Here is a 230,686-nt window from a genome sequence, read left to right on the forward strand (position 1 = left end):
GGACGTCGTGAAGTCGGCGTACGCCCAGCTCATGTTCCGGCTCGGCGGCACCGACGAGCAGTCGATGGCGCGCACCCGCGACTACCTGGCGCAGCTCTGCAAGGGCTGGTCGGTGGAGCAGGTCAGTCAGATCGTCACCGAGACGCTGCACGAGCTCATCCATCCGTACGTGTACGCCGAGGCCACCGCGCTGATCGCGGAGCATCAGGCGGCCGGCCGGGACGTGGTGCTGGTCTCCGCGTCCGGCGACGAGATGGTCCGTCCGATCGGCGAGTTGCTCGGGGTCACCGACGTGATCGCCACCCGGATGGCGATCGTGGACGGGCGGTACAGCGGCGAGGTCGAGTTCTACGCGGCCGGCCCGGCCAAGGTCGAGGGCGTGAACCGGCTGGTCGGGGAGCGCGGCTACGACCTGTCCGAGTGCTATGCGTACTCGGACTCCAGCAGCGACCTGCCGCTGCTGGAGTGCGTCGGCCACCCCAGCGCGGTGAACCCGTCCCGCACGCTGCGCCGCATCGCGATCGAGCGCGGCTGGCAGGTGCTGGAGTTCCGGCACCCGATCCCGATCGGCCGCCGCCTGCGCACCCAGCCGGCCGTCCCGATCACCGCCGCCGCGCTCGGCGTCGGCGTGGGGGTCGCCATCGGCATCGCGTGGTACGGCCGCATGCGCAAGTCCCGCACCACCACCGCCTGATCTCCTACAGCATGTCTGAGCTGGGAAAACCAATCCCGGCACTTCCGTAACACGATCCGCCAAGGCCCTGGCGATCAAGCCTGTGGCGGCGTAGAAAAAGGGAGCGGGCATGGGAAACCAGCCCCGCTCACGGCCACCGGGCACCCACGCGCGGCCCGCCGCGATAGGCACGTGGCATCGGCTCCTCCGGGACCGGTGCAGACGACAAACGGACACGCTTGATAACCCGGACCGGACGTGTGGTGACGGCGCCTCGTGATCGAGGCGCCGTCCACGTGCAACCACCCGAACGTCCGATCAGGGCGCACGAAAATAAAGGCATACTTGCGCAAATGAAGACACACTGGACCCGCCCCTACCCACCGGGCGGCGGCCGGTGGCTCGTGATCGCCTGGGAGGCCGCGAGCATCACCGCCCTCGGCTGGACCAGCGACCGGCTCTTCGGCTTCGATACCGGCGCCACCGTCATCTTCTCGCTGATCCTGGCCGCCGCCTGGGCGGTCGGCGCGGTGCGGATCGCACGCATGGGCGTCTACGTCGGCGATCCCGGCGTCCGGATCCGCGGCCTGTTCTGGACCCGCACGGTCCCGTGGCCGGACATCGACCGATTCCGCATGCAGGACGTGACGTACCGGTTCGGCGGCTTCCGCATCCCGGGCGGCATGACCGTGGTGATCGACCGCCACGACGGCACCGAGATCAAGACCGAGCTGTGGGCCCAGGGCGTCGACTTCCACTCCCGCCCCGGCCTCTTCCGCCAGGTCTTCCACGAACTCCGCGAGCGCCACGTCCTCCAACTCGCCACCAACAACGCCTAAACCCCGAAAAGCGGATATTCCCGCTCCCGGCGCCCCGAGCCCCGCATGCTCCCGCGGGCCCCGGTCGGCCGTTGGCCGGCCTCCCTTCCGGATCCGTGGCCGGCCGGCAAGACCCCCGGCGCCGCTCCAGGACGCGGATGGCGTGTCAGGTGGTGGCGAGGATGGCGTCGCCGATGGGGGTGAGGTCGTCGGCACCGGCCTCGATGGCGGCGGTGTAGTGGCGGAGCCAGGAGCGGAGCCCGTCCGGGGTGCCGGTGGCGAAGGCGCTGGCGGCGCCGATGTACTCGGGGCGGCGGCGCAGGTGGCCGACCTCGACGCCGATCAGGCCGCGCGGGTCGAAGCCGGTGGACAGCAGCGTCAGGCGGGCGGCGGCGCGGGCGACCACGCCGGACGGGCCGTCGAAGGGGCGCAGATTCAGCAGTTCGCCGTGCACGACCGCGGCCAGCACCAGCGGCGGCACCCGGGTGCCGCCCGCCACCAGGGCCATCAGCGTGTCCAGCCGCGCGGCGACCACCGGGTCCGCGACCGGGCGGCCGAGCGCGTCGTCCGGGACCACGCCGCGGGCCGCGAGCACGTGCAGGCGGGCCAGCACCTGGCGCGGCGCGTTACGCCAGCGGGGCGCCAGGCCGTCCAGCGCGCCGACCACCCGCAGCGCACCCTGCATGACCGGATCGGTGACGGCGCCCTGTCGTACCACCTCGAGGTCATGATCGGCGCCCTCCAGGGCGGCACTGGCGACCGCCGCGCGGAGCCCGACCTCCGCGGCGACCTGGCCGCCCTTGCGGCGCAGCGCGCGATGGCGCATCGCGGCGTCCGCGCGATCGCGCGCGGACCCGACGGCCTCGGCGACGCCGGCCAGTTCGAGCAGGGGGGCGAGGGGGTCGTTCACGGGAGGCAACGCTACCGCCCTGGTGGGAGGCGATTAGGAAAGACTTAGGGGAAATCGAACGGTAACGGTCTCTTCACGGCGGCCAGGGGCGGTGCAAAGATCAACCGGTGGGCGCTCACCGTGCGCCATTCGGCGCGTACGGTGACCGCTTCTAGCTGCTCACCAGGACCGACGCTAGTCTCGGCGGAGACCTGGATCACACGGACATCTGACGAGGAGTTCATCGATGAGTGAGACCTTGGCGAACCTTCTCAAAGAGGAGCGGACGTTCCCGCCGCCGGCCGCGCTCGCCGCCGAGGCCAACGTCACCGATGTCGCATACCAGCAGGCCGCGGACGATCGGCTCGCGTTCTGGGAGACGCAGGCGCGTCGCCTGGAGTGGTCGAAGCCGTGGGACCAGGTGCTCGACTGGTCCAACCCGCCGTTCGCGAAGTGGTTCGTCGGCGGCGAGCTGAACGTGGCCTACAACTGCCTGGACCGGCACGTGGCCGCCGGCAACGGCGACAAGGTCGCGATCCACTGGGAGGGCGAGCCCGGCGACACCCGCACCATCACCTACGCCGACCTGCTGACGTCGGTCTCCCAGGCGGCGAACTACCTGACCGAGTTGGGCGTCACGGCCGGCGACCGGGTGGCGATCTACCTGCCGATGATCCCGGAGGCCGCTGTCGCGATGCTGGCCTGCGCGCGGCTCGGCGCCACGCACAGCGTGGTCTTCGGCGGCTTCTCGGCCGACTCGCTGAGCAACCGGATCAACGACGCCACCGCGAAGGTCGTGATCACCGCGGACGGCGGTTACCGGCGCGGCAAGCCCTCCGGGCTCAAGTCCATCGTGGACGAGGCGCTGAAGAGCACGCCGAGCGTGGAGCACGTGCTGGTGGTCCGCCGCACCGGGCAGGAGGTCGCCTGGGGCGAGAAGGACCTGTGGTGGCACGAGACGGTCGAGCAGGCCGCGACCGAGCACACCGCGCAGGCCTTCGACGCCGAGCACCCGCTGTTCATCCTCTACACGTCCGGCACCACGGCGAAGCCGAAGGGAATCCTGCACACCAGCGGGGGCTACCTGACGCAGGCGGCGTTCACCCACCACGCGGTGTTCGACCTGAAGCCGGAGACCGACGTCTACTGGTGCACCGCGGACATCGGCTGGGTGACCGGGCACTCCTACATCGTGTACGGCCCGCTGGCCAACGGCGCGACCCAGGTGATGTACGAGGGGACGCCGGACACGCCGAGCAAGGCCCGGTTCTGGGAGATCGTCGACCGCTACAAGGTGACCATCCTCTACACCGCGCCCACGCTGATCCGCACGATGATGAAGTGGGGCGCCGACATCCCGGCCGCGCACGACCTGTCCTCGCTGCGCATCCTGGGCAGCGTCGGCGAGCCGATCAACCCGGAGGCCTGGATCTGGTACCGGGAGACGATCGGGCACGGCAACACGCCGGTCGTGGACACCTGGTGGCAGACCGAGACCGGCGCCATCATGATCTCCCCGCTGCCGGGCGTGACCGCGACCAAGCCGGGCTCCGCGATGACCCCGCTGCCCGGCATCACCGCGGACGTGGTCGACGACCAGGGCAAGTCCGTGCCGAACGGCGGCGGCGGCTACCTGGTGCTCCGCGAGCCGTGGCCGTCGATGCTGCGCACCATCTGGGGCGACGACAACCGGTTCGTGGAGACGTACTGGTCGCGCTTCGACGGCATGTACTTCGCGGGCGACGGCGCGAAGAAGGACGACGACGGGCACATCTGGCTGCTCGGCCGGGTCGACGACGTGATGCTGGTCTCCGGCCACAACATCTCCACCACCGAGGTCGAGTCCGCACTGGTCTCGCACCCGTCGGTGGCGGAGGCCGCGGTCGTCGGCGCGACCGACCCGACCACCGGGCAGGCGATCGTCGCGTTCACCATCCCGCGCGGCAACGTCGACACCTCCGGCGAGGCCGGCGAGGCGCTGATCCAGGAGCTGCGCAACCACGTGGCGAAGACGCTGGGCCCGATCGCCAAGCCGCGCCAGATCATGCTGGTCGCGGAGCTGCCGAAGACCCGCTCCGGCAAGATCATGCGCCGGCTGCTGCGCGACGTGGCCGAGCACCGCTCGCTGGGTGACGTCACCACCCTGCAGGACTCCACCGTGATGGACCTCATCGCGAGCGGGATGAAGGACAGCAAGTCGGACGACTGACGACGATCGGTTCAGGGGTGCGGATTCGCGATCCGTACCCCTGAATGTCTCTCAAGGTTTCCCTTCCGGGCACCCTGGATGCGCTTTTTGGCAGTAGGCCTACGCTTGGCCCATGACTGACGACGCGAGCGTGCTGATCGAGGGGCCGTGGACACACCGGTTCGTCGGCGCCAACGGCAGCAGGTTCCATGTCGTGGAGGCCGGCACCGGGCCGCTCGTGCTGTTCCTGCACGGATTCCCGGAGTTCTGGTGGGCCTGGCACCAGATCCTGCCGTACGTGGCCGACGCCGGCTTCCGGGCGGTCGCGATGGACCTGCGTGGTTACGGCGCCAGTGACAAGCCGCCGCGCGGATACGACGGATACACGCTCGCCGCGGACGTCGCCGGCACCATCCGCGCGCTCGGCGAGCGGTCCGCGATCGTGGTCGGCGCCGGTGCCGGCGGCATGATCGGCTGGACCACCGCGTCGTTCCACCCGCAGATGGTCAGCCGCCTGATCGTGATGGGCGCGGCCCACCCGCTGCGGCTGCGCGCCGCGCTCTTCTCCGACCCGCGCGGCCAGGTCGCCGCCGCGACCCACACGCTCAAATACCAGCTCCCACGGTACGAGCACGTGCTCGCCCGGGACAACGGCGCCGAGGTCGGCAACATCCTGCGCCGGTGGGGCGGTCGTGAGTGGGTGAACAGCGCCGCGTTCGCCGACTACGAGGCCAGGTGCCGGGAGGCGATCACCATCCCGCAGGCCGCGTTCTGCGCGATGGAGGGCTACCGGTGGGCGTTCCGGGCCGGGCTGCGGCTGCACGGCTACCGGTTCGTCAGGCTCATGCAGCGCCCGCTGGTCACGCCCACGCTGCAACTGCACGGCACGCAGGACACCGCGATCCTGCCCCGCACCGCGCAGGGCTCCAGCCGGTACGTCCGGTCCTCCTACGAGTGGCTGCCGCTGCGCGGCGTCGGCCACTTCCCGCACCAGGAGGTCCCGGCGCTGGTCGCGTCCGAGATCCTGCGCTGGGCGAAGTGAGGGGTCAGATCCGGTTCTCGCGCAGGTCGGTGACCGCGGACAGCGGCGCCCAGCCCTGGTAGACGCCGAAGTCGAACTCCTCCAGGCCGAGCGCCTGCGCGGTCGGGGCCTTGCCGCCGGTGTACTCCACGCGCAGCCAGCCGTCGGCCTCGCCGAGCACGATGAACGGCTCGCCCTGCCAGGTGCAGGTGGTCCGCACGTACATCAGGTCGTCCACGTCGCCGGCGTTCAGCACCCGCACGTATCGCCCGGGACGCACCTCGGAGAAGCCGTCGCCCGGCTGCGGCTGGTAGATGCGCACGTTGTCGCCGTCCGGGCTGGCCTCGTACTCGCGGCCCTGGTAGCGGGCCACGTAGCCGTCGCGCATCAGTTCTCGCCGACCTTTCGCCAGGTCATCGCGTCCGTGTCGAGCAGGGCGAGCAGCGTCTGCCGGCCGGAGCGGTCGATGCTCCACAGCTCGGAGCCGTGCGGCAGGCGCACGCTGTCCACCTTGAACTCGGCGATCACGTCGGAGCTGTCGCCGGGCGCGAACCCGTTGCCGCGGAACGGCGGGCGCTCGATCACCCAGCCCTCCATCGCGCGCATCGCGTTCTCGTTCTGCCCGCCGTACGGAATGCGGTACAGCGACGGGCGGAACGCGGGCCAGCGCAGCACGTGCACCACCTCCGCGTCCGGGCGGAACGGAGAGCCCGGGTAGATCAGGCCCAGCGCGGACAACAGCTGACCGGGCGTGCCCAGGTGCTCGACCTCGTTCGCCCGGTGCAGGAAGCCGGAGACCCGGTCGTACCCCCGGTTCAGGAAGTAGTCGACCTGCGCCGGCGAGACCGTCTTCTGCATCACGGTCGGCGCGTTCGGGTCCGGCGGGCGGGACACCGGCGCGGGCGTCTCCACCACGCGCACCGGTGCCGGCGTCGGCTCGACGTACTCGTCCGGCTCGGCGTCCTCGCCGAGGCCGACCTCCTTGGCCCAGCTGGCCAGCGCCACGATCTGGCTGCCCGGCAGCGTCGCGCCGACCGGGCTGCCCGGGTTCACCGCGAACGACAGGCCCGGGTCCGGCCAGTGGCGGATCAGCCGGGCGAACTTCACCCCGACGGTCTCGATCGCCTCGCCGCCGACCAGGTGTTCGCCGAGCCGCTCCGGGGACGTGAAGACCACCACGTAGCGCTCGCCGTCGATCACGTCGGTGCGCCAGGCGAAGTCCGGGTCGCCGGGGCGGCCACCGGACGCGGACGTGCCCGGCTTGAGCGGCAGCAGCACGCGCGCCAGCAGCAGCGTGGAGAGGAACGAGTCGGTGCTGCCGTCGCCGGCGGCCGCGAGCAACTCCTCCTCGACCTCGTTCGCCGGCGTGAACCCGGCCAGGTCCGGCTGCGCGATCTGCGACTCCGGCCGGTACGCGGGCGTCGGCGCCGGGGAGAACGGGCGGTCCGGGTCCGGCGTGTACGGCGGGTCGGACCGCGGCGTGGCGTAGGACGGCGAGCCGGCACCGTAGGACGGCGCCTCGCCGGGCGCGGCCCACACGTGCGGCGCCCGCTCCTCCACGGCCGGGTCGCCCGGGTGAGCGGCGCCGCGCAGGTAGTCGGTGGCCTCCTCGACCGGGACCGCGCCGCCGTACACGGTGGGCGTGCTGCTCGCCTGCCGGCGCGGCAGCCCACCCGGACCGACCGCGGGCGTCTCGTCGGACGCGGGCGCCTCGGGCGCGGGCGACGTGGGCGTCTCCGCCCCGGCCCGGAACGGCGGCGCGTCACCGGGGCGGCTGGAGAGCGGATCGCCGCCCGGGCGGCTGGTCAGCGAGTCCCCGAACCGGGACGGCGGCGCGTCGAAGCCGGGCCGGGACCACGCCTCGGGGCTCGACGGCGGCGCACCGGCGCCGGGCGACCGGGACGCCGCGGCCGAACGGGCACCGAGGGCATCCGCGGCGGATGGGCGCTTCGGCAGCGACTCGCCGTTCGGCGGGCGCTTGGGAAGCGGCTCGGCCTCGGAGTCGGCCCCCGGGCGCGGAGGACCGCCGGCGTCCGGCTCAGCCTCCGGCCGGCGCTCGAAGCCACCGGGCTCGGGACGCTGCGCGAGACCGCCGAAGTCGGAGCCGGCCGGGGCCGGGCGCGGAGAGAGACCGTTCGTTCGCGGGGCCGCGTCGGCCCGGCCGACCGGCGACTCGAAGCCCGCCGGACGGAACGGCGCCGGCGATCCGGGGTCCGGCCGGCGCGGCAGCGAGGTGGCACCGGACGACTCCGGGCCACCACCGGAGACCGGCCGGGCCGGCAGCGCGTCGGGGCCGGGCAGCGCGTCGGGAGCGGGCAGCGGCGCGAAGCCCGGCGGACGCGTGTCCGCCGGCTCCGGAACCGGCCGCCGCGGCAGCCCGTCGCCCTCCGCGCGCGGCGGGAACGCGTCGGCGGCCGCGGGCCGCGCACCGTACCGCGGTGGCGGGGCGTCGCCGTTGGCGCCGAACGTCTCCAGCGGCCGGGTCGGCAGCGACTCGGCGGTGTCCGGCGACGGGCCCGGCATCACCGGGAACCCGCCGCTCGACGTGGGCGGTCCGAGCGGCGCGGGCGGGCCGGCGCTCTCCGGCGCCGCGGCCCAGCGGGACGGCCCGGAGTAGTCGGCCGCCCAGTTCGCGCGCTGCTCGGGCTCGGGCGTGGGGTCCGGCGCGGGGTCCGGCTCCGCACCGGCGGACGGCTCGTCGCTCGTGATCAGCCCGTTGCCGCTGAGCGTGCCGGGCGAGTGGCTGACGCCGGGCGCGGCCATGGCGGCCGCGACCTCGTCCTCGCTCGGCCGCATCATGCCGGGGACGGACGCGGTGGCGCGCGCCCGGTTCGCGCTCTCCGCCTTCATCAGGCGGGCGCGGGCGCCCATGGTCCGGCCCGGCAGCCGCACATCGCCGCGCGCGAGCTGAGCCACGAACCAGGCGGGCAGGTAGCCCTCGATGGGCAGGCCGGGGTTGACCGCGAGCCACCAGTCCACGTTCGGCCAGCCGGCCGCGAGCTCCTGGTACGGCACGTGGCGCGTCGAGCCGGCGTGCTGCGCGAGGCAGGCCCGCAGCGCCGCGGCGGACGTGAAGGCGAGCACGTGCGTGCGGCCGCCGGTGGTCCACGTGCCCCAGCTCAGCGGGCCGCCGGCCGGTGTGTCGCCGGAGACGGGCAGCAGCAACTCGGTGCGGGCAAGCACCTGGAAATAGGCCTCCTGGTCCTCCTTACGGAGGGCCTCCCGCATGGCCGCTTCGGCCTCGGTGGCCGGCTCCCAGTCGGTCACGGCCACCTCCCTTCACCCATCAGGCCAGACGCATTCGCGTACAACCTACAAGGTTGATCCAAGATCACAACGCGCGGCCGGACAGGGTCACAGAGTCAGCGTCCGCGCGGTTACCATCGCCCAGGCGAAGGAGGCGGGATGCGTGGCCGAGCAGGCATCGCCGCAGTCACCGTGCTGTGGGCTTTGACTGGATTCGTCCCCTCAGACCCCACCATGCCACAGAAAACCCCGACGCACCTGGCGGGCATCAGAACACAACTCTCCGCTTTCGCGCCAGTACCCCTTAGGCCACTCTCCGCGAGCGGTTTGTCCTGCGAAAGCACCGCCGCGCCGTCCGGCACGGTTCGCGAGGAGCCATGGGCCCAGCGACGGTACGGACTGGGCCGCCTCTCCCCGGTCGCGGACGGCCGCGGCACGGTGGTCGCCGTGATCGACTCCGGCGTCGACCCGGCCCATCCGCAACTCGCCGGGCGCGTGCTGCCCGGCGCGGACTTCCTCGACCCGGGCGGCGACGGCACGCGCGACTGCGTCGGCCACGGCACCGCGGTCGCCAGCCTGATCGCGGCCGCCCCCGCGCGCGGCGTGGCGTTCCGCGGCGTCGCGCCGGAGGCCCGCATCCTGCCGGTACGCGTGAGCGAGCAGCAGATCGTGGACGGCGCCGAGACCGGCCGGACCGTGCCGCCGGACCGGCTCGCCGACGCGATCCGCTGGGCCGTGGACCACGACGCGGACGTGCTCAACCTGTCCGTGGTGCTCTACGCGGACGACGCGGCGGTGCGCGCGGCGATCGGATACGCGGTGGCGCACGACGTCGTGGTGGTGGCCGCGGTCGGCAACCGGCACGGGACCCCGGGCGCGGACCCGACGCCGTACCCGGCCGCCTACGCCGGCGTGCTCGGCGTCGGCGCCATCACCGAGGCGGGCCAGGCCGCGGACTACTCGCAGGCCGGCACGTACGTCGACCTGGTCGCGCCGGGTGGGCACGTGCTCACCGCGGTCCCGGGCGGCGGTCACGCGTACGCGGACGGCACCAGCTACGCCGCGCCGTTCGGCGCCGCCACCGCCGCGCTGGTCCGGCAGCGCTGGCCGGACCTGACGGTGACCGAGGTCATCGCCCGGATCGTCGCCACCACCGACCCGGCGCCCGGCGGCCCGGCCGGCGACGCGTACGGCTACGGCGTGCTGAACCCGTACCGCGCGGTCGCCGACACCGTGCCCGCGCCGCCGTCCACCACCCGCCCGGCCCCCGCCGCCGCACCGGCCGTGCCGGCCGCCCAGGCCGCGTCCGCCGCCCACGCCCGCACACCGCGCGCGCTCGCGCTCGCCGCCGCCGGCCTCGTGGCCGCGGCCCTCACGCTCTGGCTCGCCGTGGTCGTCCCCCGCGCCCGCCGCCGCGCCTGGCGCTCCCCACCCACGGACGCCGGGCCCTGATCAGTCGAACAGCGCCCGGTTGCGCGCCTCCACATCCGCGTAGTCGGCGGCCGACACCTCGACCGCCCGGCCGATCTCGCGCAGCAGCGCGCCCAGTTCCGCACCCGCCCGGCGCCAGGCGGCACGCCGTTCCTCGTAGGCCCGCCACGCCTCCCCGCTCCACGCCGCGGCCGTCGACCGCGCGTCCGCGTCCAGGTCGTCCAGCACGGACCACAGCGCCACCCCGGCCGCGTCGATCTCCGCGCCGATCCGCCGCAGCGCGGCCACGTCGACGCTCAGCACCGCCGCGTCCAGACGCCGAACAGCCCGGCCAGGTCCGCGCCCGCGTCGTCGTCCGCCGCGACGTAGCGCGCCGCCGTGGCCCGCAACAGCACCGCCGCCTGCGTCAGCGCGTCCACCAGCGCCTCCCGCTCCCGCTCCCAGTCCGCGCGCGCGTCGTCGAACGCCCGCCCGCCCGCGCCCCGCCAGGCCGCCCCGCCCGCGTCCCACCCGCGGAGCAGCGCCCGCATCCGGCCGGCGGCGTCGTCGCACCGCGCCGCCATCCCGGCCAGCACCGCCGGGTCCACCGTGGTCTCCTCCGTCATCCGCCACGCCTCCACGTCCGCCGAGGGTCCGGACGCTATCCGCGGCCACCGATCTCCACGACCCCCACGGATCAATCCCGGCATGCCGGGAGCGTCCCGGCGTTTCCCGGCACCAGCACGCATGCCGCGGACACCACATCCCGTCGCCGCGCGGCGGCCGGCGACGCGCCGCTACGGCCGGGCCGGCCGGACCGCCGCCGCCGGGTCGAGCGCCGCGCCCTCCGGGATCAGCTCGACCAGCACGGCCGGCAGGCGCAGCGGCGTCGCGTCCGGGTACCCGAGCATGGGCAGCACGTCCGGCGACGCCAGCGCGTGTCGCCGTCCCGCGGCCGTCACCAGGCTGATCGTGCCGCCGGACGCGCCCGGTGCGGCGGCGGCCTCGACCAGCGCGCCGCGCCCCGGCTCCATCCGCACCGCGGTCGAGGCGTAGCCGTCCGCCGGTGGCAGCCGCACACCGACCCGCAGCCCGCTCAGTCCGGCGTCCGACTCCGCGACGCCGCAGAGCGCGCCCTCCACCGGCATCAGCGCGGGCGTGGCCGCCGGCCCGTCGGCCGGGCGCAGATCACCCGCGCGGGGCGCGGACGCGTACGCGGCCTGGGACAGTTCCACCGGCCCGGACTGCCCGGTCCGCGGGTCGCCGAGCAGGATGTCCGCCTGCACCTGCGTGATCGCCGCGAGCCCCCCGGCCAGCGCCACCGCGTACTCCCGGGACCCGCCCTGCGTCGCCACCACGTAGACCCGCCCGGCGATCGCGCCCGCCACGGCAGACGACGGGCCGCCGAGGCCCGGCACCGGTGGCGCGGTCAGCGCTGATCCCAGCGGCACCGCGTTGAGCAGGGCGGCGCCGACGTCGGCCGGCCGGACGGCGCCCCAGCCCAGCGCGGACAGCACCGCCTCGGACGCGACCGGATGCCGCCGGTCGCGCCAGAGCAGGAACGTCTCGCCGGCGACCGCGACCAGCGCGCCGGACTCGTCCAGCCGGGTTCCGCCGTCCGCGGCCGGCCCGGCCAGCAGCACCGGCGCGCCGGCCTCGGAGCAGAGCGCCCACGGCGGCCCGGCCAGGCGGTCCGGCGGCGGCAGCGAGTCCGGCGCGTCCACGATGCCCAGCGGTACGCCGCGCGGCACGCCCTCGATCGACCGCCGCGACACCAGCACCGTCTCCGGACCGGCCGCACCCACGATGAGCAGCGCGGACGCGTAGTTGACCACGGGATGCAGGCGCGCGTCCCGGTAGACGTACCGCGCGCCGGTCTCCCGCTCGACCACCACCACGCGCTCGTCCCGCCAGCGGGTGGCGCCACCGCCGGTGAACAGGTCGTAGATCAACACCGCGCCGGCCGCGAGCACCGCGACCAGCAGCCCGGCGAGCACCGCGCCGCCACTGCGGGCGAACGGCGCGCGCGCCGGGTCGATCTCGCGCGTGACCAGCGCCGCCACCACCCGGCGGACGGCGAACCGGTACGCGTGAAGCTGGTCCTGCCGCGACGGCACCGCACCCTCCACACTGTCCGCGCCGACTACACTCCCATCGATCATCGTGGGTACGCATCCGGCTACAGAGGGGGAGGTTAGCGCGATGGCCGCGTCCGCGCGCACCGCCCGCGTCCTGGCCACCGAGCTGGCCGTCGCCGCCGTCCTGGCCGCCGCCGCGGGCGGCCCGGTCGCCGCTGCCGCCGCCGTCCCGGTGGCGGCCGGCGTGATCGCCGCCGCCTGGGTGCGGGTGCGCGGCCGGCACCTCCACGAGTGGCCCGGGGTCGCGCTCCGCTACCGCCGCGCCCGGCCGCCGGCCGCGCTCACCGGCCCGCTCGTCACGGTCCCGCTCCCACCACCGCCGTCCCGCCTGCCGCACGAGCACGAGCGGTCACCGGACGTGGACGGTCCGACGCCCGAGGCGATGGAGGACGAGCACGGCCTGACCGTGGTGCTGGAGCTGGGCGAGCCGGACGCGCCGATCGCACCGGAGCCGTCCCCGCTGCCGCACCCGGCCGCGTTCCGCACCGCGCACGCGCACGTCCAGCTGGTGGTCTCGGTCGAGCCCGCGCTCGCCCCGGCGTACCGCGCGATGACCGACGTCCCGGCGCGCCTGCGCGCGCTGCTGGCCGTGCGCGTGCCGCACCGCCCCGGGCGGGACGCGCTCCGCGACCTGCACAACGCGCTCCGCTCGGTGCGCACGGTGCTCGGCGACCTGCCGCACCGCCCGCTCGACGGCGCCGAGCTGCGGCGCACCCTCCAGGACCTGGCCGGTACGGACGGCCCGGTCACGCAGACCTGGCGGCACCTGCGCACGCCGCACCACGTGCACACGATGCTCCGGGTCACCGGCGACCGCCCACCCGTGGCCGCGCTGGCCCGGCTGCCCGCCGGCCGGGTCACGCTGGCCATGACGCCGGCCGGCACGCTGCTGCACGTCGCCGCGCCCGCCGAGACGCACGTGCCCGGCGCGCGACCGCTGGACGGCGAGCACCTGGCCGCGCTGACCGCCGCGCTGCCGCTGGCCCGCGATCCACACGCGAGCCCGCGCACCGACCGCCGGCCGGTGGAGGTCCCGCGCGACGGGCTGTTCCTCGGCCGCGACCGGGCGGGCGAGCCGGTGGTGATCCGCCCGTTCCGCCGGACCGCGCCGGTCACGATCGCGCTGGTCGGCGGCGTGCGCGGCGCCCACCTGCTCACGCTGCGCGCGCTGGCGTCCGGCGCGGTCGTGGTGGTCCGCACCGGGCGCCCGCGCGCCTGGGCCCCGCTGTTGCGCGCGGCGGACCCGACCGGCACGGTCGCGCGCCTGACCGGCGACGCCGTCGACCATCCGGGCCGCGTGCTGGAGGTGCTGGACCACGCGGCCGGCCCGGGCCCGTACCGGCACTCCCGGCTCCTGGTCCTGGACGAGCTCACGCCGGAGACCGCGGCGGCGGCCGCGCGCGCCGATCTGGTGCTGCTGCAGCAGCTCCCGGCCGGGCACGCCGAGGTCGCCGAGCGCCACCTGGGGCTGGGCCGGGCCGCCGGCTGGCTGACCCGGGTCCGGCCGGGCATGGTCGCGGTGGTGGTGGACCGGTCGCTGCGCTGGGCCGACCCCTCACCCACCGTGACGGAGCGACAACTCCTCGATCACGCGTCGGCATAGGGGCTGGTGGCGCTGTGGCAAGATCGGAGAGGTGGGCATCCTCATTCGGCTCGGCATCAGCGCGCTGGCGCTCTGGATCGCCACGCTGATCATCCCGGGCATCTCGCTCGAGACCGACTCACTCGGCGGCGCGATCGGCACGCTGGTGGCCGTCGCGGTCATCTTCGGCGTCGTCAACGCGGTGCTCCGCCCGATCATCAAGGTGGTCGGCTGCGGGTTCTACCTGCTGACCCTGGGCCTGGTCGCGCTGATCGTGAACGGGCTGCTGTTCATGCTGACCGGCTGGATCGCCGGTGAGCTGAGCCTGCCCTTCGAGGTGGACGGCTTCTGGTCCGCCCTGTTCGGCGCGCTGCTGGTGTCGATCGTGAGCTGGGCGCTGAACCTGTTCGTTCCGGACGGCGACGACTGACCGGGCGATAGTTAGCTCGCTCATATGCAAGGACCGCCGCGCGGTGGACGCCTTACGGTGGCCCCATGGACGAGACACGCCGCGGACTCGCGTACGGCCTGACCGCGTACGCCATCTGGGGTTTCTTCCCGCTCTACATCCGGCTACTGCGGCCGGCCGGCGCGGTGGAGATCCTGGCGCACCGCGTGGTCTGGTCCGTCGCGTTCGTGGCCGTGCTGCTCACCGTGGCCCGGGGCTGGTCGTTCCTGCGCTCGCTGCGCGGGCAGCGGCGGCGGGCCGCCGGCATCGTGCTGGCCGCCGTGCTGATCGGCATCAACTGGGGCGGCTACATCTACGGCGTGAACTCGGAGCGGGTGGTGGAGACCGCGCTCGGCTACTTCATCACGCCGCTGGTCGTGGTGCTGCTCGGCGTGGTGGCGCTGCGCGAGCGGCTGCGCGTGGCGCAGTGGGTCGCACTCGGCGTGGGCGCGCTCGCGGTGGTGGTGCTCACCGTCGACTACGGCCGGCTGCCGTACATCGCGCTCACGCTGGCCGCCAGCTTCGGCACGTACAGTCTGGTCAAGAAGAACCTGGCGCTACCGGCGTCCGGCGGGCTGTTCGTCGAGTCGGCGGTGCTGGCGCTGCCCGCGCTGGCCTATCTGGCCTGGCTGACCGCGTCCGGCGACTCCACGTTCGGCACCGAGGGCGCCGGCCACCTGGCGCTGATGGTGGTGTCCGGCGCCGCGACCGCGATCCCGCTGATCCTGTTCGCGGGTGCGGCGAACCGTCTCCCGCTCACCGCGGTCGGAATCCTTCAGTACGTGGCACCGATCCTGCAGCTCGCGGTCGGCCTGTTCGTGTTCCACGAGCCGATGCCCCCGGCCCGGCTGGCCGGGTTCGCGCTGGTCTGGATCGCTTTGATCGTCTTCACCGTGGACGGCATCCGGGCGAGCCGTGCGGCCCGTCGCGCGGCGGTACCGGCGACCGCCGCCACCGCCGCGTAATCAGTCGATGACGTACGTCAGCAGTGACGTGTCGTCGGACCGGATCAGCTCCAGCCGGTCCAGTTCATCCCCCGTGTAGTGCGTCAAGCCGGTCAGCTCGACCTTGTCCCCCGGTGCGGCCCACCACGACCCGATCTGGTCCTCGGTCCCGTCGGCACCCTTGGCGATCAGCCGGAACAGGATCGCCTTGCCCTCCTTGCCGGTCGGCTCGTAGGCGCACTCCATGACGACCGCGGTGCCGTACTCCTTGGTCGTCAGCCCCACCGCGGCGGAGACGGGCACGGTCTCGGCGACCGGCTTCATCTCCGTCAGCGACGGCGGTGCCGACGGCGACGAGGCCGAGCCCTCCGCGATCGGTGTCGTGCCCTCCGGACCGGTGCCGCGCAGCGCGTCCGCCCCGAGCCCCACCACCAGCGCGAGCGCGGCCGCGGCGACGAGCGTTCCGGCGTACCGCCATCGGCTCGTGCGGCGGCTGCGGCGCCGTTCCGTGGTGGCGGCCGTGATGACGCGGGGCAGCCGGGACCGCTCCGCCGGGACGGCCAGCTCGGCGAAGTCCGCCGGGTCGAGCCGTCCGAGCAGGCCGGGCAGCACCGCGATCTCCGCGACCGCCTCCCGGCAGAACGAACAGGTGGACAGGTGCCGCTCGTAGGCGGCCCGCTCTCCGGGGGACAGTGCGCCGAGGACGTACGCGCCGTCGTCGTACGCGTAGTCGCACCTCATCGCATCACCCCCATTTCTTCCAGCGCCATGCGCAGAGCTCGTAACGCGTAGTGGGTCCTGGACTTGATGGTGCCGGGCGGGACGCCCAGCCGTTGTGCCGCCTCCGACACCGATCGTCCCTGGTAGAAGCACTCCACCAGGACCTCCCGATGTGCCGGGGAGAGCCGGGACAGAGCCTCGGCGACGGTCCACGCCTCCACTGCGCGGTCAGCCTCGTCTTCCGTCGGTGGTGGCTCCGGCAGCACGTCGGTGATCACCTCACCGGGTCGTGCGGATCGCCGTCGCCACGCGTCGATCGCCAGGTTCCGTGCGGTCGTGAACAGCCACGCCCGTACCGAACCCCGCTGCGGGTCCAGCGCCTCCGGATGCCGCCACGCACGGAGCAACGTCTCCTGACACAGATCCTCGGCACGCTGACGGTCACCTCCGGCGAGCCGCAGTGCGTGAGCGAACAGCGCGTCCCCGTGCTCGTCGTGCAAGACCCGCAGCAGTGCGGTCCCCTCGTCCGTCAACGGCCACCCCCCTTTCCGGCAGTAGGTACGCGGCCCGCCGCCGGAAAGGTTCAAAGGCCAGTTCACGTGCCGCAATTCACCTTGGGTTCACTCGGCGGCCACCGTTGATGCCACGCTGGGATCACGGCTTCTGGCAGCGTGCGGCACGCACGGCCTGTTGAAGAGGGGTCGCGCTCGTCCACGCCCCCTGCCTTCGGACGTGGAGAACCGATATGTCAAACCCGACGAGGAGGCTTCACCACATGTCCGAACGCCCCCGCCTGCTGCCGCTGATCGGCCAGCCCGGCCACAGCGGCCGTAGCGCGATGACGTGCCTCTACCGCTGCGGCAACGCGTGCGACCACCCGGTTCCGAACGAGTCGGAGAACGAGTACTTCGGCGACCTGGTCTCCGGTGAGGTCTCCCGTCGCGGCGTGATGCGCGCCGGCGCGATCGGCGCCATGGTGCTCGGTTTCAGCGGCGCCGCTGCCGCCGCCGCCACGCCGGCGATGGCCGCCCCGGTCGCCGAGGGCTTCGTCCCCGCCGCCACCCGCAAGCCCGGCAACGGTACGAAGGGCAGGCTCGACTTCAAGCCGATCCCGCCGAACACGCTGGACAACCTGGTCGTCCCGAACGGCTACGACCACGCCGTCGTGATCAAGTGGGGCGACGAGGTCGTCCCCGGCGCGCCCGGCTTCGACCTGAACAAGCAGACCGGCAAGGCGCAGTCGAAGCAGTTCGGCTACAACAACGACTTCGTCGGCGTGATCCCGCTGGGCCGGGACGGCGACAAGGCGCTGCTCGTGGTCAACCACGAGTACACCAACGAGAACCTGATGTTCCCGGGCTTCACCACGATGGACGCGCTGACCACGGAGCAGATCAAGGTCGCGATGGCCGCCCACGGCATGTCCGTGGTGGAGATCGAGCGGGTCGACGAGACCGGCGAGTGGGTGGTGGTCGGCCGTGGCCGCCGCTCCTACAACCGCCGGATCACCGCGTCCGAGACGCAGTTCCAGTTCACCGGCCCGGCCGCCGGCTCCGCCTGGCTGAAGACCGCCGCCGACCCGCGCGGCACCACGCCGATCGGCACGCTGAACAACTGCGCCGGTGGCGTCACGCCGTGGGGCACCGTGCTCTCCGGCGAGGAGAACTTCAACCAGTACTTCGTCGGCGGCGACGCGGTCGCTGCGGAGCTGAAGCCGCGTTACGCCCGCTACGGCATCTCCACCACGGCCCGCTACCCCAGCGACAGCCGCAAGTGGGAGCGGGTGCAGGAGCGCTTCGACCTGGCCAAGCACCCCAACGAGGCGAACCGCTTCGGCTGGATCGTCGAGGTCGACCCGTTCGACCCGGAGTCCAAGCCGCGCAAGCACACCGCGCTGGGCCGGTTCAAGCACGAGGGCGCGAACGTCATCGTGGCGAAGAACGGCAAGGTCGTGGCGTACATGGGCGACGACGAGCGGTTCGACTACCTGTACAAGTTCGTCTCCGACAAGAAGTACATCGCCGGGGACTCCTCGTACGCGCGGAAGAACAACCTGTCGCTGCTCGAGTCCGGCACGCTCTACGTGGCCAAGCTCAGCTACACCAGCGCCGCCGAGATCGACGGCTCCGGCAAGCTGCCGAGCGACGGCGCCTTCAACGGCACCGGCCAGTGGATCAAGCTGGTCAGCGGCAACAAGTCGTTCGTCGAGGGCATGACCGCGGCGGACGTGCTGGTCTTCACCCGCCTCGCCGGTGACAAGGTCGGCGCCACCAAGATGGACCGTCCCGAGGACGTCCAGCCGAGCCTGATCAGCGGCAAGATCTACGCGGCGATGACCAACAACACCAACCGCGGCGTCGGTACGAACGCGCCCGCCGACGAGGCGAACCCGCGCAACGCCAACAAGCACGGCCACATCTTCGAGATCACCGAGGACCGTGGCGACCACACCGGCGAGACGTTCTCCTGGGCGCTGCCGATCGTCTGCGGCGACCCGGCGGACTCGGCGACGTACTTCTCGGGCTACGACAAGACCAAGGTCTCGCCGATCTCCTGCCCGGACAACGTCGCGTTCGACTCGACCGGCAACCTCTGGATCTCCACCGACGGCAACGCGCTGGGCGGCAACGACGGCCTCTTCGCCACGCCGATCGAGGGTCCGGAGAAGGGCCACCTCAAGCAGTTCCTCACCGTGCCGCGCGGCGCGGAGACCTGCGGCCCGTTCATCACCTCCGACGACCGGTCGGTGTTCGTGGCGGTCCAGCACCCGGGCGAGATCAACGGCGCCTCGGTGGAGAACCCGGCCTCGAGCTGGCCCGACGGTGACATCGCCAAGCCGGGCGTCGTGGTGACCTGGCGCCGCGACGGCGGCTACATCGGCGCCTGACGCATCAACCCTCGGGGGTACGGCCGCGGTCGTACCCCCGAGGGGGTGTCAGCCCGTGCCGTTGGACTCGCCGGTGGCCAGCGCCTCCGCGACCACGCGCGCGGTGGCCTGCAGCCGGGTCCGCAGCACGCGGGCCGAGGTCATCAGCTCCGCGGCCGGCAGCGCACAGGCGATCACCACGCGCCGCTCCAGGTCCCGGTCCGGCGTCACGATCAGCCCGGCGCACGCGACGCCCTGCCGGAACTGTCCCATCTCGATCTGCATACCGCGCCGCTCACCGGCGGCCAGATCGTTCTCCAGCTGCTCGACCGAGGTCAGCGTCTGCGCGGTGAACGGCCGCATGCCGAAGTCCCGCAGATATCGCGCTCGCTGGTCCGGCGTCAGCGTGGCCAGCAGCGCCTTGCCGAGCGCCGTCGCGTGTGCCCCCTCGTCGAAGCCGGGGACCAGATCCTCCACATAGGGCGAACGGGGGCCCTCCGCCACCGCCGTTATCGCCACCTTGCTGCCGACGAAGCGACCTAAGTAGTGGCTGTAGCCGCTGTCCGCCGCGGCCCGGCGTAACGCGTCTCCGACCGCGGGCGGCCCGCGGAACGCGGCGACCAGTTCCCGGTACCGATCGGCGATCTCGAGGCCGACGATGTAGGTGCCGTCCTCCCGCCTGATCACGTAGCCCTCGTAAGCGAGGGTCCTGACCAGGTGGTACGTCGTCGCCACCGTCAGCTCGCACCGCCGTGCGATCTGCTTCACCGTCAGTCCACGCGGTGCCCGCCCGACCGATTCCAAGACACGTAGCGCACGCGAGACGCTACGAATCAGGTCGGACGGCTCCGCTAAGGGGTCGCGCACACCCACCTCCGTAGCCATGGACTTACACCATATGAAAAAGGCTTCGATGAGGGAATGCCCGAATGGATTGAGAGAGCCGGATATCTCGTGACCTTGGGTGGCTAGCTTGCCACTTTCGGTTGGTACGCCCTCATCAAGTAGCATTTGCCGAGATGGCCAAGATCCGCTTCACCCCGGGTCCGATCACGAGCGTCCTCGTCACCACGATCGCGGTCGTCGTCCCCGGCTTCCTCGTCGGCGGGCTCGCGGTCCAGATCGGCGAGTCCTTCCCGCTCTCCCCGGCCCAACTCGGACTCGCGATCTCCGTCTACTTCGGCGTCAGCGCGCTCGCCTCGGTGCCGGCCGGGCACCTGGTCGAGCGGTACGGCGCCGGCCCCACCGCGCGCGCCGCCATCCTGCTCTCCGCCGCGTCGCTGCTCGCGATCGGCCTGCTCGCCCACTCCGCGCTCACGCTCACGCTGCTGCTCGCGGCCGGCGCCGGCGCGAACGCGCTCGGCCAGATCGCCGGCAACGCCGCGCTCGCCCGGCACGTCTCCCCCGGACGGCAGGGACTGTCGTTCGGCACCAAGCAGGCCGCGATCCCGCTCTCCACGCTGCTGGCCGGCGCCGCGGTGCCGACCGTGGCGCTCACGCTCGGCTGGCGGTGGGCGTTCGTGGCCGCGGCCGTGCTGGCGCTGTGCGCGCTCCCGGTCGTACCGTCCGCGCCCGCGGTGGTCCGCGAGCCCGGCGCCTCGTCCGGCCGCGCCACGGCCGGGCTGATCGTGGTCGCGATCTCCGCCACGCTCGGGTCCGGCTCCGCGAACGCGCTCAGCACGTTCCTGGTCGACTCGACCGTGGCCCGCGGCGTCGGCCCCGGGCCCGCCGGGCTGGCGCTCACGCTGGGCAGCGCGGTCTGCGTGGTCACCCGCGTGCTCGGCGGCTACCTCGCGGACCGGCTGCCGGACCGGCAGCTCGCGGTCATCTCCGGGCAGCTGCTGCTCGGCGCGGGCGGCCTGGCGCTGCTCACGGTCGGCGGCAACGCGGCGCTGCTGACCGGCGTGGTGCTCGGCTTCGGGCTCGGCTGGGCGTGGCCCGGCCTGATGAACTTCGCGGTCGTCCGCCTGCACCCGCAGTCGCCCGCCGCCGCCACCTCGGTCACCCAGACCGGCGTCTACGCGGGCGGCTGTCTGGGGCCGCTGACGCTCGGATTCGTCGCCACCCACTCCGGATACACCACGATGTGGCTGGCGGCCGCCAGCGGGATGCTGACGGCCGCGTTCTGCATGAGGCTCGGTGCGGTCCTGCTCCGCCGTTCCTAGGCGCCCCTCGGCCGCCTCAGGCGCTCAGCAGGCGGCGAACGCGGTCCGCGCCCACGGCCAGCAGCAGCGTGGGCAGGCGCGGGCCGGTGTCCCGGCCGACCAGCAGGTGGTAGAGCAGCGCGAAGAACGACCGCTGCGCCGCCTTCAGCTCCGGCGTCGGCTTGGTGTCCGGCGACAGCCCGGCCAGCACCTTCGGCACGCCGTAGACCAGCGTGGTGAGGCCCTCCAGCGACCAGTGCTCGTCCAGCCCGGCCACCAGCAGCCGCAGCGACTCCCGCTGCGTGTCGTCCAGGCTCTTGAGCAGGTCCAGGTCCGGCTCGTCCCGCACCCGGGTGCGCTGCTCCACCGGCACGTGGTTGGCCACCCAGGTCGCCGCCCGGTCCAGCCGCGGCCGCACCTCCGACAGGCTCTCCACCGGCGCCGCCGGGTCGAGGTCGCGCAGGATCCGCAGCATCTGCGCCTCGTCGCCGGTGGTGATGTCGGCGACGCTGGCCAGCGTCCGGTACGCCACCGGACGGGGCGTGATCGGCAGCGCCCCGGCGGCGGTGGTGGCCGAGCGCGCGTGCACGGCCACGTCCACCTCGTTCGCGGTGCCGGCCGCGATCCGCTTCTCCACCGCGTCCCACTCGTCGTAGAGCCGCTGGATCTCCTGGTCGAATGCGACCTTGAACGACTGGTTCGGCCGGCGGCGCGCGTACAGCCAGCGCAGCAGGGCCGGCTCCATGATCCCCAGCGCGTCGCCCGGCGTCGGCACGCCGCCCTTGGAGCTGGACATCTTCGCCTGACCGGAGATGCCGACGAACGCGTACATCGGGCCGATCGGCCGCTCACCACCGAAGATCTCGGCCACGATTTGCCCGCCGACCACGAACGAACTGCCCGGCGACTGGTGGTCCACGCCCGAGGGCTCGAAGACGACGCCCTCGTAGGCCCAGCGCATCGGCCAGTCGACCTTCCACACCAGCTTGCCGTCCGTGAACTCGCTCAGCAGCACGGTCGCGGTGTGCCCACAGACGCAGGTGTAGGTCAGCTCGGTGCTCTCGTCGTCGTAGGAGACGACGGTGGTGAAGTCCTTGCCGCAGTTCGCGCAGAACGGCTTGAACGGGTAGTAGCCGGTCGCGGTCGCGCCGTCGTCCTCGTCGGCCGCGCCCGAGCCCTCGGCGGCCTCCGCGGCGGCGGCCTCGTCCGCCTCGTCCAGCTTCGGGCCCTGCTGCTTCGGGCCCTTCTTCGGCGCGGCGTCCCGGTCCTTCGTCCGGTAGCGGTCCAGGATCGCGTCGATCCGCCCTCGCTCCCGCATGGCCAGCAGAACCTGGTCACGGTACGCACCGGAGGTGTACATCTCGGTCTGGCTGATGCCGCGGTACTCCACGCCCAGCTCCGCCAGCGACTCGATCATCGCGGCCTTGAAGTGCTCGGCCCAGCTGGAATACGCGCTGCCGGGCGGCGCCGGGACCCGGGTCAGCGGCTTGCCGATGTGCGCCTGCCACGCCGGGTCCTCGGGGTCGATGCCGGCGATGCCCCTCGGCACCTTCCGGTACCGGTCGAAGTCGTCCCACGAGATGAGGTGCACGACGTCGCGGCCGCGCCGCCGGATCTCGTCCGCGACCAGGTGCGGCGTCATCACCTCGCGCAGGTTGCCCAGGTGGATCGGGCCGGACGGGCTCAACCCCGACGCACAGACGATCGGCTTGCCCGGCGCACGACGCTCCGCCTCCGCGATCACCTCGTCCGCGAACCGATTGACCCAGTCAACATCGCTGCCAGCAGCCACGCCTACAACACCCTCTCAAGAAACCGCAACACCCCATTCTCCCCGATCACGTCCGCCGCCCCTCGTCCGGGCGACTCCATCGGGGTACCCACCGCGAAACCGGCAGGGAGCCCGGCCGCCGCCCGACCGGCGCCCGCGGGAGCACCGCAAGGCGACCACGCCGGAAGTGGGTGATGAGGCAGTTTTACGACGTGCGGTCGGAGATGAAGTCGCAGAGGCCCTCGAGCGTCCGCCGCGTCGGCCCCTCCGGCAGGACCGCTATCCGGCTGCGGGCTTCGTCCGCGTATGTCCGGACCGTCTCCCGGGCGCGCTTCATCGCCGGCGACTCGCGCAGCAGGCCGAGCGCCTCGGCGTGCAGCGCGTCGTCCACCAGCGGGCCCATCGAGAGCAGCTCGCGCAGCCGGATCGAGCCGGCGTCCGCGTCGTCCGAGGCCAGCGCGTAGAGCATCGGCAGCGTCGGGACGCCCTCGCGCAGGTCGGTGCCGGGGGTCTTGCCGGACTGGATCGACTCGGACGCGATGTCCAGCAGGTCGTCGGAGAGCTGGAACGCGATGCCCATCGACGTGCCGTAACCGGCCAGCGCCTCGACCTGGTCGGCCGGCGCGCCGGAGAACAGGCCGCCGAACCGCGCCGAAGTGGCGATCAGCGAGGCGGTCTTGTCCTCGATCACCTGGAGGTGGTGGGCGATCGGGTCACCGTCGCGCGGCCCCACGGTCTCGGCGAGCTGGCCCTGGACCAGTTGGGAGAACGTGCGGGCCTGGAGCCGGACCGCCTCGGTGCCGAGGTCGGCCGCGATGTCCGCGGCCCGGGCGAAGAGGTAGTCGCCGACCAGGATGGCCACCGAGTTCGTCCACCGGCTGTTGGCGCTGGGGGCACCGCGCCGGACCGCGGCCTCGTCCATGACGTCGTCGTGGTAGAGCGTGGCCAGGTGGGTCAGCTCCATCACCACGGCCGCCTCGGTGACGCGTGGCCTCGCCGGGTCGCCGAGGTGGGCGCCGACCGCGACCAGCAGCGGGCGGAAGCGCTTGCCGCCGGCCGAGACGAGGTGCATCGACGCCTCGCGGACCAGCGGATCCGCGTTGTCGACGCTGTCCCGGAGACTGGCCTCGACCTCCTCGAGGATCGCCGACACCGACGCCTCGATGGCGGGGTCGACGAAGTCGATCCCGCTCGCATGCACTGCACCTGGGGTAAGGCCTGCCACGACTCTACGATGCCATATGCGTGGCAGGCCGGGCCTGTGGGGGAACACGACGCTACCGGACGAACTCGGCGGCACCGGTGGTGAGGTCCAGGAGCAGGGACGGTGCCACGCCGAGGAGCAGCGTCATCGCCACCCCGATGGTCAGCGCGGCCGTGGTGAACAGTCCGGGAACGGACACGGTCGGCGTGGCGTCGCTCGGGTCGGAGAGCCACATCATGACCACGACCCGGAGGTACGGGAACGCGAGCACGATGCTGCTGACCACGCCGGCGATCACGAGCCAGGTCTGCCCACCCTCGATCGCGGCGCCGAAGACCGCGAACTTGCCGATGAAGCCGCTGGTCAGCGGGATGCCGGCGAAGGCGAGCAGGATGAACGTGAACACTCCGGCGATCAGCGGCGAGCGGCGGCCGAGCCCGGCCCAGCGGGACAGGTGCCCGGCCTCGCCGTCCGCGTCTCGCACCAGCGTGACCACGGCGAACGCGCCGAGCACCGTGAACCCGTAGGCGACCAGGTAGAACATGGTGCTGGCGAGCCCGGCCTCGCCGCTGGCCAGCACGCCGACCAGCAGGTAACCGGCGTTCGCGATGGACGAGTAGGCCAGCAGGCGCTTGATGTCGGTCTGCGTCACGGCCAGCACCGCACCCATGATCATGGTGAGGACCGCGATGACGCCCAGGACCGGCGTGAAGTCCCAGCTCAATCCGTCGAATCCGACGTAGAGCACGCGCAGCAACGCGCCGAACGCGGCGACCTTGGTGCACGCGGCCATGAACGCGGTGACCGGCGTCGGCGCGCCCTGGTAGACGTCCGGCGTCCACACGTGGAACGGCACCGCCGCGATCTTGAAGAGCAGGCCGATGGAGAGCAGCGCCAGGCCGGCGTAGAGCAGCAGCGGGTCGCGGTCGGACTCCGCGGCCGCGGCGTGGATCGCGCCGAGGTCCACCGCGCCGACGAAGCCGTAGATGAGCGCCACGCCGAACAGGAAGAACGCGGACGCGTACGACCCGAGCAGGAAGTACTTGAGCGCGGCCTCCTGGCTCAGCAGCCGCCGCCGGCGGGCGAGCGCACAGAGCAGGTAGAGCGGCAGTGAGAAGACCTCGAGCGCGATGAACATGGTGAGCAGGTCGTTCGCGGCGACGAACAGCAGCATGCCGGCGACCGCGAACATCGTGACCGGATAGACCTCGGTCAGACCGGGCGCGCGGGTGGCCTGCCTGGTGTCCGCCTCGGAGCCGACCGTGATCGCGGCCTGCGGCACGAACGCGCCGCCGGCCTCCAGCTTCCGCTCGCCCATCAGCAGCAACGACACCAGCGCGAGCGCCAGGATCGTGCCCTGCAGGAACACCGCGGGTCCGTCGATGGCGAGCGCGCCGGTGGCGGTGGTGATCCGGGTCGACGCCTGGGTGACCACCACGACCAGCCCGGCGACCGTGGCGAGCAGGGCCAGGCCCAGCTGTACGGCGTGCCGGGCGCGCCGCGGCACGAACGCCTCGGCCAGCACGCCCAGACAGGCCGCGCCGAACAGGATCAGGATCGGCGCGACGGCCGCGTAGTCGATGGAGGGTGCCTTGAGATCGTCCATGGTCACTTCGCCGCCTCGGTGATCGCCGTGGGTGCGGGGTCCGTCGCGCCGACGTCCTCCATGGTCGCCTGCACGGCCGGGTTGATGACGTCGGTGATCGGCTTGGGATAGAAGCCGAACAGGATGATCAGCGCGATCAGCGGCGCGACCACGACCTTCTCGCGCAGCGTGATGTCCCGGCGCATGCCCTCGACCTCGGCCAGCGCCGGGTTCGGCGTGCCCTGCACGGTGCGCTGGACCATCCAGAGCACGTACGCGGCCGCGAGCACGATGCCGAGCGTGGCGATGATCGCGATCGGCTTGTTGACCGTGAACGTGCCGATCAGCACCAGGAACTCGGAGACGAACGGCGCGGTCCCGGGCATCGCCAGCGAGGCCAGGCCGGCGAAGAACAGCACACCGGCCAGGATCGGCACCATCTTGCCGGCGCCGCCGAAATCGCTGATCAGCGCGGAGCCACGGCGGGCCACGAGCATGCCGACGACCAGGAAGAGCAGGCCGGTGGCGAGGCCGTGGTTGACCATGTAGAGCACCGCGCCGGTCCCGGCCTGCGTGGTGAACGCGAAGATGCCGACGCCGATGAACCCGAAGTGCGCGATCGAGGTGTACGACACGAGCCGCTTGAGGTCGTTCTGCCCGACCGCCAGCAGCGCCGCGTAGATGATGCCGATGACGCCGAGCACCAGCGCGAGCGGCGCGAAGTAGCGGGACGCCTCCGGGAAGATCGGCAGGCAGTACCGCAGGATGCCGAACGTGCCGACCTTGTCGAGTATGCCGACCAGCAACGCGCCCGCGCCGGCCGGCGCCACGCCACCCGCGTCCGGCAGCCAGGTGTGGAACGGGAAGAACGGCGCCTTGATCGCGAACGCGAGGAAGAAGCCGAGGAACAGCCACCGCTCGGTCCCGGTCGACATGTCGATCTCGGTGAGCGCCGCCCAGTCGAACGTGTGCCCGCCGACCACCCACAGCCCGACCACGGCCGCGAGCATGAACAGGCCGCCGACCAGCGAGTAGAGGAAGAACTTGACGGCCGCGTACTGCCGCTGGGCCCCGCCGTAGGAGCCGATGAGGAAGTACATCGGCACCAGCATGACCTCGAAGAACACGTAGAAGAGGAAGACGTCGGCGGCCGCGAAGACGCCGATCATCGTCGACTCCAGCGCCAGCAGCAGCGCGAAGTAGACCGGCACGGACCGGCCGCTGTGGTCGGCCTCGTGCCAGGCGGCCAGGATCACGATCGGCACCAGCACCGCGATCAGCATCAGCATGACCAGCGCGATGCCGTCGACCGCGAACGTGAAGTTCGCGCCCCAGCCGGGAATCCACGGGTACGACTCGCGCAGTTGCAGCCGCTCGCCGCCCGCCTCGAACGCCACCCACAGCGCCACGGTCAGCGCCAGGACGCCGAGCGACCAGGCGAGCGTGACCCACTTCGCCAGGTCCGGACGGCTGCGCGGCAGGAACGCCACGACCAGCGCGCCGACCAGCGGCGCCACGGTCAGCACCGACAGGTACGGAAAGGAGCTCACACCAACCACCCCAACTGCAGCGCGATGAACGCCGCCGTGACCACCAGCGCGCCGGTGAGGATCGACATGGCATAGGAGCGGACGAAGCCGGTCTGCAGCCGCCGCAGCCGCCCGGAACCGCCGCCGACCGCGGCCGCGAGCCCGTTCACCAGACCGTCGATGCCCTTGTTGTCGAGGAACACGAGCGCGCGGGTCAGGTAGATGCCGGGACGCTCGAACACCCACTCGTTGAACGTGTCCGCGTACAGGTTGCGGCGGGCCGCGGTGACCAGCACGCCCGCGGGCCGCTCCTGCTCCTGGGTGCCGTTGCGGAACAGGAACCAGGCCAGGCCCGCGCCGAGCACGGTGACGCCCAGCGACAGGATGGTGATCACCGTGTGCGACAGGACCGCGTGGTGCTCACCCTCGTGCGAGCCGAGCGTCGGGGTCAGCCAGTCCGGCACGCTGGTGGAGAGCAGGAAACCGGACGCGACCGAGCCGACCGCCAGCAGGATCAGCGGGACGGTCATCAGCGCGGGCGACTCGTGCGGGTGGGTGATGTCCGGCGTCCAGCGCTTCGGGCCGTGGAAGGTCAGCACGAACAGCCGGGTCATGTAGAACGCGGTCAGCCCCGCTCCCAGCAGCGCCGCGCCGCCGAACAGCCAGGCCGTCCAGTCCTCCCGCTCGAACGCGGCCGCGATGATCGGCTCCTTGGAGAAGAAGCCGGAGAACGGGAACATGCCGATGATCGCGAGCCAGCCCAGGCCGAACGTGGCCCAGGTGACCCGCATGTGCTTGGCCAGCCCGCCGAACCGCCGGATGTCGGTCTGGTCGCGCATGCCGTGCATCACCGAGCCGGCGCCGAGGAACAGGCCGGCCTTGAAGAAGCCGTGCGCCAGCAGGTGCACGATCGCCAGGGCGTACGCCCCGCCGCCGAGCCCGACGCCGAGGAACATGTACCCGATCTGCGAGACCGTGGACCAGGCCAGCACGCGCTTGATGTCGTCCTTGGCGCAGCCGATGATGCAGCCCATGACCAGCGTCAGCGCGCCGATCGCCACCACCACGGTCTGCAGCGTGACGTTCGCCGAGAAGACCGGGTTGGAGCGGGCGATCAGGTAGACGCCCGCGGTGACCATGGTGGCCGCGTGGATGAGCGCGGAGACCGGGGTCGGGCCCTCCATCGCGTCCGGAAGCCACGCCTGCAGCGGGAACTGGCCGGACTTGCCGGTCGCGCCGAGCAGCAGCAGGAGGCCGATGGCCAGCACCAGGCCGGCGCTCAACGCTCCGACGTTGCTGAAGACCTCGTCGTACTGCGTGGTGCCCAGCGTGGCGAACATCAGGAAGATGGCGATGGCGAAGCCGGCGTCGCCGACCCGGTTCATCAGGAACGCCTTCTTGCCCGCGGTCGCGGCGGCCGGCCGGGTGTACCAGAACGAGATCAGCAGGTACGACGCGAGACCCACGCCCTCCCAGCCGACGTAGAGCATCACGTAGTTGTTGCCGAGCACCAGCAGCAGCATGGCCGCGACGAAGAGGTTGAAGTAGCCGAAGAACCGGCGACGCCCCTCGTCGTGCCGCATGTACTCCACCGCGTACAGGTGGATCAGCGAGCCGACGCCGGTGATCAGCAGCACGAACACCGCGGAGAGCGGGTCGAGGAGCAGCCCGAAGTCGACCTGCAGCGAGTAGACGTCGATGAAGTCCCAGAGGGACAGCTCGACCGATTTGTTCTCCAGCCCGCCGAGCTGGACGAAATAGACGAGCCCGAGGACGAACGACGCCGCCGGGGCCAGCACGCCGAGCCAGTGCCCCCAGCTGTCGGCGCGGCGGCCGAGCAGCAGGAGCACCGCGGCGCTGGCGAGCGGGATCGCCACCAGCAGCCACATGCTCCCCAGCAGCCCCGTGGCCTGGGCGTACTCCACCGTGTGATGGTCCACAGTCGGCCCCTTAGTACTTCAGGAGGTTGGCATCGTCGACGCTCGCGGAACGCCGGGTACGGAAGATCGACATGATGATCGCCAGGCCGACCACGACCTCCGCGGCGGCGACGACCATGACGAAGAACGCCATGATCTGCCCGTCGAGGTTGCCGTTGATCCGGCTGAAGGTGACCAGCGCGAGGTTCGCGGCGTTCAGCATCAGCTCGATGCACATGAACAGCACGATCGCGTTGCGGCGGATCAGCACGCCGGACGCGCCGATCGTGAACAGGATCGCGGACAGCACGATGTAGGCGGAGGGTGTCATCTACTTCTCCGTCCCCTTGGGCGCCGACTCCTGGGAGGTCAGCTCGCGGACCGGGAGGATCTTCGAGATGCTGCGCTCGGCGAGCGTGCCGTCCGGCAGACGGGCCGGCGTGGCGACCGAGTCCGACGTGGCGAACACGCCGGGGCCGGCCTTCGGACCGGGGTAGCTGCCGGGCGCGAACCGGGCCTTCATGCGATCCACCTGCGACGGCTTCTCGCCGATGGCGCGCTCCACGTGGGCCAGGATCATCGCGCCGACCGCGGCGCTGATCAGCAGCGCGGACGTGACCTCGAACGCGAACACGTACTTGGTGAACAGCAGCTGCGCGATGCCCTGGAGGTTGCCGTTCTCGTTCGCCGCGGCCAGGCCGATCGCGCCGGTGCCGGTCAGCGCGCGGGACAGCCCCGCGCCGACCAGGCCGGCGAAACCGAGGCCGAGCACGATCGCGGCGATCCGCTGCCCGCGCAACGTCTCGATCAGTGAGTCCGAGGCGTCCCGGCCGACCAGCATCAGCACGAACAGGAACAGCATCATGATCGCGCCGGTGTAGACGATGATCTGCGCCATGCCGATGAACGGGCCGGCCTGGGCGACGTAGAAGACACCGAGGCAGAGCATGGTGACGACCAGCCAGAGCGCGGAGTGCACCGCGTTACGCGCCAGCACCATCCCCAGCGCCCCGATCACCGCGAGCGGCGCCAGGACCCAGAACAGCGTGGCCTCACCACCGGATAGCTCGCTCATGCCGCTGTCTCCTCAACGCCGCGGATTCGCCGTGGTCGGCGCTGAGCCGCTGATTCGCTCGCACACTCGCTCATGCCGCCCTCCCCTCAACGCCACGGATTCGCCGTGGTCGGCGCTGAGCCGCTGATTCGCTCGCACGCTCGCTCATGCCGGCTTCACCGCCGCGTCCGTCGTGTCCGCGTCCGACCACGGCGCGCGCTCGGCGCCGGCGGAGGTGCCCGGGTTCTCCAGCGCGCCGACGTAGTAGTCCTTCTCGCTGTCGCCGAGGAACATCGCGTGCGGCGGCTTGCTCATCCCCTCCAGCAGCGGCGCCAGCAGCTGCTCCTTGGTGAAGATGAGATCCTGCCGGGAGTCGCGGGCCAGCTCGTACTCGTTGCTCATGGTCAGCGAACGGGTCGGGCAGGCCTCGATGCAGAGCCCGCAGAAGATGCAGCGCGCGTAGTTGATCTGGTAGTTCTTCGCGTACCGCTCGCCGGGCGAGTACCGCTCCTCGTCCGTGTTGTCGCCACCCTCCACGAAGATCGCGTCGGCCGGGCAGGCCCAGGCGCACAACTCGCAGCCGATGCACTTCTCCAGCCCGTCCGGGTGACGGTTGAGGATGTGCCGGCCGTGGTACCGCGGCGCGGAGACCGGCGGCTTGAACGGGTAGTCGGTGGTGATGACCTTGCGGAACATGTGGGAGAAGGTCACCCCGAAGCCCTTGAAGGGATCCATCACGCCCACGTCACACCTCACTTCTCTCGGACGAGGAGCTGTCGGAAGAGACGTCCGCCGGCTCGCGCCGCGCGACCTGGCGCGCCGCGCGCGGGCTCGGCGGGACCTGAAGGTCGAGCGGCGGCAGCGGGAAGCTGCCCTGCGGCCGGGACGCCACCTGCTCGGCCAGGCTCGGCGCCGGCGCCGCCTTCCGGCCGGCCGGCCACAGCGCAACGACCAGCACCAGCACCAGCGCGGCGCCGCCGATCAGCGTGTACCGCGTCTGCGTCTCCAGGTCGGAGGTCTGCAGCACGCGCACGGTGGCCAGCAGCAGGATCCACACCAGGTTGACCGGGATGAGGACCTTCCACCCGAACCGCATGAACTGGTCGTAGCGCATGCGGGGCAGCGTGGCCCGCAGCCAGATGAAGACGAACAGGCAGAGCAGCAGCTTGGCGATGAACCAGATCAGCGGCCACCACCCGGTGTTCGCCCCGGACCAGAGCGTGATCGGCCAGGTCGCCCGCCAGCCGCCCAGGAACAGCGTGGTGCAGAGCGCCGAGACGGTGATCATGTTGATGTACTCGGCCAGGAAGAACAGCGCGAACTTGAACGACGAGTACTCGGTGTGGAAGCCGCCGACCAGCTCGGACTCCGCCTCGGGCAGGTCGAACGGCGCCCGGTTCGTCTCACCGACCGCGGAGATCGCGTAGATGACGAAGCTGGGCGCCAGCAGGATCGCGTACCAGCCGGGCGCGGTGAACTCCAGGCCGAACAGCGAGACCTCCCGGCCGCTGCCCTGCGCCGCCACGATCTCCGAGGTCGACATGGAGCCGGCCATCATGAAGACCGCCACGATGGACAGGCCCATCGCGACCTCGTAGGAGATCATCTGGGCGCTCGACCGCAAGCCGCCGAGCAGCGGGTACGTCGACCCGGACGCCCAGCCGGCCAGCACCACGCCGTAGACGCCCATCGACGAGCAGGCCAGCACCACCAGCACCGAGACCGGCACGTCCGTGACCTGCAACGCGGTCTGCTGCCCGAAGATCGACACCACCGGGCCGAACGGGATGACCGCGAACGCGGTGAACGCGCAGGTCGCGGAGATCACCGGGGCCAGGAAGTAGATCACCTTGTCCGCCGTACGCGGGATGATCTCCTCCTTGAACGGCAGCTTCAGGCCGTCCGTGAGGCTCTGCAGCCAGCCCTTCGGCCCGACCTGGTTCGGCCCGGGCCGAACCGCCATCCGGGCCACGACCTTGCGCTCGTAGTTGATGGTGAACAGCGTCAGCAGCAGGAGCAGCACGAAGACGCCGACCACCTTGATCAGCGCGATCCACCAGACGTCGTTCTCGAACGTCTGCAGCGTGGGATCGGTCATCACGAGTCACCTCCCGCGGTGCGCTGAGCCAGCAGTGGGCCGGCTCCGTTCGGTGATGCGCCGGCCGAGAGCCGCACGATCGACCCGGCCGGGCCGAGCGAGCGGCGCACGGTCGAGCCGGGCGAGTTCGTCGGCAGCCAGACCACGCCGTCGGCCATCTCGGTGATCAGCGCGGGCAGCGTGATCGCGCCGCGGTCGGTGCCGACCGTGATCGGCGCGCCGTCGCCGACGCCGAGCCCCTCCGCGGTCGCGCGGGACAGCCGGACGACCGGCGGCCGGGCCGTACCGTTGAGGTGTTCGTCGCCGTCGGTGAGCGAGCCGAGGTCGATCAGCTGGTGCCAGGTGGCGAGCACGGCCTCGTGCTCGCCGGGCCGGGCCGGCGCGCCCGCGTCCACCGCCGGTGCCAGCGGCCGGTGCGACCGGGTGGCCGGCAGTCCGCCCAGCTCGCGGCGGACCGTGTTGACGTCGCCGGTGTTCAGTGCGGTGCCGAGCTGGTCGGCCAGCGCGTCGAGCACCCGCGCGTCGGTCATCGCGGTGGTGTGCAGCACCGCCTCGAACGTGCGCAGCCGCCCCTCCCAGTCCACGAACGACCCGGCCTTCTCCACCACCGGCGCGATCGGGAAGACCACGTCCGCGCGGCGGGTGACCGCGGTGGCCCGCAGCTCCAGGCTGACCAGGAACGGCACCGCGTCCAGCGCGGCCTCGGCCAGCCGGGGGTCGGCCAGGTCGGCCGGGTCGACGCCGGCCACGACCAGCGCGCCCAGCTTGCCGGTGGCCGCCGCCGCGATGATGCCGTCGGTGTCCCGGCCGGGGATCGAGGAGAGCACGCCCGGCGCCACGTCCCAGGCCGCCGCGAGTTCCGCGCGCGCCCCCGCCTCGGTGACCAGCCGGCCGCCGGGCAGCAGGTGCGGCAGGCAGCCGGCGTCGATCGCGCCCCGGTCGCCCGCCCGCCGAGGAACCCAGGCCAGCTTCGCACCGGTACGCGACGCGAGCGCCGCCGCCGCGGACAGCGCGCCCGGCACCGTGGCCAGCCGCTCGCCCACGAACAGGATCGCGCCCGGCTGGGACAGCGCGGACGCGACCGACGCGTCCTCGCCGAGCAGCCGCGCCTCGTCGCCGGGCACCGTGCCGACCAGCACCGCGCCCAGCTTCTGGAAGCCGCGGGACAGGAACGGCGCGAGCGCCAGCACCGGCAGCCGGCGCTTGGTGAACGCCTTGCGCACGCGCAGGAAGAGGATCGGGCACTCCTCCTCCGGGTCGAGCCCGGCGAAGACCACCGCGGGTGCGGTGTCCACGTCGCCGTAGTGCACGTCCGTCCGGTCGACCACGGACGAGGCCAGGAAGTCCGTCTCCTCGGCGGAGACCGGCCGGGCCCGGAAGTCGATGTCGTTGGTGCGCAACGCCACCCGGGCGAACTTCGCGTACGCGTACGCGTCCTCGACCGTGAGCCGGCCGCCGGTCAGCACGCCGATGCCGTGCGCGCCGTCCCGGGCGCTGCGCAGCCCCTCGGCCGCCACCGCGAACGCCTCGCTCCAGGACGCCTCGCGCAGCGCGCCGTTCTCCCTGATCAGCGGCTTGGTGAGGCGGTCGGCCGCGGTCGCGTACCGGAAGCCCCACCGGCCCTTGTCGCAGTTCCACTCCTCGTTGACCGCCGGGTCGTCGCCGGCCAGCCGCCGCATCACCTTGCCGCGCCGCCAGTCCGTGCGCATCGCGCACCCGGCCGAGCAGTGCTCGCACACGCTGGCGGTGGAGACCAGGTCGAACGGCCGGGCGCGGAAGCGGTACTGCGCGCCGGTGAGCGCACCGACCGGGCAGATCTGCACGGTGTTGCCGGAGAAGTACGAGTTGAACAGCACGTCGCCCTCGGACGCGACGTCACCGGTCGTGGTGCCGCCGAAGAAGTCGTCCCGGTACGTGTTGATCTGCTCCCCCGACGACCGGTCCATCAGGTCGATGAACTTGTCGCCGGCGATCTCCTCGGAGAAGCGGGTGCACCGCTGGCAGAGCACGCACCGCTCGCGGTCCAGCAGCACCTGGCTGGAGATGTTGATCGGCTTCTGGTACTCGCGCTTGTGCTCGACGAAGCGCGAGTCCGCCCGCCCGGTGGACATCGCCTGGTTCTGCAGCGGGCACTCGCCGCCCTTGTCGCACATCGGGCAGTCGAGCGGGTGGTTGATCAGGAGCAGTTCCATCACGCCGCCCTGCGCCTTCGCGGCGACCGGCGAGGTGAGCTGCGTCTTCACCACCATGCCGTCCGCGACCGTCTGGGTGCACGAGGCGACCGGCTTGCGCTGGCCCTCCACCTCGACCAGGCACTGGCGGCAGGCGCCGGCCGGGGCGAGCAGCGGGTGGTCGCAGAAGCGCGGGATGGCGATCCCGAGCTGCTCCGCGACCCGGATCAGCAGCGCGCCCTTCGGCGCGGTCACCTCGATGCCGTCGATGGTCAGCGTGACGGTGTCGGCCTTCTTCGCCACATCGGTCATCAGTGTGCCTCCTGGATGGGCGACTGCGGGGTTCCGCTACGCCGTCCCGACCCGTCGATCGGCTGCGGTGCCGTCGGCTCCGCCGCACTCCTCGCGCCCATCAGTGCGCCCCCACCAGCTGCTTGGAGGAGAGTCGAGGAGCCTTGCGCCCCTCGATGTAGTCCAGGTAGTCCTGCTTGAAGTACTTCAACGAGGACGTCACCGAGCTGGTCGCACCGTCACCGAGCCCGCAGAACGAGCGGCCGAGCACGTTGTCGCAGGTGTCCAGCAGCGTGTCGAGGTCGGCGTAGGTGCCCTCGCCGGAGAGGATTCGGCGGAACACCCGGGTCATCCAGTAGTTGCCCTCGCGGCACGGGGTGCACTTGCCGCACGACTCGTGGTGGTAGAACTCCAGCCACCGGTACGTGGCGTAGACCGGGCAGTCCTGGTCGCTGAAGATCTGCGTGGCCGTGGTGCCGAGGATCGACCCGGCCCCGGCGACGCCCTCGAAGTCCAGCGGCACGTCCAGGTGCTCCGCGGTCAGCAGCGGCGTGGACGAGCCGCCCGGTGTCCAGAACTTCAGCTCGTGACCGGGAAGCATGCCGCCGGCCAGCTCGATCAGCTCGCGCAGCGTGATGCCGAGGCCGCATTCGTACTGGCCGGGGTTCGCGATCCGGCCGGACAGCGAGTAGATCATCGGACCGGCCGACTTCTCCGTGCCCATGCTCTTCCACCAGGCCGCGCCGCCCAGCACGATGTACGGCACGCTGGTGATCGTCCCGACGTTGTTGACCACGGTCGGGCTGGCGTAGAGCCCGTGCGTTGCCGGGAACGGCGGGCGCAGCCGGGGCTGGCCGCGGAATCCCTCCAGCGAGTCGAGCAGCGCGGTCTCCTCGCCGCAGATGTACGCACCCGCGCCGCTGTGCACCACGAGGTCGACGTTCAGCCCGCTGCCGAGGATGTTCCGGCCCAGGTATCCCCGGGCGTAGGCCTGGTCGACCGCGTTCCGCAGGCGCCGCGCGGCGTGAACTGCCTCACCTCTGATGTAGATGTACGCCCGCTCCGCGCGGATCGCATAGGAGGCGATGATCGCCCCCTCGATCAGCGCGTGCGGGTCGTGCGTCATCAGCGGCAGGTCCTTGCAGGTCCCGGGCTCGCCCTCATCGGCGTTGATCACCAGGTAGTGCGGCTTGCCGTCGCCCTGCGGGATGAAGCCCCATTTCAGGCCGGTCGGGAAGCCCGCGCCGCCACGACCGCGCAGTCCCGAATCCTTGATCAATTGGATAAGATCATCTGGGTGGACGTCCAGCGCCTTGCGCAGGGCCGCGTAGCCGTCCAGCCGCTCATAGACGTCGATGTCCCATGCGTCCGGCGACAGCCAGCGCTTGGTCAGCACCGGAGTCAGCTTCTCCAGCACCTCACGTCGAGGAGAGGTCACCGTTCCTCCCGAGAGTCCGAAAAGCTCATTGGGCGTCCTTGAGGTTCTGCCGCTGCGGGCCCGGGTCGTCGCCGGCCGGCTTCGCGTCACCGGCCGCGTCGCCGGTGTTGCCGGGCGCCGTGCGTCCGGACGCGTCCGGCTCGGGCGTCCTGGCGTCGGGGTTGCGGGCCTCGGCGGCGCGGACCTCGGGGTCCTTGACGTCGCCGCCGGAGCTCTCGCTCGGCTTGCGGTGCGTGACCGCGTCCTTCGCCGCGGTCGCGGCCGAGGCGACCTTCGCCGGCACGGACTTGACCGCGTCGGCCACCTTCGCCGGCACCGACCTGGCCGGCGTACCGTCCGCGTCCTTGCGGGGGATCGGCGTGTCCGGGTCGAAGCCGTGCACGGCGATGCCGTGCTGCTGGGCGAGCGTGACGCCGCGCAGCGTGGGTGCGCCGGCGACGCCCTCGCCCACCGCGCCCTCGCGCGGGTCGGAGAAGCCGGCCAACTGCACCGCCATCTCCTTGAGCGTGCACAGCCGCGGCGCGCGGCTGGGCTTCGGCGGGGTGCCGGCCCGCAGCGCCTCGACCACCTCGACCGCGGAGTCCGGCGTGACGTTGTCGAAGAAGTCGTAGTTGACGGTCATCACCGGCCCGTAGTCGCAGGCCGCGAGGCACTCCGCGTGCTCCAGCGTGATCCGGCCGTCCGCCGTGGTCTCGTCGTGGCCGACACCGAGCAGCTCGGAGAGCGTCTCGTAGACCTGCTGGCCGCCGAGCACGTCGCACATCGTGTTCGTGCAGACGCTGACCAGCCAGTCGCCGGTGGGCCGGCGCTTGTACATCGTGTAGAACGTGGCGACCGCGCCGACCTGCGCCTTGTTGATGCCGAGCACCTCCGCGCAGAACGCCACGCCGGCCGGGCTGACGTAGCCCTCCTCGCTCTGCACCAGGTGCAGCAGCGGGAGCAGCGCCGATCGCTCACGCCCCTCCGGGTAGCGGGCCAGGATCGCCCGCGCCCGCTCGTAGACCGTTTCCGTGAAGACCGTCGTCGTCATCTATCGATCACATCCGCCCATGACCGGATCCAGCGAGGCACCGCCGGCGATGACGTCCGCCAGCAGCGCGCCCTCGGCCATCGCGGGGATGGCCTGGAGATTGACGAAACTGGGCTCGCGATAGTGCACGCGGTAGGGCCGGGTGCCACCGTCGGAGACCGCGTGCACGCCGAGCTCGCCGCGGGGCGACTCGATCGACACGTAGACCTGGCCGGCCGGGACCCGGAAGCCCTCGGTGACCAGCTTGAAGTGGTGGATCAGCGACTCCATCGACTGACCCATGATCTTGGCGACGTGCTCCAGCGAGTTGCCCATGCCGTCCACGCCGATCGCGAGCTGCGCGGGCCAGGCGATCTTCTTGTCCGCGATCACCACCGGGCCGGGCCGGAGCCGGTCCAGCGCCTGTTCGATGATCTTCATGGACTCGCGGATCTCGGCCAGCCGGACCTGGTAGCGACCCCACACGTCGGCCGTGGTCGCGGTCGGGACGTCGAACTCGTACGTCTCGTACCCGCAGTACGGCATGGTCTTCCGCAGGTCCCAGCCGAGTCCGGCGGCGCGCAGCACCGGGCCGGTGATGCCGAGCGCGAGGCACCCGGTCACGTCCAGCACCGCGACGCCCTTGGTCCGCTCGTGCCAGATCGGCTGCCCGCTGAGCATGTCCTCGTACTCGCGGAGCTTCTTCGGCAGGTACTTCAGGAACTCGCGGGTCTTCTTCACCACGCTGTCCGGGATGTCCTGCGCGAGCCCGCCGGGCCGGATGTACGCGTGGTTCATCCGCAGCCCGGAGGCCTCCTCGAAGATGTCCAGGATGTACTCCCGCTCGCGGAAGCCGTAGAGCATCATCGAGATCGCGCCCAGCTCCATGCCGGTGGTGGCCAGCCAGACCAGGTGCGAGGAGATGCGGTTCAGCTCCAGCATCAGCACCCGGATCGTGGTGGCGCGCTCGGTGATCTGGTCCTCGATGCCGAGCAGCTTCTCGACGGCCAGCGCGTAGCCGGTCTCGTTGTGCATCGGGGCCAGGTAGTCCATCCGCGTCACGAACGTCGAGCCCTGAACCCAGTTGCGGTACTCCAGGTTCTTCTCGATGCCGGTGTGCAGGTAGCCGACGACCGGCCGGGCCTCGATGACCGTCTCGCCCTCCAGCTCCAGCACCAGCCGGAGCACGCCGTGCGTGGACGGGTGCTGCGGGCCCATGTTGACCACGATCCGCTCGTCGGTGAGCGGATCGATGCCGGAGACGACCTGGTCCCAGTCCCCGCCGGTGACGGTGAAGACCTTGCCCTCGGTGGTCTCGCGCTCGGCGGCGTAACCAGACTGGCTCATTGGTAGGTCCTCCGCGAGTCCGGCGGCGGGATCTCGGCGCCCTTGTACTCCACCGGGACCCCGCCGAGCGGGTAGTCCTTGCGTTGCGGGTGGCCCTCCCAGTCGTCCGGCATCAGGACCCGGGTCAGGTTGGGATGGCCGGTGAAGATCACGCCGAACATGTCGTACGTCTCCCGCTCCTGCCAGTCGGCGGTCGGGTAGACCGCGGTCACGCTCGGCACCTGGGGCGCGTCCGGGCTGACCGCCACCTCCAGCCGCACGCGGCGGCGGAAGGTCATGGACGTCAACTGGTACGCCACGTGCAGCCGCCGCTCGTCCTGGCCGAGGTAGTCGACGCCGTTCACCGACGAGCACAGCTCGAAGCGCAGCGCCGCGTCGTCGCGCATCACCCGGCACACCTCGGCGATCCGCTCCGGCACGATGTGCAGCGTCAGCTCGCCGCGGTGCACCACGACCTTCTCGACCGCGTCGCCGAACCGCGGGTACGCCTCCTCCAGCGCGTCGTAGACCTCGTCGAGGTAGCCGCCGAACGGCCGGGGCGGCGGGACGAACTCGGGCCGCCGCCGGACCAGCCCGCCGAAGCCGGACGTGTCGCCGGTGCCGGCCACGCCGAACAGGCCCTTCCCGGCGCGGGTGGACGGCGGGTAGTCGGCCGGGGCCGTGGTGGTGGCGCCGGCCGGCGTGGCCGCGGTGGAGCTCGGGTTCTGTGGGGCCGTCATCAGGAACGCTCCCGGAGGTGGTTCTGCGCCTTCATCCAGTTCTCGATGCGGAGCTGCTCCTCGCGGCCCTCCCGGACGGCCTGCTCCCACTGCGCGCGCCGCGCCGGATCCGCCCGGTACGACGACGGCATGGCACCGGCAGCGACCAGCGGCATCCTGCCCTCGGCCCGGCGCTCCTCCAGCATCTTGCGCCCGTTCGGCCCGAGCGGCGCCGCCATGACCTTCTCGCGCATCTTGAGGATCGCGTCGATCAGCATCTCCGGGCGCGGCGGGCAGCCGGGCAGGTAGATGTCGACCGGCACGATGTGGTCGACGCCCTGGACGATCGCGTAGTTGTTGAACATGCCGCCGGACGAGGCGCACACGCCCATCGAGATGACCGAGCGAGGCTCCGGCATCTGGTCGTAGATCTGCCGGACGACGGGCGCCATCTTCTGGCTCACCCGGCCCGCCACGATCATCAGGTCGGCCTGCCGGGGCGAGGCGCGGAACACCTCCATCCCCCACCGCCCGAGGTCGTAGTGGGGTCCGCCGGCCGCCATCATCTCGATGGCGCAGCATGCCAGGCCGAAGGTGGCGCCCCAGAACGACGACTTGCGCGCCCAGTTGGACAGCTTCTCCACACTGGTCAGCAGGATCCCGCTCGGCAGCTTCTCCTCGATACCCATTGCCCGGCCCTCCTTCCCATCCGTTCATGTGCCGGTTGTGCAGGGGTTGTGCGCGGTTGTGCGGGGGTGCGCGTCAGTCCCAGTTGAGACCGCCGCGCCGCCAGACGTAGGCGTACGCGATGAAGACGGTGCCGATGAACAGGAGCATCTCGACCAGCCCGAAGAGGCCGAGCGCATCGAAGGTCACGGCCCACGGGTAGAGGAAGATGATCTCGATGTCGAAGACGATGAAGAGCATCGCGGTCAGATAGAACTTGACCGGGAAACGCCCACCCCCGACCGGCTGCGGTGTCGGCTCGATGCCGCACTCGTAGGCGTCGAGCTTGGCCCGGTTGTAGCGGTGCGGGCCCACGATCGGCGCGATCGACACGGAGAACAGCGCGAACAGCGCGCCGAGGACGAACAGCAGAACGATGGGCACGTACGGCGAGAACGACATGTCGTCTCCTGGGTCCGGACGGGGGTGGGGGATGGTTCGTTTTCGTTACCTATGTGATCTCTGTGACACTGACACTATTAGCGGCTCGAAACCGGGTCGCTACCGGGGGTGGTCAAACGGCGGGGGCCACCTTCGTCATCGCATTGATGACCCTGTCCATGGCGTCACCACCACGGGGGTCGGTGAGGTTGGCCAGCAGCTTCAGCACGAACCGCATGAGCAGCGGCTGAGGCATGCCGTACCGGGTGGCCATCTTCATGATCTCGGGTCGGCCGATCAGCTTCACGAAGACGCCGCCGAGCCGGTAGTAGCCGCCGTAGCGGGTCTTCAGCTCCGCCGGGTACGCCTGCAGCGCCCGCTCCCGCTCCGGGCCCTCCGCGCGCGCCAGCGCCTGCGCGACGACCTCGGCCGCCAGTTCGCCGGACTCCATCGCGTACGCGATGCCCTCGCCGTTGAACGGGTTCACCATGCCGCCCGAGTCGCCGACCAGCAGCATGCCCCGCGAGTAGTGCGGCGTGCGGTTGAAGCCCATCGGCAGCGCGGCTCCGAGGATCGGGCCGTCCGCGTTCTCCTCGTCCGCCGTGCCCCACTCGGCCGGCGTGGTGGCCAGCCAGTCCAGCAGCATGTGCCGGTAGTTGGTCCTGCCGTAGCCGGTGGAGGAGTTGAGCACGCCGAGGCCCACGTTGACGCGGCCGTCACCCATGCCGAAGATCCACCCGTATCCGGGGAGCAGCTTGTCCGGGTTCTCCCGGGAGCGAAGCTCCAGCCAGGACTCCAGGTAGTCGTCGTCGTGCTTGACCGGCGAGGTGTAGTAGCGCCGGACCGCGACGCCCATCGGCCGGTCGTCGCGCTTGCGGATGTCGAGCGCGAGCGCGAACCGCCCGGACACGCCGTCCGCCGCGACCACCAGCGGCGCGCGGAACTCGACCGGCTCCTTGCCCGGCCCGGACTCCGCGGTCACGCCGATGATCCGGCCGTCCGGGCCGAGCACCGGACCGGTGACGTTCGTGCTGGTGCGGAGGATGGCGCCGGCCTCGGCCGCGCGCTTCGCGAGCAGCTGGTCGAAGTCGAGCCGGGTGCGGGTCAGACCGTAGTTGGGGAAGCTGGCCAGCTCGGGCCAGGGCAGCTCCAGGCGGACGCCGCCGCCGATCACCCGCAGCCCCCGGTTGCGCAGCCACCCGGCCTCGGCGGAGGTGTCGACGCCCATCTTGATCAACTGCTTGACCGCGCGCGGCGTCAGCCCGTCGCCGCAGACCTTCTCCCGGGGGAACTCGGTCTTCTCCAGCAGCAGAACCCGGACACCATGACTGGCAAGGTGATATGCGGTCGCGGACCCGCCAGGTCCCGCGCCCACGACGATGACGTCGGCCTCTTCGGCCACAACCTGGGTCACGGCCATACCTCCTCGCATGTGCTAGTGAAGAACTTCACAAGCATGTGCGAGAGCAGTGTAGGCCTGCTTCCGATCTTCGTGTGTCTTAGGACACCCTAAATGTTTCCGATCCGTTAAGTAAATCTAGATAGATCACTCCGACGGGTGACAAAACAGCCCATAGACGGGCATCACCGACCCGGCTCCGGCCAGCACAAAAAGCCACAGACCACCATCATTCACCGGTACGACGCCCGCCCGATCCGGCCGCGCGTGCCGCCACGCCGGCCCTCCACCGTCCGCGTTCGTGCGCTCACCGGATGCGAGGAACGTCTCAGGGCTTGACCGCGCGGTGCAGTGCCACGATGCCGCCGGTGAGGTTCCGCCAGGCCACCGACGACCAACCCGCGCGGGCGATCCGGTCGGCCAGCGCGGCCTGGTCCGGCCACGCCCGGATGGACTCCGCGAGGTAGACGTACGCCTCCGGGTTGCTGGCGACCGCGCGCGCGACCATCGGCAGCGAGCGCATCAGGTAACCCAGGTAGACGCTCCGGAACGGCCCGTTGACCGGGTGGCTGAACTCGCACACCACCAGCCGCCCGCCCGGCCGCACCACGCGCGCCAGCTCGGCCAGCGCGCCGTCCACGTCCACCACGTTGCGCAGCGCGAACGAGATGGTGGCCGCGTCGAACGTCCCGTCCGCGAACGGCAGCGCCAGCGCGTCGCCGGCCAGCAGCGGCACGTCGGGCCGCACCCGGCGGCCGGCGCGCAGCATGCCGAGCGAGAGGTCCACCCCGACCGCGAACGCGCCGGAGCGGCCCAGCTCCAGCGTGGAGACGCCGGTGCCGGCGCCCACGTCGAGCACCCGCTGACCGAGCTTGAGTCGCAGCGCGTCTCGCGTGGCCCGGCGCCAGCCACGGTCCTGCCCGAAGGAGAGCACCGTGTTGGTCAGGTCGTAGTTACGCGCCACGCCGTCGAACATCGACGCGACCTCGTGGGGCTGCTTGTCCAAGTCTGCGCGGCTCACTCCGCCACTCTGCCAGAGCCCACAAAAAAGCCGCGGACCAGGCTGACGCCTCGTCCGCGGTTTCGACGAGCATTTCTCAACCTGGCTAGGGCGCCCCCACCTCGCGAAAGTCAACGGGTGGGCGTGCCTTGGGTTGGGACCAGGTTGAGAAACGCTCGATCTCTATATCAACGCCTCATTGGCGGGTCAGAGCATTATCTTCGGGCGCGCCGATAACGATGCGGACTCGGCGGGACCGCGAATCCATGACGCTCACCCGACGTTTTCCGGTCGCGATACCGCAGGTAGCGGTGCAATCTACCCACTTGCGACACCGCGCCGGAGCCCGGTGACGGAAAAGCGACAACGCCGCGAGCCCGGGGCTCACGGCGTTGTCTTTGCGTTGCTTTAGCGGTGACTCAACGCCACCTTATCGAGAGGTAACGGAACCGTCTCAGAGAGCGGAGTTACCGTCGCCCGGCGTGACCGTGACGATCTTCCGACGGCGGGCCATCATGAAGACCACGGCGCCACCGACGAGCACGGCGGCACCGACGCCACCGATGATCGCGGTCTGCGGGCCGGTCACCGGCAGGCCCGGCTCGCCGCCGCCGTTGCCGTTCGGCACGGCGACCAGCGCCACGAACTCATCCTCGTGCTGGATGGTGGTGGGAACCGGCGGGTTGGTGGCCGGCGGCTGCTCGGTCGGCGGCTGCTCCGTCGGGGGCTGCTCCGTCGGCGGCTGCTCGGTCGGCGGCTGCTCCGTGGGCGGCTGCTCGGTCGGGGGCTGCTCGGTCGGCGGCTGCTCCGTGGGCGGCTGCTCGGTCGGCGGCTGCTCCGTCGGCGGCTGCTCGGTCGGCGGGTTGTGCACCGGCGGGCGGCCGCAGTTGTGGCCACCGGCCCACCGCTCGGGCTGCCGGTAACGGTCCCGGCCGTGGCCGCCCTTGTTGCCGTGGCCGCCGGGCGTCTTCGCGTTGACGGCGGTCTTGTAGGAGACCGTGGTGAAGGTGCCCGTCTCGCTCGGCGAGAACGCCGCGGGCGCGAACTGCGTCCCGGTCAGCGCGCCGGAGTCGGCGTCCTTCTCGACGCCGGTCTCGAGGTCCGCGTAGAACTCGATCTCGCCCGAGGACTTGCCACCCTCGAGCACCGGGCCCTTGGCGTCCGCCGCGACGGTCACCTCGAACGGCACCTCCCACGCGGAGTAGATGTCGTTCTCCGGGTCCTCCTCGCCGGCCGGCACGAGCGCCCAGCCGTCGTCGAAGGTGCAGGTGACCGTCTGGCCCTCGTAGTCACAGAAATCGGCCGCGGCCTCACCCTTGAAGGAGACGCCCTGCGGAAGGGTCAGCGTGAGCTTGAAGCCGGTGATGACCTCGTCGCTGACGTTGGAGACCGTGGTGAGGACCTCGGCGTCACTGCCGGGGGCGAGGGGGGCGCCGCCCGGGCCGGTGATGTCGGCGGTGACGATGGTGAAATCGGGGCCGGCGGGGGCAGCGAGGGCCGGGGCCGCGAAGAACCCGGTAGCGCCCGCAGCCAGCGCAGTGGCGGCACAGAGACGGGCGATGTTCCGCGTGCGGAACGACATTGTTTGACTCCTCGGGTACGAGGACGGTCGGGACGCAGGGACGTTAACGAAGACCTATCGCCTCGTCTACCGCACAAAACGGACAGTCCACTGTGAGCAATACCTCGTGAGTCCGTAAATGTCCGGATTTGGGTGATCTTAAATCGGGCTTAAGTGGACCTTTGGACTGCCTGTGGTTCCGCAAAATTCTCCGAAAGGCAGCATAAAAATCGACCGAAAGGGGGAAGGATCGCAGCTCCGACCCGCGCGGCATAATTGCGCTAGGCATCCGGGCGATTACCCAACGCATTCACCGTTGAGAAAGTCCGCGCCGGACCGGTCGGAGCGGGCAAAACAATAGCGCGGCCCCCGCAACGGGAACCGCGCTACGAAATGAATACGCTCAGTGCGCCTCGACCAGCGGCAGTGCCCGGCCCGCGCCGCCGCCGGGCAACGCGATCGACGAGAAGTGGGAGACCACCCGGTCGTCCGTCGGGTCCTCCTCCGGCGTGCGGTGCACGGCCAGATGGCGGTAGAGCGTGTCGCGCTGCGCCGGGATGCGGCCGGCCGACCGGATCATCCAGATCAGGTCGTGCAGGTTCGACCGGTGGCGCGCGCCGGCCGAGGAGATGACGTTCTCCTCCAGCATGATCGAGCCGAGGTCGTCCACGCCCATGTGCAGCGACAGCTGGCCGACCTCCTTGCCGGTGGTCAGCCAGGACGCCTGCAGGTGCGCCACGTTGTGGAAGAACAGCCGGGACATCGCGACGAACCGCAGGTACTCCAGGGTGGTGGCCTGGGTGCGGCCCTTGAGGTGGTTGTTCTCCGGCTGGTAGGTCCACGGGATGAACGCCCGGAACCCGCCGGTGCGGTCCTGCACGTCCCGGATCATCGCGATGTGCTCGACCCGCTCCGCGTGCGTCTCGCCGGTGCCCATCATCATGGTCGCGGTCGACTCGATGCCGTGCCGGTGCGCGGTCTCCATGACCTCCAGCCAGCGAGCGCCCGACTCCTTGAGCGGCGCGATCGCCTTGCGCGGCCGCTCCGGCAGCATCTCCGCGCCGGCGCCGGCGATCGAGTCCAGGCCGGCCGCCTTGATCCGGAGGATCGCGTCCTCGATCGAGATGCCGTCCACCTTCGCCATGTGCAGGATCTCGGACGGGCCGATCGAGTGGATGGTGAGCTGCGGGTACGCCGCCTTGACCGAGGAGAACAGCTCCTCGTAGTAGGCGGTGCCGAAGTCTGGGTGGTGACCGCCCTGCAGCATCACCTGCGTGGCGCCGAGCTCGACGGCCTCGCCGCACCGGCGGAGGATCTCCTCCATCGGGTGCGCCCAGCCCTCCTTGTGCTTCGGTGCGCGGAAGAACGCGCAGAACTTGCAGGCGGTCACGCAGACGTTGGTGTAGTTGATGTTGCGGTCGATCAGGTACGTGACGATCCCGTCCGGGTATCGCCGCCGGCGAACCGCGTCCGCGGCCTCGCCCAGTGCGTGCAGCGGCGCGTCGGTGTAGATGAGCAGCGCCTCCTCGGGCGTGATCCGCCCACCGTCCGCGCCACGCTGCAGGATGTCGTCGATCTCCCTGTTCACCGTCACCACACGAGCGTACGTCCAACGGGTCACGGCCTGCCGCGTGCCAGGTCACGATGCCGGTATCGTCGTACGGTCCGGGGTACGGGAAGAGGGCGCTCATGCTGGTGGTGCACGGCGGTTGGCACGACGGCCGCCCGGCGCTCTGGGCCGAGGACACCGCGCGGACCCCGGCGCCCGCCCCCGGGCGCGCGAGGGCCCGCCCGCACCCGTTCGCCGCCACCGCGTCCGGCCTGGCCGCGGCGCTGCCGGTGGAGGGCGAGCCCGCGGTGGCCCCCATCCGGCTGCCCGGCTCGGCCCGGTGGCCGATGCCGTCGCCGGAGAGCGACATCTCGGCCGCGGTCCGCACGCCGTCGCTCACCTCCTGGACCGTGCCGGTGCTGCTGCTCTCCCCCGCGCCGGCGCTGGCGTTCCTGGGGGCGGAGACGGACGGCACCTGGGCCCCGGCGGAGTCGCTGCGCTACCTCGGCGCGGTCGCGGAGCTGGCGCGCGACCTGGTCCGGCGCGGCCGGATGCTGCCGCAGCTGGTACGGGACGAGGCGCGCTGGCGGGCCGTGCTGACCGGGGCGGACGCGGCCGCGTTCCGGTCCTTCGCGCAGGCCATGCCGCCCGCGTGCCGGGCGCTCGGCGAGCCGGAGCGGCGGGCGGACGACGTACTGCGGCAGGGCCTCGACCTGTTCGTCGACGCGGCGGCGCGGGCGGCCCTGCCGGAGCGGCTGCTGCTCGGGCACCGGCCCGGGAGCCGCGCGCCGCTGGCCGACCGCTGGATGCTGGCGCTGACCGGCGACGATCCCCGGCTGCCCGATGCGAAGCCGGCCGAGGCCGACGCGCTCCGCACGGCGCTGACCGGCTGGTACGACGCGGCGCAGGCGGCGAACGGCCCGGCCCGGGTGAGCTTCCGGCTGGACGAGCCGGTGCAGGGCACGGACGAGTGGTGGCTGGAGTTCGCCCTGCAGTCGACGGACGATCCGGCGCACTGGGTGCCCGCGGCGGCGGTCTTCGAGGGCGAGGCGGACTGGCCGCGCGCGGACGAGACGCTGCTGGCCGGGCTGGGTCGCGCGGTGCGATTGTTCCCCGCGCTCTACGAGTCGCTGCGGCGGGCCCGGCCGGACGGCATGGAGCTGGACACGGCCGGCGCGTTCGACTTCCTCAGCTCGGCCGCGCCGCTGCTGCAGGCCGCGGGCTACGGCGTGCAACTACCGTCCTGGGCCGGCAAGCGCGGGCTCGGCCTGAAGCTCACCGCCCGGAGCAGGTCGACGTCGGGCCCGAAGGCGGTGGCGTCCCAGGGCTTCGGCATGTCCGAGCTGGTCGACTACCGGCTGGATCTGATGGTCGGCGACGAGACGATCGACCCGGCGGAGTTGGAGCGGTTGGCCCTCGGCAAGGTCCCGCTGATCCGGGTGCGCGGCCGCTGGGTGGAGCTGGACGACCGGCAGCTGAAGGCCGCGCTCAGAGCGGTCGGCCGGCGCCGCGAGGGCGAGCTGACGGCGGCGGACGTGCTGGCGCAGGTGGTCGACGGCGGCGAGCCGGACCTGCCGATCGTGGACGTGGACGCGGACGGCCCGCTCGGCGACCTGCTCTCCGGCGAGGCCGCGGAGCGACTGACGCCGATCGCCACGCCGGAGGGCTTCGCGGGCACGCTCCGGCCGTACCAGGAGCGGGGCCTGTCCTGGTTGTCGTTCCTCTCCCGGCTGGGCCTGGGCGGCATCCTGGCCGACGACATGGGCCTCGGCAAGACCGCGCAGACGCTGTCGCTGCTGGTCGCGGAGAAGTCGGACCGGCCGACGCTGCTGATCTGCCCGATGTCGCTGGTGTCGAACTGGCGCAAGGAGGCGGAGCGCTTCGCCCCCGGCCTGACCGTCCACGTGCACCACGGCGCCGGCCGCGACCCGTCCGCGCTGGACAAGCACGACCTGGTGATCACCACCTACGGGACCGCGCTGCGTGACCTGGAGATCCTCAAGACGATCGGATGGGAGCGGGTGGTCTGCGACGAGGCGCAGGCGCTGAAGAACAGCGGCACCCGGCAGGCCCAGGCCGCGCGCGCGATCCCGGCGCGGACCCGGCTGGCGCTGTCCGGCACGCCGGTGGAGAACCACCTGGCGGAGCTGTGGTCGCTGCTGGAGTTCTGCAATCCGGGGCTGCTCGGCACCGTCAAGCACTTCCGCTCGCGCTACCAGGAGCCGATCGAGGTGCGGCAGGACGAGTACGCGTCCGCCGCGCTGAAGCGCGCCACCGGCCCGTTCATCCTGCGCCGCCTCAAGACGGACAGGTCGATCATCTCGGACCTGCCGGAGAAGCTCGAGGTCAAGGTGTGGTGCACGCTCACGCCGGAGCAGGCCACGCTCTACGCCGCCGTGGTCGAGGAGATGATGGCGACCATCTCGTCCACCACCGGCATCGAGCGGCGCGGCAACGTACTGGCCGCGATGACCCGGCTCAAGCAGGTCTGCAACCACCCGGCGCACCTGCTCAAGGACGGCTCCCCGCTGCCCGGCCGCTCCGGCAAGCTGGACCGCCTGGAATCGCTCTGCGAGGAGATCGTCACGGACGGCGAGAAGGGCCTGGTCTTCACGCAGTACGCGGAGTTCGGCGCGCTGCTCCAGCCGTACCTCCAGGCCCGGCTGGACCGCCCGGTGCTGTGGCTGCACGGCGGGCTCGCCAAGGCGCGGCGGGACGAGTTGGTCGAGCGGTTCCAGACCGGCGACGAGCCGACGATCTTCCTGCTCTCGCTGAAGGCGGCCGGGACCGGGCTCAACCTGACCGCGGCCAACCACGTCATCCACGTCGACCGGTGGTGGAACCCCGCGGTCGAGGATCAGGCGACCGACCGGGCGTACCGGATCGGCCAGCGGAAGAACGTGCAGGTCCGCAAGTTCATCTGCACCGGCACGCTGGAGGAGCGGATCGACGAGATGATCGAGCGGAAGAAGGCGCTGGCCGAGTCCGTGGTCGGCACCGGCGAGGACTGGATCACCGACCTGTCCACGGACGCGCTGCGCGACCTGTTCGCGCTGGACCCGTCGGCGGTGGCGTGATGGCCGGGTTCTTCGAGGCCGGCAAGCCGATCGCGGTCGACGGCGGGATCAAGGCGCGGTCGCGGCGCGGCACGATCGGCGAGCAGTGGTGGTCGCGGCACTTCATCGAGATCCTGGAGGGCATCTGCGACCCCGGCCGGCTCGCGCGCGGTCGCGCCTACGCCCGCAAGGGCCAGGTGATCAGCCTCGCCGTGGCGCCGGGCGCGGTCACCGCGCTCGTCCAGGGCTCGCGGCCGGCCCCATACAAGGTCAAGATCAACATTGAACGGTACGACGCGGAGCGCTGGGCCGCGATCGAGCGGGAGATCGCGTCGCAGGCCCTCTACCGCGCGAAGCTGCTGGCCGGGGAGATGCCCACGGAGATCGTCGGGGTGTTCGACGCGCTGGGCGCGCCGCTGTTCCCGGCCGAGCTGGACATGGAGTGCAGCTGCCCGGACTGGGGTTTCCCGTGCAAGCACCTGTCCGCCGCGCTCTACCTGCTGGCCGAGGCCTTCGACGACGACCCGTTCCTCGTGCTGGCCTGGCGCGGCCGTACCCGGGAGGAACTGCTGGGGTCGCTGGGCACCGTCCCGGTGTTCGACGCGCTGGCCGTCGAGCACGTGCCGCTGGCCGACTCGCTGGACGGCTTCTACGCGCCCGGCGCCTCCCCCGCGAAGCTCCGCGAGCACCGCGTGAATCGCGTCACCACCCCGCCTGACCTGCTGCTTCGCGCGCTGGACCCACCGGGCGTGCGGGTCCGCCATATTCCGTTGGTGGATCTGCTGCGCGCGGCCTACCGTTCGCTTGACGGCGAGGACGTGCCGGAGGGAATGGGGACCTAAGCTGCGCGAGTGGGGCAGGGCGAGATGAGTTATCGGCGGCTGGGCGACTCAGGGCTGACCGTCTCCGCGATCGGCCTCGGGTGCAGCAGTTTCGGGCGGCGGCTGGACGCGGACGGCAGCCGCGCCGTGGTCGACGCCGCGTTCGACGCCGGCATCAACCTCTTCGACACCGCGGACGTGTACGGCGAACCCCGCGGCACGTCCGAGCAGTTCCTCGGCGCCGCGCTCAAGGGCCGGCGGGACGACGTCGTGATCGCCACCAAGTTCGGCATGGACATGGCCGGCGGCAACGGCCAGGACTTCGCCGCCCGCGCCTCCCGGCGGTACGTGACGCGCGCGGTCGAGGCCTCGCTGCGCCGGCTGGACACCGACTACATCGACCTCTACCAGCTGCACCGGCCCGACCCGGCCACGCCGATAGAGGAGACGCTCTCCGCGCTCGACGACCTGGTCCGCGCCGGCAAGGTCCGCTACCTGGGCTGCTCGAACTTCGCGGCCTGGGAGATCGCGGACGCGGCCTGGACCGCGCGCACCGCGCACCGCACGCCGTTCATCAGCGCGCAGAACCGCTACAGCCTGCTGCACCGCGACCCGGAGGCGGAACTGCTGCCGGCCTGCGAGCGCTTCGGCCTGGGCCTGCTGCCGTTCTTCCCACTGGACAGCGGCCTGCTCAGCGGCAAGTACCGGCGCGACTCACCGCCACCCGCGGGCGGCCGGCTCTCCGACGAGCGGTACGCGACGCTGCTGGAATCCGCGCCGTGGGACGTCATCGAGACCATCGAAAGCTTCGCGCAGGTGCGCGGCAAGACCCTGCTGGACGTGGCGATCGCGGGCCTGACCTCGCGGCGCGGCGTGTCCAGCGTGATCGCGGGCGCCACCGGGCCGGAGCAGGTCCGGGCGAACGCGGCCGCCGGCGCGTGGCGGCTCACCCCGGACGACCTGACCAAGCTCGACGCGATCCGCTGACCGGCCGGTCAGGCGGTCGGCCGTCAGGCGTCGTAGTCCACCGAGACCTCGGGCGTCAGCGGCGTGGCCTGGCAGGTCAACACGTAACCGGCCGCGACGTCGTCCGGCTCCAGCGCGTAGTTGCGGGCCATCGCCACCTCGCCGGAGACCAGCCGGGCGCGACAGGTCGCGCAGACGCCGCCCTTACAGGCGTAGGGCAACTCCGCGCGGACGGCCAGCGCCGCGTCCAGGACCCGGCCGTCGCGCGGCATGGTGGTGCGGGACTCGCGGCCGTCCAGCCGGACCGTGAGCGTGACGTCGTCCGCGTTGCCGACCGGCGGGGCGGGCGCGGTGACCGGGCCGGCGTAGAACAGCTCCGTGTGCACCAGCGGCGCGCCCCGGCCGCGCAGCACCGCCTCCGCCGTCTCCACCAGCGCGGCCGGGCCGCACAGGAACCACTCGTCGATCGCGCCGGCCGGGATCGCGGCGTCGCACAGCAGCTCCAGGCGGTCGCGGTCGAGGCGGCCGGAGAGCGCGGGCGACAGGCCGGGCTCGCGGGAGAGCACGTGCAGGATCTGCAGGCGGGCCGGGTAACGGTCCTTGAGCGCGCCGAGCTCGTCCGCGAACATCACGCTCGCGGCCGCGCGGTTGCCGTAGAGCAGCGCGAACGTGCTGTGCGGCTCGGTGGCGAGCGCGGTGGCGATCAGGCTCAGCACCGGCGTGATGCCGGAGCCGGCCACGATCGCGCCGTACCGCCGGGTGCGTGCCGGGTCGAGGTCGGTGGTGAACGTGCCGAGCGGCGGCAGCACCTCCAGGGTGGCACCGGCGCCGAGTGCCCGGACCCCGGCGCTGCTGAACGCGCCGCCCGGCACCTCCTTCACGCCGATCCGGATTTTTCCGGTTTTATCGAGATCTTGTGGGGTGGAACAGATCGAGTAGGAGCGGCGGACCGCGGGCGCGTACCGCACCGTGACGTGCTGGCCGGGACGGAACGCGAAGTCGGCGCGCAGCTCACCGGGCACGTCGAACGTGATCGCCACGGCCTCCGCGGTCAGCCGGTCCACGCGCGCCACCGGCAGCGGATGCCAGACCGGCCGGCGCCGGGCCACCCGGGTCATCGTTCCTTCACCCGCGGGAACGGCTCGGCGCACGCCCGGCACCGCCACAGCGACGTGCACGCGGTGGACCCGAACCGGCTCAGCTCCTCGGTATCCGGCGAGCCGCAGCGCGGGCAGCGCACCGAGATGGTCAGCAGCGCCGGGCGGGGCGGCGCGACCCCGGCGTCCGCCAGCTTCCGGCGCCCGTCCGCACTGATCCACTCCGTGGTCCACGGCGGGCTCAGCCGGGTCTCGATCGCCACCTCGGGATAGCCGGCGCCGGCCAGCGCGGCACGGATGTCGTCACGGATCGCGGACACCGCGGGGCAGCCGGTGTACGTCGGCGTGATCGTCACGGTGACGCGCCCGTCGTCCGCCACCTGGACCGCGCGCAGGATGCCCAGCTCCGCGATGGTCACGAACGGCAGCTCCGGGTCGGTGACCCCGGCCGCGGCGGACAGCGCGGTCACCATCGGGCCCCCGGGTGCGCGCGGTGCAGCCGCTGCATCTCGTCCAGCAGCTCGGTCAGGTGTTCGGTGTGCCGCCCGGCCCGGCCGTCCAGGCCCGCGGGCACCCCGGCCTCGCCGGGAACCCGCAGCGTCGCCTCGGCCAGCGCCGCCTCGACGGTGCCGGTCCACTCCGCGCGGTCCGGGTCGGCCGCGATGCCGGGCAGCCGCCGCGCGACCGGATCGGCGACGAACAGCTCCCGGGTGTACGGCCAGAGCCGGTCGATCGCGTCCTGCATGCGCCGGTGCGACTCGGGCGTGCCGTCGCCGAGCCGGACCGTCCACTGTGTGGCGTGGTCCAGGTGGTACGCGGTCTCCAGCCCGGCCGTGGCCGCGATCCCGGCGAGCCGCTCGTCACCGGAGGCGGCCAGCCGGGCGTAGAGCGGGCGCTGCCAGGCCGCGAGGAACAGCAGCTTGGCGACGGTCACCGCGAAGTCGCCGTTGGGCAGCTCGACCAGCACGTGGTTGCGGAACTCGGCCGGTCCCCGCAGGAACGCCAGCGTGTCCTCGTCGCCGGCGCCGGTCAGCTCGGCGGCGTAGCCGAGCAGCAGCCGGGCGGCGCCGAGCTGGTCCAGCGCGATGTTCGCCAGCGCCACGTCCTCCTCCATCTCCGGGGAGGACGCGTACAGCTCGCCCAGGCGCTGCGCGGCGATCAGCGCGTCGTCGCCCAGGCCCAGCGCGTACAAGGCGAGGTCGGCGCTCACAGGTGCGGCGCCCCGTCCGGCACCGAGTAGTACGTGGGATGCCGGTACGGCTTGTCCGGCGCCGGATCCAGCTCGTCCCCGGACGCGACGACCGCGTCGCTCGGCACCACCCAGACGGAGACGCCCTCCTGGCGACGCGTGTAGAGGTCGCGGGCGTTGCGCAGCGCCATCGCGGCGTCCGGCGCGTGCAGGCTGCCCGCGTGCGTGTGCGCGAGACCGCGGCGCGGCCGCACGAACACCTCCCACAGCGGCCACCCGGCGCTCATGCCGCCCGCTTCGAGGCGTAAGCGGCAGCCGCCTCGCGGACCCAGGCGCCGTCGTCGTGGGCGGCGCGGCGGTGGGCCATGCGCTCGGCGTTGCACGGGCCGTCGCCGGTGATGACGCGCTTCAGCTCGTCGTAGTCGGGCGGCGTGAAGTCGTGGGCGCCGCGGTCCGGGTTCCACCGCAGGTTGTCGTCGGGGATGCGCAGGCCGAGCACCTCCGCCTGCGGCACGCACATGTCGACGAAACGCTGGCGCAGCTCGTCGTTGGAGAAACGCTTGATCTTCCACTGGATCGAGCGCGCGGAGTGGACCGAGTCCGTGTCCGGCGGGCCGAACATCGCCAGCGACGGGTACCACCAGCGGTCGAGCGCGTCCTGCGCCATCGCGTGCTGCGCCGGGGTGCCGTGCGCCAGCGTGTGCAGCAGCTCGTAGCCCTGGCGCTGGTGGAACGACTCCTCCTTGCAGATGCGGACCATGGCCCGTGCGTACGGCCCGTAGGAGCAGCGGCAGAGCGGCACCTGGTTGACGATCGCGGCACCGTCCACCAGCCAGCCGATGGCACCGATGTCCGCCCAGGTCAGCGTGGGGTAGTTAAAGATCGAGCTGTACTTCTGCCGGCCCTGGACGAGGTGATCGACCAGTTCGTCGCGGGTGACGCCGAGCGTCTCCGCCGCCGCGTAGAGATAGAGGCCGTGGCCGGCCTCGTCCTGCACCTTGGCCAGCAGGATGGCCTTGCGCTTCAGGCTCGGCGCCCGGGTGATCCAGGAGCCCTCCGGCTGCATGCCGATGATCTCGGAGTGGGCGTGCTGGGCGATCTGGCGGATCAGCCCCTTCCGGTACGCCTCCGGCATCCAGTCGGCCGGCTCGACCTTCTCCTCGGCCGCGACCAGGGCGTCGAAGCGTTCCTCGCGGGTCAGCTCATCGATGCCGTCCATCATCCGAGTGTTACACCGGGCGTCCTCCCTTGCAATAGACTGTCACACGTGCCATTTGACTGCTTTTACCCTTTTGTGGGATATGCTCCCTCGCTGTGGGGAAGCGACGGGCAACACCGCGATCGCGGGCGCACCGGCTGATCGTGCCCGCCGCCGTGCTGGCCGTGCTCGCGGCCGGCGTCGGCGTCGCGCGCCTGGTGTCCGCCTCCGGCGACGCCCGGGCCGCGGCACCGGTCTGGCACACGCCGGCACTGCCGCCGCGGATTCTGGAGAAGGGCGGCGTACCGCCGCTGTCGCCCCGGGTGCTGGAGGCCCAGCCCGCGTTCCCGGTCCGCCCGGCCGCGGTGCACATCGAGGGCGACGCCTGGTGGTCGTGGGCACTGCTCGACCACCGCACCGGCACGCTCTCCGGCTCGCCCAACGTCGGCGAGACCAGCACCACCGCGTCCCTGATCAAGGCGTGGATCGGCGCCGACTTCCTGCGCCGCGCGGACGCGGCCGGACGCCGGCCCGGCGACGTGCGCATGCGCCAGCTGCGGATCATGCTGCGGGACAGCGACAACGTGGCCGCGGAGGCGCTCTGGGCCGCGGTCGGGCGGTCCGAGTCGATCCGGCGGCTGCAGCGCATCTGCCAGCTGATGGACGGCGGGCCGTACCGGCAGCTGTGGAGCAACACCCGGCTCTCCGCGCGCGACGTGGCGCTGCTCGGCCGCTGCATCGCGGACGGGCGCGCGGCCGGGGCCGCCTGGACGCCCTGGCTGCTGCGCGAGATGCGCGCGGTCCGCGGCGTCGGCGACTTCGGCATCCGCAAGGCGTTCCCGCCGGAGGCCGCGGCGACCATCGCGATCAAGAACGGCTGGGTGACGCGCGACGCGCTCGGCGAGTGGCACGTGAACTGCCTGGCGATCGGCGACGGCTGGAGCATCGGGGTGCTGACCCGCTATCCGGCCTCCCGGGGGTACGCGTACGGCGCCTCGATCTGCCGCAAGGTGGGACGCCAGCTGCGCGCCTCCTGAGGGGTGCGTTCTGGAACACCTTCTGCGGCGGTTTGTACGGACCGGCGGTTACCGTGGCGGGCATGAACGATCGTGTGCAGCGTCCGCGGGTCGGGCACATCCAGTTCCTCAACTGCCTCCCGATCTACTGGGGGCTGATGCGCTCCGGTGCGCTCATCGACGTGGACCTGCACAAGGACAGCCCGGACGCGCTCAACGACGCGCTGGTCGCCGGCGACCTGGACATCGGGCCGATCTCGCTGCTCGAATACCTGCGGCACGCGGACGAACTGCTGCTCCTGCCGAACATCGCGGTCGGCAGCGACGGACCGGTGCTCTCCGTGAACATCGTGTCGAAGAAGCCGCTGGAGGATCTGGACGGCGCCCGGGTCGCGCTCGGCTCCGCCTCCCGGACCAGCGTGCTGCTGGCCCGGATGATGCTGGCCGAGCGGTGGGGCGTGCGCCCGGAGTACTTCACCTGCCCGCCCGACCTCACCGCCATGCTGCTGGAGGCGGACGCCGCGGTGGTCATCGGCGACGTGGCGCTGCGCGGCATGTACGAGGCCCCGCGCCACGGCCTGCACGTCACCGACCTGGGCCAGGCCTGGCGCGAGTGGACCGGGCTGCCCATGGTGTTCGCGGTCTGGGCCGCCCGCCGTGACTTCGCCGCGCAGCACCCGGGCCGGGTCAAGGACGTGCACGAGGCGTTCCTGCGCTCCCGCGACCTCTGCCTGGCCGAGCTGGACGACGTCGCGGCCTCGGCCGCCCGGTGGGAGCCGTTCGACGCGGACACGCTGGCCACCTACTTCCGCGCGCTGGACTTCTCGCTCGGCGAGCGCCAGGTCGAGGGGCTGCGCGAGTTCGCCCGGCGGGCCACCGCGCGCGGTGAGGCGCCGGCCCTGCCCGCGGACGGGCCGGCGTTCTTCCCCGCCTGATCCGCCGCTACCTCGGGAGGCGGGCGACGACCTCGGTACCCTCGGTCTCGCCCGTCTCGGTGAAGCCCACACCGGCGTAGGCGCGCCGGGCCGCCTCGTTGTCCGGCTCGTAGGAGAGCGCGAAGCCGGTCACCTGCGGCTCCTCGGCCAGCACCCGCTCGATCAGCGCGGCGATGGCCGCCCGGCCCAGTCCGTCGCCCTGCCGCGCCTCGTCGATGATCACGCCGCCGATCCAGGCCGCGTCGTCGGCCGGGTCGATCGTCCACATGAGAAACCCGACGATCTCGCCGTCCGCGCTCACCGCGAGCGGACGCCAACCGGCGTCGCCGTACTGGCAGAGCGCCAGGTAGTAGGTGGGCGGCGCGACCCATTCGCGCTGGTGCGGGGCCACGGTCAGCTCGGCCACCGCACGCCAGTTACCGGAGTCGACCGCCACGAGTGAGATCTTCGACATGCCGCGCATGGTGCCAGCCCACCACCGGATGATCTTCTCCGGGTACGCCGTCGCGGCGCTCTCACCCGGCCACCGCGCACCCACGGAGTCTCGACCCGGCCACCACGAGACCGGCCCACCGCGCAGTCCTCACCCGGCCACCACGAATCGGCTCCGTCGCGAGGTCTTGACCCGGCCGCCGCTAAACCGCCGCGCCACGCACTCCCGGCCCGTCCACCGCCCAACCGGCGCCGCCGTGGGGTCGTGCGCCGGCCACCGCGGGACCGGCTCCGTCGCGGCGTCGGAGCGGCGGCGGAGACGCCGCGCGGTTTGCCCGCGGGAGCACCGTGACTCGGCCACGCCGGAAGTGGGTAAATCGGTGAGGTTCGGTCAGGTCTTGCTCGGCACCGACTCCGGCGCGGCGGCGGATCGTTGCGGGTCCGGCGTGAGGTGGGACGCCGGGGGTGCGGCCAGGCCACCGAGGAGCGCGCCGAGGGCCGCGGTGATCACGACGATGCCGGTGATCATTTCGATCGGCCAGCGGAGGCCGGCGTCGAGGTGCAGGCCGAGGAGCAGGCCGGACCAGACCAGGCCGACGTGGATGGCGCCGGCGATCGGCAGGCGCAGGGCGGCGCGTGGGCCGCGGACCGCGTCCAGCCAGACGACGATGACGTCGGCGAGCAGCGCGGCCAGGATCGCGGTGAACGAGGCGAACGCCATCGGGGCCGGGAACTCGAACATGAACATGCCGAACAGCGCGGTACCGGCGGTGACCGCGGCGCCGGCGCCGAGCGTGGGGCGGCGGCGGTGGGCCAGCAGGAACGGGATCGCGATCACCGGCGTGGTGAAGACGAACGCGTCGACGCCGAGCAGCGCGACCGTGCCGGCGGGCGAGGCGAGACCGCCGTTGGCGAGGCCCGGGTCGAACGGGCGGACGGGCGCGTCGCTGAGGAACGCGCTGGAGTGGCTGAGCAGGATCGTGGTCACCGTGGGCGTGAGCGCGAGCGAGATGACGCCGGTGACCGTGCGCAGGCCGCCCTCGCCCGCGGCCCACCAGGCGCGAAGCGGGCTGCTGACCAGCAGGACCCCGCCGATGACCAGGAGCAGGTGGCTGGGGCTGAACTGGGCGTTCAGGCCGATCTCGATGCCGATCGTCTCGTGCCAGATCATGTCGCCGAGGCCGCCGGCCGCGAACAGGAGCGCGCCGAGCGCGCCGACGCGGTACCCGGCCGGCCAGCCGTCCCGCCACCAGCGCGGTGCGGCGGCGCGGCGCGTGTAGGCGAGCCAGAACGTCCAGCCCGCGGTGCCGGCGAGCCCGGCGTAGAGGATGCCGTGCCACGGCGTGAAGAAGGATTCCAAACTGGACGAAAGGTTGGAGTGCGCCCAGCCGTCCATGTTGCCGCCGGCCACGAGCACGAACGCCAGGACGACCGTGATCAGGTCCTCCCGGGCGGTGGTGCGCAGTCTGCTGGTCATCAGGTACCCGCCCCCGATCGTCGGCCCCGGAGCCTGATCGTCCCCCGCGGCCAGGCCATCGACGACCACCGTTTCAGGACCCGATAACCACGACAATTGGGTACGGGTGTCAGACCGCGGCGAGCACCGGCCCGGTCGCGCGCTCGCGCCGCACGGCACGCACGATCGGCACCGCCACCAGCGCGGCGACGCTCACGCCGGCGACGCCGAGCGCGAGGACCAGCGTGCGCGGCGGCAGGAGTTCGAGCAGGAAGCCGGCCAGCGCGTACCCGGTCAGGCCCGCGCCCTGCACCCAGCCGACCAGGATCGCGAACGCCCGCCCGTGCGACTCGGCCGGCACGCGGCGCGCGACCAGCACGTTCTGCTGCACGTTCAGCCCGCCGTTGCAGAGGCCGCCGAGCAGGTACAGCGGGGTGACCCAGAGCAGCGCCGGGACGGCCGCCATCGCCGCGATCGCCAGGCAGGTGCCGGCCAGCGCGGCCAGCGTGCCGTAGACCAGCGCGCCGTCGTCGCGCATGCGGCGTACCAGCCGGGCCGTGGCCCAGGTGCCGGCCAGCAGTCCCGCCGCCCAGAGCCCCTCGACGACGCCGTACGCGGTGGTGGAGGCGTGCAGCGTCTCCCGGAGGTAGAAGACGGCCACCACGTTGATCGCGCCCACGCCGAGCACCACGCCCGCGACGGCCACCGTGATCGCGCCGAGCAGTGGGTCACGCCAGTAGCGGAACGGCGTGGTGTCCGCGGCCCGCGCCGCCGCGTCGCCGGTCACCGCCGCCGCGCGACGCGTGCGGATGAGCAGGCCGGCCGCGGCCAGCGCCAGGAAGAACCCGGCGTCGACGATCAGCGGGACGCGCGGGCCGAACTGTCCGGCCAGCACGCCGGCCAGCACCGGCGCGGCGAGCGCGCCGATCGAGGACATCGTCTGGGCGAGCGCGGTGGCCCGGGGCAACTCGTCGCGGCTCACCATGGCCGGCAGCAACGCCGCGAGGGTCGGCTGGGTCAGCGCCAGCCCGCAGGCGATCAGCGCCACCAGCGCGATGATCGCCGCCGGCGCGGTCGTGAACGCCAGCAGCACGCACACCCCCGCCTGCGCCACGCCGACGCCGGCCAGCAGCCGCCGGCTGTCCACCCGGTCGACCAGGCGCCCGGTCAGCGGCGCCAGCACCACCAGCGGCGACACGCCCGCGAGCAGCAGCCCCGACACCGCGAATCCGCCGGCGCCGGTGGACTGCAACGTCAGCGCCAGCGTGGTCGCGGCCAGCAGGTCACCGGCCACGGACAGCCCACGCGCCCCGGCCACGAGCCATACGTCGCGCCCACCCGCCCGACTTATGAAAGACATACTTTGAAAATAATCCTTCACATCTGGGCAGTGCAATACCGGGCCGGCTGGAGGACTTCGTGGGCAGGGGTGCGCGCGATGCCACCCCGGGCCGTCCACGACATGAACGGCGATCGCGTGACCGGGGTCAGTCGGTGAGATCCTGCGGGGTCGCGGCGTAGTGGATGACGACCGTGCGGGCGTCGGCCGGCGGGTCGGTACGGCTGCGGCGGCGGTACGGCTCGACCAGCTCCATGATCGACTGGTTGAGCTTGATCGCCTCGTCCGGCGTCATCGTGCAGACGAAGCTGCCGAGCTGGCCGACGTCGTACCACTCCGGCGGCGCCAGGTGGGCGGTCTGCGCGTAGGCCCGGATTCGCTCGAAGTCGCGCTGCAGGTAGGTGTCGATCAGCGCGATCTCCGCGGCCCGCGTGTCGTCCGACGCGTCCTGACCGGCCTCGATGCTGAACGACGGGATCGCCGCCCGCCACAGCCGCTCCCGCCCGTCGCCCCGGCTCGGCGCCTCCTCCACCATGCCCGCCTTGGCCAGCGCGCGCAGGTGGTAACTGGTCGCGCTCGGCGACAGCCCGGCCACCTCCGCGCACGAGGTCGCGGTGACCGACTCCCCGGTCGAGCTCAGGTGTTCCATGATGGCCAGGCGCGCGGGGTGCGCCAGCGCCCGCATGACCCGCGGGTCCGAGATCGTCACCCGCTGCGACCCACGCCGCTCCGCGTCACTCATCGGCACCCCTCCCTCCACCACCCCGATCATCCCAGCCGCGCGCTCCCGACGAACCTCGCGGGTCGTCCTCGGCGGTAAATCGGTGGAGCGGGGGTGGGTGGGGGCGTAAGGTGGTGGGCCGCTTGACGGCCGCGGTGGATGGCACCGGAGCGGACGTCCCACGCGCCGGGCGCCCTGGAGGGGTGTGTGCCGGAGACGCGAGCGATCAGGCAGCGGAGATTGCGTGAGGATGCAGCGTGCCCGCAGAGGATCTGGAATTTGAGCTGGACAGCGAACGTGCCCATCTGACGGCGTCGCGTGCGGCGTTACGGCGGATGCGGGAACACGCGGAGGCGCTGTTCGCCACCGGGGACAAGGTGGCCGGCGACTCGTACACGGCGGAGCAACTCGGGCGGCACATGGCGCGCCGGGTGCTGGAGCTGGCCGACGACCCGGCCACGCCGCTGTTCTTCGGGCGGCTGGACTTCGGTGCCGGGGAGCACGCGGGGCACGGCTACCACGTGGGGCGCCGGCACGTGACGGACGAGGCCGGCGAGCCGATGGTGCTGGACTGGCGGGCGCCGATCTCCCGGTCGTTCTACCGGGCCGGGGTGAAGGACCCGCAGGGCGTGGCGGTACGCCGGCGGTTCGGCTTCGTCGAGGGCGTGATCACGTCGTTCGAGGACGAGCACCTGGACCGCGGCGAGGAGCTGGGCACCGCGTCGAAGATCCTGACCCAGGAGATCGAGCGCCCGCGCGTGGGCCCGATGCGCGACATCGTGGCCACGATCCAGCCGGAGCAGGACGAGCTGGTCCGCGCGGACGTGGCCGACTCGCTGTGCGTGCAGGGCGCGCCGGGCACCGGCAAGACCGCGGTGGGCCTGCACCGGGCCGCCTACCTGCTGTACCTGCACCGGGAGCGGCTGCGCCGGTCCGGCGTGCTGATCGTCGGGCCGAACCGGGCGTTCCTCGGCTACATCGCGGCGGTGCTGCCGGCGCTGGGCGAGGTGGAGGTGGCGCAGAGCACGGTCGAGGACCTGATCGCGCGGGTGCCGGTCCGCGCCGAGGACGCCACGCCCGCGGCGGTGGTCAAGCACGACGCGCGGATGGCGGAGGTGCTGCGCCGCGCGGTCTGGTCGCACGTCGGGAAGCCGGTGGAGCCGATGACGGTGCCGGACGGGTCGTACCGGTGGCGGATCGGCGAGGAGCCGCTGCGCCGGGTGGTGGACGAGGCGCGGCGCGAGGGCCTGCCGTACGCGGTGGGCCGCGAGCGGGTCCGGGCCCGGGTGGTGTCGCTGCTGCTGCGGCAGTCGGAGGCGCGCCGGGGCGACTCGCCGTCCGAGGCGTGGCAGCGGCGGATGGCGAAGGCGAAGCCGGTCACCGATTTCCTGGACGCGGTCTGGCCCGCGCTGACGCCGGAGGGCGTGCTGTATCGGCTGTTCAGCGACCGTGACGCGCTGCGGGAGAGCGCCGACGGCCTGCTCACCGACGAGGAGCGGGAACTGCTCATGAAGCGGCCGGCCGCGCGGACCGCCCGGGCCACCAGGTGGACCGGCGCGGACGTGGTCCTGCTGGACGAGATCGCCGGGCTGCTGGACCGCATGCCCAGCTTCGGGCACGTGGTGCTGGACGAGGCACAGGACCTGTCCCCGATGCAGTGCCGCGCGATCGCGCGCCGCACCGAGCACGGCTCGATCACGCTGCTCGGCGACCTGGCGCAGGGCACCGCCCCGTGGGCGTCCACGGACTGGGCGGAGTCGCTGCGCCACCTGGGCAAGCCGGGCGCGCCGGTGGTGCCGCTGACCGTCGGCTTCCGGGTGCCGGCCGCGGTGGTGGAGCTGGCCAACCGGCTGCTGCCGAGCCTCGCGGTGAACGTGCCGCCGGCCGAGTCGCTGCGCCGGGACGGGTGGCTGGACGTACGCGCGACGGATGATCTCGAAGAGGAGACGCGGCGTGCGGTGCGTGTGGCACTGGAGCACGAGGGGTCCGTGGCGGTGATCGCGGCGGACGCCGCGGTCGAGCGGCTGGGCAAGGCGCTGGGCGAGCACGAGCGGGTCGAGATCGTCCCGGCCTCGATCGTCAAGGGACTCGAGTACGACCACGTGATCGTGGTCGAGCCGGCGGAGATCGTCGACGCCGAGCCACGCGGATTGAACAGGCTCTATGTCGTGCTCACCCGGGCCGTGTCGAGACTCACGGTCATTCACGCGGTTCCGCTGCCGGGGCCGCTGACCTGAGCCATGGTTTAGGGAGCGAGCCCCAGCGAGAGGACGGACATGACACTCCCCCGCAACGGCTATCTCCCGATTGAGGAGCACGGCATCGTCGGCGACCTGCGCACCGTGGCGCTGGTGGGCACGGACGGGACCATCGACTGGTACTGCCCCGCCCGGTTCGACTCGCCGTCACTCTTCGCCGCGTTGCTCGACTCCGGCAAGGGCGGCTACTTCTCCATCCACAGCCGAGCCTCGGCCCGCCCGAAGCAGCTCTATCTACCCGAGACGAACATCCTGGTGACCCGGTTCGTCGGCGCGGAGGCGGTCGGCGAGGTCATCGACTTCATGGTGCCGGAGACGTCGGAGACCGCGGCCGCGCGCGACCTGCTGGTACGGCGGGCGCGCGCGGTCCGCGGCCGGGCCACGTTCGAGCTGGCCTGCCATCCGGCGTTCGACTACGGCCGCGTGTCGCACACGGTCGAGCTCGTCGCCGGCGTCGGCGCGGTCTTCACCTCCGCGGCCGGCCGGTTCGTGCTGCGCACCAGCGTGCCGCTGAAGATCGAGGAGAACGGTGTCGGCGCCACGTTCACGCTGGACGAGGGCGAGACCGTGGAGATCCAGTTGGAGTGGAAGGGCGAGGTGCGCCCGCTGATCGACGGCGAGAACGAGGACCTGTTCGTCCGCACCTCGGACTTCTGGCAGCGGTGGCTGAGTCAGTGCACGTATCGGGGGCGCTGGCGGGAGACCGTGCAGCGCTCCGCGCTCGCGCTCAAGCTGCTGGTCTACCACCCGACCGGCGCGCTGATCGCGGCGCCGACCACGTCGCTGCCGGAGGAACTGGGCGGCATCCGCAACTGGGACTACCGGTACGCGTGGCTGCGGGACGCCGCGTTCACCATCTACGCGCTGATGCGGCTGGGCTTCCTGGAAGAGGCGGCCGCGTTCATGGACTGGGTGCAGAAGCGGTGCGAGGAGGCGGACCGCGACAAGGACCTCATGATCATGTATGCGGTGGACGGCAGCCCGGAGATCCCCGAGTTCGAGCTCGGCCACCTGGAGGGCTATCGCGGGTCAGCGCCGGTCCGGGTCGGTAACAACGCGGTCAGCCAGCGGCAGATCGACGTGTACGGCGAGCTGATGGACTCGGTCTACCTCTACAACCGGGAGGTGCCGATCTCGTACGACCTGTGGACCCACCTGTCCAAGCGGCTCGCCTGGCTGTCCAAGCACTGGGAGGAGCCGGACGAGGGCATCTGGGAGATTCGCGGGCCCCGGCAGCGGTTCACCTATTCCGCCCTGATGACCTGGGTGGCGTACGACCGGGCGTGCCGGCTGGCCCGGGACCGCGGCCTCCCGGCGCCGATCGAGCGGTGGCGCAAGCTGGGCAACGCGGCGTACCGGTTCGTACAGGACTCCTGCTGGGACCGGGAGATCGGCGCGTACGTGATGCACCCGGGCAGCAAGCTGCTGGACGCGTCGCTGCTGGTCATGCCGCTGGTGAAGTTCTCCGGTCCGACCGACCCCCGCTTCCTGTCCACGTTGGACCGGATCTCGTCGGAGCTGGCCTCGGACAGCCTGGTCCACCGGTACGCGCACACCGGCCACGACGGGCTCGCCGGCCAGGAGGGCACGTTCAACCTCTGCTCGTTCTGGTACGTGGAGGCGCTCACCCGGGCCGGCCGCGTGCGCGAGGCCCGGATGATCTTCGAGAAGATGTTGACCTACGCCAACCACGTGGGCCTGTTCGCCGAGGAGATCGGCCCGTCCGGCGAGCAGCTCGGCAACTTCCCGCAGGCGTTCACCCACCTGGCACTGATCTCCGCCGCGGTGAACCTGGACGCCGCACTGGACCGGTAGCGGTCCCCCGTGCGGGGGAACCGGAATTGATCCCCGCACGGGGATGGGGTGACTCGGCCCGATCCATAAAGTCGTTCACGTCGAGACGGGCGAACGACCGAAAGGGATCGGGCCGATGTTCACCATTCAGCAGGACCAGCTCAGGCGATTCCGTTTTCCGATTCTCTTCGGCACGATGTTGCTCGTGCTCGTGGCGTCGCGGGGCATCAACGGCCTGGCGTCCGTCAACCCGCTGATCGCACTGGTTGCGGGTGCCTTGACCAGTGCCGCCGCGATCGCCGCATACGTCTGGCTGACCCGCCGGGTCGAGGGCCGGGAGGCGGACGAGGTGTCGCTGAGAAACATGTGGCCGGGCCTTTTCCGCGGCATTCTGCTCGGCGCCGGGCTGTTCACCGCGACCATTCTCCTGATCGGAATGTTCGGCGGCTGGGCGAGCGTCTCCTGGCATTCGTTCGGTGCGTTCCTGGTGACGCTGGGCCTGATGGCGAGCGTCGCCGTCAGCGAGGAGCTGCTGTTCCGCGGCGTCGTGTACCGGATTCTGGAGGAGCGGGCCGGCACGGTTATCGCGGTGCTCGCGTCCTCGCTGTTCTTCGGCGCGATGCACCTGGTCAACGAGCACGCCACGCCGTGGGGCGCGGTGGCGATCGCGCTGGAGGGCGGCACGCTGACCGCGGCCTGCTTCCTGCTGACCCGCTCGCTGTGGCTGCCGATCGGCCTGCATTTCGCCTGGAACGCCACCCAGTCGGGCGTGTTCGGCGCCCCGGTCTCCGGCGCCGAGAGTGGCGACAGCGGCCTGCTGCACCTGGCGCTGCACACCTCGAAGACCGCGCTGACCGGCGGCACGTTCGGCCCGGAGGCCAGCCTGATCGCGATGCTGGTCTGCACGGTGCCCGCGATCCTGCTGCTGCGCCGGGCCCACCGGGCCGGCCGGTTCCGCACCGGCACGCTGACCGGCCGGCTGCGGGCCCGCCCCGAGTGATCGGGCGGTGCGGGGGAACGCCGGCCTCACGGCCGGCGTTCCCTCGGCTCAGGACGACATGATCCGGCCGATGTTCTCCGGGGACAGGTACTCGTCGATCGGCGTGCTGCCCTGCAGCGCGCCGAAGAAACGCGTGCTCTCCGCCGGGTCGGACGCGATCTTCGCGAACAGCGCGGCCTGCTCCGGCGGCGGCGGTTCCATCGAGGCCAGACCCACGGTCATCCGCAGGTACGGCAGGAAGCGCTCGTCCCGCGTGGCCTGGTACTCCGCGAGCGCGTCCGCCATCGGCCGCTGCCCGGCCAGCCCGGCGTGCACGGCCGCGGCCAGCCACTCCGCGGACAGGAACGCGTCCATGATCCCGGCGGCCATGCACGGGTCCTTGTGGTAGCCGGCGTCGCCGACCAGCGCCCAGCCGTCGCCGAACGCGGCGCGGAAGAAGTTCGGCACGTCCGCGGTACCGCGGATCCGCTCGGTGCGCTCGCCGTTCGCGACCCGCGCGGCCACGTCCGGCACCCGCGCGATCGCGGCCGCGAAGTTGCCCTCCACATCCGTCCGGAACTCGTGGAAGTCCGCGATCGGGCAGGCGACGAACACCACGGCCGTCCCGTCGTTGGTCGGGAAGATCACCACCGTACGGTCGCCGAGGTTGTAGATCTCCGCGCCGTCCCGCGAGACGCCGGTGTAGTACGCGTAGTAGCCCGCGGTCAGCGCCGGGGTCTCCGCGTAGACCTTCGCGTCGACCGCCTTGGCCACCGTGGAGTGCAGGCCGTCCGCGCCGATCACGATGCGCGCCCGCTCGACCGCGCCGTCCCGGGTCCGCACGCCGGTGACCGTACCGTCCTCGATCAGGATCTCGTCCACGGCGACGCCGGTGCGCACCTCCGCGCCGGCCTCGCGCGCCGCGTCGAGGAGAATCCGGTCCAGCTGCGTCCGCCGCACGCAGTAGGGCGAGACCGCGCCCTCGAACGGCGGCGGCTGGCCGACGATCGCGAACGGGCCGAAGTCCATGGTGAACGTGGTGTGCGGTGGCGCGCCGGTGGCGACCACCGCGTCGTGCAGGCCCCACCGCTCGAGCGCGGCCATCGCGGGAACGTGCATGAGGTGCGTCGACAGGGTGTCGCTGGGAAAAGTGGCCTTGTCCAGGAGCAGGACGCTGTGCCCCTGACGGGCCAGCAACATGGCGGTCGGCGAGCCCGCGGTGCGCGCGCCGACGACGATCGCGTCATACATGATCCCACGGTGGTCGACCGCGACCTGTGCGTCAACGAGGTGCCCGGCCGTCCGTTCGGCCGATGTTCCGTGGCACCTTTGTACACATGGAGATCACCACTGTTGACCTCGACGCGCCCCCGCAGCTGTGGGCGCGGTGGGTCGCGCAGGCGGCCGCGCTCGCGACGATCGGATACCGGGACGTGTACTGGATCGACGGTGCCGGCGCGCACCACGACGATCACGGTGGCAACTACGCCCGGTTGATGTTGATCGACGGTGACCGGGCGGTGCTCTTCGGATACGACCACGAGTACAGCCGAACCGTGGACTACAGCCCGCCGGTCGACCTGCTGGCCGGCGCGCCGGAGTGGCTGCCCTGGACGGACCTGACCGCGGCCACCAACGTCGACCAGTTGGGGTACGTCTACTGGTACGACCGGGCCTGGCACCGCGTCGCGTACCCGCACGACCTGGGCGACGACGGCCTGCTCGCCACGGTCCGCGAGGTGATCGACGACGAGCAGGCGCTGCTGGCGCTACGCGAGATCGTCTTCGAGTGGGGCCGGCACGGACCGGCCGACTCCGTGCGCGAGCGCGCGGACGTGGACGCCGCCGCGGACCGGCTGCTGGCCGCCGCGTACGCCCGATCGGTGGACGAGACGGTGCTGTGGAACCTGCTCGGCCGGGTCACCGCGGTCCGGCCCGACCCGCGCGCCGGCGTGGCCGCGGCCGCGCAGGGCGGTGGCACCCCGGGCAGCAGCGCGCCGTTCGTACCCGCCGCGCCCGCCCGGCCGGCCCGCCGTCGCGTCCGCCGGCTCAGCGAGGAACAGCACCAGCAGCTGGTCTGGTCCGCGATGCGGCAGGCCCCCGAGCTGGGCCGCCCGCACGACCTGACCTATCCGGCCTCGCCGGAGCTGACCGCGCTGGTCGGTTGGGCGCGGTCCCGTGCGCCGCACCGGGACGGCCGCTGCTCGGTGCTGTTCCAGCTCGAGATCGACGGCTCCAGCGAGCAGCCGGGCGAGTTCCCGCCCGCGCTCCGCGAGGGTGAGAACTCGTGGACGCCGTACCGGGAGGCCAGCGACCTGGCCCGGGCGCTGTGGACGGCCGAGGACTCCGGCGGCCGGGGCCGGTGGCTGTTCCTGCGGCTGGAGACGACCGCGCACGACTTCCACGTGGACCGGCGCTGGGACTCGTGGCCGCAGTGGTGGGAGTACGACGGCATCACCGGCCCGTGGCTGGACCAGCTGAACGCGGAGATGACGCACCGGTCGCCGCAGTGGCGCCCGGACTGGGCGGTCCTGCTCGACTCCGAGGTCGCCTGGAGCGGCCCGCCGGACCGCTACGCCCACCTGCTGAACTGAGTCCGCGCCGCGAAGGGGCCCCGCGGGCGCGGGCCCCTTCGTAGCATGCGGAGATGACCGATTTTGGGCACGGCACGCCCGTCTGGGCAGATCTGGGCACTCCCGACGTGGCGGACGCGGTCCGCTTCTACGGCCTGCTGTTCGGCTGGACCGCCGCGCAGGTGCCGGGCGGTAACGGATACGCGCTGTTCTCGCTGGGCGACGAGCCGGTCGCGGGCGTCGGCCCGGTGCGGGGCCTCGACGACCAGAACGAGTGGTGCACCTACCTGCTCACCGACGACGCCGACGAGTCCGCGCGCCGGGTGGCCGCGGCCGGCGGCACGGTGGAGAAGCCGCCGTACGACGTGCTGACGCTGGGCCGGACCGCCGCGTTCCTGGACCCGGCCGGCGCGGAGTTCTCCGTCTGGCAGCCCGGCGACCTGCCCGGCGCGGCCGTGTTCAACGCGCCCGGCGCGCTGACCTGGAACGAGTTGTCCACGCCGGACGCGGAGGGCGCGCAGCGGTTCTACGGCGACGTCTTCGGCTGGACCGCGAACCCGGGCGACTACCGCACCTGGCAGTCGGCCGGGCGCCAGATCGGCGGGCTGGTGCCGATCGACGCGCCGGCACCGGCCCGCTGGATGGTGTACTTCGGCGTCGCCGACTGCGACGCGAGCACCGAGCGCGCGATCCGGCTGGGCGCGACCGTCGCGGTCCAGCCGACCGACATCCCGTGGGGCCGGTTCGCCACGCTCAACGACCCGCAGGGCGCGTTCTTCTCGATCTTCCAGGGCTGACGTCAGCGGACCGGGACCACCAGCGGGCCGTGCTCGCCGGGCAGCACGCGGACGCGCGCGCGGTAGTGGGTGGCCAGCAACCGCTCGGTGAGCACCTCGGCCGGCGTCCCGGCGGCCACCACCCGGCCGGCCGCGAGCAGCACCATCCGGTCCGCGTAGCCGCCCGCGATCGACAGGTCGTGCATGGTGGCGAGCACGGTCAGCCCGCGGTCCCGGCGCAGCCGGTCGACCAGGTCGAGCACGTCCTGCTGGTGTCCGATGTCGAGCGCGCTGGTCGGCTCGTCGAGCAGCAGCAGCGGCGCCCGCTGGGCGAGCGCGCGGGCCAGGAACGCGCGCTGCCGCTCGCCGCCGGAGAGCGTGGTCAGCGGCCGGTCCGCGAACGCGGCGAGGTGCAGGCTGCGGATCTCCTCGTCCGCCGCGGCCAGGTCGGCGGCGGACTCCCGGCCCAGCGGCGGCACGTACGGCGTGCGCCCGAGCAGCACGTACTCCCGGACGGTCATGCCGGGCGGCACCGCCGGGCTCTGCGCGACCATGGCCACCCGCCGGGCCCGCTCCCGCCGCCGCAGCGCGCCGAGGTCGTCGCCGCGCAGCGACACGCGACCGGCGTAGGGCGTCCGCCCGGTCAGCGCGCGCAGCAACGTGGACTTGCCCGCGCCGTTCGGCCCGATCACGGTGACCCACTCGCCGGCCGCCACGTCGAGGTCGACGCCGTCCAGCACGGTGACGCCGCCGAGCGACACCCGGAGATCCCGGACCGCGATCACAGCGTCACCGGCCGGTGGGTGCGCAGCACCAGCACGAAGAACGGCGCGCCGAACAGCGCGGTGATCACGCCGATCGGCACCTCGGCCGGCGCGGCGGCGGTGCGCGCGATCAGGTCGGCCGAGGTCAGGAATGCGGCGCCGAACAGCATGGAGAGCGGCAGGATCGCCCGGTACGACGCGCCCGCCAGCAGCCGGACCGTGTGCGGCACGATCACGCCGACGAAGCCGATCAGGCCGGAGACGGAGACCGCCGCCGCGGTGCCGAGCGACGCGGCCGCGATCAGGATCAGCCGGGAGCGCCGCGGGTGCAGGCCGAGTCCGGCCGCCTCCTCGTCGCCGAGCGTCAGCACGTCCAGCTCGCGCCGGTGCAGCAGCACCACGACCGCGGTGATCAGCGCGTACGGCAGCAGCAGCCGCACGTCCGACCAGCCGCCGGTGGCCAGCCGGCCGAACAGCCAGGAGTAGATCTCGCGCAGGTCGTCCGCGTACCGCTGCATCAGCCAGACCTGGCCGGCCTGCAGGAACGCGGCGACCGCGACGCCGGACAGGATCAGCGCGGCCGGTGACCGCTCCCGGCCGCCCGCGCCGCCGAGCAGGTACGTCAGCGCGATCGCGGCCAGCGCGCCGGCGAACGCGGCGGACGGCAGCAGCACGCGCGGCGCGTTCAGCGCGATCACCGCGGTGGCGGCCAGCCCGGCGCCGGCCGCCACGCCCAGCAGGTACGGGTCGGCCAGCGGGTTGCGGAACACGCCCTGGTAGGCCGCGCCGGCCAGGGCCAGCATCGCGCCGGCGAGCAGGCCGAGCGCCACCCGCGGCAGCCGCAGCCGCAGCAGCACCGCGGCCTCCCGCTCGTCCAAACCGGACTCCAGCCGTACCCCCGGGATCTGGTCCAGCAGCTCGGCCGCGACCGCGAGCGGCGGCAGCGGGACCGGCCCGAACGCGAGGCCGGCCACGCCCGCGGCGATCACCGCGAGCAGGCCGGCCAGCCACCACAGTGGCCGCACCCGCCTCACGCCGGGACCTTGGCCACCGCGTCCGTGACCGCGCGGACCAGGTCGACGACGCGCGGGCCCCAGCGGGACGCGACGTCGTCGTCGAGCGGCACGATCCGCCGCTCGCGCACGGCCGTCATCGTGTTCCACCCGGGCCGGGCCGCGACGGTCTCCGCGCTCTGCGCGCAGCAGGTGACGTCGGCCAGGAAGATCAGGTCGGGGTTCGCCTTCACCAGGAACTCCTGGTTGAGCTGCGGATATCCGCCCGCGGCGCCGGCGCTGTCCGCCGGGTCGGCCACGTTGGCCAGCCCGGCCCGGCCGAGCAGCGCGCCGACGAACGTGGTGGAGGTGGCGGAGTACAGCTCCGGGCCCAGCTCGTAGTAGTAGGTCAGCGGGCGCTCCCGGGCGGGCAGGCCGGCGACCAGCTTGTCGATCTCGGCGCCGGTGCGGGTGGCCAGGTCCGCCGCCTCGGCCGCGTGGCCGGTCAGCGCGCCCAGCTCACGCCACTGGCGGAAGCCGTCGTCCAGCGTGGCCGGCGCCGCGGCCGTGTACACCGGGATCTTCAGCTCGGTCAGCGACCGCACGATGTCGTTGATGTCGTTGGCGATCACCACCAGGTCCGGCGTGCGCGCGGCGATCGCCTCCGCGTTGGGCTGGAAGCCGGACAGATCGGTGACCGGCACGCCGGCCGGGAAGTCGGACTGGTCGTCGACGGCCACCACCTGCGGCCCGGCGCCGATCGCGAACAGCGTCTCGGTGGCGGTCGGCGACAGCGAGACGATCCGCTCCGGCCGCCGGTCGAGCGTGACGCCGCCGGCCGAGACCGGATAGGCCGCGCTCGCCGAGGCCGCGGGGGCCGCCGGTTCGTCCTCGGCGGCACATCCGCCGAGGGTCAGAAGAGCAAGGATCACAGCGAGGGTACGACGTCCGCGCGCCACGGCCACCTCCGGTTCGACGGCGGATCGGCACGCATCGCGCGACGCGCCCCGATCCGCGAGGGCGTTGATCGCAACCGTGCTCCGCAGGCGACCTGGCTTTCACAGTTGCGGGACAGCGCCGGATTCGCACCGGACTTCGCTGCGGGAACGGTTCCTACCCCAGACGCTAGTGCAGGTCCCGGCCGATCGACCGGGACCTGCGTCAACTGTGACCGGGAACTAGCAGTACGTGGCCTGCTTGCCGATCACCCGGTACGGGCAGTCGCTGTACTCCGCCAGCAGCAGCACCGCGGTCCGGTTGATCGCGGTCTGCGCCGGGATGACCTCGTCGGGCGGGTAGAAGCCGCCGCCGCTACCGCTCGAGCCCGGGTACATCTCGAACGTGTAGGCGAAGATCTTGTGCGTGCCCCACATCCAGTCGATGCTGTCGCCGTCCGTGATGTAGAGGTCGCTGGACTGCTGCGGCGTGTACCCGTTGAGGTTCGCCAGCTGCGTGCCGAGCGTCGCGAACGTGTTGTACTGGTCCGCGTTCATGCCGGTCGCGGTGTTCGCCGTGGTGTAGCCGTACGGCCAGAGCACCAGCTCCGAGTACGTGTGCCAGTCGATGTTGGTCTTGATCTGCTGGACGCCGCCGACCACCCGGCTGTTGACGAAGTCGCGCAGCGCGCGCGTCTCCGGCGCGGAGAACGCGGACGGGCCGCGGTAGGTCAGCGACGACGGCGTGCCGGACGAGCCGCCGCAGCAGCCCCAGTTGTAGCTCCAGTTCCGGTTCAGGTCGGTGCCGACCGCGGTGGAGCCGCTGTTCGGCTGCCGGTTCTTGCGCCATGAGCGGTACGAGCCGGTGGCGATGTCGTACTCGCTGCCGTCCGGGTTGACGGTCGGCACGATCCAGATCTCGCGCGAGTTCACGATGTTCGTGATCCGCGTGTCCGTGCCGTAGTTGTCGGTGAACAGGTTGAGCAGGTAGATCGCCATCTCGACGGTCAGGTGCTCACGCGCGTGCTGCTGGTGGTTGAACAGGATCTCGGGTTCGCTCTCGTCCGTGGCCACGTTGTCCGAGATCTTGATGACCGGCAGGTCACGGCCCTCGTAGGAACGGCCGATGCTGCTCTTGCGCGCGATCGACGGGTGATCGGAGACCACCTGGTTGATCACCGCGGTGAGCTCCGCGTAGTTGTGGTAGGCCGAGTCGGCCGGCGGGAAGTCCAGTGTGCCGAAGTCGCTCGCCGCGCCCGACGGCTGCGCCGGCTGGACCTGGAAGCCGAGCGCGCGGATCGCCTTCAGCTCGTCCGCGGTGGCGGAGACGGTGAGCACGCCGTGCTCCTGGACGGCGTCGATCGCGGCGCCGGTGCCGGCGACGGCGGTGCGTGCCTCCTGCGTACGCACGCCGAGCACGGTGTACTGCCCGGTGTCACCGGCGGCGACGGACGCCCCGGACTCGGCCGGGCGCGCGGACGCGGGCCCGGTCGCGGTGACCACCAGTGCCAGCGCGGCGGCGGCCGCCACGGCGAGGCGGAAACGGGATGTGGACACGGGTGAGCCTCCTGGGGGTGGGGAGGTTGGGTCGTGTCACTCCATCACCCGAAGCGTGATCGTCTCAATACGCTTCGATATCCCAAAGCGATCATCCCGCCGGTGACATGGTTCAGTTCTTGTCGGCGGCTTCCCGCTCGTCCGCCGTGCCCGCCGGCTCACCCTCCGGCTCGTCCTCGCCGGCCAGGGCGGCGCGCAGCCGGGCCCGCTCCGCCTTCCGCCGGTCCGCGCGCGCGGCCAGGTCGTTGGCCATCTGGTCACGCCACGCGCCGAGCAGGAAGAACGAGGCGACGGCCGAGAGCAGCAGCGCCACGATCAGCTTGATGAAGATGTCCGTGTCGACGAACCACATCGCCGCGAAGAACGCCGCGAAGAGACCGATCCGGCCGGCCGTGTACTTGATCGCGGCCACAGCGCCTCACCTCTTCAGCCGAGAACCACAACCATCAGAGGGTACGCCGTCAGGCCCAGACCTTCTGCGGTACGGCCCGGCGATCGGCCAGCGGGACCGGCGCGTCGTGCTCGTGGATCGCCCCGAACGACGCGTCCCGCTCGACCGGCCGCAGCCCGGCGTCCCAGATCAGCTCCAGCAGTTCGCGGGCGGCGTCCAGCTCGACGGCGCGCCGGTCCGCGTGGCGCCAGCGCTGCTCCGGGCGGCCCTTCTCACCGGCGTCGCCGGTCCGGCCCGCTTCGGCTTCGTCGTCGGCTTCGGCTTCGGCTTGGGTGGGCACGCCACTGAGGTCGTCGGCGCCGTAGTTCAGCAGCAACTGGACCAGCGCGGGACCGTGCGAGGCGTAGTCGGCGGTCAGGTGCACGGCCGGGTCGAGCAGCAGGCGGGCGACCGCGAACGTGCGCAGCGCCTCCGCGGGCGCACCATCCTCTTTGACCAGAACGAGCGCGGACGGCCGAAGATCTTCACGGAGATTTAGCACCGCGTCCACCAGGTGCGCGGCGGGGTCCGCGGCACGCCCGTAGGCGATTTCACCCGCGTCGATGGCACGATCGGCGGCGAACGTCGCCCGGTCGGCGTAGGACTCGGTCCGGCGGTGGTGCGCCAACCTGCCCAGCCAGGCGAGGTCGTCGCCACCGAACAGGACGATTCCGTCATCTCGCGTGAGCCGCTCCCCGGCGTAGACCTTCTGCTCCAGCGCGCTTTTCCACCCGGAATCCATGCTCAGAGCGTACGTGGCCGGGAGCTGAACGATCAGCCGAGTGCAGCGGAACTCACTTCCGCCCACCCGTCTCCACTTTCCGATTTATCCGTCCAAATCGCTCGAATCTCAGGGAGTTCACAGCCTCGGATCGCGATTGACCGATCGACACTCCGTGGGAGTGTGAGGTACACCCTTAGGGGGAACGGGACGAGCCGGGAGATCCGGAAGATCACCGGCGAGCACGTTGGGATTGGTATGGGTCAGTACACACACGTGGGACGTCACCGCGCCGCACCGGCTCCGCTGCTGCGGCCGGTGATCTTCACAGCGGTGGTCAGCGCCGCACTGGCCGCGGTCATCAGCTCACCGGCGTACGCGGCACCCCCGATCCCCGGCATCCCGGACACCGGCTCCCGCCCGGCCGCGACCGGCGGGCTCTCCCTTCCCGGCGGCACCGGCGTCACGCCGGGCAGCACCGGCGGCGTCACGCCGACCACCTCGCTCACCGGCAACCCGGTGGCGACCCAGCTGGAGACCAAGCAGACCGAGGTCAACCAGGCCGGGCAGCGCCTGCTCGCGCTGGAGGAGCAGGTCGCCCAGGCCACCGCCGCGGTCTCCGCGGCGGAGGGCAAGGTCACGGCCGCCTCCGCCGCGCTGGCCGCGGCGGAGAACGCCACCGAGACCGCGGCGGCCGAGGCGCTGAAGGAGGCGTCCGCGCTCCCGCCGGGCACGTTCGGCTCCGACCTTTACAAGATCGGTTCACTCTGGCGGGTGCCCCGCGACACGGACTCCTCCGCGGAGAGCCGGGCCCGCGACCTGACCCGCGCGCAGGAGGCCGCGCTCGCCGCGGTGACCGAGCGGGACGCCGCGCTGGCCACCCAGGCACAGCTGCGCTCCCAGTTCACCGCGGGCGAGGCCGCGCTCAAGGCGCTCGAGGCGGAGCTGCGCAGAATCCGTGAGGAGAACGAGGACCAGCTCGCCACGATAGCGGCGCAGCAGGACGCCGCCGAGGCCGCGCTCGGCGCCGACTACATCGACAACACCACCACCGACGGCCTGGTGGCCCACCCGAAGGCGCTGGAGGCGCTCGCGTTCGCGATGGCGCAGCGCGGCAAGTGGTACGAGTGGGGTGCCGAGGGCCCGGACACGTACGACTGCTCCGGCCTGATGTGGGACGCCTACCGGCACGCCGGCTACACGCTCCCCCGGGTCGCCAACGACCAGTACTACGCGACCCGCGGCAAGACCGTGCCGAAGTCCGCGATGCTCCCGGGCGACATGGTGTTCTTCAGCACCAGCAACCGGTGGAGCGACGTCTACCACGTCGGGATGTACGTCGGCGACGGCAAGATGGTCAACGCGCCGACCACCGGCGAGGTGGTCAAGGTGCAGTCGATCCAGTGGTCGCGGTTCTTCGCCGCCACCCGGGTCTTCGGCGCGGTCGAGGCGCCCGCCTCCGGGGCCGACACGCCGAAGCCGACGCCCAAGCCGACGCCGCGGCCCACGCCGACGCCGACCACGCCGCGGCCGGGCACGCCGTCGCCCGCGCCGACCACGCCGAAGCCCGGTTCGCCGAGCCCGACGCCGAGCACGGGCTCACCGACCCCGACACCCACGACGCCGTCGCCGGGCTCGCCGAGCCCGACGCCGTCCGGCTCGCCGTCCTCCACGCCGGCGCAGCCGACCACGCCGGCCGACCCGCCGACGAACTCGCCCACCCGGCCGGCGTCGAACCCGCCGTCCGACGCCACGTCGGCCAGCGCGTCCGCGGGCGGCAGCGCGTCCGCGTCGGCGGGCGGGAGCGCCTCCGCGTCGGCCGGCGGCAGCGCCTCCGCGTCCGCGAACGGCTGACCCCCGGGTCGCCTGTCCCGCGACTCGCGGATATGGCACGTTTTATGCGAGGGTGAACGTGGGAGGCGATGTCATGAGCGAGGATCGGGCGCAGGGTGCGGACGCGCCCGGGAGCACCCCGGCGGCGGTGGCACGCGCCCAGGTGGGACGCGCTTCCGTGGCCGGCGGGACCGCGGGCGACCTCGCCGGTCCGGGGGTGCTTCCGAGCCGGCAGCCGGCCGAGGGACGCACCTATCGGGCCGGTGACTACGGCACGCCGGCGGAGACCTCCGGGGAGCCGCCCGAGGCGGCCTCCGCGCTGAAGCCGGCGGAGGGGCCGATCACGCCCGCGCCGGTGCTGGCGTTCACCACACCACCGGCGGCTCCCGCGGTCGCGGCGGAATCGCCCGGTGTCTCCCCGGACTCCGCCGCGGGTTCCGGCGGGTCCGCCTGGTCGAACTTCGCGATGCCGAAACGAGAGACGGCCGACGCCTCGCTGTCCGCGGCGGTCGCCGCCGCGCAGAGCGAGCCGGCTCCGCTCCGGGAGGATGCCACGGCTTCCGCCGATGCCACGGCTTCCGCGTCTTCCGTGGGCGATGCCGCTCCGGCCGCCGCCGGTGCCGCTCCCGCGGCCTACGGGGCGTCCGCGATCCGCCCGACGTCTCCGGCCGCCACGACGCCGCCGCCGCTCGGGGTGCGGTCCCCGGCGTGGCCGACGTCGCTGGCCTTCGGCGGCGTGGAACCGGAGGGTTCCTCGTCGGAGGACTCGCCTTCTTCCGCCTCACCCGTCTCGTCGGCACCGGCGGTGACCAGCGCGCCGCCGGCGGCCGATTCCCCGGCGCCGGCGTTCGGCGACCCGCAGAGCCCGGCGCGGCCGTTCGGCGGCGTACCGGCCTCGTCGTTGGCGCCGTCCACGTTCGGCGAGGTGCCGGTCTCGGCACCGCCGGGCTCCGCCACCCCGCCGGCGTCCGGCACGTTCCCAGGCTTCGGCACGCCGGTCTCGGCGCCGCCCTCCCCCGCGGCTCCGGTCTCCGGTGCGCCGTCCACGTACGGCACTCCTGCCGCCTCCACACCCGTCTCCGGCGCACCCTCGGACTTGGGCACGTCCGCGCCGGTCTCGGGTGCGCCGTCCGCTTCCGGAGCCTCGTCCGCGCCGCCGGTGTCCGGTGCGCCGTCCGTGTACGGCGCCTCCTCCCCGGCCGCGCCGGTCTCCGGTGGGGCGCCGGTGACGAGCGGGCCGCCCGCGTTCCGGGCCGCGTCACCCTCGTCCTACGGGCTGCCGTCCACGACGGCGGCACCCGCGCCGGTACAGCCGGACTACTCGCTGCCCGCACAGCGGTCCGGCGGCTCCGGGGCGAGCGAGCCGACCAGGGCGCGCGCGTCCGTACCGGGACTGAACAGGATCACGCCGGGCGCCGAGGGCATAGTGGGTTCCGCCACCTCAGGGACCGGATATCCGCGCGTCTACCGGGCCGGTGCGCCGGGGGCGACCGAGCCGGACCCGGTGGAGCCGCCGGAGCCCGCCGAGCCGCCGCAGCCACCGGAGCCGCCGCAGCCGGCCGAGCCGCCCGCGCCGGGGCCCGGTCCGGTGCCGACGCCGTTCCCCGACCCGAACCGGCCCGGTCCGGCACCGGGTCCTCAGCCCGGCCGGCCCGTACCGGTGCCGCCCGCTCCGCCGGCGCCGCCGCCCGGCCCGCCGATGCCCTCACCGATGCCGCCGTTCCCGCCGCCGCCCGCGACCGGCACCACCTGGTCGTCCGCGTCGGCCGCCACGGCACCGGGACGCGGGGCCGAGGACGTGCCCGTGGCCTCGCTGCCGCCGTGGCCGGCGTCCGAGGTCGCCCAGCCGGGCCGGCAGTGGCCGGCATCCGAGGCGGCCCAGCCGGGACGGCAGTGGCCCGCGCCCGAGACGTCCGGCCGGCAGTGGCCGCCGCGTGACGGTGACGCGGGGGTGACGCCGGTGGTGCGCGGCTTCTCGGACCGCGGGGACGATGCGCACGGCGTGGCCACGTCCGCCGAGTACAACCAGTGGGCGCGTGGGCAGCGGCGCGAGTCCGGCACGGTCTACTCCGCGCCCGCCCGGCGCGCGGAGCCGAACACGGGTGGCGTGCCGGCCAACCCGGCGATCGAGACGACCGGGTCGCTGACCGGTCAGATCCTGTCGCCGCAGCGGTGGAACGACAACTCCGAATCGGGCAATTCCGCCCGGGTGATGGTCATCTTCGCGAGTGTCTTCGGCGGCATCGTGATCGTCGGCATCGTCGCCTCAATCATCCTCGGTGACCTGGTCATGGGCCTGTTCGGCAAGTAACCGGTGACGCAAATCGGGCGTTACGCCGATCGGGTAACACAGTGAGCCCCGCCACTACGGCACGGGAATGCCCCCGGGTCGCCGCTGGTTGACGGGTAGGCTGTCATTCATCATTGGTTCCGGTCGGCGTGATCAGCGCGGGCCGCAGGGCGTTCTTGCAGGGCATTCGCGGCGACTCCCCTCGCCGCGGCGGGGCCACTTAGCGAGCATGCGCCCCGTTGAGAGGTTTCTTTGACGACTTTCGTTGACCCCAGCACGTTCCCGTCCCTCTTCGACTCTTCCGCGGACTCGACCGCAGAGTCCCTCCCCTCCGCTCCCGCGGAGACTCCCGCTCCGGAGGCCGGTTTCGAGGCCCTCGGCCTTCCGAACCGCCTGGTCCGGGCGCTCGCCCGCGAGGGCATCACCACGCCGTTCGAGATCCAGGCGGCGACCGTCCCCGACGCGCTGGCCGGCCGGGACGTGCTCGGCCGCGGCCAGACCGGCTCCGGCAAGACGCTGGCGTTCGGCCTGCCCGTGCTCGCCCGCGTCGCCGCCGGCGGCCGTGCCGAGCCGCACCGCCCGAAGGCGCTGATCCTGGTGCCGACGCGTGAGCTGGCCATGCAGGTGGCGGACGCGCTGATGCCGCTGGGCAAGCCGCTGGGCGTGTTCATCAAGACCGCGGTCGGCGGCGTGCCGTACGACCGGCAGATCGACTCGCTCCGCCGGGGCGTCGAGATCATCGTGGCCACGCCGGGCCGGCTCGGCGACCTGATCAACCGCGGCGTCTGCAGCCTGGACAAGGTGGAGATCACGGTCCTGGACGAGGCGGACCAGATGGCCGACATGGGCTTCCTGCCCGAGGTCACCGAGCTGCTGTCCAAGACGCCGGAGGGCAGCCAGCGCCTGCTCTTCTCCGCGACGCTGGACAAGGACGTGGACACGCTGGTCAAGCGGTTCATGACCGACCCGGTGACGCACTCGACCGCGCCGCCGGTCGCCACGGTCTCGACCATGGATCACCACATGCTGCTGATCCCGCCGCAGGACAAGTTCCCGGTGACCGCGTCGATCGCCGCCCGCAAGGGCCGCACGATCATCTTCGCGCGTACGCAGATGGGCGTGGACCGGCTCGTCGAGCAGCTCGCGGCCGTCGGCGTCCGGGCCGGCGCGCTGCACGGCGGCAAGACGCAGCGGGCGCGCACCCGCACGCTGGCGGAGTTCAAGGAGGGCCGGACGAACGTGCTGGTCGCCACGGACGTCGCCGCGCGCGGCATCCACGTGGACGGCATCTCGCTGGTCCTGCACGTCGACCCGCCGAAGGACCCGAAGGACTACCTGCACCGGGCCGGCCGCACCGCGCGCGCCGGCGAGTCCGGCGCGGTGGCCACGCTGGTCCTGCCGAAGCAGCGCCGCACCACGCTCGGCATGCTGGAGAAGGCCGGCGTCAGCCCCGCCCAGACCCGCGTCCGCGCCGGCGACGCCGCGCTGACCGAGCTGGTCGGCGCGCAGGAGCCGTCCGGCGTCCCGGTCGTCGACGAGCCCGAGCCGCCGCGCCGCTCCGAGGGCGGCCGTGGCCGTCGCTTCGGCGGCGGTGGCGACCGCGGCCCGCGCCGTTTCGACGGCGACCGCGGCCCGCGTCGCTTCGACGGCGACCGCCCGCGGCGTTTCGACGGCCCGCGCGAGGACCGTCCGCGCCGCTTCGACGCCCCGCGCGACGGCGCCCAGCCCAACGGCGACCACCGCGCGAACGGCGACCACCGCGCCAACGGCGACCACCGCGCCAACGGCGACCGCCGCCCGAGCTGGCGTTCCCGCGACGAGCGCCCGCGCGACGACCGTCCCCGCGACGACCGTCCCAGCGGCGGCGAGCGTCCGCATCGCCGTCCGGCTCGCACGCACTGACCCACACCACTGGCGAAGGCCGTCACCCGAGGGGGGTGACGGCCTTCGCCGTCGGCGGGGCTCACCCCTTGACCGCGCCGGTGAGCCCGCCGACGAGGGTGAGGCCTTCGCCGTCGCGGGGCTCACCCCTTGACCGCGCCGGTGAGCCCGCCGACGAGGGTGACGGCCTTCGCCGTCTCTCCCTCCGTTTTCCTCTTCGGCCGCCCCGCCGGCCGTTGCGCGTCCCGTGCGACCGCCGCGTCGCCGCACATCCCGGCTTCACCGCCCTGCTGCATCCCGGCCCGTCACCATCGCGATGCCACCGAGATCAGCCATTAGGCCGGCTGAGCCCATGGGTCGCCTGCCGATGACCCCACAGCTCGCAGCGGCAGATCTGATCGCCCATGACCGAAATTTCGGATATAGCGGATCGTAAAGGTCCCGAGGTGGATGTCCCTGGCCGGAGACCGCAGCGAAACGGCGTGCGCCGGCGCCGAGAGCGCGGAGCGAGCAACAGCGACCGAAAGACCTCAGCGGCCAGCATCTCGGCGAAGCCAGCGAGCACAAGCAGCCCGAGGACTCCACCCAACCCGCGACCCGGACATGCACGCCCGGCGAGCGCTCGCGACCTCGGCGAAACCCGCGGGCGCAGAGCGACCGGGGGCGTGCGCCGTCGTCCGGCGCTGAGGTGGGCGGGAAGCCGGAGGGCTTGGCGTCATGAGCGATACCAGGGGAACCGGTGGCGCGGCCGGGTGGAGGTGGATGCGGGGGACGCGTGGGGTGTGGTGACCAAAGGCGGGACCGGCCCGATGCGGTGGGCGGAGCGGAGCGCCAGCGGAGTCGGAGCCCGCCGCGAGGTTTGCCCGCGGGAGCATGCGGCAAGCGACCCCGCCGGAAGCGGGAATATCCGTTTTTAAAGGGTTTTAGGAAGCCACGTCCCGGTCGCGAGGAAGTCCTGCACGGTGGCGAGGTGCGGGCTCAGGTCCAGGTTCTGGTCGGCGACCCAGGTGTCGGAGAAGTACGTGTCGGCGTAGCGTTCGCCGCCGTCGCAGAGGAGGGTGACGACGGAGCCGGTACGGCCCGCGGCGCGCATCTCGGCGATCAGCGTGAAGGCGCCCCACAGGTTGGTGCCGGTGGAGCCGCCGACGCGACGGCCGAGGAGGGCGCTGGCGGCGCGCATGGCGGCGAGCGAGGCGGCGTCGGGGACGGCGAGCATGCGGTCGACGACGGCGGGCTGGAAGCTGGGCTCGACGCGGGGGCGGCCGATGCCCTCGATGCGGGAGCCGCTGCCGGTCTCGACGGCCCAGTCGGCGTCGCGGTACGCGGGGAAGAACGCGGAGTTCTCCACGTCGACGACGCAGAGGCGGGTGTCGTGGCGGCGGTAGCGGACGTAGCGGCCGATGGTGGCGCTGGTGCCGCCGGTGCCGGCGCCGGTGACGACCCAGGTCGGGATCGGGTGCCGTTCCAGCGCGAGCTGCGCGAAGATCGACTCGGCGATGTTGTTGTTGCCGCGCCAGTCGGTGGCGCGCTCCGCGTACGTGAACTGGTCCATGAAGTGGCCGCCGAGGTCGTCCGCGAGCCGGCGGGCCTCGATGGAGGCGGCCGCGGGCGTGGCGACCAGGTGGCACTTCCCGCCCTGGAACTCGATCAGGCTGATCTTCTCGGCGGAGGTGGTGGCCGGCATGACCGCGATGAACGGCAGGCCGAGCATGCGGGCGAAGTACGCCTCGGAGACCGCGGTGGAGCCGGAGGACGCCTCGACGATCGTGGTGTCCGGGCCGATCCAGCCGTTGCACAGCCCGTAGAGGAACAGCGATCGGGCCAGGCGGTGCTTGAGCGAGCCGGTGGGGTGCACCGACTCGTCCTTGAGGTAGAGGTCGATGCCCCACTCGGGCGGGAGCGGGAACGGCAGCAGGTGCGTGTCGGCCGACCGGTTCGCGTCCGCCTCGACCTTGGCGATCGCCTCGGTGACCCAGGCGCGGGCCGGCTCGTCGCACCGGGCGACGTCCACGGCGGTCACCGGACCACCGGCTGCGGACGGTTCTCCCACTTGGTGGAGAGCGCGATCGCGGTGCGCGTGCTGGCCACGCCCGGCACCCGGCCGATGCGGAGGATGACCTGCTCCAGCTCGCCGATGGTGCCGACCCGCGCTTTGATCAGGAACGATTCGACGCCGGCCATGAAGTAGCAGTCCTCGACCTCGGGCATGTCGCGCAGCGCGGCCGAGACGTCGTCGGTGTCGCCGCCGGAGTCCTGCACGATGCCGATGAACGCGGTGACGCCGAGCCCGACCGCCTCCGGGTCCACCTCGGCCTGGTAGCCGCGCAGGACGCCGTTGGACTCCAGCTTGCCGACGCGCTCGTGCACGGCGGGCGCGGAGAGGCCGACCTGGCGGGCCAGCTCCGCGTACGAGATGCGCGCGTTGCCGCGCAGCAGCTCCACGATTTTCAGGTCAGTTGTATCCACGGTGCGTTAACACTATCGTCCCGGGCCGCCGGCGGCGATCTATCGTAAATCAGAACTAAGCTCGCAGATAGTACCGCCGAACGGCTCAACCAGTGCGTTTTCCACGTTCTCCGGACACGCTACGCGGGCGGTGCTTCAATGGCCGTACGTCCCTAGAGTGCTTCGGTGTGGACACGGAAAGTAATCAAGAACCCCCGAAGCATCGATCGACGCTAGGAGGGGTCGTGGACACTGGAGATCGTCTGCTGACGCCGGGCGAGGTGGCTGCGCTGTTCCGCGTCGACCCGAAGACGGTCACTCGCTGGGCGGCCGCCGGCCGGATCGGCAGCATCAGGACACCGGGCGGGCATCGGCGCTTCCGGGAGTCCGAGGTGCGCCAGCTGCTCGAGGGCGAGGGCCTGGAGGAGCTGAACAAGGACCTGCCACCGGAGACGAACGGCGGCAGCGGGGGGCACGGCGGCTACAACAACCCGCCCTCGCTCAACTGAGACCGTGCGTTGAGCTCGCCGGTCCATCGGCGGAAGAGCGTGTGTGGTACGCCGAGCGCGTCCAGCACCTTGCCCGCCACGAAGTCGACGAGTTGCTGTGCCGAGGCACCCGCGCCGGCCCCGTAGAACCCGGGACTGGCCGGAAGCACCACCGCGCCCGCGTCGTGCAGTGCGATCAGGTGTTCCAGGTGTGACCTGGTCACCGGCGTCTCACGGGGCACCACGACGACGCGGCGGCGCTCCTTGAGGGAGACCTCGGCGGCGCGTTGCAGCAGGTCCTTGGAGAGCCCGATGGCGATGCCGGCACAGGCCGCGGTCGACGCGGGGACGACCACCAGTCCGCGCACCGGATAGGAGCCGCTGCTCGGGCCGGCCGCGAGGTCGCCGGCCGGCCAGTGCACGACGTCGCCCGGTGTGGTGCCGAGCCAGGCGGCCAGGTCGTCCTTCCAGTGCGCGTCCCGGAACGGGCGGCCGGTCTCGTCCAGGATCGTCAGGCGGGCGGCCCGGGAGACGATCAGGTCGACCGGCTCGCCCGCCTCGAAGAGCGCGCGGAGGACGGCGGCGGCGTACGGCGTCCCGGAGGCTCCGGAGACGCCGACCACCCACGGACTACGCACGGAGTCCCTGCAGGATGACCAGGTCGAGCAGCGCGAAGGCGAACAGCGCGACCGCGATCAGCCCGTTCGCCGTGAAGAACGCGCGATTGACGCGGGACAGGTCGTCCGGGCGCACGATCCGGTGCTCGTAGACCAGCACGGCGGCGATCCCGGCCAGGCCGAGCCACCAGAGCCAGCCGTACCCGGTCAGGTAGCCGAACGCGGCGTAGAGCGCGACCGTCAGCACGTGCGTGGCCGCGGCGATCCGCAGCGCACCGGCGACGCCGTGCTTGACCGGGACCGAGCCGACGCCGATCTGCCGGTCGATGTCCACGTCCTGGCAGGCGTAGATGCAGTCGAAGCCGCCGATCCAGGTGCCGACCGCGAGGCCGAGCACCAGCGCCTCCCACGACCAGGCGCCGGTGACGCCGATCCACGCGCCGACCGGGGCCACGGCCTGCGCCGCGCCCAGGAAGACCTGGGGGTAGTTGGTGAAACGCTTGGCGTACGAGTAGATCACCAGCGCGAAGAGGGCCAGCGGCGCGAGCAGCAGGCAGAGCAGGTTGAGCGCGGCGGCCGAGGCGAAGAAGATCACCAGGGAGATCAGCAGGCCGGCCCAGGCGACGCGCATCGAGATCGCGCCGGTGACCAGCTCGCGGTTGGCCGTGCGCGGGTTCTGCGCGTCGATCCGGACGTCGATGATCCGGTTGGCGGCCATGGCGACCGTCCGCGCGGAGACCATGGCGACCGTGATCAGGCCGAGCGTTCCCCACTGCACGTGGGTTCCGAGCGACCGCATGGCGGTCAGCGCCGCCAGGTAGGCGAACGGCAGCGCGAAGATCGAGTGCTCGATCATCACCAGCCGCAGGAACCCCTTGACCGGGTTGGGCCGCGCGACGGTACCGGTCACAGGCCGTACTCCTTCCAGCGCTTGTCGACCTTCCGCACGATCTCCGGGGACATGACCATGCTCTCCGGCCAGCCGCGCGTGTAGCCCTCGGACGGCAGCTTCCGGGTCGCGTCGACGCCCGCCTTGCCGCCCCAGAACTGCTGGTACGACGAGTGGTCCAGGTGGTCGACCGGCCCCTCAGTGAGCAGCAGGTCGCGCGAGTAGTCGACGTTGCCGAACGCGCGGAACGCCACCTCGGAGTAGTCGTGCACGTCGCAGTCCTCGTCCACCACGATGATCAGCTTGGTCAGCGACATCATGTGCGCGCCCCAGATCGCGTTCATCACCTTCTGCGCGTGCTTGGGGTAGCGCTTCCGGATCGAGACGATCGCGCAGTTGTGGAACACGCCCTCGGCCGGCAGGTCGTAGTCGACGATGTCCGGGATCATGAAGCGCAGCAGCGGCGCGAAGATCCGCTCGGTGGCCTTGCCCAGGCCGTGGTCCTCCTGCGGCGGCTGGGACGTGACGATCGAGTGGTAGACCGGGTCGCGCTGCATGGTCATGCACTCGATGTGCAGCACCGGGAACGGCTCGACCGGCGTGTAGAACCCGGTGTGGTCGCCGAACGGGCCCTCCGGCATCCGCTCGCCGGGCTCCAGGTAGCCCTCCAGCACGATCTGCGCGTTCGCCGGGACCTGGAGCGGCACGGTCAAGCAGTCGACCATCTCGACGCGCTCGTTGCGCAGGAAACCGGCGAACAGGTATTCGTCGATGTCGGCGGGCAGCGGCGCGGACGCGGAGTAGCAGACCGCCGGGTCCGCGCCGATCGCGATCGCCACCGGCAGCCGCTGGCCGAGCTGCTCCGCGACCGCGTGGTGGGCGGTGGAGTTCTTGTGGATCTGCCAGTGCATGCCGAGCGTGTTGTGCGAGTGCTGCTGCAGCCGGTAGAGGCCGAGGTTGCGCTTGCCGTTCTCCGGGTGCTTGGTGTGGGTCAGCCCGAAGTTGTGGAAGATGCCGCCGTCGCCGGGCCAGATCTGGAGGCCGGGCAGCCGGTTCAGGTCGACCTGGTCGCCGGAGTAGACGATCTCCTGGCAGGGGGCGGACTTCAGCTTCTTCGGCGGCATGGACTTCAGCTGCAACACCTTGCCGATGCCGTCGCGGATGCCGGACCAGCCGACCGGCAGTTCCGGCTTGAGCATGTTGCCGATCCGCTCGCCGATCTCGTCGAGCGAGCCGACGCCGAGCGCCCGCGCGGTGCGCTCCTCCGTGCCGAACAGGTTGATCGCCACCGGCATGTCGCCGCGGGTGGGCCGCTCGAAGAGCAGAGCGGGGCCATGAGCCTTGACCGTACGGTTGACGATCTCGCTGATCTCGAGGGTGGGGTCGACCGGCGCGCTGACCCGGCGGAGATCACCGGTCTTCTCCAGCGCGGCGAGGAAGTCCTTCAGGTCCGTGAACGCCGCCATGAGTACCAGTCTCGCGCACCTGTGGCGACGCGTTGCGCGGGCGGTCCCAGAACCGGTCCGGCACCACACGATCACCGTGCGTATCCAGGCGATTACATCTGGAGTTTGTCCTGATATGCGGGGACTGGCGGCGTTGATGATTCTGGCGGCGGTCACGCCGACTCCGGCCCAGGAGCGAATGTCCGGCTATCACCATCTCGGCGCCACCACGCTCGGCGAATGGTACGGCGCGTCCGCGCGGCTGACCGTGGTGGATCCGGAGGTCCGGCCCGGCACGCACGACTTCGTGGCGGCCCGGCTGCTGGCCAAGCGCGAGACCGAGGACGGCGTGGAATGGCTGGAGGCGGGCTGGGCGGAGACCGGCTGGGGCGGCGACGGGCGGCAGCGGCTCTACACGTACGACAGCGCCTCCGCGAGCTGGCGGTTCCACGACGCGATCCCGCTGCGGCCCGGCGACGAGGTCTGGATCGACCTGCGCACCGGCGAGGACGGCATGTGGCAGGCGTGGGCGTGGTGGCGGGGCGAGTGGCACCTGCTCGCGGAGAAGCACCTGCCGATCGGCCCGGCCGGGCGGATGGAGCAGTACGTCGAGATCTACCACGACGACAGCGACGGCCCGATGTACGTGCCGCACGCGGAGATCGACTACGCGCGCGTGCGCACCGGGCCGGACGGCCCGGACGTGCCGTGGACGCCGCGCACCGCGCCGAGCGCCACCGGCGAGGGCGCCGACGGATACTGCGTGGAGTGGCAGGCGCGGTACGCGTTCTGGTCCGCGGGGACCTGTTAGACGCCCGCGTACGAGTGCAGGCCGCCGAAGAACAGGTTCACGCCGAACAGGTTCATCAGCATGGTGAGGAAGCCGACGATCGCGATCCAGGTCGCCACGTTCCGCCGCACGCTGGGCGTGGCGCGCGCGTGCAGGTAACCCGCGTAGACGATCCAGGAGATGAAGGCCCAGACCTCCTTGGGGTCCCAGCCCCAGTAGCGGCCCCAGGACGCCTCCGCCCAGATCGGGCCCGCGATCAGCGCACCGAACGTCCAGATCGGGAACGCGAACGCGTGCAGCCGGAACGTCAGCCGCTCCAGCGCGACCGCGGCCGGCACGTTCTTCGCCAGCGAGTACGGGAAGGTGCGCTTGCCCTTCTCGTACCCGTTGCGCATCAGGTACAGCGTGGCCGGCACCACGCCGAGCAGGAAGATGCCGGACGAGGTGGAGACGGCCGCGATGTGGACGATGAACCAGGCCGAGTCGAGCGCCGGGACCAGCGGGCCGACCGGCGTATACGCCACCATGCCGGCCACGCCGAGCAGCAGCACCTGGAACAGCGCCACGAACAGGCCGAGGTGCCGCAGGCCGGGCCACCGCACCAGCACGACGAACCAGGCCGCGATGCCGATGAACGTGGCGGAGACGATGAACTCGTACATGTTGCCCCACGGCACCCGGTCGGCCGCGATGCCGCGGGTGACCAGCGTGCCGAGGTGGGCGAGCGCGGCGAGCACGGTGACGCCGACCGCCGCCCAGCCGATGACCGCGGGCCGCTTCCGCTCCCGCACCTCCACCGATGGCTCGGTCTTGAGCTCGGCCGGGCCGCCCGCGCCGGCCAGCACCAGCTCGCGCTCCGGTCGCAGCGCCGCGCGGCCGATGTGGCTGCGCGTGCCGAACGCGTACTCCGCCGCGTGGCAGATCATCGCCACCAGGTAGGCCAGGACGGTCACCACCAGCAGCTGATCGGAGAGCTCAGCCATCACTCGGTCCCTTCAGCGGTGTCCTCCGCCCGGCGCCCGCCCGGCCTGGTCGCGGCGACCAGCTCGGCGAACTCATCGGCGAAGCCCGGATAGTCGGTGCGCGGCAGCCCACCGGCCTCCATCAAACTACTACGTCCCGTCGTGGACGATTCTCCCAGGTCGGCGGCTGTGATGCGGAAGAACACGCGCCGTCGCTTGCCGTACAGCGAGAGCGTCAGTCCGATGAGGCCCAGCACCGCGCTGACCAGGACGAACAGCTGGCCCGGGTCCTGCCGGATGGAGATCGTGGCGTACTGGCGGGTGCCGACGAAGGTGACCGTGCCGCCGTCGTCGAGCGTCCACGACTCGCCCGGCCGCAGCAGCCTGGCCTCGCCGACCTGGGTGAGCTTGCCGCGGTCGATCTGCGCCTGGTTGATGGAGTAGACCGAGTTCGGGATGCCGGCGTCCTCGCCGAGGTTGCCGCGGTAGGCGATCAGCGTCAGGCCCGGGTTGTTCTCCGCCGGGTGCACCGACTGCACGACCAGGCCCTCCTCCGGCATGGTCGGTACGTAGATGCCCTGGAAGCCGATCTGCTGGTCGTCCTGCCGCTGCCCGGTCGCCGGATCCACGTTGGCGTCCGGGAACTTCGCCACGCCCTCGCTGGTCAGCAGCGGGTCGGTGGACAGGAACGGGCTGACCCGCTCCTGCGTCACGCCGTACCGGTCCGTGTACCGGATGACCGGCGCGTAGCCGTGGCCGAGCAGGTAGACGCTGGCGCCGTCGAGCCGCAGCGGCGAGTTGACCGAGAAGCGCTCGGACCGGCGCGCGCCGTCCTCGTCCACCGTCACGGTCGCCTCGAAGAACTCCGGCATGCCGGTCTCCAGGAAGTCCGCCCGGAAGTCCGTCAACTCCAGGCAGAACGGCGGCAGGTCGGCGTCGTCCACGCGCGGGCCGAGGCCGCTCTCGTCGAACTGCGGCACGCTGTTACAGAACGCGGTGTCCTCGCCGGCCACCAGGATGCGGTTGCCGTGCCAGCCGTACCAGCCGCCGAACGCGACGCCGGCCAGCACGGCCAGCAGCGCGCCGTGGAAGAGCAGGTTGCCGGTTTCCTTGGTGTGGCCCTTCTCCGCGCTGACCGTCCACGAGCCGTCGGCCTGCTCGCGCGCGGCCGTGCGCCACCGCGCCGCGCGCAGCGTCCCGCGGATCCGCGCGGCCGCCTCCGCGGGCGTGCCCTCGACCTCCTCGGCCGGGCTGGACGCGGCGAGCCGGTCCAGGCGGCGGGGCGCCTCCGGCGGCGTCATCCGCACCGCGCGCCAGTGCTCGCGGATGCGTGGCACGATGCAGCCGATCAGCGACGTGAACAGCAGCACGTAGATCGCGGAGAACCAGACGGACGCGTACGCGTCGAACGCGCCCAGCCTGTCCAGCGTGGGCGCCAGGTCCGGGTGGTCGCGGAAGTAGTCGGAGACCGCCTGCGCGCTCACGTTGCGCTGCGGCAGCACCGAGCCGGGAATCGACGCGATGGCCAGCAGGAACAACAGCGTCAGCGCGGTACGCATGCTGGTCAGTTGCCGCCACGAGTTGCGCAGCAGCGCCCAGGCCGGGTTCGGCCGCGGCGGCGTGTCCACGGCCGGCTTGTCGTCCACTGTGGTCACAGCAACACGTCCCCCACGCCGACGGTGGTGAGCAGCCAGATGAGGAACCGGTTCCAGGCGCCGGTGACCAGCGCGAGCCCGACCAGCACCAGCATGCCGCCGCCGATCCGGGTCACCCACTGGCCGTGCCGCCGCAGCGTCTTGAAGACCCCGAGCAGGCGCTTGAAGCCCAGACCGAAAACCAGGAACGGTACGCCCAGACCCAGGCTGTACGCGACGCCCAGCACGGCCGCGCGGTCGGTCTGCCCGGTCGCGGCGGCCAGCGCCATCACGGAGCCGAGCGTCGGGCCGATGCACGGCGTCCAGGACAGCGCGAATATCGCCCCGAAGATCGGCGCGCCGAGCAGGCCCGCGTCCGGCAGCCGGTTGATCCGGAACTCGCGCTGCATGCCGGGGATCAGGCCCATGAACGCCAGCCCGAGCACGATGATCAGCGCGCCGGCGCCGATCTCCAGCGGGCGCTGGTGCTTCATCATCAGGCCGCCGACGTTCGCCACCAGCACGGTGCTGAGCGTGAAGACCACGGTGAAGCCGGCGATGAACAGCGCGCTGCCGGCGAGCACGCGGCCGCGTACCGACGTGCTGGTCTTCTCCAGATCCGTGCCGGTCAGGCCGGTGATGAAGGACAGGTAGCCGGGGACCAGCGGCAGCACGCACGGAGAGAGGAAGCTGACCAGGCCGGCCAGCGCCGCGGCCAGGATCGCCAGGACGAGCGGGCCGCTCGTCGCCGTGTCCGCGAACGTGTCAGCCATGCTCCGCGGCCACCCTCTGCACCAGCGGGGTCAGCTCGCTGGCCAGCACCGACCGGCGGATCACCATGGCGATCCGGCCCTCCCGGTCCAGGATGACGGTGGACGGCGTGGCGCCCGGCGGGATGTCGAAGTCCAGGCCCAGCCGGTTCGCCGGGTCGAACAGGCTCGGGTACGTGACCCGCCCGCGCTCGAAGGCGATCGCGGCGTCCCGGTCGTCCCGGTTGTTGATGCCCAGGAACTCCACGCCGCTCGCCTTGGTGGCCTGGTACGTCTGCTCCAGCTCCTTGGCCTCCGCGCGGCACGGCGAGCACCAGGAACCCCAGAAGTTGACCACGACCACGTTGCCCCGGGCCGAGGCGAGGTCGTAGCGGGTGCCGTCGAGCAGCTCACCGGCGGCCGCGGGCGCGTCCGGCCGCTCGCCCGCCGCGCACTCGATCACGCCGTTCTCGCCGGTGGCACACGCGTCGGCCCAGTCCCCGCGCCCGGCGACCAGGCCCCCGGCCACCGCGCCGGCGATCAGCAGCGCGACGCCCGCCGCGATGGCCCTGGGCCTGGTCAGCACGGCCATCAGGCCCCCTTGGCCGTCCGCGCGGTGGGCGACATCGCGATCAGGTGCGCGGCCGGCTCGGAGTATCCGACGCCGACCACCTTGGCGCCCTCGAAGTGGAACGAGGTGAGGCTGGCCAGGCCGCACTGGCGCTTGCGCGGGTCGTGCCAGAGGCGCTTGCGCTCCACGTGGTTGCGCAGCGTCCAGATCGGCAGCTGGTGCGAGACGCAGAGCGCCTCGTGCCCCTCCGCCTCGACGCGCGCGGCCTCCAGCGCCGCGTACATCCGCTTCGCGATCAGCGCGTACGCCTCACCCCAGGACGGCGTGACCGGGTCGCGCATCACCCACCAGTTGCGCGGGTCGCGCAGCGAGCCGTCGCCGACCGAGACGCGCTTGCCCTCGAACCAGTTCGCGCTCTCGATCAGCCGGTCGTCCACCGCGATCGGCAGCCCGAACTGCGCCGCGATCGGCTCGGCCGTCTGCTGCGCGCGCTCCAGCGGGCTCGCCACCACGTACGTGATGTCGCGCTCCGCGACGGCCTGCGCCGCCGCCTTCGCCATCTGGACGCCGAGTTCGGAGAGGTGGTAGCCGGGCAACCGGCCGTAGAGGATCTTCTCCGGGTTGTGCACCTCTCCGTGCCGCAGCACGTGCACGACGGTCTTACTCGTCACGCCTTACCCCCTCTGGCCCGCCGCAGCGGCCGCACGCGCGGCCGCGGGGAGCGCCGCAGCGATGATCTCCAGTGCCTCGTCGTCGATCGCGGTCGACACGAACCACGACTCGAACGCGCTGGGCGGCAGGTAGACGCCGAGCGCGAGCATCTCGTGGAAGAACGCCTTGAACGCGGCGGCGTCCTGCGTCTTCGCGGACGCGTAGTCGGTGACCTCCGTGTCCGTGAAGAAGATCGAGAACATGCTGCCGGCCGTGGAGAGCCGGTGCGGCACGCCGGCCTCCGCCAGCGCCTTGGTGGCCAGCTCGCCGATCGTGGCGGCGGTCGCGTCGAGCCTCGCGTAGACCGCGTCGTCCGCCAGCCGCAGCGTGGTCAGGCCGGCGGCGCAGGCCAGCGGGTTGCCGGAGAGCGTGCCGGCCTGGTAGACCGGGCCGGCCGGGGCCAGCCGCCCCATCACCTCGGCGCGCCCGCCGAACGCGGCCGCGGGCAGGCCGCCGCCCATCACCTTGCCGTAGGTGAACAGGTCCGCGGCGACCGGGTCCAGGCCGGTCCAGCCGTTGCGGGAGAGCCGGAAGCCGGTCATCACCTCGTCGACGATCAGCAGCGCGCCGTGCCGGTGCGCGATGTCCGCCAGCGCCCGGTTGAACCCGTCCGCGGGGCGCACGACGCCCATGTTGCCCGGCGCCGCCTCCGTGATGATCGCGGCGATGTCCGGGCTGTTCGCGAAGGCCTCCTCGACGGCGGCGACGTCGTTGTACGGCACCACGATGGTCTCGGCCGCGCTCGCACCGGTCACGCCGGGCGAATCCGGCAGCGCCAGCGTGGCGACGCCGGAGCCGGCGGCAGCCAGCAGCGCGTCCACGTGGCCGTGGTAGCAGCCGGCGAACTTGACGATCTTCGAGCGGCCGGTGAAGCCGCGGGCCAGCCGGATCGCCGACATGGTGGCCTCGGTTCCGGAGTTGACCAGGCGGATCGCGTCCACCCCGGTGCGCGCGACCATCTCCTCGGCCAGCTCCACCTCGCCGGGCGTGGGCGTGCCGAAGCTCGTCCCCTTCGCGGCCGCCACCTGCACGGCCGCGACCACCTCGGGATGCGCGTGGCCCAGGATCAGCGGGCCCCAGGAGCAGACCAGGTCGACGTATCGCCGGTCGTCCGCGTCGAACATCCACGGGCCCTCGCCGCGGACCATGAACCGCGGCGTGCCCCCGACCGCGCGGAACGCGCGCACGGGAGAGTTGACCCCGCCCGGCACGATGGCCTTGGCACGGTCGAACAGGGCCTCGGAGGCCGGAGCCTCGGCAATGTGTGAGTCGCTCACGGTTCGCCCATTCTGTCAGCGCCCGGCGTAACCCGGGCAACCACCCCTGACCAGGAGTTGTCCGCGTCACCGGGCGCCGTGGCGGGCCTGCCGACACCCCCGGACGGGTTTCTCAACAGGCTAGCGAGGACAGATCGGGATAGGCTGAGCGAGTGGAGCGTCCCGAGCTGTCCATCGCGGTGCAGCGGACCCCCGGCGAAGTCGTGCTCAAGCTCGCCGGGGAGATCGACATGCTTACCGTCGGCCGGCTGTCGAGCGTTGTGAATGAGATGGTGACGGATCCGCCGCCCCGGATCGTCCTCGACATGGGCGGCATCACGTTCTGCGACTCCCAGGGCCTCGGCACGCTGGTGGTGCTGTCCCGCAAGGCGTCGTTCGCGCAGAGCGTGCTGATCCTCACCAACGTCGGCGACTTCCTCATGCGCGTCCTCGACATCACCGGGCTGCGGTCCGCCCTGATGATCCAGCCCTCCTGACCCGGCGGTGGGGGCCCCGACCCGGCCCCCACCGACTCTCGGGGTCTCAACTTCCCCAGCGCGCTGTCTCCAGGACGTGGACGGCGCGGGCGACGGCGGAGGGGTCGCCGGCACCGTCGCGCAGGATGGTGAGGGATTCGTCGACCGCCTCGGTCAGCGAGGCCCACTGGGCCTCGCGCTCGCGGACGGTCTCGGCCTGGAGCTGAAGCTGCCGGTTCTTCGACCACAAGTCGACGAAGACCGACACCTTGGCGCGCAGGACCCACGGGTCCAGCGGCTTGGTGAGGTAGTCCACCGCGCCGACCGAGTAGCCGCGCACCGCCAGATGCGAGTCGCGGTCCGCGGCCGTCAGGAAGATGATCGGCACATGCCGGGTACGCTCCCGCCGCTTGATGTGCCCGGCCGTCTCGAAGCCGTCCATGTCGGGCATCTGCGCGTCCAGCAGGATGACCGCGAAGTCGTCCAGCAGCAGCTGCTTCAGCGCCGCCTCGCCGCTCTCCACGGCCACCGGCTGCACCGCGATGCCCTGCAGGATCGCCTCCAGGGCCAGCAGGTTCTCCCGGCGGTCGTCGACTAGCAGGGCCTTCGCCACGTCCGTCATATCAGTTGATCTCCCGACCGCTGCCGTTGACCCAGGCGGCCATGAGCGTGATCAGCTCGTCCAGGTCGACCGGCTTGGTGATGTAGTCGCTGGCGCCGGCCGCCAGCGCGGACTCGCGGTCGCCGGGCATGGCCTTCGCCGTGAGGAAAACGACGGGCAGCTCCGCGAAGCGATGGTTGCGGCGGATGCTGCGGGTCGTCTCGTACCCGTCCTGGTCCGGCATCATCGCGTCCATCAGGACGATGTCGACCTCCGGGTGCTCGGCCAGCAGGCGGACGCCGTCGGCGCCGTTGTCCGAGTAGAGCACGGTCATCCCGTGCAGCTCCAGCGCGCTGGTCAGCGCGAAGACGTTGCGCACGTCGTCATCGATGATCAGCACGGTGGCGCCGTCGAGCTGACGGCTGCCCTGGACGGTGCGCTCCTCCTCGATCGGCGCGGTCAGCATCGGCATCGCCAGCGACGGCACCGGGCCGGACTGCGGCACCTGGATCTGCGCCTGCTGTGGCGCGGGCGCGGGCACCACCGCGTCCGGGACCAGCACGTCCGGTACATACAGCGTGAAGGTCGAGCCGTGGCCGGGCGCGGACGAGACCGTGATCAGGCCGCCGAGCAGGTTCGCGAAGCCGCGGCTGATCGACAAGCCGAGGCCGGTGCCGCCGTACTTGCGACTGGTCGTGCCGTCCGCCTGCTGGAACGCCTCGAAGATCAGCGACAGCTTGTCGTCGGAGATGCCGATGCCGGTGTCGCTCACCGAGAACGCGATCACCCGTTCCGCGGAGACCAGCGTCGGCACCTCGAACCGCAGCTCGGACGGGGCGTACCCGATGCTGAGACTGACCGCGCCGGCGTCGGTGAACTTCACCGCGTTCGAGATCAGGTTGCGGAGGATCTGCTGGAGGCGCTGCGCGTCCGTGACGATCGAGCGCGGCAGGTCGGGCGCGAGCGTGACCGAGAAGTCCAGCCCCTTCTCCTCGGCCTGCGGCTTGAACGCCTGCTCGACGTAGCCGCACACCTCGTCCAGCGCCAGCTCGCTCGGCTCCACGTCCATCCGGCCCGCCTCGATCTTGGAGACGTCCAGGATGTCGTCGATCAGGCTGAGCAGGTCCGAGCCGGCGCTGTGGATCGTGCGGGCGAACTCGATCTGCTTCGCGGTCAGGTTCTCCTCGGAGTTGTCCGCGAGCAGCCGGGCCAGGAGCAGGAGCGAGTTCAGCGGGGTACGCAGCTCGTGGCTCATGTTCGCCAGGAACTCCGACTTGTACGCGGACGCCCGGGACAACTGCTGCGCCTTCTCCTCCAGGCCGATCCGGGCCATCTCGATCTCGCGGTTCTTCGTCTCGATGTTGCCCTTCTGCTCGGACAGCAGCTTCGCCTTCTCCTCCAGCTCCGCGTTGGTGCGCTGGAGTTCGGCGGACTGTTCCTGCATCTCGTGCGCGAGCCGCTGCGACTGGGCGAGCAACTGCTCGGTGCGCCGGTTGGCCTGGATCGTGTTGAGCGCGATGCCGATCGTGCCGACCAGCCGGCGCAGGAACGACAGGTGCAGGTCGGAGAACGGACTGACGGCCGCGAACTCGATCACGCCGAGCAGCTCGCCCTCGAAGATCACCGGGACTATCACCAGGTCGGCCGGGGGCGTCTGGGCGATGCCGGAGCGGATCACCAGCCGCTGGTCCGCGGCGGCACCGACCCGGATCATCTCCCGGGAGATCGCGGCCTGGCCGACCAGCCCCTCGCCGGGCGCGAACGTGACCTCGTAGTCCCGGGCCACGTACCCGTAGGAGGCGATCAGGCGCAGCCGGGTCGCCGCGTCGCTGTGGTTCGCGTCCCCGTGATCGATCATGAAGAACGCGCCGACGTGGCCCTCCACCAGCGGCGTCACCTCGTGCATGATCATGCGGCAGACCTCGCTGATATCCCGCTGGCCCTGGAGCAGGCCACCGATGCGCGCGAGGTTCGAGTCGAGCCAGCCCTGCTCCGCGTTCTTCTTCGTGGTGTCGCGGAGCGTCATCACCATCTGGTTGATGTTGTCCTTCAGCTCCGCGATCTCGCCCATCGCCTCGACCGCGATCCGCTGCGACAGGTCGCCGCGCGTCACGGCCGTGGACACCTGGGCGATCGCGCGGAGCTGGGTGGTGAGCGCGGAGGCGAGCTGGTTGACGTTCTCGGTGAGGTCACGCCAGGTGCCGGCCACGCCACGGACCCGGGCCTGACCGCCGAGCTTGCCCTCGATGCCCACCTCGCGGCCGACCCGGGTGATCTCCTCGGCGAAGGAGCTGAGCTGGTCGACCATGGTGTTGACCGTGGACTTGAGCTCCAGGATCTCGCCCTGCGCGTCAACGGTGATCTTCTGGCTCAGGTCGCCGCGGGCCACGGCCGTGGTGACGGACGCGATGTTCCGCACCTGGGAGGTGAGGTTGGAGGCCATCGAGTTCACGTTGTCGGTGAGGTCGCGCCAGGTGCCGGAGACGCCCTTGACCTGCGCCTGACCGCCCAGCTTGCCCTCGGTGCCCACCTCGCGGGCCACCCGGGTGACCTCGTCGGCGAAGCTGCTCAGCTGGTCCACCATCGTGTTCACCGTGGACTTCAGCTCCAGGATCTCGCCCTGCGCGTCGACCGTGATCTTCTGGCTCAGGTCACCGCGCGCGACGGCCGTGGAGACCTGGGAGATGTTGCGGACCTGGGACGTCAGGTTGGACGCCATGAAGTTCACGTTGTCGGTCAGGTCGCGCCAGGTGCCGGCCACGCCGCGCACCTGCGCCTGACCGCCCAGCTTGCCCTCGGTGCCCACCTCGCGGGCCACCCGGGTCACCTCGTCCGCGAACGACGACAGCTGGTCCACCATCGTGTTCACCGTGGACTTCAGCTCCAGGATCTCGCCGCGGGCGTCGACCGTGATCTTCTGCGACAGGTCACCCTTCGCCACCGCGGTGGTGACGCTCGCGATGTTCCGCACCTGGGCGGTCAGGTTGGAGGCCATCGAGTTCACGTTGTCGGTGAGGTCGCGCCAGGTGCCGGAGACGCCCTTCACCTGCGCCTGACCGCCCAGCTTGCCCTCGGTGCCCACCTCGCGGGCCACGCGCGTGACCTCGTCGGCGAACGACGACAGCTGGTCGACCATGGTGTTGACGGTGTTCTTCAGCTCCAGGATCTCGCCCCGGGCGTCGACCGTGATCTTCTGCGACAGGTCGCCCTTCGCCACCGCGGTGGAGACCTGCGAGATGTTCCGCACCTGGGACGTGAGGTTGCCGGCGAGCTGGTTCACGTTCTCCGTGAGATCGCGCCAGGTGCCGGAGAGGCCGCGCACCTGGGCCTGGCCGCCGAGCTTGCCCTCGATGCCCACCTCGCGGGCCACCCGGGTCACCTCGTCCGCGAACGACGACAGCTGGTCCACCATGGTGTTGACCGTGTCCTTCAGCTCCAGGATCTCGCCCTGGGCCTGCACGGTGATCTTCTGGGAGAGGTCGCCGTTCGCCACCGCCGTGGAGACCTGCGCGATGTTGCGGACCTGCGCGGTCAGGTTGGAGGCCATCGAGTTCACCGAGTCGGTGAGGTCCTTCCAGGTGCCGGCCACGTTGGGCACCTCGGCCTGGCCGCCGAGCTTGCCCTCCGTACCCACCTCGCGGGCGACCCGGGTGACCTGCTCGGCGAAGAGCCGCAGCGTGTCGGTCACACCGTTCATGGTGGCGGCCAGCTCGGCCACCTCGCCCTTCGCGGAGACGGTGATCTTCTGCGACAGGTCGCCGCGGGCCATCGCGCCGGCCACGTCGGAGATGGACCGCACCTGGTGGGTCAGGTTCGACGCCATGGTGTTCACCGAGTCGGTGAGGTCGGCCCAGGTGCCGGAGACGCCGCGCACGTCGGCCTGGCCGCCGAGCTTGCCCTCCGTGCCCACCTCGCGGGCGACCCGGGTGACCTCGTCCGCGAAGCTGGACAGCTGGTCGACCATGGTGTTCACGGTGCGGCCGATGCGGAGGAACTCACCGCGCAGCGGCCGGCCGTCCATCTCCAGCGCCATGTGCTGGGACAGGTCGCCCTCGGCCACCGCCACGATCACGCGGGCGATCTCCGTGGTGGGGCGGCCCAGGTCGTCGATCAGTGAGTTGATGGCGCGTGCCCACTTGGCCCAGTCGCCCTCGTACGCCTCGTCGTCGAGCCGCTCGGCGAGCTGGCCGTCCCGGCCGACGATCCGGCTGATCCGGCGTACGTCCAGGTTCTGCCGCTCCTGCAGCGAGACCACGTCGTTGAACGCGTCCGCCACCTCGGCCGCCAGGCCGCTGCGCCGGGGCAGGCGCACCTTCAGGTCGCCGCGCCGCACGTCGCGGAGCGCGTCCGCCAGCTCGGCGAGGAAGATCGCCTCCTCGGACAGCGGAGTGACAGTGCTCACAGGTTGGGCCGCGACTGCGGCAGCGCGGGTCTGTTTCGCCGTAGTCATGGAAAGGTCCTCGCAGGCTCACGGTTCGGGGCTGATCCGGGCGTCTTACCACGCGTGTCGCGGGGTCGACCATGTCATCATTGCGCCTTTCACCCATCAGGTGCGAGCGTCCGGCTTGGAGAGGGCCACCCTTTCAGTGGAGGATGCAAGCGTGTCAGCCGAGGCGAGTGGTGGGCCGGACCACGTCCCCCAGCAGCACATGCGGCAGGAGCACGTCCGCCGGGTGCGGTTGCCCGCGGACCGGCGGACGCCGGCCGCGGCGCGCGCCGTCGTGCGCGCGGTCCTCAGCGAGGGCGGCCTGGACGAGCTGCTCAACGAGGCGTTGCTGCTGACCACCGAGCTGTCGACGAACGCGGTCGTGCACGCGCGGACCGAGCTGGAGATAGAGGTCGTCGCGGACGGGCACGGGCTCACCGTCACGGTCACCGACTTCGCGGCCGGCCAGTTGGAGACGCTGTCCGCGCGCACCCGACCCGAAGAAACCGATATTTCGGAAGTGTCGGAAAGGGGACGTGGGCTGCTGCTGGTCGACCACTTCTCCAGTCGCTGGGGCACCACCCACCTCCGCCACGGCAAGGGCGTCTGGTTCCGGCTCGACCGCAAGATCCCGGCTCCGGACCTGCTGCCGGAGATCGGGCCGCCGGAGAGCGCAGTCGGAGCGGGCGCCACGCCCAGCGCCAAGGCGCTCACCACGCTGCTGCAGTCCGTGCCGGACCCGTACGGCGACGACGCGCTCGGCGACTTCGCCACCGACCTGCTCGCGCGCGTCTGTGAGCTGGTCGGCGCCGCCGGCGGCGTGGTCCGCCTCGACCGCGGCGACGGCGGTGGGCAGCAACAACTCGCCCGGTACGGCCGCGCACCCCGCCCGGACGTGCCCACCGTGCGCGTGCCGCTGACCGTGCACCGGCCGTACAGCGGCGAGCTCGAACTCGACGCGGCCCCGTCCGGCTACGCGGCACCGCTGGCCACGCTCGTCGCCGAACGGCTCTCGCTGCACCTGGAGAACGACCGGCTCCGCCGCGCCGACCTGCGCCGGCAGACCTGGCTGACGTTCCTCGCCGAGGCCAGCGAGCTGCTCGCCCAGTCGCTCGACGTGGAACTCACCCTGGCGCTGATCCCGCAGCTGGTCGTGCCGCGGCTCGGCCAGTGGTGCGCGGTGCACACCACCGACGAGTGGGGCCGGCTGGAGCTGGCCACCGCGATCCACGCGGACGAGTCCGCGCTCCCCCAACTGCACGCCGCGCTCAAGGAGAGCGGGCCGGACTCCGCGCTCGCCCGGCTGCGCGAGGTGTCCCGTACCGGCGGGCAGGCGCCGCTCGGCGCGCCCACGGACGGCATCGCGCTGCCGCTGATCGCGCGCGGCCAGGCGCTCGGCACGCTCGCCGTGGGCCGGCACAACCGGCAGCGCCACGACCCGGACGAGGTCGCGGTGCTGGAGGACGTGGCCCGGCGCGCCGGGCTCGCCATCGACAACGCGCGCATCCACGACGAGCGCCGCCGGGTCGCGCGTACGCTCCAGCAGTCGCTGCTCCCGCCGGTGCTGCCGGTCGTGCCGGGCATCGGCTTCGCCGCCGAGTACGTACCGACCGGCTCGGACATCGAGGTCGGCGGCGACTTCTACGACGTGATGCCGCTCCCCGACGGCCGCTGGCTGGTGGTGGTCGGCGACGTCTCCGGCAAGGGCGTGCAGGCCGCCGCCGTGACCGGCCTGGTCCGCGACGTCATCCGGGTGCTGGCTCACGACGGCAAGCCGCTCCCCGAGGTGCTCGCCCGGCTCAACGACACGCTGGTCGAACGCGGCGGCGGGCGCTACTGCACGCTGGCGCTGGCCGCGGTCGGCCGGTCCGTCGACGGCCTGCTCGACACCACGCTCTACCTGGCCGGCCACGACCGCCCGGTGCTGATCCGCGCGGACGGGCGCGCCGCGTTCGTCGGCACCGGCGGCACCGCGCTCGGCCTGATCGACGCGATCGCCTCCCCGGCCACCGAGGTGCAGATCCGCGCCGGCGACGCGCTGGTCTTCTACACCGACGGCGTCACGGAACGCCGCCGGGGCCGCGAGCTGTTCGGCCCGGAACGCCTGCGCGCGGCGGCGGCGCCACTGGCCGGCTACTCCGCGGACGTGGTCGCGGCCCGGCTGCGCACCACCGCGATCGGCTTCTCGATAGACCCACCGCGCGACGACATCGCGATCCTCGTGCTGCGGAATGATCCGTAGCGCGACTTTCGGTGCTTTTATTGGGTTCGGCCGATGTCGCATGACTACGAGTCCGGCGTCTCCCACGTCGCCGTCACGCTCACCGGCCCGGGCGGCCGGACCGTCACCGGCTCCGCCCGCGCCCAGTGGTTCGAGAAGGACAACGGGGACTGCGGCGGCTCCTCCGGCGGTGACCTCTACGCGCCCTTCTGCGGCGTCCAGGTGGTGCTGCCCCAGCACGCGGCCACCGGCGTGTGGAAGCTGTCCGGAGTCACCCTCACCGACAACGTGGGCAACACCACCATCGTCACCGGCCTGTCCGGTTCCCCGGTCTCGGTGACCTCGAACGATGTGGTGAGCGTCCGCTCGTTCTCGGCGACGCCGAATCCGGTGAACAACTGGCTGGGCTCCGCGCGGACCACGGTGACGCTCGCGGTCGACGGGGCACGCGGCGGAGTGGCCACCGTGCGGGGCGAGTTCGACTACTCCCGGTGTCAGTCCTTCACCGCCACGCCGACGGTGAACGCGGACGGCACGGTCAGCGTGCCGGTCACGATGTTCCAGCGGAGCAAGGACTGCACGTTCTCCTCGCTGATCGTGACGGACGGGGCCGGGAACGTGGCGGTCTACGGCGCCACGCACGGTGCCCCGCGGACCGGCCTCACCATCGCACGGATGCCGAACACGACGCCGCCGACGCTGACCGGCTTCACCTGGAGCCGGCAGAGCTTCACCCGCGCCGAGAGCCAGAACTGGTGGACCTCGACCTTCCAGCTGTCGGCCACGCTGTCCGCTCCGGTCGCGCCGGTGCGCGGGTACGACCTCTCCGTGATCCTGCCGGACGGGTCGAGCCACCCCATCTCGACCGGCGGCATCGGCGGGACGCATGGCGGGACGCTTCAGTTCGACGGATATCCGCCGAGCCACCTCGAGCCCGGTACCTACCCGATCGGCCTGCGCATCCATGACGAGAGCGGCCTGAGCAGCTCCTACAACCTGCCGTGGAACGAGCGGAACACCCAGATCACGGACGGTTCGATGAGCATCACGATCACGCCCTGACGCCGGGCCCGGTCACGGTCCGCACGGGTTGACGGCCGCGCGGACCGGGGCCGGGGCGGCGAGGACGGTGCAGGTGCCGTCGCGGGCCAGGAGGATGCCACGGAGGGCGTCGAGGATGGCGGAGACCCGGGCGGGGGTGAGCGTGCCGGGGAGCGCGGCGTGGATGACGCCGACGCCGGCGCGGCCACGGACCGGGACGGGAGCGCCGACGGCGTCGCGCAGCGAGTAGACGGCGGCGTGCAGGTCGGTGGGGGGCACGTCGATGCGGAGGCCGACCTCGCCGTCGGCGAACGGGGCACGGCCCCACCACGGAGGTGGCACGGACGCCGGGGTGGCGTCGCCGCCGAGCAGGTCGACGAGGACGGCCGCGCGGACGCCGACCGGGGCCGGGTCGCCCTCCAGCAGGATGGCGAGCGTGCCGGCCGAGTCGCGGGTGCCGCGCTGGCGCGGGATGCCGGCGGGGCGGCCGGCGGGCAGGTCCATCTCGACCGCGTCCGGGTGGACGGCGGAACTGCGGATGCCGAGGACCAGGTCCCGCGCTTCGCTCGGGCTCGCCAGCGTGCGGGTCACCCAGAGGCGGGCGCCGGGGCGGGGCAGCACGCGAAGCGTGGCGGAGGTGATCAGACCGGGCAGCGGGTCGGCGCAGCCGGCGAGCCGGGCCGGGCGGCGCGGGAAGCCACCGAGCAGGCCGGGCGGCACGCCGGGGACGTCGCGGGGGAAGCCGCCGGCGTCGCCGAACGCGCGGAACGCGTCGCCGCTGAGCTGGAGCAGGTCGCCGTCGAGCGTGACGCAGCGAACGTCGAGGACCTGCTCCCGGGGTGAGCCCCAGCGGTGCCGGAGCGGGCCGGTCTCGTCCGCCGCGAGCACGCCGCCGATCGTGGGGCCCTCGGAGGGCGGGTCGATGGCGAGGCGGCGGCCGACGCCGGCGAGCACGGTCTGCACCGCGCGCAGCGGCGTGCCGGCACCGGCCTCGACCAGCAGGTCCGGCTCGGCGTGCCGGCGCAGACCGGCCAGGCGGCCGATGTCGACCAGCAGGTCCAGCCCGGCCGGCGGCACCCCCCAGTCGATCTTCGACCCGGCACCGCGGGCGGTGACCGAGAGCCCGTCGCGGGCGGCGAGCCGCAGCACCTCGGCGGCGCCCTGGGTGTGCGGCGGGGCGGCGACCCAGCGCGGCTCGGTGCCGGCGATCGCGTCGGCGGAGCCGCCCGGGCGGGCGAACTGCGGGCCGCAGATCTCCATGAGGCGACGCAGGATGGCGTCGCCGGCGCTGGATCCCATGACTCCCCCTGTCGGCGACGGCGGTTTATCGTACACATGTACGAACGACTCTCCGCAAGTCCTGAAGCGACCGTCCGTGCGGCGCCGGTAACGTGGTCAGGCGTGACCACCGAGACACCTGCCCACGCCCGGCCGCCGATCGCGAAGCGCGTGCCCACCGAGCGCACGCACCACGGCGACACGGTCGTCGATCCGTACGCCTGGCTGACCGCGAAGGACGATCCGGAGACGATCGCGTACCTGACCGCGGAGAACGAGTACACGGACACCGTCACCGCGCACCTGGCCGGCCTGCGGGAGAAAATCTTCTCCGAGATCAAGGAACGGACCCAGGAGACGGACCTGTCCGTGCCGTCCCGCAAGGGCGGGTACTGGTACTACTCACGCACGGTGGAGGGCAGCCAGTACGGCATCCACTGCCGGCGCGCGGTCGCGCCGGGCGAGACCGACCCGCCGATCCCCGCGGACGGCGCGCCGCTGGACGGCGAGGAGGTGCTGCTCGACGGCAACGCGCTGGCCGAGGGGCACGATTTCTTCGCGCTGGGTACGTTCGACGTGAGCCCGGACGGCCGGCGCCTGGCCTACTCCGTGGACTTCGCCGGTGACGAGCGGTTCACGCTGCACGTCAAGGATCTGAGCACGGGCGAGGTGCTGGCGGACGCGGTGCCGGAGGTGTTCTACGGCAGCGCCTGGTCCGCGGACGGCTCCGTGCTGTTCTACATGACCGTGGACGACGCGTGGCGGCCGTACCGGGTGTGGCGGCACGTGATCGGCACGCCGGCTGGGGAGGACGTGATCGTCTTCGAGGAGCCGGACGAGCGGTTCTGGGTGCACGCGAGCCTGACCCGCTCGGAGAAGTTCCTGCTCATCGAGGCGAGCAGCAAGATCACCAGTGAGGTGCGGGCGATCCCGGCGCACGCGCCGACGAGCGAGCCGGTGCTGATCGCGCCGCGCCGGCAGGGCGTGGAGTACTCGGTCGAGCACCACGGGCACCGCTTCCTGATCCTGCACAACGACGGCGCGGAGGACTTCGCGCTGGCGTACACGTCGGCGGACGCCCCGGGCGACTGGGTGCCGCTGATCCCGCACGAGCCGGGCATCCGGCTGGAGTCGGTCGACGCGTTCACCAACCACCTGGTGGTGTCGCTGCGCAAGGACGGGCTGACCGGCGTGCGGGTGCTGCCGATCGGCGGCACGGCCAGTTACGACCTGGAGTTCCCGGAGCCGCTGTACGACGTGGGGCTGACCGGCAACCCGGAGTACGACACCAACTCGATCCGCCTGCACTACGCGTCGTACGTCACGCCGGACTCGATCTACGACGTCGACCTGGTGACGCGCGAGATGACGCTGCGCAAGCGGCGCCCGGTGCTCGGCGGCTTCGACCCGGACGCGTACGAGCAGCACCGCGACTGGGCGCTCGCGGACGACGGCACCCGGGTGCCGATCTCGCTGGTGTCGCGCAAGGGCGTGGTGCGGGACGGCACCGCGCCGCTGGTGCTCTACGGCTACGGGTCGTACGAGTCGAGCATGGACCCGTCCTTCTCCATCGCCCGGCTGTCCCTGCTGGACCGGGGCGTCGTCTTCGCGGTCGCGCACGTGCGCGGCGGCGGCGAGATGGGCCGCCGCTGGTACGAGCAGGGCAAGCTGCTGGCGAAGAAGAACACGTTCACCGACTTCGTCGCGTGCGCGCGGCACCTGACCAAGGCCGGGTGGACGTCCAGCGAGCGGATCGTGGCGCGCGGCGGCTCGGCCGGCGGCCTGCTGATGGGCGCGATCGCGAACCTGGCGCCGGACGCGTTCGCGGGCGTGGTGGCGGAGGTGCCGTTCGTGGACGCGCTGAACTCCATCCTCGACCCGTCGCTGCCGCTCACCGTGATCGAGTGGGAGGAGTGGGGCAACCCGCTCGACTCCGCCGAGGTGTACCACTACATGAAGTCGTACACGCCGTACGAGAACGTGACGCAGCAGGCGTACCCACACATCCTGGCCATGACCGGGCTGAACGACACGCGCGTGCTCTACCACGAGCCGGCGAAGTGGATCGCTCGGCTGCGGCACGTGGTGCCGGACGGGACGTTCCTGCTCAAGACCGAGATGGGCGCGGGGCACGGCGGGCCGAGCGGCCGGTATGACGCGTGGAAGGAGGAGGCGTTCGTGCTCGCCTGGATTCTGGACCGGCTGGGCCGCGCCACCGAGCCCGCCCGAATCGCCTGACCGCAATGGGGGCGAAAGCCTAGAATCGGACTGTTCGGGGCCGGGCACGCGCACCCGGCCCCTTCCGGTTCCGGGCACCAGTCGGGGGAACGATGAGCAGCGACCACGCACCGCCGCTCATCCCGTTCTCCAGCCAGGGCGCCAAGCTCGCGCTGATCGTCGGCCTGGCCGCGGCCGTGGTCTCCGCCTGCTGCTGCCTGGGCGCCGGGCTGGCCGCGATCACCTGGGGCCACGACCTCTACCGCGCGGCCCTCGACCGCCTGCCCACCGCGGGCCTCAACCAGCCGGTACGGGACGAGCGCACCTCGTTCACCGTGCACGCGCTGCGCTGCGGCATCCTCACCATCGACGGCTACCTCGCCAGCCAGTCCGCGACCGGGCAGTTCTGCGTGGTGGAGCTGAGCGCCAGCAATCTCGGCACGCGCCGGGTGACGATCTCGGACGCGGCGCAGCGCGCGGTGCTCGCCTCCGGCCGCGTCTGCACCGCGGACACCATGGCCGGTGTGCTGGCCAACGGCGAGCGGCCGGTCTTCCCGACCGAGTTGCGGCCCGGCCGGTCCGTGACCGGCCTGATCGTCTTCGACATCCCGCACGACGCCGAGATCCGCCGCCTGGAGCTGCACGAGAGCCCCTCCTCCGGCGGCGTCCGCGTCACACCGCGCTGACCTCCGGGGTGGTTCGCCGCGACCACCCACGGTCCCGGCAGGGAGGCCGGCCACGGCCGACCGGTGCCCGCGGGAGCATGCGGGAGGTGGGCCCGCCGGAAGCGGGCGAACGAGATCAGTGCCGTCGCAGCGCGACGACCGCGATGTCGTCGCTCATCTCCTGGCCGGCGAGCTCGCTCAGCAGGCGGTCGCAGAAGTCGTCGAGGTGGTCGTCGACGCCGCCGGCGGCGGAGGCGGCCAGCGCGCGGAGACCGTCGTCGATGGTGGCGTCGCGGCGCTCGATGAGGCCGTCCGTGTAGAGCACGAGCGTGGCGCCGGGCGGCACGACGAACTCGGTGTCGTCCGGGCGGTTGGCGCGCGTGCCGAGCAGCGGGCCACGGTCCTCGATGTACTCCGGGCGGCCGTCCACGATGAGCAGCGGCGGCAGGTGACCCGCGTTGGCCATCCGCACGTGCCCGCTGGCCGGGTCGATCAGCAGCAGGCAGACGGTCGCGACCTCGCCGCTGAGCAGCGTCAGCATCAGGTCGTTGATCCGGGTGAGCACGGTCCCGGGCTGGTGCCCCTCGACCGCGTAGGCGCGCAGCGCGTGGCGCAGCTCGGCCATCACGGTGGCGGCGTGCAGCGAGTGTCCGGCGACGTCGCCGATCGCGGCCAGCAGCCGGCCGTCGATCATGGTCACCTCGTAGAAGTCGCCGCCGATCTCGGTGTGCGCGCTGGCCGGCTCGTACCGGCGGGCGATGTCCAGGCCGGTCACCTCGGGCAGCCGGCGCGGCAGCAGGCTGCGCTGCAGCGTGATCGCGATGCGGTGTTCCTCGTCGTACGACCGCTGCGCCTCGACCGCGGCCGCGATGGCCTGGGCGAGCTGGCGCAGCACGGGTGCGCCCGGGATGTTCGCCGCGGCGGGCACCGCGACGTGCACGGCGGGCCGGTCCGGGCGGATGCGGGTGACCGCGACGCCGACCGGGTCGCCCTCCGGCCACGCCATCAGCGACCAGGTCTCGGGCGGGTCGATGCGGAACGACGTGCCCACCGCGATCTCCTGGCCGGTGGCCGGCGACCACGGGCGCAGCATCGGCGTCTGCTCGGGGTCCTCACAGGTCGCGGCCCACAGCTCGCCGTCCGTGGTACCGGTGACCACGGCCGCCGGCCCTTTGAAGATCTTGGCGGCACCCCAGGCCGCGGCCTCCAGCAGCGCCGGGAAGTTGGCCGCCGAATTGATCGCCAGCGTGGTCTCGGCCAGCAGCGCCATCCGGTGCGCCAGCAGCTCCGCCTGCTTGCGCGCCCGGTAGTAGCGCAACACCGCCTGGGTGGTGGCGACCAGTTCCTCCGGCTCGATCGGCTCCACCAGGTACGCGTCGGCGCCCCGGTTCAGTCCGTGCGCACGGTCCGTCACGTCGACCGCGTGCGCGGAGACGTGCACCACCGGGAGCGCGGAATGCCGCGGGTTGCTCTTGATCCGTTCGCAGACCTCGAAGCCGGACATGTCCGGCAGGCGCACGTCCAGCACCACCAGGTCGATCGGCTTCACCTCGACCAGTTGCAGCGCGTCCGCGCCGGTCTCCGCCTCCACGACCGCGTAGCCTGCCCGGGACAACCAGCTCACCAGCAGGTAACGCTTGGTGGCGTTGTCATCGACGACCAGGACGGTCGCCGGATCGACGTGCACCCGGATCACTCCTCGTCACGTGGCACGGGCGCCGGGGACGCCGGCCGGCGCGGCAGCACGACGGTGAAGACGCTGCCCTTGCCGGGCTCGCTGGACAGGCGCAGCGAGCCGCCGAGCAGGGTCACCAGCCGCTGCGCGTACGGCAGGCCGAGCCCGGTCCCGGTGCGCCCGGTCGAGCTGCCGGGCACCTGGTAGAACTCCTCGAAGATACGCTCGTGCAGCTCCGGCGGGATGCCGATGCCGGTGTCGGCGACCTCGATCTCCCAGCCGTCCGTGCCGGTCGCCGGGCGCAGCGACATGGCGACCGTGCCGCGCTCGGTGAACTTGATCGCGTTGGTCAGCAGGTTGCGCAGCACCTGGGCAAGCAGCGCCTCGTCCGTGGTCAGCGTGGCGCCGGTCGGCGGGTCCTCCACCGTCAGCTCCACCTCCGGCCGGGTGATGATGGCACGGGCGGTGCCACGCAGCTGCCCGAACAGCGCACGCAGGTCCACCTCGCCCCAGGCCGGCTCCAGCCGGCCCGCCTCCGCCTTGGCCAGGTCGAGCAGGTCGTTGACGAGCGTCAGCAGGTCGGTCGCGGAACCGCGGATCAGGTCGACGTGCCGGGCCTGCTCCTCGGTGAGCGGGTCGGAGCCGGAGTCGGCGAGCAGCCGGGTCAGGCCGATGACCGCGGTGACCGGCGCGCGCAGCTCGTGGCTCACGTTCGCCAGGAACCGGCTCTTCGCCTCGCTGGCCGCTTTGAGCTGCGCGGACTTCTCGTCGAGCTCGTTGTAGAGCGCGACCACGCCGCGGTTGGTCTCCTCCAGCTCCTGGGACAACTCGTTGTAGAGCGCCATCACGCCGCTGTTCGTCTCGGCCAACTCGTCGCGCTGCGCGCGCACCTCGTCGAGCGCGGCGAGGAGCTGCCGGTTCTGCACGGCCAGTTCGTCGAGCGGTGTGCCGGGCGCGTTCGCGGACAGTTCCTCTCGCACGCCGGCGAGCCGATCGCCGGTCAACGGCGCCGCACCCAGCGGGAGGCGGCGGGAGAGCCGCACACGCGTCGCGTTGCCGTCACCGTCCACCTCCATCCGGTCCACCAGCCGGGCCGCCGCGGCCGCGGCCGGGTCACCGTCCAGCACGACGGCGGCACCGGCGGCCGCGACAATCTCCACCACCAGACTAGGAGGTGTTCCGGGTCTCGCAACAAATGCCACGTCCGCGCCGCCCGGAACGGTCAGCAGCAGCCGGCCGATGTCGCTCAACGCGGTGGCCAGCCGGATCTGGTCCTGGTGCTCCAGCCCGGCCGCGGCCGCCGCCTCACGTCCACGCTGCCGGATCACGAAGATGTCGCGCTCGCGGCGCAGGACCATGCGGAGCAGTACGTGATCGGTCACGATGGCAACCTCGCCGCCAGGACGCACGCGTCGTCACGGCGGACCCCGGCGTCGCGCAGCACGGTCGCCGCCACCAGCACCGGCGCGGCCGAGCTCAGGCCCGGGTAGTCGCCGGGTGACCAGCGGTCGACCACGCCGTCGGAGTGGAGCACCACGGCGGCGCCGCGGCTCATCGGGTACTCGTACTCCTTGATCTGGCGGCGCTGGTGACCGGCGATGCCGGGCAGCGAGATCATGCCGCGCCGGCTCACGCCGTCCACGATCGTGCCCGAGATGTTGCCCAGGCCGGCGTAGCGGACCAGCCCGGCGGCGGCGTCCAGTTCCGCGATGGCGAGCGCCGCGCCGCGCGTGTGCGAGATCGCCCGGTGCACGTTCTCCAGCAGCGACACCGGCGGTACGGCGGGCGCGTGCCGGAACGCGTTCACCGCGGCCTGGCTGGCGGCGGCCGCCAGCGGGCCGTGCCCGAGGCCGTCGCTGACCAGCACCTGGTGCCGTCCGTCGGCGACCCGGATCGCGTACCCGTCGCCGCTCACCGACTCGCCGGTGATCGGGCGGCTCATGCCGGACGCCCACGCCCGCTCCGGCGTCTCGCCCGGCCACACCTGCGCGGCGAAGACCGTGCCCTTACCCGGCACCGAGTGCATGTCGCACCAGCTGGACTGCCGGACGATCGCGCCGAGGCCGATGCCGAGCGTGCCGGCCGTGGAGTGCCCGTCCCGCATGAACCGGGGCAGATCGGCCATGCCGGGCCCGGAGTCGACCGCGAGCACCTCCACCCCGGCCTCGTCGCCGCTGCGCACCGTGCGCAGCAGCAGCGTGCCCTCGGTGGTGTGTTTGAGCAGGTTACTGGTCATCTCCGCGACCACGATCGCCAGGTCGCCGGCGCGTTCTGCGAGCCCGATCGTCTCGGCCAGGCGGTCGGCGGCACGCCGCACCGTCGACGCCACGCTGGCGTTGTCGATGCGGAACCAGGTGCCCTCGTCGGACATGCGCGCCCCTCTACCTGCTCAGTGCCCGAGGGGTCGCCTCAGCGCGCCCACTTGGTCACCGTGATGCGGGTGCCTTCGCCGACCGCGGTCTCGATGTCGAACTCGTCCACCAGGCGCCGGGCGCCGCTCAGCCCGAGCCCCAGGCCGCCGCCGGTGGTGTAACCGTCGGTGAGCGCGAGGCCCAGGTCCGCGATGCCGGGGCCCTGATCGCTGAACACTATTCGTACACCCCGACGTCGCCCGCTGTCGACGATGGTGACCTCGGCCTTACCGCCACCACCGTAGACGAGCGTGTTGCGGGCCAGTTCACTGGCGGCCGTGACCAGCTTGGTCTGGTCCACCAGCGAGAGCTTGACCTTGACCGCGACGGTACGGGTGAGCTGCCGGACGCGGACCACGTCCTCGTCGCTGGAGATCACGAGCGTATCGCCGGCATCTGCGGCGCCGGCGAAGCCCATGGTCACGACGTCACCGCCGCCCCGTCCTGGGCGTCCTCGTCGTCGTCCTCGACGCCGAGGAGATCCTCTTCCTCACGCGCCCGGGCCAGCAGCTCCATGCCGCGTTCCACGTTCAGCGCGGTGCGGATGCCGTGCAGCGACAGGCCCAGCTCGACCAGCGTGATCGCCACCGCCGGGCGCATGCCGACCACCACGGTCTCCGCGTCCAGCACCTTGGAGATCGCCGCGATCGTGGACAGCATCCGGCCGACGAACGAGTCGACGATGTCCAGCGCGGTGATGTCGATGATCACACCGTGCACGCCGGTCTCGACGATCCGCGCGGAGAGGTCCTCCTGGAGTTGCAGCGCGATCTGGTCCTCCATGTCGACCTGGATCGACACCAGCAGGAAGTCCCCGATCTTGAGGACCGGCACGCGCTCCATCAGGACTCCCGCCGGGCCGCGCCGCGGCGGCCGAGGTCCGCGCCGGTGCGGCGCACCGCGTGGCGCAGCGCGTCGGCCAGCGTGGCCTTCGTCGCGATGTCGCCGAACTCGATGCCGAGCGCCACGATCGTCTGCGCGATCTGCGGCCGGATGCCGGAGATGATGCACTCCGCGCCCATCAGCCGCGCGGCCACCACGGTCTTCAGCACGTGCTGCGCGACCTGGGTGTCCACCGCCGGGACGCCGGTGATGTCGATGATCGCGTACGGCGAGCCGGTGTCCACCAGCGTCTGGAGCAGGCGCTCCATCACCACCTGGGCGCGCGCGGAGTCGAGCGTGCCGACCAGCGGCACCGCGACCACGCCGTCCCACAGCTTGACCACCGGCGTGGCCAGCTCCAGCAGCTGCTCCGCCTGGTCCGCGATGACCTCCTCGCGGGCCTGCGCGTACGTCTCGAACGTGAACAGGCCCAACTGGTCGACGAGCGCGCCGAACGCGATGAAGTCGCTCAGCGCCCGCGAGTCCGCGTCGTGCACGCCGGTGGCGGTGGCGAACGCCTCCTTCGCCGCGAAGACGCTGACCGCGGTCTCCGTGGAGGTGAAGCCCTGGAGCGCGCGGGAGCGGGACATCTCGCTCAGCACCGCGCGCAGCTCGCCGCCGGCGTCGCCCTGCAGCTCGGCGGCGCCGCTCGCCAGCAGGTCGCGCAGGGCCCGGAACAGCTCCCGGACCTGCCGGTCCAGCTCGCCCTGGCTGAGCCGCCCGCGCAGCGAGGTCGCCACCTCACGCACCCACGACTCGGCGATCCTGTCCTGGTGCTCGTCGAGCAGCGCGGTGAGCCGGCTCGCCGTCTCCGTGCTGAGCGCCACGTTCGCCTCCATGTCAGCTCCCAGGTCGTCGCCTGAGGTCTGAGGTGCCTGGGGATCATTCGGTTGACCGACCGGTGGGACACTATCACCGGTGCGACGACCGTTACTTGCTCGACGCCAAGTATTTGGCATCGGCCTCACACTGCGAGCATGCCGTCGGTGGAGTAGCGTTTCGTCCATAACAGGAGGTCGGCTAAATGTCCTTGACGGTTAAGACCGAACAGCGCGATGACGTGGTCGTCGTGTCGGTGGCTGGTGAGCTCGACATGGCCACCGCGCCGCAGCTGCAGGATCAGATCACCGACCTGTTGGAGAAGGGCCGCACACGGCTCGTCTTCGACCTGGCGGAGGTCTCGTTCTGCGACTCGACCGGCCTGTCCGTCTTCGTGCGCGCCAAGAACAGCACGGACGACAGCGGCGGCCTGGTCCGGCTCGCGGCGCCGCAGCGCGGGGTGCTGCGCATCCTCGAGGTGAGCGGCCTGGTCGAGGTCCTCCAGACGTATCCGACGGTCGACGAGGCCGTGGACGGCGCGCCGGCCTCGGCCTGACGCGCCGCACGTCACATCTCCTGACTACTTCTCGGTGATCGTCGTGGCGGTCACCGAGTCGTCGCTGCCCGCGGTCCCCTCGACGGTCACGGTGTCCCCCTCGGCCAGGTCGGTCAGCGCGCCGTCCGCGGCCACCCGCACCGCGGTGCCGTCGGACGTCTTCACGGTGACCGTGCGGCCGTCCCCGGTCACGATGTAGACCGTGCTGCCGTTGACCAGCTTGACGGTTCCCTCGGTGGTGCCACCGCCGGTCGGCTGCGCGGACTCCGTCGCGGCCGGCTGCCGGCCCGGGAAGCCGCCGCCCTGGAAGCCGGCGGCGCCCGCCGCTCCGCCGCCTCCCGGGCCCGACGTCGTGGTCGTGCCCCAGCGCTGCTGGATCTGGACGCCGGCCAGCACGCCGCCGCCCAGCAGCAGCACCGCGGCCAGGCACGGTGTCCACCGGTTCCACCACTGTCTCGGGGCGGTCGCGGCCAGCTGCGCAGCCAGCCCGTCGTGGTCCCGCGCCCCCGGCAGCACGGCCGTGTCGCCGCTGTCGGCCGTACCCCGGTGCTTCGATCTTCTGAAGGCCATTGACTCGGATTCCTATTCGTAGCGGAGTGCGTCGATCGGGCGGAGACTCGCGGCGCGACCGGCCGGGTAACCGCCGAAGAACAGGCCGATCGCCACGGAGACACCCAGCGCCAGGAAGACCGAGCCGGGCACGATGACCGGCTGGACGCCGGCGATCTCGAACCGGGCGCCGAGCACCGCGATCAGCACGCCCAGGCCGCCGCCGGTCAGGCTCAGGATGGTGGCCTCGGCGAGGAACTGGGTCAGGATCACCCGGCGCGGTGCGCCGAGCGCCTTGCGGATGCCGATCTCCCGGGTCCGCTCGGTGACCGTGACCAGCATGATGTTCGTGATGCCGATGCCGCCGACCAGAAGCGAGACGCCGGCGACCGCGCCGAGCAGCACGGTGAACGTGTCCGCGGTCTCCGTCTGCGTCTCCAGCAGCTGCGACGCGTTCTGGATCCGGTACGGCGCGGTATCGCCCTCGTCGATGCCGAGCCGCTGGTCCAGGATCGTGGCGATCTCGTTCTGCGCCGCGGCGACCCGGTCGGCGGCGACCGCCTCCACCACGATCGAGCTGAGCGAGCCGTACCCGGCCAGCGTCTGCTGCACGGCGGTGAGCGGCGCGATCGCCAGGTCGTTGGCATCCTGCACGCCGGAGGAGGACTTCTCGGCCAGCACGCCGACCACGGTGAACAGCGCGCCGCCGACCGTGACCCGCGCGCCGACCGGGTCGGCGCCCTCGAACAGCTCCTCCGCCACGGTCTGCCCGATCACGGTCACCCGGCGGCCCTGGCTCACGTCCGCGTCGGTGAAGGCGGCGCCGCGCTCGATCCGGTAGGACTGCGCGCCGAGATAGCCGGTCACGGTGCCGATGAACTGGCTGACCTCGTGGTCGGTGCCGTCGTAGGTGAGCGTGCCGGACGCGTTGACCACCGGCGAGACGGATCTCACGTCCGGCGCCAGCGTCTCGTCCTGGAGCGCGTCCGCGATCTCCGTGGTCAGCGCCGTGTTCGTGGTGCCGCCGCGGTTCGCGCTCATCACCGTGATGGTGTTCGTGCCCAGCGCGGAGATCTGGCTGGTGATCGCGGCCGCGGAGCCGTTGCCGACCGCCACCAGCAGGATCACCGCCGCGACCCCGATCAGGATGCCGAGCATGGTCAGGGCGGAGCGGAGCCTGTTCGCGGCCACGCCCCTGACCGCGAACGTGAGGATCTCCCAGCTGCTCATCGCCTGTTTCTCTCGTCGGAGCGGACCTGGCCGTCGAAGAGCCGGATCAGCCGCCGGGCCCGCGCGCCCACCTCGGCCTCGTGCGTGATCAGCACGATCGTGCGGCCCTGCGCGTGCAGGTCGTCGAAGATGGCCAGCACGTCCTCGGTGGAGCGGCTGTCCAGGTTTCCGGTCGGCTCGTCCGCCAGCAGCAGCGCCGGCTCGGTGACCAGCGCGCGGGCCACCGCCACGCGCTGCTGCTGGCCGCCGGAGAGCTGGTTCGGCTCGTGGCCGGCGCGCGCGCCGAGCCCGACCAGGTCCAGCGCGGCCAGCGCCCGCTTCCGGCGGGCGACCGGCTTCACGCCCGCGTAGGCGAGCGGCAGCTCCACGTTGGCGAGCGCGGTGGTCCGCGGGATCAGGTTGAACGACTGGAAGATGAAGCCGATCAGGCGGTTCCGGACCACCGCGAGCTGCCGGTCGGAGAGTTCGCTGACGTCCACGCCGTCCAGCAGGTAGCGGCCGGTGGACGGGACGTCGAGGCAGCCCAGGATGTTCATCAGCGTGGACTTGCCGGAGCCGGACGAGCCCATGACGGCGACGTAGTCGCCGCGGTCCACGGTGAGCGAGACGCCGGCCAGCGCGTGCACGGTGGCCTCGCCCTCGCCGTACACCTTGCGCAGCCGCTGCACCTCGATGACCGGCTCGGCGGTGGTCCCCGCCGGTGCCGCGGTGGTCATTGGCCGCCACCCCGCATGCCGCCGCCGGGCTGGGCCGCGCCGCCGGGCTGGGTGCCGCCGGCCGGGAAGCCGCCGCCGGCCGGGAACTGGCCGCCGCCGCCCTGCTGGGAGGCGCTCTCCTCGATCGTGTAGAGCACCTGGTCGCCGACGGCCAGACCCGAGGTGATCTCGGTCATCGTGTCGCCCTCCAGGCCGATCTCCACCGGCGTGGACACCTGCTGGCCGTCGACCACCGTGGTGACCGTGTGGCCGCGGCCGGCGGACGTGATCGCGGCCGAGTTGACCATCACGACGTTCGCCGCGGTGCCGGTGGTGACCGCGACCGTGACGGTCTGGCCGGACTTCGCGCCCTCCGGGACCTCGTCGAGCGAGAGCGTGGCGCCGTACGTGACGGAGGAGTCCTGGCCGCCGTCGCCGGAGCTGTGCGGATCGATCGCGGCGACGGTCGCGGTGGCGGTGACGCCGGTCAGCGCGTTCCAGGTGACGGTGGCGGTCTGGCCCTCCTCCAGCTTCGTGGCGTCCGCCTCCGCGAACGAGGCGGTGACCTGGAGCGCGTTCAGGTCCGCGATCTCGGCGAACGCGCCGCCGGAGTCGGTGCTCTGGTCGCTCCCGCCGCTCTGCCCGGTCTGACCGGTCTGGCCTCCGCTGCCGCTCGCCGTACCGCCGATGCTGCCGTTGATCGTGATGACGGTGCCGTCCATGGTGGCGGTCAGCGTGGTGCCCGCCACCGCGTCCGCCGCCTCCTCGACCGCCAGCTCGGCCCGCGTCACCTCCGCCTCCGCCGACGTGGTGTCGCTGCCCTCCGCCTCGGCCCGGGCCAGCGCGTCCTGCGCGGCCGTGAGATCGGCCCGTGCCGCCTCCAGGCTCCGGTTCGCCGCGGCCGGGTCGAGCTTCGCGAGCACCTGGCCCTTCGTCACGGTGTCGCCGACCTTGACGGCGATCTCGGTGACCGTGCCGGACGTGCCGAAGCTCGCGCCGGCCGTGGTCGCGCTCTCCACGGTGCCGTCCGCGCTGACCGTCGACGTGACGGTTCCCTGCTGCACGGTCAGCGTCCGCGTCGTGCCCGCGGTCGTGCTCGCCTCGCCGCGCGCGGGCTGGGCGAGGGAGAAGTAGGCCCACACGCCGAGACCCACGATTGCCAGCCCGAGGCCGGTATTGACAATCCAGGAGGGGCGGCGAGCGAGAAGGGGTCGTCGCACAGACATGCGCGTAGCGTCGCCGCCCCCTCTCGATACCGGCCCATGACGGCCTCGGAGCCGACTGGGAAGCGGCGGATCAGACATTTTCGATACATGCCGGTGGGGTGTGTCAGACTCGTCCGGTGAGCGCCGTGACGGCCGTGCCGCTCCGGGACGACTACGAGGGTCGTCCGGGGCGCGGTGGTGGGCGCGTGCCGGTGCTGACCGGCCGGCCGGAGCCGCGCGGGCATCGACGGCCGTCGGACAGTCCGGATCGGCGGGCGGCGGCCGGGTGGGCGATCTTCTTCGGGCTGCTCGGGCTCGGCTACCGCCTGTTGCTGGTGCGTGCCGAGGTGCCGCCCGGCGACGCGGCGGAGGCCGGCGCCGGGCTGGCGGCGCTGCGCATCGCGCAGGGGCAGGAACTGCCGCTGTTCCTGGACAGCGAGCGGTACATGGGCTCGCTGCAGGCGTTCCTCGCGGCGCCGTTCGTGCGCGTGCTCGGCACCGGGTGGTGGTCGGTGCGGCTGCCCGCGCTGATCTGCTTCGCCGGGTTCCTGATCGTGGCGTACATGCTGCTCCGCCGCCTCTACACGCCCTGGTTCGCGGCGCTGTCGATCGGCCTGTTCGCGCTCGGCTCGGACCGGGTGATCCGCGACGAACTGACCGGCGCCGGGGCGTACCCGGAGATGCTCCTCGCGGTCACGCTGCTCCTGCTGCTCACCGTGCGGCTGGCCGGCGCGGAGCTGAAACGCCCCGGGCTCGGCCTGTTCGGCTGGGGCGTGCTGGCCGGCCTCATGGTGTGGACGCACTGGTGGGTGCTGCCGTTCGTGGCCGCCGCCGGCGTGATGCTGCTGCTCAGCTTCAGGCGCGCGCTGGTCTGGCTGCTCGTCGCGGCCGGCACCGCGGCCGGCGCGGTGCCGCTGATCGCCTACGCCGTGCTCGGCTCGCCGCGCAGCCCGTTCGACCGGCTCGTGCTGGCCAGCGGCAACCTGATCGAGGCACCGCTCGCGGACCGGCTGACCGGCACGCTGTTCACCGCGATCCCGATCAGCGGCGGCCTGTGCGCGCCCGGCGAGTGCGTGGCCTGGCAGGCGTGGTGGGGCCCGGCGTACCTGGCGCTGCTCCTGGTGGCGCTGATCGCCGCGATCCGCGGCTTCGGCGACGCGCCGCCCGGCCGGGTCCCGCGGCACGCCGGCCGACTCGCGCTGATCCTGGCCGCCGCGCTCACGCTCGCGGTCTTCTTCGTCACCGCCAACTCCGCGCTCGCCCCCGCGGTCGCCGCGAAGAACCTGCACTACACGCTGATCGCGCTGCCCGCCGTGCTGTGGCCGCTGTGGCGCGCCGCCGCCCGCCTGTGGGGCCGCCGCGCCCGTACGCTGGTGGCCGCCTTCACCGGCCTGATCGGCTCCGCGGTCCTCGCGGCCGTGCTCGCGCTCGCGGTCGCCGCCACCGCCGCGCTGATCCTCAGCGGCCCCGCGATCTCCGCCCCGGCCGAGGACGAGCGTGAGCTCGTCGCCGCGCTCGACCGCGCCGGCGCCACCCGCGTCTACTCCGACCGCGACACCTGCGACCGCATCACGTTCATCACCGGCGAACGCATCATCTGCGCGGTCATCGACGCCCGCCTCAACCAGCGCGGCGACCGCTTCCCCGTCCACGGCACCGTCGTCCGCGCCGCCCCCGAGCCCGCCTGGGTCCTCCTCGCCGGCTCCGAGCTGGACGTCGCGTTCACCGCCTTCCGCGACCGCACCCTCCGCGTCTTCGACGTCACTCCGGCCGGCGGCTACCTCATCTACCAGGAAGACCGCTGAACCCTGTGCCGATCCCGTCGCCGGTTCGGCAGTGTGCCGGCGCCGGGGATCACTCGGTGGGGAGGAGGACGCGGAAGGTGGCGCCCTGGCCGGGGGCGGTGCTGAGCTCGACGTGGCCGCCGTGGGACTGGACGATGGCGGCGACGATGGAGAGGCCGAGGCCGGAGCCACCGGCGCCGGGGACACCACGAACGCGGCTGGACTCGACGCGGTAGAGGCGCTCGAAGACGCGATCCGCGTGCTCGGGCGGGATGCCGGGGCCGGTGTCGCTGACCTCCAGCACGGCGTAGCCGGAAACCGGTGCCGTCCCACCGGTACGGGACGACGACGGCCCCGCGGTCACGGCGGTCCCGGCCCGCCCGCCGTGGCCGCGGATTCCCCGGCCCGGCGCCGCGGGCACGGCGTTACCCGGCCCGGCCGGCCCGGGCGCCGCCGCGACCGCGTGGGGTGGGGTCCAGCGGCCGACGCGGATGGTGATCTGGGCGTCGGGCGGGGTGTGGACGAGGGCGTTGTTGACCAGGTTGGTGGCGACCTGGCGGAGGCGGTGTTCGTCGCCGGGTACGGTGATCGGCTCGAAGTCGTCGTCGGGCGCGAGCGCGGCCAGGCGGATGCGGCGGTCGGGGACGCGGGCGTGGGCGTCGCGAATGGTGTCGGCGGCGATCTGGAGCACGTCGACGGGACGGCGCTGGAGCGGGCGCTGCTGGTCGAGCTTGGCGAGCAGCAGCAGGTCCTCGACGAGCAGGCCCATCCGGGCGGCCTCGGACTCGATGCGGCTCATGGTCTCGTCCAGCGCCGGGCCGGGCGGTGCGCCGCCGCGCCGGTAGAGCTCGGCGAAGCCCCGGATCGAGGTCAACGGCGTGCGCAGCTCGTGGCCGGCGTCCGCGACGAACTGGCGGAGCCGGGCCTCGGACGCGGTACGCGCCCGGATCTCCGCCTCGATGCGGGCGAGCATGGAGTTGAGCGCGATGCCGAGCCGGCCCGGTTCGGTGTGCGGGTCGGCGTCGTCCGCGCGGTGGGACAGGTCGCCGGCGGTGATCTGGGCGGCCATCGCCTCCATCCGGGTGAGCGGGTGCAGGCCGAGCCGGACGACGAGCGCGGCGGCCAGGCCGAGCAGCAGCAGCACGACCAGCTCGACCGCCAGGTTGATCAGCAGCAGGCCGTCCGCGGTCCGGTCGATGTCCTCCAGCGAGGCGCCCTTCAGCACCAGCACCGGCAGACGGCCGTCGTCGGTCAGCATCACGGCCTCCTGCACCGTGATCCGCCAGGTGGTGCCGTCGGACAGCCGCACCGTCGTGGGCTCGTCCCTTCCGGCCTGCGCGGTCACGTCCGCGGTGTCGACCTGCGCGTCGCCGGCCTGGCGGTCGGTGCAGAGCAGCGTGCCGTCCGTCAGGTACAGGCTGAGGATCTGCTGGGGGCCGGCGAACTGCCCGGGCAGCGCGGGCGTCGGCGGGCCGCCCGGGTTGGCCGGGCTGAACGGCGCGCCGGTGTCGGAGCGGGTGGAGCAGAGCCGGTCGGCGACCATGGCGGGGTTGTCCACCCGGTTGCCCAGCCGGTCGTCGAGCTGGTCGGTCATGTAGCTGCGCAGCAGCCACACGCCCGCCAGGTTCGCCACCAACAGCGCCACGGTCGCCAGCGAGGCGATCGCCAGCACCAGCCGCGACCGCAGCGTCCAGTGCCGCCACCGGCGCACCCGCCAGGTCACTCCTCGGCGCTCCGGGGCAGGCGGAGCGCGTAGCCGACACCGCGGACCGTGTGGATCAGCGGCGGGTCCCAGCGGTCGATCTTCTTGCGCAGGTAGTAGACGTAGGACTCGACGATCCGGCCGTCACCGCCGAAGTCGTAGCTCCACACCCGGTCCAGGATCTGCGCCTTGCTGACCACCCGGCCCGCGTTGACCAGCAGGTACCGGAGCAGGTTGAACTCGGTCGGGGACAGCTCGACCAGCTTGCCGCCGCGGCGGACCTCGTGCGCGTCCTCGTCCAGCTCCAGGTCGGCGTACCGCAGCATGCCGTTGTCCTCGGCGGAGTCCGCGTCGCCGCGGCTGCGGCGCAGGATCGCCCGGATGCGCAGCACGACCTCCTCCAGGCTGAACGGCTTGGTGACGTAGTCGTCCGCGCCGACCGTGAGGCCGGAGATCCGGTCCTCGACCGCGTCGCGCGCGGTCAGGAACAGCACCGGGACCGGACGGGCGCCGGATCGCAGCCGCTGCGCGACCTGGAAGCCGTCCAGGTCGGGCAGCATCACGTCGAGGACGACCAGGTCGGGCTCGAACTCGGTGGCGACGGTCAGCGCCTCGTGGCCGCCGTTCGCCACCCGCACGTCGAAGTGGATCAGACGAAGCGTGGCCGACAGCAACGCGCAGATGTTCGGCTCGTCGTCGACGACGAGAACCTTCGTTGGCCGTGCTTCGGTCTGCTGACGCACCGTGTTGCCTCCTGCCGTCCAAGCCCGATCATCCGCTGCCGCGCGACCGCTCATCGCGCGATCACGGTTACCGGGACACCGGCTCCCACTTCTATCGAAGGCGCCTCGGAGCGAGGTCGGAGAACCCTGAACAAAGACTTAAAACCGCAGATCATCGGGGGTACGGATGATCAAGACGCGACCACGGTCTCGCCGGTGGTGAGGCCGGAGACGATCTCGGCGTACGCATCCCCGATCAGCCCGACCCGGACGGCCCGCCGCTCGTCCACGCCATCGACCCGCACGGTCACGGTACCGGCACCGTCCGCCACGTCGTGGACCACGGACGCCGGCACCCGCAGCACGCCGCTGACCGCCGAGACGGTGACCGTGGCCTGCGCGTGCTGGCCGGCCAGCACGTCCTCCGGCACGGTGTCGAACGTGATCAGCGTGCCGTAGGTGACCATGCCGTCCGTGGCCGTGCCGACCGGGTCGACCTGCGTGACCGTGGCCGGGAACGTCTCGCCCGGCCGGTCCGCGAGCGTCACCGAGGCGGTCTGGCCGACCACGAGGCGACCGGCGTCCGCCTCCGGGAATTCGGCCCGCACCTCCATGCCGCCCACGTCGCCGAGCGTGATGAACGTGCTGCCGGCGCCGGCGCTGCTGCCGATGCCGCCGGCCACCGAGAGAATCCTGCCGCCGACCGGCGCCTTGATCACGGCGCCGGCCAGCGCCTCCTCGGCCTCGTCCAGCGCCAGCCGCGCGCTGGTCACCTTCTTCTGCGCGTTGTAGACCGCGTCACCGCCGGCCCGCCCGGTGCTACCACCGGTGGGACCGCCGTCCGTGCCGCCGCCACAGGTCGAGCCGCCGCCCGTGCCGCCGTCGGTGCCGCCGTTGGTGGTGCCGCCGTTGGTGGTGCCGCCGTTGGTGGTGCCGCCGTTGGTGGAGCCGCCGTTGGTGGAGGGGCCCGACCCGCCGGTGGAGGGGCCGGTCGAGGGCCGGGACGGCGTCGTGGACGGCGCGGGCGTGGCGGTCGTCGAGGGCGAGGGCGACGTGGAAGCGGACGGCGACGCCGGCACCGTCACGTAGACCGTGACCGTCTCGGTCACCGTGACCGTCACGGCCGGCACCGGCCCGCCGCCGGTGGACGGCGCCGGCGTCGGCGTGGTCCCGCCGGTGGCATAGCCCGCGGCCGTCGCGCAACCGGTCTCGGTGCCGGTGTCGGTGTCCGCCGTCGACGAGGCCGTGGACAGGTCCTCCTGGGCCGTGGCCAGGTCCTCCGCCGCCTTGTCCACCGTCTCCTGCGCGTCCGTGGCGTCCACCTCGGCCAGCACGTCACCGGCCCGCACCACGTCCCCGGGCCGCACGTTGACGGCGGTGACCTCGGCGGACGTACCGAAGCTGAGGCTCCTCGTCCGTGCGGGCGCCAGCGTGCCGGTGGCCGCGACCGCCAGCGTCACGTCACCGGTGTCGGCCGCCACCAGCGTCGGCTCGTCCGCGGTCGCCCCCGGGCCAGAGGTGAGCGCGTACGCGGTGGTGGCACCCGCCACCACGACCGCCGCGACGGCCACGCCGACCGCGATCCGCATTCGTCGACCCCGCAACAGCACAGCTCACACCCCATCCGGTCGGCACCCGACCGGCGAAGTCTCATCACCGCGCCTCGCAGCCGACTCGGCCCCGCCTGCGAGCACCCTCAGAGCACGGCCCCCTCATCCTCGACGCTGAGCCGCTTCATCGCCCCCGACGCCGAGCCGACTTGGCTCGTCTTCGACGCCGAGCCGGCTTCATCCGCCTTCGACGCCGAGCCGGCTTCATCCGCCTTCGACGCCGAGCCGGCTTTGTTCGTCTTCGACGCTGAGCCGGCTTTGTTCGTCTTCGACGCTGAGCCGGCTTTGTTCGTCTTCGACGAAGCGAGGCGCCGCGATGAACAGGCCGGCGACGGCCTGGAGCACGGCGATGCCGATCAGGAACAGCATCGGTACGGTCCAGCCGCCGGTCAGGCCGTAGAAGTAGCCGACCAGCAGCGGGCCGAGCGCGGCGAACAGGTAGCCGATGCTCTGCGCGAACGCGGAGAGCGCGACCGTGCCCTCCGGCGTGCGGGCGCGCAGGCCGAGCACGGTCAGCGCCAGCGGGAACGAGCTCTGGCCGATCGACAGCACGACCACCCAGAGGTACGCACCGGCGTGCGGCGCGAGCATCATGCCGAGGTACGACACGATCATGAGGCCGGCCAGCGCGAGGATCAGCCCGTGCAGGCGGCGCACGCGGGCCGCGAGCGACGGCATGATCAGTCCCATCGGCACGCCGACCACGGACAGGATGCCGAGCAGCAGCCCGGCGTGCTCCGCGGCGAAGCCGGCGTCCCGGAACAGCGTGGGCAGCCACCCCATGGCCGCGTAGCCGCTGAGCGACTGCGCGCCGAAGAAGATCGCCATGGCCCAGCCGAGGCGGGTGGCTCCCGGCCGTACCCGCGCCAGGGCTTTCGCCCCTGACACCGCCGCCGGGGCGGCGGACGGACGGCGCAGCGCGGCCGGCAGCCACAGCGGGATCGCGGCGAGCGCGAGGATCGCCCAGACGCCCAGCCCGGCGCGCCACGAACCGAACGCGTGCGCGATCGGCACGGCCGCGGCCGCGCCGACGGTGGCGCCGATCGACATGGAGACGGAGTACATGCCGGTGACCAGGCCGGTCCGCTCCGGGAAGTGCTGCTTGACCAGCATCGGCATCAGCACGTTGCCGACCGCGATGCCGGAGAGCGCGAGCGCGCCGGTGACCACGAAGATCACGGCGGAGTCGGTGATCACGCGCAGCGCCTGGCCGGCCACCAGCGCGGCCATCGCGGCGACCAGCACGCGCGGCGCGGCGAAGCGGCGGACCAGCACCGGCGTGAACGCGCCGAACACCGCGAACGCGATGGTCGGCATGGTGGTGACCACGCCCGCCATCAGGCCGGACAGGTGCAGGCCGGCGCGCACCTCGGTGAGCAGCGAGCCGACGCTGGTGATGGACGTGCGCAGGTTCAGCGCGACCAGCAGCATGGCGGCCAGTACCAGCAGCGTGCCACGAACCCGTCGGCCCGAGGGGGCGACGGCGGCGGCGGGTTCCAGCACCATGGGGGAGGTCGACACGTACCCATCGTAAAATCATGGGATGAATTCGGCGTAGTTCTCGGAGGATGGTGTAAGGAATGACATACCGGCTGGTGGAGCGGGTCATCGAGGAGCTGCGCGCCAAGGTGACGTCCGGCGAGTGGCCGGTCGGCGGGCGCATCCCGACCGAGCCACAGCTGGTCGAGGCGCTCGGCGTCGGGCGGAACACGATCCGCGAGGCGGTCAAGGCACTGGTGCACGCGGGCGTGCTGGAGAGCCGGCAGGGCTCGGGGACGTACGTGATGTCCAGCGACGAACTGGCCGGCGTGGTCGGGCGGCGGATGGCCGACGCGGAGCTGGCCGAGGTGGTCGAGGTACGGCGCGCGTTCGAGGTGGAGGCCGCCCGGCTGGCCGCGGTGCGCCGCACGCCCGCGGACGTGGCCGAGCTGGAGCGCGCGCTGGACCGGCGCGAGGCGGCCTGGGCGGCCGGGCGGCTGCACGAGTTCGTCGAGGCGGACGTGGCGCTGCACACCGCGATCCTGGGCGCGGCGCACAACGGGATGCTGGCCGGGCTCTACGCGTCGTTCCGCAACGCGATGCGCGCCACGGTGGCACAGTCCTTCGAGGACGAGGGGATGACCGCGGAGAGCTACGTCGACCACGGACGGCTGGTCGCGGCGATCCGCGCGGGGGACCCGGAGCTGGCCGCGAAAGAGGCCGGTGCGTACCTCGAATAGGCATTCGGTGAATCGGGCAATACGGTGAGGACCCACCCCCGTCACATCTTTCGGAGTACCGATGATCAAGGGCTTCAAAGACTTCATCATGCGCGGCAACGTGATCGAGCTCGCGGTCGGTGTCGTCATCGGCACCGCGTTCACCGCACTGGTCACGTCGTTCACCAAGTCGTTCCTCGAACCGCTGATCAAGCTCGCCACCGGTGGCACCGGTGAGCTGAAGGGCGCCTGGTCGCCGACGGCCGGCATCTCCTTCGAGTACGCCGCGTTCATCAACCAGGTGATCACGTTCCTGATGACGGCCGCGGTCGTCTACTTCCTCGTGGTCTACCCGATGAACAAGCTCGCCGAGCGCCGCAAGCGGGGCGAGGAGCCGGAGCCCGATGCGCCGAGCGACGAGGTCCGCCTGCTCACCGAGATCCGCGACGCGCTGATCGCCGGCAACTCCGACCCGGACCGCCGGGCCGCGATCGACGAGGCGATCCGCCGGGAGCACTTCCCGCCGCGCGGGTAGGTAGCCCAGTCCGCCGCGCGGGTAGGTAGCTCAGCCCGCCGCGCGGGTAGGTAGCTCAGCCCGCCGCGCGGGGTAGGTGGCTCAGCCCGCCGCGCGGTTAGGTAGCTCAGTCCGCCGCGCGGCTGACACCGCTTAGCAAGATCACACACCCTATCGAACGCATGTTCGATAGGGTGTGCTGCTATGGAGCAGCGAAAGCACTGGTGGAACGGCAAATGGGGGCGGATCGCCCGCAAGGACGTCTTCCTCCGGGTCAACGGGGACACCTGGCACGTCGAGGCCCGCGCCGGCGGCGCCGAGGGCGTGTCGCGGTTCTACGAGTTCGGCGGCGAGGACGAGGCGCTGGAGGCGGTCCGCGGCATGCTGAACGGGCCCGGCACCTGGCGTGAGCTCTCCACCCGCGACTGAGCGAGAATTGTCGGCTGATGCGCGCGCTCATCGTCGACAACCACGACTCGTACACGTACAACCTCTTCCAGCTCATCGCCGGCGTGACCGGCGATGAGCCGGACGTGGTCCGCAACGACGAGCCGCTGCCCGACCCGGGCGGATACGACTGCGCGATCATCTCGCCCGGCCCCGGGCACCCCGGCCGCGACGCCGACTTCGGCACGTCCGCGCGGCTGCTGGCCCGCCGTGACCTGCCGGTCCTCGGCGTCTGCCTCGGCCACCAGGGCATCGCGCTCGCCGCAGGCGCCACCGTGGTGCGGGCGCCACAGCCCCGGCACGGTCACCTCACCCGCGTCCGCCACGCCGGCACCGACGTCTTCGCCGGTCTTCCCCAGGACTTCGTCGCGGTCCGGTACCACTCGCTGGCCGTGCCCGAGCCGCTGCCGCCGCGCCTGATCGCCACCGCCTGGGCCGAGGACGGCGTGATCATGGGTCTGCGGCACGTCACCCGGCCGTGGTGGGGCGTGCAGTTCCATCCCGAGTCGATCGCGTCCGCGCACGGCGACGAGATCATCCGAAACTTCCTGCGGATCAACGGCCTGCTCCGGCCGCGCCGGACTCCCGCACCGCCGGCCGCTCCGGCTCCGCCGTCGCACGACCGACACCCCCTGGCCACGGTACGGGTGGAGCACCTCCCCGACCCGGAGGAACTCTTCACCCAGCTCTGCGGCGACGCGGTCCCCGCCTTCTGGCTGGACAGCAGCATGATCGCGGACGGCCTGTCCCGATTCTCCTACCTCGGCACCGCCACCGAGACCCTCACCTACCGCACCGGCTCCCACGCCGTCCAGGTCACGACGCCTCCCCCCGGCACGCCCGCGGCGCTCGACGACACCGGCGCCACGCCGGCGGCCGGCTCCCGCGTCGAGGCGGGGTCGATCTTCGATGTGCTGCGGGGACGGCTGGCGGCGGGGCGGATCGCCGCTCCGGAGGCGCTGCCGTTCGACTTCCTCGGAGGATACATCGGATATTTCGGTTACGAGCTGAAGAACGACGCCGGGGAAGGAGCGCACGCGGCGCGTACCCCCGACGCGGTCTGGGTCCTCGTGGACCGGTTCGTGGTGCTCGATCATGTGGAGCGGTGTGCGTGGGCGGTCGCGCTGCGAAGCTCGGCCGGGGCGGACGCGTGGGTGGCGCGGACCGCGGCGTTGATCTCGTCGATCCCGGCGGCGGTGAAGCGGGACGTCGCTCCGGCGCCGCTGGTGGATCCGGCGCCGCTGCTCGGCAAGGGGCGGGACCGCTACCTGGCGGACGTCGAGGAGGCGCGGGAGCGGCTGCGCGCCGGTGAGAGCTATGAGATCTGCCTGACCGACCGGCTCACCGTGCCCGATCCGGACGCGTCCGACCTGGAGCTCTACCGGCGGCTGCGGCGCAACAACCCGGCACCGTACGCGGCGCTGCTGCGGCTCGGCGAGGTCAGCGTGCTCAGCTCGTCGCCGGAGCGATTCCTGCGCGTGCTGCCGGACGGCACCGCGGAGAGCAAGCCGATCAAGGGAACCGCGCCGCGCTCGGCCGACCCGGTCCGCGACGAGGAGCTGCGCGCCTCGCTGGCCGACGACGCGAAGACCCGGGCCGAGAACCTCATGATCGTCGACCTGGTCCGCAACGACCTCGGGCAGGTGTGCGAGGTCGGGTCCGTGCGGGTGCCCGCGTTCATGGCCACCGAGTCGTACGCGACCGTGCACCAGCTCGTCTCCACGATCCGCGGGCGGTTGCGGGCCGGCGCGACCGCGGTGGACGCGGTCCGCGCCTGCTTCCCGGGCGGCTCGATGACCGGCGCGCCGAAGGAGCGCACCATGCGGATCATCGACGAGCTGGAGGACGGGCCGCGTGGCGTCTACTCCGGCGCGCTTGGATACCTGAGCCTCAGCGGTACGGCCGACCTGAGCATCGTCATCCGTACCGCGGTCCGGCACGGTGGCACGCTGACCATCGGGGCCGGCGGCGCGATCGTGCTGGACTCCGATCCCGCCGCCGAGTACGCGGAGATGCTGCTCAAGGCCGCCACCCCGCTGACCGCGCTCAGCCCAGGCTCTTCACCTGGTACACCCTGAGCACCCGCTTGTCGTCGATCATGGCGCCGATGTCGCCCGCGAACGCGGCCTCCTTCGGCAGCTCGCTGCTGAACTCCACCGCGTTCGTCCGCTTGCCGGTCGCGATGTCCCAGACCTGCACCACCCAGCCGGTCCGGTCGATGTCGACGTTGACGGTCACGCCGAGCGCGCGGCCGTCGCGGATCGCGTAGACGTCGGCGTCGCCCAGCGCCGTCACCTCCGAGCCGTCGAAGCGGAGCAGCTTCGCGTCCTGCATGGTGTCGAAGAACTGGTTGCCCCAGAGCAGGCCCTTCGGCGTGGCGTACCAGCCCTCGTCCACGCTGAACTCCACCTCCTGCTTCCACAGCTGGCGGCCGGTCGTGGTGTCCACCGCGACCGTCCGGTACTGATCGTTCGCGCTGTCCACGGCCACGCACACCACGTGCTCACCGCACGGCTTGATCTGCTCCACGGTCTCGCCGGCCGCCAGCGGTAGCTTCCACTTCTCCGCGAAGTCGTTCAGGCCGAACGCGGCCACGGTCGGCTGGGCCGCGGCCTCCGCGTTGAGCAGGCCGATCACCTGGCCGTCGAACGCGGTCCAGAAGTCGTCCTCGATCCGTACCCCGTTGGCACCGGAACCGCTCTTCGTCTCGCCGTCGGCCAGGTCGACCACCTGGATCCGCAGGTCGTCGGTGAGCTGCACCATGGACACCGAGGACGCGGCGAGCGAGTCGAACAGCCGGTACTCGCTGGCCGGCAGCATCCCGGAGCCCTTCTTCGGCCCGGCGTCGCCCACCCACTCGCGCAGCGGCTCGGCCCGGTGCGCGTCGATGATCACGGTGTCCGAGACGTTGGTACGGCTCCAGACCTCCTGGCCGGTCTTGAGGTTCATCCGGTACAGCTTGTAGTCCTCGTAGGAGCCGGTGTACTCCATCACCGCGTCCGCGCCCAGGAACGTGACGTCCCTGGTCAGCGACATGGGGAAGTCCCGCAACACGGTGCCGTCGGAGCGCTGGAGGACCGCGCGCGCGTCCTGCCGGTCGTGCGCGGTGGAGCTGTCCACGTCGAGCAGCAGCAGCTCGTCCAGCACGATCAGGTGGATCTCCGAGCCGGCGAGCTTGGCCGTCTTCTTCCAGAGCTGCTTGCCGTCCGTGGCGTTCATCGCGACGACCTCGGTGTTCGCGCCGATCACCTGCGCGTAGTACACCGTGGTGCCGGCGACCGCGACCGCGGTGGCGCCGCCGCCCAGCGTGATCGGCTCGCCGACGCGGACCAGCTCGCCGTCCGCCGCGGCGCCGGTGTTGCCGCCGGTGCCGCCACCGAGCACGTCGCCGATATTCGATCCGTCGGGCAGTGCGGTGTCGTTGGTGATGCCGGAGACCCAGCCGCTGATCGCCCGCGTGGTGTAGGTGCCGCAGGTCGCGATCGCGGCCACCACGGCGCCGATCGTGAGCATGGCGATCACGCGGCGGCGGGTGCGCTTCCTGATCTTCTTGGGGTCCGGCGGGCCGGCCGGTGGCGGGCTCACGGGCGCGCCGTTCGGGGCCGGCGCGGCGGGGTGCCAGGGCGGGGGCAGGGCGCCCCAGTTCGGCGGGGGGACCTGGCCGGCGGGTATTCGGGCCGGCTGACCGGGGAATCCGGCGGGGTACGGGTTGCCGGGCGCCGACGGGGAGACCGGCGCGCCGGAGGCCGGCGTCCCTGAAGTCGGCGCCGCGGCATCCGGCGTGCCGGCAACGGGGGTCGCCGCGGCGTAGCCGGACGTGTCGGGGCCGGGCGCGCCGTACGCCGGCGGATGACCGGTCCCATAGCCCGACGGCGACGTGGGTACGGCCGAGACCTGCGCGGACGCGATCGGCCCGAGGCGCTGGTTGGCCAGGGCCCCGTAGGCGACCGGCAGCTCCGGCTGCTCCGGCACGGACGGGACCACGCCGAGCCGCGCGTGCAGCCGGCTCGCCACCAGCGGGATCCGGCTCGACCCGCCGACCAGCAGCACGCCGCTGAGCTGCGCGGGCGCGATGCCGGACCGTTCCAGCACGCGGCGCGTCTCGTCCACCGCGCGGGCGACCAGCGGCCCCGCGACGCGCTCCACCTCGTCGCGCGTCAGGTGCAGCGGTTCCTCCAGGCCGGGCACCCGGACCGGCGCGCTGGTCAGCCGGGACAGCATCTCCTTGGCCGCGCGCACCTCGCCCCAGAACGCCTGCCGGTTCCGCCGGTCCGCGGCCGTCGCCGGGGCGGAGAGCCGCTGCCAGACGGCCGGGTCCCGCCCCGCGATCACGTGCCCCAGGTGGCCGACGAGCGCGTCGTCCACGTCGAGGCCGCCCAGGTCGTCGAGGCCGCCGGTGGCCGCGACCCGCCACCCGCCGGGCTCCCGGCGCACCACGGTCACGTCGAGCGTGCCGCCGCCGAAGTCGAACACCACGACCGCGCCGCCGGTCGGCACCGTCTGGCCGACCACCTGCGTGCAGTACGTGGCCGCGGCGACCGGCTCGTCCAGCAGCCGCACCTCGCCCAGCCCGGCGCGCCGGGCCGCGTCGGCCAGCACCGCCCGCCGTGGCGCACCCCAGTCGGCCGGGCAGGTGAGCACCGCGCCGGCCGGGTCCACGCCCGCGGTCCGCGCCTCCTCCGCCACCCGCACCAGAACCGCGCACAGCAGCTCGGTCACGGCCGCCTCCGCGCTGCCGAGCAGGACGGTGCCCTCGTCCACGCGCCGCTTCGGGTGCGGCTCGAACCGCTCCGGCTCGCCCGCGCCCAGCCGCGCCGCGTCCCGCCCGGTGTGCACCTCACCGTCGGCCGCGAGGAACACCCCCGACGGCAGGATCGGCGACCCGTCGAAGAGCAGCGCGCGCGGCGGCTGCCCCGCCCGCTCGACCACCGCCACCGTGTGCGTGGTGCCCAGGTCCACGGCCAGGCGCACCGGTCCGGTCACTGCAATCTCTCCCCACCGGGCGATCACCGCGCCCGGAGCCGGATGCTACCCACCGCCTGCGACATGTATCGACACGCGGACGACCGATCACCGAGGTCCGAACGGCCCATTCGGGATTGATTCGCACACACCGATACAACGCAATAACATGAAATTTCGGGCGTGCAGCGCCCGGCTCCGCTCTGCTTACCTCGCTCCCACCGACGACTCGCTGTCCCGCTTCGCCGGTTTTGCCCGGTGTCGGCGGGATCGCATTCGTCGGCTTCCCGACCAAGATCGCGACGGAATGTACGGCGGCCACGTTTCGCGTGACTCGCACCGTGGCCGGCGCACATCCGACCGTTGATCTTGCTCCGGTGGCGCGTTTCGGATGACCAGCCGCGGATCTTGCAGGGAGGCCGGCCACGGCCGACCGGTGCCCGCGGGAGCATGCGGAACGCAACCACGCCGGAAGCGGGAAAGGCTGAGAACCAAACCGGGCCGGATCGGACGACCGCCGGGATACCGAACCCGGCGCAACGTAGAGACCGGGCGAAGCCCGAAACGGGCCGAAGCCGCACACCGGCTGAAGTCACATATCGGCTGAAGCCGGAGACGGGGCGTAGCCAGACACCTCGCCGAGGACGGAACCGCCGGAAGCGGGAGACCGCCCCGCGCCGGGGGCTTCCGCAAGCCGGAAAAGCCGGAACCGGGAATCACCGCGAGCCGGGGAGCACCGCCTCAAGCGAGACACCGCCGCAGGAACGACATCGCCGCGAGCCGGGCAACCGCAGGTAGCGGGAGGGCTACGAGACCACGCCGGCTCGGTCCACGCGGAAGCGGGAGACGACGTCGTCGGCCGGGAGGGGGCGGTCGAAGTAGTAGCCCTGGGCGAAGCGGTAGCCCAGGGCGTACAGGCGGGACGCCTGGTCGGCGGTTTCGACGCCCTCGGCGACCGCGTGCAGGTTGAGGCCCGCGGTGATCTGGATGAGGGCGGTGACGATCACGGCCTGCTGGCCGTTGCCGCCGATGCCGGCGACGAAGGACTTGTCGACCTTGATGATGTCCACCGGGCAGGTGGTCAGCAGGCTCAACGACGAGTGGCCTGTGCCGAAGTCGTCCAGCGCCACGCGGAAGCCGAGGGAGCGCAGTGTGCGCAGGCTTTCCACGGCCGGGCCGCCGTCGAAGACCGCGGTTTCGGTGATCTCCAGGGTGATGGCGGAGGGGGCGACGCCGTACTCGGCGACGATGCCGGAGACCAGGTCGGGAAAGCCGGGCGAGCGCAGCTGGCGGGCGGATACGTTGACGTTGACCTCGATGTCGAGCTGGTACGCCGCGCGCCACGAGACGATCTGCCGGCAGACCTCGCGCAGCGCCCATTCGCCGAGCGTGTCGATGGTGCCGCTGCGTTCCGCGATCGCGATGAAGCGGTCCGGGGGCACCATGCCGTCGGTGGGGTGCCGCCAGCGCATCAGTGCCTCGACCCGCACGGTACGGCCGGACGGCAGCTCGACCACCGGCTGGTAGAGCAGGTGCAGCTGGTGGCGTTCGATGGCCTGGCGCAGGTCGGCGGCGAGCCGCGCCTCCTCGGCCGCGATCTGGTCCATGTCCGGGTGGTAGCCGACGAACACGGCCCCCTTGGCCTTCGCCACGTACATGGCGACGTCCGCGCGGCGGAGCACGTCCGCGCCGGTCGCGGCGTTGCCGTTGTCGGCCAGGCCGATGCCGGCGCTGACCTCCAGCTGGTGGCCCTCGATCACCACGGGTCGCTGCACGCGCGCGGCGATCTCGGCGCACCGCTCGCCGGCGGAGGCCGCGTCCAGGCCGGGCATGAGCACGGCGAACTCGTCGCCGCCGAGCCGCGCCACGGTGTCCTCGGTACGGACCGCGTGCAGCAGCCGCTCCGCGACCACCTCCAGCAGCCGGTCACCGGCCGCGTGGCCGAGCCAGTCGTTGACGGCCTTGAAGTCGTTGAGGTCGATCAGGAGTACGGCGAACCGCTCCCCCTCGGCCGTGGCCGCGTCCACCCGGGCGGCGAGCAGCGCGCGGTTGGCCAGGTTGGTGAGCGCGTCGTGCGAGGCCTGGTGGGCGAGCTGGGTCTGCACGGTGTCCAGGTCGTCCCAGGCGCTGCGCAGCGCCGCGAGGTTGGCGTCGACGGTGGCGAGCAGCCGCGCGTTCTCGCGGAGCACGGTGAGCTGCCGCACCAGCACCAGCGCGGTGAGGAACACGACGGTGACCGCGATCAGCATGGGCTCGGACGGGCCGCCGAGCCGGTCCTCGATCAGCAGCCCGCCGGCGGCGACCACCGCGACGTACGGCAGCACGCTGACCTTCACCCCTCCGGGCGCGGACTCGGCGCGCTCCACGGGGGCGCGGCGCTGCCGATCGGCCGAGAGGATCACGAACAGATAGGCGATGGGTACGGCGAGCATGCAGCCGTTGAGGTAGGGCCGGTCCGCGAGTGCGGGGCTGAGCGCCGCCGTGGCCGCGCTGCCGAAGGTGCCGATCGCCAGCAGGTGCAGCGCGCGCGGGTCGACGCCGCCGGTGCCGATGAGCGCGACCTTGACGAACGCGACGAGCGAGACGGCCGCGACCGCGACGATCGCGACCAGCGCGAAGTCGGAGCCGGTCGAGGAGCGCCAGGTCTCGACGTGCCGCAGCGAGAAATGCCAGCCGAAGAGTGAGACGGTGACCGCGATGACGCCGGCGTCGAGCGCGAACCGCAGCCGTTCGCCGGCCGTACGGATGCGGGCGGGCAGCCGGAACATCCCCCAGTGCGCGGCGGCCAGGCCACCCATGAAGATCAACGCGCTACGTGGGCTGGTCCGGGTGGGCGCGGGTCCGGCCTGGAGCGAGTCGTAGCACATGCTGACCGAGCCGGCGAAGACGAATGCGCTGGCCACGGCGATGGAGGCCCAGAAGCGCCGGACCGCGGGGTCGGCTCCGGGCACGCGGGCGGTGGCGCGGCACTCGTACGCGGCGAGCAGGCCCAGCACCGGCAGCGGCAGCCAGCCGAGCGCCGGCACCGGCCACTCGTACCACAGGCCGACCACGCACCAGACGATCGAGGCCAGGGTGAGCACGACCGCGGCGACGATCTGCGGCGTCGGCCGGAACGGGCGCACGGCGGCACCTGTTCCCACGCTCACGTACCACCTCCGCTGCGGCCGGTCCGCCGGTGGATCGCCGCGCGATCCATACGCATCTCATCGGCACCCGGGCGGCTACCTGAGTGATTCGGTTCAAGTGAGGCGGTAGACCATGGCCCGCTTGCGCCGCGTCTCCTCCAGGGCCCTCGGCACCGGTACGTCGTACGCCGCGACCTCGGTGAACAGCCGTTCCGGCAGGTAGCCGCGCCGCGCGTCGCCGACCAGCACGAGCGCGCCGGCCCGGGCCGCCCGGCGCAGGAACGCCCGGGCCCGCCCGGCGAGCGCCTCCGTGTAGAAGACGTCGCCGGCCAGCACCACGTCGTGCTCGTCCGCGGCGGCGTGCGCGGCCGGGTCGAGCAGGTCCAGGCGGGCGGTGCCGACCGCGACGCCGTTGGCCTCCGCGTTGAGCCGGATCGCGTCGAGCGCGTCGTCGTCCACGTCGGTGGCGGTGACCTGCGCCGCCCCGGCGCGCGCGGCCGCGACCGCGATGAGCCCGGACCCGGCGGCGAGGTCGAGCACTCGCCGGCCCGCCACCAGGTCCGGGTGGTCCAGCACGTACCGGGCGAGCCCCTGCCCGCCGGCCCAGGCGAACGCCCAGAACGGCGGCGGGCGGTCACTCGCGTACGCGCCGCCGCTGTGCGTCCACAGCCCGACCTCCGCTCCGGCCTGGTAGAGCCGCAGCTCGGGCAGGAACGGCAGGCCGGCGAGGCTGGCATGCGCCGTGACATTGTGCGACACCGCCGCATTGTGCCGGACCGGGTGCCCGTTACAGCAATCGGCGTGCGGTGGAGAACCCGTACATCTTCGACACCACGACGCCCTTCCGCGGGGTGGCCGCGTGCACCATCTTGCCGTCGCCGAGATAGATGCCGACGTGCCCGGACTGCGGCAGGACGACGTCGCCGGGACGCAGGTCGGCGCGGCGCACCTTCTTGCCCTTGCGGGCGATGCCGTGGCTGGAGTGCGGCAGCTTCACGCCGGCCTTCCGGTACGCGACCGACACCAGACCGGAGCAGTCGTAGGAGCCGGGACCTGCCGCGTTCCGCCGGTACGGCTTGCCGACCTGGTCGAGCGCGTACTCGACGACCCGGCCGGCGTCGCCGGTGTACCGCTTCACCGGCCGGTGCTTGCCGGCCTTGCGGTCGCGTACGTCGCGGAAGCGGCGGGACCGTTCCCCGTCGTGGCGGCGCACCTCGGTGCGCACCCGCTTGATCAGGCGCTGCTTCTGGTACGTGCCGGTGCGCCGCGTCATGCTCGGCCGCGCCGTCCGCGCCTCCGCGCGCCGTGGTGCGGTCCTGGCCGGTGCCGGCGCGGTCTTGGCCGTTCGCGGTGCCGCGCGGCGGGCCGTGCGGTGCGCCGCCCGGGCCGCGCGCGCCGGTCCGTCGTGGACCTCCGCGCCCGGGATGGCCGGGTGGATGCCGGTCCGCAGGCCCACCAGCCGGCCGGCCGTGGTCGCGGTGCGTGACCCCGGTGCGGCTCCGGTCGCGGAGTCGCGCTCCGCCGTGGTCGAGGCCGTCGTCGCGGTGGGTCGTCCCGCCGCGGCGTGCGAGTCGTGGGCGGGGCCGGCGGCGGCGATCCCGGCTACGGTGAGCGCCAGGACGCCGGTCAATGCCCGGCGAGTCGTCGGGACGTGCGTGATGCCTCCCAGGTCGGCCCGGGGCACTCTCGCGCATCCCCGGCAGCCGGTGGCTGGACCACCGGTGGGCGTGACCGCAACACGTGCGGCACGGCCTGGGAACCCGGACGGCTGACTTGTGTCGGCGTTCATTCTGCGCACGTCCGATGACAAAGCGCACGAATTCCGGCAAATACGGAATATGGCGAGAATTTGTCGCAGCCGATCGCGCGCGGTGGTGAGCCGAGCGGCTACCGCGTCCGTACCGCTCGATTGATCTTGGCGTTGAGCGCGCGGCGAGAGATCGGGCCGAGGTCGTCGACCACCTCCACCAGCACCGCGAGCTGCTCCAGCGCGCCCATCGCGTGCTGCGAGCCCTCGGCGTCCACACCGGCGTAGAGCTCGATGCCGACGAACGCGGCGGACACCGCCTTCGCCAGCCCGCCCAGGTCCGCCACCTCCGCGAACGGTGAGCCGGTGAGCAGCCGGCGCAGCACGGACTCGATCTCGTCGACCCACAGCTGCAACGCCGCGGCCACGGACGCGCCCAGCTTCGGATCGCCCTGCGCGGCCGCGAGCAGTTGCGCCAGGATCGACACGTTGCCCAGCTCGCGCTCCGCCACCTGCAGCTTGCGGCCCACGTCCAGAAGCTGGCGCAGCGAGGTGACCCGGGCGAACTCGGCGGAGTAGGCGGCGACGCGGGCCCGGGTGTGCATCGTGCAGGCCGCGGTCAGCAGGTCGTCCACGCTGCCGAAGTGGTAGAAGACGAGCGCCTGGTTGACCCCGGCGGCGGCCGCGATGGTGCGTGCCGACACACCCTTGATGCCGTGCTCAGTGACGGCGGTGAGCGTGCCGTCCAGCAGCTTCTGCTTGGTGTCCGACATCGGGTCTCCATTCGTGACTCCCGTCGACGGTACCGGCCGGGTGCGGCGGCGCGACGAACGCGTCCACGACCGCCTGGGCGACCGCGTCCACGCCGGGCAGCCGGAGGAACCAGCCGGTGTACGCCCAGCCGAGGTGCAGGTGTTCGAGCCCGCGCGCGACCGCGGCCACCCCGTGCGCGACGTGGCCGCCGGCGCCCGCGTACTCGGCCCGCCAGATCACCCCGGGATGCTCCCCGGCGGGCGCGACGACCAGCCCGTGCGGCCGCCGGTCGCGCAGGAACGCCGCGGTCGCGGCGCACGGCCCGCAGTCCGCGTCCAGCCACAGCACCGGCTCCGGCCCGTCCACATAGGGCGTCCAGCGCGGCCACCAGTCGCGGACCCGCCGACGGTACGCCCGCCACTCGTCACCGTGCCGGGCGGCCAGCGCGGCGCGCTCGTGCGGCTCCGCCACCGCGGCGCTGAACGCGACCGCGACCACGGCCGCCACCACCATCGCCCAGCTGCCCGCGGCCACCGCCAGCAGCAGCATCAGCGCGACGACGCTGAGCTGCATCGGGTTCGCCACGTACGCGTACGGCCCGGTGGTGATCAGCCGGTCCGGCGGGTCCCACGGGTACGCGGTGCCCCGCCCGCGCGTCGCGAACTCCCGCACCGCGAGCAGCGCCGGGATCGAGAGCAGCAGTGCGAGCTGCGCCCAGACGGCCAGGTGCTCGCGCGGCCAGGTGGCGCCGTCGAAGGTGAACGCGACGCGCGGGAACAGCCAGAGCGTGAGCCCGGCGAACACCACCAGTTGCCCCAGCACCCGCGCGGTCAGCCACCTGCGTTCCGCGACGGCCACGCCGAGCAGCACCGACGGGAGCATCACGCCGGCCGCGCCGATCAACTCGCCGATCCACCACCGCTCACCCAGCACCAGCAGCGGGGCCAGGCGCGGCATCGCGATCAGGTCCAGCCAGGCCAGCAGCGGCACGGTCAGCGGCCAGGGCAGCACGCGGCGGAACAGCACCGGCAGCGCGCCCCAGAGTGCGGCCCAGCCCAGCCACAGGTCGACCGGCATCCCGTGGAACGCGCCGTCGACCGGCGCGAAGCTCCACCACCCGGCGGTGCGGGCGACCGGGTCCAGCGCGGAGATGCCGACCGCGGCGGAGATGCCGGCCAGCAGGGCGGCGGCCCGCCCGTCCCGGGTCCGCTCCACCCGCAGTCCGATGAGGACCAGCACCAGCGGTACGAGCACGGTCGCGTACCGGGCGAGCACCAGGTCCGGCGCGCTCACGACAGCCGCAGCATGTCGAGGAAGTGCCCGGCGCCGGCCGTGGTGAGACCGTCCTGGAGCGGGCCGAAGTACCAGCTCGGGTCCAGGCCGCGCTCGTACTCCAGCGCCACGCGGACCTCGGTGTGCGACTCGTCCACCGCCCGCCAGGTCAGCTCCGCGCCGGTGAAGTCCATCCAGCGCGCGGTGATCGAGTCGTTGGCGACGATGTCGAACGCCAGCCGGCCGTCCCCGTGCTCGGCCACGCGCGTGGTCAGCCCGCCGCCCGGCCCGTGCGAGCTGCCGTGGTAGTTGAAGACCCACAGGTCACCCGGCTCCAGGCCCTGCCCGGCGATGTGTTCCGGCATCGGCACGCCCAGCGCGCGCAGCGGCAGCGAGCGGACCTGCACGCGGCGCGGCCCGGCCGCGATCCGCGCCTTCACCTCGGCGAGCGGCAGCGCCACGGTCCGGGTGTACGACGAGGTCTGGACCGGATCGACGCGCAGCTCCGGCGTGACGCCCTCGAGCCCGGCGGTGAGCACCAGCAGCGGCACGGGCAGCAGCGCGAGGCCGCGCCGCGGGTCCCGGCGGGCGCTCCGGCGGGCGAGTGTGATCGCGCCGAGCACCAGCCCGACCATGCCGTAGATCAGCGGCGCGGCCAGCACCACGCAGATGACGCCCTCGTGCAGGAAGACGGAGCTGAGCAGCAGCAGGATGGTGACGCCGACGAAGACCTGGCCGGCGCCGCTGCGCGGCCGGGCCAGCGCCAGCGCGGCCGCGCCCGCGGCGGGCATCAGCACGAAGAACAGCGCTGTGTCCATCCGGTCGGTTCCGGCGGCGTGGAAGAACGCGATCGCGCCGAGCACCGCGATGGCGCCGACGACGGTCAGCCGCGCGGTCCGCCACCGGGGCACCCGGGGCGGCCCCTCCACCGGCGCGTGCGACAACCGGTCCGGGCTTTCGTCGTTCGTCATGTCTTCTCCGATCCGGTGACCGCTTCAGCGAGTGCTTTAAGCGGTCGCTCAAGACGGGAGCGTAGCGGCGTTTGAGCAATCGCTCAAGACCCGATCGGCCATGGCGCACCGGTGCGTAACCGGGTAGAAACATCACGTCCCCCTTCTTCACCAGGCCGGTCGACGCGGTCGCGGCGCAGAGAGCGCTCTCCACCGCTGCCGCGGGACCGGTTTGTGATCTTGATAGGTAGGCAGATGGGCACCTTTTCCATGCGGCGGCGGGCGATCACGCTCGGCGTCGTGACAGCGGCCGTCACCGCGGCGGGGGTGATCCCCCAGCCCGGCGTGGCACTGGCGAACTGGGGCGGCGCACCCGACTTCGGGCCGAACGTCTTCATCTACGACCCCTCGACACCGGCGGCCGAGATCCAGGCGCGCTTCGACACGCTCTTCGCGGAGCAGGAACGCAACGAGATGGGCACCAGCCGGTACGCGGTGCTGCTCAAGCCCGGCGCGTACCAGTTGGACGCGCGGCTCGGCTACTACACCACGATCGCCGGGCTCGGCGCCTCACCGGACGACGTGAACATCACCGGCGCGGTACGCGTGGTCGGCCAGCCGGACCCGGGCTCGGTGGCCGGCATCTCCGCGCTGACCAACTTCTGGCGCGGCGCGGAGAACCTGGCCGTCACGCCGACCGACTGGTCCAACCAGTGGGCGGTCTCGCAGGCGTCGCCGATGCGGCGCGTGCACATCAAGGGCACGCTCTGGCTGGAGCCGGGCAACGGCGGCTTCTCCAGCGGCGGCTACATCGCGGACTCCAAGGTGGACGGCATCACCATCAACGGGTCGCAGCAGCAGTGGCTGACCCGCGACTCGGAGCTCGGCGGCGAGTGGACCAACGGCGTGTGGAACCAGGTGTTCTCGGGCGTGACCGGGGCACCGGCGCAGGGCTTCCCGAACCCGCCGTACACCACGCTGCCGACCAGCCCGGTCACCCGCGAGAAGCCGTACCTGTACGTCGACGAGCGCGGGAAGTACCGGGTCTTCGTGCCCGGCCTGCGCAAGGACTCCTCGGGTACGACGTGGGCGTCCGGCGCGGCGGCGCCCGGCCGGTCGCTGTCCATCAACGACTTCTACGTGGCCAAGCCCGGCGACTCCGCCACGAAGATCAATATTGCGCTCGGGCTCGGCAAGCACCTGCTGCTCACGCCCGGCGTCTACCACCTGCGCGACTCGATCAAGGTGACCCGGCCGGACACGGTGGTGCTCGGCATCGGCATGCCGAGCCTGGCGCCGGACACCGGCCGCGCCGCGCTCGAGGTCGCGGACGTCGACGGCGTGCGGATCGCGGGCGTGCTGGTCGACGCCGGCCCGCGCGAGTCGGACACGCTGGTCACGATCGGCTCGTCCCGGTCCTCCCGCGACCACTCGCGCAACCCGATCTCGCTGCAGGACGTGTTCTTCCGGATCGGCGGCCCGTGGGAGGGCAAGGCGCGCACCAGCCTGGTCGTGCACAGCGACGACACGATCATCGACAACATCTGGGCCTGGCGCGGCGACCACGGCAACGGCATCGGCTGGACCCGGAACACCGGCGACGTCGGCGTGATCATCAACGGTGACGACGTGACGGCCTACGGCCTGTTCGTCGAGCACTACCAGAAGTGGCAGACGATCTGGAACGGCGAGCGCGGCCGGACGATCTTCTACCAGAGCGAGCTGCCGTACGACCCGCCGTCGCAGGCGGCGTGGACCAGCCCGACCGGTCCCGGCTGGGCGTCGTACAAGGTCTCGCCGTCGGTGCGCACGCACGAGGCGTGGGGCCTGGGCGTCTACTCGTACTTCAACCAGGGGGTCGACATCCGCGCGGCCCGCGGCATCGAGGCGCCGGTGCGCCCCGGCGTCCGCTTCCACGACGCCGTCACGGTCTTCCTCGACGGCAGCGGCGGCATCGAGCGCACGATCAACGACGCCGGTACGCCGGTGGTCGGCTCCTACGGCACCAGCACGATCGTGGACTACCCGGCCTGACCGTTGCCCCGGGCCAGGCGCATCAGCAGCTCGACGTTGCTGCCGGTCTTGCGCAGTTGACCGAGCAGCTGCTCGATCGCCTGGCCCGAGTCGGCCGCGGCCAGGGCGCGGCGGAGGCGCTGGACGACGACGAGCTCGTCCGGCGCCAGCAGGATCTCCTCCCGGCGGGTGCCGGTGGCGTGCAGGTCCACGGCCGGGAAGACGCGGCGCTCGGCGATCTTGCGGTCCAGCTTGAGTTCCGCGTTGCCGGTGCCCTTGAACTCCTCGAAGATCACGGTGTCCATCTGCGAGCCGGTCTCGACCAGCGCGGTCGCGATGATGGTCAGCGAGCCGCCGTTCTCAATGTTGCGGCCGGCGCCGAGCAGCTGCTTCGGCGGGTAGAGCGCGCTGGTGTCCAGGCCACCGGTGAGCGTGCGGCCGCCGGAGCGGGCCTGCAGGTTGTACGCCCGGGCCAGGCGGGTGATCGAATCGAGCAGCACGACCACGTCGCGACCCTTCTCGACCAGGCGCTTCGCCCGCTCGATGGCCAGCTCCGCGACGGTGGTGTGCTCGTGCGGCGGCCGGTCGAACGTGGCGGCCACCACCTCGCCGTCGACCGAGCGGCGCATGTCGGTGACCTCCTCCGGCCGCTCGTCGACCAGCACCACCATCAGGTGCGCCTCGGGGTGGTTGGTGCTGATCGCGTTCGCCAGGGACTGCAGCACCATGGTCTTGCCGGCCTTCGGCGGCGAGATGATCAGCGCGCGCTGGCCCTTGCCGATCGGCATCGCCAGGTCGATGACCCGGTTGGTCAGGCTCTCCGCGTCGGTCTCCAGGCGGAGGCGCTGCTGCGGGTAGAGCGGGGTGAGCTTGTAGAAGTCGGGGCGGCGGCGGGCGTCCTCCGGGTCGCCGCCGTCGACGGTGAGGACCTTGGTCAGCTGGCCGCCGGCCGCGCTGCCGGTCAGGTGATCACCGCGGCGCAGGCCGTGCCGGTTGACCACGGACATCGGCACGCTCACGTCCTCCGGCGACGGCAGATATCCGTCGACCCGCAGGTAGGCGTGCCGGTCCTGGATGTCCAGGATGCCGTCGACCATGGCGAGGTCGCCGGCCGGGACGCGGGACTGCTGGGGCTTCTTCGCGCGACGCCGCGTGGTGGCGGGACCGCGTTCCAGGGTGTGGGTAGGGCTCATCGACGAGTCTCCTTGAGGGTAGAGATCGCTCGACATCCGGAAAATGTGCTTCGGAGAGCGATGTGCGGGAAAGCGTGTGGCCGCGGATCGTGGGCGGCGGACAACCTCGGGCGGCGCCGTTTCACACGGTGCTGCGACGCGCCAAGCTTCCGAGGAGGACTGCGGCCACCGTAACCCGTCCGGTCAAGGGCCGCAAGCCCAGCGACGGGTTTCCGCTACGCCGGGTAAGCATGCGTCTCGGTGGCCTTCACCGCCGCCCACACCGTTCGGCCGGGCGCGAGGTCGAGCTGAGCGGCTGCGGCGGGCGTCACATCCGCGGCGGCGGCGAGCGGTCCGGCCAGCTCGATGCGGAGATTGTCGCCGTGCCGCTGGATTCCAGCGATGGTGGCGGCCCAGATATTCCGCGGGCTGCCCGCCGGCCGCTCCGCGTGCAGCGCGACCGAGGACGGCCGGAACGCCACGAACACCTCGCCGTCCAGCGGATCGTCCACACGCAGCGTGAGGTTGTCCAGCGCCACGTCGTAGCCCGTGGCCCGCCCGCGGTAGAGGTTCAGGCCGACCAGCCGGGCCACGTAGTCGGTGCGCGGGCGCGCGGTCACGGTCGCGGCGTCGCCCTCCTGCACCACCCGGCCGCCCTCCACGATCACCAGCCGGTCGGCCAGCACCAGCGCGTCCAGCGGGTCGTGCGTGACCAGCAGCGTCGCGCCGGGATGCGCGGACAGGTGCCGTTGCAGCTCCGCGCGGGTCTCCAGCCGCGTGCGCGCGTCCAGCGCCGCGAGCGGCTCGTCGAGCAGGAGCAGACGCGGCCGTACGGCGAGCGCGCGGGCCAGCGCCACCCGCTGCGCCTGCCCGCCGGAGAGCTGCCGCGGCCGCTTCGCCGCCTGATCGGCCAGCCCGACCCGGGTCAGCCAGTCCAGCGCGGTGGCCCTCGCCTCGCGCCGCCGCACGCCGTGCCGGCGCGGGCCGAACGCCACGTTGTCCAGCGCGGACAGGTGCGGGAACAGCAGGTAGTCCTGGAACACCACGCCGATCGGGCGGTCCTCCGGCGGTACGGCGCTCAGGTCCTCGTCGTCGAGCCGGACGTGGCCGCCGGTGAGCGGCTGCAGGCCGGCGAGCGCGCGCAGCGCGGTGGTCTTGCCCGCGCCGTTCGGCCCGAGCAGCGCCACCACCTCGCCGGGCGCGATCCGCAGCGCGATGTCCAGCCGGAACGTGCCCCGGTCGACGGTCAGGCGCGCGTCGAGGCTCATGAGGCGGACCCGACCCATCGGTCGCGCAGCGCGGCCAGGATGGTGACGGAGACGGCCAGCAGGATCAGGCTCAGCACGATCGCGGCCTCCACGTCCCGTTCCAGCGCCAGGTAGACGGCGAGCGGCATGGTCTGGGTACGCCCCGGGAAGTTGCCCGCGAACGTGATCGTGGCACCGAACTCGCCCAGCGCCCGGGCCCAGCAGAGCACCGCGCCGGCCGCGATGCCGGGCGCCACCAGCGGCAGCGTGACGTGCGTGAACGTGGTCCAGCGCCCGGCGCCGAGGGTGGCCGCGGCCTCCTCGTAACGCGCGTCCGCGCCGCGCAGCGCGCCCTCCACCGCGATCACCAGGAACGGCAGCGCCACGAACGCCTCGGCCAGCACCACGCCCGCGGTGGTGAACGGCAGCGTGATCCCGAAAGCGGAGTCGAGCCACTGCCCGACGATGCCGCGCCGGCCGAAGACCAGCAGCAGCGCCACGCCGCCGACCACCGGCGGCAGCACCAGCGGCACGGTGACCAGCGCGCGGACCAGGCGCCGGCCGCGGAACTCGACCCGGGCCAGCAGCCACGCCAGCGGTACGCCGAGCAGCAGGCAGAGCACGGTCGCGAGCGTGGCGGTGAGCAGCGACAGGCGCAGCGCGGCCAGCACGCTCGGCTCGGCCAGCCGCTCCGGCAGCGTGCCCCACGGCGCCCGGATCAGCAGCCCGGCCAGCGGCAGCACCAGGAACGCCAGCCCCAGCAGCGCGGGGATCAGCAGCGCGGCCGGGACCCGCCGGCTACGGCGCCTGGAAGCCGGCATCCGTCAGCACCGCGAGGCCCTCGGCCCGGACGTACGCGATGAACGACTCGGCCGCGGCCGGGTTCGGCGCGTCCTTCAGCACCGCGATCGGATAGTCGTTGATCGCGGTGGCCGACTCCGGGAACTCCACGCCGTCCACGTCGGACGCGGACGCCCGCGCGTCCGTGCGGTAGACCAGCGCCGCGTCCACCTCGCCGAGCTTCACCTTGGCCAGCGCGGCCTTCACGTCCTGCTCCAGCGTGACCGGCGTCAGCGTCACGCCGGCCAGCGCCGTCGTCGCGGCGGCACCGCACGGCACCTCCTTGGCGCAGAGCGCGACCTTCAGCTCCGGCCGGGTCAGGTCGGACAGCCCGGTGATCTTCTTCGGGTTACCCTTCGCCACCGCGATGACCAGCTGATTCCGCGCGAACACGACGGGCGCGGACGCGGTGTTGCCCCGGTCCGCGACCGTGGCCATGGTGGCCGGCGACGCGGCGGCGAACACGTCGGCCGGCGCGCCCTCGTTGATCTGCGTGGCCAGGCCGGAGCTGCCGCCGTAGTTGAACGTGATGAACAGCTGCGGGTTCCGCGCCTGCATCTCCTGCCCGATCCGGTCGAACGACTCGGTCAGCGACGCCGCCGCGAAGACCGTGAGCTGCCCGGTCAGCTCGGCCCCGGCCGGAGCGGCCGAGCCGGTGCCGCCGGCGGGCGCGTTGTCCTGGCCGCCGCCGCAGCCGGTGAGCAGCAGGACCGCGACCACCACGATGCCACGCAGCCTCATGCCGTTCTCCTCCCCAGGGGTGCCGTCTCCACCACGACGGTGGTCGACTTGATCACGGCGACCGCCACCGAGCCGACCCGCAGGTCCAACTCGTCGACGGCCTCCCGGCTCATCAGCGACACGATCCGGAACGGGCCGGCCTGGAGGTCGACCTGCGCCATCACCGCGTCCTTGGTGACCGCGGTGACGATGCCGCGCAGCCGGTTGCGCGCGGACGAGGTCTCCGACGCCGGATCCGCGTGCTCGTGCTGCTCGCGCACGAACGCGGCCAGGTCCTCCCCCTCGACCAGCCGGTGTCCCTGCTCGTCCCGCCCGGCCGGCAGCCGCCCGCCGTCGATCCACCGGCGCACGGTGTCCGCGCTCACGCCGAGCAGCTCGGCCGCCTCCCCGATCCGAAAACGCGCCACGCTACCCACCTTAGGCCCCGCATCCGCGAGCCGAAACCCCCATTCGATCTCGCATTCGCGCCACGAGCGGGCAGGACTAGAGCTTCTGGCTCAGGTCGAAGACCGAGGTGAGCCGGCGGTCCGCCGGGATGGGCGCCTGCGCGCGCGGGTCGATGAGGTAGGCGCGGATGCCGGCCGCCTCGGGGCCGAGGAAGTCGGGCTCGAAGGTGTCGCCGACGAAGACGGTCTCGTCGGGGCGGGCGCCGAGCGCCGCGAGCGCGGTGGCGTAGATCTGCGGGTGCGGCTTGCGCCGGCCCAGCTCGACGGACGTTACGACCAGGGCGAACGCGTCGGACAGGCCCATCGCGACCAGGTGGTGCGGCACCAGCGAGGCCCAGTGCGTGTTGGTGACCACGGCGAGCTGGTAGCGCTCGGCCAACGCGCGGACGAAACGGCCGATGCCCTCGGGGTACGTCACGCCCGCGTTCCACTCGTCGAGGTAGGCGTCGACGAACTCGGCGCCCTGGGCGGCGGTGGAGCGGCGGCCCAGGATCTTCGGCAGGAAGTGGGCGGCGGCCTCCAGCATCGAGTACTCCCGGTGGCCGGCCTCGCAGATGCGGTCGAGCTCCAGGCAGGTGGCGGACCACTCGGCGAGCATGCGCTCGTAGCCGACCTCGACACCCCAGTTCCGGACCGTGGCATAGGTCTTGGGGTAGCCCTGGGCGGTGCGGCTGGACGAGTAGTCGACCAGCGTGCCGAAGAAGTCGAAGAGGATCCGAGTGGGCTGCACGGGATGCATCATCGCAGCCGATCCGCGATCGTCTCTACCGCGGACGGGGCCCCGTCGGCGCGGACGTGAGCATCGCGGCGAGGCGCAGCGCGGTGCGCGGGGCGGTGTCGCCGCAGCACGTGTTGATCAGGGCGTGCAGTTCGTCACCCTCGCCGGCCAGCTCGCGCAGCCGGCTCGCCCACTCGGCCAGTTCCTCGTCGCCGTACTCGTAGCGGAACTTCTCCCGCTTGTCGCCGGACTCCCACGCGTCGCTGTGACCGTGGAAGCGCACCACGGCCGGGTCCGCGGTGCTGACCGTGATCGGCGGTACCGACGACGGTGTGCCCTGCGGCATGTCCACGATCACGTGCGAGAGGTCGTGCGCCTGGAGGAACAGCAGCGTGTCCAGCACGTCGTCCTCGGCGAACCAGCTCGGGTGCCGCAGCTCCACCGCGACCCGGTGCGGCCGGCAGCGGTCCGCGGTCGCGATGATCCGCTCCTTGGCCCGCTCGCCGCGGGTCAGCCACGGCGGGAACTGGAGCAGCACCACGCCCAGCCGGCCGGCGTCCGCCAGCGGCGTGAGCACGTCGTGGAATCCGTCCCAGAGCCGCTCGTACGCGTCCGGGTCGAGGTCCCGGCGACGCAGCCGGGCCGCGCCGCCGGCCGGGCGGAGCGCGGCCGGGATCGCACTCGCGGGCGTGGGATGGCCGGTGAACAGCGAGAACGCCTTCACGTTGAAGGTGAAGCCGTCCGGCGTGCGCTCGGCCCAGGCGCGCGCGGTCTCCGGCGCCGGGATGCCGTAGTACGTGGTGTCCACTTCGACCAGGTCGAAGTGCCGCGCGTAGTACGCCAGCCGACCGGCCGGATCGTTGAACTCGCGCGGGTACCAGCCGGACGAGGTCAGCTCCCGGTCCGCCCAGCCGGACGTGCCGATCCGAATGCCACCCATGTAGTTCAGTGGACCGCGCTCAGCGGCATCCGGCAAACCGGGACACGATGGAGTGACGACGCGGTCAGGGGCGGTGCGCCGCGGCCAGCACCTCGTCCGCCACCGCCGTGGCCGCGTCCGGACGGCCGTGCACGCGCGCGGCCTCGGAGATCCGCTGACGGTACGCCGGGTCGTCCAGCAGGGCGATCAGCTCCTGGCGCAGCCGGTCCGGCGTCGCGTCCGCGGCCGCCAGCATGCGCGCGGCGCCCTGGTCGGCCAGGTGCCGCGCGGCGCGGCGCTGCTCGTCGCCCTGCGTCGGGATCAGCGGGATGTAGACGCACGCCTTGCCCAGCGCGTTGAGCTCCGCGATCGTGCCGGCGCCGCTGCGGGCCACCACCACGTCCGCGGCGGCGAGCACGTCCGGCAACTCGTCGTGGATGTACGGGAACACCGTGTACCGCTGCTGGAGCTGCGGCGGCAGCGACGCGTGCCGCTCGCGCATCATGTCGTAGGAGTGGTCGCCGCACTGGTGCAGCACCTGGGCGCGGGTGAGCAGGTCCGGCAGCACCTCGGAGATCAGCTTGTTGATCTGGAGCGCGCCCTGCGCACCGCCGGTGATGTAGACCAGCGGCAGCCGCGGGTCGAGACCGTAGCCCGCTATCGCCCGCTCGCGCTGGCCCATGAACACCTCGGGGCGGATCGGGTTGCCGGTGACCACGGCGCGGGACCGGGCCTTGGCCGGCAGGTGCTCGATCGACGACTCGTGGCTGACCAGGATGCGGGTGGCGAGCCGGGCCAGGATGCGGTTGGCCAGCCCGACCGCGAGCGTCTGCTCGTGCATGACCAGCGGGCGGCGCAGCAGCCAGGCGGCGACGCCGACCGGCACGCACACGTAGCCACCGGTGGAGACCACCACGTCCGGCTTGACCCGGGCCACGGTGGCGATCGCCTGGAGCACGCCCCACGGGATGCGGAACGCGTCGGCCAGGTTGCGCAGCTGGTCCCGCACGTTGATGTGCCGGCGCAGCTTGCCGGTGGTGATCGCCTTGAACGGCACGTTGTTCTGCACCGAGATCTTGGCTTCCAGACCGTGCGAGACGCCGACCCAGAGGATCTCGGGCTCGGTGCCGGCCCGGGACAGCCGCTCCCGGATGGTCCGGATCGTGGTCAGCGCCGGGTAGGTGTGACCACCCGTACCCCCGCCGGTGAAAATGATCTTGATCTCGCCCACCCGGGCGGCACTGCTGTAGATGGTCATGCGTCCTTCGCCCGCGGTGTCGCGCCTGAGGCCCCGAGTCTAGCGAGACGCCCCCACCGGTCAATGCGGCGACCACGTATCCGCAGCTCAGCACCGTCCGTGTGAGGCGCGGTCACGCACGGTCGCCGGCGCCGGAAGCCGCCGCCGAGTGGACAGCACCGCGTCACACGGGCGTCGATCACCGGCAGTGATAATCGATGCATGGTGCACACGGTCGCGCGGCTCGCGGAACGCCTCCGGGCCGCGCGGCAACAGTCGTTCGTCGGGCGGCGCCGTGAGCTGAGCGGCTTCCGCGACGCGCTCGCCGCCACTCCCGGCGCGTACGCCGTGCTCTACCTGCACGGCGCCGGTGGCGTCGGCAAGTCCACGCTGCTGCGCCGGTTCGCGGACGAGGCGCGCGACGCCGGCCGTGCCGTCGTGGAGATCGACGGCGGCGCGATCGAGGCCACGCCGGCCGGATTCGAGGCGGCGGCGGGCGCCGCGGCCGGTGACGAGGGCGTGGTGCTGCTCGTCGACTCGTTCGAGCGGTGCCAGGACCTGGAGGGCTGGCTGCGCGAGACGTACCTGCCGAAGTTGCCGGCCGGCGCGGTCGCGGTGCTCGCCGGGCAGGAGCCGCCCGACCCGCTCTGGGCGTCCGACGTGTCCTGGTCCGAGCTGCTGCGCGTGTCCATGCTCGGCGACCTGGAGCCGGGCGAGGCGGCCGCGCTGCTGCGGCTGCGCGGCGTGCCGGAGGCGCAGCACCAGCCGGTGCTGGCGTTCGCCGGTGGCCACCCGCTCGCGCTCAGCCTGGCCGCGTCCGCCGCCGCGTCCGCACCCTCGCCGTGGATGCCCACCCGCGACGTGCTCACCACGCTGATCGACCAGCTGATCGGCGAGGTGCCGTCGCCGCTGCACCGGCTCGCGCTGGAGGTCTGTGCGCACGCGGAGAGCACCACGGAGGAGCTGCTGCGCGCGGTGGTCGGCGACCGGGCCGCGACCATCTTCGACTGGCTGCGCCGGCGCCCGTTCGTCGAGTCCGACCGGTACGGGCTCTACCCGCACGGCGTGGTCCGCGGCGCGCTCGAGGCCGACCTGCGCTGGCGCGACCCGCAGGGCTACGAGCGGCTGCACCACAAGGTGGCCATGCACGTGCTGGACCGGGCCCGGAACGCGTCCGGCGAGGCCGTCCGGCCGGCCATGCGCGCGCTCTGGCACCTGCTGCGCGCCAACGACGTGCTCGGCACCTTCCAGAACACGCCGGGCCGGGTGGACGGCTCGGTGCACGCCGTGCCGCTGTCCGATCAGGACCACGCGGCGGTACGCGAGTTGGGCCCGTCCGCCGAGGTCCTGGGCTTCTGGCTGGCGCGGCGGCCGGAGGCGTTCACGGCGTACCGCCGCGTCACGGACGGTGCGCTCATCGCGTACGCCGCCCAGCTGCGCCTCACCGAGCCGGACCCGGACGAATTGGCCGCCGACCCCGCCGTGGCGCTCGCCTGGGCCGCGACCGAGGCGGCCCCGCCCCGCCCGGGCGAGCACGTGCTGATCACCCGCTTCCTGCACCCGCCGATCGACCGGCGCCCGCGCGAGGCCGGGATGCTGATGCAGATGCAGGTCCTGGAGGCGTGGATCCGGTCCGCGCGGCTGGCCTGGTCGTTCGTGGTGGTGCCGGAGCCCGACCGGGTGCTGCCGATCCTGACGTTCACCGACCACCACCCGGTCCCGGGCGGCGCCCGGATCATGATCGAGGGGGAGACGTACGGCGTGTTCGGCCACGACTGGCGGGCGCTGCCGGTCGACGCGTGGATCACCGCCCTGAACGCGCGCCTGCTCTTCGGCCCGGAGGCCCGGCCGGGGCGGCCCGCGTTCACGGTGCTGTCCCGCGCGGACTTCGACACGGCGGTCCGCGACGCGCTGCGGAACTGGCACCTGCCGGACGCGCTGGAGAGCAACCCGCTGCTGCGTACCCACCTGATCGGCGACCGGGGCGGCAACCCGGTGCAGACGCTGCGCGACCTGATCGTCGAGGCGGTCGACTCGCTACGCGACGACGCCCGGGAGGGAAAGCTGCACCGCGCGCTGGCCACCACGTACTTCCACCGCGCGCCGACGCAGGAGGCGGCCGCGGAGAAGCTCGGCGTGCCGTTCAGCACATACCGGCGGCACCTGACCCGCGGCGTCGAACGGGTGGCCGAACGGCTCTGGCAGCTGGAAGTCTGAGCGGGTGAACAACGACGGATCATGGCTGACCGACCGGGTGGTCGCGGCGGAGCGGGAGACCGGCACGCCGTTCGACCTCTCCGAGTGCGTGCGGGAGCCGATCCACCGGCTCGGCGGCATCCAGTCCTACGGCGCGCTGGTCGCGCTCCGGGCCGACACCATCGCGGTGGTCAGCGAGAACGCGTCCGCGCTGCTCGGGCCGGGCGCGGTGCCCGGCGCCCGCTACTGGGACCCGGCGCAGCTGGACGCGCTGCGCGCGCTGGCCGACGCGGACGCCGGCCAGACCGCGATGATGCCGGTCGAGGTGGACGGCCGGTGGTTCGACGCCACCGTGCACCGCTCCGACGGCCTGCTGGTGCTGGAGTTCGAGCCGGCCGCGGCGGTCACCACGCCGTTCACCACGTTCTACGCGCCGATCCGGTCCGCGCTGGTGCGGCTGCAGACGGCCACGACCGTGGTGGAGGCGGCCCGGGCCGCGGTGCGGGAGGTGCGGGCGATCACCGGCTTCGATCGGGTGGTCGCGTACCGGTTCGAGTCGGTCGACGGGCCCGGCGAGGTGATCGCGGAGGAGGTCGCCGAGGGCGAGGAGCCGTGGCTGGGGCTGTGGTTCCCGGCGACGGACATCCCGCCGCAGGCCCGCCGGCTCTACGAGCGGAACTGGATCCGGGTGATCGCGGACGTGGACGACGCGACCGTGCGGCTGATGCCCGCGGACCCGCCGCTCGACCTGTCGCTGTCCGTGCTCCGCACGGTCTCCCCGTACCACCTGGAGTACCTGCGCAACATCGGCGTGGCGTCGTCGATGTCGGTGTCGCTGCTGTCCGGCGGGCGGCTCTGGGGGCTGATCGCCTGTCACGGCCGTACGCCGCACACGCTCGGCCCGCAGTCGCGGGCGGCCTGCGAGTTCTTCGGCGTGGCGCTGTCGCTGCACCTGAGCGCGCTGGACGAGGGCGACGAGACGGTGGCGCGCGAGCGGTCCCGCACCGTGATCGCCCGGCTGATCGAGCGGATCGCGGAGGACCTGACGAACCCGGCCGGCTTCGAGCGGGTCGTGGACGCGGACGCGGTGGTCGTACGGATGGACGGCCGCACCTCCGTGCACGGCCGCGACCCGGGCCCGGAGGCGCTGGAGGCGCTCTGGGCCGCGCTCCCGCCGACCACCGCCGGCGAGCCGTGGCACAGCGACCGGCTCGGCGAGGACCTGCCCGCGATGGCGCCGTTCACCGGCGCGGTCGACGGCGCGCTGGTGCTGCCGCTGAGCGACACCGGCGATCTGGTGGTCTGGCTGCGCCGGGAGCGCACGTCGCCGCGCCGCTGGGCCGCCGACCCGGCCCGCCCGGTGGTGCTGGGCCCGCACGGTGAGCGGCTGACCCCGCGCGGCTCCACCGCGGTCTTCCTGGCCACGGTACGGGGCCGAAGCGCGCCGTGGACCCCGACCGACCTGGCCATGGCCGTCGAGCTGGGGCGCGCGATCATGCAGATCGTGCTCGCGCACACCCGCCGGCTGTCGACCCTCAACACGGAGCTGAGCCGCAGCAACGTCGACCTGAACTCGTTCGCGCACGCGGCCGCGCACGACCTGAAGGAGCCGCTGCGCGGCATCGCGAACCAGGCCGCGTTCCTGATGGAGGACAACACCGACGCGATGGACGAGGTGACCGCGCGGCGGCTCGCGTCCATCCAGCGGCTCGCCACCCGGATGGACGAACTGCTCAACGCGCTGCTCTACTACTCGCGGCTGGGCCGTACCGACCCGCACCGGGAGGAGATCGACCTGCGCGCGGCCGTGGCGCACGCCATGGAGATCGCCGGCCCCCGCCTGGAGACCGCCGCCGTCCAGGTCACCGTGTCACCCGGCGCGGTCATCCGCGCCGACCCGGTGCTGTTCGACGAGATGCTGGTCAACCTGCTGGTGAACGCGGCCAAGTACGCGCGCCCGGACGGCCCGCGCACGGTCGAGGTCGGCACCGTCGCCACCGGCGGCGGCCCGGCCGTGTTCGTCCGGGACAACGGCATCGGCATGCCGCCCCACCTGCGCGAACAGGCCTTCCAACTGTTCCGGCGTCTGCACCCCCAGGCCGCCGGCTCGGACGGCTCCGGCGCCGGCCTGGCGATCGTCCGCCGCATCGCCGAACGCCACGCCGGCCGCGTCTGGGCCGACGACTCCCCCGGCGGCGGCACCACCATCTGGGCCACGTTCCCGTGATCGGCCGCGGCGCCTGGGCTCGTGGTGACCGGCCACGGATCGTGCAGGGAGGCCGGCCACGGCCGACCGGTGCCCGCGGGAGCATGCGGAAACCGGCACCGCCGGAAGCGGGAAGATCGGCCCTAGGTTCTTGATCTCCAGTAGTCCAGGGTCTGCCGGAGAACGGTCTGGAACAGCGCGAAGTTGATCGGCTTGTAGATGTAGCTGTCGGCGCCGGCGGCGTAGCAGGCGTCCGCCTCGGCCGGGTCCTCGGAGGAGGTGAAGACCACCATGGTGAGGCCGGTCAGGTCCGGGTGGGCGCGAACGCGGCGGAGCACGTCGAGGCCGCTCTCGCCCGGCATGTTCAGGTCGAGCAGGACCATGCCGGGACGGGTGGCGCCGTCGGCGGTCAGGCGCGGCAGCACCTCGGCGGCGGAACGGACGAACTCCAGGCGGATGCCGGGGTGCGTGCGGCCGATGGCCCGGTCGATCGCCTCCACGTCCTCGTCGGAGTCCTCCACCACCATGATCAGGTCTTCGTTCACCGCTGCTCCGCTCTGATCGCCAGGACGGCGATGTCGTCGGCCCCCGTCGTGCCGAAATCCTTGGCGGCCTGGCTCAGCTCGCGCACCAGCGCGTCGACCGGCAGGTCCCGCAGGTGGCGCGCGGTCTCGCGCAGCGCCACGTCCTCGAACATCCGGCCGTCCCGGTCACGGCTCTCGGTCAGCCCGTCGGTGAACATCAGCAGCGTGTCACCGGGCGTCAGCACCAGCCGGGAGCGGCCGAGCCGGCTGTCGTCCGTGATCCCGAGCGCCAGGCCGCCGCCGCGACCGGCCGTCACCCGGCCGTCGCGGCGCAGCACCAGCGGCGCCGGGTGTCCCGCGGACGTCCACTGCACGCTGATGCCCGCCCTCGTCTCGCGCAGCAGCGCCACGCCCGCGGTGACGAACCGCCACGAGCCGTCCCGGCGCAGGCCGGTGTTGAGCCGGCTCAGCGCGCGGGCCGGCGACACGCCCTCCTGGAGCAGCGTGCCGAGCGTGTGCCGGGCCATCCCGGTCAGCGCGGCGGCCGCGGCACCCCGGCCGCAGACGTCGCCGATCAGCGCCGCCACCACGCCGTTCGACCGGACCACGAGATCGTAGAAGTCGCCGCCGACGTCCAGCGCCCGATCGCCGACCGCGTAGGCCGCGGCCACACCCATCCCGGGTACGGCCGGCAGCCGCCGCGGCAGCAGGTGCTCCTGGAGCGTGACCATCTCGCGCCGGCGCTGCTCGTACAGGCCGCTGTTGTCCATCGCCAGCGCCGCGCGATGCGCCAGATCGCCGAGGAAGCCCGGGTGCGGCAGCAGCCCGTCCGGGCGGTCGAAGAAGAACAGCAGCACGCCGAGCACCCGGCCGCGGGCCCGCAGCACCTGCGCGCGCAGCGTCCGCGCGCCCACCTTCGCGGCGTCGACCGGCTCGAACCGCTCGCCGTGCCCGGCCACCGCGCGTTCCGCCAGCGCGCGCAGCCCGGACCGCGCGTCGTCGTCGGCCAGCAACTCCGCCATCCGCCGCATGTCCACGTGCACCGCACTGCGCAGCTCCAGCCCGGTCACGTCGCAGGCGAAGACCAGGCAGCCCTCGGCGATCGCCGGGACCGTCATCCGCGCCACCCGCTGCATGGTCTGCGTCGTGTCCAGCACCGCGTCCATCTGCAGCGACGCCTCGGCCAGCAGCGCGTCACGCACCGACTGCTCGTCGTCGGCCCGGCGCCGCTTCAGCCGGGCGATCGCCTCCCGCGTGACGTCGATCACCTGCCACAGGCACCCGGCGAGCCGGCTCACGTCCGCGTCGTCGTCGACCAGCAGCTCGATCGTGCCGCCGGCCTCGCCGACGATCTCGAACCCGGCCACGATGATCTGCGCGGCCCCGACCCGGCGCAGCGCCTCGTCCCGTACGGCCACCGTCTCGCCGTGACCCCACACGCCCAGCCGCCGGGCCAGCGCCCGGTCCTCGTCGCTCTCCAGCGGCACGCCGGTCCACCGGTACTCGGCGACCTCGCCGTCGCTCACCCGGTGCCGCAGCCCCCACACCGCGACCACCCCCGGCAACGCCTGGAGCGGCGGCAGCACCAGCTCCGCCAACTCCTCACGGTCGGTGATGGCGCTGGCGGCCCGCCACAGCCGATGCAGCGCACCAGCCCAGACCCGGTCGCCGTCCCCCACGCCCACCACCTCCGGCCGTCACGCTGAGTAACACCCTGGCCACCGACCCGGTACAATATGTGACCGCTCCTCACGCCCCGCAAACCCAGGGAACCGCAGTCACCGCAGACGACCACGACACGCGCCCACCAGACTCGCAGGCACCCACGACACCCACCCACCAGAAACCGCAGGCGACCCACGACACGCGCCCACCAGAACCGCAGGCAACCACGACACGCGCCCACCACAACCGCAGGCAACCGCGAGACGCGCCCACCAGAAACCGCAGGCAACCGCAACACGCGCCCACCAGAAACCGCAGGCACCCACGACACGCGCTCACCAGAAACCGCAGGCGACCAGGAGACGCGCCCACCAGAACCGCAGACGACCACGACACGCGCCCACCGGATCGTGGGGCGTCCGGGGGCTCGGCCCCCGGAGTGGAATCCGGAGAGCGCCCCCGTCCGCGCTGTCCGCGGACAGGGAGCGCCCACGCTCGTAGGCCGCCGGGGACTCGAACCCCGAACCTATGGATTAAAAGTCCACAGCTCTGCCATTGAGCTAGCGGCCCGCGGCTGTCAGGGTACCTGCGCGGCACAGCGGACGCCTAAACCATATCGGCCGCCCGCCGGCACGCCGTCCGGCGCCGCGAACGACGACGGACCGGCCCCGTGGGACCGGTCCGGCTCGATGAGCGGAGGATACGAGATTCGAACTCGTGAGGGTGTGAACCCAACACGCTTTCCAAGTCTGCCGTGCGGCGTCCAGGAACCCCCGGCGGCGCGCGTGGGCTGCAACGGAGCAACCGAGTGGACTGCGACAAGCGGGGCCGAACCACGACGAACGAGACGATGTTTGAGACTGACGGTTACACCGGTCTTCGCGCGGCACGGACCCGCCACCCGGAAGTGAGGGATGAGACCCGCCTCACCCCTCACCCCAGCTCACTTCTTGGGCTTGCTCGGTGTCTGCGCCAGCGCACTAGCAGCGATGCTCTTGGTGCGGGACGACGAACGCCCGTCGCGAAGAGCCGCAGAAGCCTTGCGTGCGACAGCCTTGCTGGTAACCTTGCCCTTTGCCTTGGCCATTGGAGTTGATTTTCCTTTCTCGCCGTTAGACGAGAGGCCGATGACGCTCTCGGCGTTGCAGCGCCGGGAGCGTCGGACCTCCGCCGATGGTTGTGGAGGGCGACGGACGCGCGCCATCCGCAAGATCATGTTCCAGGACGAGCACTCCTAGCCGACCGGCGGGTACGGATCGGCGCCGTATGTGTACTCGTACTCAATCGTCCCGTCTTTCCGCAGGACGATGAGCTGGCTCGGCTGGTTCGCCTTCGCGATCCCCTGCCCGGCCGCAACTGCCTGCTCCTTGGTGCTGTGGGTCGACAGCACCTCGGCGTTGTACTTGACCTGCCACATCGGGCCGCTGGGCACAACGAAGAATCTCTTGCGCGTGGCCAAGGCCACTCCTTTCGTAAAGACAGCTCGCGCACGACGAGCCATCGCCGACCTCCCGGTCATGCAACCGGGTTTGTGCTGCTGACTCGACTTTGAGTTGATCGAGGACAGCCATGGCAACCTTAGCTACGGACTCCCTCGACGTCAACCCAGCCAACCCCAATACGACGGTTGCCAGGTTTCCCCTGCAAACCGGCTATGGTAACTTGATAAGCGGCGAGGAGTAGCGATGGCAGGCGACCCCCTTGATGATGTCGATGACTTCTACGTAGAGGTCGGACGGCGTATCCGTTCTGCCCGAATGTCAATTGGGATGACACAAAGCCAACTGGGAATCAAGGTTGGATTAACGCGAACCTCGATCACCAACCTTGAGGCGGGCCGTCAAAGGCTGCCATTGCACACATTTGCCGCGATTGAAAATGCCCTGGGTGTAGCGTCGGGTTCGCTTCTCGCGCCGCATTCAACCAACACTAAGACACAACTCGCGCAGGCGATCGAACAACATTTAACCTCGGCTCCGATAACGACCCGAGAGTTCGTCCAAAAGTTGATAGCGCAGCTTGAACCGACCAACGAAGGGAGCAGGAATGACATCGCGTAATACGATCGAGTTGACTGTCGACAGCTTCCTTCATGAGCGAGGAATTGCTGAGCCGCCTATCGACATCGAGCAGCTATGCAAGGCCGAGGGCATCGCCATTGCGAAACATGATTTTTCTGGCAACGAGTCAGGCTTTGCTCTAAGCCAGGGTGATACCAAGATTATTGGCGTCAACACCGCAACAACGCCACTTCGCCAACGCTTTACTATCGCCCACGAATTCGGACATCTATATCTACATCACAAGCCTTTGATCGTCGATCACTCGATTCTTGTCATAAGTAAAAGAAATGACGTATCGAGCATGGGTACCGATCAGGAAGAAGTTGAGGCAAACGCTTTTGCTGCCGCCATCCTAATGCCGAGGAATCTGGTAAGGCGGGAACTCGAAAAGCACATCGACGAGAGCGGCCCGACCGACAGAGAGTCGGTCATTCGAGCCATGGCCAGAACATTCAACGTAAGCCCACAAGCAATGGGCTACAGATTGGTTAACCTAAATCTAATCACCGGCAGCATTTAGGCTGCCCCGATCGCTACAGAGATCGTGCACGAATCGCAACCACGAACGACTCGATAAGGTCAGCATCGGACCTCCAGGCTGCTTACTATCACGCACATAAACGCACACTTTATCGGTCGCAATCTCGACGCATTCACCGCCGTTTGGGCCGCTGCGGCTGGATTTTTTCCAGGTCAGATGGTCCATGCCTGAGCCGCTTCCTTGATCAAGTTGAGTGATAGGCGCTGGGGAAGGGATTCTCCTAGGAGACCTTCCCAGGTGCGGCGGACGGCTTCAACGTCTGCGGGGGATTCGATCACAAGGCCGCGTAGCTGGGAGTCGAGGTAGGCGATCTCTGGGGCGTCGGGGAGGGTCGCCAGGACGAAGGTGCCGGACATGCCGCGGTGAGCGCCGATGTCTGTGGGCAGGATGTGGAGTTCGACACGGCCGGCTGTGGCTATGTCGATCAGATGGGCTAGTTGGTCGCGCATGACCTCGGGTGAGCCCACAGGGCGGTGTAGGGCGGACTCTTCGAGAATCATGATCAGTTGTGGTGGGGTTTCCCTGGTGAGAATGTGTTGACGCTGAATTCTGGCGTCGGTTGCACGCTGGAGGGCCGCCTCGTCGGCGGTGGTCATGCCGGCCCGGAGCACGGCTCGGGCGTAGTCCGGGGTTTGGAGTAAGCCGCTGACCACGAACTGCTGGTAGAACCGGAGGGCTGTCGCGGCCTGCTCGATCTCCCTCCAAGGGCGGAACCACTCGGGCATCATCTCTTGGTTGGCCGCCTCTTGAGCGGCCTCAAGAAGGCGTCTCAGGAGACCGTCGGTGTTGAGTGCGTCGTCGGCACGGTAAATGAGGTCGCTACTTGCGGGACGTCTGCCGGTCTCGACGGCCGAGATGAGGCTGTCGGAAAAGTGGATCTCCTTGGCGAGATCCTGTTGGCTGAAACCCCGCCGTTCACGTGCGAGCTTGAGTTCTCTTCCGAGCGATCGCAGTACCGGGTGTACGGGCGTTCTCTGATCACCAGGCATTGAGGTCCACCGCCTCTCCACCGGTCAGTGGTGGAACTCCACCAAAAGCTGCGCGACTCAGACCATTCCCGGCCTGGATATCGTTTCCCTTCCCTCTCATCCACCTCTCGGAAATAGTCTCTGCAAAGAAAGAGCGGGTGTTGCCAGGTGGCGCGCAGGCACGCGTTCTATTGCCGACAGAGAGATGGGAGAGCTTCGTGTCGACAACGACGGCAGACGAAGTCGCAGCGGATGAGAAGGAGTCTGTGGAGATTGGCGAGGGAGCCATACCCACTAACAATGAGGTTCCGCCGGTAGACGAGCACCCGTCGTGGTGCAGCCCTGAGGAGTGCCTGGCGAACTCGCCGACTGCGGCTCGACGGCATCGGTCGGCTCCGGAGTCGTTGGAGCTGTGTAATGACCTGGTCGGGACCCTGCTCGTCATGAGAGTGACCGAGTCGGTGTTCGAGCCGGGTGACCTGGGGCTGGAAATCGACGTGTACTCGCGCGACTCGGACGAGCCGCACCACGAGGTGATCATCAGCCGCAGGAACCTGGCGCGGATGAGCCGGCTAACGCTCTCGCTCATGGTGCGTGCGGTGATGGACGAAGCCGTGCCGGTCAGGCACTTCTTCGATACGGCCGCATAGGTCATGGCCGCCGGACATGAACGCCGGGCTGGTGGCGACGACTTCCACGCCGTCGGAGACATCGTCCACCTCGACAGATTCAATGTGAAAGATGGAATGCGAGACCTCGAAATTCGGATCACCCAGGTCTCGCATCTGCTCTGGTCTGTGCCGGATGTGCAGTGGATCCGAATTCGCGGTGTGGAGATGGACGGCGGAACGGAAGCGGGTCCGGTGAGCCTCTTCGTCGTGCATAGAGATTCGCTCAAGCGCGACAGGGCTGAGGTTTAGTCGGGGCTGCGGCTCATCACGTCGAGGATCGTCCGGGCAGCGTCAGCCGGAGGGGTCTCGGCCGTGTTGAGGAAGAGATCGGGCTCGGGAACTGGCTCGGTCTCTTCCCACGCGCGGAGGCGGGCGGTGGTGTCGCCGGTGTTGCGGGCGATGATGCGGGACTCGGCTACGTCGCGGGGGCACCAAAGGTAGGCGACGGTCCAGTGGGTGTCGGGGGTGGCCTTGGTGAGGGCGTCGATCGCGGGGAGTTGGCCGAGGTGGACGACGGGGATGCCGGTGGTGAGGGCGTCGGTCAGGCCGGGGCGGTCGATGACGTACACGGCGTCGTAGCGGCGGTTCTCCCAGATGATGTCGCCGGTGGCGCGGAGGCGGTCGATGTCGGGCTCGGTGGTCATGCGGTAGGTGCCGGTGCGGCCGGGGCCGGCCTTGAGGCGGCGGAAGAGGGAGATGGTGGGGTCCAGCTCGGCCAGGGCGTGGGTGATCGTGTCCTTGCCGCTGGCGGGTGGGCCGTAGAGGATGATGCCGCGGCTCATTGCGTACCGCCGGTGATGGTTTTGATCAGGTCTTTGGCCTGGGCTTGCAGGGAGCGGCTGGACGCCGAGTTGTCGATGACCCGGTGTGGGACCGGGGGGCGGAAGCTGGTGTTGATCTGCGAAAGGTAGCCGGACCAGTCGGCGAGTTTGGCCGCGTCGCGGGCGGCGCCCCGGTGGCGGACGTAGGTGTGCATGGTGGCTTCGTCGCAGTAGACCCAGACGTAGTGCGTGACGGCGTTCAGCTCGGTGAAGGTGGCCTGGGTGCGCTCGATCCAGGCTGCGTCGCTGAGTTCGCGGATGAACGGGGCGGTCAGGATGACGCTGTTGCCGCACGCGACGTTCTCGGTGGCGGCGGCGATCAGGGCCTCGTATTCGCGGGGGCGGATCAGGTTGAAGTACTCGGGCGACTCGCGGTCGTGGGGTGAGTGGCCGATGGTCTCCAACGCGGCCTCGACGACCGGGCGGGTGATCGTGTCCTTGTCGAGCATGGACCAGCCGGTTTCGCGGGCGAGGATGCGGCCCAGCTCGGTCTTGCCGCTGCCTGCGTAACCGCCGACCATCAGCACCTTCGGTTGCCGTGGGCGGATGTCGGCCTTGCGGTCCTGGCCGGGGGCGTGGACGTACCGCTTGGAGCGGGACTTGCTGATCACCAGGCCTTCCTCGGCGAGAAGGCGCATGGCCTCGGAGATGGTGAAGACGCTGACGTCCCAGCGTTCGGCCAGTTCGCGGGTGGACGGGAGGACGTCTCCGTCGCGCAGAACGCCGGCCTCGATGTCGTTGCGGATGTTGCGGGCGACCTGCTGATGCAGTGACTCACCCCGTGACAGTGGCGGGCGGGGCGTGGACATGGTGTCTCCCTCATCGTGCGGCATCGGCCAACTGGTATCCGAAAATACCAGATGTTTGGACGCCTAAGCCGTCTGTTAGCCGCCGTTTGAGCAGCTCAGGACGCATCCCGGACCAACCTCGGATCTAACAGTTGACCTGTGGTCATATCAACTGTTAGCTTCGTGGCGGAGAGATCACCGGGGCTCACCGGTGGTCACGGAAGCCACAAGAGGAGTGCGTCTTGGCACCGAACGACTGGCTCAACGACATCGACGGTCCTGCACCGGCCGAACTCGCGGCGATCCAGGCGGAACAGCCGCTGATCAGCGCGGAGGTCGCGTTGCTGGACGCGCAAATCCGCGTCTTCTGCTCGGACGGCGGTCCGACGGAGCTGGACTGGCACCGGCTCCGGCTCGCGGAGAAGCGCGTCGCTCGGGAGGCGCTGGCGCTGCACCGGCGGTACCCGGACAGCTCCGAACTGGGGTGGGTGGCATGACGAAACCCGTCCACGCGCGGCCTCACCAGAGCTACGCCCAGCCCGAGAGCACCGAGCCCGAAGGAGTCCTGCGATGACCGTCTCCGCGTACCCGCCCCAGGTGACAGACCTGCTCCCCCGCGCCCAGGAGCTGGAGGCGTCGCTCGGCGCCCTGCCGTCCGAAAACCGGATCAAGACTGAGCTGAAGGTCGGCCGACCGAAGGCCAAGGCGATCCGCGCGGCGCTGGAGCGGGGCATCGCGCCGACCGATCCAGCGCCGGAGGATGCCGCGCCGGACCCGGTTCCGGCGGCGATCGAGCCGGAGCGGAAGCCGGTCCCGGCACCGGAGACGGCGCCGGTGGCGGTGGAGCCGACGACCCAGCGTGAGACGGTCGCAGACCCGGTTCCGGCGGCTGAGCCCGGCAAGCCCCGGTCGGTGCCGTCGTGGCCGGTGCTGATCCTGGCGCTGCCGGCGTTCGCGTCCGTGTGGTCGGGGTGGGTCGGGCTCGGGGAGATGACCGGGTTCGGGGTGGTGCACCCGCTTCCGGGGATCGCGGACGGGTTCAGCCTGAACACCGCGATCACGCTCCCGATCGGGGTCGAGACCTATGCGGCGTACGCGCTGCGGGTCTGGCTGTCCCGGCTCGGCACCCTGCGGGCGCGCGTCTTCGCCAAGTGGTCCGCGATCGGGTCGCTGGCGCTCGGCGCGCTCGGGCAGGTCGCCTATCACCACATGGAGGCCGCGGGCGTCACGCACGCGCCGTGGCAGATCACGACGGTGGTCGCGTGCCTGCCGGTGGCCGTGCTCGGGATGGGCGCGGCGCTGGCGCACCTCAATCACGACGCACGTTCCTAGCTCTGCCCGGCGGCGCGGCCCGATGGCCTGGAAACCTGCGCCGCGCCGCCGGCCCTTCCGCTCCATTCACCTCGTGAGGCTTCAGGAGGAAGACCCTCATGCTCGCAGAGACCAACCCGGAACACACCGGCCGCGCGGACACCCTCACCCCCGCGAACGATGGTGAGGTGCTGGTGGGTGAGGTGGTCATGGTCGACCAGCCGCACGTCCGTACCGATGATGAGTGGTTGCGGGAACTGGCGCGGCAGGCAGCGCAGCACAAGCCGATCCTGCCCGCGTGGATGCTGTCCGGCTCGGACTTCCGGCACACGTGCCGCTGGATCGTGGCTCACTACCTGCACGTCTCCGCCTATCACGCGGTCCGGATGCCGGTGTACGGCGCGAAGCTCGCGCTGCGGTCGCCGCGCGGCGTCTGGCGGTTCCTTTCCGGCGGTACGCGCTGGGTGCTCGACCTGGAGGGCCTGCCCGTGCGGCTCGCGGCCGTCCGGCGGGAGGACGCGGAGCAGTACCTCCGGCTCTCCCGACAGCGTGACGGCCGCGTCCGTCTCCGGACACTGATCGCGGCCTCGGTGGCGGTGCTCAGCATCAGCGGCGCGTTCGTGCTCGCGGTGCTGGCGCCGAGCTGGGCGCACTGGGCGACGCTCGCGGGGCTGGTGGCCGCGTTCGGGCTCGGCGGGGCGCGACCGGACCGGCCGCTGGTGTCGCGGGCCGTGGTCCCGACGCACGTCCAGGAGCTGACCTCGAATCAGGTCACGCTCGCGCTGTCGGTGCTCGGGCTCGCGGGGATCAACCAGGCGGTGTCCAAGCTCGGGGACAAGGCGATCGGGTTCCCGGCGCCGATCACCCGCGACGGACCCGGATGGCGCGCCGACGTCGATCTGCCGCCCGGCGTGACCGCTACCGAGGTGATCGAGCGGCGGGAGAAGCTGGCCGGCGCGCTCACCCGGCCGCTGGGCTGCGTGTGGCCGGAGGGCAACGCCGAGGTCCATCCCGGACGGCTGGTGCTGTGGGTCGGCGACCAGGACATGTCGAAGGCGCGTAAGCCGGTGTGGCCGCTGCTCAAGGGTGGGCCGGTCGACCTGTTCAAGCCTCAGCCGTACGGCACGGACCAGCGCGGACGCTGGGTGAACCTGACGCTGATGTTCATCGCGATGGTGATCGGGTCGATCCCGCGCATGGGCAAGACGTTCGCGCTCCGGGAGGCGCTGCTCATCGCGGCGCTTGACCCTCGGGCGGAGATCCACGCGTACGACCTGAAGGGCACCGGTGACCTGTCCGCGCTGGGCAAGGTCGCGCACCGGTACCGCGCGGGGGAGGACGACGAGGACATCCTCTACGCCGTGGCCGCGATGCGGAAGCTGCGGGCGGAGCTGCGCCGCCGGGCGCGGGTGATCCGGGATCTGCCGCCGGATCTGTGCCCGGAGAACAAGGTCACGCCCGAGCTGGCCACGCGGCGCTCGCTGGGCCTGCATCCGATCGTGGTCGGGGTCGACGAGTGTCAGGTCTGGTTCGAGCACCCGGAGTACGGCGCGGAGCTGGAGGAGATCTGCACCGACCTGGTGAAGCGCGGACCGGCCACCGGGATCGTGCTGATCCTGGCGACGCAGCGCCCGGACGCCAAGAGCCTGCCGACCGGGATCTCCGCCAACGCGTCCACCCGGTTCTGCCTGAAGGTCATGGGCCAGATGGAGAACGACATGGTGCTCGGGACGAGCAAGTACCGCAACGGCGTCCGGGCGACGATGTTCGCCTGGACGGACAAAGGCATCGGGTACTTCGTCGGTGAGGGCGCGGACGCGCGGATCGTGTCGACGGTGTTCATCGACGGTCCGGCCGCCAACGTCCTGGCCGAGAAGGCACGGGCGCTGCGCGAGCGTGCGGGGCGGCTGACCGGGCATGCGCTCGGCGAGACGCCGGAGGTCGAGCGGACGGCCGGCTATCACCTGCTCGACGACATCCTGTCCGTGGTGCCGGTCGCGGAGCTGCGGGTGTGGAACGAGACCGTGGTCGCCCGGTTGGCCGAGCTGCGGCCGGATGCCTACGACGGGTGGGCGCCGGAGCAGTTGACGGCCGCTCTGAAGCCGTACGGGATCGAGGTCGACCAGATCGGCCGGCGCGTCGGTGGCAAGACCGTCAACCGGCGCGGCATCACCCGCGCGCACGTCGCCGCGAAAGTTGCCGAGCGTAACCGCTCGAAGGCCGCGGCCTAGCCCGCCGGAGGGCGCTGGCGCTAGCACCCCAGCCTGCTAGCGCTAGCACCTCCACTAGCACCCCAAACGATGCCTGCCAGGACGCTAGCACGCTAGCGGCCCTGGTTCCCCACGCCCGGAAAACGGCCCTGGAGGCGTTCGTGGACACCCCTTCCCTGATCGCTAGCTTCCTCTGCTTCGTCCTACCGCCCGTCACGCTCTGCTACGCCGTTAGCTGCGCGATCTGGCCGTGGAAAGCCTGCTCGACCTGCCACGGCACCGGGCGGATCAAAAGCCCGTTCGGCCGCGTGTTCCGGCTGTGCCGACGCTGCGACGGCACCGGCCGCCGCATCCGGATCGGCCGGCACGTGTGGAACGAGTACCGGCGCGTGCACCGGGACGGCACCCGATGAGCGCGCGGACGCCGCACACCGCGTGGTGCGCCGGTGATCACCGGTGCGGGCTCGGAGAGCACCGCTCCGACGACATCGTGATCAACCTGCCCCGGCAGGGCCGGGCCGTCGTCTGCCGTACCCGCACCGACGCCGGGCGGGAGTACGCCGAGGTGCGGCTCTGGGTCGCGCTCGCTCCCCGCGACGTGGCGGCGCGCCGCCAACTGCTGACCATGCTCACCGGTCTGCGTGTCCTGCTCGGCCGGGTGGCGCTGGCGGCGCGACCCGCACCGCATCGCTGATCCATCGCTCAACTTCGGAAGGAGGCCGCATCATGACCCGACCCGCACACGACCTGAGCGCGGAACGCGCCGTCATCGGCGCGGCGCTGATCGCGCCGTCGTCGGTCGCTGAGCTTGCGGCCAAGCTCAGCCCCGGCGACTTCTACCGGCCCGCCCACGGCGCGCTGTGGGACGCCATCTGCCGCCTGGACGCGGCCGGCACCCCGGCCGACCCGATCACCCTCGCGGCGCACCTGGCCGAGACCGGGGATCTGGCGCGGGTGGGTGGCGCGCCGTACCTGCACACGCTGATCTCCGAGGTGCCCAGCGTCGGCAGCGCCGGCTACTACGCGGAGATCGTGGCCGGGCACGCGCGGCGGCGTGAGGTCTCCGAGCTGGGCTTGCGCCTCACCCAGCTCGCCGACTCCGGCAGCGACACGGCCGACCTGCTCGCCACCGGCCGGGCGCTGCTGGAGGACACCAGCGCTGGGGCCGGGTGGTCGCCACCCATCCCGCTGGGCACCGGCCGTCATCTGCCGGTCTTTCCGGCGCATGTGCTGCCGGGGTGGGTGGCGGACATGGTCAACGCCGTCGCGGAGTTCACGCAGACCCCGGTGGATTTGGCCGGGAGCATCGCGCTCGCGGCCCTGTCGACGGCCGCCGGTGGACGGGCCGAGGTGGAGGTGCGCGGATCGTGGCGGGAGCCCACGAACCTGTTCACCGTCGTGGTGCTCCCGCCGGGGTCGCGGAAGTCGGCGGTGTTCGCGGCGATCACCGGGCCGTTGCTTGCGGCGGAGTCCGCGTTGGGCGAGCGGACCAAGCCCGCGATCATCGAGGCGGAGTTGGCGGCTCGGGTGGCGGGGAAGGCCGCTGACAAGGCGGCGCACGCTGCGGCGAACGCCGACGCGGCGGCGCGGGACACGCTGCTGGCGGAGGCGACGGCCGCCGCGATGCAGGCGGAGGCGGTCACGGTGCCGCGTCTGCCTCAGCTTGTCGCCGATGACGTGACCAGCGAGGCGGCGGCGCAGTTGCTCGCGGAGCAGGGCGGCCGGCTGGCGGTGCTGTCGCCGGAGGGCGGCATCTTCGCCACGATCGCCGGCCGCTACTCCGGCACTCCCAACCTGGAGGTGTTCCTCAAGGGACACGCCGGAGACATGATGCGCGTCGGGCGGCTGTCCCGCGAGGCACAGCACGTCGCCAAGCCCGCGCTGACCATGGGGCTGGCCGTCCAGCCGGACGTGTTGCGGGATATCGCGTCGATGCCGGGATTCCGCGGGCTCGGCCTGCTCGCGCGGATCCTGTTCGCGCTGCCGGAGAACACAGTCGGCTTCCGCAAGATCGGAGCCGATCCGGTCCCGGCCGAGGTCGCGGAGGCATACCGGGAGAACCTAGGCGCGCTGGTGGTGGCGCTGGCGGAGTGGACCGATCCGGCGGTGCTGCCGCTCGCCGAAGCGGCCAACGCGCGCGTGCTCGACATCGAGCGTGCCGTAGAACCGCGTCTCGCGCCTGGCGGGGCGTGGGGACACATCGTGGACTGGGGCAGCAAGTACACCGGCGCTGTCGTCCGCATGGCCGGACTGATCCATCTCGCCGAGCATCTGCGCGGCGGGTGGGGACGGCCGGTCGAAGCGGCCACGATCGACCGTGCGGCCCAGCTCGGCGACTACTACGCCGCACACGCCCTGGCCGCCTTCGACGACATGGGAGCCGACCAGGCCACCCGCAACGCCCGACACATCCTCGCCTGGATCGAACGCACCGGCGCGACCACGTTCACCAAGCGCGACCTGTTCCGCGCCACCAAGTCGACCACCATCCGCGCCGTCGCGGACCTGGAACCGGCGCTCAGCGTGCTGGACGCCCACGGCTACCTCCGCCAGGTCGACCCACCCGCCAGACCGCGCACCGGCGGCCGGCCACCGTCCCCGACATTCCTCGTCAACCCGGACGTGCACCAGCCCGCCGCGACCGTCCACCCGATCCGGCGGACCGCATGACCGCCCTGACACAACCGACGCAACTGACACAACCCCCGGACCGCAGGAGTTCTGTCAGTTCTGGCAGTTCTGTCACCGCCATTCCGGGCCGCGCACCACCCCGATGCTGGGCCATCTCCCGTCCGTCATCCCCTCAGCCCTGGAAGGCAAGCAACCGTGCGAACCACCAGCCTGAACGCCCGCACCACGACCCTCAGCACCAACCACGGGGAGGACCACGTGCAGCGCATCGCCGATGACCGAGTCGTACTGACCATCGAAGAGGCCGCCCAGCGACTCGGCATCGGCCGCACCACCATGTACGCGCTGGTCATGAACGGTGACATCCGATCCGTGACCATCGGCCGCCTCCGTCGCATCCCCGTCCGCTGCCTCACCGAGTACGTGAACGCCCTGCTCTCCGACGACACCACCGCGACGGCTGCCTGAGGAGCGACGTATGGGACGACGTAAGCCGAACGGCGCTTCAAGCATCTACCAGGGCAAGGACGGCTACTGGCACGGGCGGGTGACGGTAGGCGTCAAGGACAACGGGCAACCCGACCGCCGACACGTCCAAGGCAAGACCGAGGCTGACGTCACGAAGAAGGTTCGGAAGCTGGAGCGGGAGCGGGAGGCAGGCACCGTCCGCAAGACCGGCCAGCGCTGGACGGTAGAGAAGTGGCTCGTGCACTGGCTCGACAACATCGCCGCGCCGGTGGTCCGCGTTAACACGTTCGACGGCTACCGCGTCGCTATCCGGAAGCACCTGATTCCGGGAGTCGGCGGGCACCGTCTCGACCTGTTGCAGCCGGAGCACCTGGAGAAGCTGTACGCGCGAATGCTGGCTAACGGCAGCGCGCCGGCTACCGCCCACCAGTCCCACCGCACGATCCGGACCGCGCTGAATGAGGCGGTACGCCGGGGCCATCTCGGGCGCAATCCGGCGTCTCTGGCGAAGCCGCCACGTCTGCCGGATAGCGAGGTGGAGCCCTTCTCCATCGAGGAGGTGCAGACCATTCTTAAGGTCGCGGGAAAGCGGCGGAACAGCGCTCGGTGGGCTGTCGCGCTCGCGCTCGGCCTTCGCCAGGGAGAAGCGCTCGGCATGAAGTGGCCGGACGTGAATCTGAGTGCGGGCACCCTCACAGTCCGGCGTGCCCTGCTCCGGCCGAAGTGGGGCCACGGATGCGACCCTAAGTGCGATGCGCGGGTCCCCGGCTTGTGCGCCGACCGGGTGAATCTTCGCCCGGTCTCCGCAGACACCAAGTCGCGCGCCGGCCGCCGCACTATCGGCCTCCCTGACGCGCTGATCAGGGTGCTCCGTGAGCACCGAAAGGCCCAGGAGGCGGAGCGGGAGAAAGCCGCGCAGCTCTGGCAGGACGAGGACTGGGTGTTCTCGACGGAGACTGGCCGGCGCATTCACCAGGCGACCGACTACGACGATTGGAAGCGTCTCCTTCGAGAAGCCGGAGTGCGCGACGCCCGGCTGCATGACGCCCGCCACACGGCCGCGACGGCGCTTCTGGTCCTCGGCGTCTCCGGCCGCGCGGTGATGGGGATCATGGGCTGGTCGAACGCGGCGATGCAGGTCCGCTATCAGCACCTCACGGATCAGGTCCGGCGGGACATCGCCGACCGGCTCGGCGGACTGCTCTGGGGCGACGAACCGAACGAGACGGAACCACCCGACGAGGGCAACCGAGACTGAAACTGAGACGACGCTCGTCCGTACAGACGAAACCGGACCGGTCCCATCGGGGCCGGTCCGGCGTTGTTCCTGCTCAGATGAGCGGAGGATACGAGATTCGAACTCGTGAGGGTGTTAACCCAACACGCTTTCCAAGCGTGCGCCCTAGGCCTCTAGGCGAATCCTCCGCCGCAGACAATACCGTGCCCGCCGGGCGCGCTGCACCGGGGTTCCCCGGGTCCGGCGGGGGCGTGGGTGAGCAGGCTCTCGCCCCCGATGCGACGTGGGGACGCCGGGCCGGGTAGAGTTGGCGTCGCTCCCCGTGCGGTGTTTACCCCGTGAACCTCCCCAGGGCCGGAAGGCAGCAAGGATAAGCGGGCTCTGGCAGGTGCACGGGGAGCCTTCGTGTCCCCGGCACTCTCGCCGGGTTGACTGAGCAGCCGCGTCGTCGGAAGAGTGTCACACCCGTGCGGGACCCTGTGGTGGTCGCCTGAGTCGGGGCGGCGGAGAATGGCGCGGTCGAGAGGAGACGACAGTGGCGTTGGCCCTCTACCGCAAGTACCGGCCCCGGACGTTCGCCGAGGTCATCGGGCAGGAGCACGTCACCGAGCCGCTCAGCCAGGCGCTGCGCAGCGGCCGGTTGAACCATGCGTACCTGTTCTCCGGGCCGCGCGGCTGCGGTAAGACGAGTTCGGCGCGGATTCTGGCCCGCTCGCTCAACTGTGAGCAGGGGCCGACGCCGGAGCCGTGCGGTCAGTGCACGTCCTGCCGCTCCTTGGCGAACGACGGCGCCGGCTCGATCGACGTGATCGAGATCGACGCGGCCAGTCACGGTGGTGTCGACGACGCGCGCGAGCTGCGGGAGAAGGCGTTCTTCGCGCCGGCCAACAGCCGCTACAAGATCTACGTGATCGACGAGGCGCACATGGTCTCGTCGGCGGGCTTCAACGCGCTGCTCAAGCTGGTCGAGGAGCCGCCGGAGTACGTGAAGTTCATCTTCGCGACCACCGAGCCGGAGAAGGTGCTGGGCACGATCAAGTCCCGCACCCATCACTACCCGTTCCGGCTGATCCCGCCGAGCGTGCTCCGGCCGTACCTGGAGCAGCTCTGCGAGGCCGAGGGCGTCACTGTCGAGCCGGCGGTGTTCCCGCTGGTCGTCCGCGCCGGCGGCGGCAGCGCGCGGGACACGCTCTCCGTGCTCGACCAGTTGATCGCCGGCGCCGGCGAGGAGGGCGTCACCTACGCGCGCGCCGTCGCGCTGCTCGGCGTCACCGACTCCGCGCTGATCGACGACATGATCGACTCGCTGGCCGCCGCGGACGGTGCCGCCGCGTTCGCCGCCATCGACCGCGTCGCCGAGGCCGGCCACGACCCGCGCCGCTTCGCCACCGACCTGCTCGAACGGCTCCGTGACCTGATCGTCATGCAGCAGGTGCCGGACGCCGCCGCCAAGGGCCTGATCGACGGCCCCGCCGACGAGATCGAGCGGATGACCGCGCAGGCCGGCCGCTTCGGCACCGCCACGCTCTCCCGCGCCGCCGACATCGTGCACAACGGCCTGGTCGAGATGCGCGGCACCACCGGCCCGCGCCTCCTGCTCGAACTGATCACCGCCCGCATGCTGCTGCCCGGCGCGGACGACTCCACCAGCGCGCTGCTGCAGCGCCTGGAGCGGATGGAGCGCCACCTGGCCGCGGGCGGAGGAGCACTGCAAACCCCCGCGGGGGTACGGACTCAGCCCGCACCCGCCGTCTCCCCGGCCGCTCCGGGCGCTCTGGCCCCTCTGGCCGCTCCGGCGGAGGCCGGTCAGGAGCCGCCGCTGGACCCGCGGGCGGCGGCGCGTCAGGCCGCAGCTCGCTCGTCCGGCGGTGGGCAGGCCGCGGCTCGGCAGGCCGCCGCGCAGGCGGCCGCGCCCGCCCAGGGCCGTCGTCCCGCGACTCCGGCCGCCTCCGCTCCGCCGGCCGGTTCCGTTCCGCCGGCCGCCTCTACTCCGCCGGCCGGTTCCGCCGTCCCGCCGGGGCCGGTGCAGGCCGGTCAGGCCGAGGGCGGGCCGGCGGGTTCCGAGCCGCAGGGTGGCCCGGCGGGTTCCGAGCCGCAGGGTGGCGCGTCGGGTTCCGAGCAGCCGCAGGGTGGCCCGGCGCCGGTGCCGGCACCCGCCTCCCAGGAGCCGCAGGCCGCGGTCGCCACCGAGCCGTCCGGCGGCGTCGACGTGGCCGAGTTGCGCGGGCGCTGGTGGCCGGAGGCGCACACCTACGTCAACACGCGCAACAAGCGGGCGGGCGCCGCCCTCCGCGCCGCCACGGTCCGCACCGTCGAGGGCGACACGTTGGTCCTGTCGTTCCGGCTGCCCAGCCACATCGACATCTTCGCCGGTACGCCCGGGGGCGAGAACCTGCTCCGCGAGGCCTTCTACGAGCTGCTCGGCGTCCGCTGGCAGATCCGCTGCGTGCCCGCGGGTCCCGAGGGCGAGCCCGACACCGCTCGCACCGCCGGCGGCCGTACCCCCGCCCCACGCCAGTCGACCGGCCATCCCACACCCCCGTCCGCACCGACGCGCTCGTTATCCGAGTCAGACGCGAGATCGGGGCCGTCACCGGGACCGTCCCCCGCGTCCACCACGGCGGCCGAGGACGCGGGCTGGCCCACCCCTGCCGCCATCCCCCGTACCGATGTATCTCCACCCGCGGCCTCCCGGCCGGGCGCGGAGGCGCCGCGGCCTGCCCCGGGCACGCCGTCCTCCGGCACCGGCCAGGCGACCGATGACGGCTGGCCGGCGCCCGCCCGACCCGGGCACACGGCCGGTGCCGCCGATGCCGCCGCCCCGCCGAGCCCGGCGCGGCCCGGTGACGCGGACGACCAGGCCGACTGGCCGAGTCCCCGACGGCCCGGTGGCGCGGACAGCGCCGGCGATCAAGCCGGGGATGCCGGCCGGCCGAGCCCCGCCCGGCCCGAAGCCGCGACGCGGGCGGGCAGTGCAGGCGATCACGACGACTGGCCGGCTCCGGCCCAGCCAGCCGATGACCCGAGCGAGCAGGGCGGCAGCGCCTCGTGGCCTGGTCCGGCACAGCCGGGCTCGGCCGGATCCGGTGACGCCGGTGGACGATCCGGCGACAGTGGCTCGCCGAGCCCGGCGCGGCCCGGCGGTAGCGGCGGCTCGGACGACGGCGGTGGCTGGCCCGAGCCGGTGCGTCCGGGAAGCGCGCCGAGCGCGGCGGACGACAGCGGTTGGCCGGAGCCCGCGCCCGCGGGAGGCGGGTCGGCCTCCGGCGGTGGCTGGCCGGAGCCGGCGGGCGAGCCCGCCGCGGTTCCGGAGCGGCCGGGCGGGTCGGCTTCGGCTTCGGCGGAGACTGTGCCGTCTCGGCGCGCGGCCTCCGGAGGGCTCGCGGCGGCACGTGCGGCGGCAGCGGGTGCTCGGGGTAGGCAGTCGACGAACGGTGGTCAGCGCGGTGCCGCGGCCGCCCGGCCGGACGCGGCGGCGCCGGCCGCGCCGGTGACGGCGTCCGCTGTCGCCGGACCGCCGGCCGTTCCGGTGGCCACCGGCGGCGGCGCCAGTGCCTGGGACGATTTCCCGGCGGACGAAGAGCCGCCCTACGACCCCGAGTACGACGGCCCGGCGCCGCCGGACAGTGGGCCGGGCGGTCGCGGGGGCTTCTCGCCGCGCACGTCGGCACGTCCGGCTTCGGCCGCTGGTGGGCAGTCCTCGCCGGGTGGCGGCCTCGCGTCTACCGGCGGTGGTCCGGCGTTCTCGGCCTCGGGTGCGTCTGCGTCCGGCGCACCCGCCGCGGCGTCGGTGCCGGGCGCTTCAGCGCCGGTGGCGGCCGGCTCGGCGTCGCCTGTTCCCGCGTCGCCCGCACCCGTGCCGGGGCGGGCGGCGGCTGGTTCGGGTGCGTCGAATCCGGCGATCGCGAGTGCCAAGGCGGCCGCCAGCCGGGCGGCGGCCAATGCGGTGGCGGCGGCTCAAGGGCGTGCCTCGGCGGCCAAGCCGGCGGCCGCGGCGGAGGCTCCGCGGCCTACGCAGGGGCGGGCGGCAGCGGCGGTGGCCGCCGCCAACGCGGCTGCGGCGGCGGCAGCGGCCGCTCAGGGCAGTCAGCCGGTGGAGGCGCCGACGTCGGAGTTCGAGGGCTTCGATCCGGGGGACGAGCCGCTGGACGAGGTCATCGACGAGCAGGCCGCGCGGCAGAGCAGCGAGGAGCAGGCGTTCCTGCTTCTCAAGCAGGCCTTCGGAGCCGAGAAGATCACTGAGATGTGACCTCTCGGCCGTTACTGATACGTAGAGCACCTTCTACGGCCGCCATTCCGTGCTTTACGTATCAGTCGTCGCCGCCACCACACACGACACCCGGCTATAACGCGAGATTTCGGGCGCGCAGCGCCCGGACCGACCAGGCGAGCGGCGCGGAGGGACCAGCCGCGCTCGATGACCGGCCCCCAACCGGTGCGCAGCGGCCGGACCGGCAGCAAGCGGCGCGGAGGGACCAGCGGGGCTCGATGACCGGCCCCCAACCGGTGCGCAGCGGCCGGACCGGCGGCGAGCGGCGTGAGGGGACCACCAGGGCTTGGGTGACCCCGCTGGGACCGGCTCCGATGCGGGGGCCGGAGCGGCGGCGGAGGGCGCCGCGAGGTTGGCCCGCGGGAGCATGCGGGACGGGACCGCGCCGGAAGCGGGAAGAAGGTGGGGTGGGGGTGCGGCTACGCTGGGCGGCGGTTCGGTGGAGCGGCGGAAGCCGCGGAGTGAGAAGGAGCCTGCCGTGGTGCGGCCTGGCGGACAGCCCAACATGCAGCAGTTGATGAAGCAGGCGGCGAAGTTGCAGCAGGCGGCGCAGGCCGCGCAGGCGGAGCTGGCGGAGGCCGAGGTCACCGGGACGGCCGGTGGCGGGCTGGTGACGGTCACCATGGCCGGCACGGGTGAGGTGCGGGCCGTGAAGATCGATCCGAAGGTGATCGATCCGGAGGACCCGGAGACGCTGGAGGACACCGTGCTGGCGGCGCTGCACAACGCGTCGGAGGCGGTGCGTGCGCTGACCGAGGAGAAGATGGGGCCGGTCACGGGCGGGCTCGGCGGTCTCGGCATGGGGTTCTGAGCGCGTCATGTACGAGGGTGCCATTCAGGATCTGATCGACGAGCTGGGACGCCTGCCCGGCGTGGGTCCGAAGGGCGCCCAGCGGATCGCGTTCCACATTCTGTCCTCGGACACGGCGGACGTGGCGCGGCTGGCGGCGGCGCTGCGGAAGGTCAAGGAGCAGGTGCGCTTCTGCACGGTCTGTTACAACGTGGCCGAGGAGGAGCAGTGCCGGATCTGCCGTGACCCGCGCCGGGGCAACGAGGTGCTGTGCGTGGTCGAGGAGCCGAAGGACGTGGTGGCGATCGAGCGGACCGGGGAGTTCCGCGGGCGCTACCACGTGCTCGGCGGCGCGATCAACCCGCTGGAGGGGATCGGGCCGGACAACCTGAAGATCCGCGAGCTGCTGATCCGGCTGGGGAACGGGGATGTCAAGGAGTTGATCCTGGCCACGGATCCGAACACGGAGGGCGAGGCGACCGCGACGTACCTGGCGCTGATGGTGAAGCCGATGGGGATCGCGGTGACGCGGCTGGCGAGCGGCCTGCCGGTCGGCGGTGACCTTGAGTACGCGGACGAGATCACGCTGGGCAGAGCGTTCGAGGGCCGTCGCGCGGTGTAAGCCCGGAAAACTCCCCGAAATCCGCTCGCAACAGACATGTTTTACCTATGTTCAAAGTTGATTTGCCCCGTTTTTCCGTGCTTGATCCCATTCAGGTCACGCCATCATCACGGCGTGGCCTGAAGTTGGTTACATGGTCACTCTGAGCGTTGACCGCACCGGTCCCCTCGGTGGACTGTTCATCCCGGCGGCGGCACACCCGTCGCCGTGTCCGCGCTGCCTTGCCATCGCCCCAACCTGAGGCCGGCGGCAGGAGCGTGGGCACTCGAGGCTCACGACAATCGACCGGTTGCCGCGCGCCGCGGGTGATCCACCGTACCGACGGGCGGCCTCGTGTCGTCCGGCCGTCGCTGCGGCGGCGCCTGCGGTCCGACGACCGGAGGAGGACCGAGGCACGGATGGTCAGTGGACCGGGCGCGTCCCTCTCGGAGGAGTCGACGCACGACGTCGCCGATCCGGCTGAAGGTGCTGCCAGCACGACCGGCAAGGCCATCGAGGGGCGTTCGCTGCGCCAGATCGCATGGCGGCGGTTCAAGCGTGACAAGGTCGCGATGGCGGGCGGTGCGTTCGTCATCTTCCTGGTGCTCGTCGCGCTCCTCGCCTCCCCGATCGTGAAGCTCATCGGCCACCCGATCGACGAGTTCAACAACGACCTGATCGACCCGACGCTGGGCCTGCCGATCGGCCCGCTCGGCGGCATCAGCGGCGAGCACTGGCTGGGCGTCGAGCCGACCTCCGGCCGGGACGTCTTCAGCCGGGTCATCTACGGCGCGCAGACCTCGATCTTCGTGGCGTTCCTGGCCGCGCTGGTCTCCACGGTGCTCGGCGCGATCCTGGGCCTGGCGGCCGGCTTCGTGGGCGGCTGGGTCGACGCGGTGGTCAGCCGCGTGATGGACTTCCTGCTGGCGTTCCCGCAGCTGCTGTTCTCGATCGCGCTGGTGTCGGTGCTGCCGGACGCGTTCTTCGGCCTGGACGGCCGGGTGTCCCGGATGACCGTGCTGATCGGCGTGATCGGCTTCTTCGGCTGGCCGTACATCGGGCGCATCGTCCGCGGCCAGGTGCTGTCGCTGCGCGAGCGCGAGTTCATCGAGGCGTCGCGCAGCCTGGGCGCCCGCACCGGCCGCATCCTGTTCCGGGAGCTGCTGCCGAACCTGGCGGCGCCGATCCTGGTCTACACCACCCTGATCATCCCGACGAACATCATCACCGAGGCGTCGCTCAGCTTCCTCGGTGTCGGCATCGAGGCGCCCAACCCCTCGTGGGGCGGCATGCTCTACGACGCCAAGAGCTACTACCAGTCGGACCCGATGTACATGATCATCCCCGGCGTGTGCATCTTCATCACCGTGCTGGCCTTCAACCTGTTCGGCGACGGACTCCGCGATGCCCTGGACCCCAAGGCTCACTGACCCGCGCAGCAATCGCACCACCGCAGTACGCGCATCCGTCGCGACCCACGGTCGCACGTCAAGGAGGTAGGCAGCAGTGTCTAGTAAGAGGAAGGCGTTGGTCGCCGCCACGGCGGCCGTCGCCCTGGGACTCACCGCGGCATGCGGTAATACCGGCGGGTCCAACTCGTCGAACGGTGGTGCCAAGAACGCGCAGAACGCGGCGCTCACCGAGGTGCTGAACGTGTCCGACAAGAAGGGCGGCACCCTCGAGCTCTGGAGCTCGCAGGACGTCGACAGCCTCGACCCCGCCCGCGGCTACTACGCGTTCGTGTGGAACCTGAACCGGCTCTACACCCGCACGCTGCTCTCCTACGACGCCAAGCCGGGCGCCGACGGCATGAAGCTGGTGCCGGACCTGGCCACGGCCGAGGCCGTGCTCAGCAACGACGGCAAGACCTACACGTACACGCTGCGTGACGGCCTGAAGTTCGACGACGGTACGCCGATCACGTCGAAGGACATCAAGTACGGCATCGAGCGCATCTTCGCGCAGGACGTCGTCTCCGGCGGCCCGGTCTACCTGATCGAGCAGCTGGACCAGGGTCAGAAGTACCCGGGCCCGTACAAGGACTCGGACCCGAACAAGCTGGGCCTGAAGTCGGTGCAGACGCCGGACGACAAGACCATCGTCTTCAACCTGGCGCAGCCGTACGCGGACTTCCCGTACCTGCTGGCGATGCCGGGCGCGGGCCCGGTGCCGGCCGCCCGGGACACCGGCGCGCAGTACGGCACGAAGCCGGCCTCCTCCGGCCCGTACAAGATCGAGTCGTACGAGCCCGGCAAGGCCATCAAGTGGGTGCGTAACGAGCACTGGGACCAGGCCACGGACCCGCTGCGCAAGGCGCTGCCGGACGCGATCAACATGACGATCACGACCAACGCCGACGACATGGACCAGCGTCTGATCGCCGGCACCGCGGACGTCGACGCCGCGCAGACCGGTGTGCAGGCCGCGGCCCGCACCAAGATCCTGCAGGACGAGACGCTGAAGGCGAACTCGGACACCCCGACCACCGGCTTCATCCGGTACGCCGCGATGTCCACCAGCGTGGCGCCGTTCGACAACGTGGACTGCCGCAAGGCCGTCATGCTCGCCTCGGACCCGACCTCGCTGCAGACCGCGCGTGGTGGCCCGATCGCGGGTGGCGACATCGGCGTCAACATGCTGCCGCCGAACATCCCGGGCGCCGAGCCGGACTACGACCCGTACAACCGCAAGCAGGGCAAGCCGCAGGTCGACGCCGCCAAGCAGGCGCTCGCCGCGTGTGGCCAGCCGAACGGGTTCTCCACCACGATCGCGGTCCGGAACAACAAGCCGGCCGAGGTCAAGACCGCCGAGGCGCTGCAGGCCGCGCTGAAGGCCGTCAACATCGACGCCAAGATCGACCAGATCGACGGTGCGCAGGCCAGCTCGATCACCGGCTCGCCGACCGTGGTGAAGCAGAAGGGCTACGGCCTGATCATCTCCGGCTGGGCGGCGGACTACCCGTCGGGCGCCGGTTACCTGCAGCCGCTGGTCGACAGCCGGTACATCCTGCAGAACGGCAACTTCAACTTCGCCGAGATCAAGGATCCGTCGATCGACGCGCTGTTCGACCAGGCCAAGACGCTGCCGCCGGACCAGGCCGCCGCGGTCTACACGCAGATCAACCACAAGGTGATGGAGGGCGCGTACATCCTGCCCTTCGTCGTGGACAAGGCCCTCAACTACCGCAACCCGCGCCTGACCAACGTCTACATCCACCAGTTCTGGGGCATGTACGACTTCCAGGCGCTCGGTGTCTCCAGCTGAGGTTCGCGTAGGTAACACCCTTTAGTACGTCCTTGGCGGGTGCCCCTTCTCTGATCGGGGAGGGGCACCCGTTGAACCTGGAGGCCTCGGCTCGTGTTCGCTTACGTCGTTCGGCGACTGATCAACGTCGTCATCACGCTGCTGGTCATCACGCTGGTGACCTTCGGCGTCTTCTTCCTGGTCCCGAAGCTGACCGGCAGTGACCCCGCCCTGCTGTACATCGGCAAGACGGCGGACCCGGCCGCGGTCGAGGGCATCCGTACGAAGCTGGGTCTCGACGACCCGATCCACGTGCAGTACGGCCGGTTCCTGCAGGGCCTGGTGATGGGCCGGGAGTACGACAACGGCCCGGACGTCACGTACTGCAACGCGCCGTGCTTCGGCTACTCGTTCAAGACCGACCAGGAGGTGTGGCCGTACCTGGTCGACCGCCTGCCGGTCACGCTCTCGCTGGCGCTGGGCGCCGCGGTCCTCTGGGTGCTCGGCGGCGTCGGCGCCGGCGTGGTCTCCGCGCTGCGCAAGGGCCGCCCCGCCGACCGGATCGTGATGACGACCGCGCTGGCCGGCGTCTCCCTCCCGATCTACTTCACCGGCCTGGTCTCCGCCGCGATCTTCTCCTACTGGCTGGGCTGGCTTCCGCCGCCCGGATACGTCGACTTCGCGGTCAACCCGGCCGAGTGGGCGCTGAACCTGATCCTCCCGTGGGTCACGCTGGCGTTCCTGTTCGCCGCGACCTACGCGCGTCTCACCCGGGCGAACATGCTGGAGACGCTGAGCGAGGACTACATCCGCACCGCGCGCGCCAAGGGCCTGCGCGAGCGCGACGTCGTCGGCAAGCACGGCCTGCGCTCCGGCCTCACGCCGCTGATCACCGTCTTCGGCCTGGACCTCGGCAGCCTCCTCGGCGGCGCCATCCTGACCGAGACCACGTTCAACCTGCGCGGCCTCGGCGAGGCCACGCTGACCTCGATCCGGCAGAACGACCTGCCGATCATCCTGGGCGTCACGCTGTTCGCCGCGTTCTTCATCGTCATCGCCAACCTGGTCGTCGACCTGCTCTACGCCGCCGTCGACCCGCGCGTCCGGCTGAGCTGAGGGGTAAGTTGTGACCACTTCCGTGCCTGTCACCGAGATCGGCCCGGCCGCCATCTCGCCGCCCACGTCCTTCCTCGAGGTGCGCGACCTGCGCGTGCAGTTCGCGACGGACGACGGCGTCGTCAAGTCCGTGGACGGCGTGTCGTTCGGGCTGGAGCGCGGCAAGACGCTCGGCATCGTCGGCGAGTCCGGCTCCGGCAAGAGCGTGACCAGCCTGGCGATCCTGGGCCTGCACCGCACGCGCAGCAACGCCACCGTCGGCGGCGAGATCTGGCTCGACGGCGAGGAACTCGTCAAGGCCGACAACGAGCGGGTACGCCGGCTCCGCGGCCGCAAGATGTCGATGATCTTCCAGGACCCGCTGTCCGCGATGCACCCGTACTACACGATCGGTCAGCAGATCGTGGAGGCGTACCGCATCCACCACGGCGGCAGCAAGAAGGCGGCGAAGCAGCGCGCGATCGACATGCTGGCCCGGGTCGGCATCCCGCAGCCCACGCGCCGCGTCGACGACTACCCGCACCAGTTCTCCGGCGGCATGCGGCAGCGCGCGATGATCGCGATGGCGCTGGTCAACAACCCGGAGCTGCTGATCGCGGACGAGCCCACCACCGCGCTGGACGTGACCGTGCAGGCGCAGATCCTGGACCTGATCCGCGACCTCCAGGAGGAGTTCGGCTCCGCGGTCATCATGATCACCCACGACCTGGGCGTGGTGGCGGAGCTGGCCGACGACATCCTGGTCATGTACGGCGGGAAGGCGGTCGAGCGCGGGCCGGCCGACGTCGTCTTCCGCAGCCCGGAGCACCCGTACACCTGGGGTCTGCTCGGCTCGATGCCACGGCTCGACCGCGAGGTGCGGGAACGGCTCAACCCGATCAAGGGTACGCCGCCGTCGCTGATCAACCTGCCGTCCGGCTGCTCGTTCCACCCGCGCTGCCCGTACGCGGGCCGCAACGGGGACCGCTCGTTCACCGAGCGCCCCGAGCTGGTCGGCACCACGCACGCGGTCGCCTGCCACATGCCGCCGGAACTGCGCCGCGAGATCTTCACCCAGGAAGTGAGCCCCAACCTGTGAGCACTCCCCTTCTCGAAGTTTCCGGCCTGCAGAAGCACTTCCCGATCACCGCGGGACTGCTGCGGCGGCAGGTCGCGGCCGTGCGCGCGGTGGACGGCATCGACCTGACCGTGCACAAGGGCGAGACGCTCGGCCTGGTCGGCGAGTCCGGCTGCGGCAAGTCCACGGCGGGGCGCCTGATCACCCGAATCCTGGAGCCGACCGGCGGCACGGTCACGTTCGACGGGCGGGACATCACCCACATCAAGGGGGGTACGCTCCGCGGCCTGCGCCAGGACGTACAGATGATCTTCCAGGACCCGTACTCGTCGCTGAACCCGCGGCACACGGTCGGCACGATCGTCGCGGCGCCGCTGCAGATCCAGAAGATCCCGACGCCGCAGGGTGAGAAGAGGGCCGTCCAGGAGCTGCTGGAGATGGTCGGGCTCAACCCCGAGCACTACAACCGCTACCCGCACGAGTTCTCCGGCGGCCAGCGGCAGCGCATCGGCATCGCCCGCGCGCTGGCGCTCAAGCCGAAGATGATCGTGGCGGACGAGCCGGTCTCCGCGCTGGACGTCTCCATCCAGGCCCAGGTCGTCAACCTCCTCGACGACCTGCAGCGGGAACTGGACCTGACGTACCTGTTCATCGCGCACGACCTGTCCGTGGTGCGGCACATCTCGGACCGGGTCGCGGTCATGTACCTCGGCAAGGTGGTCGAGGTGGCGCCGCGCGACGACCTGTACGCGCACCCGCGGCACCCGTACACGGTCGCGCTCATGTCCGCCGTACCGGTGCCGGACCCGTCCCGGCGGGACAAGGCGCAGCGCGAGCGGGTGCTGCTCACCGGCGACGTGCCGAGCCCGATCGACCCGCCGTCCGGGTGCCGGTTCCGCACCCGCTGCTGGAAGGCGCAGGACGTGTGCGCCACCCAGGAGCCGCCGCTGGCGCTGCTCGCCGACGGCCACCAGGTCGCCTGCCACTTCCCGGTCAGCGACGAGGAGCAGCACGCCACGAACGGCGGCCGGTCCGCCGCCGCGGCCGCCGCGGCCGCCATCTCCGAGGTCTCTTCCGAGGCGGAGTGAGAAAACCCGCCCCCTCGGGTGTGTCCTGCCTCATTCTGGGCAGGGATCAGATCATGACCAGGAGGGGGCGGGCGTGACAGAGGAGCTGAACGCGCGGGTACGGGCGGCGGTCGACGCCACCCATGCCGCTGGTACGACCATGTTCTGCTGGCGGATGCCCGCCGGCCGCGGCGACCTCGGCTCGTGCGAGGGCGCCGTCGACTTCGCCCGGGGCCGGCTGGCGATGCGATCGCGCTTCCAGATCCCGTCGCTGGCCGAACCGGAGCTGGACTCCGCGCTCGACGATCCCAGCCGGATCGGCGCCGAGTGGACCGTGGAGAACCGGTCGATCGTCACGGACGGCGCGTTCTACGCGCTCCAGGAGCCGCTCGACCCGGAGTCCACCGGCACCTGGGAGGCATCCCGGATGGGCGCCGAGGGCCTGGCCGCCACGCCGATCGGCATGATCAGCTGGCTGCGCGGCGTGACCTCGGCCGAACCCGGCGACTCCCCCGGCATGCTCGCCATCAAGCTCGACCTCCGCCGGGCGGTGGAGTTGGCGCCGCCGGAGGACCGGTCCGCGCTGAAGGCCGCGCTCGACGCCGGCCGGGTCGGGCCGACCGCCACCGAGGTGACCGGCGAGGTCGAGCTGGACCCGGAGGGACGGGTGCGGCGCATGTGGGCGATGGTGCCGCCGGGCGCCTCGCCGTACTTCGCGGTCGAGCCCGGTCAGGACAGCATCGAGCTGCTGATCAACGACCTGGGCGCGCCGGTCGCGATCCCGGTGCCGGGCGAGTCCTCGCGGATCGCGATCGACGACTTCCTGGCGGTCTTCGAGGGCCAGCCGCAGTGCGGCCCCGCGCTCGCCGACATGTGGGCGACGTCGTCCGGGGCCTCATCGGGGTCCTAGAGACCTCGTTCAGCCCTCGGGGCGGTGGAGGAGGCCGACCGCGATCGCGTGCACCGCGTCGAGGTCGGCCGGGTCCTTCAGCGCGGCCCTGCCACCGGTCACCGCGTACCACTCCTCGGCGTCCTTGTACTGCACCCGCAGCACCGCGTGGCCGTCGACGACCTCGCTGCGCAACGTCAGCTCACCCGTGACCACGCCGACCTCGTCGGTCATCACGCCGCCCGGTCCCGCCACGATGTCCGCGTCAGCCATCGCTTCCGCCCCTCCCCTGTTCAGCAGGTCGCCAGCATGTCGCCGAGCGCCTCCTTCTCCGCGCTCGTGACGGACAGCTTCCAGTAGTGCTTCACCGTGATCCAGTCCTGCGCGTACCGACACCAGTAGTCCTTGACCGTCGGCTTCCAGGTCGATGGATCCTGGTCACCCTTTGCCCGGTTCTGACTCGCCGAAACCGCGATGAGCTGCGGTCGCTCATCATCGTTGGCGAAATCCCCGCGTTGCTCGTTCGTCCACCTGCTCGCCCCCGACCGCCACGCGTTCGCCAGCGGCACCATGTGGTCGATGTCCACCTTGCTCGGGTCGTCATAGGTCTGCCCGTCGTAGACGCTGTACCACCGCCCATCCGTCACGTTGCAGCCACTGAGCTTCACGTCCTCCGCGTCACGCTGCAGGATCGTGTCCCGCATGTCGCAGTTCTCCCCGGTGTCCCGCCAGTGCGGAAACTTCTCCCGGCTGTAGCCACTCATCGACCCGGCCTTCGCCACGGTCAACTCCTCGAGCCTCGCCGCGGCATCGGCGGCGCCGGTGCCGGGCTCGGCGGTCGCCCCGGTCCCCTCTTCCCCCGCACCGGTTCCCACCTCGACCTGGCAGCCGGTCATCCCCACCATCGCCGCGGCAGCAACCGCAGCCATCACAACCTTGAACGTCCGTGTCACCCCTACAGCTTGCGACACCGGTACGACAATCCGCGACTTGAGATCCACTCACGACCGACGCGATCCATCGCCTACGCTTGGTTTCATCAAGAGCACTGTGGGTTCATCGGCCGTACTACGCCGGAGGTCGACGTGCCGAGCGGCTCGAGCAGCAGGGGTACAAGCCCGCACATGCAGCGTCAGCGACTCCGGGTGACGCTGCGCGACCTGCGTGAGGAGCGCGGACTCTCGGAGCGTGAGGTCGCGGCGGCATTGGGCTGGCAACCGTTGTCGAAACTACTACGCATCGAACGCGGCGCCGTGGACATCTCGATCATGGATCTCTGCGTGCTCCTGCATCACTACGGCATCGAGGACGACGCTCAGGTCCAGGAGCTCATTCGGGTGGCGAGCCAGGCGCATCGACGGCAACAGTTCGAGAGGTTCCACGACATCCTGCCGTCGGAGTACAGCTACTTCCTCCAGTACGAGAGCGCCGCCTCGATCCTCAGATCCTTCGAGCCGTCGCTTGTGCCAGGGCTGCTCCAGACCGAGGAGTACGCGCGGGCCCTCTACGAGTCCCGCACGCTCACCAGCGACAGCGAGGAGACCAAGGAGCGACGGGTTCAACTCCGGATGCAGCGCCAGGAGATCCTTACTCGAACAGAAGACTTCCAGGCATTCTTCATCATGGATGAGGCGGTGCTCCATCACGAGGTCGGAGGGCCGGTCATCATGCTTCGTCAGCTGCGGCACATACGGACGATGATCGAGAAGCCGAACGTCGACGTTCGGATCGTTCCGTTCCACCGAGGCGCTTACACCGGGCTCTGGGGTGCCTTCGTGGTTCTGGAATTCCCCTCACCCGACACCAACGAACTTGTGTTCATCGAACATCGGGGTGGTGGGCTGACAATCGATGCGAAGAGTTCCGCACCCGGTTCCTACGTCGAACTCTTCTGGGTCCTGGAAGATTGCAGCGCGTCAGCACCCGAGACCGGCGACTTGATCGATCGAGCCATCAACCGGCTGGCCGGCGCTCAACAAATGTCGGGTTCGCCGTGAACGCCCGCCAGGCTGCCGGCGCGAATCGCAGCGTCGGCCCGATGTCCTTGGAATCCCTGACCATAACCGTCCGGTTCGGGCCCGGTAAGAATTCCACGCAGTTGATATCCGCACTGTATGAACTCTTACGCCACCGAGCCCGTTCTGATCCATCGACCATGACAGCCACCTTAGCTAGCAGGGGCGGCTGACGTGGACATGGCGCGCACAGAGAGAGTTCACCGCCTCATCCTCAACATAGACCAGTGAGCACCATTGGACACCGGATTCGCCGAGCGTGGGCCCGAATTCGTCCGTTCGAGGAACGACGACGCAAGGAGCCGTCAGCGAGGCGACGTGGCGGGACCCGTGGTGAACTCCTTGGCCAGCAGTTCCGCGACCTGGGCCGTGTTCAGGGCGGCACCCTTGCGCAGGTTGTCGCCCGTGACGAAGAGATCGAGGGCGCGTGGGTCGTCCATGGAGCGGCGGATGCGCCCGACCCAGGCGGGATCGGTGCCGACGGCGTCGATGGGCATGGGGAACTCCCCGGAGGCGGGGTCGTCGACGAGGATGACGCCGGGGGCGTTGCGGAGGACCTGGCGGGCGCCCTCGGCGTCCAATTCTGAGGCGAAGACGGCGTGGACGGCCACGGAGTGGCCGGTCACCACGGGGACGCGGACGCAGGTGGCGGAGACCTTCAGGTCCGGCAGGCCGAGGATCTTGCGGGTTTCGCTGCGGACCTTCAGCTCCTCGGAGGACCAGCCCAGGTCTTGGAGGGAGCCGGCCCAGGGCACCACGTTCAGCGCCATGGGGGCGGGGAAGGGGCCGAGGTCGTCGCCGACGGACTGGCGGACGTTGCCGGAGCGGGTGCCGAGGGCTCGGTCGCCGGCGACCTTGCTGATCTGGTCGTGGAGGATGTCGACGCCGGCCTGACCGGCGCCGGAGACGGCCTGGTAGGTGGCGAGGACCAGCTCACGGAGACCGTACTCGCGGTGGAGCGGGGCGAGCATGACGACCATGGTGAGCGTGGTGCAGTTCGCGTTGGCGATGATGCCGCGTGGGCGGTTGCGGGCCTGCTCCGGGTTGATCTCGGGGACGACCAGCGGCACGTCGCGGTCCAGGCGGAACGCGCCGGAGTTGTCGACCACGACGGCGCCGCGGGAGACCGCGATCGGCGCCCACTCGGCGGAGACCTCGTCGGGGACGTCGAACATGGCGACGTCGACGCCGTCGAAGACCTCCGGCGTGATCGCCTGCACCTGCAGCTCCTTGCCGCGGACGGAGAGCGTCCGGCCGGCGGAGCGGGCGGAGGCGATCAGGCGGATCTCGCCCCAGACGTCCTTGCGGGACGACAGCAGCTCGCACATGACCGTGCCGACGGCGCCGGTGGCGCCGACGACCGCGAGGGTGGGCCGTCCCATGACGTCTTACCTCCCGGTCCCGGCGTAGACGACGGCCTCCTCGTTGCCGCCGAGGTCGAACGCGTCGTGGATGGAGCGCACGGCGGCGTCCAGATCGGTGTCGCGGCAGACGACCGAGACCCGGATCTCCGAAGTGGAGATCATCTCGATGTTCACGCCCGCCTCGCCGAGCGAGGAGAAGAACTTGGCGGCGATGCCGGGGTGCGAGCGCATGCCGGCGCCGATCAGCGAGACCTTGCCGACGTGGTCGTCGTAGAGCAGGCCCTTGAAGGACACCTGCTCCTGCACCTTGTTGAGCGCGGCCATCGCGGTCGGGCCGTCGGCCTTGGGGAGCGTGAACGAGATGTCGGTGCGGCCGGTCCCCTCGGTGGAGACGTTCTGCACGATCATGTCGATGTTGATCTCGGCCTCGGCCACGGTCTCGAAGATCTTCGCGGCGGCGCCGGGCTCGTCCGGTACGGCGACGATGGTGATCTTCGCTTCGCTGCGGTCGTGGGCGACCCCGGTGATCAGTGCGTGCTCCACAGAAGGGTCCTCCATCGATCCGGTGACCATGGTGCCGTTGTTGTTCGAGTACGACGAGCGCACGTGGATGGGGAGGTTCGCCCGGCGCGCGTACTCGACGCTACGCAAATGCAGCACCTTCGCGCCACAGGCGGCGAGCTCCAACATCTCTTCGTACGTGATCGTCTTGATGTGCCGCGCGTTCGGCACGATCCGCGGGTCCGCGGTGAACACGCCGTCCACGTCCGTGTAGATCTCGCAGACGTCCGCGCCGAGCGCGGCGGCGAGCGCGACCGCGGTGGTGTCCGACCCGCCGCGGCCCAGCGTGGTGACGTCCTTCGTGTCCTGCGAGACGCCCTGGAAGCCGGCCACGATCGCGATCGCGCCCTCGTCCAGCGCGGACTGCAGGCGGCCCGGGGTGACGTCTATGATCCGGGCTCGCCCGTGCACGGACGTGGTCATCACGCCGGCCTGCGACCCCGTGTACGACCGGGCCTCGAAGCCGAGGTTGTGGATCGCCATCGCCAGCAGCGCCATCGAGATGCGCTCGCCGGCGGTGAGCAGCATGTCCAGCTCGCGGCCGGGCGGCAGCGGGCTGATCTGGTGCGCCAGGTCGAGCAGTTCGTCCGTGGTGTCGCCCATCGCGGAGACCACGGCGACGACGTCGTTGCCCGCCTTCCGCGCGGCCACGATCCGCTCGGCGACCCGCTTGATCCGCTCCGCGTTGGCGACGGACGATCCGCCGTACTTCTGCACCACGAGCGCCACGGGTGTTACGCCTCCAACCGAACCGACGACACAGCGGACCCACGAACCGACAACACGGCGGAACGCGCCGACGCCGCCGGGTGAGGACCCGACGGCGGCGAGTAAGCCACCCCAGGGTACCGACGAGTTCTCGCCCGGGCCGCATGCGATCCCACGATCCGGCGGCAATCCCCGCTCCCACCTGCGACAAGAGGTGCGGAAAGCCGAAAACGGCCGCAAAAACTGGCATCAACGGCTCGGCGTGTCGTGCACGAATGTTCACGATCAACTGTGCGGGCGGGATCGAGAATGGGCTCGTGGAGACCACCCGACTGAGCCCGGTCCTGCTCGCGCTGCTCGTCGTCGCCGCCGCGGCCGGGTGCGGCGGTGGTGGGCCTGAAGCGATCGCGGAGACCACGGTGTCCTCCGCGCCGCCGCAGCAGGAGAACCCGCGTTCCTCCCTGGCCGCCCGCGCGGCCGCCGCCGAGGACTCCGCGGTCGTCGCCACGTACACGCTGACCGAGGGCGCGACCGCGCCGCGCGCCGTGGTGGTCACGCTGGCGACCGACCGCACCTGGCGGGTGGACATCGCGGGCGGCGCGATGGGTGGCCTGGCGGACGTCTCGGTGGCGGCCAACGGCGACGGCCTGTTCCAGTGCGCACTGCCGTCGGAGACGCGCCCGGTGCAGCCGGTCTGCATCCGGATCGCCGACCCGGACGGCACGCTGCCGCGGCACATCGATCCGCGCGTGCAGCACGCGTTCACCGACTGGCGCGCGGTGCTGACCGACCGGCAGGCGCCGCTGTCCGTCTCGTTCGCGAAGCCGGTGGTCAAGGACGTCGCCGGCCAGTGCTACGCGGTCGAGTCGACCTACGCCTCGCTGGACGCGCCGCTCGACACCGGCATCTACTGCTACGACGAGGCGGGTGTGCTGACCGCCGCGAAGCTGAGCTTCGGCACGCTCGCGCTGGCGCAGCCGCCGGCCGGCGGACCGGCCACCATCGCGCTGCCGGGCCCGGTGACGGACGGCCCGGCGCTGGGCATGGCGACCCCGGAGCCGCGGGCCGGCACGTCCTCCGCGGCGGCGGGATAGGCCGGCACGCCGTACCCGCGAAGAGTCTTGACACGTGGACACGCATTAGCCAGTGCGGGGCGGATCACGTAGGGTGGAGCCGTCATGTGGCAGCAGGGTCTCCTCCTTCGCCGCCGCGACGAGGCCCCATCCCAGGCCGGCACCTCGTCGCGGTGATCTAGCGCGCGCCACGACCACAGCTCAGAGCGCCCGCCAGTCGGCCCCGGCATCCGTCGCACCGATGCCGCCGCCCACCCCAGACGTAAAGCCTCTACGGGAGCCTGAGACAACCATGAGCACGCACAGTGACCCCATTGCCACGCAGCAGCCCAGCCCCATGCCGGTCGGGCGGTACAAGCCGTTCCATGAACAGGTCGCGGTCGAGCTGCCGGACCGGCAGTGGCCGAGCCGCCGCGTGGAGACCGCGCCGCGCTGGTCCGCGGTCGACCTGCGGGACGGCAACCAGGCGCTGATCGACCCGATGTCGCCGGAGCGCAAGCGGCGGATGTTCCAGCTGCTGGTGCAGATGGGCTACAAGGAGATCGAGGTCGGCTTCCCGGCCGCCTCGCAGACCGACTTCGACTTCGTCCGGCAGCTGATCGAGCAGGACCTGATCCCGGACGACGTGACCATCCAGGTGCTGACCCAGTGCCGGGAGCACCTGATCGACCGCACGTTCGAGTCGCTGCGCGGCGCGAAGCGGGCGATCGTGCACTTCTACAACTCCACCTCGGTGCTGCAGCGGCGCGTGGTGTTCGGCCTGGACCGGGACGGCATCACGGACATCGCCACGACCGGCGCGCGGCTCTGCCAGAAGTACGCGGAGATCCACACGCCGGACACGGACATCTACTACGAGTACTCGCCGGAGTCGTACACCGGCACCGAGTTGGACTACGCGCTGGAGATCTGCTCCGCGGTGATCGACGTGATCGACCCGACGCCGGACCGCAAGCTGATCATCAACCTGCCGGCCACGGTGGAGATGGCCACGCCGAACGTGTACGCCGACTCGATCGAGTGGATGCACCGGCACCTGCCGCGGCGCGACTCGATCGTGCTGTCCCTGCACCCGCACAACGACCGCGGCACCGCGGTCGCGGCAGCGGAGCTGGGCCTGCTGGCCGGCGCGGACCGGATCGAGGGCTGCCTGTTCGGCAACGGCGAGCGGACCGGCAACGTCGACCTGGTCACGCTGGGGCTGAACCTGTTCTCCCAGGGCATCGACCCGCAGATCGACTTCTCGCAGATCGACGAGGTCAAGCGCACCGTCGAGTACTGCAACCAGCTGCCGGTGCACGAGCGCCACCCGTACGCGGGCGACCTGGTCTACACCGCCTTCTCCGGCTCGCACCAGGACGCGATCAAGAAGGGCTTCGACGCGCTCGCCGACGACGCCCGCAAGGCCGCCACGGACATCGACGACTTCGAGTGGGCGGTGCCGTACCTGCCGATCGACCCGAAGGACGTGGGCCGCTCGTACGAGGCGGTCATCCGGGTCAACTCGCAGTCCGGCAAGGGCGGCGTGGCGTACATCATGAAGGAGGAGCACAAGTTCGACCTGCCGCGCCGGCTGCAGATCGAGTTCTCCGGCGTGGTGCAGTCGGTCACGGACGGCGAGGGCGGCGAGGTCGACCCGCAGCGCATGTTCGAGATCTTCGCGACGTCCTACCTGGTCGAGCACCAGGTGACGCCGCGCCTGGCGCTGGAGCGCTACTCCACCGGCAGTGTGGACGGCAAGGTCGAGATCGAGGCCGAGGTGCACTACCAGGGCAACCGCCGACCGCTGGCCGCGGTCGGCAACGGCCCGATCGACGCGTACGTACAGGCGCTGCAGGCGCTGGGCATGCGGGTCCGGGTGCTGGACTACGCGGAGCACGCGCTCTCCGCCGGCGAGAACGCGCAGGCCGCCGCGTACGTCGAGTGTGAGATCAACGGCGTCACGCTCTGGGGCGTGGGCCTGGACGCGAACATCGTCACCGCCTCGATCAAGGCGGTGACCAGCGCGGTCAACCGCGCCCGCTGACCCGATGGCCGGGTCTCTCCGCGGAGAGACCCGGCCACGGACTCACGACAGCGCGCTGCCCGCCTTGAAGTCCTCCCAGGACATGTTCCACGCGGTCCAGCCGTCGCCGACCGGTAGTTGCTCCTCGGTGCCCTTGATCACGACAGGGTCGCCGACCCTGGTCCAGTCGAAGATCCACTTACCGCCGCCGGTGGAGACGTTCACGCAGCCGTGCGAGACGTTCCGCCGGCCCTGGTCCGCGTCGGACCACGGCGCGGCGTGGATGAACTGCCCGCTCCAGGTGAGCCGCTCCGCGTACTGCACGTCCGTGCGGTAGCCGTCCGCGGACGAGGCCGGCACGCCGTACGTCGACGAGTCGAACGTGGTCTTCTCCAGGCGCTCGATGATGACCATGGTCCCGGAGAAGGACGGCGCCTCCTTCTTGCCCAGGCTCACCGGGTACGTCTGGAGCGTCTTGCCGTCCTCGACCGCGGTCATCTTCTTGGTCGCGTTGTCCACCTGGATCTCGCGGCGCTTGGTGTCGATCGAGGCGGTGAGGTCGACGTCGACCTTGCCGTACCGGCCGCCGCCCACCGGCAGCCCGCCCAGCCCGAGCCGGACGGTCAGCTTCGTGCCCGGCTGCCAGTACTTCTCCGGCCGGTACTCGACCTGGATGTCGCTGTCCCAGTGCCAGACGCCGAGCTGTGGCGGGTCGCTCTGCACGAACAGCCGCCGCTCCACCGCGGCCCGGTCCGCCTCCTTCACGCCGCCCTGCCCGAACTCGACCACGATCGGCATGGCCTGCCCGTACGTCTTGCCGTCGGCCATGAAGATCTGCGCGTCCATCCGGTTCCCCGGCCGGGACATCGTGGTGAACGTGCTGGTGGCGGCGCGATCGCCGGCGGTCGCGCGCACGGTGTAGGTGGTGTCGTAGGCGAGCGGGTCGGCCGGGACCCAGGTGCTGCCGTCCGCGCGCAGCCCGCCCTCGACCGTCGCGCCCGCGCCGTCGGTGAGGGTGACCTCGGTCAGCGCCACGCCCTGCTCCTTGACGCCGATCTCCGCGGAGACCGGCACGTTCGTCTCCCGGTCCGCCGGCGTGACCGCCAGCGGTGCCGCGGCCGTGCTGGCCGGTGCGGTCGGCGCGCCTCCACCGTCCTGTTCGGAGGCGTCGTTCCCGCAGGCCGCGAGCCCGAGGGCCAGCGCCGGGACGAGGGCCAGGCTCAGTGCTCGGGTACGTAGTCGCATCACCCCATCGTGCGACGCGCTCACGACACCTGCCACTCGATCGGTTGACGTCGTTGCCAAAATGAGAGTTACTGTCAAAAGACAGTGAAATTCAAAAGATAGGGGATGTCATGAAGCGTTGGTGGGCGCTCGCCGCGCTCGCGCTCAGCCTGATCACGATGGGCTTCGACGTCACGATCCTGAACGTCGCGCTGCCCACGCTCGCCACCGAGCTGGACGCGACCACCGGCGAACTGCAGTGGATGGTGGACGCGTTCGTGCTGGTCTTCGCGGGCCTGCTGCTCCCGATGGGCGCGCTCGGCGACCGGTACGGCCGCAAACGCCTGCTGCTGGCCGGGCTCGTCGTCATCGGTCTCGCATCGCTCGCGATGGCCTGGGCCGGCAGCCCGGAGCTGGTCATCGCCGGCCGTGTGCTGATGGGCGTGGGCGCCGCGCTGATCACACCGATCAGCCTGGCCGTGCTGCCCACGCTGTTCGGGCCGGAGGAGCGGGGCCGGGCCATCGCGGTGCTGATGGCCGGGATGGGCGTCGGCATCCCGCTCGGGCCGGTGCTCGGCGGCTACCTGCTGGAGCACTACTGGTGGGGCTCGGTCTTCCTGATCAACGTGCCGGTCGTGCTGGTCGCGGTGGCCGCGATCGCGGTCCTGCTGCCGGAGTCACGCGATGCGGAGCACCCGGGCGTCGACTACCTCGGCGGCCTGCTGGCCGTCGCCGGGCTGGTCGCGCTGGTCTGGGGCGTGATCGAGGCGCCGGTCCGCGGCTGGGGCGCGCCGTCCGTGCTGTCCGCGCTCGGCGCCGGCGCCGTCCTGCTGACCGCGTTCGTGCTCTGGGAGCGGCGGGCCCGCGCGCCGATGATCGACCTGGCGCTGTTCGCGCGGCGCCGGTTCCTGGGCGGCACGATCGCGGCCGTGTCCGCCAGCTTCGGCCTGTTCGGGCTGCTGTTCCTGGTGCCGCAGTACCTCGGGTTCGTGCTCGGCTTCGACCCGCTGGAGACCGGGCTCGGGCTGATGCCGGTGGTCGGCGGCGTGGTGCTCGGCTCGCCGCTCGGCGAACGGCTGGCCGCCCGGCTCGGTCACCGGCTTCCGGTCGTGCTCGGCCTGCTCGTGCTGGGCGGTGGCCTGCTGGCCGGCGCCGCCACCGGCGCGGACGACCGGTACGGCTACGCCGCGGCCTGGTACACGGCGGTCGGCCTCGGCTGCGGCATGGCGCTGGCGCCCGCGATGGACGCGGTCATCGGCGAGCTGCCGCCGGCCCGGTCCGGGTCCGGCACGTCGATCACCATGACGCTCCGGCAGGTGGCCGGCGCGTTCGGCGTGGCACTGCTGGGCAGCCTGCTCTCCCGTGGATACGCGGACCGCGTACCCACGGCGGGCCTGCCCCCGGACGCGGCGGCGGCCGTCCGGGAGTCCCCGGCCGGCGCGCTGGCGGTCGCGGAGCGCCTGGAGACCGGCGGCGCGGCGCTGGCCACCGGCGCACGCGAGGCCTTCCTGCACGGCACCGCGCTCGCGCTGACCGCCAACGCGGCCGTCGCGCTCGCCGGTGCGATCGTGGCCGGGCTCCTGCTCCGTGCGGCACGGCGGGACACGTCAGAATCGAGGGATGAGCTCGCCCGGACTCCGTGAACGCAAGAAGCAGAAGACCCGCTGGGCGATCCAGGAGCACGCGCTGCGCCTGATCGCCCAGCAGGGCTACGACGCGACCACGGTCGAGCAGATCGCGGCCGCCGCGGAGATCTCGCCGAGCACGTTCTTCCGGTACTTCCCCACCAAGGAGGACGTGGTGGTCGAGGACCGGTACGACCCGGTCTTCGTCGAGATCTTCGACGCGCAGCCGGCCGCGCTGGCGCCGCTCGCGGCACTCCGGACCGCGCTGCACGAGCTGATCGACCGCATTCCGGCCGAGGAGGTCGAGCGTGCCCGCCTGCGCACCTCGCTGGTGATGGGCCACCCGGCGCTGCGGTCGCGGATCTACCAGAACCTGACGCAGACCATGGACCTGGTCGGCACGCACGTCGCGGCCCGGGTCGGGATGGACCCGGCCGACCTGCGCATCCGCGCGTTCTCCGGCGCGGTGGTGGGCGCACTGGTCTCGGTGATGACGGTGTGGATGGACGCGGGCGGCCGGGACGAGCTGCTCGCCCTCAGCGACCAGGCGTTCGACGTGCTGGACCGGGGCCTGGACGCGGCGCTCAGGTGACCCGGAGCCCGTCGCGGCCGGAGCGCTTGGCGGAGTAGAGCGCGGTGTCCGCGCGGCGCAGCGTCGAGGCCGGCTCCTCGCCGGGGCGGGTGATCGCCACGCCGACGCTGACCGTGCGGCCGATCAGCCGGGCCGCCTCGACCAGGCGCTCCGCGATGCCGGCCGCCTCCTCCGGCGACTGCACCTCCAGCACCGCCACGAACTCGTCGCCGCCGACCCGGTAGAGCTCGTCGTCGTGGCGCAGCGCGGACTTGAGCGCGCCGGCCAGCTCGACCAGGACCGCGTCGCCGGCCTGATGTCCGTACCGATCGTTGATGCTCTTGAACTTGTCGATGTCGATGGCGAGCAGCGCGGTGTGCCCGGGGCGCGCCTCGGCCAGCCGCTCGCCGAACGGGCCGCTGTGCCGCAGCCCGGTCAGCGGGTCCGAGCCCGCCTCCTCGCGCAGCCGGGCCAGCGTCTCCAGCCGGCCCAGGCACGCGGAGGCCTGCGTGGCGACCAGGCCGAGCAGCGATCGCGTCCGGTCCGGCAGGTCCTCGCCGTCCAGCACGACCAGCGTGTGCCGGCCCACGGTGAGCCGGCAGCGCTCGCCGGTCAGGCCCTCGCCGAGGTCGCGGACCGGCTCGGTCAGCGGCGCACCGAGCGTGCGCACCCGCACGCCGCGGCGGCCGGGCGTGAGTGCCAGCGCGGTGCGGGCGCCGGAGACGTCGGTGACCGCCCGCAGCGCGGCGTCCAGCAGGTCGTCGTAGTCGTCCGCGGCCGTCATCGCGATGGTGTGCCGCAGCAGGGTCTCGGGGTTCGGTTCTCTGTCCTCGTTAGACACGTGAGTTGCTCATCCAGCCTGAGTGTGGGTTGACCACGGTACTCATGGAAACTGGACGACAGCTTGGAGTTGAGACGGGACTCACGGTGATCGACGATCTCCGTGAGTCCCGCTCCGGCTCAGCTCAGCGAACAGGTCACCTGCGGCAGGCCGGTGCCGTTGGCGAGGAAGCCGAACGTGGTGCTGCCCTCCGGCGCTATCGCGCCGTTCCAGCCCACGTTCCGCACCGTGACGGTACTGCCGCTACCGCTCATCGTCCCGTTCCACAGACTGCTGATCGTGTACGTACTGGGCAGCGTCAACGTCGCCGTCCAGCCGCCGGACGTGGCCGTGTTGTGGTTCATGACCTCCACCTGGCCCTGCATGCCACCGCTCCAGGTGCTGACCACGCTGTAGATCGCCATGCAGCGGTTGGCGGGCTGACCGCCGGTGCCGGTGCCGGTCGGCGTCGGCGTGGCCGTGGCCGGCGCGGTCGGCGTCGGGCTGACCGGGCGGGGCGACGCCGTGGTCGGCGCCGGCGTGGGCGTGCCGCTGCCGCCCTTCACGCCGGTGACCTCGCCGTTACCGCCGTCGAAGACCACGTCGGAGCAGCCGTAGAAGGTCTCCTGGCTGTCCGAACGCGACCACACCGAGTAGATGATGTGGCGCCCGCTCTTGCCGGAGGGCAGGTTGCCGGACCAGTAGTAGTGGCCGTCGTTCGAGCCGACCGGGCCGTTCTGCGGCGGGTTCGTCACCTGCAGGAACGGCGTGTCCGCCAGGTCGTCCCAGGCCAGCGGCTGGCTCGGGTCCCAGCCGTCGTTCGTGATGTACATGCTGAACGTGCCCGGGTGGTGCGCCCAGTTGCTGTACCGCCAGCTGAACGCGCCGCCGGAGGTCAGGTGGGTGACCGGCCAGTCGCCCGGCACGTTGAACCCGGAGAAGCTCGGGTTGCCGCCGGAGCAGAGCTGGCCGTTCGGGATGAAGCCCTCCATCCGGCCGGCCCCGTCGGAGCGCAGCACGGAGAACCAGTTGTAGAGCACGTTCACGCCGCTGACGTCGGTGGCGGCGCGGCAGGCCGAGTTCTGCGGGATGATCTGCCCGGTCGAGTCGAGGCCGTCCTGCCAGCAGAGATAGGTACGGGAACCGGGTCTCATCATCGCGCCGTGCGCCTCGGCGGCGGACGGTGCGATCACGGTGACGAGCCCGGCGGCCAACACGGAGGCGGCGAAATACGCGGCCGCCCTGCGTCGAAGATTCACGAAGCTTCCTCTCGGGGTCTTGCTGTGGAGGTGGGAAGCGCAGCTCCGGCTCGGTGACGCGTCAGCCCCCGCGGCACCACGGCCATTCTCACAAACAGATCGGCAAAGCTCAATCTTCGCGATGGATTGAACCGAACCGGGGGTCCCATCCGAACTACCCGTCATGAGGTGCTGGCTCGGCAAGTCCCTGGCAGGTGCGGCCCTCGCCCTCGCGGCGGGAGCGCTCGCACTCCCCACGCCCGCGTCCGCGGACGTGACGGTCGACCCGGACGTGAGCGTCCAGGGCGGCGCTCCCCGGCTGACCTTCACGGTGAGCAACAGCAGCCCGACGGCCACGCTCACCCAGGTCGTCCTCACCATGCCCGACTCGATGCCGATCGCGGAGACGTACCCGCTGTCGATCGACGACTGGGCCCCGACGATCAACTGGAAGCCGCTCGCGCAGCCGCTGCCCGGCGTGCACGGCAGCAACGTCACCGAGGCCGTGACGGACATCACCTGGTTCGCGATGCCCGGTAAGGGCGTCAAGCCCGGCCAGTCCGCGGACCTGCTGGTCACGCTCGGCCCGCTGCCCGTCGCCGACCAGGTGGTCTTCAAGATCACCGAGAAGTACGACGACGGCAGCTCCGTGGTGAACGACGCGGTGCCCGCGGCCGGCGCCACCGCGCCGCGCGCCGCGGCCGTGCTGCGGCTCATCCCGGACACGGTCAGCGACGCCCAGGGCGGTCACCACGGCGGCACCGCGACGGAGACCGAGACGGTCGCGTCCGTCACCGACGAGGGCTCGGACACCGGGCTCTGGGTGGGCATCATCGGGCTCGCGGCCGGCCTGGTCGGCGGCGGCGCGATCATGTGGCTGTTCGCCTCGCGGCGGCGGCCGGAGCCGGCCGGTGGCGCCGAGCTCAGCCTGGACGAGCTGACCGCACCGCGGCAGGCGGACGAGTCCGACACACCGGACTCGGCGTGGCGGTATCGCGGCGACTCCCCGGAGGAGGAGTCCTCCGCCGAGGAGGACGCGCCGCCCAAGATCAGAGCTGCCGCCGGGAAGACGTCCTGATCGGTTCGACAGGGCTGTAGGGGTGGCCGCCGTCCGCACCCGGACGGCGGCCACCCCCGTTTCTCACCTGGTCAGCAGCTCGCGCAGCTCCTTGACCACCACCGCGGGCGCCTCCTCCGCCATGAAGTGCCCGCAGGAGACCGTGCGGTGCCGCAGATCGGCCGCCCACCGCTCCCACAGCGCCACCGCGTCGAAGCCGAGCGCCGCGCCCCAGTCCTGCTGCAGCACGGTGACCGGCATCGACAGGCGGTTGCCCGCCGCCAGGTCCGCCCGGTCGTGCGCGATGTCGACGCCGGCCGTGGCCCGGTAGTCCGCCACGATCGACGGCACCGCCTCCCGCGACGCGCGCAGGTACTCCGCGCGGACCGGCGCCGGAATCGCCTCCGGGTCGTTGCTCCACAGGTCCAGGAAGTAGCCGAAGAAGTCGTCCGCGGTCGCCGAGATCATCTTCTCCGGCAGGCCGGGCGGCTGCGCCATCAGGAACAGGTGGAAGCCGACCGCCGCGGACGCGCCCCGCAGCACGTCCCACGAGTCGAGCGTCGGCAGCACGTCCAGCGAGGCCAGGTGCGTGATCGTGGCCGGGTGGTCCAGACCGGCGCGGATCGCCACCAGCGCGCCCCGGTCGTGGCCGGCCAGCGCGAACCGGTCGTGCCCGAGCGCCGCGGCCAGCGCCACCACGTCCGCCGCCATGGTCCGCTTCGCGTAGACGTCCGGCCCGGTCTCGGCCGGCTTGTCGCTGTCGCCGTACCCGCGCAGGTCCGGCACGATCACGGTGTGGTCGGCGGCCAGGTCCGCGGCCACGTGCCGCCACATCAGGTGCGTCTGCGGGAAGCCGTGCAGCAGCACGATCGGGCTCCCCGACCCGGCCACCGCCGCGTTCAGCGCCACCCCGTCCGCCACGGTCACCCGCTCGTACGCGAATCCGTTGATCCTCATCGTCATCCCCTGACATGTTCGTTCCGACGCCACCGACGATGGCGCGCGCCGATGAGCGGCGAATCAGCAGCGGACAAGTGCTCTAGATTGGGCGGGTGACGGTGACGTTCGGTGTGCTCGGGCCGCTGTCGGCCGAGACCGCCGCCGGTCCCGTCGCGCTGCGTGGCAACCGGCAGCGCGCCGTGCTCGCCCGGCTGCTGGTCGCGCACGGCCGGGTCGTACCCGTGGACACGCTCGTCGACGATCTCTGGCCGGACCCGCCGGACCGCGCGGTCGCCTCGATCCGCACGTTCGTCGCCGACCTGCGCCGCGCGCTCGAACCGGACCGCCCGCCGCGCCGCCCGTCCGAGCTGCTGCGCACCGCGCCGCCCGGCTACGCGCTGCACGCCGACTCGATCGACGCGGTCCGCTTCGCCGACGCGGTCCGGGCCGCCGCGGACCTGCCGCCCGCCGCGGCGCTGGCCGGCCTGGACGACGCGCTGGCGCTGTGGCGCGGTCCCGCCTACGCGGAGTTCGCGGCCGAGGGCTGGGCCCGCGCGGAGATCGACCGACTGGACGAACTGCGCGCGCTCGCCGTCGAGCGCCGCGCCGCCGCGCTGCTCGACCTGGGCCGGCCCGCCGACGCCGTACCGTCGCTGCGCTCCCACACCGCGGCGCACCCGCTGCGCGAGGAGGCCTGGCACCTGCTGGCCACCGCGCTCTACCGCACCGGCCGGCAGGGCGACGCGCTGGCCGCGCTCCGCCACGCCCGCACCACGCTCGCCGACCAGCTGGGCGTGGATCCGGGGCCGCGGCTGCGCGCGCTCGAGTCCGACATCCTGTCCCAGGCGCCGGCTCTAGATCAAAATCCTTCAGCGGTACGGACGCCCGTGCGCGACCTCCCCACCGGGAGTCCCCGGGCCACCACCCCCTTCGTCGGCCGAGCGGAGGAACGCGGCCTGCTCGACGACGCCGCCCGCACCGCCGTCCGCGCACGCCGCCCGATGCTGGCGCTGATCTCCGGAGACGCCGGCGCGGGCAAGACCGCGCTGGCCGAGGCGCTCACCGCGGCGCTCGCCGAGACCGGCTGGACCACGGTCTGGGGCCGCTGCCCGGAATACGAGGACGCGCCCACCGCCTGGCCCTGGCTGCAGGTCGCCGAGGCCCTGTCCGGCGGCCCCACGGCCGATCAGCCCGGCGAGAGCGGGTTCCGGCTGCGGCGCGCCACGTCGGCGCTGGTGACCGGTGCGGCGGAGCGGGCGCCGACGCTGATCGTGCTGGACGACCTGCACTGGGCGGACGAGGGCACGCTCGACCTGCTGGCCGGGTTGTTCACCGGGCCGGACGCGATCACCGGCCCGGTCCTGGTGGTCGGCACCTACCGGGCCACGGAGATCACGCCGGAGCTGGGCGCGGCGCTGGCCCGGTTCGCGCGCGCCGAGCCGGTCCGGATCTACCTGGGCGGGCTGTCCGTGACCGCGATCGGCGAGCTGGCCGCGTCCGTCACCGGGGACGAGGTCGCGCCGGACGTGGCGGAGCGGCTGCACCGGCGTACCGGCGGGAATCCGTTCTTCGCCCGGGAACTGGCCCGGGTGCTGGCCGCCGAGGGCCTGGACGCGCTGGACGGCGTGCCGGCCGGCGTCCGCGACGTGATCCGGCACCGGCTCGCCCGGCTGCCCGAGCGCACCCGGTCGGTGCTCCGGCGCGCCGCCGTGCTCGGCCGCGACGTCGACCCGGACGTGCTGGCCGCGCTGACCGATGTGGACGGTGACGGCCTGCTGGACGCGCTGGACCGCGCGGTCGCCGCCGGGCTGCTGACCGAGACCGGCGGGCGGCTGCGGTTCACCCACATCCTGGTGCGGGACACCGTCTACCGGGACCTGTCCGCGCTGCGCCGGACCCGCTGGCACGCCGCCGCCGGCGCCACGCTGGAGCGGCTGCGCCCGGACGACCCCGGCCCGCTGGCACACCACTTCGCGCTGGCCGGCCCGGACGGCGCACCCCGCGCGGCCCGCTACGCCCGCGCCGCCGCCGAGCAGGCGGAACGCCGCGGCAACCCGCACGAGGCCGCACGCATGTGGCACCGCGCGCTGGACGCGCTCGGCGCCGCCGGTGACCTGCGGGAACGTCTGACCGCCCGGATGGGACTGGGCCGGGCGCTCGCGGTGGTGGGCCGGCTGGCGGAGGCGCGCCGGCACCGCGCGGACGCGATCGAGGCGGCGGAGGCACTCGGCGATCCGGAGGCGGCCGCGATCGCGCTGACCTCGTTCGGCGTGCCCGCGGTCTGGCCACGCAACGACGACGAGGACCTGTCCGCGCGGATCGTGGCCGCGGCGGAACGGACACTCGCGGCGCTGACCTCGTCCGACCTCCGGCTGCGCGGCAAGCTCCTCAGCACGATGGCGCTGGAACTGCGTGGCGCCCCCGACCCGCGCGGCGACACGGCCGCCCGGGAGGCGGAACGGCTGGCCCGGCGGCTCGACGAGCCCGAACTGCTGGCGTTCGCGCTGAACGCGCGGTTCATGCACTGCTTCGGCCGGGCCGGGCTCTCCGCCGAGCGGGCCGCGATCGGCGCGGAACTGGTGTCGCTGGCCGCCCGGCACCGCCTGGTCACCTACGAGGTGCTGGGCCACCTCATCCTGCTGCAATCCGCCTGCGCCCGCGGCGACACGGACGCCGCCGACCACCACGCGGGGAACGCGGACCGGCTCGCCACCCGCCACGACCTGCCCATGGTCGGCGTCTTCACCGGCTGGTACGCGGGCCTGCGCCACGCCCTGCACGGCGATCCCACCGCCGCCGAGGCCGCCTACCGCGCCGCCGCCGCCCGGATGGCCGGCAGCGGCATGCCGGGCGTGGAGGACGGCCTGCTCCCCCTGGCCCTGCTCTCCCTGGACCCGCACGCCGACGTGGCCGACACCGGCCCGTACGAGCCCTGGGTCCGCCCGCTGCGGCTGCTGGTTCGAGGCCGCCCCGAGCAGGCCGCCGCCGCGCTGCGCGAGGTGCCGGAGTCGCCGCGGGACCTGCTGCTGGAGGCCCGGCTGTGGCTGCTGGCGCGCGCGGCCGACGCGCTCGGCGCGACGGACGTGCTCGCCCGGGCGCGCGACGCGCTGCGGCCGGCCGAGGGCGAGCTGGCCGGCGGCGCCAGCGGCATCCTCAGCTTCGGCCGGATCTCCGTGACGCCGGCCGCGTCAGGCCGCCGGCTGGAGTGACCAGCGCGCCTCGATCCACCGGCGTTCGCCCTCGGTGTGTGCGGTGATCTCGACCCCGGGACGGTGGGCGATCGGGGCGTCGGGCATGTCGCCGATGACGCTGACCACGACCTCGTCGCCGGAGCCGACCACGGTGACACGGGCCCAGGTGGCGGCGTTGCTGAGCGCCTCTATCGGGGCCTCGGAGAGTGCGCGGCAGGTCTCCACGGACAAATCCGGCAGCGTGCCGACGCGGACCAGGGACACCTCCACGCCGCGGCGTTCGGCGACGTCGGCACCGGCCCGCAGGCCGTGCAGCAGCGGGTCTGGGACGTCGTCGGTCTCGGCGAGCAGGCGGCGCAGGCGGGCGGCGCCGGCCCGGCAGCGCTGCTGGACCAGCGGGTCGCCCGGATCGGCGCCGTCGGCCAGCTCGGTGAGCAGGCCGCGGATGTCGTCGCGGATGTCCTCGTAGCGGGCGACCCGGGCCGCGTGCACCGCCTCCGCGACCGCGCGCCGGTCCGCGACCTCCGCGCGCGCGATCGCGCTCCGGGTGACGGACGCGGCGATGGTGCGGACGCCACCGGCCGTGAACGCGAAGCCGAGCTGCAACGCCGAACTGCCGATCAGCACCATGCCCAGCCGGGCCAGCGTGATCCGGTCGAGCTGGTCACCGATCGCCAGGCCGATCACCACGATCGCGGTGTTGGCCAGCAGGAACCCGACGAGGTGGCTGATCGGCCGCCGCCAGCAGATGATCACGCCGAGCCAGCCGATCGCGCCCCAGGCCCAGTCGTACGACCGGAGGATCTCCTCGGGCGGGCACATGGCCAGCACGATCGCGACCACGCTCAGCGCCGCGGCCGTCAACGGCCAGAACAGGTGCGGGCGCGCCCGGCCGAAGATGTCGAGCGCGCCGGTCACGCCGATCGCCAGGTACGCCACCCAGCACACCGCCACCACCCACGGCCAGCGGTACACGGACCAGCCGAGCACGGTCATCGTGCCGTCGTAGAGCAGGTGCCAGCAGATCGGGATGGCCAGCGCGGCGATCGCGGTGCCGCGCACGTAGCGGCGGGCGACCAGCATGGCGGTGCTCTCGATCACGGCCACCACCGCAGCGTGACCGTGGTGCCGCCGCCGGGCGCGGAGTCCACGTCGGCCAGGCCGCCGACCGTCTGCATCCGCCCGATGATCGCCTCGCGCACGCCGTACCGATGGAAGGGTGTGCTCTTCGGGTCGAACCCGCGACCGCGGTCCCGGATCTCCACCTGGACGGCCCCGTTGTCGCTGGTCAGGCTGATCCGCACGCGGCTGGTGCCGGCGTGCCGCCGCACGTTGCTGACCGCCTCCGCGGTCGCGCCGGCGATCGCCTCCGCCACCGGTGCCGGCACCTCGACCGGCGTCAGCGCGAGTGCCACGTCCAGATCCTCCCGCAGCGCGATCTCGCGAAGCCGGTCGTCGAGACCCTTCGGCGGTACGTCGGGGACCGGCGCGTCCGGATTCGACAGCCGGTCGAGGACCAGGATGTCCGCCGCCGCGCGCCGCCGCAGCTGCGCCGACGGGCCCTGGATGCCGGCCGTGCCCACCATGGTCAGCGTGGACAGCACGGTGTCGTGCAGGTCCCGCCGCTGCTCCCGCTCGTCCCCGCGGCGAGCCCGCTCGATCAGCTCGGCCCGCTGGTCGCGCAGCACGGCCGCGAGCTCCGCGTCCGCGTACCCCGCGGACTGCCGCACCACCCGCATCAGCACCGTCAGCGCGATCACCTGAATGACGTGGATCAGCGCCGCTATCACGCCGTCGTCCGCCGGGCGGATGCCGACCAGGTGCGACGCGGTCAGCACCAGCGACGCCGAAACCGCCCACCGGACCGGCAGCCCCATCGCGGCCACCAGCATCGCCATCGTGACCAGCCCGCCGATCCAACTGGCGCCGCCGGGCAGCGCCGCCGGCACGGTCACGTTCTGCTGGATCAGGCACAGCCCGGACACGAGAGCCACGTCGCCCGCGGCCAGCCACCAGGTCAGCCCCCGCACCCGGGCGATCGCGACGAACACCACCGACCAGATCAGGTTCGCCGCGAGGGCGCCGACCACCAGCGCGTTCGCCTCCGGCGCGGTCATCACGCCGGCGACCGTGGCCGCCAGCCCGACGAACCCACGCAGCAGTACGACGGAACGTATCGCGTACCGCAGCAGCGCCTGCTCGGCCGGACGTTCACCGGCTGTGGTCATGCCACCGGACGCCACCGGTCGGTCCACTGTCTCCACCGGCCGTTCCGGCCGCTCCGCCACCACGGTCGCCGGAAGCCACTCGGATCGCGATGCCATCGTCTCCATCCGGTCTCGGCTCTCGCGCCCCACCTTTCCACGCTTCCGTACGCCCCGTCATCCCCCGCTCGCCCACTGAAGCCCGGCAACCGTCCGGTCCATTCCGCGGGTCCGGCGACCGGTCGGCTAGACGTATACACGTCCCGGTGTCCGTACGGCGGTGCCTAGCGTGTCCGCATGATCGCGCCAGATCGCCGGGGTGCCGCCTACCGGCAGCTCGCCGGTGTCCTCCGCGATCGCATCACGCGGGGAAGCCTCCCACCGGGCCACCGGCTGCCGTCCGAGAAGGACCTCCACGACGAGTTCGGCCTGGCCCGGGAGACCGTCCGGCGGGCACTCGCCGTGCTGCGGCAGGAGGGCCTGATCGAGGTGCGCCACGGCCACGGCACGTTCGTGGCCGCTCCGCCGCCGACCGTCACGGTCCACCCCGGCGACAGCGTGACCTCGCCCGCCGCCACCACCGTGACCCGCGCCTCCGGCGAGGTGGAGACCTACCCGACCGGCACCAGGCTCACGGTCGCCGCACGCCCCACCGTCGCCGCCGCCGTCATCGTCACCGACGGCCGGGTGCTCATGATCCGCCGGAGGGTCGCGGAAGGCCCGCTCTCCTGGCAGTTCCCGGCCGGCGAGATCGAACCCGGAGAAACCCCCGGCCAGGCCGCCGCCCGCGAAACCCACGAGGAGACCGGCATGACGGTCCGGCCGGCCCGCTTACTCGGCGACCGCGTACACCCGGCCACCGGCCGTCACATCGTCTACGTGCTGTGCGAGGCCATCGGCGGCACCGCCCACGTCGCCGACGCCGAGGAGGTGGCGGAGGTCGCCTGGTGCGACCGGGCAACCCTCGCATCCCACGTCCCCTACCCACTCTTCGCCCCGGTCCGCCAGCACCTCGACACCGTGCTGCGCTGACGCCCCGACCATCACACGAGAGACGCCCGGCACCCGCATGCGCGGCTGCCGGGCTTCTTCCCTGCTCAATGGCGGTGGCGGCGGGATTTGAACCCGCGGAGGGCGTAAACCCTCACACGCTTTCGAGGCGTGCTCCTTAGGCCACTCGGACACACCACCGGTAGGTACGTTACCGGACGCCTGATCGCCGTCGCGCGCGGGGCGTGGGGTTGCGGAGCGGGGGCGCGGGCGGCCGCGGGCCTGGCATGATCGGCGGCATGAGTGTGCACATCGGCGCCAATCCGGGCGAGATCGCCCCGCGGGTCCTCATGCCCGGGGATCCGCTGCGGGCGAAGTGGATCGCGGAGACGTTCCTGCAGGATGCGAAGTGCTACTCGACCGTGCGGGGCATGCTGGGGTTCACCGGCACGTACCGTGGGGTCGAGGTGTCGGTCCAGGGCTCCGGCATGGGCATGCCGTCCGCGACCATCTACGCCCACGAGCTGATCAACGAGTACGGCGTGACGACGCTGATCCGCGTCGGCACCTGCGGCGCGATCGTGGACGACCTGCAGTTGCGGGACGTGATCGCGGTCAACGGCGCGTCCACCGACTCCAGCATGAACCGGCAGCGCTTCGACGGCCTGATCGACTACGCCCCGGTCGCCGACTTCGGCCTGCTCCGCACCGCGGTGACCACGGCCGAGGAGCGCGACATCCCGGTGCGGGTCGGCCCCATCCTGGCCGCCGACCTGTTCTACACGGACCGGATGGACCTCTACGACCGCCTCGCCGACTACGGCGTCCTGGCCGTCGAGATGGAGTCCGCCGCCCTCTTCACCACCGCCGCCCGCTACCGCGCCAAGGCCCTCACCCTCCTCACCGTCAGCGACCACATCAAGCGCGGCGAGAAGACCACCTCCCAGGAACGCGAACAGACCTTCTCCGCCATGATCGAGATCGCCCTCGACACCGCCATCACCGCCTGACCCCCCACCCCCCACCCCCACCCCCGACCCGCGCGATCTAGGGGGAGTCTCGTGAGGTGATCACCAATCACGGGACTTCGCCCTAGATCGGCGGCGGGCGATCAGTCGGAGGAGCGAGGTCACGAACGGCGCGGGGGCGCGGTACAGGTCGTGTGCGGTGGCGTAGCGCATCGCCCAGCCCCGGTCGGACAGCCGGTTGTGACGCCACCGGTCCGCCCGCAAGCGGCTCCGGTCGAGATGCGATGCCCCGTCGTATTCGACTCCGATACGCAGTTCCGGGTTGCCCAGGTCCATCCGATAGTCGAACACCGTGAGCTGCGGCTGGAAACCCTCGATGCCGAGGTCGTGAAAGAGCAGGCGGAGTTCACTCTCCTGCCGGCACTCCGCGCGACCGTCGGCGATCCCGACGATCTCCCGCGCCTGTCGAACTCCGCGCAGCCCGTCATGCAGCCGCACCTCGTCGCGCAACTGCTCCACGGAACACGCACCGGCGAACAGCGCCGCGTCCACGATCGGGAGGGCTTCGGCTCGCGGCGTCAACCGGGCTAGATCGACAGCCACCCGCGAGGCCGGCGCACAGGGCACGCCGAAGATCGTCACCGGGTCACCGATCGGCAGTGTGACCTGGTGAGACGCGATCCCTCGCCGTTGCGGGAAGGCGTTCCCCGCCGGGACCATGAGGTGGACCCGGTCCTCCTCCACCACACCGAAGCCGTACAGCAGCGCAGCGGTGTGAAACCCGACGACCGCCTCGGGCGGCGCCACCGCCAGCGCCGAACGCACCTTCTCGAGTACCGTGGGCGGCTCCGCACCGGGCAGGTAGAGCCCATGCTGTGGGCGCTGAATCCGTCCTCTACCCGCCGCCCAATAAGTGGCGCGCTTGCTGATGCCCGTGGCGCGCCACCCGTCATAGCTGACCGGCACCCTCCCGTCCTCCAACAGGAATGGCACACGCGTCGCATCCCGATACAGATCCATGGCGCACACACTCATCGCCTCCACACACCACCCCCACCCCCTGTGGACGACACGCCCCCCATCCACACCCTCCCCTCCCTCCCGACCTCCCCCGCGATCTAGGGCAAAGGCCCGCTTTTGAAGATCAGACAGCAGGAGTACGTCCTAGATCGGCGCGGAGAGGGCGGGGCGGCGCGGGGCGCGGGCGGCGCGGGGCGCGGGCGGCGCGGGGCGCGGGCGGCGCGGGGCGCGGGCGGCGCGGGGCGCGGCGCGGATGCGGAGCGGGGCGCGGATGCGGAGCGGGGCGCGGGTGCGGCGCGGATGCGGAGCGGGGCGCGGCGCGGATGCGGAGCGGGGTGCGGCGCGGATGCGGAGCGGGGCGCGGGTGCGCGGATGCGGAGCGGGGCGCGGGTGCGGCGCGGATCGCGGGGAGCAGGGCCAACGGCGCGCCGGCGGTTCGTCAGGCGAAGAACGTGCGGAGGAGCGCGGCGCAATCCGCCTCCAGGACCCCCGCGTAGACCTCGGGCCGGTGGTTGAGGCGACGATCACGGACCACGTCCCACAGCGACCCGACCGCCCCCGTCTTCGGCTCCCACGCGCCGAAGACCAGCGTCTCCACCCGGGCCAGCACCAGCGCGCCCGCGCACATCGTGCACGGCTCCAGCGTGACCACCAGCGTGCACCCGCCGAGCCGCCACTCACCGCCGCCGCCGGCGGCGGCTGCGGCCCGGCGAAGGGCGAGGATCTCGGCGTGGGCGGTCGGGTCGCCGGTCAGCTCGCGTTCGTTGCGGGCCGCCGCCAGTTCGGTGCCGTCCGGGCCGAAGATGACTGCTCCGACGGGTACGTCGTCGGCTGCGTCCGCGGCCACCGTGAGGGCCCGCCGCATCCACCGTTCGTGCCGCTCGCGCCGTGTCTCCACCCGCGCATTGTCCCCGGCCCGCGGTCAGGGCCGCGCACCGGGAACGCGTGATCAGTGGCGTAGCGCGTGCTCGCGCAGTTCGTCCACGACCTCGGCGCTGCCGATGATGTGCTCGCAGAGTTCGTGGGTGACGTCGGACGGGTGCACGCCCTCCCGGCCGCACATCAGCAGCAGGTCGTGTGAGGAGATGCCCAGGTCGGCCAGGAGATCGGGGTCGCCGATCGGGTCGATCTCGGGATCGTCGGGTGCGGTGGACGTCGTGGCCGAGCCCTCCTCGACGCCCTCGGTGACCTCGTCGATCTCGTTGTGGATCTCGATCGCGGGCATCTCGACGTCGCTCAGCAGCATGGCGCCCAGCCGGGACTCCTCGGCGAAGATCGAGTCGGAGCCGAAGACGCGCGGGTCCTCGCCCTCGTCGAGTCGCATGATCACCAGGTACGAGTCGTCGGACTCGACGAAGAGCAGGCTGAGGTCGGCGTCGTGGTCGACGTCGCGCAGGCGGTCGGCGATGTCCTCGGTGTCCGCGGCGCCGGTGAGCGGCAGGTCGGAAGCGAACCAACCACTCGGGCCCCGGACCAGGGCGGCAGCGAAGTACGACATTGGGTCCCCCCGGAGTCCAGCCGTCGATACGCGTGACGGTAGTCGGTGCAAGGGCCGCAGATAGGGCATTCCGCAAGCCTGAAGAGACGGGGAGGAAATTCTTTACGACCGGTCGGTCTTTTTGTAGGGTCGTATCCGTGGCTCGCGACGGACGACTCGCGCGCGGCGACCGCACCCGGGCCGCCGTGCTGGACACGGCCGTCGCGCTGGCCACCCGGGACGGGCTGGACGGCCTGTCGCTCGCGCAGGTGGCGGAGGAGCTGGGCATCAGCAAGTCCGCGCTGTTCGCGCACTGGCGCAGCAAGGAGGATCTCCAGCTCGCCACCATCGAGCACGCGCGGGAGCAGTGGCTGGAGCGGGTGATCAGCCCGGCGCTGCGGGAGCCGCGCGGCGTGCGCCGGCTGAGGGCCCTGCACGAGCGGCGGATCGCGTTCTACGCGGAGTCCGTACTGCCCGGTGGCTGTTTCTTCGGAAACGTGCAGTTCGAGTTCAACGTCCGGGAAGGCCCGATCAGGGCGCGGCTCGCCGAGATCTTCACGGACTGGCTCGCGATGCTGGAACGCCTGGCCCGGGAGGCGATCGAGCTCGGCGAGCTGGTCCCGGACACCGACCCGGCGCTGCTGGCGTACGAGTCGGAGGCGTTCGGCCTGGCCGCGGTCATGCAGTCCCGGCTGCTCGGCACCGCGGCCGCCTACGACCTCGCACTGCGGTCCATGCGGGCCCGCCTGCGAGCACTGAGCACCGACCCAGAGGAGCACGACGAATGACCACCCCCACCATCGAGTACGGCGCCATCGCCCCGGTCACGATCCACTTCGACGATCTCGACGCGCTCGGGGTCGTGCACAACGCCCGGTACGCGGTGCTGGTCGAGCGCGCGATCATCGAGTGGTGGGCCGCGCGCGGCTGGTCGTTCTCCGGCGGCCGCCCGACCAAGCCGGACGCGTTCAACGTCATCCGGGAGTACACGATCACGTTCCACGTGCCGATCATCGGCACCGGCCGGGTCGCCGTGCACTTCTGGCTGGAGAAGCTCGGCAACACCAGCGCGGACTACCGCTTCCGGTTCGTCTCCGAGGACGGCTCCGCGGTCTACGCGGAGGGCCGGCGGATCAACGTGTGCCTCGACCCGGCCACGATGCGCCCGAGCTCGTGGACGGAGGAGGCCCGCGCGGTGGCCAAGGAGATCACCAAGGGGTAGTCACCAGAGCGGCCAGTCCATCGTCTGGGCCCAGCGGGTCGCCACCGCGTACGCCGCGATCGCCCAGGCGACGCCCACACTGATCGAGATGCCGGCCGCGGCCCCCCGGTCTCCCGCGCGGGAGAGCACGGCCGCGGCCAGCCAGGCGACGCCGCCCGCGATCAGCGTCCACCACACGTACCCGGCGAAACTCGTCCCGAGCAGCGGCAGGAGCACCATCCAGAACACGCCGCCGCCCAGCCCGGCCATGAACCAGGACGCGCGCACCGGGTGCGGCTCGCGGTAGGTCGGCCGCAACGGCGCCGGCGGTGGATAGTCCATCGGCGGGCCGAACCGGTGCGCCTCCCGGGCCGCCACGATCGCGGGCGGCCCGGCGAAGCGATCGTCGCCCGGCTCGAACGGCGGCGGGGCCGTGAAGGCGGGATCGCCGTAACCGGGCTGTTGCGCCACGTGGCCACGCTCCTGGGATGCTCGCGGTTGCCGTCCTTCGAGCCTACTGCCGAACGGCGGCCGGACCGCGCACCGCGGCGCCGATCTGCCAAGATGGCCCCATGCAACGGGGAGGAAACCGGGTCTCATCGATGGCCGGCGTCGCGATGACGCTGGCCGCGACGCTCATGGCAAGCGGCTGCGCCACCGGGCCGGAGCCGGCTGCGCCGGTCTGGCAGGCCGGTTCGCCCGGTTCGTCCGCCATCGCGCCGCCGTCACCGTCACCGTCCGTGACCGCGTCCCCCACACCGTCGTCGTCGCCGTCAGCCTCTCCGTCCGCGTCCGCCTCCGCGTCGAAGCCCGCGCCGTCGAAATCCGCGAAGCCCGCGACGTATACGTACGTGTTCCCGGTCCCCGGCAGCCCGGTCTCGTACCATCCGACGCACTCCGCCTATCCGGCCACCGACATCTTCGCGAACTGCGGAAACCCGGTGCTGGCCGTCACCGACGGCACGGTCGTCGAGGTCAGCCGCAAGGACGAGTTCGTCAAGGGCAGGCCCGACGGCCCGCTCAACGGCGGCTTCTTCGTCTCCCTGGTCGGCGACGACGGCGTCCGCTACTACGGCTCGCACATGTCGCTGGTCGACTCCGGCATCGAGCCGGGCGTCCGGGTCCGCGCCGGCCAGCGCCTCGGCAACGTCGGCAAGACCGGCAACGCCAACAACGTCTGCCACCTCCACTTCGGCATCTCCCCGGCCTGCGCCGAGGCCGGCGACTGGTGGATCCGCCGCGGCGCCGTCTGGCCGGCCCCGTTCCTCGACTCCTGGCGCGAACAGGGCGGCGCCTCCCCGGTCGCCAAGGTCGCGGAGTACACCCAGGCGAACGGTTGCCCGAAGGCGCCGTACTAACGGCACAGATCAGGATTTTCCCGCTTCCGGCGGGGGCACGATCCGCATGCTCCCGCGGGCAAACCGCGCGGTGTCCTCCGACTCCGCTGGCGCTCCGCTCCGGTCACCGCGCCGGAGCCGGTCCCGCCGCTGGTCCCGGAGAACCCCGCGATCCGGTCACGGCTCCGGCCGGTGCCGCGAGCTGCGGCGCATCCGCCCACACCGCGCCGCCGTTCCACCGTGGTCCCGCCACGCGGCCGGCCGGCCGTTACAGGGCCCACTGGGCGAAGCGCTTCCGGGACGTACCGTTGATGGTGGTGAAAGCGCCGCCGGCGGCGACCTTGCCGAGAGCGGGACTGGACGCCATCGCGAGCACGCCGAGCACGCCGTTGCCGTCCGCGATCCACGGGCCCAGCCGGCCGTCGGACGGGTTCGCGGCGGCGAGCTTGACCCGCTTCGTCTGGCCGTCCCGGCAACTGCCCTGGCTGCCGGTGGCCGCGCTGGCGCAGATGTTGTCGAAGTGGCCGCCGATGTAGAGCGTGCCGGCCAGCAGCGCGAGCGCCTGCGGGTTGCCGTCCATGGTCATGGTCCAGCGGGTGGTGCCGTCCAGCCCGTACCCGATGACCTTGCCGCCCTGACCGCCGTGCGCGGCGTAGACGCCGGTGGGACTGACCGCGATGCCGTACACGATGACCGTGGCCCTGGTGGTGAAGCCGGGGTCCGGCGCGCCGGTGGACGGGCTGAGGGCCGCGATGCGCGGCGCGCCGCCGATGCCGTTGATCTTCTTAAACCGGCCGCCGACGTAGATCCGGCCGCCGCCGGACGCGAGCGCCTGCACCTGGTCGTCGGCCCTCGGCTGCCAGGCCGGGTCGAGCTTGCCGCTGCCCAGGCTGAACGCGGCCAGCATGCCCCGGCTCTCGCCGTTGACGTCGGTGAGGTTGCCGCCGGCGTAGAGCCGGTTGCCCTCGATGAGCAGCGCGTACGGCTGGCCGGTCAGCGTGTGGTTCAGCATCGCGCTGACCGCGCCCGTGGCGCCGTCCAGCTTGGCCAGGCCGTCCCGCCTGGTCGCGCCGATCCGGCCGAACGCGCCGCCGACGTAGACCGCGCCGCCGCCGGTGGCGATCGCGCGCACGGTGCCGTCCGCGGCGGGCGCCCAGTCGAGCAGCCGGCCGGTCCGCGCGTCGATCGCGGCGAGGCGGCCGCGCGCGACCTGCGCGCCGTCGACCACCGCGGCCGTGAAGTCGCCGCCGACGTAGATGGTGTCGCCCGCGTACGCCGTGGCCCAGACCGTGCCGTTGAACCCGGGCATGCCGGCCGGCGTGGACCCGACCGCGTGCGCGGGCGATCCGGCTCCCACGATCCCGGCCGCGATCATCGTCACGATGATTCGAGGCATTATGTTCCTAAAAATCATTTCATAACCGTACGGCGAATGACGGCGTCGTCCGGCGAACGAAAAGGGTGAAAAGCCGCAGAGCTTCGGCGGAGGCCGCCACGGGCCGAACCGGTGACCCGGAGCCGCGCGTCCGGCTCGGACGGTGTTGTGACACAGTCACCGCGTGCGCGTCGCCGTGATCGGAATGGGTCTCATCGGGGGTTCCGTGCTGCGGGCCCTCGCCGCCGCCGGCCACCGGGTGATCGGCTTCGACGCCGACCCGGCCACCCGCGGCACCGCCCGCACCGCGGCCGCGGAGGCACCGCCGAGCGCCCGGTGGCAGATCGCGCCGTCCGTCTCCGCCGCGGTCGCGGACGCGGAGCTGTGCGTCATCGCGGTCCCGCTGCCCGCGCTGGAGATCGTGCTCGATGAGATCACCGGGCGCGGCTACCGCGGCCTGATCACGGACGTCACCTCGGTCAAGATGCCGGTGCTGGACCTGGTCGAGCGCTACCTGGAGGGCGGCTCACAGCGCCTGGCCGGCTTCGTCGGCGGGCACCCGATGGCCGGCCGCGAGACGTCCGGCTTCACCGCCGCCGACCCGCGCCTATTCGACGGCTGCGCCTGGGTGCTCGGCCTGGAGCCCGGCCGCACCATGCTCGGCGACTGGCTGGACCTCGCCGCCCTGGTCACCGAGCTGGGCGCGCGCGCCGTACCGGCCACCGCCGCCGAGCATGACCGGGCCGTCGCCACGATCAGTCACGTACCGCACCTGGTCGCGTCCGCCGTCGCGGAACAGGCCGCGGACCCGCTCGCCGCCGCACTCGGCGCCGGCTCGTTCCGCGACGGCACCCGCGTCGCCGCCACCCGCCCCGACCTGGTCGCCGCCATGTGCGGCGGCAACGCCGACGCCGTGCGCCCGGTGCTCGACGCCGTGATCGAGTCCCTCACCGCCGCCCGCGCCGCACTCGACGCCCGCGACCCGATCGCCGCGCTGCGCCCCTGGCTCGTCCCCGGCCACCGCACCCGCTCCACCTGGCCCGCCACCGCCGGCGAGCCCCTCCCCATGCGCCCCTCCATCCCCGCCCTGCTCGACCTCGGCCGCGCCGGCGGCTGGATCACCTCCGTCTCCACGGACCGCACCACCGTCACCGCCGTCCGCCCCGAGTAACCCAAGCCGCCGATCTAGGGCGGATTCGCGCGATTGGAGATCGCAGCGCCGGAATCGTCCCTAGATCAGCGCGGGGTGGTCGGGCGGGAGGCGAGGGTGGCGTCGGCGAGGGCGGACCAGCCGGGGCCGAGTTCCTCGGTGTCGCCGCCGGCGCGGATCTTGAGGGCGGCGCCGTCGTACAGCGTTATCTCGTAGGTCTTCGGGACGCGACGGGCCAGGCGCGCGTCGGCGAACTCGGTGTACGCGACGAACCGGTGGCCGGGCTCGGCGGCGAGCCGCTCGGGCGGGATCGAGGTCAGCATGGCGTGCATGCGCGGGCGCACCTCCCGCTGCCGCAGGCGGGGGACGCCGGGCACGACGATCAGGCCCGTGTTCAGCAGGACCACGTCGGAGCGCTCGCCGTTGACGATCACGTTCATCAGGCCGGCCACCGCGCCCGCGCCGGCGGCGCCGGACCGGGGCGTCAGCGGCGGGGCGGAGCCGGCGTCGATGCCGAGGTCGACGAGGTGCTTGCGGGCCTGGTCCACGGTGCTCTCACTCAGCGCCAGCGACGCGATCTCGCCGAGCTTGAGCGGGCTGCCGTCGCGGCCGATCAGGCGGGGTGGCGCGGACCAGCTGTGCCGCCACCCGGCCACGCCGGCGTGGATCGCGGCGAGCAGCAGCAGCGACTCGACCTGGCCACGGGTGAACCGGCCGGTGGCGGCCACGTCCAGCGCCTCGGACAGCCCGGCGTCGTCGCGGCCCAGCGTACGGCCGGTCTCGCGCAGCACCTGGTCGGCGTCCCGGCGCAGCGTGGCGGTACCGGCGGCCGCGGTGAACTCGGGCCACGCCAGCGGGCGCCGTCCCTCCGCGACGGTGGCGTCCTGCAACGCCCGTGCCGCACCCGCGGGGTCCGTGATCAGCACGGTGGCCGGCGCCGGCGGCTCCTCGGCGCCGGGCGGGGGATCGGAGCCGGCCGGGAGTCCGCCCAGCGCGGCCACCCGCTCGGTCACCGGCGCATGCGTGTCCCAGCGGTCCGTGTCCGCCGCCTGGCTCCGCAGGTCGTCCAGTTCGTCCGCCCGGGCGTGCACGAAGTCCGCGAACCCGCCGTAGAGATCATCGGGAACGTATCCGTGCTCCCAGCCCGGCCGTACGTACCGGCGGAAGAAGAATGACCACGCCGCCTCCAGCACCGGCCGGTCCCGCAACGCCGCGATCGCGGCACCTCGCCCCGCGACCGTGACCGCGAGCCGGTCGGCCGCGGCCTCCTGCGCGCGCGTCGCGCCGGCGTCGGCCGCCAGGTACAGGTACGCGTACCAGCGCAGGAGGATCGGCATCCGCGGCAACGCGGCGGTGACCGCGAGCCGCCCCCGGTAGGCGACGCCGCCGGGCGGCGAGAAGTGGCCCAGCTCGTGCGCCAGCATCGCGCGCGCCCGGTCCACCGTCATGATCTGCAGCAGCGGCAGTCCGACGTAGAGCGTGCGCACGCCGCCGCGCAGGCCCAGCAGGCGCACGTCCTCCGCGACCCGCACGGTGGCGTCCGGCAGCAGCCGGATGTGGTCGGGCGCGCGCGTGCCGGCGTGGTCCGCGATCTCCCGGACCACGCGCCACAGCTCGGGCGCGCGCTCCGGCGCGACCGGGATGCCGTGCGGGCGGGAGCGGCGGTACGCCAGGCCGCGCCCCAGCGCCAGCGCGGCGACACCGACGCCGAGAGTGATGAGGGGCAGCGCGAGCTTGACCGCGCCCTGCCCGGCGACCCACATGCTCGCGACGAGGAGCAGGACCGCGACGAGAGCGAGCTGCGCCAGCGCGACCAGGTAGAACCCGGCGAGCAACACCACCGAGAGGGCGGCCCGTAGCGTGGCGGTCATCGTCGATCCTCCCCGTACGCCGGGCGTACGTGTGCCGGACAGTACCCATGTCGCGCGGGAGGCGACAACCCCGCGTTAGGTTGACGACATGGCTTCTCGTGATCCCGTCGCCGATCTGCGGCGCATCGCGTTCCTGCTGGAGGCGGCGCACGAGGCGACGTTCCGGGTCAAGGCGTTCCGGTCCGCCGCGAACGCGCTGGGTGCGCTCGACGCGGACGAGGTACGGCAGCGCGCCGAGAACGGCACGCTGGGCGACCTCAAGGGCGTGGGCGACGTGACCGCGCGCTGCGTGGCCGAGTCGCTGGCCGGTGAGGAGCCGGTGTATCTGCGCCGGCTGCTCGCCACCGAGCAGGACGACCTGCCGGTGACCGCGGTCAACCTGCGGAACGCGCTGCGCGGCGACTGCCACAGCCACTCCGACTGGTCCGACGGCGGCTCGCCGATCGAGGAGATGGCGCTGGCCGCGGTCGAGGTCGGCCACGAGTACCTGGTGCTGACCGACCACTCACCGCGGCTGAAGGTGGCGCGCGGGCTGACCCCGGCGCGGCTGCGCCGCCAGCTCGACCACCTGGAGAAGCTGAACGCGCAGCTGCCGGAGGGGTTCCGGATGCTGACCGGGATCGAGGTGGACATCAACCCGGACGGCAGCCTGGACCAGGAGGACGAGCTGCTGGCCCGGCTGGACGTGGTGGTCGGCTCCGTGCACAGCGAGCTGCGCGCGGACGAGGCCGCGATGACTCGCCGCATGCTGAAGGCGATCGCCAACCCGCACCTGGACATCCTCGGCCACTGCACCGGCCGGCGGCTGCCCACCAAGAACAACGACCGCGCGCACGCCAGGACCAGCAGCCGCCCGCCGAGCGACTTCGACGCGAAGCGCGTCTTCGCCGCGGCGGCGGAGCACGGCAAGGCCGTCGAGATCAACTGCCGGCCGGACCGGCTGGACCCGCCGAAGCGCCTGCTCCGGCTCGCGGTCGAGGCCGGGTGCCTGTTCGCGATCGACACGGACGCGCACGCGCCCGGCCAGCTGGACTGGCAGCGGTACGGCTGCGAGCGGGCCGCGCTCTGCGGCGTGCCCGCGGACCGCGTGGTGAACACGTGGTCCGCGGACGAGCTCATCGAGTGGACGGGCGCACGCTGAGCGTGCTGATCGCCACGCCGGCCAGCACGATCACCGCGCCGGCCGGCTGGTGCCAGGAGATGTGCTCGTCCAGCACCAGCACGCCGAGCAGCACCGCGAACAGCGGGATCAGGTACGTCACGGACGCGGCCGCGCTGGCCCCCATCACCCGGATGTTCCGCATGTTGACCAGGAACGCCAGGCCGGTGCCGAACACGCCGAGCGCGAGCACGCTGCCGATCACCTCCGGCGACAGGCCGAGCGGCGACGGCGGCGCACCGGCCAGCAGCGGCGCCGCGACCAGCAGTTGGACGGTGGCCATCAGCAGCTGGCCGGCGGCCAGCGACGCGGACGAGTCGGGCCGGTGCCCGAGGAACCGCTTCTGGTACGGGATCGCGAAGCCGTAGCAGGCCGCCGCGCCCAGGCACATGAGCTGCCCGGACAGCTGCGCGCCGCCGACGCCGTCCCAGACGCCGAGCACCACCAGCACGCCGAGGAACCCGACGCCGACCCCGGCGACCCGGCGCGCGGTCAGCGTCTCGGTGCGCAGCACCAGCGCCGCGATCGGCAGCGTGAGCAGCGGGGTGGTCGCGTTCCAGATGCCGGCCAGACCGGACGAGACGCGCTGCTCGCCGTAGCCGAACAGGGTGAACGGAATCGTCACGCCGAACACGCCGATGACGAACAGGTGCCCCCAGGCGACCGGATCGCGGGGCAGCCGGTCGCGGCTGAGCAACAGGACGACGGCCAGCGTCAGCGCGCCGGCCACGACCCGGAAGAGCGTCACGTAGACCGGGTGCAGCTCGCGCACGCCGATGCCGATGAACAGGAAACTCGCTCCCCAGACGGCGGCGAGCGCCAGATATCCGGGCAGCCAGGAGCGGGTGGTCACAGCGAGACACTCTGCCCCAGGGGTATGACAACATCACCGGGTGGGACACATCGACGACCTCGCCGAACGGTACGTCGAGGAATGGGCACCGCTGAACCCGATCGGCGCCACGCACCTCGGTATCGACGGCTATGACGACCAATTCGACGACCTCACCCCGGACGGGTACGCCGCGCAGGCGGACCTCGACCGCCGTACGCTGGCCGCGCTGCACGCCACGCCGGCCGGCTCGCCGGACGAGGAGGTCGGCCGCGAGGCCATGATCGAGCGGCTGGAGCTGAACCTCGCCCGGTACGAGGCCGGCGAGAGCACCAGCCAGCTCAACGTGATCACGAGCGCGCTGCACGAGGTGCGCGGCGCCTTCGACCTGATGCCGACCGAGGGCGAGCGCGCGATCGCGAACATCGCGGCCCGGCTGAACAAGGTGCCGCAGGCGCTGGAGCAGATCAGGACGACGCTGCTGGACGCGGCCGCCCGCGGTCACGTCAGCCCGCGCGAGCAGATCGCCGAGGTCGCCAAGCAGTGCGACATCTGGACCGACCCGGCCCAGGACGACGTGTACCGCACGCTGGTCCGGTCGCTGACCGCCCGCGGCACCGGCCTGACCGCGGACCTGGAGCGCGGTGCCGCCGCGGCCACCCGCGCGACCGCGGAGTTCGGCCAGTTCCTGCGCCGCGAGCTGGCGCCGCACGGCCGGGAGAAGCAGGCCGCCGGCCTGGAGCGGTACGCGCTGGCCTCCCGCTACTTCGTCGGCGCGGAGCTGGACCTGCTGGAGACATACGCCTGGGGCTTCGACGAACTGGCCCGGCTCGAGGACGAGATGCGCCTGGTCGCGAGCCGGATCGTCGGCCCCGGCGCGAGCATCGACGAGGCGGTCGCCGCGCTCGACGCGGACCCGGCCCGGACCATCCACGGCAAGGAGGCGTTCCGCGACTGGATGCAGGCGCTCGCCGACAAGGCCGTGGAGGAGCTGAACGGCACCCACTTCGACATCCCCGAGCAGGTGCTGCGCCTGGAGTGCTGCCTGGCGCCGACCAGCGACGGCGGCATCTATTACACCGGGCCGAGCGAGGACTTCAGCCGCCCGGGCCGGATGTGGTGGGCGGTGCCCGGCACGATCACGGACTTCTCCACCTGGCACGAGGTGACCACGGTCTACCACGAGGGCGTGCCCGGCCATCACCTCCAGGTCGGCCAGACCACGGTCCGCGCGGACCTGCTCAACCGCTGGCGCCGGCTGATGGGCTGGACCTCCGGGTACGGCGAGGGCTGGGCGCTCTACGCGGAGCGGCTGATGGACGAGCTCGGCTACCTCGACGACCCGGGCGACAAGCTGGGCATGCTGGATGGCCAGGCGCTCCGGGCCGCGCGCGTGATCGTGGACATCGGCATGCACCTGGAGCTGGAGATCCCGGCCGACAACCCGTTCGGCTTCGCGCCGGGCGAGCGGTGGACGCCCGCGCACGGCTGGGAGTTCCTGCGCGGCCACTGCCGGCTGCCGGACGAGAACCTGCGCTTCGAGTTGTACCGCTACCTGGGGTGGCCGGGGCAGGCGCCGTCGTACAAGGTCGGCGAGCGGTTCTGGCTCCAGGCGCGGGAGGACGCCCGGGCGCGCAAGGGCGCGGACTTCGACCTGCGCGCGTTCCACCAGGCCGGGCTCAACCTCGGCTCGATCGGCCTGGACCCGTTCCGCCGCGCGATGGCCCGCTACTGACCGCCGGTGCCCCGGCCTCGCGGGACGGTCACACCACGTCCACGAGGTCGGGGCCGGTGAGCGTGTCGCAGGTGGCGAGCAGCAGCTCCATCGACGGGTCCTGGAACGCGATGTAGGGCAGCGCGATCGGGATTCCGTCCGGCGGGATCGGCGACTCCGGCGTCAGCGTGATCGGGATGCCGAGCAGCGACCCGGTGAACCTCGTGGCGTAGAACCTGACGTCGCCCTCGACGCCCAGCTTGGAGCTGGTGATCGGCGACAGCTCCTGGTGGCGCGGCGTCTGGAGCGTGAAGTCGTGGGTGTACGCCCTGGTCATCGAGAACTGCAACGCCTTGATCGTGGTGCCGTCCACGCGCGGCATGTCCACGATGCCGTCCATGCCCAGGTTCCACATCTCCACCTTGCTGCCGGTCAGCAGCGACGGCCGCATCGCCACCGGCGGCACCCCCTCCGGCACGCCCAACTGCTTCACCTCCTCCCGCGGCTCCTCACCCGCGGGCTCCTCCCCCGGCTGAACGGGGCTGCCGGGCGCCCCGGTGTCTCCGGGGCGGCCGGGATCGCCGGGGTCATCCGGCTGCCCGGGACCGGCACCGGGCGGCTCCGGGCCGCCGCACTCCTCCTCCGCGTCACCGGACGCGGACGGGCTCGGCGACGGACTCCTCTTCCCACCGAGGCCGAGCAGCTCGCCGATCCCGCCGGCGATGTCCCCGATCAGTCCGTCGATCGGCCCCGGCGACCGGCTCGCCGACGGCGACGCGCTCGGCGACGCCGTCGGGCATGCCGCCGCATGCGCCGCTCCGGCACCCGGCAACACCGCCCCACCCGCCGCGACGATCAAAATCCACACCGAGAACCAGCGGGTACGCCCCCGCGAGCGCGGCGAGGGTGCGGCATCCGGTGCCACGGCCGGTCGCAGCGCGGGAGTCTCGCCGTACCGTCGTGGCCGCTCTTGATCGGCGGTTCCGGCCCCGGGCGCCGGGCCGGTGTCGTCGGGGCCGCCGTCCCCGTCAGCTTTTGGGCCGGTCGGCTCCACGGCGCCGTCGTCCCCGGCCGCCGGTCCGCCGTCCCCGATCCGCGCGGTGTCACCGACGCCGGCGGTTTCGTCACCGGATCCGACGGCCTCATCGTCAGCGTGGCCGTCGCCGGCCGCGGGAGTCGCCGGCCCCGGTGGCGCCCAGCCGAAGGCCAGCGCCGAGCCCAACCCGCCCAGCACCAGCCCGACGAAGAAGCCGCCCAGGTTGATCGCCATCAGTGAGAAGACCGACGTGATCGCGCCGATGACGGCGTAGAACATGTGCTGCGCCGGCGTGAACCAGATCAGCAGCCCGCAGGTGGCCAGCACCCCGGGGATCAGCCAGCTCAGATAGCCGCTCGGCCCCACGTGCACGGACAGGCCGTTGATGCCGCCGCCCTGGGTCGAGCCGAACATCTCCAGCCCGGCCAGGATCAGCAGCAGCCCACCCCAGAACGGCCTGGTCCCGCGCCAGCGGCCGAAGGCGCGCCACCCTCTGGCGGCGCGGGCGGCCAGGTCTCCCATCTCCGCTCCCTCTGGTGCGTGCCCTCCGGTCCGCGCGGGGCGGGCCGGAGGGCGCCGGTCAGAAGCACTCCTTGGCGTCGTCGCCGACGTTGACCTTGAGCCGCAGGCCGGTGAGCGCGAACGTGCCGGCCGTGGTGGTCCACGCGACCTGCCGGAGGTTGTTGATCGTGACGTGGTCGGCCTGCTGGCCGAACAGCCCCGGCTGGCCCTTCGCGCCGTCGCCGCCCTTGTTCAGCGTGGACGCGTCCCGGCCGATCTCGATGTTGGTGAACGTGGCGTCGCCCTCGAGCTCGTCCACGTCGAGGACCAGGTTGCTGGCCGTGGCCGGGTTGTCGCCGCCGCCCGCGTTGATGGTCAGGATCACGCGGCCGACCAGCGGGTTCGACGCGTTGACGGACTGGCACAGGTTGTACAGCTCGGCCTCGCGGATCGCGGAGACCGCGGTCGGGTGCCGCTCGCCGCCCTGCTCGGTCGCGATGCCGCCGTACTGGGCGAACCCGTCGCCCTCCAGCCGGTCCGCGGCCACCTTGAAGGTGCTGCCGGAGACCGAGAACGACGCCGCGATCGCGCCGTTGGACATGCCGAAGACCATGAATCCGGTGGCGATCACCGTGGGTACGCCGAGGATCGCGGCCCGGCGCCAGCGCACGTGTCCTTTCGCCTGTCTCTCCTGCACGGTTCCTCCTCACGACGGGGGATACGCCTATCGCGGCGGGACTCGTGGCGTAGGCGTCTGGTGAGGCGTTTCGGCCGTCCGCGGGCCCTTACCGGCCGGTAACGAAGCGCGGAGCCAATGATTGTGCGAAGCGACGTGGCTCACAACCCCACGGCTACCCACGGGTAACCAGCGCGCGACGCGCTCGGCTACGCCGCGTGCAATGATTGCCGACCGGTTAACCGGACAAAGCAGGCCAAGCTACCGCCTACGGCTCACCAGCCGTAAGCGATCTCCATCGATAATTACGATTGGATAACGGCCACCGGAGAGATCGCTGTGGATCTCTAGCGCGCCTCGGCCGGCTGCTCCTCGCCCTCGGCGAGCGCGCCGTCCGGCAGCCTCCGCAGGCTCACGCCGGTGATCGCGTGGTGGTCCACCGACGTCACGCCCGCCTCCCAGCCGTCGACCGTGACCGTCTCGCCCGCCACGGTCGGGATGTGGCCCAGCAGCGTCAGCATCATGCCGGCCACGGTCGTGTAGTCGCCGGGCGGCCGCTCGTCCAGCTCCACGCCGATGTCCGGCAGGTCGTGCACCGGGAACGTGCCGGGCAGCGACAGTGTGCCGTCCGGCTCGGTCCGCACCGACTGCACGTCCCGGTCCGTCTCGTCGTAGATCTCGCCGACGATCTCCTCGAGCACGTCCTCCAGCGTGACGATCCCGTCGATCGCGCCGCGCTCGTCCACCACCAGCGCTATGTGCTGCCGCTCCGCCTTGAACTGGCGTAGCGCGTCGGAGATCAGCAGCGAGTCGGGCAGCAGCATCGGCGGGCGCGCGCAGTCGTCGACCGTGCGCTCGTCCGGCACGCCGATCAGGTCCCGCAGGTGCACCACGCCGACCACGTCGTCGAGCATGCTGTGCCGGACCACCGGCGCGCGCGAGTGGCCGGAGGCGGCCAGCACCAGGCGCGCGGCCTCCGCCGTGGTGCCCGAGTCGAGCGTGAAGACCCGCAGCCGCGGCACCAGCACCGCGCGCAACTGCCGCTCCGCGATCTCCACCGCACCGCTGATGATGGTCTGCTGCTCGACCGTGAACCCGCGGTGACCGGCGACGATGTCGCGCAACTCGTCCGGGCTGATCTCCTCGCGCTCCTCGGACGGGTCGATGCCGAACGCGCGCACCACCAGGTCCGTGGTGGCACCGAGCGCCCACACGGCGGGCCGGGAGACCGAGGCGAGCAGGTTCAGCGGGCGGGCGACCGCGAGCGCCCAGCCCTCCGCGCGCTGCATCGCGATCCGCTTCGGCGCCAGCTCGCCGAAGACGAGCGTGACGAACGTGAGCGCCAGCGTGACCAGCACGATCGACACCGGCTCGGCCGCGCCGCCGAGCGGGCTGAGCAGCGGCACCAGCGGCTGGGCCAGCGACACCGCCGCGGCCGCGGACGCGAGGAAGCCGGCCAGCGTGATGCCGATCTGGATGGTGGCGAGGAACCGGTTCGGATCCTTCGACAGCCGGGCCAGCACCCGGCCGGCGGCGCCACCCTCCCGCTCCAGCCGCTGCACCTGGCTCTCCCGCAGGGAGACCAGCGCCATCTCGCTTCCCGCGAACGCCGCGTTGAGCACGACCAGCACGCCGACCAGCGCGAGCTGTGTCCATAGCTCCTGCACCGCAGGCTCCTCACCGCCGGTGAACCTCAGTCCTCCGGGCTCTTTCCCCCCGGTGGGCGGGATGAACCCTCGGCGCGCTCAGGTCACGCGGCGCGGCGGTGCACGCCCCGGTAGGTGCCGAAGCGCAGGCCCAGCCGCACCGGCGGGCTCGGCGGCTCGGCCTGCTCGGGCACCTGGCGGCGCACCGTGGTCACGCCCTCGGCGGGCACCTCGCCGCCGATCAGGCGCCGGATCCGCCGAAGTTTGATCCCCCGCTTGCTCATGCCCTGCTCCCCCTGTGTCGACGTCTCTGCGCCAGACCCTATGGCGGGGGTACGACATTTCAGAGCGAGCGCAGGCCGTCCGCCACCCTGGTCATGGTCTCCTCGGTCGGCCCGTCCGGCTCCCCGGTCTCGTGCACGGCCAGGTGCCCGGCCGCGGCCAGGTCACCGACCAGCACCATGGTCACGCCGAGGTGCAGCCCGAGCCGCGCGCTCAGCTCGACCACGGACAGCGACTCCACGCAGAGCCGGACGATCTCCCGCTCCTCCGGGGAGAGCGCGTCCGTCGGCTCGCCCCAGCGCGCCACCACGTGCGTCTCCAGCCCGATGTCCGCGGCGTCGCCGGCCGCGCGGACCCGCCCGGCGGTCAGCACGAACGGCCGGAACCCGGTGGACGTGTTCCAGGACGGTCCCGACGCGGGCGCGGCGCGCAGGTACGGCCGGATCCGCGGCAGCCCCGCGGACCCGTCGTCGTGCTGCGGCCCGGTCACGTCCGAACGTGACTCTTCAGCTCGTTGATCAGCTTCGGCGTGAGCGCGTCGCCCGCCTTGTTGGCGAACAGCGTCATCTCGTAGGCGAGCGTGCCCAGGTTCGCGGAGCGCTCGGCGATCACGCCGAGCACCGAGCCCTCGCTGATCGACGTCACCAGCAGGTATCCCTCGTCCATGTCCAGGATGACCCGGTTCAGCCCGCCGAGCGGGTAGCAGCTCGCCGCACCCGCGGCCAGGCTGGTCAGCCCGGCGACGACGGCGGCCAGCCGCTCGGACGCCGCCCGGTCCTGGGCGCTGGTCATGGCCATCAGCAGGCCGTCGGAGGACACGGCGATCGCCTGGATCACGCCCGCGGTGCCGGAGGCGAACGTGTCCAGCAGCCAGTTGAAGGTCTTTGCCTCGGTGCTCATGGCGCTCATCGAGTGGTTCCCTCGTCGGTGTGCTCGTCGGATCGGGCGGCACGCAGGCCTCGGGCGACGCCCGACTCGAACTGCCGCATCAGCTCACGTACCTTCTCCGGGTCCTGGCGGACCGGCGCGGTTCCCGGCCGGACGATCCTGGGTGGCACGAGCGGAACGTCCTGGCTGCCGAGCGTGGCGCCCGGCACCCGCTTCCGCAGTCCGATACCCAGGTCGGCCGGGTCGACAACCGTGATCTCGGTGGTCGGTGAGGTGTCCTCGGCCGCCTGGAGCACGTGCGGTGGCGGATCGTCGACCACCTCGACACGCGACGCGACCGCCGGCACGATCAGCGGCCGCGGGACCTCCACCGTGTCCGCCGTCCGGCCGTCCGCGTCCACCACGATCAGCGGGCTGGACGGCGGCCGGGGCCCGGGCAGTGCCAGCGGCGCGGCCGGCGCCGCGCGGTACTCCACCACGGGCCGCACCCGCAGCGGCGTCGTCACCGGCGCGGGCGCGTCCGGCACCGGCGGCGGGTCCGCCGCGGTGGCCGAGATGGCGAACGCGTTCCACGACGGGCCCGCCTCCAGGCTCCGGCTCGCCCGGTCCAGCAGCGCGGCCTCGACGCCCGGCACGGAGTCGGCGTCCTCCACCCGTACCGCCGGAAGGTCCTGAGGCTCCTCCGGCTCCGGCAGGATCAGCTGGCGGCGGCCGAGCAGCACCGTGGCCGTGACCCCGCCGCCGGGCGTCTCGGAGAGCGTGACCGGCATGCCCTGCCGGCGGGACAGGCGGCCCACCACGAGCAGCCCGAGCACCTCGGTGGGCGCCAGGTCGAGCCGCTCGCGGCGGGCCAGCCGCGTGTTCTCCCACTCCAGCCGCTCCGGCGGCAGGCCAAGGCCGTGATCGGTGATGATCAGGCGTACGCCGTTGCGCGCCGGCGCGGCCGTGACCGTGACGCGCGTATCCGGCGGCGAGAACGTGCAGGCGTTCTCCATCAGCTCCGCGATCACCAGCGTGAGGTCCGCGATCGCGGGCGGCAGCACGTCGATGGTGTCCGGCACGTCCACGTCCACCCGCGGGTAGCCCTCGATCTGGCCGAGCGCGAGCCGGACCACGTGCAGCAGCGGCATGGGCTCGCTGTGCTGGCCCGCGTCGGTGCCGCCGCCGGAGAGCGCGACCAGGCTGCTGGCGTTGCGGCGCAGCCGGCTCGCCATGTGGTCGAGCCGGTAGAGGTTCTCCAGCCGGGCCGGGTCGGTCTCCTCGCGCTCCAGCGCGTCGATCAGCGACAGCTGGCGGTCGACCAGGTTCTCCGTGCGGCGCCCGATGTGGCCGAACATCTGCGCCACGTTCCGCCGGCCGGCGACCTGCCGCTCGACCAGCCGGGCCGCGGTGCTCTGCACCCGGTTGAACGCGTGCGCGAGGTCGCTGACCTCGTCGTCGCCGCGCACCCGGAGCGGGTCGAGCCGGACCGGTGAGGTCGACTCGGCCTCGTCGTCCGCGACCCGGGTCAGCTCCTCCTCGGTGAGCCGGGCGACCCGGTCCGCGGTCTCGGTGAGCCGCAGCAGCGGCCGGGTCACCCGGCGCGCGGTGATCAGCGCGGCGGCTCCCACGGCCGCGGTGAGCAGCAGGGTCAGCGTCAGCACCAGGTACGCCGTGGTGGTCGCGGCCCGCCGGTCGGCCACCACCAGGTCACCCACGTCGCGGGCGATCTGGTCCTCGATGAACCGGCCGTTGACCAGCACCGACTGGATGAACGGCAGCATCCGCGCGGCGTCCAGCGCGTCGGCGGTGCCGGCCGGGTCGGCGGCGAACCGCGCGAAGAAGTCGTCGCCGGTCGCGAGCCGCAGCTGGGCCAGCACCGACTCGTACGCCGCGGTCTGCTCCGCGTCGGCGAAGCCGCGGAAGCGCGCGATCTCCCGGTCCAGCGCCGCGAACCGCCCGGCGGCCCGCGCGACGGCGGTGGCGTTCGGCCCGGCCGCGAGGTCGAGCAGCACGTACGCCGCGGCGCTGGCCTCCTCGTCGACGCGCAGCGCCGCGTCCAGCGCCAGCACGCGACGCCCCGGCGCGGTGCCGCCGTCCGCCACCTCGGTCAGCCGCAGCCCGTCGATGAACCGCGTGATGACCTGCCCGAACCCGGCGCCGATCGCGTCGGTGCCGGCGGTCCGGTCCAGCACCTCGCGCCGCACGCCGGCCAGCTCGCCGACCGCGTCGGCCGCCGAGGTCAGCTCCGGCGTGAGCGCGCCCTCGCGGCGCAGGTCGGCGGTCCAGTCGGTGACGCGGGCGGTCTGCAGTTCGAGGCGGGAGCGGTCGGTGAGGCCGCGGACGTAGGCGACGGAGAGCAGCCGCTCCTGTTGCAGCGCCTGCACCACCGCGCCGACGCGGCCGGCCTGGATGACCCGTTCCGCGGTGCCGGACGCGCGCGACGCCTCCTGCATGCGGTCGACCACCACCGGCACCGCGAGCGTGATCAGCCCGAGCAGCGGCACCGCCATGACCAGGGCGAGCCGGCCCTGGACGCGCAGCGCGGGAAACTCAACGCGTCGCACCGGCCCGCCTCCGTCTCGGCGACCAGACGTCCTCCCCGGCCGGCGTCTCCTCGGCGTGCCGCGGTAACGGCTCCACGCGCGCGTCCTGAGGCGCGGGGCGCGCCCGGTTCACCACCAGCGGCAGCGCGAACGGCACGGCCGCGATCAGCAGGGCCAGCACCAGCATCACCACCGCGGTGGTGCGCCGCGCGCCCAACTCCCCGGCGCGCTCGCGCAGCAACGTGTCCAGCTCGGTGAGCACGGTGGTCATCAGCTCGGCCTGGGCGCGCTGCGCCTCGGTGCGCGCGGGGGAGAGCTGCGCTGCCGTCGCGGCGTCGGTCTGTGCGCCGTCCGCCACCACGTAGAGCTTGTCCACGCCCTGCCGGAACCGGTTGAGGCCGGTCAGCAGCTTGGTGCTGAGCGTGTCGCTCTCCGTCTCGTCCAGCGAGGCCTGGAGGTTGTCGGTGAGGTCCGCGACGCGGCCGTCGACGAGCGTGCGGGTGGCGAGCAGCCGGCCGAGCAGCGCGGGCCGGTCCGCGGGCGCGGCGCCGACGGCCAGGTCGGCCAGGTCCGCGAGGCGCCCGGTGCCGACGATCAGCGCGGGCAGTTCCGCGGCGCCGGCTTCCTGGAGGTGGAACGTGTCGCCGCGCGGGTCCCGGCTGAGGTCCGCGTTGTCGCGGACCTCCTCGTGCAGCGCGAGCAGCAGGTCGGTGATCGCGGCGTAGGCCTCGTAGACCGCGGTGGTGCTGCCGGTGACGCCGCCCAGCGCCTCGATCTTGGCGCGCGCGTCGGTCCAGCGCGCCGTGGTGCCGAGCGTCGCGCCGAGCCGGGCGTCCACACCGTCCACGGCCGCCACCGCGCCGTTGACCGGATCGAGCGACGGGCTCTGGTGCAGCGCGGCCGATTGCGCCTCGGCCATCACGCGGGTGAGTTCGCCGAGCGCGATCGCGTATTCGACGCCGTCACGCTCGCGGCCGACGGATTCCAATCGCTCGCTCGTGCCGTTCCAGCTCTGTCCGAAAAGTATCGCGACCGGCACGAGGATCAGCACGATCGCGAGGAGACCCGGCGCGGAACGCGACCATAGACGCGCACGCCGCACTGGCATGATCACAATGCACCCCTAGCCCACTGCCGCCCGTATCGCCGCCCACGGCACGCGGTAGCCGCGGTGATCGCCCCGTGCGAACCGGACGTCGCCAACGGGTAGGAAAGTAGCGGAAGTTGGCCGCCTAATGGGATTTTCGATTAGAGAGAAATTCTCCTGATTCTCTGCTACCGCACGACCCCTTACTGAGCGCAAAACCGCTCGCCACGCACAGCAATCGCGGCGGTTCCCGGACCGATCCGTATGGATATGGTCATTCCGGGCGAACCATCTCGGGCGAAACCGAATAATGGGGACCATCCGGCCCGTTGGAGGCTCGATGTCCTCGACCGACGCCCGCCCTGCCCGACGCAGGCCCCACCTCTTCCTGCGCGCCTCCGGCGTGGACCCCGGTGAGGCGATCTTCTGGGGGGAGGCCGGCCGCTACCGGGTCTTCGGCGCGCTGGTGCTGTTCACCACGCTGATGGCCACCGCCACCGTGTTCTGGGCGGTCACCATCGCCACCGACGCGCCCTGGCAGGTCGCGGTCGCGGTGGCGCTGATCTGGGGCTTCGGCATCTTCCAGATCGACCGCTGGCTGATCTCCGCGCACGTCGAGCGGGACGGCGTGCTCCACCGGCTCTGGCTGCTGGTGCCGCGACTGGCGATCGCCGTACCGATGGGGCTGCTGATCGCCTGGTTCGCGATGCTCGGCGTCGGCGCCAAGGAGATCCGGCAGGAACTGGACGTGGACCGGCTGCGCGACGCGTCCGCGATCTCCGCCCAGGTCCGCGATTCCTCCGAGCTGGCCAGCCAGCGGGACACGCTGCTGGCGGAGAAGGCGGCGCTGCAGACCGCGTACGACCGGGCCGCCGCCGCGATCCCGGCGCTGCAACGCGCGTTCGACGAGGAGTGCAACGGCACCGGCGGTACGCGCACGCCCGGCTGCGGCCCGATCGCGCAGGTCAAGCTCGGCGACCTGAACGCCGGCAAGGCGGCCCGGGACGCCGCGCAGCGCCGCCTGGCCGCCCGCGGCGCGGAGATCGACGCGGCCGTGCAGCAGCTGGACCGGCGCATCGCGGCCAGCGCGGACGCGGCCAGCGTCTCCACCGCGCACAACGACGGCGTCTTCGCCCGCCGCGCCGCGCTGGCCCGGGTGCTGGCCGTCGACCCGGAGGCGCGGCGGCTCTATCACCTGCTGGAGGTGGTCTTCGTCGTGGTCGACCTGGTCCCGGCCGTGGCGAAGGTGTTCTCCCCGGTCAGCATGGTGGACATCGCGCGACGGCAGCGCCGCGCGCGGGCGCGGGAGGAACTGGAGGCCGCGACCGCGGCCGAGCGCGAGTCGCCGGACGTGCACGCGGCGCTGGTCTACGCGGCGGCGCAGCGCGCGGAGAGCCTGCGCGAGCAGGCGGACGCACGGCGCGCGCTGGACAACGCCTACCTGACCGACCGGGAGTTCCTGCACCGCGAGGCCGAGCACCGGGTCGCGCAGCACGAGGCGGCGCTGCGGGCGGAGCGCGCGCCGCACCGGGAGATGCCACACGCGCGGCCCGGCCGCCGGGCCTTCTCCGGACGGGCTCGGCGCCGTCGCCGGGTCGCGCGCACGCCGTCGCCCTTACCTCATTCCTCCGTTAGATCGAGTAAAGAGCACGACTGAATCCCGACCGAAGCGGGACGGTTGACCGTCCGGTGCCGCAAACTTGGCCCAGTTGTGACCCCGATGCGGCGACCGAATGCGGGTCGGCCTGCCGAAAATCCGAGAAACTAACGATCGGTGATTCCGGCTGTCACGCACGCGCGGAGCGAAGGCCCGATTTTTCCGCTCCAGCCCGAGATGACTCACCTTTGAGAGTCTGCATATGCACGTGCATCTGCACTTGCCATCGCCGCGTGCGGACGCGCATCATTGCCGGAGCGCCTCGCGCCATGCCCCGCACCGCCCCAGCGAGTCGAGCGAGGACCCCCATGCCCGAACCGCCCCCGCTGCCGCCGAACCGCCGCTGGATCGTCGATCGCCTGCTGCCGCGCTTCCTGGAGCCGGAGTTCACCGACGCCGGCGACCTGGTCCCGACCGAGCAACCGATCATGCTGTTCTGGGCCGCCCGCGGCGACCGCGGCAGCGACGTGCTCGCCCATGTCCGCGCCGAGGCCCAGGGCAACCGGCCGTGCGTGCGGATCGACCTCGGCGCCTGCGGCTGGCTGGAGCCGCACGAGTTGCTCGCCCGGGTCATGTTCGGGCTGGCCACCCAGGTGAAGGGGTTCGGCCGGCTCACGCTTCCCCGGTTCGCGCTGGGCCTGGTCGCGCTGCGGGTGTCGTTCGAGGACGACAACAGCCGGCACGTCACCGACCAGGTGCTCCGCGACCTGCTGGCCAACCGGCACCGGCTCAAGGCCACCACGCGCGAGGTCATGCTGAAGCTCGGCCGCGACCTCGCCGCCGCCGGTCTCAAGCCCGGCCCGGCCGAGGTCAGCTACCTGGGCGCGATCGACGCCACCGCCGCCTCGCTCGGCCGCCGCGCCCACGAGAGCCTGTCGTGGTTCCGGCAGCGGCACACCACCTCCGGCGACCCGGTCGACGCGCTGATCGACCTGCGGCACACCATGGAGGTCGACCACGAGGCGGTCGAGGCGATCCTGTGCGAGGCGTTCCTGACCGACCTCGCCGCGGCGTACGACGGGGGTCGCTTCGCCGGCCCGCGCACCGACCACCCCGTGGTCCTGCTCGACCACGCGGACAGCGGCTCCGGCCTCAGCCTGCTGTCCACGCTCACCTCCGTCCGGCACAAGCGGCTGGTCGAGCGGGGCGGCACCGGCCGCTCCGACCCGTTGCTGCTGCTCGCGTCCGGGCACACGCGCTTCCCGTCCGGCGCCTCCGCCACCGGCCCCGCGCTCTCCCGCGCCGGGGACGGCGGCGCCGGCGCCTGGCGCGAGCGGCTCGCCGCCGGCTGGGCCGATCCCGCACACCTGCTGCTCGTGACCGAGCTGCCCGATCTCGACGACGATTCCGCCGAGGCGATGAGCCGCCATCTCGAGTCCGCCGTCACCTCCGACGACGTGACCGTGGCGGAGCGTCTCACCGGCGGCCATCCCTGGGGGTTCGCCCATGTGTTACGGACGCTGGCGGCGGCACGACAGGCGGACACCACCGCCGGCCCGCCCCTCGATCCCCGGACAGTGCTGCGTCTGGCCGACGCCGTTGACCCGGGTGCGACGCTCGCGACGGTGAGCGCGACCCGGCTGCTCGGCCGCGTCGGCGGCGCGATCCACGAGGAGCTGATCACCTGCAGCGCGCTGCCGGCGCTCGACCCGGTCTCCACCGCGGTCGCGCTCGCCGCGCCGCCGCCGCCCGCGCTCACCGAGTTCGTCCGCACCGACCTGCTGGTCGCGCCGCGCACCCGGATCATGCACCCGTTCCTGCGCCGCGTGCTGCTCGACCAGCTCGCCGAGCGCCCGATCAACCATCCCGACTCGTGGCGCGCCGTCCACGAGCGCCTCCGCGAGCACCGCGAGCAGCTCGGCGACCGGCCCGGCGCACTTCGCCACGGCCTCGCGCTCGGCGAGATCGAGCCCGTCGTCAGCCACCTCGACCTCCGCCTCGCCGAACTCCCCGCCGACGACTGGCTGGCCGAGCTCCGCGCGATCACCGCCGCTCCCCGGATGACCGGCCTCCACCCCGGCCCCCGCGGCGAACTCCGCGAACTCGCCGAACCCATCAACGGCGATCCGCACCTGGTCCGGCTGGTCATCGCCCACTGGATCCGTACCGACCCGCTCGGCGACCCGACCGGCGCCCTCGACGTCCAGATCGCCGCCGCCCTCGACCACCTCGCCGACCGCGCGGTCTTCCAGATCGACCGCTTCTACGACGAGGCCTACGCGTTCCGCAGCCGCCGTCCCCGCCCGGCCGGCTCCTGGATGGCCGACCTCAACACCTGACGATCACACCCGGGCTGTCCCGGTCCCGCCGTGGTCCGGTCCCGCCGCTCCCGCCGGAGACCGGTCGGCCGTGGCCGGCCTCCCTGCCAGTCCCGCACCCACCAGACCCCCCGGCCGCGTAGAAGACGCGAACACCGTCCCGCCGACACCACCGAACCGCGGCGGGAATCGCGGCCCGTGCGGAGGCCGCGTGGCTGGTAGGCCGGCCCCGCGGACCGGCAGGGAGGAGCGCCGGCGACGGCCGGTGCCCGCGGGAGCGTTCGGACCGCGACCACGCCGGAAGCGGGAAGGACGATGTCCCGGCCTCACCGGTCGGCCGGCCAGCCGTGCAGGACCAGCGGGGTGCCGGTGCGCCAGCCGGTGAGACCGGCGACGTTGTACGGCTCGGTGTCCGAGGGCAGCGCGCCGGCCGGGAACCAGGCGAGCCCCGCGCATTTGTGCGGCTCCGCGTTGACCGGTTCGCCGTGCCGGGCCGGGTCGTGCGTCGCGTGGAAGAACAGGCCGACCCGCGCGTGCCCGTCCGGCCTGGCCAGGTGCACGGTGGTGGCCAGCCGCACGTCCACGGCGGACAGTGTGAGGCCGGCCTCCTCGCGCGCCTCGCGGAGCACGGCCGCGCGCACGCTCTCGCCCTGTTCGACCTTGCCGGACGGCACGTTCCACAGGCCGTCCGCGAAGCCGGTGTTCCGCCGCAACGCCAACAGCACCTCGGTGCCGCGGGACAGGACCAGGAACACGTCGAGCGGGCTCGTGTACGGCATCAGCGCAGCTCCAATGCGGTGCTGACGAACAGCGCGGCGTCCACCCAGGACGTCACGGCCGCGTCGGACGGGTCGGGGCCGAGCGAGTCGGCGAGGTGGCGGATCGCGTCGGCGGCGCGCCGCAGCCCGAGGCCGGTGAGCGCGGTCGCCTCCGCGCGCAGCCGGTCCGGGAACGAGGCCGGCAGGTGGGCCAGGCCCCGGTGCGCCGCCTCCGCCAGCACGCCCTCGGCCTGGGTCAGCGCGTCGGCCAGCGGGTCCGACGGGATGACGCCGTGCGGCAGCGCGTCCGCCCGGCCGTCCGGCGCCGTCAGGTCCGGCACCACGATCGGGCCGTCCGCGGCGATCGCCAGCGGGTCGATGACCAGGCCGCCGGCCGAGCGCCGCACGCCGCCGCTGACCAGCCGCACCGGGCCGTGATCGCCGGTGAGCGCGGCGGCCAGCGCGTCGAGCCGGCCGGGCGCGGCGGACGTGTGGTGCGCGACGATCCGGGCGAGCGTGCCGGACGCGTCCGCGACCAGCGCGTCCAGCCGCTGCCGGCCGGGTGAGTAGACGACGTCGCGCACCTCCGCGACGGCGAGCGCGCGCACCAGTTCGGCCTCGACCCGCGGCCGGACCGGACGCGGCGGCAGCGCGTCGAGGCGCCGCCGCTCCTCGTCGTAGGAGCCGACGAACAGCCCGCCAGGCAGCTGCTCCCAGGTGCCGTGCGAGGGCGTTGCGGACGTCTTCGCCAGCCGGCCGGTGGCCAGCCGCACCACGCGGCTCGCGCTGCGCACGGCCGACTCCGTGACCACGTTGCCGCCGGCCAGGGCGCCGAGCGCGACGCCACCGGCCCGGCGGCGGGCCAGCGCGGGCCCGTCCTCGCCCGTGGTCCACGTGCGGCGCAGCACCAGCACGGTGGTGCTGTCCGCGTGCGCGAGGAAAACCTCGACGGTACGGTCGTCGCCCAGCTCGCTCACCCGGCATCCGAGGCTCTCCAACCGGGTGCGGCGCAGTGGCGTCTCGGCCGCCTCCTCCGTGCCCAGCACCCGGCTGCGCAGCCCGGAGCCGCCGTTGCGCATGGTCCGGTCCCGCGCGTGCAGCTCCACCAGCAGCTCGGCCAGCGCCTCCGGCCGGTAGCCGGCGCCCCGGTCGCGGTACGCGGCCAGCAGCTCCGCCAGGTCCGCGACCGCGAGCAGTGGCCAGCGCAGTCCGGCCGCGTCCAGCCCGCGGCGCGCCTCGGCGAGCGCGGACGCCAGGCCCGGCCCGGCGTGCACCGCACCGTCGCGGAGCAGCGCGGACGCCACCGCCACGGCCGGGGCCAGCCCGGTGCCGTCCTCGGCGGCGGCCGGTTCCGTACCCCCAACCTCGATCTGGATCTCCGGCGCGCCCGGCGCGCGCTCGTCCGCGGCCCGGAACGCCCAGACCGCGAGCGCGAGCACGTCGTCGCGCGCGCCCGCGACCGCGTCCGTGTGCACGAAGCCGAGGTCGTGCGGGACCAGGAAGCGGACGGTGGCGGAGCCGAGGTCGACCTGCGCCGCCGGGTCGGCGGCGGTAGGGCGGCGCACCCGGGCCAGGTAGCCGGCGCGCAGCGCCCGGCGTGCCGCGGTCATCAGCCGGGCCCCGATCCGCGCTTGGAGCTGCTCGTCCGTGAACGTGCCCGGCGACCAGCCCACCGGTTCCCCGGCCTCGGCGGTCCGCTGTGGCGCGACGCCCGTCTCGGCGGCGCGCTGGTACGTGAGCACCAGCGCGAGCAGGTGCCGGCAGGCGCCGGTCGCCCCGCAGGTGCAGGTGCCCGTCGCCAGTCCGCCGGCCGGCAGCCGGGTCACCGGCCCGTCCGTGAACACCGCGACGACCGTGCCGTCCGCCTCCTCGGTCACCGCCGGCGGCGCCGCGTCCAC

Annotated in this window: 198 protein-coding genes, 3 tRNA genes, 1 other RNA gene and 4 pseudogenes (2 of these 206 running past the window's edge); 78 read left to right on the top strand and 128 right to left on the bottom strand. The window is 72.2% G+C overall.

Annotated features, from left to right (window positions below; all coding sequences use genetic code 11):
- Together J2S41_RS32175 and J2S41_RS32180 are read left to right on the top strand one after the other, a co-directional pair.
- Positions 1-694, top strand: partial view of an HAD family hydrolase gene (locus J2S41_RS32175; RefSeq protein ID WP_310373625.1) — the 3' portion only. 107 nt of this gene lie to the left of the window's left edge; 694 of the gene's 801 nt are visible here — the last part of the coding sequence; the start codon falls outside the window, past its left edge; the stop codon is at positions 692-694.
- Positions 695-1,026: 332 nt separating this feature from the next.
- Entirely contained in the window at positions 1,027-1,512 is a 486-nt protein-coding gene (locus tag J2S41_RS32180; RefSeq protein ID WP_310373627.1) for a PH domain-containing protein, read from the top strand.
- Between the two features lie 145 nt (positions 1,513-1,657).
- On the opposite strand, the gene J2S41_RS32185 is transcribed toward J2S41_RS32180, so the two are convergent.
- Entirely contained in the window at positions 1,658-2,401 is a 744-nt protein-coding gene (locus J2S41_RS32185) for a Fic family protein (protein WP_310373629.1), read from the bottom strand.
- 226 nt (positions 2,402-2,627) lie between these two features.
- On the opposite strand from J2S41_RS32185, the gene acs reads away from it, so the two are divergent.
- Positions 2,628-4,589, top strand: a complete 1,962-nt coding sequence (acs, locus tag J2S41_RS32190) for an acetate--CoA ligase (protein ID WP_310373632.1) — start codon at positions 2,628-2,630, stop codon at positions 4,587-4,589.
- 112 nt (positions 4,590-4,701) lie between these two features.
- A complete protein-coding gene (locus J2S41_RS32195; RefSeq protein WP_310373634.1) occupies positions 4,702-5,610 on the top strand; it encodes an alpha/beta fold hydrolase in 909 nt (302 codons plus the stop codon).
- A gap of 4 nt (positions 5,611-5,614) precedes the next feature.
- Here the strand turns inward: J2S41_RS32195 and J2S41_RS32200 are convergent, their stop codons facing one another.
- Positions 5,615-5,980 carry a UCP033725 family protein gene (locus tag J2S41_RS32200; RefSeq protein ID WP_310376676.1) on the bottom strand — a complete coding sequence of 122 codons (366 nt, stop codon included), beginning with the start codon at positions 5,978-5,980 and terminating at the stop codon, positions 5,615-5,617.
- Positions 5,977-8,856 carry an SseB family protein gene (locus J2S41_RS32205; protein ID WP_310373636.1) on the bottom strand — a complete coding sequence of 960 codons (2,880 nt, stop codon included), beginning with the start codon at positions 8,854-8,856 and terminating at the stop codon, positions 5,977-5,979. The genes J2S41_RS32200 and J2S41_RS32205 overlap by 4 nt, the downstream gene beginning before the upstream one ends.
- Before the next feature lie 213 nt (positions 8,857-9,069).
- On the opposite strand from J2S41_RS32205, the gene mycP reads away from it, so the two are divergent.
- On the top strand, positions 9,070-10,287 hold the full coding sequence (gene mycP / locus J2S41_RS32210) for a type VII secretion-associated serine protease mycosin (protein ID WP_374728289.1): 1,218 nt from the start codon (positions 9,070-9,072) through the stop codon (positions 10,285-10,287).
- On the opposite strand, the gene J2S41_RS32215 is transcribed toward mycP, so the two are convergent.
- The 3 genes from J2S41_RS32215 to eccB all read right to left on the bottom strand — a co-directional run bounded on the left by J2S41_RS32215 (position 10,288) and on the right by eccB (position 12,362).
- Entirely contained in the window at positions 10,288-10,569 is a 282-nt protein-coding gene (locus J2S41_RS32215; RefSeq protein ID WP_310373638.1) for a WXG100 family type VII secretion target, read from the bottom strand.
- Positions 10,563-10,871, bottom strand: coding sequence for a WXG100 family type VII secretion target (locus tag J2S41_RS32220; protein WP_310373640.1), 309 nt, complete (start codon positions 10,869-10,871; stop codon positions 10,563-10,565). The genes J2S41_RS32215 and J2S41_RS32220 overlap by 7 nt, the downstream gene beginning before the upstream one ends.
- Before the next feature lie 171 nt (positions 10,872-11,042).
- Positions 11,043-12,362, bottom strand: a complete 1,320-nt coding sequence (gene eccB / locus J2S41_RS32225; protein ID WP_310373642.1) for a type VII secretion protein EccB — start codon at positions 12,360-12,362, stop codon at positions 11,043-11,045.
- Between the two features lie 85 nt (positions 12,363-12,447).
- On the opposite strand from eccB, the gene J2S41_RS32230 reads away from it, so the two are divergent.
- The 3 genes from J2S41_RS32230 to rarD all read left to right on the top strand — a co-directional run bounded on the left by J2S41_RS32230 (position 12,448) and on the right by rarD (position 15,378).
- Positions 12,448-13,986 carry a hypothetical protein gene (locus tag J2S41_RS32230; RefSeq protein WP_310373644.1) on the top strand — a complete coding sequence of 513 codons (1,539 nt, stop codon included), beginning with the start codon at positions 12,448-12,450 and terminating at the stop codon, positions 13,984-13,986.
- A gap of 31 nt (positions 13,987-14,017) precedes the next feature.
- The gene (locus J2S41_RS32235; protein WP_374728190.1) at positions 14,018-14,395 is read left to right on the top strand and encodes a phage holin family protein; all 378 of its coding nucleotides are present in this window, start codon (positions 14,018-14,020) and stop codon (positions 14,393-14,395) included.
- 65 nt (positions 14,396-14,460) lie between these two features.
- On the top strand, positions 14,461-15,378 hold the full coding sequence (gene rarD / locus J2S41_RS32240; RefSeq protein ID WP_310373647.1) for an EamA family transporter RarD: 918 nt from the start codon (positions 14,461-14,463) through the stop codon (positions 15,376-15,378).
- On the opposite strand, the gene J2S41_RS32245 is transcribed toward rarD, so the two are convergent.
- Positions 15,379-16,098, bottom strand: coding sequence for an anti-sigma factor family protein (locus J2S41_RS32245; protein ID WP_310373649.1), 720 nt, complete (start codon positions 16,096-16,098; stop codon positions 15,379-15,381).
- A complete protein-coding gene (locus J2S41_RS32250) occupies positions 16,095-16,610 on the bottom strand; it encodes a sigma-70 family RNA polymerase sigma factor (RefSeq protein WP_310373650.1) in 516 nt (171 codons plus the stop codon). The genes J2S41_RS32245 and J2S41_RS32250 overlap by 4 nt, the downstream gene beginning before the upstream one ends.
- Before the next feature lie 242 nt (positions 16,611-16,852).
- Here J2S41_RS32250 and J2S41_RS32255 point away from each other — a divergent pair, with 242 nt between their 5' ends.
- Positions 16,853-18,964, top strand: a complete 2,112-nt coding sequence (locus tag J2S41_RS32255; RefSeq protein WP_310373651.1) for a PhoX family protein — start codon at positions 16,853-16,855, stop codon at positions 18,962-18,964.
- Positions 18,965-19,012: 48 nt separating this feature from the next.
- On the opposite strand, the gene J2S41_RS32260 is transcribed toward J2S41_RS32255, so the two are convergent.
- Positions 19,013-19,810, bottom strand: a complete 798-nt coding sequence (locus J2S41_RS32260) for an IclR family transcriptional regulator (RefSeq protein ID WP_310376680.1) — start codon at positions 19,808-19,810, stop codon at positions 19,013-19,015.
- 152 nt (positions 19,811-19,962) lie between these two features.
- On the opposite strand from J2S41_RS32260, the gene J2S41_RS32265 reads away from it, so the two are divergent.
- The gene (locus J2S41_RS32265; RefSeq protein WP_310373652.1) at positions 19,963-21,108 is read left to right on the top strand and encodes an MFS transporter; all 1,146 of its coding nucleotides are present in this window, start codon (positions 19,963-19,965) and stop codon (positions 21,106-21,108) included.
- A gap of 16 nt (positions 21,109-21,124) precedes the next feature.
- Here the strand turns inward: J2S41_RS32265 and lysS are convergent, their stop codons facing one another.
- From lysS to mqnC, 20 genes are all read right to left on the bottom strand, one after another.
- Complete coding sequence (gene lysS, locus J2S41_RS32270) at positions 21,125-22,879, bottom strand: lysine--tRNA ligase (RefSeq protein WP_310373653.1); 1,755 nt, start codon at positions 22,877-22,879, stop codon at positions 21,125-21,127.
- Positions 22,880-23,063: 184 nt separating this feature from the next.
- Positions 23,064-24,059 (bottom strand): polyprenyl synthetase family protein, encoded by a 996-nt coding sequence (locus J2S41_RS32275; protein ID WP_310373654.1) that lies wholly within the window; start codon positions 24,057-24,059, stop codon positions 23,064-23,066.
- A gap of 76 nt (positions 24,060-24,135) precedes the next feature.
- Positions 24,136-25,668 carry an NADH-quinone oxidoreductase subunit NuoN gene (gene nuoN, locus J2S41_RS32280; protein WP_310373655.1) on the bottom strand — a complete coding sequence of 511 codons (1,533 nt, stop codon included), beginning with the start codon at positions 25,666-25,668 and terminating at the stop codon, positions 24,136-24,138.
- A 2-nt stretch (positions 25,669-25,670) separates the two neighbouring features.
- A complete protein-coding gene (locus J2S41_RS32285) occupies positions 25,671-27,197 on the bottom strand; it encodes an NADH-quinone oxidoreductase subunit M (protein WP_310373656.1) in 1,527 nt (508 codons plus the stop codon).
- Positions 27,194-29,065, bottom strand: coding sequence for an NADH-quinone oxidoreductase subunit L (nuoL, locus tag J2S41_RS32290; RefSeq protein ID WP_310376682.1), 1,872 nt, complete (start codon positions 29,063-29,065; stop codon positions 27,194-27,196). The genes J2S41_RS32285 and nuoL overlap by 4 nt, the downstream gene beginning before the upstream one ends.
- Positions 29,066-29,126: 61 nt before the next feature.
- Positions 29,127-29,426: an NADH-quinone oxidoreductase subunit NuoK gene (gene nuoK, locus J2S41_RS32295; protein ID WP_306837098.1), complete on the bottom strand. Its 300-nt coding sequence runs from the start codon at positions 29,424-29,426 to the stop codon at positions 29,127-29,129.
- Positions 29,427-30,170, bottom strand: coding sequence for an NADH-quinone oxidoreductase subunit J (locus tag J2S41_RS32300; RefSeq protein WP_310373659.1), 744 nt, complete (start codon positions 30,168-30,170; stop codon positions 29,427-29,429).
- A 144-nt stretch (positions 30,171-30,314) separates the two neighbouring features.
- On the bottom strand, positions 30,315-30,884 hold the full coding sequence (nuoI, locus tag J2S41_RS32305; RefSeq protein ID WP_310376683.1) for an NADH-quinone oxidoreductase subunit NuoI: 570 nt from the start codon (positions 30,882-30,884) through the stop codon (positions 30,315-30,317).
- Positions 30,885-30,894: 10 nt separating this feature from the next.
- On the bottom strand, positions 30,895-32,247 hold the full coding sequence (nuoH, locus tag J2S41_RS32310) for an NADH-quinone oxidoreductase subunit NuoH (protein ID WP_310373661.1): 1,353 nt from the start codon (positions 32,245-32,247) through the stop codon (positions 30,895-30,897).
- Positions 32,247-34,730 (bottom strand): NADH-quinone oxidoreductase subunit G, encoded by a 2,484-nt coding sequence (locus J2S41_RS32315; RefSeq protein ID WP_310373663.1) that lies wholly within the window; start codon positions 34,728-34,730, stop codon positions 32,247-32,249. Before J2S41_RS32315 ends, nuoH begins: the two co-directional genes overlap by 1 nt.
- A 100-nt stretch (positions 34,731-34,830) precedes the next feature.
- Positions 34,831-36,147: an NADH-quinone oxidoreductase subunit NuoF gene (gene nuoF, locus J2S41_RS32320; protein ID WP_310373665.1), complete on the bottom strand. Its 1,317-nt coding sequence runs from the start codon at positions 36,145-36,147 to the stop codon at positions 34,831-34,833.
- 25 nt (positions 36,148-36,172) lie between these two features.
- Positions 36,173-37,177: an NADH-quinone oxidoreductase subunit NuoE gene (gene nuoE, locus J2S41_RS32325; RefSeq protein ID WP_310373667.1), complete on the bottom strand. Its 1,005-nt coding sequence runs from the start codon at positions 37,175-37,177 to the stop codon at positions 36,173-36,175.
- Positions 37,178-38,503: an NADH-quinone oxidoreductase subunit D gene (locus tag J2S41_RS32330; protein ID WP_310373669.1), complete on the bottom strand. Its 1,326-nt coding sequence runs from the start codon at positions 38,501-38,503 to the stop codon at positions 37,178-37,180.
- Positions 38,500-39,222 carry an NADH-quinone oxidoreductase subunit C gene (locus J2S41_RS32335; protein ID WP_310373671.1) on the bottom strand — a complete coding sequence of 241 codons (723 nt, stop codon included), beginning with the start codon at positions 39,220-39,222 and terminating at the stop codon, positions 38,500-38,502. Before J2S41_RS32335 ends, J2S41_RS32330 begins: the two co-directional genes overlap by 4 nt.
- Complete coding sequence (locus J2S41_RS32340; RefSeq protein WP_310373673.1) at positions 39,222-39,890, bottom strand: NuoB/complex I 20 kDa subunit family protein; 669 nt, start codon at positions 39,888-39,890, stop codon at positions 39,222-39,224. Before J2S41_RS32340 ends, J2S41_RS32335 begins: the two co-directional genes overlap by 1 nt.
- Before the next feature lie 73 nt (positions 39,891-39,963).
- A complete protein-coding gene (locus J2S41_RS32345) occupies positions 39,964-40,329 on the bottom strand; it encodes an NADH-quinone oxidoreductase subunit A (protein ID WP_310373675.1) in 366 nt (121 codons plus the stop codon).
- Positions 40,330-40,441: 112 nt separating this feature from the next.
- Complete coding sequence (locus tag J2S41_RS32350; protein ID WP_310373677.1) at positions 40,442-41,722, bottom strand: geranylgeranyl reductase family protein; 1,281 nt, start codon at positions 41,720-41,722, stop codon at positions 40,442-40,444.
- Between the two features lie 313 nt (positions 41,723-42,035).
- Entirely contained in the window at positions 42,036-42,728 is a 693-nt protein-coding gene (locus tag J2S41_RS32355; RefSeq protein ID WP_310373679.1) for a demethylmenaquinone methyltransferase, read from the bottom strand.
- A 433-nt stretch (positions 42,729-43,161) separates the two neighbouring features.
- The gene (locus tag J2S41_RS32360; RefSeq protein WP_310373681.1) at positions 43,162-44,289 is read right to left on the bottom strand and encodes a hypothetical protein; all 1,128 of its coding nucleotides are present in this window, start codon (positions 44,287-44,289) and stop codon (positions 43,162-43,164) included.
- Positions 44,290-44,671: 382 nt separating this feature from the next.
- Positions 44,672-45,862 (bottom strand): cyclic dehypoxanthinyl futalosine synthase, encoded by a 1,191-nt coding sequence (gene mqnC / locus J2S41_RS32365; RefSeq protein WP_310373683.1) that lies wholly within the window; start codon positions 45,860-45,862, stop codon positions 44,672-44,674.
- Positions 45,863-45,957: 95 nt separating this feature from the next.
- Between mqnC and J2S41_RS32370 the strand changes: the two genes are divergently transcribed.
- The 3 genes from J2S41_RS32370 to J2S41_RS32380 are packed head-to-tail and all read left to right on the top strand — an operon-like array spanning position 45,958 to position 50,681.
- A complete protein-coding gene (locus J2S41_RS32370; RefSeq protein WP_310373686.1) occupies positions 45,958-48,894 on the top strand; it encodes an SNF2-related protein in 2,937 nt (978 codons plus the stop codon).
- Positions 48,894-49,715, top strand: coding sequence for an SWIM zinc finger family protein (locus J2S41_RS32375; protein WP_310373688.1), 822 nt, complete (start codon positions 48,894-48,896; stop codon positions 49,713-49,715). The genes J2S41_RS32370 and J2S41_RS32375 overlap by 1 nt, the downstream gene beginning before the upstream one ends.
- Positions 49,716-49,739: 24 nt before the next feature.
- Positions 49,740-50,681: an aldo/keto reductase gene (locus J2S41_RS32380; RefSeq protein WP_310373690.1), complete on the top strand. Its 942-nt coding sequence runs from the start codon at positions 49,740-49,742 to the stop codon at positions 50,679-50,681.
- 23 nt (positions 50,682-50,704) lie between these two features.
- Here the strand turns inward: J2S41_RS32380 and J2S41_RS32385 are convergent, their stop codons facing one another.
- Genes J2S41_RS32385 through paaA form a run of 5 tightly spaced genes read right to left on the bottom strand, consistent with a single transcriptional unit; the run spans position 50,705 to position 54,165 of the window.
- Positions 50,705-51,778 (bottom strand): 2Fe-2S iron-sulfur cluster-binding protein, encoded by a 1,074-nt coding sequence (locus J2S41_RS32385; RefSeq protein WP_310373691.1) that lies wholly within the window; start codon positions 51,776-51,778, stop codon positions 50,705-50,707.
- On the bottom strand, positions 51,775-52,230 hold the full coding sequence (gene paaD, locus J2S41_RS32390; protein WP_310373693.1) for a 1,2-phenylacetyl-CoA epoxidase subunit PaaD: 456 nt from the start codon (positions 52,228-52,230) through the stop codon (positions 51,775-51,777). The genes J2S41_RS32385 and paaD overlap by 4 nt, the downstream gene beginning before the upstream one ends.
- Entirely contained in the window at positions 52,224-52,967 is a 744-nt protein-coding gene (gene paaC / locus J2S41_RS32395; RefSeq protein ID WP_310373694.1) for a 1,2-phenylacetyl-CoA epoxidase subunit PaaC, read from the bottom strand. Before paaC ends, paaD begins: the two co-directional genes overlap by 7 nt.
- Complete coding sequence (gene paaB, locus J2S41_RS32400; RefSeq protein ID WP_310373697.1) at positions 52,964-53,233, bottom strand: 1,2-phenylacetyl-CoA epoxidase subunit PaaB; 270 nt, start codon at positions 53,231-53,233, stop codon at positions 52,964-52,966. The genes paaC and paaB overlap by 4 nt, the downstream gene beginning before the upstream one ends.
- Entirely contained in the window at positions 53,230-54,165 is a 936-nt protein-coding gene (paaA, locus tag J2S41_RS32405) for a 1,2-phenylacetyl-CoA epoxidase subunit PaaA (protein WP_310373699.1), read from the bottom strand. Before paaA ends, paaB begins: the two co-directional genes overlap by 4 nt.
- A 95-nt stretch (positions 54,166-54,260) precedes the next feature.
- Here paaA and J2S41_RS32410 point away from each other — a divergent pair, with 95 nt between their 5' ends.
- Positions 54,261-55,181, top strand: a complete 921-nt coding sequence (locus J2S41_RS32410; protein WP_310373701.1) for a hypothetical protein — start codon at positions 54,261-54,263, stop codon at positions 55,179-55,181.
- Between the two features lie 62 nt (positions 55,182-55,243).
- Positions 55,244-56,095, top strand: coding sequence for a menaquinone biosynthetic enzyme MqnA/MqnD family protein (locus tag J2S41_RS32415; RefSeq protein WP_310373703.1), 852 nt, complete (start codon positions 55,244-55,246; stop codon positions 56,093-56,095).
- 7 nt (positions 56,096-56,102) lie between these two features.
- Here J2S41_RS32415 and J2S41_RS32420 read toward each other — a convergent pair whose 3' ends face one another.
- From J2S41_RS32420 to J2S41_RS32435, 4 genes are all read right to left on the bottom strand, one after another.
- Positions 56,103-56,549, bottom strand: coding sequence for a GNAT family N-acetyltransferase (locus J2S41_RS32420; protein WP_310373706.1), 447 nt, complete (start codon positions 56,547-56,549; stop codon positions 56,103-56,105).
- 369 nt (positions 56,550-56,918) lie between these two features.
- Positions 56,919-58,004, bottom strand: coding sequence for a hypothetical protein (locus tag J2S41_RS32425; RefSeq protein ID WP_310373707.1), 1,086 nt, complete (start codon positions 58,002-58,004; stop codon positions 56,919-56,921).
- A 109-nt stretch (positions 58,005-58,113) separates the two neighbouring features.
- The gene (locus J2S41_RS32430) at positions 58,114-59,301 is read right to left on the bottom strand and encodes an MFS transporter (protein ID WP_310373709.1); all 1,188 of its coding nucleotides are present in this window, start codon (positions 59,299-59,301) and stop codon (positions 58,114-58,116) included.
- A 169-nt stretch (positions 59,302-59,470) separates the two neighbouring features.
- Entirely contained in the window at positions 59,471-60,064 is a 594-nt protein-coding gene (locus J2S41_RS32435; protein ID WP_310373711.1) for an ArsR/SmtB family transcription factor, read from the bottom strand.
- Positions 60,065-60,378: 314 nt separating this feature from the next.
- On the opposite strand from J2S41_RS32435, the gene J2S41_RS32440 reads away from it, so the two are divergent.
- The 3 genes from J2S41_RS32440 to J2S41_RS32450 all read left to right on the top strand — a co-directional run bounded on the left by J2S41_RS32440 (position 60,379) and on the right by J2S41_RS32450 (position 65,095).
- Positions 60,379-62,280, top strand: coding sequence for a HelD family protein (locus tag J2S41_RS32440; protein ID WP_310373713.1), 1,902 nt, complete (start codon positions 60,379-60,381; stop codon positions 62,278-62,280).
- Between the two features lie 39 nt (positions 62,281-62,319).
- Positions 62,320-64,116 (top strand): glycoside hydrolase family 15 protein, encoded by a 1,797-nt coding sequence (locus tag J2S41_RS32445; protein ID WP_310373714.1) that lies wholly within the window; start codon positions 62,320-62,322, stop codon positions 64,114-64,116.
- 175 nt (positions 64,117-64,291) lie between these two features.
- Positions 64,292-65,095, top strand: a complete 804-nt coding sequence (locus tag J2S41_RS32450) for a CPBP family intramembrane glutamic endopeptidase (protein ID WP_310373715.1) — start codon at positions 64,292-64,294, stop codon at positions 65,093-65,095.
- Positions 65,096-65,143: 48 nt separating this feature from the next.
- On the opposite strand, the gene J2S41_RS32455 is transcribed toward J2S41_RS32450, so the two are convergent.
- On the bottom strand, positions 65,144-66,325 hold the full coding sequence (locus J2S41_RS32455; protein WP_310373716.1) for an NAD(P)/FAD-dependent oxidoreductase: 1,182 nt from the start codon (positions 66,323-66,325) through the stop codon (positions 65,144-65,146).
- An 86-nt stretch (positions 66,326-66,411) separates the two neighbouring features.
- Here J2S41_RS32455 and J2S41_RS32460 point away from each other — a divergent pair, with 86 nt between their 5' ends.
- Both J2S41_RS32460 and J2S41_RS32465 read left to right on the top strand, forming a co-directional pair.
- Complete coding sequence (locus J2S41_RS32460) at positions 66,412-67,668, top strand: hypothetical protein (RefSeq protein ID WP_310373717.1); 1,257 nt, start codon at positions 66,412-66,414, stop codon at positions 67,666-67,668.
- Positions 67,669-67,721: 53 nt separating this feature from the next.
- Positions 67,722-68,444: a VOC family protein gene (locus J2S41_RS32465; RefSeq protein ID WP_310373720.1), complete on the top strand. Its 723-nt coding sequence runs from the start codon at positions 67,722-67,724 to the stop codon at positions 68,442-68,444.
- Positions 68,445-68,446: 2 nt separating this feature from the next.
- On the opposite strand, the gene J2S41_RS32470 is transcribed toward J2S41_RS32465, so the two are convergent.
- From J2S41_RS32470 to J2S41_RS32495, 6 genes and pseudogenes are all read right to left on the bottom strand, one after another.
- Positions 68,447-69,205: an ABC transporter ATP-binding protein gene (locus J2S41_RS32470; protein WP_310376684.1), complete on the bottom strand. Its 759-nt coding sequence runs from the start codon at positions 69,203-69,205 to the stop codon at positions 68,447-68,449.
- Entirely contained in the window at positions 69,205-70,284 is a 1,080-nt protein-coding gene (locus tag J2S41_RS32475) for a FecCD family ABC transporter permease (RefSeq protein WP_374728290.1), read from the bottom strand. Before J2S41_RS32475 ends, J2S41_RS32470 begins: the two co-directional genes overlap by 1 nt.
- Positions 70,218-71,144: an ABC transporter substrate-binding protein gene (locus J2S41_RS32480; protein ID WP_310373724.1), complete on the bottom strand. Its 927-nt coding sequence runs from the start codon at positions 71,142-71,144 to the stop codon at positions 70,218-70,220. Before J2S41_RS32480 ends, J2S41_RS32475 begins: the two co-directional genes overlap by 67 nt.
- Before the next feature lie 216 nt (positions 71,145-71,360).
- Positions 71,361-72,671: pseudogene (locus J2S41_RS32485) on the bottom strand (M14 family metallopeptidase); the annotation flags it as partial.
- A 112-nt stretch (positions 72,672-72,783) separates the two neighbouring features.
- Positions 72,784-73,083: a DUF4229 domain-containing protein gene (locus tag J2S41_RS32490; protein WP_310373726.1), complete on the bottom strand. Its 300-nt coding sequence runs from the start codon at positions 73,081-73,083 to the stop codon at positions 72,784-72,786.
- 49 nt (positions 73,084-73,132) lie between these two features.
- Entirely contained in the window at positions 73,133-73,843 is a 711-nt protein-coding gene (locus J2S41_RS32495; RefSeq protein WP_310373728.1) for a hypothetical protein, read from the bottom strand.
- Between the two features lie 297 nt (positions 73,844-74,140).
- On the opposite strand from J2S41_RS32495, the gene J2S41_RS32500 reads away from it, so the two are divergent.
- Positions 74,141-75,676: a C40 family peptidase gene (locus tag J2S41_RS32500; RefSeq protein ID WP_310373730.1), complete on the top strand. Its 1,536-nt coding sequence runs from the start codon at positions 74,141-74,143 to the stop codon at positions 75,674-75,676.
- A 246-nt stretch (positions 75,677-75,922) separates the two neighbouring features.
- Here J2S41_RS32500 and J2S41_RS32505 read toward each other — a convergent pair whose 3' ends face one another.
- Together J2S41_RS32505 and J2S41_RS32510 are read right to left on the bottom strand one after the other, a co-directional pair.
- A complete protein-coding gene (locus J2S41_RS32505; RefSeq protein WP_310373731.1) occupies positions 75,923-76,210 on the bottom strand; it encodes a hypothetical protein in 288 nt (95 codons plus the stop codon).
- Between the two features lie 78 nt (positions 76,211-76,288).
- The gene (locus tag J2S41_RS32510) at positions 76,289-76,759 is read right to left on the bottom strand and encodes a hypothetical protein (RefSeq protein WP_310373733.1); all 471 of its coding nucleotides are present in this window, start codon (positions 76,757-76,759) and stop codon (positions 76,289-76,291) included.
- 73 nt (positions 76,760-76,832) lie between these two features.
- Between J2S41_RS32510 and J2S41_RS32515 the strand changes: the two genes are divergently transcribed.
- The gene (locus tag J2S41_RS32515) at positions 76,833-77,966 is read left to right on the top strand and encodes a hypothetical protein (RefSeq protein ID WP_310373735.1); all 1,134 of its coding nucleotides are present in this window, start codon (positions 76,833-76,835) and stop codon (positions 77,964-77,966) included.
- Between the two features lie 231 nt (positions 77,967-78,197).
- Complete coding sequence (locus J2S41_RS32520) at positions 78,198-79,847, top strand: DEAD/DEAH box helicase (RefSeq protein ID WP_374728191.1); 1,650 nt, start codon at positions 78,198-78,200, stop codon at positions 79,845-79,847.
- Between the two features lie 892 nt (positions 79,848-80,739).
- On the opposite strand, the gene cds1 is transcribed toward J2S41_RS32520, so the two are convergent.
- Both cds1 and J2S41_RS32530 read right to left on the bottom strand, forming a co-directional pair.
- Positions 80,740-81,846 carry an L-cysteine desulfhydrase Cds1 gene (gene cds1 / locus J2S41_RS32525; protein WP_310373738.1) on the bottom strand — a complete coding sequence of 369 codons (1,107 nt, stop codon included), beginning with the start codon at positions 81,844-81,846 and terminating at the stop codon, positions 80,740-80,742.
- The gene (locus J2S41_RS32530; RefSeq protein WP_310373740.1) at positions 81,843-82,292 is read right to left on the bottom strand and encodes an Lrp/AsnC family transcriptional regulator; all 450 of its coding nucleotides are present in this window, start codon (positions 82,290-82,292) and stop codon (positions 81,843-81,845) included. Before J2S41_RS32530 ends, cds1 begins: the two co-directional genes overlap by 4 nt.
- A gap of 224 nt (positions 82,293-82,516) precedes the next feature.
- Here J2S41_RS32530 and J2S41_RS32535 point away from each other — a divergent pair, with 224 nt between their 5' ends.
- A complete protein-coding gene (locus J2S41_RS32535; protein WP_310373743.1) occupies positions 82,517-82,780 on the top strand; it encodes a BldC family transcriptional regulator in 264 nt (87 codons plus the stop codon).
- On the opposite strand, the gene J2S41_RS32540 is transcribed toward J2S41_RS32535, so the two are convergent.
- The 3 genes from J2S41_RS32540 to J2S41_RS32550 are packed head-to-tail and all read right to left on the bottom strand — an operon-like array spanning position 82,753 to position 85,731.
- A complete protein-coding gene (locus tag J2S41_RS32540) occupies positions 82,753-83,397 on the bottom strand; it encodes a UbiX family flavin prenyltransferase (RefSeq protein WP_310373744.1) in 645 nt (214 codons plus the stop codon). The two genes, J2S41_RS32535 and J2S41_RS32540, sit on opposite strands and share 28 nt — an antisense overlap.
- On the bottom strand, positions 83,390-84,286 hold the full coding sequence (gene mqnP / locus J2S41_RS32545; protein ID WP_310373745.1) for a menaquinone biosynthesis prenyltransferase MqnP: 897 nt from the start codon (positions 84,284-84,286) through the stop codon (positions 83,390-83,392). Before mqnP ends, J2S41_RS32540 begins: the two co-directional genes overlap by 8 nt.
- Positions 84,283-85,731, bottom strand: coding sequence for a menaquinone biosynthesis decarboxylase (locus tag J2S41_RS32550; RefSeq protein ID WP_310373746.1), 1,449 nt, complete (start codon positions 85,729-85,731; stop codon positions 84,283-84,285). Before J2S41_RS32550 ends, mqnP begins: the two co-directional genes overlap by 4 nt.
- Before the next feature lie 133 nt (positions 85,732-85,864).
- Between J2S41_RS32550 and J2S41_RS32555 the strand changes: the two genes are divergently transcribed.
- Complete coding sequence (locus J2S41_RS32555) at positions 85,865-86,521, top strand: hypothetical protein (RefSeq protein WP_310373748.1); 657 nt, start codon at positions 85,865-85,867, stop codon at positions 86,519-86,521.
- Here J2S41_RS32555 and ccsB read toward each other — a convergent pair.
- Genes ccsB through hemL form a run of 6 tightly spaced genes read right to left on the bottom strand, consistent with a single transcriptional unit; the run spans position 86,518 to position 92,404 of the window.
- On the bottom strand, positions 86,518-87,483 hold the full coding sequence (gene ccsB, locus J2S41_RS32560) for a c-type cytochrome biogenesis protein CcsB (RefSeq protein WP_310373749.1): 966 nt from the start codon (positions 87,481-87,483) through the stop codon (positions 86,518-86,520). The genes J2S41_RS32555 and ccsB overlap by 4 nt on opposite strands.
- Complete coding sequence (gene resB / locus J2S41_RS32565; protein WP_310373751.1) at positions 87,483-89,117, bottom strand: cytochrome c biogenesis protein ResB; 1,635 nt, start codon at positions 89,115-89,117, stop codon at positions 87,483-87,485. The genes ccsB and resB overlap by 1 nt, the downstream gene beginning before the upstream one ends.
- On the bottom strand, positions 89,114-89,869 hold the full coding sequence (locus J2S41_RS32570) for a cytochrome c biogenesis CcdA family protein (protein WP_310373753.1): 756 nt from the start codon (positions 89,867-89,869) through the stop codon (positions 89,114-89,116). Before J2S41_RS32570 ends, resB begins: the two co-directional genes overlap by 4 nt.
- Positions 89,862-90,437, bottom strand: a complete 576-nt coding sequence (locus J2S41_RS32575; protein WP_310373755.1) for a TlpA family protein disulfide reductase — start codon at positions 90,435-90,437, stop codon at positions 89,862-89,864. The genes J2S41_RS32570 and J2S41_RS32575 overlap by 8 nt, the downstream gene beginning before the upstream one ends.
- Positions 90,437-91,087, bottom strand: coding sequence for a histidine phosphatase family protein (locus J2S41_RS32580; RefSeq protein ID WP_310373757.1), 651 nt, complete (start codon positions 91,085-91,087; stop codon positions 90,437-90,439). Before J2S41_RS32580 ends, J2S41_RS32575 begins: the two co-directional genes overlap by 1 nt.
- Before the next feature lie 3 nt (positions 91,088-91,090).
- Complete coding sequence (gene hemL / locus J2S41_RS32585) at positions 91,091-92,404, bottom strand: glutamate-1-semialdehyde 2,1-aminomutase (protein ID WP_310373759.1); 1,314 nt, start codon at positions 92,402-92,404, stop codon at positions 91,091-91,093.
- 152 nt (positions 92,405-92,556) lie between these two features.
- On the opposite strand from hemL, the gene J2S41_RS32590 reads away from it, so the two are divergent.
- Complete coding sequence (locus J2S41_RS32590) at positions 92,557-92,880, top strand: STAS domain-containing protein (protein WP_310373760.1); 324 nt, start codon at positions 92,557-92,559, stop codon at positions 92,878-92,880.
- A gap of 46 nt (positions 92,881-92,926) precedes the next feature.
- Here J2S41_RS32590 and J2S41_RS32595 read toward each other — a convergent pair whose 3' ends face one another.
- Entirely contained in the window at positions 92,927-93,481 is a 555-nt protein-coding gene (locus J2S41_RS32595; RefSeq protein WP_310373762.1) for a response regulator, read from the bottom strand.
- A gap of 1 nt (position 93,482) precedes the next feature.
- A complete protein-coding gene (locus J2S41_RS32600; protein WP_310373763.1) occupies positions 93,483-97,862 on the bottom strand; it encodes a HAMP domain-containing protein in 4,380 nt (1,459 codons plus the stop codon).
- Positions 97,863-98,109: 247 nt separating this feature from the next.
- Between J2S41_RS32600 and J2S41_RS32605 the strand changes: the two genes are divergently transcribed.
- Both J2S41_RS32605 and J2S41_RS32610 read left to right on the top strand, forming a co-directional pair.
- Positions 98,110-100,128 carry a SpoIIE family protein phosphatase gene (locus tag J2S41_RS32605; RefSeq protein WP_310376687.1) on the top strand — a complete coding sequence of 673 codons (2,019 nt, stop codon included), beginning with the start codon at positions 98,110-98,112 and terminating at the stop codon, positions 100,126-100,128.
- A gap of 33 nt (positions 100,129-100,161) precedes the next feature.
- The gene (locus J2S41_RS32610; protein WP_310373765.1) at positions 100,162-101,169 is read left to right on the top strand and encodes a hypothetical protein; all 1,008 of its coding nucleotides are present in this window, start codon (positions 100,162-100,164) and stop codon (positions 101,167-101,169) included.
- A 12-nt stretch (positions 101,170-101,181) separates the two neighbouring features.
- Here J2S41_RS32610 and J2S41_RS32615 read toward each other — a convergent pair whose 3' ends face one another.
- On the bottom strand, positions 101,182-102,447 hold the full coding sequence (locus J2S41_RS32615) for an FAD-binding oxidoreductase (RefSeq protein WP_310373767.1): 1,266 nt from the start codon (positions 102,445-102,447) through the stop codon (positions 101,182-101,184).
- A gap of 102 nt (positions 102,448-102,549) precedes the next feature.
- On the opposite strand from J2S41_RS32615, the gene J2S41_RS32620 reads away from it, so the two are divergent.
- Together J2S41_RS32620 and J2S41_RS32625 are read left to right on the top strand one after the other, a co-directional pair.
- Complete coding sequence (locus J2S41_RS32620; protein ID WP_310373768.1) at positions 102,550-104,664, top strand: S9 family peptidase; 2,115 nt, start codon at positions 102,550-102,552, stop codon at positions 104,662-104,664.
- 92 nt (positions 104,665-104,756) lie between these two features.
- Positions 104,757-105,329: a DUF4352 domain-containing protein gene (locus J2S41_RS32625; RefSeq protein ID WP_310373769.1), complete on the top strand. Its 573-nt coding sequence runs from the start codon at positions 104,757-104,759 to the stop codon at positions 105,327-105,329.
- A 115-nt stretch (positions 105,330-105,444) separates the two neighbouring features.
- On the opposite strand, the gene J2S41_RS32630 is transcribed toward J2S41_RS32625, so the two are convergent.
- The 6 genes from J2S41_RS32630 to J2S41_RS32655 are packed head-to-tail and all read right to left on the bottom strand — an operon-like array spanning position 105,445 to position 111,103.
- Positions 105,445-107,001 carry a SpoIIE family protein phosphatase gene (locus J2S41_RS32630; RefSeq protein WP_374728291.1) on the bottom strand — a complete coding sequence of 519 codons (1,557 nt, stop codon included), beginning with the start codon at positions 106,999-107,001 and terminating at the stop codon, positions 105,445-105,447.
- Positions 107,001-108,341, bottom strand: coding sequence for an ATP-binding protein (locus J2S41_RS32635; RefSeq protein WP_310376689.1), 1,341 nt, complete (start codon positions 108,339-108,341; stop codon positions 107,001-107,003). Before J2S41_RS32635 ends, J2S41_RS32630 begins: the two co-directional genes overlap by 1 nt.
- A gap of 20 nt (positions 108,342-108,361) precedes the next feature.
- A complete protein-coding gene (locus J2S41_RS32640) occupies positions 108,362-109,354 on the bottom strand; it encodes a SpoIIE family protein phosphatase (RefSeq protein ID WP_310373772.1) in 993 nt (330 codons plus the stop codon).
- 38 nt (positions 109,355-109,392) lie between these two features.
- Entirely contained in the window at positions 109,393-109,812 is a 420-nt protein-coding gene (locus tag J2S41_RS32645; RefSeq protein ID WP_310376691.1) for an ATP-binding protein, read from the bottom strand.
- Positions 109,813-109,814: 2 nt separating this feature from the next.
- Positions 109,815-110,237 carry an STAS domain-containing protein gene (locus tag J2S41_RS32650; RefSeq protein WP_310373774.1) on the bottom strand — a complete coding sequence of 141 codons (423 nt, stop codon included), beginning with the start codon at positions 110,235-110,237 and terminating at the stop codon, positions 109,815-109,817.
- Entirely contained in the window at positions 110,237-111,103 is an 867-nt protein-coding gene (locus tag J2S41_RS32655; protein WP_310376692.1) for an STAS domain-containing protein, read from the bottom strand. Before J2S41_RS32655 ends, J2S41_RS32650 begins: the two co-directional genes overlap by 1 nt.
- A 197-nt stretch (positions 111,104-111,300) precedes the next feature.
- Here J2S41_RS32655 and J2S41_RS32660 point away from each other — a divergent pair, with 197 nt between their 5' ends.
- On the top strand, positions 111,301-111,651 hold the full coding sequence (locus J2S41_RS32660) for an STAS domain-containing protein (RefSeq protein WP_033339298.1): 351 nt from the start codon (positions 111,301-111,303) through the stop codon (positions 111,649-111,651).
- 24 nt (positions 111,652-111,675) lie between these two features.
- Here the strand turns inward: J2S41_RS32660 and J2S41_RS32665 are convergent, their stop codons facing one another.
- Genes J2S41_RS32665 through J2S41_RS32680 form a run of 4 tightly spaced genes read right to left on the bottom strand, consistent with a single transcriptional unit; the run spans position 111,676 to position 115,279 of the window.
- Positions 111,676-112,221: a hypothetical protein gene (locus J2S41_RS32665; protein WP_310373775.1), complete on the bottom strand. Its 546-nt coding sequence runs from the start codon at positions 112,219-112,221 to the stop codon at positions 111,676-111,678.
- Between the two features lie 12 nt (positions 112,222-112,233).
- On the bottom strand, positions 112,234-113,430 hold the full coding sequence (locus tag J2S41_RS32670) for an ABC transporter permease (protein WP_310373776.1): 1,197 nt from the start codon (positions 113,428-113,430) through the stop codon (positions 112,234-112,236).
- Positions 113,427-114,146 (bottom strand): ABC transporter ATP-binding protein, encoded by a 720-nt coding sequence (locus tag J2S41_RS32675; protein ID WP_310373778.1) that lies wholly within the window; start codon positions 114,144-114,146, stop codon positions 113,427-113,429. The genes J2S41_RS32670 and J2S41_RS32675 overlap by 4 nt, the downstream gene beginning before the upstream one ends.
- Positions 114,143-115,279, bottom strand: coding sequence for an efflux RND transporter periplasmic adaptor subunit (locus tag J2S41_RS32680; RefSeq protein WP_310373779.1), 1,137 nt, complete (start codon positions 115,277-115,279; stop codon positions 114,143-114,145). Before J2S41_RS32680 ends, J2S41_RS32675 begins: the two co-directional genes overlap by 4 nt.
- Before the next feature lie 188 nt (positions 115,280-115,467).
- Between J2S41_RS32680 and J2S41_RS32685 the strand changes: the two genes are divergently transcribed.
- The gene (locus J2S41_RS32685) at positions 115,468-117,135 is read left to right on the top strand and encodes a glycosyltransferase family protein (protein ID WP_310373780.1); all 1,668 of its coding nucleotides are present in this window, start codon (positions 115,468-115,470) and stop codon (positions 117,133-117,135) included.
- Between the two features lie 49 nt (positions 117,136-117,184).
- Here J2S41_RS32685 and J2S41_RS32690 read toward each other — a convergent pair whose 3' ends face one another.
- The 4 genes from J2S41_RS32690 to J2S41_RS32705 all read right to left on the bottom strand — a co-directional run bounded on the left by J2S41_RS32690 (position 117,185) and on the right by J2S41_RS32705 (position 122,654).
- Positions 117,185-118,657, bottom strand: a complete 1,473-nt coding sequence (locus tag J2S41_RS32690) for a sensor histidine kinase (RefSeq protein ID WP_374728292.1) — start codon at positions 118,655-118,657, stop codon at positions 117,185-117,187.
- Positions 118,658-118,833: 176 nt separating this feature from the next.
- On the bottom strand, positions 118,834-119,559 hold the full coding sequence (locus J2S41_RS32695) for a response regulator transcription factor (protein WP_310373784.1): 726 nt from the start codon (positions 119,557-119,559) through the stop codon (positions 118,834-118,836).
- 170 nt (positions 119,560-119,729) lie between these two features.
- A complete protein-coding gene (locus J2S41_RS32700; RefSeq protein ID WP_310373786.1) occupies positions 119,730-121,127 on the bottom strand; it encodes an efflux RND transporter periplasmic adaptor subunit in 1,398 nt (465 codons plus the stop codon).
- Between the two features lie 225 nt (positions 121,128-121,352).
- A complete protein-coding gene (locus tag J2S41_RS32705; RefSeq protein ID WP_310376694.1) occupies positions 121,353-122,654 on the bottom strand; it encodes a CynX/NimT family MFS transporter in 1,302 nt (433 codons plus the stop codon).
- Between the two features lie 74 nt (positions 122,655-122,728).
- Between J2S41_RS32705 and J2S41_RS32710 the strand changes: the two genes are divergently transcribed.
- From J2S41_RS32710 to pabB, 4 genes are all read left to right on the top strand, one after another.
- Positions 122,729-123,367, top strand: a complete 639-nt coding sequence (locus J2S41_RS32710; RefSeq protein WP_310373788.1) for a FadR/GntR family transcriptional regulator — start codon at positions 122,729-122,731, stop codon at positions 123,365-123,367.
- Positions 123,368-123,428: 61 nt separating this feature from the next.
- Positions 123,429-123,881: a large conductance mechanosensitive channel protein MscL gene (mscL, locus tag J2S41_RS32715; protein ID WP_310373790.1), complete on the top strand. Its 453-nt coding sequence runs from the start codon at positions 123,429-123,431 to the stop codon at positions 123,879-123,881.
- A 183-nt stretch (positions 123,882-124,064) separates the two neighbouring features.
- Positions 124,065-124,289 carry a hypothetical protein gene (locus J2S41_RS32720; RefSeq protein WP_310373791.1) on the top strand — a complete coding sequence of 75 codons (225 nt, stop codon included), beginning with the start codon at positions 124,065-124,067 and terminating at the stop codon, positions 124,287-124,289.
- 17 nt (positions 124,290-124,306) lie between these two features.
- On the top strand, positions 124,307-126,385 hold the full coding sequence (gene pabB, locus J2S41_RS32725; RefSeq protein ID WP_310373793.1) for an aminodeoxychorismate synthase component I: 2,079 nt from the start codon (positions 124,307-124,309) through the stop codon (positions 126,383-126,385).
- On the opposite strand, the gene J2S41_RS32730 is transcribed toward pabB, so the two are convergent.
- The 7 genes and pseudogenes from J2S41_RS32730 to J2S41_RS32760 all read right to left on the bottom strand — a co-directional run bounded on the left by J2S41_RS32730 (position 126,354) and on the right by J2S41_RS32760 (position 137,140).
- A complete protein-coding gene (locus J2S41_RS32730; RefSeq protein ID WP_310373795.1) occupies positions 126,354-129,290 on the bottom strand; it encodes an Hsp70 family protein in 2,937 nt (978 codons plus the stop codon). The two genes, pabB and J2S41_RS32730, sit on opposite strands and share 32 nt — an antisense overlap.
- A 785-nt stretch (positions 129,291-130,075) precedes the next feature.
- Complete coding sequence (locus J2S41_RS32735) at positions 130,076-132,418, bottom strand: putative bifunctional diguanylate cyclase/phosphodiesterase (RefSeq protein WP_310373796.1); 2,343 nt, start codon at positions 132,416-132,418, stop codon at positions 130,076-130,078.
- Between the two features lie 93 nt (positions 132,419-132,511).
- The gene (locus tag J2S41_RS32740; RefSeq protein WP_310373797.1) at positions 132,512-133,156 is read right to left on the bottom strand and encodes a class I SAM-dependent methyltransferase; all 645 of its coding nucleotides are present in this window, start codon (positions 133,154-133,156) and stop codon (positions 132,512-132,514) included.
- Positions 133,157-133,184: 28 nt separating this feature from the next.
- Entirely contained in the window at positions 133,185-134,027 is an 843-nt protein-coding gene (locus tag J2S41_RS32745) for a C40 family peptidase (RefSeq protein WP_310373798.1), read from the bottom strand.
- A 257-nt stretch (positions 134,028-134,284) separates the two neighbouring features.
- A complete protein-coding gene (locus J2S41_RS32750; RefSeq protein WP_310376696.1) occupies positions 134,285-134,857 on the bottom strand; it encodes a TetR/AcrR family transcriptional regulator in 573 nt (190 codons plus the stop codon).
- A pseudogene (locus J2S41_RS32755) lies at positions 134,764-136,175 on the bottom strand (methyltransferase family protein). Before J2S41_RS32755 ends, J2S41_RS32750 begins: the two are co-directional and overlap by 94 nt.
- Positions 136,176-136,186: 11 nt before the next feature.
- Entirely contained in the window at positions 136,187-137,140 is a 954-nt protein-coding gene (locus tag J2S41_RS32760; RefSeq protein WP_310373800.1) for a hypothetical protein, read from the bottom strand.
- Positions 137,141-137,374: 234 nt separating this feature from the next.
- On the opposite strand from J2S41_RS32760, the gene J2S41_RS32765 reads away from it, so the two are divergent.
- On the top strand, positions 137,375-139,153 hold the full coding sequence (locus J2S41_RS32765) for a pectate lyase-like domain-containing protein (RefSeq protein ID WP_310373802.1): 1,779 nt from the start codon (positions 137,375-137,377) through the stop codon (positions 139,151-139,153).
- On the opposite strand, the pseudogene rho reads toward J2S41_RS32765, so the two are convergent.
- From rho to J2S41_RS32805, 8 genes and pseudogenes are all read right to left on the bottom strand, one after another.
- A pseudogene (gene rho / locus J2S41_RS32770) lies at positions 139,141-140,301 on the bottom strand (transcription termination factor Rho); the annotation flags it as partial. The gene J2S41_RS32765 and the pseudogene rho overlap by 13 nt on opposite strands.
- Before the next feature lie 239 nt (positions 140,302-140,540).
- Positions 140,541-141,572, bottom strand: a complete 1,032-nt coding sequence (locus J2S41_RS32775; RefSeq protein WP_310373805.1) for an ABC transporter ATP-binding protein — start codon at positions 141,570-141,572, stop codon at positions 140,541-140,543.
- Complete coding sequence (locus J2S41_RS32780; protein ID WP_310373806.1) at positions 141,569-142,372, bottom strand: ABC transporter permease; 804 nt, start codon at positions 142,370-142,372, stop codon at positions 141,569-141,571. Before J2S41_RS32780 ends, J2S41_RS32775 begins: the two co-directional genes overlap by 4 nt.
- Positions 142,350-143,132: a molybdate ABC transporter substrate-binding protein gene (gene modA / locus J2S41_RS32785; protein WP_310373809.1), complete on the bottom strand. Its 783-nt coding sequence runs from the start codon at positions 143,130-143,132 to the stop codon at positions 142,350-142,352. The genes J2S41_RS32780 and modA overlap by 23 nt, the downstream gene beginning before the upstream one ends.
- Positions 143,129-143,539: a TOBE domain-containing protein gene (locus tag J2S41_RS32790; RefSeq protein ID WP_310373810.1), complete on the bottom strand. Its 411-nt coding sequence runs from the start codon at positions 143,537-143,539 to the stop codon at positions 143,129-143,131. The genes modA and J2S41_RS32790 overlap by 4 nt, the downstream gene beginning before the upstream one ends.
- A gap of 76 nt (positions 143,540-143,615) precedes the next feature.
- The gene (locus tag J2S41_RS32795; protein WP_310373812.1) at positions 143,616-144,308 is read right to left on the bottom strand and encodes an HAD family hydrolase; all 693 of its coding nucleotides are present in this window, start codon (positions 144,306-144,308) and stop codon (positions 143,616-143,618) included.
- 34 nt (positions 144,309-144,342) lie between these two features.
- Entirely contained in the window at positions 144,343-145,236 is an 894-nt protein-coding gene (locus J2S41_RS32800; protein WP_310373814.1) for a DUF72 domain-containing protein, read from the bottom strand.
- Positions 145,237-145,300: 64 nt separating this feature from the next.
- Complete coding sequence (locus J2S41_RS32805; protein ID WP_310373815.1) at positions 145,301-146,473, bottom strand: UDP-N-acetylglucosamine--N-acetylmuramyl-(pentapeptide) pyrophosphoryl-undecaprenol N-acetylglucosamine transferase; 1,173 nt, start codon at positions 146,471-146,473, stop codon at positions 145,301-145,303.
- Between the two features lie 201 nt (positions 146,474-146,674).
- Between J2S41_RS32805 and J2S41_RS32810 the strand changes: the two genes are divergently transcribed.
- Both J2S41_RS32810 and J2S41_RS32815 read left to right on the top strand, forming a co-directional pair.
- Positions 146,675-148,669 carry an AAA family ATPase gene (locus J2S41_RS32810; RefSeq protein WP_310373817.1) on the top strand — a complete coding sequence of 665 codons (1,995 nt, stop codon included), beginning with the start codon at positions 146,675-146,677 and terminating at the stop codon, positions 148,667-148,669.
- A 4-nt stretch (positions 148,670-148,673) separates the two neighbouring features.
- Positions 148,674-150,875: an ATP-binding protein gene (locus tag J2S41_RS32815; protein ID WP_310373819.1), complete on the top strand. Its 2,202-nt coding sequence runs from the start codon at positions 148,674-148,676 to the stop codon at positions 150,873-150,875.
- 122 nt (positions 150,876-150,997) lie between these two features.
- Here J2S41_RS32815 and J2S41_RS32820 read toward each other — a convergent pair whose 3' ends face one another.
- The 4 genes from J2S41_RS32820 to J2S41_RS32835 all read right to left on the bottom strand — a co-directional run bounded on the left by J2S41_RS32820 (position 150,998) and on the right by J2S41_RS32835 (position 154,502).
- Positions 150,998-151,399 (bottom strand): response regulator, encoded by a 402-nt coding sequence (locus tag J2S41_RS32820; protein WP_310373820.1) that lies wholly within the window; start codon positions 151,397-151,399, stop codon positions 150,998-151,000.
- A complete protein-coding gene (locus J2S41_RS32825) occupies positions 151,396-153,057 on the bottom strand; it encodes a PP2C family protein-serine/threonine phosphatase (protein ID WP_310373821.1) in 1,662 nt (553 codons plus the stop codon). Before J2S41_RS32825 ends, J2S41_RS32820 begins: the two co-directional genes overlap by 4 nt.
- A 484-nt stretch (positions 153,058-153,541) precedes the next feature.
- A tRNA-Lys gene (locus tag J2S41_RS32830) sits at positions 153,542-153,613 on the bottom strand.
- Positions 153,614-154,277: 664 nt separating this feature from the next.
- A complete protein-coding gene (locus J2S41_RS32835) occupies positions 154,278-154,502 on the bottom strand; it encodes a DUF2188 domain-containing protein (RefSeq protein ID WP_310373822.1) in 225 nt (74 codons plus the stop codon).
- 226 nt (positions 154,503-154,728) lie between these two features.
- Here J2S41_RS32835 and J2S41_RS32840 point away from each other — a divergent pair, with 226 nt between their 5' ends.
- Both J2S41_RS32840 and J2S41_RS32845 read left to right on the top strand, forming a co-directional pair.
- Positions 154,729-155,103 (top strand): helix-turn-helix domain-containing protein, encoded by a 375-nt coding sequence (locus tag J2S41_RS32840; protein ID WP_310373824.1) that lies wholly within the window; start codon positions 154,729-154,731, stop codon positions 155,101-155,103.
- Positions 155,090-155,626 (top strand): ImmA/IrrE family metallo-endopeptidase, encoded by a 537-nt coding sequence (locus J2S41_RS32845; RefSeq protein ID WP_310373825.1) that lies wholly within the window; start codon positions 155,090-155,092, stop codon positions 155,624-155,626. The genes J2S41_RS32840 and J2S41_RS32845 overlap by 14 nt, the downstream gene beginning before the upstream one ends.
- Here J2S41_RS32845 and J2S41_RS32850 read toward each other — a convergent pair.
- Positions 155,606-155,812 carry a DUF397 domain-containing protein gene (locus J2S41_RS32850; RefSeq protein ID WP_310373827.1) on the bottom strand — a complete coding sequence of 69 codons (207 nt, stop codon included), beginning with the start codon at positions 155,810-155,812 and terminating at the stop codon, positions 155,606-155,608. The two genes, J2S41_RS32845 and J2S41_RS32850, sit on opposite strands and share 21 nt — an antisense overlap.
- Positions 155,800-156,636: a helix-turn-helix domain-containing protein gene (locus tag J2S41_RS32855; protein ID WP_310373828.1), complete on the bottom strand. Its 837-nt coding sequence runs from the start codon at positions 156,634-156,636 to the stop codon at positions 155,800-155,802. The genes J2S41_RS32850 and J2S41_RS32855 overlap by 13 nt, the downstream gene beginning before the upstream one ends.
- 422 nt (positions 156,637-157,058) lie before the next feature.
- Between J2S41_RS32855 and J2S41_RS32860 the strand changes: the two genes are divergently transcribed.
- Positions 157,059-157,265, top strand: coding sequence for a hypothetical protein (locus tag J2S41_RS32860; protein ID WP_310373830.1), 207 nt, complete (start codon positions 157,059-157,061; stop codon positions 157,263-157,265).
- Between the two features lie 3 nt (positions 157,266-157,268).
- Positions 157,269-157,535: a hypothetical protein gene (locus tag J2S41_RS32865; protein ID WP_310373831.1), complete on the top strand. Its 267-nt coding sequence runs from the start codon at positions 157,269-157,271 to the stop codon at positions 157,533-157,535.
- On the opposite strand, the gene J2S41_RS32870 is transcribed toward J2S41_RS32865, so the two are convergent.
- Both J2S41_RS32870 and J2S41_RS32875 read right to left on the bottom strand, forming a co-directional pair.
- Positions 157,532-158,068 carry a P-loop nucleotide/nucleoside kinase family protein gene (locus tag J2S41_RS32870; protein ID WP_310373833.1) on the bottom strand — a complete coding sequence of 179 codons (537 nt, stop codon included), beginning with the start codon at positions 158,066-158,068 and terminating at the stop codon, positions 157,532-157,534. The genes J2S41_RS32865 and J2S41_RS32870 overlap by 4 nt on opposite strands.
- Positions 158,065-158,916, bottom strand: coding sequence for a GntR family transcriptional regulator (locus tag J2S41_RS32875; protein ID WP_310373835.1), 852 nt, complete (start codon positions 158,914-158,916; stop codon positions 158,065-158,067). The genes J2S41_RS32870 and J2S41_RS32875 overlap by 4 nt, the downstream gene beginning before the upstream one ends.
- Positions 158,917-159,137: 221 nt before the next feature.
- On the opposite strand from J2S41_RS32875, the gene J2S41_RS32880 reads away from it, so the two are divergent.
- The 8 genes from J2S41_RS32880 (at position 159,138) to J2S41_RS32915 (ending at position 166,773) form a co-directional block, all read left to right on the top strand.
- Positions 159,138-159,392: a DUF6284 family protein gene (locus J2S41_RS32880; protein WP_310373837.1), complete on the top strand. Its 255-nt coding sequence runs from the start codon at positions 159,138-159,140 to the stop codon at positions 159,390-159,392.
- A 73-nt stretch (positions 159,393-159,465) separates the two neighbouring features.
- A complete protein-coding gene (locus tag J2S41_RS32885) occupies positions 159,466-160,227 on the top strand; it encodes an ABC transporter permease (protein WP_310373839.1) in 762 nt (253 codons plus the stop codon).
- A 98-nt stretch (positions 160,228-160,325) separates the two neighbouring features.
- Positions 160,326-162,437 (top strand): cell division protein FtsK, encoded by a 2,112-nt coding sequence (locus J2S41_RS32890; RefSeq protein WP_310373841.1) that lies wholly within the window; start codon positions 160,326-160,328, stop codon positions 162,435-162,437.
- 140 nt (positions 162,438-162,577) lie between these two features.
- On the top strand, positions 162,578-162,829 hold the full coding sequence (locus tag J2S41_RS32895; protein WP_310373842.1) for a hypothetical protein: 252 nt from the start codon (positions 162,578-162,580) through the stop codon (positions 162,827-162,829).
- Positions 162,826-163,110 carry a hypothetical protein gene (locus J2S41_RS32900; protein WP_310373844.1) on the top strand — a complete coding sequence of 95 codons (285 nt, stop codon included), beginning with the start codon at positions 162,826-162,828 and terminating at the stop codon, positions 163,108-163,110. Before J2S41_RS32895 ends, J2S41_RS32900 begins: the two co-directional genes overlap by 4 nt.
- A gap of 32 nt (positions 163,111-163,142) precedes the next feature.
- Positions 163,143-165,086 carry a DUF3987 domain-containing protein gene (locus J2S41_RS32905; protein WP_310373846.1) on the top strand — a complete coding sequence of 648 codons (1,944 nt, stop codon included), beginning with the start codon at positions 163,143-163,145 and terminating at the stop codon, positions 165,084-165,086.
- 156 nt (positions 165,087-165,242) lie between these two features.
- Positions 165,243-165,515, top strand: coding sequence for a helix-turn-helix domain-containing protein (locus tag J2S41_RS32910; RefSeq protein ID WP_310373847.1), 273 nt, complete (start codon positions 165,243-165,245; stop codon positions 165,513-165,515).
- A gap of 10 nt (positions 165,516-165,525) precedes the next feature.
- Positions 165,526-166,773 (top strand): tyrosine-type recombinase/integrase, encoded by a 1,248-nt coding sequence (locus tag J2S41_RS32915; RefSeq protein WP_310373849.1) that lies wholly within the window; start codon positions 165,526-165,528, stop codon positions 166,771-166,773.
- Between the two features lie 82 nt (positions 166,774-166,855).
- Here J2S41_RS32915 and J2S41_RS32920 read toward each other — a convergent pair.
- Positions 166,856-166,940: transfer RNA gene (locus J2S41_RS32920), tRNA-Ser, on the bottom strand.
- Positions 166,941-167,064: 124 nt separating this feature from the next.
- On the opposite strand from J2S41_RS32920, the gene ffs reads away from it, so the two are divergent.
- The 10 genes from ffs to J2S41_RS32970 all read left to right on the top strand — a co-directional run bounded on the left by ffs (position 167,065) and on the right by J2S41_RS32970 (position 179,806).
- An RNA gene (gene ffs / locus J2S41_RS32925) (signal recognition particle sRNA small type) lies at positions 167,065-167,159 on the top strand.
- A gap of 128 nt (positions 167,160-167,287) precedes the next feature.
- Entirely contained in the window at positions 167,288-171,001 is a 3,714-nt protein-coding gene (locus J2S41_RS32930) for a DNA polymerase III subunit gamma and tau (RefSeq protein WP_310373851.1), read from the top strand.
- Between the two features lie 526 nt (positions 171,002-171,527).
- Entirely contained in the window at positions 171,528-171,833 is a 306-nt protein-coding gene (locus J2S41_RS32935) for a YbaB/EbfC family nucleoid-associated protein (protein ID WP_310376698.1), read from the top strand.
- Between the two features lie 7 nt (positions 171,834-171,840).
- Entirely contained in the window at positions 171,841-172,434 is a 594-nt protein-coding gene (gene recR / locus J2S41_RS32940; protein ID WP_310373852.1) for a recombination mediator RecR, read from the top strand.
- 398 nt (positions 172,435-172,832) lie between these two features.
- Positions 172,833-173,843, top strand: coding sequence for an ABC transporter permease (locus J2S41_RS32945; RefSeq protein WP_310373854.1), 1,011 nt, complete (start codon positions 172,833-172,835; stop codon positions 173,841-173,843).
- Between the two features lie 76 nt (positions 173,844-173,919).
- Complete coding sequence (locus J2S41_RS32950; RefSeq protein ID WP_310373856.1) at positions 173,920-175,677, top strand: ABC transporter substrate-binding protein; 1,758 nt, start codon at positions 173,920-173,922, stop codon at positions 175,675-175,677.
- Between the two features lie 93 nt (positions 175,678-175,770).
- A complete protein-coding gene (locus tag J2S41_RS32955; RefSeq protein ID WP_310373857.1) occupies positions 175,771-176,772 on the top strand; it encodes an ABC transporter permease in 1,002 nt (333 codons plus the stop codon).
- Between the two features lie 52 nt (positions 176,773-176,824).
- A complete protein-coding gene (locus J2S41_RS32960) occupies positions 176,825-177,850 on the top strand; it encodes an ABC transporter ATP-binding protein (RefSeq protein ID WP_374728293.1) in 1,026 nt (341 codons plus the stop codon).
- On the top strand, positions 177,847-178,917 hold the full coding sequence (locus J2S41_RS32965) for an ABC transporter ATP-binding protein (RefSeq protein ID WP_310373861.1): 1,071 nt from the start codon (positions 177,847-177,849) through the stop codon (positions 178,915-178,917). Before J2S41_RS32960 ends, J2S41_RS32965 begins: the two co-directional genes overlap by 4 nt.
- A gap of 73 nt (positions 178,918-178,990) precedes the next feature.
- Positions 178,991-179,806 (top strand): hypothetical protein, encoded by an 816-nt coding sequence (locus tag J2S41_RS32970; RefSeq protein ID WP_310373863.1) that lies wholly within the window; start codon positions 178,991-178,993, stop codon positions 179,804-179,806.
- Between the two features lie 9 nt (positions 179,807-179,815).
- Here the strand turns inward: J2S41_RS32970 and J2S41_RS39955 are convergent, their stop codons facing one another.
- Both J2S41_RS39955 and J2S41_RS32980 read right to left on the bottom strand, forming a co-directional pair.
- A complete protein-coding gene (locus J2S41_RS39955) occupies positions 179,816-180,184 on the bottom strand; it encodes a hypothetical protein (RefSeq protein WP_374728294.1) in 369 nt (122 codons plus the stop codon).
- The gene (locus J2S41_RS32980) at positions 180,079-180,714 is read right to left on the bottom strand and encodes an HNH endonuclease family protein (protein ID WP_310376700.1); all 636 of its coding nucleotides are present in this window, start codon (positions 180,712-180,714) and stop codon (positions 180,079-180,081) included. Before J2S41_RS32980 ends, J2S41_RS39955 begins: the two co-directional genes overlap by 106 nt.
- 195 nt (positions 180,715-180,909) lie before the next feature.
- Between J2S41_RS32980 and J2S41_RS32985 the strand changes: the two genes are divergently transcribed.
- Positions 180,910-181,782 carry a helix-turn-helix domain-containing protein gene (locus J2S41_RS32985; RefSeq protein WP_310373865.1) on the top strand — a complete coding sequence of 291 codons (873 nt, stop codon included), beginning with the start codon at positions 180,910-180,912 and terminating at the stop codon, positions 181,780-181,782.
- Here the strand turns inward: J2S41_RS32985 and J2S41_RS32990 are convergent.
- The 3 genes from J2S41_RS32990 to J2S41_RS33000 all read right to left on the bottom strand — a co-directional run bounded on the left by J2S41_RS32990 (position 181,739) and on the right by J2S41_RS33000 (position 184,454).
- Positions 181,739-181,942 carry a DUF397 domain-containing protein gene (locus J2S41_RS32990; protein ID WP_310373868.1) on the bottom strand — a complete coding sequence of 68 codons (204 nt, stop codon included), beginning with the start codon at positions 181,940-181,942 and terminating at the stop codon, positions 181,739-181,741. The two genes, J2S41_RS32985 and J2S41_RS32990, sit on opposite strands and share 44 nt — an antisense overlap.
- A gap of 163 nt (positions 181,943-182,105) precedes the next feature.
- Positions 182,106-183,182 carry an aspartate-semialdehyde dehydrogenase gene (locus tag J2S41_RS32995; protein WP_310373870.1) on the bottom strand — a complete coding sequence of 359 codons (1,077 nt, stop codon included), beginning with the start codon at positions 183,180-183,182 and terminating at the stop codon, positions 182,106-182,108.
- A gap of 6 nt (positions 183,183-183,188) precedes the next feature.
- The gene (locus tag J2S41_RS33000; protein ID WP_310373871.1) at positions 183,189-184,454 is read right to left on the bottom strand and encodes an aspartate kinase; all 1,266 of its coding nucleotides are present in this window, start codon (positions 184,452-184,454) and stop codon (positions 183,189-183,191) included.
- 296 nt (positions 184,455-184,750) lie between these two features.
- On the opposite strand from J2S41_RS33000, the gene J2S41_RS33005 reads away from it, so the two are divergent.
- Positions 184,751-185,527: a hypothetical protein gene (locus J2S41_RS33005; RefSeq protein WP_310373873.1), complete on the top strand. Its 777-nt coding sequence runs from the start codon at positions 184,751-184,753 to the stop codon at positions 185,525-185,527.
- 271 nt (positions 185,528-185,798) lie between these two features.
- Positions 185,799-187,532 (top strand): 2-isopropylmalate synthase, encoded by a 1,734-nt coding sequence (gene leuA, locus J2S41_RS33010; protein WP_310373874.1) that lies wholly within the window; start codon positions 185,799-185,801, stop codon positions 187,530-187,532.
- A 42-nt stretch (positions 187,533-187,574) separates the two neighbouring features.
- On the opposite strand, the gene J2S41_RS33015 is transcribed toward leuA, so the two are convergent.
- On the bottom strand, positions 187,575-188,756 hold the full coding sequence (locus J2S41_RS33015; RefSeq protein ID WP_310373876.1) for a L,D-transpeptidase: 1,182 nt from the start codon (positions 188,754-188,756) through the stop codon (positions 187,575-187,577).
- Between the two features lie 110 nt (positions 188,757-188,866).
- Between J2S41_RS33015 and J2S41_RS33020 the strand changes: the two genes are divergently transcribed.
- Both J2S41_RS33020 and J2S41_RS33025 read left to right on the top strand, forming a co-directional pair.
- A complete protein-coding gene (locus J2S41_RS33020) occupies positions 188,867-190,378 on the top strand; it encodes an MFS transporter (RefSeq protein ID WP_310373878.1) in 1,512 nt (503 codons plus the stop codon).
- The gene (locus J2S41_RS33025; RefSeq protein ID WP_310373879.1) at positions 190,356-190,952 is read left to right on the top strand and encodes an acyl-CoA-like ligand-binding transcription factor; all 597 of its coding nucleotides are present in this window, start codon (positions 190,356-190,358) and stop codon (positions 190,950-190,952) included. Before J2S41_RS33020 ends, J2S41_RS33025 begins: the two co-directional genes overlap by 23 nt.
- Here the strand turns inward: J2S41_RS33025 and J2S41_RS39960 are convergent.
- Positions 190,945-191,505 (bottom strand): annotated as a pseudogene (locus tag J2S41_RS39960) (GGDEF domain-containing protein); the annotation flags it as partial. The gene J2S41_RS33025 and the pseudogene J2S41_RS39960 sit on opposite strands and share 8 nt — an antisense overlap.
- Positions 191,506-191,891: 386 nt before the next feature.
- The gene (locus J2S41_RS33035; protein WP_374728193.1) at positions 191,892-193,010 is read right to left on the bottom strand and encodes a lytic polysaccharide monooxygenase; all 1,119 of its coding nucleotides are present in this window, start codon (positions 193,008-193,010) and stop codon (positions 191,892-191,894) included.
- Positions 193,011-193,173: 163 nt separating this feature from the next.
- Between J2S41_RS33035 and J2S41_RS33040 the strand changes: the two genes are divergently transcribed.
- Positions 193,174-194,067: a DUF1775 domain-containing protein gene (locus J2S41_RS33040; RefSeq protein ID WP_310373880.1), complete on the top strand. Its 894-nt coding sequence runs from the start codon at positions 193,174-193,176 to the stop codon at positions 194,065-194,067.
- Between the two features lie 63 nt (positions 194,068-194,130).
- Here J2S41_RS33040 and J2S41_RS33045 read toward each other — a convergent pair whose 3' ends face one another.
- Positions 194,131-195,003 carry an alpha/beta fold hydrolase gene (locus J2S41_RS33045; protein WP_310373881.1) on the bottom strand — a complete coding sequence of 291 codons (873 nt, stop codon included), beginning with the start codon at positions 195,001-195,003 and terminating at the stop codon, positions 194,131-194,133.
- A 95-nt stretch (positions 195,004-195,098) separates the two neighbouring features.
- On the opposite strand from J2S41_RS33045, the gene J2S41_RS33050 reads away from it, so the two are divergent.
- A complete protein-coding gene (locus J2S41_RS33050) occupies positions 195,099-198,194 on the top strand; it encodes an ATP-binding protein (RefSeq protein ID WP_310373882.1) in 3,096 nt (1,031 codons plus the stop codon).
- Here the strand turns inward: J2S41_RS33050 and J2S41_RS33055 are convergent.
- Both J2S41_RS33055 and J2S41_RS33060 read right to left on the bottom strand, forming a co-directional pair.
- A complete protein-coding gene (locus tag J2S41_RS33055; RefSeq protein ID WP_310373884.1) occupies positions 198,174-199,283 on the bottom strand; it encodes a hypothetical protein in 1,110 nt (369 codons plus the stop codon). The two genes, J2S41_RS33050 and J2S41_RS33055, sit on opposite strands and share 21 nt — an antisense overlap.
- Positions 199,274-200,404: a sensor histidine kinase gene (locus tag J2S41_RS33060; protein ID WP_310373886.1), complete on the bottom strand. Its 1,131-nt coding sequence runs from the start codon at positions 200,402-200,404 to the stop codon at positions 199,274-199,276. Before J2S41_RS33060 ends, J2S41_RS33055 begins: the two co-directional genes overlap by 10 nt.
- Before the next feature lie 273 nt (positions 200,405-200,677).
- On the opposite strand from J2S41_RS33060, the gene J2S41_RS33065 reads away from it, so the two are divergent.
- A complete protein-coding gene (locus J2S41_RS33065) occupies positions 200,678-201,412 on the top strand; it encodes an NUDIX domain-containing protein (RefSeq protein ID WP_310373888.1) in 735 nt (244 codons plus the stop codon).
- Between the two features lie 69 nt (positions 201,413-201,481).
- On the opposite strand, the gene J2S41_RS33070 is transcribed toward J2S41_RS33065, so the two are convergent.
- Positions 201,482-201,571: transfer RNA gene (locus tag J2S41_RS33070), tRNA-Ser, on the bottom strand.
- A 98-nt stretch (positions 201,572-201,669) separates the two neighbouring features.
- Between J2S41_RS33070 and deoD the strand changes: the two genes are divergently transcribed.
- A complete protein-coding gene (deoD, locus tag J2S41_RS33075) occupies positions 201,670-202,380 on the top strand; it encodes a purine-nucleoside phosphorylase (protein WP_310373889.1) in 711 nt (236 codons plus the stop codon).
- Between the two features lie 60 nt (positions 202,381-202,440).
- Here the strand turns inward: deoD and J2S41_RS33080 are convergent, their stop codons facing one another.
- The 3 genes from J2S41_RS33080 to J2S41_RS33090 form a co-directional block, all read right to left on the bottom strand.
- Complete coding sequence (locus tag J2S41_RS33080) at positions 202,441-203,358, bottom strand: type IV toxin-antitoxin system AbiEi family antitoxin (protein WP_310373891.1); 918 nt, start codon at positions 203,356-203,358, stop codon at positions 202,441-202,443.
- A gap of 439 nt (positions 203,359-203,797) precedes the next feature.
- Positions 203,798-204,223 carry a nucleoside deaminase gene (locus tag J2S41_RS33085; RefSeq protein WP_310376704.1) on the bottom strand — a complete coding sequence of 142 codons (426 nt, stop codon included), beginning with the start codon at positions 204,221-204,223 and terminating at the stop codon, positions 203,798-203,800.
- Positions 204,224-204,307: 84 nt separating this feature from the next.
- Positions 204,308-204,856 carry a tRNA adenosine deaminase-associated protein gene (locus J2S41_RS33090; protein ID WP_310373893.1) on the bottom strand — a complete coding sequence of 183 codons (549 nt, stop codon included), beginning with the start codon at positions 204,854-204,856 and terminating at the stop codon, positions 204,308-204,310.
- 137 nt (positions 204,857-204,993) lie between these two features.
- Here J2S41_RS33090 and J2S41_RS33095 point away from each other — a divergent pair, with 137 nt between their 5' ends.
- Together J2S41_RS33095 and J2S41_RS33100 are read left to right on the top strand one after the other, a co-directional pair.
- Positions 204,994-205,623, top strand: coding sequence for a TetR/AcrR family transcriptional regulator (locus J2S41_RS33095; protein WP_310373894.1), 630 nt, complete (start codon positions 204,994-204,996; stop codon positions 205,621-205,623).
- Positions 205,620-206,057, top strand: a complete 438-nt coding sequence (locus J2S41_RS33100; protein WP_310373895.1) for an acyl-CoA thioesterase — start codon at positions 205,620-205,622, stop codon at positions 206,055-206,057. The genes J2S41_RS33095 and J2S41_RS33100 overlap by 4 nt, the downstream gene beginning before the upstream one ends.
- Here the strand turns inward: J2S41_RS33100 and J2S41_RS33105 are convergent, their stop codons facing one another.
- Positions 206,058-206,378 carry a hypothetical protein gene (locus J2S41_RS33105; protein WP_374728295.1) on the bottom strand — a complete coding sequence of 107 codons (321 nt, stop codon included), beginning with the start codon at positions 206,376-206,378 and terminating at the stop codon, positions 206,058-206,060. It abuts the gene before it with no gap.
- A 230-nt stretch (positions 206,379-206,608) separates the two neighbouring features.
- On the opposite strand from J2S41_RS33105, the gene J2S41_RS33110 reads away from it, so the two are divergent.
- Positions 206,609-207,394, top strand: a complete 786-nt coding sequence (locus tag J2S41_RS33110) for a M23 family metallopeptidase (RefSeq protein WP_310373897.1) — start codon at positions 206,609-206,611, stop codon at positions 207,392-207,394.
- 247 nt (positions 207,395-207,641) lie between these two features.
- Here the strand turns inward: J2S41_RS33110 and J2S41_RS33115 are convergent, their stop codons facing one another.
- Positions 207,642-208,748, bottom strand: coding sequence for an NHL repeat-containing protein (locus tag J2S41_RS33115; RefSeq protein WP_310376706.1), 1,107 nt, complete (start codon positions 208,746-208,748; stop codon positions 207,642-207,644).
- Between the two features lie 184 nt (positions 208,749-208,932).
- On the opposite strand from J2S41_RS33115, the gene J2S41_RS33120 reads away from it, so the two are divergent.
- A complete protein-coding gene (locus tag J2S41_RS33120; protein ID WP_310373898.1) occupies positions 208,933-209,919 on the top strand; it encodes a prephenate dehydrogenase in 987 nt (328 codons plus the stop codon).
- Positions 209,920-209,984: 65 nt separating this feature from the next.
- Here the strand turns inward: J2S41_RS33120 and J2S41_RS33125 are convergent, their stop codons facing one another.
- Entirely contained in the window at positions 209,985-211,769 is a 1,785-nt protein-coding gene (locus J2S41_RS33125; protein WP_310373899.1) for a M48 family metallopeptidase, read from the bottom strand.
- A gap of 88 nt (positions 211,770-211,857) precedes the next feature.
- Between J2S41_RS33125 and J2S41_RS33130 the strand changes: the two genes are divergently transcribed.
- Complete coding sequence (locus J2S41_RS33130) at positions 211,858-212,910, top strand: PHP domain-containing protein (protein ID WP_310373901.1); 1,053 nt, start codon at positions 211,858-211,860, stop codon at positions 212,908-212,910.
- Here the strand turns inward: J2S41_RS33130 and J2S41_RS33135 are convergent.
- The gene (locus J2S41_RS33135; RefSeq protein WP_310373903.1) at positions 212,885-213,781 is read right to left on the bottom strand and encodes a DMT family transporter; all 897 of its coding nucleotides are present in this window, start codon (positions 213,779-213,781) and stop codon (positions 212,885-212,887) included. The genes J2S41_RS33130 and J2S41_RS33135 overlap by 26 nt on opposite strands.
- Positions 213,782-213,821: 40 nt before the next feature.
- Between J2S41_RS33135 and J2S41_RS33140 the strand changes: the two genes are divergently transcribed.
- On the top strand, positions 213,822-215,495 hold the full coding sequence (locus J2S41_RS33140) for a DUF885 domain-containing protein (protein WP_310373904.1): 1,674 nt from the start codon (positions 213,822-213,824) through the stop codon (positions 215,493-215,495).
- 28 nt (positions 215,496-215,523) lie between these two features.
- On the opposite strand, the gene J2S41_RS33145 is transcribed toward J2S41_RS33140, so the two are convergent.
- The 8 genes from J2S41_RS33145 to J2S41_RS33180 all read right to left on the bottom strand — a co-directional run bounded on the left by J2S41_RS33145 (position 215,524) and on the right by J2S41_RS33180 (position 224,079).
- Positions 215,524-217,032 (bottom strand): DUF6114 domain-containing protein, encoded by a 1,509-nt coding sequence (locus tag J2S41_RS33145; protein ID WP_310373907.1) that lies wholly within the window; start codon positions 217,030-217,032, stop codon positions 215,524-215,526.
- A 58-nt stretch (positions 217,033-217,090) separates the two neighbouring features.
- On the bottom strand, positions 217,091-217,708 hold the full coding sequence (locus J2S41_RS33150) for a DUF6230 family protein (RefSeq protein WP_310373908.1): 618 nt from the start codon (positions 217,706-217,708) through the stop codon (positions 217,091-217,093).
- Positions 217,709-218,034: 326 nt separating this feature from the next.
- Positions 218,035-219,354, bottom strand: coding sequence for a hemolysin family protein (locus J2S41_RS33155; RefSeq protein ID WP_310373910.1), 1,320 nt, complete (start codon positions 219,352-219,354; stop codon positions 218,035-218,037).
- 83 nt (positions 219,355-219,437) lie between these two features.
- Positions 219,438-219,617, bottom strand: a complete 180-nt coding sequence (locus tag J2S41_RS33160; protein WP_310373912.1) for a hypothetical protein — start codon at positions 219,615-219,617, stop codon at positions 219,438-219,440.
- Between the two features lie 59 nt (positions 219,618-219,676).
- Positions 219,677-220,105 carry a DUF742 domain-containing protein gene (locus J2S41_RS33165; RefSeq protein WP_310373914.1) on the bottom strand — a complete coding sequence of 143 codons (429 nt, stop codon included), beginning with the start codon at positions 220,103-220,105 and terminating at the stop codon, positions 219,677-219,679.
- A complete protein-coding gene (locus J2S41_RS33170) occupies positions 220,102-220,515 on the bottom strand; it encodes a roadblock/LC7 domain-containing protein (RefSeq protein ID WP_310373916.1) in 414 nt (137 codons plus the stop codon). Before J2S41_RS33170 ends, J2S41_RS33165 begins: the two co-directional genes overlap by 4 nt.
- 5 nt (positions 220,516-220,520) lie before the next feature.
- Positions 220,521-223,049: a sensor histidine kinase gene (locus J2S41_RS33175; RefSeq protein WP_310373918.1), complete on the bottom strand. Its 2,529-nt coding sequence runs from the start codon at positions 223,047-223,049 to the stop codon at positions 220,521-220,523.
- Positions 223,036-224,079, bottom strand: coding sequence for a hypothetical protein (locus J2S41_RS33180; protein WP_310373920.1), 1,044 nt, complete (start codon positions 224,077-224,079; stop codon positions 223,036-223,038). Before J2S41_RS33180 ends, J2S41_RS33175 begins: the two co-directional genes overlap by 14 nt.
- Positions 224,080-224,455: 376 nt before the next feature.
- Here J2S41_RS33180 and J2S41_RS33185 point away from each other — a divergent pair, with 376 nt between their 5' ends.
- Together J2S41_RS33185 and J2S41_RS33190 are read left to right on the top strand one after the other, a co-directional pair.
- A complete protein-coding gene (locus J2S41_RS33185) occupies positions 224,456-225,772 on the top strand; it encodes a DUF4407 domain-containing protein (protein ID WP_310373921.1) in 1,317 nt (438 codons plus the stop codon).
- Between the two features lie 308 nt (positions 225,773-226,080).
- Positions 226,081-228,051, top strand: a complete 1,971-nt coding sequence (locus J2S41_RS33190) for a hypothetical protein (protein WP_310373923.1) — start codon at positions 226,081-226,083, stop codon at positions 228,049-228,051.
- 305 nt (positions 228,052-228,356) lie between these two features.
- Here the strand turns inward: J2S41_RS33190 and J2S41_RS33195 are convergent, their stop codons facing one another.
- Positions 228,357-228,809, bottom strand: coding sequence for an NUDIX hydrolase (locus tag J2S41_RS33195; protein ID WP_310373924.1), 453 nt, complete (start codon positions 228,807-228,809; stop codon positions 228,357-228,359).
- Positions 228,809-230,686, bottom strand: partial view of a YehQ family protein gene (locus tag J2S41_RS33200; protein WP_310373925.1) — the 3' portion only. 84 nt of this gene lie beyond the right edge of the window; 1,878 of the gene's 1,962 nt are visible here — the last part of the coding sequence; the start codon falls outside the window, past its right edge; its stop codon occupies positions 228,809-228,811. Before J2S41_RS33200 ends, J2S41_RS33195 begins: the two co-directional genes overlap by 1 nt.

The sequence above is a fragment of the Catenuloplanes atrovinosus genome (genome assembly GCF_031458235.1).
Lineage (GTDB): Bacteria > Actinomycetota > Actinomycetes > Mycobacteriales > Micromonosporaceae > Catenuloplanes > Catenuloplanes atrovinosus.

Excerpts from the sequence above, each read along its gene's own strand:
- J2S41_RS32180 (WP_310373627.1), top strand. The coding sequence starts at position 1,027 with ATGAAGACACACTGGACCCGCCCCTACCCACCGGGCGGCGGCCGGTGG.
- acs (WP_310373632.1), top strand. The coding sequence starts at position 2,628 with ATGAGTGAGACCTTGGCGAACCTTCTCAAAGAGGAGCGGACGTTCCCG.
- J2S41_RS32195 (WP_310373634.1), top strand. The coding sequence starts at position 4,702 with ATGACTGACGACGCGAGCGTGCTGATCGAGGGGCCGTGGACACACCGG.
- mycP (WP_374728289.1), top strand. The coding sequence starts at position 9,070 with ATGCCACAGAAAACCCCGACGCACCTGGCGGGCATCAGAACACAACTC.
- J2S41_RS32220 (WP_310373640.1), bottom strand. The coding sequence starts at position 10,871 with ATGACGGAGGAGACCACGGTGGACCCGGCGGTGCTGGCCGGGATGGCG.
- J2S41_RS32230 (WP_310373644.1), top strand. The coding sequence starts at position 12,448 with ATGGCCGCGTCCGCGCGCACCGCCCGCGTCCTGGCCACCGAGCTGGCC.
- rarD (WP_310373647.1), top strand. The coding sequence starts at position 14,461 with ATGGACGAGACACGCCGCGGACTCGCGTACGGCCTGACCGCGTACGCC.
- J2S41_RS32245 (WP_310373649.1), bottom strand. The coding sequence starts at position 16,098 with ATGAGGTGCGACTACGCGTACGACGACGGCGCGTACGTCCTCGGCGCA.
- J2S41_RS32255 (WP_310373651.1), top strand. The coding sequence starts at position 16,853 with ATGTCCGAACGCCCCCGCCTGCTGCCGCTGATCGGCCAGCCCGGCCAC.
- J2S41_RS32265 (WP_310373652.1), top strand. The coding sequence starts at position 19,963 with ATGGCCAAGATCCGCTTCACCCCGGGTCCGATCACGAGCGTCCTCGTC.
- nuoN (WP_310373655.1), bottom strand. The coding sequence starts at position 25,668 with ATGGACGATCTCAAGGCACCCTCCATCGACTACGCGGCCGTCGCGCCG.
- nuoL (WP_310376682.1), bottom strand. The coding sequence starts at position 29,065 with ATGTGGCTGCTGGTGGCGATCCCGCTCGCCAGCGCCGCGGTGCTCCTG.
- nuoK (WP_306837098.1), bottom strand. The coding sequence starts at position 29,426 with ATGACACCCTCCGCCTACATCGTGCTGTCCGCGATCCTGTTCACGATC.
- J2S41_RS32300 (WP_310373659.1), bottom strand. The coding sequence starts at position 30,170 with ATGAGCGAGCTATCCGGTGGTGAGGCCACGCTGTTCTGGGTCCTGGCG.
- nuoI (WP_310376683.1), bottom strand. The coding sequence starts at position 30,884 with ATGGATCCCTTCAAGGGCTTCGGGGTGACCTTCTCCCACATGTTCCGC.
- nuoH (WP_310373661.1), bottom strand. The coding sequence starts at position 32,247 with ATGACCGATCCCACGCTGCAGACGTTCGAGAACGACGTCTGGTGGATC.
- J2S41_RS32315 (WP_310373663.1), bottom strand. The coding sequence starts at position 34,730 with ATGACCGATGTGGCGAAGAAGGCCGACACCGTCACGCTGACCATCGAC.
- nuoE (WP_310373667.1), bottom strand. The coding sequence starts at position 37,177 with ATGACGACGACGGTCTTCACGGAAACGGTCTACGAGCGGGCGCGGGCG.
- J2S41_RS32330 (WP_310373669.1), bottom strand. The coding sequence starts at position 38,503 with ATGAGCCAGTCTGGTTACGCCGCCGAGCGCGAGACCACCGAGGGCAAG.
- J2S41_RS32335 (WP_310373671.1), bottom strand. The coding sequence starts at position 39,222 with ATGACGGCCCCACAGAACCCGAGCTCCACCGCGGCCACGCCGGCCGGC.
- J2S41_RS32340 (WP_310373673.1), bottom strand. The coding sequence starts at position 39,890 with ATGGGTATCGAGGAGAAGCTGCCGAGCGGGATCCTGCTGACCAGTGTG.
- J2S41_RS32345 (WP_310373675.1), bottom strand. The coding sequence starts at position 40,329 with ATGTCGTTCTCGCCGTACGTGCCCATCGTTCTGCTGTTCGTCCTCGGC.
- J2S41_RS32360 (WP_310373681.1), bottom strand. The coding sequence starts at position 44,289 with ATGTCGTTCCGCACGCGGAACATCGCCCGTCTCTGTGCCGCCACTGCG.
- J2S41_RS32370 (WP_310373686.1), top strand. The coding sequence starts at position 45,958 with ATGCTGGTGGTGCACGGCGGTTGGCACGACGGCCGCCCGGCGCTCTGG.
- J2S41_RS32375 (WP_310373688.1), top strand. The coding sequence starts at position 48,894 with ATGGCCGGGTTCTTCGAGGCCGGCAAGCCGATCGCGGTCGACGGCGGG.
- J2S41_RS32380 (WP_310373690.1), top strand. The coding sequence starts at position 49,740 with ATGAGTTATCGGCGGCTGGGCGACTCAGGGCTGACCGTCTCCGCGATC.
- J2S41_RS32385 (WP_310373691.1), bottom strand. The coding sequence starts at position 51,778 with ATGACCCGGGTGGCCCGGCGCCGGCCGGTCTGGCATCCGCTGCCGGTG.
- paaD (WP_310373693.1), bottom strand. The coding sequence starts at position 52,230 with ATGGTGACCGCGCTGTCCGCCGCGGCCGGGGTCACCGACCCGGAGCTG.
- paaB (WP_310373697.1), bottom strand. The coding sequence starts at position 53,233 with ATGAGCGCCGGGTGGCCGCTGTGGGAGGTGTTCGTGCGGCCGCGCCGC.
- paaA (WP_310373699.1), bottom strand. The coding sequence starts at position 54,165 with ATGGACGGCATCGATGAGCTGACCCGCGAGGAACGCTTCGACGCCCTG.
- J2S41_RS32415 (WP_310373703.1), top strand. The coding sequence starts at position 55,244 with ATGAACGATCGTGTGCAGCGTCCGCGGGTCGGGCACATCCAGTTCCTC.
- J2S41_RS32420 (WP_310373706.1), bottom strand. The coding sequence starts at position 56,549 with ATGTCGAAGATCTCACTCGTGGCGGTCGACTCCGGTAACTGGCGTGCG.
- J2S41_RS32425 (WP_310373707.1), bottom strand. The coding sequence starts at position 58,004 with ATGACCAGCAGACTGCGCACCACCGCCCGGGAGGACCTGATCACGGTC.
- J2S41_RS32435 (WP_310373711.1), bottom strand. The coding sequence starts at position 60,064 with ATGAGTGACGCGGAGCGGCGTGGGTCGCAGCGGGTGACGATCTCGGAC.
- J2S41_RS32440 (WP_310373713.1), top strand. The coding sequence starts at position 60,379 with ATGCGGGAACACGCGGAGGCGCTGTTCGCCACCGGGGACAAGGTGGCC.
- J2S41_RS32445 (WP_310373714.1), top strand. The coding sequence starts at position 62,320 with ATGACACTCCCCCGCAACGGCTATCTCCCGATTGAGGAGCACGGCATC.
- J2S41_RS32450 (WP_310373715.1), top strand. The coding sequence starts at position 64,292 with ATGTTGCTCGTGCTCGTGGCGTCGCGGGGCATCAACGGCCTGGCGTCC.
- J2S41_RS32455 (WP_310373716.1), bottom strand. The coding sequence starts at position 66,325 with ATGTATGACGCGATCGTCGTCGGCGCGCGCACCGCGGGCTCGCCGACC.
- J2S41_RS32460 (WP_310373717.1), top strand. The coding sequence starts at position 66,412 with ATGGAGATCACCACTGTTGACCTCGACGCGCCCCCGCAGCTGTGGGCG.
- J2S41_RS32465 (WP_310373720.1), top strand. The coding sequence starts at position 67,722 with ATGACCGATTTTGGGCACGGCACGCCCGTCTGGGCAGATCTGGGCACT.
- J2S41_RS32495 (WP_310373728.1), bottom strand. The coding sequence starts at position 73,843 with ATGGATTCCGGGTGGAAAAGCGCGCTGGAGCAGAAGGTCTACGCCGGG.
- J2S41_RS32550 (WP_310373746.1), bottom strand. The coding sequence starts at position 85,731 with ATGGCGGCGTTCACGGACCTGAAGGACTTCCTCGCCGCGCTGGAGAAG.
- ccsB (WP_310373749.1), bottom strand. The coding sequence starts at position 87,483 with ATGGCTGAGCTCTCCGATCAGCTGCTGGTGGTGACCGTCCTGGCCTAC.
- J2S41_RS32570 (WP_310373753.1), bottom strand. The coding sequence starts at position 89,869 with ATGGCTGACACGTTCGCGGACACGGCGACGAGCGGCCCGCTCGTCCTG.
- J2S41_RS32575 (WP_310373755.1), bottom strand. The coding sequence starts at position 90,437 with ATGGCCGTGCTGACCAGGCCCAGGGCCATCGCGGCGGGCGTCGCGCTG.
- J2S41_RS32595 (WP_310373762.1), bottom strand. The coding sequence starts at position 93,481 with ATGACGGACGTGGCGAAGGCCCTGCTAGTCGACGACCGCCGGGAGAAC.
- J2S41_RS32605 (WP_310376687.1), top strand. The coding sequence starts at position 98,110 with ATGCGGCAGGAGCACGTCCGCCGGGTGCGGTTGCCCGCGGACCGGCGG.
- J2S41_RS32610 (WP_310373765.1), top strand. The coding sequence starts at position 100,162 with ATGTCGCATGACTACGAGTCCGGCGTCTCCCACGTCGCCGTCACGCTC.
- J2S41_RS32615 (WP_310373767.1), bottom strand. The coding sequence starts at position 102,447 with ATGGGATCCAGCGCCGGCGACGCCATCCTGCGTCGCCTCATGGAGATC.
- J2S41_RS32625 (WP_310373769.1), top strand. The coding sequence starts at position 104,757 with ATGAGCAGCGACCACGCACCGCCGCTCATCCCGTTCTCCAGCCAGGGC.
- J2S41_RS32635 (WP_310376689.1), bottom strand. The coding sequence starts at position 108,341 with ATGGTCCTGCGCCGCGAGCGCGACATCTTCGTGATCCGGCAGCGTGGA.
- J2S41_RS32640 (WP_310373772.1), bottom strand. The coding sequence starts at position 109,354 with ATGTCCGACGAGGGCACCTGGTTCCGCATCGACAACGCCAGCGTGGCG.
- J2S41_RS32645 (WP_310376691.1), bottom strand. The coding sequence starts at position 109,812 with ATGGGCTTCGCCGGCGCCGCAGATGCCGGCGATACGCTCGTGATCTCC.
- J2S41_RS32650 (WP_310373774.1), bottom strand. The coding sequence starts at position 110,237 with ATGGAGCGCGTGCCGGTCCTCAAGATCGGGGACTTCCTGCTGGTGTCG.
- J2S41_RS32660 (WP_033339298.1), top strand. The coding sequence starts at position 111,301 with ATGTCCTTGACGGTTAAGACCGAACAGCGCGATGACGTGGTCGTCGTG.
- J2S41_RS32665 (WP_310373775.1), bottom strand. The coding sequence starts at position 112,221 with ATGGCCTTCAGAAGATCGAAGCACCGGGGTACGGCCGACAGCGGCGAC.
- J2S41_RS32670 (WP_310373776.1), bottom strand. The coding sequence starts at position 113,430 with ATGAGCAGCTGGGAGATCCTCACGTTCGCGGTCAGGGGCGTGGCCGCG.
- J2S41_RS32675 (WP_310373778.1), bottom strand. The coding sequence starts at position 114,146 with ATGACCACCGCGGCACCGGCGGGGACCACCGCCGAGCCGGTCATCGAG.
- J2S41_RS32690 (WP_374728292.1), bottom strand. The coding sequence starts at position 118,657 with ATGGTCGCCGACCGGCTCTGCTCCACCCGCTCCGACACCGGCGCGCCG.
- J2S41_RS32700 (WP_310373786.1), bottom strand. The coding sequence starts at position 121,127 with ATGCGGATCGCGGTCGGCGTGGCCGTCGCGGCGGTCGTGGTGGCGGGT.
- J2S41_RS32705 (WP_310376694.1), bottom strand. The coding sequence starts at position 122,654 with ATGGTGCTGGAACCCGCCGCCGCCGTCGCCCCCTCGGGCCGACGGGTT.
- J2S41_RS32710 (WP_310373788.1), top strand. The coding sequence starts at position 122,729 with ATGACATACCGGCTGGTGGAGCGGGTCATCGAGGAGCTGCGCGCCAAG.
- mscL (WP_310373790.1), top strand. The coding sequence starts at position 123,429 with ATGATCAAGGGCTTCAAAGACTTCATCATGCGCGGCAACGTGATCGAG.
- J2S41_RS32720 (WP_310373791.1), top strand. The coding sequence starts at position 124,065 with ATGGAGCAGCGAAAGCACTGGTGGAACGGCAAATGGGGGCGGATCGCC.
- pabB (WP_310373793.1), top strand. The coding sequence starts at position 124,307 with ATGCGCGCGCTCATCGTCGACAACCACGACTCGTACACGTACAACCTC.
- J2S41_RS32760 (WP_310373800.1), bottom strand. The coding sequence starts at position 137,140 with ATGACGAACGACGAAAGCCCGGACCGGTTGTCGCACGCGCCGGTGGAG.
- J2S41_RS32765 (WP_310373802.1), top strand. The coding sequence starts at position 137,375 with ATGGGCACCTTTTCCATGCGGCGGCGGGCGATCACGCTCGGCGTCGTG.
- J2S41_RS32775 (WP_310373805.1), bottom strand. The coding sequence starts at position 141,572 with ATGAGCCTCGACGCGCGCCTGACCGTCGACCGGGGCACGTTCCGGCTG.
- J2S41_RS32780 (WP_310373806.1), bottom strand. The coding sequence starts at position 142,372 with ATGCCGGCTTCCAGGCGCCGTAGCCGGCGGGTCCCGGCCGCGCTGCTG.
- modA (WP_310373809.1), bottom strand. The coding sequence starts at position 143,132 with ATGAGGCTGCGTGGCATCGTGGTGGTCGCGGTCCTGCTGCTCACCGGC.
- J2S41_RS32800 (WP_310373814.1), bottom strand. The coding sequence starts at position 145,236 with ATGGGTGGCATTCGGATCGGCACGTCCGGCTGGGCGGACCGGGAGCTG.
- J2S41_RS32805 (WP_310373815.1), bottom strand. The coding sequence starts at position 146,473 with ATGACCATCTACAGCAGTGCCGCCCGGGTGGGCGAGATCAAGATCATT.
- J2S41_RS32810 (WP_310373817.1), top strand. The coding sequence starts at position 146,675 with ATGGTGCACACGGTCGCGCGGCTCGCGGAACGCCTCCGGGCCGCGCGG.
- J2S41_RS32840 (WP_310373824.1), top strand. The coding sequence starts at position 154,729 with ATGGCAGGCGACCCCCTTGATGATGTCGATGACTTCTACGTAGAGGTC.
- J2S41_RS32845 (WP_310373825.1), top strand. The coding sequence starts at position 155,090 with ATGACATCGCGTAATACGATCGAGTTGACTGTCGACAGCTTCCTTCAT.
- J2S41_RS32850 (WP_310373827.1), bottom strand. The coding sequence starts at position 155,812 with ATGGACCATCTGACCTGGAAAAAATCCAGCCGCAGCGGCCCAAACGGC.
- J2S41_RS32855 (WP_310373828.1), bottom strand. The coding sequence starts at position 156,636 with ATGCCTGGTGATCAGAGAACGCCCGTACACCCGGTACTGCGATCGCTC.
- J2S41_RS32860 (WP_310373830.1), top strand. The coding sequence starts at position 157,059 with ATGAGAGTGACCGAGTCGGTGTTCGAGCCGGGTGACCTGGGGCTGGAA.
- J2S41_RS32865 (WP_310373831.1), top strand. The coding sequence starts at position 157,269 with ATGGCCGCCGGACATGAACGCCGGGCTGGTGGCGACGACTTCCACGCC.
- J2S41_RS32870 (WP_310373833.1), bottom strand. The coding sequence starts at position 158,068 with ATGAGCCGCGGCATCATCCTCTACGGCCCACCCGCCAGCGGCAAGGAC.
- J2S41_RS32875 (WP_310373835.1), bottom strand. The coding sequence starts at position 158,916 with ATGTCCACGCCCCGCCCGCCACTGTCACGGGGTGAGTCACTGCATCAG.
- J2S41_RS32885 (WP_310373839.1), top strand. The coding sequence starts at position 159,466 with ATGACCGTCTCCGCGTACCCGCCCCAGGTGACAGACCTGCTCCCCCGC.
- J2S41_RS32890 (WP_310373841.1), top strand. The coding sequence starts at position 160,326 with ATGCTCGCAGAGACCAACCCGGAACACACCGGCCGCGCGGACACCCTC.
- J2S41_RS32900 (WP_310373844.1), top strand. The coding sequence starts at position 162,826 with ATGAGCGCGCGGACGCCGCACACCGCGTGGTGCGCCGGTGATCACCGG.
- J2S41_RS32905 (WP_310373846.1), top strand. The coding sequence starts at position 163,143 with ATGACCCGACCCGCACACGACCTGAGCGCGGAACGCGCCGTCATCGGC.
- J2S41_RS32915 (WP_310373849.1), top strand. The coding sequence starts at position 165,526 with ATGGGACGACGTAAGCCGAACGGCGCTTCAAGCATCTACCAGGGCAAG.
- J2S41_RS32935 (WP_310376698.1), top strand. The coding sequence starts at position 171,528 with ATGCAGCAGTTGATGAAGCAGGCGGCGAAGTTGCAGCAGGCGGCGCAG.
- recR (WP_310373852.1), top strand. The coding sequence starts at position 171,841 with ATGTACGAGGGTGCCATTCAGGATCTGATCGACGAGCTGGGACGCCTG.
- J2S41_RS32945 (WP_310373854.1), top strand. The coding sequence starts at position 172,833 with ATGGTCAGTGGACCGGGCGCGTCCCTCTCGGAGGAGTCGACGCACGAC.
- J2S41_RS32980 (WP_310376700.1), bottom strand. The coding sequence starts at position 180,714 with ATGGCTGCGGTTGCTGCCGCGGCGATGGTGGGGATGACCGGCTGCCAG.
- J2S41_RS32985 (WP_310373865.1), top strand. The coding sequence starts at position 180,910 with ATGCAGCGTCAGCGACTCCGGGTGACGCTGCGCGACCTGCGTGAGGAG.
- J2S41_RS32990 (WP_310373868.1), bottom strand. The coding sequence starts at position 181,942 with ATGGTCGATGGATCAGAACGGGCTCGGTGGCGTAAGAGTTCATACAGT.
- J2S41_RS32995 (WP_310373870.1), bottom strand. The coding sequence starts at position 183,182 with ATGGGACGGCCCACCCTCGCGGTCGTCGGCGCCACCGGCGCCGTCGGC.
- leuA (WP_310373874.1), top strand. The coding sequence starts at position 185,799 with ATGAGCACGCACAGTGACCCCATTGCCACGCAGCAGCCCAGCCCCATG.
- J2S41_RS33015 (WP_310373876.1), bottom strand. The coding sequence starts at position 188,756 with ATGCGACTACGTACCCGAGCACTGAGCCTGGCCCTCGTCCCGGCGCTG.
- J2S41_RS33020 (WP_310373878.1), top strand. The coding sequence starts at position 188,867 with ATGAAGCGTTGGTGGGCGCTCGCCGCGCTCGCGCTCAGCCTGATCACG.
- J2S41_RS33025 (WP_310373879.1), top strand. The coding sequence starts at position 190,356 with ATGAGCTCGCCCGGACTCCGTGAACGCAAGAAGCAGAAGACCCGCTGG.
- J2S41_RS33040 (WP_310373880.1), top strand. The coding sequence starts at position 193,174 with ATGAGGTGCTGGCTCGGCAAGTCCCTGGCAGGTGCGGCCCTCGCCCTC.
- J2S41_RS33045 (WP_310373881.1), bottom strand. The coding sequence starts at position 195,003 with ATGAGGATCAACGGATTCGCGTACGAGCGGGTGACCGTGGCGGACGGG.
- J2S41_RS33060 (WP_310373886.1), bottom strand. The coding sequence starts at position 200,404 with ATGACCACAGCCGGTGAACGTCCGGCCGAGCAGGCGCTGCTGCGGTAC.
- J2S41_RS33065 (WP_310373888.1), top strand. The coding sequence starts at position 200,678 with ATGATCGCGCCAGATCGCCGGGGTGCCGCCTACCGGCAGCTCGCCGGT.
- deoD (WP_310373889.1), top strand. The coding sequence starts at position 201,670 with ATGAGTGTGCACATCGGCGCCAATCCGGGCGAGATCGCCCCGCGGGTC.
- J2S41_RS33080 (WP_310373891.1), bottom strand. The coding sequence starts at position 203,358 with ATGGATCTGTATCGGGATGCGACGCGTGTGCCATTCCTGTTGGAGGAC.
- J2S41_RS33085 (WP_310376704.1), bottom strand. The coding sequence starts at position 204,223 with ATGCGGCGGGCCCTCACGGTGGCCGCGGACGCAGCCGACGACGTACCC.
- J2S41_RS33090 (WP_310373893.1), bottom strand. The coding sequence starts at position 204,856 with ATGTCGTACTTCGCTGCCGCCCTGGTCCGGGGCCCGAGTGGTTGGTTC.
- J2S41_RS33100 (WP_310373895.1), top strand. The coding sequence starts at position 205,620 with ATGACCACCCCCACCATCGAGTACGGCGCCATCGCCCCGGTCACGATC.
- J2S41_RS33105 (WP_374728295.1), bottom strand. The coding sequence starts at position 206,378 with ATGGACTATCCACCGCCGGCGCCGTTGCGGCCGACCTACCGCGAGCCG.
- J2S41_RS33110 (WP_310373897.1), top strand. The coding sequence starts at position 206,609 with ATGCAACGGGGAGGAAACCGGGTCTCATCGATGGCCGGCGTCGCGATG.
- J2S41_RS33115 (WP_310376706.1), bottom strand. The coding sequence starts at position 208,748 with ATGATCGCGGCCGGGATCGTGGGAGCCGGATCGCCCGCGCACGCGGTC.
- J2S41_RS33125 (WP_310373899.1), bottom strand. The coding sequence starts at position 211,769 with ATGACCGCCACGCTACGGGCCGCCCTCTCGGTGGTGTTGCTCGCCGGG.
- J2S41_RS33130 (WP_310373901.1), top strand. The coding sequence starts at position 211,858 with ATGGCTTCTCGTGATCCCGTCGCCGATCTGCGGCGCATCGCGTTCCTG.
- J2S41_RS33145 (WP_310373907.1), bottom strand. The coding sequence starts at position 217,032 with ATGGGAGACCTGGCCGCCCGCGCCGCCAGAGGGTGGCGCGCCTTCGGC.
- J2S41_RS33160 (WP_310373912.1), bottom strand. The coding sequence starts at position 219,617 with ATGAGCAAGCGGGGGATCAAACTTCGGCGGATCCGGCGCCTGATCGGC.
- J2S41_RS33170 (WP_310373916.1), bottom strand. The coding sequence starts at position 220,515 with ATGAGCACCGAGGCAAAGACCTTCAACTGGCTGCTGGACACGTTCGCC.
- J2S41_RS33185 (WP_310373921.1), top strand. The coding sequence starts at position 224,456 with ATGTCCTCGACCGACGCCCGCCCTGCCCGACGCAGGCCCCACCTCTTC.
- J2S41_RS33190 (WP_310373923.1), top strand. The coding sequence starts at position 226,081 with ATGCCCGAACCGCCCCCGCTGCCGCCGAACCGCCGCTGGATCGTCGAT.
- J2S41_RS33195 (WP_310373924.1), bottom strand. The coding sequence starts at position 228,809 with ATGCCGTACACGAGCCCGCTCGACGTGTTCCTGGTCCTGTCCCGCGGC.